Raw genomic sequence first — 182,226 nt, 5'->3', positions numbered from 1 at the left:
TGGGGCCCCATTACCCATCCAGTGCTCTACCCCCGAGGGTATTCGGATGACGCTCTACCTAAATAGATTTCGCAGAGAACCAGCTATCTCCGAGTTTGATTGGCCTTTCACCCCTAGGCACAACTCATCCCGACCTTTTTCAACAGGTGTGGGTTCGGACCTCCAGTAAGTGTTACCTTACCTTCATCCTGGTCATGCCTAGATCACTCGGTTTCGGGTCTGATCCCACGAACTCGACGCCCTATTAAGACTCGCTTTCGCTGCGCCTACACCTAACGGCTTAAGCTTGCTCGTGAGACCAAGTCGATGACCCATTATACAAAAGGTACGCTGTCAGGGCGCAAGGCCCCTCCAACTGATTGTAGGCGTTCGGTTTCAGGTACTGTTTCACTCCCCTCGTCGGGGTGCTTTTCACCTTTCCCTCACGGTACTGGTTCACTATCGGTCAGTAAGGAGTACTTAGCCTTCGAAGGTGGTCCTCCGATCTTCAGACAGAATTTCACGTGTTCCGCCCTACTTAATACGTCCAATCGTGCTTCATATACGGGGCTATCACCCACTATGGCTGTGCTTCCCAACACATTCTATTCACATTCATGGCTCGGCTGGTCCCCGTTCGCTCGCCGCTACTAGGGGAGTATCAATTGATGTCCTTTCCTCCGGGTACTTAGATGTTTCAGTTCCCCGGGTTTGCCTTTATAACCCTATGTATTCAGGTCATAAATACCTGGTTAACCTCATTATTGATAACCTTGCGGCTAACAATAACAAAGTATCAGGTGGGTTGCCCCATTCAGAAATCCATGGATCAAAGCTTATTCTCAGCTCCCCATGGCTTATCGCAGAGTATCACGTCTTTCATCGCCTCTTACTGCCAAGGCATTCACCAAACGCCCTTTTCGCGCTTGATTTGATCCAGAAAAAGAAAGACTTGCGCCCTTCGCGACCACAGAAGCTGGTAAGAAACTGTGGCCCTTATTCTGAACCAAAAGCATACTTTTTCCCGCCTGGCTTGCGCCAGACTTTGGTTCAAATCCCGTGCGGAACTTGAACCGGGTTAGTGTACTTGACTTGGACAACGCTGTCTTTTTCAGCTGGCAGACGCATGATCGGTCGAGGAAACAACCGCCACATACGCTCGCCCCGAAGGGCACCAAACTGAGATCCTCCACCTACTCGTGGCGATCAAACAGTGTTGTATTTGTATCTCTCTATACGATGTCAATTCGTCTGCAGAACAGACGTTCAAACATTCCGCGAATGCTTGAAGATGTGTTCTGCGATCTGCCCTGATGGCATCTCGGTGCCGCCCGGCAAATGCACCTCGGTCAATTCCCGCACAATTGCACGATGGTGGAGCCTAGGAGGATCGAACTCCTGACCTCCTGAATGCAAATCAGGCGCTCTCCCAGCTGAGCTAAGGCCCCACGTTGAGCTGCAAGGCAACTCGACGAGCGCGGAAAGCGAATTGCGCAGCAATTTGCGGCGCGCCCGGTGAAAGTTATGGCTCTCGTCGAACCCCTTCGGAATTCCACTGCCGCCGCGTTCAACCCCAAAGGATTGAACGATGGTGGGTCGAGGAGGACTTGAACCTCCGACCTCACGCTTATCAGGCGTGCGCTCTAACCACCTGAGCTACCGACCCAAGACAGACCGGTAGGTCTGTGATTAACTACTGAAGAGATATGAGGACGGTCCGGTTCGATGTGACCGGCTTTGTTTGCCGATCTTCTGCTAAGTGTTCCACGATCAAGAGCAAGCTCTGTGATGCTAGGAACATCCTTAGAAAGGAGGTGATCCAGCCGCAGGTTCCCCTACGGCTACCTTGTTACGACTTCACCCCAGTCGCTGAGCTCACCGTGGTCCGCTGCCCCCTCCGAAGAGGTTGGCGCACGGCCTTCGGGTGAACCCAACTCCCATGGTGTGACGGGCGGTGTGTACAAGGCCCGGGAACGTATTCACCGCGTCATGCTGTTACGCGATTACTAGCGATTCCGACTTCATGGGGTCGAGTTGCAGACCCCAATCCGAACTGAGATAGCTTTTGGGGATTAACCCATTGTCACTACCATTGTAGCACGTGTGTAGCCCAACCCGTAAGGGCCATGAGGACTTGACGTCATCCACACCTTCCTCCCGCTTATCACGGGCAGTTTCTTTAGAGTGCCCAGCCGAACTGCTGGCAACTAAAGATGTGGGTTGCGCTCGTTGCCGGACTTAACCGAACATCTCACGACACGAGCTGACGACAGCCATGCAGCACCTGTCACCGAGTCACCGAAGTGAAAACCAGATCTCTCTGGCGGTCCCGGGATGTCAAGGGTTGGTAAGGTTCTGCGCGTTGCTTCGAATTAAACCACATGCTCCACCGCTTGTGCGGGCCCCCGTCAATTCCTTTGAGTTTTAATCTTGCGACCGTACTCCCCAGGCGGAATGCTTAATCCGTTAGGTGTGACACCGAATAGCATGCTACCCGACGTCTGGCATTCATCGTTTACGGTGTGGACTACCAGGGTATCTAATCCTGTTTGCTCCCCACACTTTCGTACCTCAGCGTCAGTATCGAGCCAGTGAGCCGCCTTCGCCACTGGTGTTCCTCCGAATATCTACGAATTTCACCTCTACACTCGGAATTCCACTCACCTCTCTCGAACTCAAGACCAGGAGTTTAAGAGGCAGTTCCAGGGTTGAGCCCTGGGATTTCACCCCTTACTTTCTGATCCGCCTACGTACGCTTTACGCCCAGTAATTCCGAACAACGCTAGTCCCCTCCGTATTACCGCGGCTGCTGGCACGGAGTTAGCCGGGACTTCTTTACCAGATACTGTCATTATCATCTCTGGCGAAAGAGCTTTACGACCCTAAGGCCTTCATCACTCACGCGGCATGGCTAGATCAGGCTTGCGCCCATTGTCTAAGATTCCCCACTGCTGCCTCCCGTAGGAGTCTGGGCCGTGTCTCAGTCCCAGTGTTGCTGATCATCCTCTAAAACCAGCTAAAGATCGTAGACTTGGTAGGCCATTACCCCACCAACTATCTAATCTTACGCGGGCCAATCCTTCTCCGATAAATCTTTCCCCCGAAGGGCGTATAAGGTATTACTCACCGTTTCCAGTGGCTATTCCTTAGAGAAGGGTATGTTCCCACGCGTTACTAACCCGTCCGCCGCTCCACCCGAAGGTAGCGCTCGACTTGCATGTGTTAGGCCTGCCGCCAGCGTTCGTTCTGAGCCAGGATCAAACTCTCAAGTTGAAAAGCTGTTGCCAGCTTATCCTTGACGTTCGAACCTCTGCACATCGCCCCGGTGTTCAGCCGGGGCAGTTTCTGTTTGTTGTGCTTCAGGTTTTCATAAGAAAACAAGAAACCGTCCAAACAGTGAAGCTGACACTAGATCATCGGGTTGCCCCTACTAGCGCGATATACAGAAGGTTGATCCATCGAATGAACCAAACCGCCCACATATCTCTTCAGATACTATCAATTTCAAAGAGCGTAGAGACAAAAGAAACTGAGATGCGCCCTTTCTTTAATGGCGCGCCCCGCCTCACTTACCTCTGATTTTATCGTTCCGCCTCGTCTCGGTCCGTTCCGTTTCCAGTTCGTCCCGCCCGTCTGGCGCCCCGTTGGTGCATCTCTGCGCCGCCGGTGAAGGGGGTTCTACGGTTAGTCCGCCAAACCCGCAACCCCTTTTTTCCAGAAACGCCATCTTTTTTGCAGAAAAGTATTTAATCTCATGAAATCAACGCCTTCCATCCAACCCTCCCCCAGAAAAACACCCCGGACCGCCGCCAGAACCACAGAAATCTCCCGGCACATCACGACTCACATACAGCGCTAACACCAAATCTTGCGGTCGCGACCCGGAAACACACATCAAACACCCGGCAACACCGCCAAAAACGAGTCGCACATCAACCCGATTCACCCACACCACCCGGCCGCCGCACCCCCAAACCGAAAAAAAACCCAAAAATCCGCAACCGCATCATCAACAACAACAACACAAACAAAACATACACAAATGGCTCAAACTGCCGTTGCCGGATCGCGACAGTGTGGGGTCGGCACGCGAAGGCGCGAATTACGACAGACGTTACTGGATACGCGCGTCAGCATCCCCTGTCTGGACCCTGGCGTTGCGGCCGAGGCTCTCAACCCATCGCATGTCAGTGTGAGACGGTTGGGTTCGCAGGGCGATTTGGCCCCGAGCTACCGCGACACCGCCAATGTGACCAGATCGCACGCCGTCATGCCCACCTGTCCGCCAATGTCCGTGGCGCGGGAGTTCAGCGCAGAAACCACGCCATCCTCCCAGGTCGAGCGTGCGTCACCGATCCTTGCAGACATTGCGGCCACCGCTGCGGCGGCCACTCCACGATCCTGCAACAAAGGCAGACGTGATGTCGCCGCCCCGCCCGCGTCATTGAAGACTGCAAGATATCCGTCCGCTTTCAGCGCGTTGGCCGGATCGGCCCCAAACAACGCCCCATGCGACCCCGTAACGATCACCTGTCCGGCATCCTCGGCCCGCACCAGACTGGCAGAGTCGACCAGGATCAACTGGCGCGTGGCACCCGGCAGGGTCATAACCTCCCTGCCCTCGCGGACGGGCGGACCATCGCAACAAGGCATCACTGCGGCACATAACCGTTGGGCCGCCGCACTACAGGTCATTCCCGCTTGAACGCCAAGTGCGGCGGCCGGAACGTTGACATGGGAAATGACTCCGTGTGCGGCCATCTGTTCGGCCTGCCCGATGGCGGCACTGGCATGATCAATCGCCGCCGCCGCCATGCCTTGCGCGGCCAGCCAGTCCAATCCGCCAATACCCGCCCCATCCAGACCCACGCCGGCATCGTGAAAGACGACCGCGCGCAAGCCGGCCCGACGCGCCAGAAAGGCAGCATACACCCCGCCATGCGATCCGGTGACGGCAACCCGGCCCTGGGCCGAGTCCCCCAGTTTTGTGATACTGTCCGCAAGGATCGGATCGTCAGGCAACCCGATCCCCTTTCTTGACCTTGACGGCGCGGCTGTCAGCGGCAGGCAGCATCTTGGAGGCGTCGCGTGTCACCACAACGTCCAGCACTGCGGGACGTCCGGTTTCAGCCAACGCCTGCTTCAGCGCGCCCGCAAACTCTCCGGGCGTTTCCACCCGCAGCCCCAGACATCCCATGGCATTCACCACATCAGCGTAATTGGTTTCCGCCAGATCGGAAGACTGGTAGTTGCCTTCACCATACATCAGATGTTGCAATGCCTTGACATAGCCCGAGGCGGCATTGTTGACCACGATGATCGTGGGCGCGATGCCCAGGCGCCGCGCGGTCTCGATTTCGCCCAGCACCATGTTGAATCCACCATCGCCTGTAATCGCCACCACCGCACGTTCAGGTGCCGCCATACAGGCCCCAATCGCACCCGGAAGCCCGTATCCAATTGAAGCAAAGCCCCGGTCCGGCACGAACCCACGTCCGCAGCGGCGGCTGTCATACATCAGCCCGGCCCAATGGGCCGCAAAGCCGCCATCTGCAATAAGGATCGCGTTGTCAGGCAGGTGTTGGTTCAACTCGCCCATCATCCGCCCCATGGACACCGGCACCTCGTCGCTTTTCAGCCGGGGGCGGGCCATGTCGTGCCATTCAGACATGCGGATCACAACGCTGTCGCACCAGGCCTTGCGGGCGGTAGACGGTGTCTGCCCCTGAACTGCCGCTGCCAGATCGCGCAGCCCCTCGCGCGCATCGCCCCACAACGGCAGTTCGGGCGCATAGGTCCGCCCGATTTCCTCGGCGACGCAATCCAGATGGATCACAGTCTTTCCAGGCCCCGGAACCGTATACCGTTTGGTGGCGATTTCACCCAGCTTGCAGCCTACCACCAATAGACAATCGCTGTCATCGATCATGCTGTTGGCAATCCGGTCATACCGCCCGAACAGACCTGCGGACAGCGGGTTTGTACAGGCGATTGCGCCCTTACCGCTCATTGTGTGGGCAACGGGTATTTGCGCTGTCTCGGCCAGCTCTGTCAGCACCTCGGCGGCTTGCGAGATGTGCACGCCGCCCCCCGCCAGGATCAAGGGCCGCTCAGCCGCGGCCAGCATCGCAGCGGCCTGCGCCAGCGCCTCGGCCTCGGGCCGACAGCGCAACGCCGGGGCGGATTGGTACCGCGGATCGCAGATGAAATCGGCATCCACAAAGCCGTAGGTCCCGTGACACACGTCCTCTGGCACGATCAGAACCACCGGTCCTGGCCGGCCCGTCGTGGCGACCTGAAAGGCGCGGCGCAACAGTTCAGGAATGCGGTGCACGGCCTCCACCCGGATGACCTCTTTGGCGGCCGGGCGCAGAATGTCGGCCTGATTGGTCTCCTGCGTCATATTCTTCCAGCTGTGATCGCGGTGGGTATCGCCGACAATGGCCACGATGGGCGAACCCGCGTTCAATGCCTCGACCAATCCGGTCACCAAATTCGTCGCCCCCGGTCCCAGCGTGGCATCCACCAGCCCAACGCGCCCCGACACCTTGGCATAGGCATCGGCGGCAAAGGTCCCACAACGTTCATCGTTGACCAGATGATGGTTCAGACCAAGCCGCCGCGCGGCATCGTAAAACGGCAGCAATTGAAAGCCGCCCATTCCGAAAATCGGACCGGCATCATGGGCCAGCAAGGTGCGGGCCAGCGCTTCGCCCCCGGTCGTTTCATTGGTATCTGTCATTTCGTCCTCGGATCAGGTGATGCGATAGCCCAGCAGCCGGGGCAGCCAGAGCGCGATTTCGGGAAAGATGATGATCAGTGCCAGCGCCAGCGCCATCGCAAACAGCAGCCAGCCGACCCAGCGAAAGGTCGATTCCAGCGGCACGCCGGCGATCTTGGCGGTGACCATCAGATTGACGGCAACCGGTGGCGTAAACTGGCCCATGGCGATGTTGATCGCCATGATCACGCCGAACCAGACATAGGACCATTCAAAGGCGTTGATGATCGGGATCAGCAATGGCAGCGTGATGAGATAGATCGACACACCGTCCAACACCATGCCCGCCAACAACATCACGACCATGACCAGGAACAGAATCACCCATTGGTTATCGCTGACCCCCAGGATCAGATCGGCGGTGGCTGAAAAGGCACCCATGGTCGACCCCGCCCAGGCAAAAAGGCCCGCCAGCGACAGGATGATCATCAATACGCCGGAAATCTTAGCGCTTTCGGCCAGCACGTTATAGACATCCCGCCAGCCCATCGTGCGGTACAATACAGTGCCGACAAACAGCCCATAAAACACCGCGACGACAGCAGTCTCGGTTGGGGTAAACAGCCCCGAGCGCAACCCCCCCAGAATGATCACCGGAGCCATCAGCCCCGGAAATGCGCGCCGCAGACTGGGCCAGAACGGCGGGCGCTCGGGCTGTTCACCTGCGCCGAAATCATGGCGCCGACTCAGGATTAGTGTTGGCACGGCGACGGCAATGCCCAGCATCAGACCCGGTATCATGCCTGCCGCGAACAGGGCGCGCAGATCCATGCCCGGAATGATCACCGAATAGACGATCATCGCAATGGACGGTGGTATCAGGATCGCGGTCGACGCGCTCGCCGCGATGACGCTGGCGGTGAAAGGTCGGGGATAGCCCGCCTTGACCATCGAGGGAAGCATCACGGTGGCCACGGCGGCGGCATCGGCGGGGCCCGACCCCGACATGCCGCCCATGATCATGCAGACCATAATCGCAACCAGGGCCAGACCGCCCCGGCGCGGCCCGATCAGCGATTGCGCGAATTCGACCAGCCGTCCCGCCACGCCCGAACGTTCGAACACGGCCCCGGTCAGGATGAACAGCGGAATGGCAATCAGCGGGTACTTGGCCACAGCGGCATAGGTATTTGGCCCGATCATCCCCAGCGCAGTCGCGTCCAGCCCCAACCAGACACCGACCGCACCGCCCAGCCCCAGAGCAACCGCAATCGGCGTGCCCACCAGCATCAGCCCGACGAAGACCGCCAGCAGCATCACATTTGCCACGATCATGCGGGGCGTTCTTTGCGGAACGTGGCCCAGGCCCGTCCCAAGACCCGCATCAGGATGGCCATGGACAGGATCGGCATCCAGATCGTGTAGATCCAGGACGGGTTCCCCAGACCGGGTGTGGTTTCCTCCCACTTCCATTCGGAATGGGTGACCCGGGCGCCGAAATAGACAATCAATGAAAACATCAGTGTGGTCGCCAGCAAGGTAATCGCTTCACAGACACGTTGCCAGCCGGGCGACATGCGGGACAAAAAGAATGTGATCCGGATATGTTCATTCCCCGCAAACGCGGCCGAGGCCCCGACGAAGGTCATGAACACCAACAGAAAGACCGAATATTCCTCGGTAAAGGCAAAGGACACGTTGGTCGCATAGCGCGCGATGACGTTGGCAAACGAGATCAGGCAGATCAGGGCCATTGCAGCCGCTCCCAGCGCCTCTTCGATCCGGACCGGCACAATGGTGTGCTGTGTGCCGGTTTCGATCTTGTTTTCTTGCGTTTCCGCCATCCCCTGTCCCCTTTGGCGACCGGACCCCATACGGGATCCGGCAGTTGGCGTTCAGCGGTTGGCGACGGACTGTTCGGCCATATCAACCAGATCCGGGCCGATCTTTTCCTTCCATGCGTCATAGACCGGACGGGTGATATCGACAAAAGCCTGACGCTCTTCGTCGGTCAGCGTGATCACCTCGACCCCGTGCCCCTTGATTTCGTCGATCAGGGTCTGATCGTCGCCGACCAACCCCTTGCGCGCGGCGTCGACACCATAGGCGCCCGCATCGACGGCGGCCTGACGCAGGATCTCCCGATCTTCGGGGGTAAAGCTCTCCCAGACTTGCGGGTTGACGACAAAGATCAAAGGATCCGCCACATAGCCCCACAGGGTCACATTGGTCTGGCCCAGCTCATGCATGTTCAGAACAGAATAGATCGTCAGCGGGTTCTCCTGGCCGTCCACCGCACCGGTGGTCAGGGCGGGCTGGGCGTCGGCCCAGCTCATCTGGGTCGGGTTGGCACCCATGGCGGTAAACATGTCGTTGTAAATCGGCGATCCCACCACGCGCAATTTCAGACCCTTCATATCCGCCGGGGTGCGGATTGCGGTTTTCGAGTTGGTCACTTCGCGGAATCCGTTCTCGGCCCAGGCCAGTGGAACGGCACCCTTGGCCTGGATGATCTCAAATATCTTCTCGCCCACCGGCCCCTGCGTCAGCGAATCCAGCGCGGCATAATCGGGCATAAGAAACGGCAGGCTGAACAGGTTCAACTCGGTGATCTGCGGCGACCAGTTGATGGTCGACCCAACCGCCATGTCGATCACACCTTGACGGATCGCCGTGAATTCGCGGGTCTGATCGCCCTGTACCAGCTGCACGCCGGGATAGATTTTCAGGTTGATCCGCCCGTCCGTGCGTTCGGCAGTCAGTTCCGCCCATTTTTCTGCGGCAATGCCCCAGGGAAACGGTGCGGGCACCACGGTCGAGACCCGGTACTCGGCCTTGTAATCCTGTGCAAAGGCGGCCGAGATTCCCAGCGTCGTCAATGCCGCACCGGCGGCGATCATGGTCTTGAAAAATTGCATTGTCAGTCCTCCCGTTCATGTGGTGGCGGCGCGTGCCGCCGGTTCAATCCGCGGGGCAAGGCGCCACAAGGCCTAGCACAGCGTCGATAATGGCTTGGTCGCCGACCCGCGCGCGGTCCTCCAGAGCTGGAGCATAGGCGATCGGAATGCGCGGCGCGCCCAGACGGCGCACCGGAGCTTTCAGGTCGTGATGCAGCGCTTCGGCCACGCTGGCGGCGATTTCCGCACCAAAGCCCGAAACGCTGACTGCTTCCTGTACCACCAGCAAGCGGCCCGTGCGCCTGACCGATGCAAACACAGTGTCGCGATCCCAGGGCCACAGAGTGCGCAGGTCGATCACCTCGGACTCGATGCCCTGCCCGGCCAAGGTTTGCGCCGCGCGCAGACAGCCGTGGCGCATACCCGACCAGGTCACAATGGTCACGGCATCGCCCGCACGCGCGATATCGGCCTTGCCCAGTGGTACCAGATGCTCTGCCTCGGGCACTTCACCTTCCAGTGCCCAGAGATTTTTGTGCTCGAGATAGACCACCGGATCATCATTGCGGATTGCCGATTTGAGAAGGCCAAGGTTGTCGGCGGGGGTCGCGGGGGCGACCACCACCAGACCCGGAATATGAGTGTACCAGGCTTCCAGCGATTGCGAATGCTGCGCCGCCGACGATCGCCACATGCCAATCGGCTCGCGTACCACCATTGGCACGCGCATCTGACCGCCAAACATGAACCGCGCCTTGGCCGCCTGATTGACCAACTCGTCCACCGCACACAGCGCAAAATCCGAGAACCGCATCTCGACGATCGGCCGTGTCCCGGTCATCGCCGCGCCAACCGCTGCGCCCATTATACAGGCCTCGGATATGGGGGTGTCCGCGATCCGGTCTACACCGAACATCTCTTGCAGGCCCTTGTACTGACCAAACACGCCGCCCCGGCCCAGGTCTTCGCCCAAGGCCCAGACCGCATCGTCACGCTGCATTTCCTCGATCACGGCGCGGCGGCCCGCGTTCAGATAGGTTTCGGTCGCCATCAATAGGCCCTCTCGCGTGGATCGCCCATGTCCTGCACATCGGAAAATGCCGCCGCCGGGTCGGGCCAATCGGTCTCGCTTGCCTGCACCGCGATGGCGTTCATTTCCTGAACCGCCCGGTCGTGAATCTGCTGCAAGGCGGCCCGATCCATGCCTGACAGCGCCAAGACCGCCCTCAGACGATGTATGGGGCAGTTGGCGCGCTGTGCCTCGACCTCTTCCGCCGGGCGATAGGTTGCCGGATCGACAGCGGTATGGCCGGTGATCCGATAGGTGCGGCAATGCAGCAGCACCGGCCCTTTCCCGGCGCGGATGGCGGCAATGGCGGCACGCGCAGCGGCATCTACTGCCAGCACATCGTTTCCATCGACCTCTTCCGCCGGGATGCCAATGCTTTGCGCCCGTGCCGCCGCCCCTGCCCCGCCGGTCATATCCCGTGTGCGCGTGGTGGCGGAAAATCCATTATCCTCGCAAACGAACAGCACCGGCAAATCGAAGACCCGCGCCCAGTTCAATCCCTCGAGGAACGGGCCGCGATTGATCGCACCGTCCCCGAATATACAGGCAACGATCTGGCGCGAACCCTGCAATTTCAGCCCATGGGCGGCCCCGGTCGCAATCGGTATATTTGCCCCGACGACACCGTTGGCCCCCAGCATCCCAACGCCAAAATCGGCAATATGCATTGACCCGCCCTTGCCGCCACAGGTTCCCCCCGCGCGACCGAACAGCTCTCTCATCATCGCCAACGGGTCGGCCCCCTTGGCCAGAGTATGACCGTGGCCACGATGGGTGGACAGCATCAGATCGGCGGCTTGCAGGTTACCACAAACCCCTGCGGCCACCGCCTCTTGTCCGATCGATGGATGAATAGCCCCCAGCACCAACCCGCCTTTCTGGGCAGCGATCGCCGCCTCTTCAAAGGCGCGGATGCGGTGCATCAAGGTCAGCACCGCCCCAAAGCGTTCGCGGTCCAGGTTGTGTGCATCATTCATCGGCACGGACTGTCCTCTCGGTTTTTTGGGTGTTGCGCTGTCCAAGTGCACGCGCCTCGGCATGCAACTGCGCGACCAGTTCGGCGCGTCGCGGTTCCTGCATGCGTTCGCGGATCGCGGCGATGGACAGCGCGGCAACCACCCTGCCCGAGTCATCCAGTACCGGCACCGCAACGGCGTTCATTGCGCTGACGATATGCCCGTCGTTAAAGGCAAATCCCTCCTGCCGTGTCGCCTTGATCATCGTCGCAAGCGATAGATCGTCAAAGCGCCCGAAATCCTGCCGCTCCCGTCGGTTTGCCGCGATGATCCGTTGGATTTCTTCATCGGCTTCAAACGCCAGCAAGGCCAGAGACCCGGCACCAACCCCCAAAGGGCGGCGGTCGCCTACGGACAGGGTCAGCGAACGGATCGGATAAGATCCAGTACGGCGATCTGCACACAGCGCCTGATCGCCGTCGCGCACCGACAGAAAAACCGTATCGCCGGTGGACTCGGCCAGACGATCCAGAACCGGGCGGGCCAAGTCCAGAATATGAAACCGCCGCGCCGACAATCCGAGGGCAAACAGGCCATATCCCAGCCGGTAGCGTCTGACATCATCGTCATATTCAACATAACCGACGTCGGCCAGCGCGCCCAGCAACCGCAACACCGTACTTTTACCCAGTCCGGTCGCCTTGGCGACATCGGAAAGACGCAGACCCGTGGACGGCGCTTCTGACAGCGCCCGCAGCACGGTGGCGACCCTGTCGATGGTTTGCATCGATTGTATTTTGGGCCTCACCATCCCCATGGTCTCGCCACCTCGCCTCCTATTTGTTCCGCTGAGCGAAACTTTCCCCTTCAAAAAATGGAACAATATTTCCGTGCGCAGTGCAAGTTTCTTTTTGTGGCACCGCCAAACCGCCGAGAACAGCAAGGCATCGCCGGGCAACGCCAACGCCGTCACGAACGCCAACCGTTTGCCCGGCATCTTGCGGATCGGAGCGGATGACACGATATTCACACCAAATTGAGCGATACTGGCAGGCTTTCGGTGTCTTTCAACGCAACCCGGGCCTATCTGCATCATGTTGGACCTGACAACCCCGCGTTGGCCATGATCGCAAGGATCAGACATTGAACACACCGCCGTCCCCCGCAGCACGCTGCGTCTCGATGCCTTGCGAGTTACGCGAATGATCGACGCGGCTCTGCTTCCGATTCAAAAACGCCTGCTCGACCCGCTTGCGCGCCGGATTGCACTGCGGGGTATCGCTGCTGATCAAATCACGCTGACCGGGTTTTGTATCGGGGTACTGGCTGTGCCCGCCCTATGGGCCGGTCAGTTCGGGCTCGCACTGGTCTTTATTGCGCTGAATCGGCTGGCCGACGGGCTGGACGGTGCCGTCGCGCGGCTGGACACGCCGACGGATCGCGGGGCCTTTCTGGATATAGCATTGGATTTCGTCTTTTACCCGCTGGTTCCACTGGGTTTTGCGCTGGCGGACCCCTCGGCCAATGCTTTGCCCGCCGCCGTGCTGATTGCGGCCTTTGTCGGTACCGGATCGTCGTTCCTGGCCTTTGCGGTGATCGCGGGCCAGCGAAACCTGAAGCCCCAAGCCTACCCGACCAAGGGTATCTATTATCTGGGCGGGCTAACCGAAGGCGCAGAAACCATTGCTGTATTGGCATTCATGTGTCTGTTTCCGAGCGCATTTCCTGTACTGGCACTCACCTTCGCCGCGGCTTGTGCAATAACGACACTTACACGATGGGCACAGGGTTGGCGCGCCTTCACCGATAATTCGGATATTGATCTCTAGCCGACGCTTTGCTCTGCGTCACGAATGACAAGGAAGAGGACGATCAAATGCGTAAATCACTGCGGGCCGCGCTTGTGTTTACCGTGTTGGCCACCTGCGCACAGGCCGGCGACTGGCAAGCGACACTTGATGCCGCCAAGGGGCAGACCGTCTATTTCAACGCCTGGGGCGGGGACGAACGCACCAACGCCTTTATCTCGTGGGTCGGCGAGCAGACACAGGACAGGTACGATGTTTCCGTGCAGCAGGTGAAATTGACCGATACCGCCGAAGCGGTCACGCGTGTGTTGTCCGAAAAGGCGGCCAAGCAGGATCGGGGCGGATCGGTCGATCTGATCTGGATCAACGGGCCGAATTTTGTCGCGATGAAAGATCAAGGCTTGCTTTATGGTCCTTTCGTTGCCGATCTGCCCAATACGCAATATCTGGATCTGTCGCCTGGCGCGCCGAATGCGGTGGATTTTACCACCCCGGTAGAGGGCATGGAAAGCCCCTGGCGACTGGCGAAGTTTGTATTCAACTATGACAGCGCGCGGATCCAGACGCCGCCTGCGACGATGGCCGGATTCGTCGATTGGGCAGCCAGGCACCCGGGGCGCATGACCCATCCCAACCCGTCCAACTTCATGGGGGCGACCTTTCTCAAGCAGGCTTTGCTGGAGCTGACCCCCGATCCAAAGGTGCTGCAACATCCCGTCACCGAAGACGGTTTTGCACAAGCCACCGCTCCGTTGTGGACCTGGTACGATGCGTTGCGTCCGAACATGTGGCGCAAGGGCGAAACCCTGCCCGAGAACCAATCGGTGCAACAGCAATTGCTGAATGATGGTGAAATCGACATTGCCATGTCGTTTGATCCCGCATCCACGGCCGGGGCCATCGCACAGGGATTGTTGCCCGAAACCGCGCGTGTTTTCGTACCCGAAGGTGGCACCATCGGCAATGTCAGCTTTGTCGCCATCCCCTATAATGCCGCACATCAACCGGGCGCGATGGTGGTTGCGAATTTCCTTCTGGATCCCGCCACACAGGCCCATATGCAGAACATCGACGTGCTCGGCTCATTCTCGGTGCTCGACCCGGCCCGACTGGACGATCAGGCGCGGGCGGCGTTTGCGGCCTTACCCACGGCCCCGGCTCTGCCGAAACTGGAACAGCTTGGACCCACCCTGCTGGAGCCGCATGCCAGCTGGACGACCCGCCTTACCCAGGAGTGGGCAAGGCGCTACACGCGGGAATGACGACCAGCGCTGACAAGGCGTTGCGCGGCTGCGTGTTGGCGGTGCTGTTGTTCGGCGTGATCGGACCCATCGGTGCGGGCCTGCTGCAGACCGGCGCCGCCTCGGTCGGGGTGATGCCTGCCTTGGGCGCGGACGCGTTCGATCTTGCCCCCTATCGCACCCTGTTTGCGATGCCGGGCACATGGGCTTCGATCCGCTTGTCTCTGGTGACGGGCGGTGTCGCCACACTGCTTTCGCTGATCGTGGCCGTCGGATTTTGCGCTGTCACCCATGATCGGATGTCACGTAACGCCGCCGCGCGCTGGCTGACGCCGTTTCTGGCCGCTCCGCATGCCGCCCTGGCAATCGGGCTGGCCTTTGTCCTGGCGCCATCGGGTTGGATCGCACGGCTGCTGGCACCGCTTTTGGGGCTGGAGCGCCCGCCGGATCTGGCATTGGTCAACGATCCGCTCGGCATCGCGCTGATCCTGGGCCTGATGATCAAAGAGGTTCCCTTTCTACTGCTGGTGATGTTGGCGGCGCTGACCCAGATCCCCGTGCGCGCGCAAATGGCTGCTGGCCGGGCACTTGGCTATGGGCGAGGCCTGGTCTGGGTCAAGATCGTCGCACCGCAGGTCTGGCCCCTGATCCGCTTGCCGCTGCTGGTCGTACTGGCCTATGCCCTGTCCACCGTCGAGATGGGCATCATCCTGGGTCCGTCCAACCCACCCGTGTTCGCGGTGTTCCTGACGCGGCTGTTCGGATCTCCCGATCTGAATCTGATTCTTCCCGCCTCTGCGGGCGCGGTGCTGCAGGCCCTCCTGGTTGGCGCGGCATTTGCCGGCATCTGGGTGGGCCAGTTCCTGATGCGCCGCATCGGGCTGTGGTGGCTGCGCGCCGGTGGGCGCGGCAGTTCTACCGAACCGCTGCTGCGTCTCGCCACTGCTGTGGTGCTGCTGCTGTTCCTTTTGGGCGCTCTTGCAATGTCGGCGCTGGCGTTTTGGTCGGTGGCATGGCGCTGGCCCTGGCCCGCCCTCCTGCCTGAAACCTGGTCGCTTCGGGCTTGGGCCGGGTCGTTCGGCGGCTGGACCCACGCATTGATGAATACGCTGATCCTGGCAGGTGCAACGACCGCCCTTTCGCTGGCTCTGGCGATTGCATGGCTGGAAGGCGAGGATCGCGGCGGAAGGGGTCGGGCCCGCTGGGCCGAGGTGCTGATCTATCTGCCACTGCTGGTGCCGCAAATTGCCTTTCTTTACGGCCTGAACGTATTGTTCCTGCGTATCGGAATCAGCGGAGGGCTGCTGGCAGCGATCTGGGCACAGACGCTTTTTGTCTTTCCTTATGTGATGATCGCGATGTCCGATCCCTGGCGCGCACTGGATCCACAGCTTGAGCGTGCCGCGGCTTCGCTGGGCGCAGGTCCGTGGCGACGGCTCTTCACCGTCAAACTGCCCGTTCTGCTGTCGCCGCTACTGGCCGCAATGGCCATCGGGGTGGCGGTATCGGTGGCGCAATACCTGCCCACACTGTTCATGGGCGCGGGCCGGATTGCCACACTGACAACCGAGGCCGTGACCCTCTCTTCCGGTTCTGACCGGCGCGTGGCCGGGGTTTATGCCACGTTACAGGCCGGCCTGCCCTTTGCCGTCTATGGGCTGGCCTTTGTTCTGCCTGCCCTTCTGTATCGAAATCGCGCGGCGATGAAAGGCGGGCAACAATGAGTCTGGAACTGACAGGGGTCCAGGTACGGATCGCAGCAGAGCCACCCCTCTTTCAACCAATCGACCTGTCGGTGGCACCGGGCCAGACAGCTACGGTCATGGGGCGTTCCGGGATTGGAAAATCCACCCTGCTGGACGCCATCGCGGGCCATCTGGCACCGGTTTTCACGCTGGACGGACAGGTGCGATTGGATGGGCGGGATATTCTGCATCTGCCGCCCGAGGCACGCCGGATCGGCCTGATGTTTCAGGATGCGGTGCTGTTCCCACACCTCAGCGTCGGTGACAATCTGGCCTTTGGCCTGTCCCGTCAGACCCGGGGTCGGGTGGCGCGCAGATCGGCCGTCGATGCCGCGCTGACCCAGGCCGGCTTGTCGGGCATGTACGACCGCGATCCTGCCAGCCTGTCGGGCGGGCAACGGTCGCGGGCGGCCCTGATGCGTACCTTGCTGGCGCAACCCTCGGCGTTGTTGCTGGACGAGCCGTTCTCCAAACTGGATGTCGGATTGCGCCAGGAAATACGCGATTTCACCTTCCAGCACATCCGTGCGTGCGCCATCCCTGCCTTGCTGGTCACCCATGACCCCCAGGACATGGCAGCCGCCGGTGGCCCGCCGGTGCATCTGCAGCCTGTCAGAACCTGAGCGCAACCGGTTGTGACAAGCCAACCCTGACAAATTCAATTTGCGCCGGGAGCCTTCAGCGACATCTCCGCCTTTGCGCGATCCAGTATCAAGCGCATAGCGGCTTCGGCCCCATGAGCATCCGATCGTTTGATCGCATCAAGAACCGCAGCATGATGCAGATACCCCTCGTTCAGAGACCCGTGTGCCTTTCGCTGCTGTCGAAACGACGCTTCCAGAAGCGGTGATATTATCGTGCTCAGCCGATCCACGAGGCTGTTTCCGCTGGCTGCAAAGATCGCAAGATGAAAGTCGATATCGGCCTCGTAAAACCGACCGGGATCGTCCAACCCAGTTCCCATTCTGGTCAGGGCCGCTTCTATTCTGCAGATCTGCGCATCATCCGCGCGTCCGGCCGCAAGGCTGGCCGCTAAAGGCTCAACCATCACCCGCAACTCGACGAGTTCCCGCAAGACCTGATCTGGAACGGCGTGGCTTGGGTGCCAGGCCAGAACATCGGGGTCCAGCATGTTCCAAAACGACCGTGCGCGCACAAAGGTCCCGGCACGTTTGCGCGCATGGATCATCCCCTTGGCCCCGAGCACCTTGAGCGCCTCGCGCACAGCCTGGCGGCTGGCCGAGAATTCGGTCTGCAATTCGGACTCTTTAGGCAGCATTTGCCCCTCGGCCAATTCGCCACCCGCAATGCGGCGCCCTATTTCATGGGCGATACGCGCGTGGATCGCACCCGTTGGATACAGTCGGGATGTCATCGAACACACACCACCTTACCTCCACCCTGCGCCAAAAACAGCAGGCGGAATACGGTCTGAAGCACTTGGCCCTCTGGTCCGTTTGATCCGGGCACCCTCATCTATTGATTTAATATGTCGGACATATTAGCCTGCCCCAAGATCATCTCGCAAGTCGCAAATACCGGTGCCACATTGAACCACATCCTGCTGACATTTCAGCCCCGGGTTCCTGCCTTGGTACACTTGCGCGCTGCGCCGCGCATTTGCCTGGCCGCGCGACCAACTGTTTTGCTGCACATATGAAAATCACCGCGCTTGAAACCTTTCTCGTCGCTCCGCGCTGGCTGTTCCTCAAGGTAGACACCGATGCGGGTATCTCGGGCTGGGGCGAACCCGTTCTTGAGGGGCGCGCCGCGACCCTGGCGGCAGCCATCGACGAGCTTTCGGATGCGCTGATCGGACAGGACCCCCTGCGGATCGAGGACATCTGGCAAATGATCTACCGCAATGGCTGTTATCGCGGTGGTCCGGTTCTGATGAGCGCGCTCGCCGGTGTGGACATGGCACTGTGGGACATCAAGGGAAAACACCATGATGCCCCTGTTCACGAATTACTGGGCGGGCGGGTGCGCGACAAGGTCCGAAGCTATTGCTGGATTGGGGGCGACCGCCCGCAAAACCTGATCGAAGACGCCGGACGGTTGATGGCCAATGGCTATGATGCCTGCAAGATGAATGCCTGCGCCGAGATGCAGATCGTCGCCCGGCACCGGGATATCGATGCGGTTCTGCGCCGGGTGTCGGATTTCCGCACGGCGGTCGGCTCAGATATGGATTTTGCGCTGGACTTTCATGGCCGCGTTCATGCGCCGATGGCAAAGATCCTGCTCAGAGAGCTCGAACCGCTGCGCCCGCTGTTTGTTGAAGATGCGGTGGTTTCAGAGCAACTGGATACCATGGCGGACCTGTCTCGCGACACCTCCATTCCCTTGTGCGTGGGCGAGCGGCTGCATTCGCGTTATGCCTTCAAACCGGTATTCGAAAAGCGTGCCGCCAGCGTTATCAACCCCGACATATCCCATGTCGGAGGTCTCTCCGAAATGGTGCGCATCGGGCATTGGGCCGAAGCCTATGACATTGCCTTGGCCCCCCATTGTCCGCTGGGGCCGATCACCCTGGCGGCGAGTCTTCAGATCGACGCGATTTGCCATAACGCCTTTATACAAGAGCAAAGCCTGGGCATGCATTACAATCAAGGGGCCGATATGAACGACTATTTGCTGCCCGACAGCCGGTTCTCTTGTACCGATGGCTATATGGACATTCCGCACGGCCCCGGATTGGGGATCGAACTGGACGAGAATTTTATTCGAAAGCAGGCGCTTACCGGGCACCGCTGGCGCGCGCCCACATGGCGCCATGAGGACGGGTCGATCGCAGAATGGTAGCCCGAACAGATCCTGCAGAACGCAGGACCGCTTGAAACGGCCCCCTGGGCCAAAGTTGAACGCAATCAATGCAAGGGAGGAAATTGCATGAATACCCCACTCAGGTCACTTTCGTTTTCGGTCATTGCGATGGCGGCCATGTCGGTCTCGGCCTATGCCGCCGACATGACGCTGAAATTTCAATCGTCTGACCCGGCCGGAAACCCGAACTTCGAACTGCAACAGGGCTGGGCCGCATCGGTCGAGGAACGGACCGGCGGCAAAGTCGCCATCGAGTTGCTGCCCGTGACGTCTATTGTTGCACATAACGAAACCCAGGACGCCATCGCCGCCGGCATTCTCGATGGCCACATCACCGACACATCCTATTTTTCGGGCAAGGATCCGGCGTTCGGCCTGATCGCCAACCCAGTTGGCGCATGGTCATCGCCGCAGGAGATGTTCGATTTCATGAACGACGGCGGTGGCAGCCAATTGATGAACGAACTGCTGAACCCATACGGCCTGCAATTCATCGGCGCCACCACGCCCGGTCTCGAGGCCTTTGTCTCCAAGGTTCCGCTGAACGGCGTCGACGACCTGCAGGGTCTGAAGATGCGCGCTCCTGAAGGTTTGGTTCAACAGGTATTCGCCGCCGCCGGTGCCGCCCCCGTGAACCTGCCCGGCTCCGAGGTTTTCACCTCGCTGGACAAGGGTGTGATCGACGCCGCGGATTACTCGGTGTTCTCGACCAACGCGGCACAGGGGATGCATGACGTGGCCACCTATCCGGTCTATCCGGGCTTTCATTCCATGCCTCTGGTCGAGGTTTCGATGAACAAGGCAAAATGGGATTCGCTGGATGCCGAAACGCAGGCAGCTTTGAGCGAGTCGGTGCGCGAATTCGCCCGATCCCAGGTTGCCGCGCTTGCCGCACGCGATGTGGCGGCGGTGGAAGAGGCCAAGGCAGGCGGCAAGGTTACGGTCATCGACTGGCCCGCCGAAGAACGCGCAAAGTTCCGCACCATTGCAGCGGGTCAATGGGCCTCGGTCGCCGAACGTTCGACAAATGCCCAGCACGTTTACGATGTCCTGACCGGGTATTTGACCGAGAACGGGCTGATGAACCAATAGCACCGGGTTGAACCTGCGAACCGCACCGCTTCGGTGGCGCGGTTCGCGCCGCTAAACGTGGGGGAGACCGCAGCGTGGCCGATGATCTCGATACCAAGATCGAACAGGCGATGGGTCATCATGACGATCCGGGCGCAATCCCCGAAGCCGGTCTTCTGGGCAAGGCCATCGACAAGCTGGGGCTGATCTTTGCGCTCAGCCTGATTGTCTCGATGCTGATCCTGATCAACGAAGTCGTTCTGCGCTACGTATTCAATTCCCCGACGATCTGGGCGCATGAAACCACCATTTTCATTTGCGGAATGGTCTTCATTTATGGTGGGCTTTATTGTGTCGCGCGTGATCAGCACATTCGCGTTGTCCTGATCTATGACGCGGTGTCGGACAAATGGCGCCGCATCATGAACATCGTGATTTCCGTCGTCAGCGCCCTCGCCAGCCTGATATTCGCCTGGGCCGCGTGGCTGATGGTGCAACGCGCCGCATTCTCGCCGGATGGGGCCGTGCGTCTGGAGCGATCCGGAAGTGCCTGGGATCCGGTCTATCCCGGCTTGACCAAGATCGGCCTGTTCCTGATCCTCGCCGTCATAAGCCTACAGTTCCTGGTGCTGGCCTATAACTACACCAAGGGACGCAAATAGTGGATTTATTTGGATCTTTCCAGTCTCTGGGCATCGAGACCGGCACCCTGACAATGTTCATCCTGCTGCTCGTGCTGCTGATCACGGGCATGCCGCTCGCCTATGTTACATTGCTTGTTGCTCTGATCTTTGCCCTGGGTTGGTTCGGCCCCCAGGTGGTTCCGCTGATCACCAGCAGGGTCTATTCGTTTGTGTCGTCCTTTGTCTTTGTCTCGGTGCCAATGTTTGTGCTGATGGCCGCCATTCTGGACCGCTCGGGCATCGCGCGCGACCTGTTTGACGCGATGAAACTGATCGGCGGTCGCCTGCGGGGTGGTGTAGCCATACAGACCATTGCCGTCGCGGTTATCCTGGCCGCCATGAGCGGTATCATCGGTGGCGAGGTTGTCCTTCTGGGGCTGGTCGCACTGCCGCAGATGCTGCGCCTTGGATATGACAAGCACCTGGCCATAGGCGTGGTGTGCGCAGGCGGCGCGTTGGGCACAATGGTGCCGCCGTCAATCGTGCTGATCATCTATGGGCTGACGGCCAATGTCTCGATCGGCGATCTGTTCACGGCAGCGTTTCTACCGGGGCTGATGTTGGCCGGATTCTATGTCATCTATATCCTGATCCGCTCCTATCTCAATCCCTCTATCGCCCCCATACCGGAACCCAACGACACGACAACGGTGGAAAAGCTGCGTCTGCTCAAGGGGCTGATCCTGCCCCTGTGCGTCGTCGCCGGGGTGCTGGGCTCGATCTATGGCGGTATCGCCAGTGTTACCGAGGCCTCTGCCGTCGGCGTCGCTGGCGTGATCCTGTCCACCATCGTGCGGCGCGAGTTTTCGCTGAGCATGCTCAAGGGGGCGGCTCTGCAATCACTGCGCACCGTTGGGATGATCGTCTGGATTGGCATCGGCGCAAGCGCGCTGGTCGGGGTGTTCAATCTGATGGGCGGGATCAAATTTGTCTCGGCACTGATCACCGGCATCTCGGACAACCCGACGGTCGTTCTGCTGTTCATGATGCTGATCCTGTTCGTGCTGGGCATGTTCCTGGATTGGGTCGGGATCGCGCTTCTGACCATGCCCATCTTTGTGCCGGTCATTATCAAACTGGGCTATGACCCGGTTTGGTTCGGCGTTCTGTTCGCCATGAACATGCAGGTGTCGTTCCTGTCACCGCCCTTTGGACCTGCCGCGTTCTATCTCAAAAGCGTGGCCCCACCTGACATCACCCTCGCAACGATCTTCAGATCGCTCCTGCCCTTTATCTGTCTTCAGATACTCGCCGTCGCCATGTTGATCCTGTTTCCCGGCATCACGGGCCGCTAGGGCATGGATTTCCTTCGCGTTGTGCCGCACGTCCAAGACCGAGCCGCTGGGGGTCACCCGATTTATTGGTGTTCAATTTTTCTGTCTGAAACGGCAGATTTTGGCGCGGGCATGGGTAGGGACATGTCATCCGCGGGCCAGAAAGGACGCACGCGATTTTGCCATTCCACATGCTGAAGTCGCAGCGGAGCCGCCCCTGGACCGTACAGTGGTATATATTGGACACCGGGACCCAGTAATTTTCGGTAATTCATCAGGTTCTTGAACGAGGTGATCCGGCAGGTGGCGATGTCGATTCCACAGGCGGCATAATGTTCATCCAAGTGTTCATAGATGGAATAGCTTCCGACCATGATACGGATACCACCGGCGCGCAAGATCGCTGTAGGTCCGGTGCTGTTCTGTATGCCAGAGGCTGGCCCACCGGAATAGGTGAACTGCCCGTCGCAGATATGCGTGACGGTGGCCGTGACCTGAACCGGCTCAAACCACCGGCTGTCCTGCTTTGCACCGATCAGGAAATCGCCGGTGCCACCTATGCCAATCTCTTGCGCCAGCGCGGCAGTTTCGGGATCGACGATAAAAACCGCGGACTCAATATCCGGAGCATGCCGCACCAATGCTGCCAGCAATGCAGGCGAATCCCCCTGGGCACCAGCCCCCATCGAATCCGGGGCATCAATGATCAACGTCCGTCCGTCCGCCACGACAGCCGCCTCTACAGCCTCTCGCGGGGTCATGGCAGGCAGCTCAAAGTCATACCGCCGGTCCCAGATAGCATCCAGCACCTCCTGCGCAACCGCCTCTGCCTGAGAGGGATCGCCATCAGATATTGCCAGCCCGGTGATCCCGACATCCGCCATATCCAGCCATGGCTGAACAGGGAAATAGCTCACCGAGAGGGCGCGCCCTGATGCTTCGATCGCACGGGACAGGGCCGCAACCTGCGCCATGGGCTCGTCGTTCAAGGTGGCTCCGCCAAGCACGGGAACGATGGCGTTGTATTTGCGGATACGCGTCACCGGGCGAATCTCGTCCTTTATCGCGCGCACCAGCAGTGACGCGGCGCACGCGCCGGTACGGTAGACATCCACATGCGGATACGTCTCGTAGCCCACGATGATCTGAGCGGTGTCTGCCATGCGTTCCGTGACATGCGCGTGCAGATCAAGACTGACAGCCATCGGTATGTCCGCTCGGCCAAGTTTCTCTCTGACCGCCGAAAGGATCGCGCCTTCCGGATCCTTTTCTGTGGCGCAGATCATGGCACCATGCAGGGCTAGATACACACCATCCACAGGCATCGCTGCGGCAATTCCGTCGGTAATTTTTGCCAGGGCCTCTTCATAGAATTCATCCTCTACATGACCGCCAGGAACACAACGCGCCATGAAAACCGGTAAGATCTCTGCACCCGCTTCGGTCAGTGTGTCGAGTGCCCCACTCAGGGACAGCTGCTTGCCTGCGACAGCACGGTAAATGTCGTCACCCTCAAACATCCCGAGACGAACGAAATCTTCGCGCCGCGCCACTCCCAGAGAAAGGCTGTTTCCTTCAAACTCAAAACTGGCGACAGCAACTTTCATCTCGTGTTCCTTGTATTCCGGGCCTGGCCTGGTCCGGCCTTGTTTCGATCCCTGAAACGATAGATGAACTGTTTCCGGGGCGGTCAATGTCACTTGCGGGAAATTCTCGCAGTTGACCTTGTGAATTTCAAATGCGGATTATCAACCGCGATATATGCACTCTGAATATTGCGCGCATGTTGCAATAGAGCCTCGTCCGGCTGAGCAACGGTTTCAGGCTGGCGTATTGCGATTTGAAACGGTCCGCAGGCTATCCTTTCAGCCCTGCGGATCTGACGCGGCCGGATGACCCGGTGCAGGCGCGCCCTCAGATGGCCCAGGATCGTTCCAATGGTGTGGCCACAGCCAACACGCACGGAGCAGACCGCGTCTCCTTCGGTTCCCCTCAAAGCGCTTGGGGGCAGACGAGCGCCGTTTTTCATATGGCCGATCGTCGGTTCACTGGCGCTGCACCGTCGCAAACGCTTTGGCACGGCTCCGGTGCGCGAGCTTGTTACCGGCGTTTTGCCCCGTTCATCATCCGGTTCCTCCGAACGGCCGAATGTTGCGAGGACTGTTTCCATTGGAGGGAACAGGATTCCACTCTCTGCGGGGAACGCGATGAACCCGGGCACCGCGTTCGGGGCGTTTGGACGACCTCGACCGGGCACATCGCTGCGCATACTCGCATCCAGCGCCATCATACACATAAATTGCAAATCGCCCTTGGCCGCAAATTATTCGCTCTGACGTGTGGTCACACGGGACATTCGTCGCCGCTCGCGCCAGCATTGCACTGCGACCGCAGCAAACCCCGGAGGATTGGCATGGGCAAATTTCTGAAACGTCTTGCCATCGGGATAGTGGTACTGACCCTGTTGCTGGTCGCAGTTCTGACAATCAACACCCTGTGGTATACGCCGGACAAGGCGGCGACCGCCGACCCGTTTGTGTTGGGGGCCGACATCGATCAGGCGACAGATCTGCTGTCGCAGGCGGTTCAGTTTCAAACTGTATCGACCGACCCGACGCGCCCGGATTTTGCAGCTTTCCTGGCATTTCTGCAATCCGCCTATCCGCAGGTCCACGCCACCACGGACCGCATCATCCTTACCGCCCAGACGCCACTGTATAAATGGACCGGCACCAACCCCGATTTGCAGCCAGTGCTGTTGGCGGCACATTACGACGTGGTGCCGGTAGCGCAGGACTCGCTGGATCAGTGGTCGTTCGATCCCTTTGCCGGTACGGTTGCCGATGGGTTTGTCTGGGGTCGGGGCACGTTGGACGACAAGGGAACGCTTGTCGCACTTCTTAGCGCGGCAGAGCATCTGATCGGCACCGGGTTTGAACCCGAACGCACCGTCTATTTCAGCTTTGGTGGCGATGAAGAGGTCGGCGGACAGGGGGCGCAGGCCGTTGCACAGTATCTGATCGACAATGACATTCAACTGGACTGGGCGCTGGACGAAGGCTCGTTTGTGCTGGACCGGATCATTCCCGGACTGGACGTGCCCGTGGCCAGCATCAACCTGTCGGAAAAGGGCTATGTTACGCTGATCCTGGTTGCCAAGGGGGCCGGCGGACATTCCTCGATGCCGCCGCGCATGACGGTCGTGGGACGTGTGGCACGCGCTGTGGACAGATTACAGAACGCGCCGGTGCCCGGCGGGCTGACCGGGATCTCCGAAGGGTTCTTTGACGCGCTGGGGCGTCATTTCACATTTGAGAAACGCGTGATTTTTGCCAATCGCTGGCTGCTGAACCCGGTGTTGGACAACATCCTGTCGGCCTCGGCATCGACCGACGCGATGCTGCGCACCACCACCGCACCCACCATGCTGAGCGGGTCGACCAAGGAAAACGTTCTGGCGACCGAGGCCACCGCCACAATCAATTTCCGCCTGCATCCGCGCGACAGCGTCGATGACATCGTCGCGCATGTGACCAATGTCATCGACGACCAGCAGGTGCAGATCGTAATCGACCGCTCCACAGCTTCGTCCGCCTCGCCGGTCTCCAGTTCAAGCGCGCAGGGCTATGCCGATATCGAAAACGCGATCCGCGCGGCCTTTGGCCCGCTGGCTTCGGTGCCCGGGCTGACCATTGCCGCGACCGATGCCCGGCACTACGCGATGGCGGCGGACAACACCTATCGTATCGCGCCGTTCAAGATCACCAATGACGACCTTGCCCGGTTCCATGGAATCAACGAACGTTTGTCCGTTGAGAACCTTGAAAACGGCATCAATTTCTTCGGCTCTCTCATCCAACGGCAATAACGACCGAGCCTCCCCCATTCGGAACGGAAACATGACATGACGCAGACAGACAGTACCCAGAACTTCATCCCCTTCGAGAGCTTCGAGGTCGGGCAGGTTCGTACCTTTGGCGCCTATGAGGTGACTGAAGAGGAGGTGATCGAATTCGCACAGAAATACGACCCGCAGTTCTTTCACCTGGACCCCGAGGCCGCCAAACAGTCGTTGTTCGGCGGGTTATGCGCCAGCGGCTGGCACACTTGCGCCATGACCATGGCGATGATGGTCGAAGACATGGACACACGTGGCCGCGGCTTGGGTTCGCCGGGCATTGACCAGTTGCGCTGGCGTCGCCCGGTCTATCCAGGCGACGTGCTATCGGTGCGGATGGAGGTGCTCGATCTTCAGCCCTCGGACAAACGCCCCGAGATCGGTGTTGTGCGCAGCAAGACCAGCGTCAGCAATCAGACCGGTACGGTGGTGATGGAATTCACCAGCAGGGCGATGTTTCCGCGCCAGCAGCAATAGGGCTGCAACCTACACCACCTCGAGATAGCTGTGGTATTCAAAATCCGTCACCTGGCGGGCGAATTTCTTCAGCTCTTGCATCTTGCACTCGACCAGCATGGTCTGCAGCCGCCGGGAATAGATGTTCTGCACATTGTTGCCTTCGCGAAAGGCGCTGATCGCGGTGGCCCAGTCCAGCGGCAGATGCGGCAGTTTCATCGTATAGGCATCGCCGGTGATCGGTGGTGCGGGCTGCATACCAGATTCGATACCGACAAGCGCGCCGCCCAGGATGCTGGCCAGTACCAGATAGGGGTTGGCATCGGCACCGGCGACGCGGTGTTCGATGCGCCGCGCCTTGGGGCTGCCGCCCGGAATACGAATTGCGGCGGTGCGGTTTTCATATCCCCAGGCGACGCTGATCGGCGCATGGGCACCCGGCAACAACCGGCGATACGAGTTTTCGTGCGGCGCAAAGGTCAGGGTGTTTTCCTGCATCGTCGCCAACATCCCGGCCACAGCATTCAACATCAGGGGCGTGCCCTCTTCGCCACCATTGTCAAACAGGTTCACCCCGTCCCGATCAATCAGCGAGACATGGGCATGAAAACCGCTGCCGGCCCGGTCGCCATAGGGTTTCGCCATGAAGGTGGCGGCGAACCCGTGTTTACGGGCAATTCCACGCACCAGACGTTTGAACAATACCGCATCGTCGGCGGCACGCAGTGGGTCGGCAACATGCATCATGTTGATTTCGAACTGCCCTGCTCCGTTCTCCGAAATCGCAGCATCCGCCGGAATGCCCTGTAACTCGCAGGAATCGTATACGTCGTTCAGAAATTCGTCGAAATGCTGCAGCTCGTCCAACGACAGTGCCCCGTCGGAATCCAGCCGCTTGCCGGTGACCGGCGATTGCGGAGCCTGCGGGCGGTCATCCGAAGGGTCGCACAGATAGAATTCCAGCTCGGTGGCCACCACAGGGGTCAACCCACGCGCCTTGTAACGCTCCGCGATCTGAGCCAGGGCGCGGCGCGGGTCGCCAGGGAACGGCGAGCCGTCTTCTTGTCGCATCCACAACATCGCCAGAGCGGTCGGGCGGCTGGTCCAGGTGATCGGCATCAACGGGCGACCGGTGAAATCGCACAACCCGTCCGAGTCGCCAGTTTCGAATACCAGTTCGCTGCCTTCGATATCTTCGCCCCAGATGTCCATGCCGACAATCGACAACGGCATCCGCAGCCCGCCCTCGACCACCTTTGACACCTGATCCACCGGCACGCGTTTGCCGCGCATCGATCCGTTCAAGTCGCACACGCAGGCAAAGATCGAGTCTATCTCGGGCCGCTCCGCCAACCAGGCTTCGGCTTTGTTGTTTGCCATCTTGCCTCCCGTCCATATTTGATCAAATTATTGAGCCTCCGGAAGGCTTATGATTTTGCCCTGCCGCGAGTCAACCAATCAGTTAAGACTCCGTTTGCAGACGTCACATGGCGCATTGACTTTCTGGCGCGGCTCCTGGATCGGCATGGGCTTGCCGCCTGTTCCGCCGCCTGTGGCCACGCGGCACGATACACGTCAAAATTGTGTGATTTCAAAGAATTGCCACAACCTCCTGTCAACATGAATGGATACAGAAGGCTCGATTTTTGGCGGGAATAACAATCACATATCCGACTTCCCCGAGAAAAGGGCTATACATATCCGGGGTGATTCAGTACCCTCAAACAATCAGGAGTCGACTCGTTCAGGATTTTCTCTCGTTCGATAGAACCTGCATTTTGACGCGATTTTTTTGGAATTTTTTCTTGATTTCGGTTGGTAGATATTTTTCCTGTTTCCCCGCTTCTTTGCCATTATCGCGGCGTGATCGCTCACTTTGTCAGGATCTTGGACCTTTGAGTTTTCCGGCCTCTATCGGGTCTGGCTTCATCAGAACGTGTGGTCGACTCTCGGTCGGCTGAAACCCAATCATTCCGGCAAGGGAGTGTGACGAACATGTACAAACATCCCGGTGTTTATATTGAACATGTCCCCTCGAACATGCTTGCGATCGAGGCGGCCTCGACCTCGATCACGACATTTGTGGGTCATATCAAGCGCGGCACAGCAGTCACCGACAAGGACGGCGCACCCGAATTCATCAGTTCGGTGTCGCAATACGCACAAAAGTTCGGCCCTTTGGGCGGCGGTGCGGGCGGCATTCGCAACGAAGCGGACAAGGTCGATGCCTTTGGCCACGCGGTCAACATGTTCTTCGCCAATGGCGGCTCCAAAGCCTATATCGTGCCGGTCGCCAAAGCCAAGGGCACCGCGTCGAACGGGACCGCTACGCTCAAGGAAGGCGACGTCAAGTTCACCGCCACGTCGCCTGGGAAATGGGCCGATGGGCTGATCGCACGGATCACCTCGGATCTGGATGGTGAATACACGCTGACGCTGGGCACCAAGACCGGCAAGACGGAAAAGATCAAGAACAGCGCCGATGCCGAAGTCGATGTCGATGTGCTGGATGTGCTGGAAACATTCGCCGACCTCAAGCTGGACGCCGACAGCGGCCAGTTCATCGAAAGCCGCATCAACCAGTCGTCGATGCTGGTCACGGCCAAGTTCACCAAGGCCACCCCGGCAAATCCGGCGCCGACGCTGCCGCTGGATACCGAGATCAAGGGCGGGGCGGATTCGACCGCGCCGGGGGACGCCGATTTCCAGCTGGCGTTCGATCGCCTCAAGGATCATCGCTCGATCTCGATCATGGTACTGCCGGGTTTGAACTGGAAGGACAACAAGACCGTCTACGAGCGCGCCATAACCCATGCGGAATTCATGCAGAACCGGATGGTTCTGGTCGATCCCGAAAACCCGGTGAATGACGCCAAACAACTGAAAACACCAAAGGATGTAAAGGACGCGGGGTTCCCGACCTCGCCCTATTCGACCCTGTATTATCCCTATCTCAAGGTGGCGAACCCGTTCTATGACGCGGAAACCGCAGCCAACCTGCCCGCAACCTTCGAGATCGGCCCGTCCGGCATGGCCGCCGGGCTCTGGGGTCGCATAGATGGGGCGCGCGGCGTCTGGAAAGCTCCGGCGGGGCTTGAGGCAACCGTGCGCGGCGCGCTGGGGCCGAACGTGTTGATCGGCAACGCGATTCAGGACAACCTGAACGAATGGGGCGTCAACTGCATGCGCGCCATCATCGGTCCGACCGTGGTCTGGGGCGGGCGGACGCTGGCGACGAAGTCACAGCCACAGTATCGATACGTTCCGGTACGGCGCACCCAGAACATGATCGGCGAAAGCCTGTACAATGCCCTGCAATCGGTGGTGTTCGAGCCCAATGACCACAAGCTGTGGTCGGGCCTGCGCGCCGGGATCGGCAATTTCATGGACGGTCTGCACCGGGCCGGGGCATTTCAGGGCGAAAAGGCCAGCGATGCCTATTTTGTGAATTGCGGCTTGGGCAGCACCATGACGCAGGGCGATATCGACGCCGGTATCGTGCGGGTCGTGGTTGGATTCGCGCCGCTCAAACCGGCCGAATTCGTCGTGGTCCAGATTCAACAGATTGTCGCGCAGGCCGCCTGATGGCTGGCCTGGGCACTGTTCAATTCCAGCTATAGGAGGTCCTGATGGCTGCTCCAATGTTTGCCGTTAACGCGCATCGTTACGATCCATATCGCACGTTCAAATTCCAGGTCGTCATCAACGGACGGGCCGTCGCCGGTCTGACCAAGATGGGTGCCCTGAAAAAGACCACCGAGGTGGTCAACTGGCGCTCGGCAGGCGACCCGTCGCTGCAAAGGTCTATTCCCGGTGGCACCAAGGTTGAAAATGTGACGCTGGAACAGGGTCTGTCGCATGATCCGGTTTTCGAGGAATGGGCCAATTCGGTCAACAACATCGCCGATGGGGACGCCGGTATGTCGCTGGTAAATTTCCGCCGCGACATCGTGATCAACGTGATGAACCTGCAAGGGACACCGGCGATATCGTATCAGCTGCGCCGCGCCTGGGTCACCGAGTATCAGGCCCTGCCCGAGTTCGACGCCAACAACATGAACACGATCGGGATCCAGTCTATAACCCTGGCTTGCGAGGGCTTCGTGCGCGATCTGGCCGTGCAGGAACCTGCAGAAAGCTGATCCCATGGCAGCGCGCGCTTCGCAAACTCTGGCGGTGGCGTTTCCCAGCCATGAGCCTTATCCGCTGACCGGCATGCTGGAACTGGCGGTCGCCGAAACGCTTGGCCCCGGGGCGACCCGGCCCGAGCGGGTCACACGGGTTCTGAGCACGGTGTTCAAGCGTATCAGCGGTCAGAGCGCCAACCTGTCGCGGGTGCGTTGCCTGACCTCAAGCGCGCGCGAATGGCTGTTGCAGCGGGCGGCGGGGCTGTTTTGGTCTGACACCGGGTGGTTTCAGGCCAAGTGCATGCAATGCGATACCGATTTCGACATTCCCACGGAACTGGCAAACGCACCGCGCAAACCCGCCGGGCAGGACTTTCCTGTCGTAACCGTGCGCACCAGCCTGGGCCAACGCCGGTTCGAAGTGCCCAACGGCGTGCACGAAGAACATCTGGCCCGCGCGCCGGGGTCCGAACCCACCCGCACCCTGCTGGCACAATGTGGCCTGTCCCCACAAGCGGTTCGCGACGCGCGGGACTTTAGCCGCGATGACATCTCACGCATCGAAGCCGCGCTCGAGGCGGCCTCGCCCGAGGTTGCGGACGAGGTGGTCACCACCTGCCCCACCTGTCAGGCACAAACCATGGCGCGGATCGATCCGCTGGATTTCGCCTTTCCCGGCGTCGGCACCCTGCTGGCCGAGGTTCACGCCATCGCCGCAACCTATCACTGGACCGAAGACGCGATCCTGGCCCTGCCGTCGCAACGGCGGCACAGCTATGCCCGGCTGGTTCAGGCCGGTCCGACCATCGGGGGGCGCCGAAGATGAGCCTGTTTGCCAAGGTCCTGAACCGCGCCGCCGTTCCCGGGGTGGCCGCCCCGGCCCCGGCCTGGCCCAAGGGCGGCACCGTTCCCGCACGCCGACACTCCAGCAACGTCGAAATCGCCGCGCCGCCACCCCGCATGGCCACCCAACCATCTCTGCACCGGCAGGAGGAAGAAGAGGAAGCCCAACCCCTGCGGCGGCAGGAAGAGGAAGAACAAGCCCAGCCCTTGCGCCGCCAGGAAGAAGAAGAGGCAGCGCAGCCTCTGCGCCGTCGGGAAGAAGAGGAAGAAGCGCAACCGTTGCGGCGGCAAGAAGAAGAGCAAGAAGCGCAGCCTCTGCACCGGCAGGAGGAAGAGGAGGAAGCGCAACCGTTGCGCCGGCAGGAAGAAGAGGAAGAGGCTCAGGCCCTGCGCCGGCAGGAAGAGGAAGAAGAAGCCCAACCCTTGCACCGCCGGGAGGAGGAGGAAGAGGCCCAACCTCTGCTTCGTCAGCAGGAAGAGGAGGAGGAGGAACTGCAGGCCCTGCGCCGCGTCGGCATCAACGATCCCGTTGGCCCGGTTCCGGTCGATCCCCTGCCTGCCACAGAAGAAGGCCCCCAGGAGGAGTTGCCCGATATGCGCGCCCTGCGGCGCGCGGCAGAGTCTGCGATCTCCGTCCCCGGTGCCGCTACCGCGCCGGATCTGCCATCCGTGTTTGATGGCCCGAGTGCCGACCCTTTTGGGCAGCCTGCGTTTGATCCCCCCGGTGCCGATCTGCCTCTACCCACACCGCAACAGGCCGAGCGGCCCCGCGTCACCATCGACCAGATCGACGTGGTGATTCAGGACACGGCACCCGCCAAATCCACCGCTGGACCCTCGCTCACGGACCTGTCCCGCCGGATGAATTCACTTTATCTGAGGGGGCTTTGACATGCCGATCCCCGAAAGCTCGCTTTCGGTGGCGATCCAGTCGACCGCCGACTTTCTCGCCGACAAGTTCGGCGAAGATGTGGTGGTGACCGTCGACTCGCCGCAAAAAGCGCAAGAACAGGCCAAGGACTCGACCGAACATGTTTTGAACCTGTTCGTCTACCGCATCGCGCCCTCGGGGTTTCACGCCGATCTGGGCGATGAACAGCCGTTTTTTGTGCGCGCCAACATCCTGCTCACTGCCTTTCCGGCTGGGTCGGGCAGCCCGCCAACGGATTCCGATCTGCGCGTGCTGGGTCAGGCGATCCGGGTTCTGCAAAGCTTTTCGGTGATCCCCGTCACCCTCCCCGGCCCCGTGCCGGGCAATGCGCCCGCCGGCGACTTCCGAAACAACCCGACCACTGACTATCAACTGCAAGCCGTGTTTCAGGCACCGACGATGGAAGAGCTGAACCACATCTGGACGACGCAGGGCGGAGAATTGGCCTATCGTATCTCGGCGGCCTATGAACTGGCCCTGATCCCGATCGAGCCCTTGTCTCATGCCGCTCCCGCACCACAGGTGGTGGCGGGGGAATTTGTCGCCGCACCCGGAACGGTTGGGCGTCCCTTCCAGATGTTCCATCAGGGAGGACGGCTGTTTTCCCATCTGGATATCGCAGCAGGCACCGCGACAACCGAACTGTCGCTGACCGGTGTGCCGCAAAGCCGCGTGTCGGTCGTGATCGAATGGCACCGTGCGGGCGGCGCGGTCGAGCGCCAGCCCGGTCAGGTGTTCGAGATCCAGACCCCGGATGTGGACGCGACCGAGGCGCGTGTCGATCTGGCGCTGACTGCGGCGGTGGATGGCGATACCGCGACCGTGATCACCACCCTGATCGCGCCCGATGACAGCGCCCTTGCGGGTGCGCCGCCGGCCAACCCGATCCATCTGAACGTGGGGCCATGACATGACCGTTGCGCCCAAGGACACCGACCTGATCCTCCCCCTTCTGGATGCGGAATGGGCCCGCATCGACCTGATGCTGGTACTGGCCGAAGCCATGCGCACCGGCGTCGACCTGCCCGAGTCCTTTTCCGACGAATTCGATTCACAAGCCAAGTCCGTGGAAACCGCCCGTGCCGCCGGATCCTGGACCGGGCTGACGACCATTGCGCCCCGCGACGCGCTTGATGAGCTGAAACAGATCGACCTTGATCTGCTGGCTCTCGCGGTTGCTCCGGTGGCCCGTCCGGCACTTGGACCGCGCATCCATTCGCTGCAACCCCAGATCGGCGGGGCGTTTCCGGGCCTGCCGCTGGTACAGGAAATGCTGATGCTCAAAGCGGCGGGCGATGTCGATCTGCTGTTTCAGCGCCTTTCGCCGACCGCCCCCATGGTCGCCGCCGGGCTGTTGCGCGTCGAGGGCAGCACACCCTATCAGGTTCTGCGTCCCGGTGCGCGGGTGATCCGCGCGATACTGAACAGGGACGCCGAACTTGCACCACCACCGGGGGCCAACCTGTCGAACCAGCGTGGCAAATGGACGGAACTGATCCTGCCGCCACAGGCCCTGTCGCAGCTGCGCGATTTCACCGCCTGGGTGCATCACAACGACCGTATCGGCAGCGAATGGGGTGGCAAGACGATGCACGGCCCTCTGGCGCTGTTCTCGGGCGCGTCGGGGACCGGCAAGACCTTTGCCGCCTCGGTCGTGGCCACCGCGCTGAGCGAGCGCACCAGCGAACCCTGGGCGCTGTACACGCTGGATCTGGGCCGGATCATGTCGAAATATGTCGGCGAGACCGAGGCCAACCTGAATGCCCTGCTCGAAAGCCTGGATGGCCGCCGCGCGATTCTGCAAATCGACGAGGCCGACGGGCTGCTGGGCAAACGCGGCGAGGTGTCGGACGCGCGCGACCGCTATGCCAACCTCGAAGTCAGCCACATGCTCAGCCGGTTCGAACGCCACAACGGCCCCGTGATCCTGACCACCAACCTGCGCAGCAATGTGGACAGCGCGTTCTTGCGACGGTTCCAGTTGATCGTGGATTTTCCTGCGCCGGATGCCGCCGCCCGCGCCGAACTGTGGCGCATCCTGATCCCGGCCAACGCACCGCGTGCCGACCGGCTGGATGTGCTGGCGGTCGGTGATGCGGTGCGCCTGTCGGGAGGCTCGATTGCCAACGCCGCGCATTATGCTGCCGTGCTGGCCGCCGAAGACGAGACCCCCATCGACCTGCCCCATATCGCCCGCGCGGTACGGGCTGAACTGATGAAGGACGGACGCCAGGTCCGTAAATCCGAGATCGGATTCCTATGTGATCACCTGAGCGAGGACTGGACATGAGAATTCGCCGCCTGACCCTGACCTTGCCCGCGCATCTGAAGGATACGGCGCAGCATGACGCCCGCCGCATCGCCGAGGCGCTGGCGCAGGAGGCCTATCAAACCGGGGCCTGCCCGCCGTCGATCGCCATTGCCGGTCACGGCCAGACCGGAGCGGTTCTGGCGCAGCGTGTCGCTTTGGCGATGCCGAAAGGAGGACGCAATGGCCGTTGAGACCCGCGGAGTCCTGTTCGAATACGGTATCAGCATCCCGCCCTTGGCGTTGGTCTTTCAATTCAACCCTCAGGAAATCACCCGCTCGCGCACCGTGACCGTCAAGACCGGAAACGCACCAGGCGCACGCGGCGGCTATGATTTCGTCAGCCCGCTGGAAACAGCACGGGTCAGCCAGGGTGTGGAGATGCAGGCCGAGAGCTTTTCCATCGACATCCTGCTGGACGCCACCGACGCGCTGAACGAGGGCAACGCCGTGGCCTCGACCTTTGGCGTGCAGCCGCAGATCGATACATTACGCTCGATGGCCGAACCCAAGAATCAGGGGCCGGGCGGGGTCAAGGTGCTGTCCTCATTGGGTTTGTCGGGCACCCGCGCCTTCGAGCGCCAAGAGACCGCCAGCGTGCTGGTCTTTGCCTGGGGTATGCAGCTGTTGCCGGTGTTCCTGACCGGGGTGGGCCAGAAAGAGGCGCTGCACCTGCCCAACCTGATGCCATACCGCGCCACGATGAGCCTGACAATGCAGGTCATCGAAAGCGCCAACCCGTTCTTTTTGGCTGATAAAGTGCGCCAGACGATGGGTACGACACTCAACCTCGCAACCGGTTTCCAGACGGGATAGATCATGGCCTTTTTCAAAGGATCTTATTACCAGAACCTGCCGGAATTCGACGATGAATCCGGGTTCCGGGGGGTGCGGGCGCGCCTGATCGCCGACCCGGAACCGGTTCTGGAACACAGTATCGCGGTGGCCGACAGGCTGGACAGCCTGGGGCAGAATTATTACGCCAATCCGCGCGACTGGCGGCGGCTGGCCGATTGCAATCCTGACGCGATTTTCCCCGAAGATCTGCTGATCGAACAGGACACGCCTCCCCTGCCCGCGCAGCCGCGCGAACGGCTGGGCCAGGTGATCCTGGTTCCGCGCCGGCGCGAGGGGCAACGATAGATGTCGCTGTTGTCCTCGATACTGGACCCGGGGTTCCGCCAGGCCGCATCGGTCCTGATCGAGATCGGTCCCGACCGGCGGGACATCGGCGATCTGGCGACGCTGGTATCGGGCATCGAGATCAACACCAGCCGCACCGAGGCCGCGACCGGCACGCTCACCATTGATGACCGCCGCCGCGAGGACGGACAGTGGATGGCCGCCGACAGCGGATTGTTCCAGCGCAGCCAGCCGATTGTCGTATCCGCCGATTTCCAAACCCATGTCGACGAGATCTTTCGCGGTTATATGGTCGAGCTGAAACCGGAACTGCCGCAGAACGGCGGCGAAGCCAAACTGGTGGTCGAGCTGCAGGACGAAGGCGTCGCGCTGAACCGCGAACACATGCGCCGGGTCTGGGGCGAAGATGCGCCGATCACCGATCTGGCGATCCTGACCGAACTCGTCGCGCCGCTGAATCTGGATGTCGACCCGGACAGCGACGATGGCCAGTCCGCGCGATCTCTGTCAATGGACGGCACCCCGATTCAATTCCTGCGCGATCGTGCCACCGCCAATGGGTTCGAGCTGATCTTTTCCGGCGGCGGGGTCTATTTCGGACCCAAACGGCTCGAGGGCGAAGCACAACCTGTCATTATGGTCTATGCTGGCAGCGGCACCAACTGCCTGACCTGGGCCATCAGCGATGACGCCCAGAAACCCGACGCCGTCGGGTTCGAGATTGCGCCGCGCGACGAAGGCGCGGATCCGGTGGTGGAAATCGTCACCCCGAACCTGCCGGTTCTGGGCACCACGGCAGCGGCCGAAGAGGGCGCGGGTCTGGGCACCCCGTCGATCTGGCGTATCTCGCGAGAAGGCGACGAGCCCGAGGAAGTAACCCGCGCCCGCGCACAGGCGGCGGCCAATGACAACAGTTTCAAGATCCGCGCCACGGGTGAGTTGGACGGCACCCTGTACGGCCATGTGCTGCGGGTCGGCGCGCTGGTACGGGTCGATGGCACCGGCGAACGTAACGGCGGGCTGTATTACACCGATAAGGTCACGCACGCGTTTACAACCGACGGCTATCGGCAACGGTTCGAGCTGATCCGCAATGGCACCGGCGACAGCGACAGCTTAGGCGCGGCCCCGTTGTCTTCGGCGATTTCGGCCATATCCAGCCTGTTCTAGGAAGGACACCACATGAACGACGCCATGCAGGTCATTGAAAAGTCGATCAGACGGCAGCAGTCGAGCTATTTTGGCAAGTATCGTGCCTTTGTCGTGGACACGGACGATCCCGAAGGCTTGGGCCGGGTTAAGCTGACTATCCCGTCGGTTCTGGGCGAGGCAACCAGCGATTGGGCCTTGCCCTGTGTGGCCTACGGTGGTGGCGCGGATTTTGGCGTTCTGTGGGTGCCACCGGTCGGCGCGCAGGTATTGGCCGAGTTCCTCGAAGGCGACCCCTCGGCCCCGGTCTGGGCCGGCACCTTCTGGCGGCAGGGGTCCGAGGTGCCCGGCGAATACCAGGCACCCTCGACCAAGATCCTGAAAACCGAAAGCGGACATTTCCTGACCTTCGAAGACGAGGACGGTGCCGAAGCCATCACCTTGCATTCGGCCACCGACGCGGAAATCGTGATGGACCCGGATGGCGGCATATCCCTGACCGACAGCGCCGGGGCCAAAGTGGTACTCGACGCCCAGGGCGGCGAAATTACGGTCGAGGATGCAAATGGCAACAGCATCGTGATGTCGTCGTCCGGTATCACCTGCACCGATTCTTCTGGCAATGAAATCAAGATGGCCGCCAGTGGAGTTGATGTGAAATCCAGCGCGGTGGTCAACATCGAGGGCAGCCAGGTCACCGTTGCCGGTGCAGGCGGCGAGCCGTTGATCAAGGGCACGACCTTTCTGTCGATGTTCAACAGCCACACCCATGTCGCCCCGATGGGCCCGACCGGTCCGCCCGTGCCACCGCTGACCCCATCGGTTCTGACAACCAAGAGCACGGCCCAATGAGCAAGCCCATCGCAAACACGAACCTGCCCCGTGTCGCCTATATGGCCTTTCCCTTCCGCATGGATCGCGGCGGGGCTGCAACGGTGTCGCGGTTCGATCACATCCGCCAACAGGTCGAGCAGGTGTTGTTCACCTCGCCGGGCGAACGGGTGTTCCGCCCGGAATTCGGCTTTGGTGCGCGCCGGCACGTATTTGAACCCAATGCCACAAGCCTTTGGGAATACGCCCAGAACCGCCTGTATGGCGCGCTGGCCGAGGCCCTGGCAGGCGAAGTCGACCCCAAGACCATTCAGGTCACCGTTGGTGCCCCTGCCGACGCACCCGAGGTGCTGATGGTGCGGATCCGCTATGTGATCGCCGCCCTGCAAAAGGAAGAAATTCATGAGATCGAGGTCTGATCATGGCTGAACTCGCCCCGCCGAAGCTGATCTTTGACGGTGGTTGCCCGGATTGCGGCGAACGCGTCGCCAGCCTGCCTCTGCCGATCCCCGGAGCAGAAGACGATTTCGATTGGGCGACAAGGGATTACGACAGCTTCCGCCTGTTCATGATGCAGGAGCTGGCCAGCCGCTTTCCCGAACGCCGTCGCTGGACCCCGGCCGACATGGAGGTGGTCATCGTCGAGCTTCTGGCTGCCGCATTGGACCGGGCCAGCCATGCCATCGACCGGGTCCAAGGCGAACGGTTTCTGGACAGCGCGCGACGACCCGAAAGCGTGCGCAGGTTGCTCAAGCTGATCGGCTACGACGCCACCCTGCGCCTTGACCCGGCGTTGTTGGCCGACCGCCCAGAGCCGGACGCGGCACGCAAGGTCGAAGGGTTCTGGCGCGACAATCCCGGGGCGATGGAACAGGCCCGCGCCGCCGGGCCGCGCCTGATCGCCGAACAGAACCGCATGGTCACCCTGTCGGACCATTCCGACGTGCTGGAAGGCCACCCGCTGGTGGCCCTGGCGCGGGCCCGGCTGGTCTGGACCGGGGCCTGGCAAACCATCCTGGTGTCGGTGCTTCTTGAAGATGACATCGCTTTGGATCAGCCGCTGCACAGCGGGGCCGCCACGCCGGTTCCAGACGGCTTGCGCCGCGAGCTGTGGGATGCGGTCACCGTCTATCATACCGACCGGCGCCTGCCTCTGCCGCCGGTGAATGAGACGCTGACCGGTCGCCGCATCCTGCGCGGGCTGATCGAGGATTACCGGATGATCGGCACCGAGGTGTTCCTGGAACCCGCCAAACCCGCCGCGATCACCATCACCCTGTCGATCCGTGCCAAACCGGGCTATTTCCGTTCGGAATTGAAACAGGCGCTGGCCCAGGTGTTTTCTGCCGATCAGGGCGGGTTCTTTGAAACCGGGCGGCTGGATTTCGGACAGGCGCTGTATGCCTCGGATGTGATCGAGTCGGCCATGGCTGTCGAGGGCGTCGCCGTCGCCTGCCTGAACCTGTTCCGCCGGGTGGGCAAAGGATTTCAGGACCAATCGGGCGACGGTGTAATCACGGTCGAACCCGACGAGTTCATCGAATGCAGATCCGAACGCGCCCGACCCGAAAACGGCATGTTGCGTATCGTCGTCAACGGAGGTGAAGCAGGATGACATTCACCCACCCCAACCGCCCCGACATGAAACCCGACCTGACCCGATGGAACCGGGCCGGGTTGTCGCGGTTCGACTATGTCGACGGCGATGCCGCGGTCTGGCTGGAAGAGCTGCGCATTGCGATGCTGGGCCTGTATTTGCGCGGCGCACCGGATGAAGAACGCACGCCGGAGCATTGGCGTGATATCTATTTACGACCCGAGGCCGAGTGGCCCGATGCCGCCGATGCCGCCGCCCGTGTGGCCTGGAAACGCCTGGCCCCGGTGTTTCCCCCACAGCAGGAAACCCGCGGCCGTCGCAGCGAAAGATTGCTGAAGCAATATAACAATAAAACAGATGATTACAGCTGGGAGTTAAACAGAGCCTTCGCCCGGGCCTCGCATGTCCTGCTGGGGTATCTGAACGCCTATGCCAACGAAGGCTATCTGCGCACGGCCACCCAATGGGACAACCTGCGCCGGCTGGCTGCGATGGTAAACTATCAGCCGACCCCGCCAGCCTCGGCCACCGCCTCACTGGCCCTGATCCTGAAACAGGATGCGGGTGCCGTCGAGATCGCCCGCGGGCTGGCAATGAAACACACCCCGGCCGAGGGCGGCTCACCCTTGATCTTTGAGACCCTGGACAAGGTCGATGCCCATCCGGCCCTGAACGCAGCGCGTGCGGTGGATTGGAACCGGAATCCCAACGACATCCCGTTTGGCAAGACCGGCGATCCCGATCCCGTCCGCTGGCACCTGCCCGGGGATCAGACGCTTGCCCCCGGCGATCTGGCGGTGCTGGCAAACGGATCCACCGGCGAGGCGCATTCGATCGACACCATTGCCCACGATACCGACGCGGAACAGGCCGACATCGCTTTCGCCTCGCCTCCGGCGGCGCATTTCCCATATTGGTCGTCACGGCTGCATACCGCAGCGGACGATGTACGCACCGGCCTGCGCCAGACCAAGTCGGGCGGTTCGGTTGTCAGCATCAAAGGCGGCGGCGGGTTCGTCATGGGCGACATCATCGAGATGATCGTCGATGGCACAGCAATTCCCGTCGAAATCCTGGCCGTGGTCGGAACCGACCTGATCCTGAACACCGACCTCAGCGGCGAAACCACGGTCACTCTGCGCCCGATGCTGGCCTTTGCACTTGATGACGGCGGCAAGGCGCTGGCGTCGCAAGAGATCACCACAATGCATTTCCTGGGTCAGAGCGGGCCGTTTCCGATCACCGTCGATCCGGATACATCGGGCGACAACCTCAGCAACATCTTTGCCCCGTCCGGCGCAAAAACCCGGCGCGGCCATGCCAGCGACACATCCGCCAAAACAATCTCCGGGCGGGTCAAACACCGCAAACCGCCCGTACTGCCCGGCAAGCCGCCCGCCCCAACCAAAACCGTCAGTTTCGAGGGCAAGCCACCCAAAGGGCTGGCCGAGAACGACTGGTTCGTGGCACGTGATCTGAAAAGCGACGCGCTGTCGGCCTTGCAGGTCCGGGGGGTACGGGTGTCCTCGGGTGAATACCATGTGCTGTTTGACAAGGCCCCGGCGGGCAATCACGAAGACACCGAGTTCCACGGGCCCCTGAAGACTCCGCTGGCTGCGGTTGGATATGATCGCAACCCGCGTTCGGTCATGGCCGGGGCGACCGCAAGGTTGAGCGACATCCCCGAAACGGCCCGGCAGCTGTTGAAACCGGGCCGCCGCGTGATCGTCAGCCGCATGCTCGACGGCACGCCACAGGATGTGCTGGCAACGCTGACCGCGATCACGCCCAAGGGTGGCCAGACCGTCGAAATCGCACTGGACCCGATCGATACCGCTGCCGGATGGGCCAACGGCGACACCGTCTTTCATCTGAATACCGCGATTGTCAGCCATGGCGAGACCAAAGGCACCAAAATCCTGGGGTCAGGCGACGGCGAACGCGCCGCGCAGGTGTTCGATCTCGCGGTCAAGGACATCAGCCACATTCCCTCGACCACTGCGGAATCCGGAGTGATCCCCGATATCGACATAGCCGTGGACGGCCAGCGCTGGGATTATCGCGACTATATCGACCCGGCCGCAGAGGGAACGCGCGCCTGGTCCACCACCCTGACGGACGACGGCAAGCTCAAGATCCATTTCCGCCGTCGTCTGGTCACGGGTCAGAACAACATCGTGGTCACCCGCCATAGGGTCGGAACCGGGTTGGCAGGCACCGGAATTCCAGCATTTTCACTGTCCAAACCGATGAAGAAACACCGCCATGTCGATGCAGTTCATCAACCTTTTCCAACCTCCGGCGGGGCGGACCGTGAACCTGTGGCCAAGCTGCGCCAATCCGCGCCATCGCGGATGATGGCCAATGGCCGCGCGGTGTCATTGGGCGATTTCGAGCGCCTCGCGGTGCGCAACGCCGCGATCCTGCGCGCCCATGCCGAAGAGATCTCGACCCCCACCGCCATGCGCAAGGTGGAGCTGACGCTGGTCCCGACGGGGGGGGCGACGTTGACCAAGAGCTTACAGGACGATCTGCGCCCGGCGATCCTGAACAAGTGCATTCCCGGCGTCAGCGTCAGCTTTCGCGAATACGAGACCCTGCCATTGCATCTGGGGGTCACAGTACGGGCAGACCTGACGGTGAATGATAAAACTGACATCAAGGCCGCCGCAGAAGCCATTCTTTCCAGTGCTTTTTCTCTTGAAGCGCGCGACTTCGGCCAAACCGCCTATGTCAGCGAGGTGCTGGCCGCATTGGAAACTGTGCCGGGGATCGAGAACGCGATCGCAACGCGGTTCGATCTGGGCGATGGCTATGATCTGTTTCAGCCACGACCACCCGGCTTCACCGGACCCTGGCCACGCAACGTTGCCACTCGCGACAATGCCGTTGCGGCGATCTATGCCACCGCACATCAGGTCATCCACATTCCCACCGGCAGTGCCGGTTCCATCGCCGTGATCGTAGAGGATATCTGATGCAGTTTCCCGAGGACATCGTCAGCCGCGCCGGGCGCCTGCTGTACCGCGAACTGCCCGAGGAATACCGCTATCGCGATGCGGGCCCGCCGGGCGAGCTGGCCGATCTCGAGGCCTATCTGCACGGCTTCGGCCACCTGCTGGACCTTGTGCGCCACACGACCGAGCAGGCCTATGCCGACGCCTTTGCCGAAGAGACCGACGGCGGCTATGCGATTCAACCCTGGTTGATACCGTATCTGGCCGAGCTGGTGGGTGCGGAACTTCTTGCCCCGGACCCGGCGCGACGGCTGGCCGAACTGAACAACTCGGTCCTGTGGTCCAAATCAAAGGGCACGCTGCACAGCGTCGATGCTGTGGGCGACGTGGTCTCGGGCGCGGAAACCGTGGTACGCGAGGGCTGGAAGCTGACGCTGACCTGCCCACGCCCGGCGCTGCCACCGTTTTCGTTGCCCGCACAGGACGGGGACAACGATCCGTTGGGCCGAACCGCCATCCCGATGGGCTGCCCCGATCTGCGCCGGATGGACCGGGCGGTGCAGGACCCCGGTGGCGCCAACCCGCTGTTTCGCCTGACCACCCCGCTGCGCGACAGTAACGGCGTGATCGACCCCCAGGGCAGCAGCCTCTTCTGGAAGCCGCGCGCGCCCGGAGGCGCCCCCTGTTTTCCCGACGCCTACGATGACGGAACGGCCCGGTGCCCGGATCTGCGCGACCCTTCCATTGCCACCACTCTCGGTCCGCATCCGCGCCGCAGCCTGATCCATCTGCGCCCGCCCGACGGTTTCTTTGAGACAGGCCTCAAGGTGGTCGCCCTTGCCAGCCCGGGCGATCTGCAGATTCAGGCCAGCGACAAGGAACGGCGCATCGGGCCGCGCGAAATTCTGGATCTTGTCGGGGATGCGGGGCCGGTTCCGGACCGTCTGATCGTCGAGTTGAATGCGGACCTGACAATCCCGAACGGAGCCGGGATCGTATTTTACGACATCCTGTTCACCGGTCGGGTGACACCAAACAACGGTCCGGAACGCCCGGTCCGCATCCGGGTTCTGAACGGGGCCCGCCTGACGCTGCGGCGCGCGGCCGCCGAGCAGGTGAACCTGATCGGAAACGGCAACGCGGACGCGCCGGACGTTCCGCCCCTGCGTGCTGCGGATTCGCTATTGGGTGCGATCACCGGTCCCAACCGCTTTGCCGAACTGGTCTATTGCACCGTGCTGGGCGAAACCGATCTGGCCCGGCTGCACGCGTCGGACTGCCTGCTGAACACCCTCAGCACAAACCTGAATTGTGACGCGGCGACAAGCTGCATCCGCTATTCGCGGTTCACCCCCCCGACGGGCAAGGCCGATTGCTTTCTGCACAATTCACCCAACAACACCAGCGATCCGGCCCGGTTTGTCGCGCGTTATCTGCCCAACGAGGATGGTCATTGCGTGCTGCGACTGCCGGTTTACGCCGAGCCGGGCTGTGCTGTGCTGGACACCACCGCGCCTGACACGATCACCGCCGGCTCCGAAGACGAGGGCGAGATGGGTGCCGGTCACCATCGCTTTCTCGCTGCCGGTCGGCGGGCATTGGAAAAGAAGCTGTCGACGTTCTTGCCGCTGGGGCAGCAGATTGCCCTGCGATACGACCCGTTGCTGGCCCAAACGCCGCCGGAATTAACCGGAACGGGCGGATAAATGACATGAAGGAGGCATTGCTATGAAGGGCTCAAACTCGCGGTTCAGCCATCGCCCACAACAACGCTATTCCAACACCGCCCACGTTCAGGGCGGCATGGTCACCGACGCCGATCTGACCGAAGCGGGACAGATCCACATGGCGCGCGATGAGGCGCAGAATACCGTGACAGTCGCTTCGGGCACCCCCGTCGACGGCGGCGCGGTCGCGATCACGCCCGAGGGTCCGGCCCTGGCACCGGGCTGGGTCATCGCCGAGGGCAAACAGGGGGACTTGCGGGCCGCGTCTGACACGACACCCGCAGGTGCGCTGGGGCTGTTCGCCGATCAGGCCGACCTGCCGTTGGGTCCGGCGCTGCCGGAAAAACCGGCGCTGCTGTATGCCGATATCTGGGAGCGGCCGGTCTTTGCGATGCAGGATCCCTATCTGGCCGACCCTGGGCTGCACGGGGCGGAAACCACTTATCGTACCCGGACGATGACACAGATCAAATCCGCCCGGTTCGAAGACGAGGACGGGCTGAAATCCCTGCTGGAGCAGTTGACCCAAGGCAAGGGTGCCTTTGCCCGAACCGGATCGGCACTGGCCTCGGTCAAACCCAAGAACACGGAAATCGCGGTCGACGAATGCGACCCCTGCGCCGACCAGATCGATATCGTCCCAACCGTGCCCAATGCGCTGTTCCGCGTCGAGGCGATACGCGTCACGCGCGACGCTGCCGGGCGGCCTGCTTCGGTGCAATTTGCCTGGTCGCACGAAAACGCCGCCGCGATCGAGCACACTGCGGCACTGACGGACGAGACCGCAAGGGATGCCTTTGCCCGCGCCAAATCGGTCTACGAATTTTTCTCGGACGCGACCGAAGCGCAAATCGGCAGATTCGACACCGACCACAAGGCCGAACGCCCGGTGCTGTCGGCAACCCTGGATCCGGTGGCGGATCCGGAGCCCGGCGGAAACGGGGGGGATCCGTTTTCCCACGTGCGCCGCTGGGATGGGGCGGCAACCGTCGATCTGTCCGGGGGGCCGATCAAGAAGGCAATGGGCACGGGCAAGATGACGCTGTCGGGGCAGACCGCCGTTCTGACGCTGGACTCCTTTTCGATGGAGCTGGCCCTCAAGGATGCCGAAATCCTGCCGGGCGATTACTGGCTGGTCGAACTGCGCCGGTTCGCGGCGGAATCAGACCGCATTCGGCTGGTCGGCGGAACCGATAACAAGAACGCACCGCCACAAGGGATACGACACCATTTCTGCGCCCTGTTCACCATCGAGAGCGGCAAGCCCCAGGCCTTGAACGATGCCGATACCCGCAGGCTCAGCTTTCCGCCCCTGACCGATATTCCGGCAACTCACATCAGCTTTGATCCGGAATGCCCTGATTTCTTTGATAATGCTGAAAACGTAGCCGAGGCCCTGAACAGCTTGTGCGATCTGGACGCAAGTCAGGTTGCCTATCACCCCAGCGAAGGATGCGAGCGGTTCGATGGTGTAAAGACCGTCCACGAAGCACTTGAAAAGATGTGTAAAGTACAGGACGACACCGCGATTACACGAGTGTTGCGCCTGATGATGGACTGGGGCGTGATTTGCGGCATCCGCGTGACCCTGCCCAAGCGTTTCTCCACCATGATCGGCTGGACCGGCGGCACCATCCTGAACCGCGCGGGTCAGTTGATCGACGTCAAGGCCGGGAAGTTCGATCTGTCCCAGCTGCCCCCCGAAAACATTCACGGCAAGCTGAACGAGATCATGGAAAAGGAAGGCGAGATTTGCCTGTCCCTGGCGGCGGGCAAGGACGACGCTCTGGAGCTGCACCTGTCGGACCGCAAAACCGCCTTTGGCCCCACCGACCGCACCTATAGGGAAGCGGTCGATGCCTGTATCGCGGGCCGCAAAAAGGTGGATTTCGGCAAGGTCTATCGCCCGCTGAAGCCCGCCGAGGGCAAAATCGTCGAAAGCGTTCTGAATGTCTGGGCCAACCGCAAGTCGCTGGAAGGTGCGGTGCCCCTGTCCGAGCAGGACGCAAAGGTCGCCAAGGCCGTGAACAAGACACTGGTGCAGGAATATGCCGCCCAAGCGACGCCGGAACGTGCAGACGAAATTCAAAAGCTGATCGCACTCGCCGAGGCCGAGATGAACCCGGATGACCTGCGCGGCGCGGCGCGTGACCGCCGTCGGATGCAGCTTGAGGCGACCAAGATCGGTATTCTCGCCAATGCCGAGGAAGAGGACCGCAGCGAATGCGAATGCCTGCACCTGCTGCCGCCCTGCCCGCCAGATGCCGGGAAAGCCCCGTATCTTGTGCCGGTCGGCTGTCTCAAGATGGACCCGGGCGGGAACAACCGACCCGGTGCCATCGCAGAGCTATGTGCGCTCTGTTGCCGCAAGCAGGCGCTGACCTGGCGCGCCCATCGCTACTTTTTCGGCTCGCAGATCGACAATCTGTTCGCCAAGAACCAGGACCGTTGCTGTTCTGTGCCCGACAAGCCAAATGTCGATATCGGCCCATGGCTGGACAAGTGGGACGACCTTTTGTTCAAACCGATCCCTCGACCCAAACCCGTCCCCGAACCCGATCCGCTGTGGCCGCCCAAATACCGTCCGGACGTGCTGTACGATCCGTCCGGCCCGCTGGTTTATCAGCCCGATCTGTCGGGCAAGGTGGTGAACGTGAAACCCGATGTAACGCGCCTGCCCCCCGCGACGGCCAACGAAATTCTGACCGGCAACGGGTTTGACGTCAGCAAGGATGTCATCGATCTGGACGATGTCGGCAATCCGCTGGTCAAGATCGCCGAACTGGGCGGCGCGAGCGGCGAGGTGCTGGGCAAACGTGCGCCCGAGCCGGGTGACAAGGTGGTCATGATGACCAGCGGCGGCAAGGTTGTCGATTTTGTGGTGATCCAAAAGGGCTCGGGAAAGCTGCCCTACGAAACCGACGCCCAGACCGAACTGCGGGTGGAAAAGGTGATTTCCAAAATCGACCTGCCCGGCAGGGACGGCAAGGCCGGGATCGACACGGACGGCGGTGCCGGGGTCGAACGCCCGACCTTGCCCACCGCCGAGCTGGATGCTTTTGCCAAGCGACTGGACGAACTGGTCGTGATGAAATCCGAAACCGAGACCGAAGTGATCCGCCTGACCGAGGACCGCAACAAACTGGCTGCCGAACTGGGAACCCTGCAGGCAGGGCTGCGCAAAAGCATGGAGGATCTGGACCAGATCGAAAGCCGCCGGGCCGAAAGCGAACGCACCATCGCCGATGCCAGAACCGAACTGGAGTCGATGCGCAAGGCACAGGGCGAACTTGTCGTCAGCCTGCGCAATGAACAACCGGTGGATGTTCTGCTGGCAGACAATCCCGACGCCGCCAAGCTGTTGCGCAGCAAAGGCATCCTGACCGTGGCGGACATTCAGAAGAACCCCACCACGGGCCTGACGGCAATTCTGCGGCGCGCCGGTATGAGTGGAACTGAAATCAAAGGGTTGGCCACCGAATTCATCAAACGCTGAACGGAAAGGACGCAACATGGCCCTGAAACGCAAGATCCGCCGCAAGATCCGCCGCAAAGCCCCGGCCGTCCGCCGCCCTGCCGCTGCCGGGTCTGGCGGACAACAGTCCGGGCTGATGGTTGGGGGCGCTCACGATCCGGCGGAAAAGGCCGCCGATCGCATGGCTGCACAGGTGCTGTCAGGTGGCAGCCCCGCGATGTCGGCCGCATCGGCGGGCGGTGGCGGTGCGCTACACCGCAAATGCGCCGGTTGCGAGGCCGAGGACAAAGGCGACAAGGCGCAGCGATCGGCCCAGACCGGCCCGACCATCGCACCGGGGGCTGGGTCTGCACCCGCGCCGCGCTCTGCCGCACGCGCGGTGAACGACATGGGCACGGGCCGCCCCCTCGGGGCAGCGGAACGCGGATTTTTTGAACCGCGCTTTGGTCAGGATCTGGGCGATGTGCGGATCCACGAAGGTCCGGCGGCCAACCGGGCCACGGCGGCGCTGGATGCGCGCGCCTTTGCGCACGGGGCTGATGTGGCCTTTGGGCCGGGGCAGAAATCACACGCAACCATGGCCCATGAACTTGCGCATGTGGTGCAGGACAATGGCCGCGCCAGTCGCAAGCTGCGCCGCCTCGGCGATCTGTCCAAATTGCCCGGCAGCATGGCCTGCCCCGTGGCCAGCAGTGGGGTCGCCGGTCATCATGTCGAGGACATCATGTTCCCGGTCGGTGGGTCGACCCTGACTGCACCCGCGCGCGCCCGGCTCTCCGGCGTGGCCGCCGGGTTCCATGCGCTCGGGACCAGCCCCAACCTGCGGGTCGACGGATTCGCCAGCACGGATGGCCCGGACGAAACCAACTGGACCCTGTCGTGCAGCCGCGCCACCGCCGTGCGCAACGAACTGGCCGCGCCATCGGACGGCACGCCCGGCATCACTCCGGCCAACCTGACCACATCGGCCCATGGCGAAACCAGCGAATTTTCACCCAACCGGGTGCTGAACCGGCGCGCCACGGTGCGTTCGGATCAGGTCTTTGCGCCCAGCTCCTGCGGGTCGGGCAATCTGGTGTCACAGGCCACGGCCTCGATCCAACCGGTGGCCATAGCCAATGACGACGGCAGCTCGCCCACCACGGTGCCCAACCTGCAAGAAGTCGCAGACATCTGGGGCCGCTGCTGCATCGATGTAACGATCAACGCGACCCAGACCATCAACGGCACCCGCTTTCGCGAGATCGAAGATGCGGGGTCAGGGGCCGCACCGACTGCGGAACAGAACGATCTGTTCGCCCTGACCGGCGAAAGCGCAGCGGTCGAGGTGTTCTTTGTCGACACCATCCGCCGGGGCACCGACGCAGGCACCCATGTGGCCGGAGGCGGAACCACCAAGAATTCCAGTTCGGCAAACGCCAAGATCTTTGTGGTACGCGGTGTTTTGCCATCCATCGTGGCGCATGAGTTGGGCCATGCGTTCAACGTGCACCACGGTCTGGGCGTGCGGGCCGACGGCACCAGCACCGTCGCTCGGCCCACAGGAGCGCATAACCGCGCCGCCGCGCAGAACGTGTCGGATGCGATCTGCACCAACGCGCGCGCCAATGCCAACGTGACCGGCGGCGGTGGCACCGGGGCCTGCTGCCGGGATCTGAGCTGAGATGTCCGAGGGGCACAAGATAAAGCTGCCCGCCAAGGCGCAATCCCGTCCCCGCCCGGCCCCCGCGATCCTGAAACCCCGCCAGCATCACGGGGCTGCGATCCTGCAACCGGCGCTGCGGGTCGGGGCGGTCAACGATCCGGCCGAACATGAGGCCGAGGCGATGGCCTCACGGGTCGTCGCCTCGTCCGCCCCGGCCATGGATACGCCCGATGCCCCTCGCGCACAGGGATCGGCGGCATTGCCGCTGCGGCGTGGGGTCGACGATCAGCCCAACCTGGACGAGCTCAAGACTCCCGACCTGCCTGCCGCGCAGGCGGATGTGACGGTCGCCAGCTCCGAGGATGTGGACACCACCGGGCTGGATGGCGACGACACAAGCGAGCTGGACAGCGGCCAGCCCCAGGACACCGCGGGCGAAGCGCCAGCCCCCGACACGCCCCCCATCGAGGACGCACCGCCCCCGGTGCTCGAACGCAGCGAGACCGACGCCGTTGTGGGCCGGGGCGGCGGGACCGCGCCACGGGATGTGGCCAATCTGGTCGCCAGTCCGGGGCCGGGCCGCCCTCTTCCGCGCGCGGTGCGCCAGCGGATCGAACCGCATTTCGGCACCTCGTTCCGCCATGTGCGCCTGCATGATGCCCCTGCCGACCGGCGCGCCGCCGCCCGCATCGGAGCGCGCGCCTTTACCCACGGCAACCGGATCTGGCTTGGCGAAGGCGAAAGCGAAACCAACACCCGCCTGATGGCGCATGAGTTGACCCATGTCGTGCAGCAGACACGCGGCTCGGATGCGCTGCCGCTGGCGCGCGAACCGGTGATCCGGCGCGGCTATTTCGCCAACAAGGCCGAAAGCATCGCGCGCCATGTCCCCGGCTATACCCTGATCACAGTGCTGATCGGACGCACCCTGATCAGCGGCAAGAAAGTGTCGATGACGGCCGAAAACCTGCTGGGCGGGTTTATGGGGCTGATCCCCGGCGGCACCCTGATTTTCGATCGGCTGAAAGAGGCCAAGGTGATCCAGGAGGCGTTTGGCTGGGTCAAGGACAAGCTCGGCGAGCTGAATCTGACATGGACCCGTATCAAAAGCGATCTGTCCGACGCCCTGGATACGCTGAACCCGTTCAAAGCGGCCCGCAACGTCAAGCGGATGGTGGTCAATCTGGTGCGCGACATCGTCCGGTTCGTCAAGGCGATCGCCAAAAAGCTGCTGGAACTGATCGTGCGCGGCGCACTCAAACTGGCCGGAAACCGGGCCGAAGATGTCTGGCGCATCCTGCAAAAGGCCGGGCAGGTCATCGGCACGATCCTTGAAGACCCGCTGGGCTTTGTGAAGAACCTGATCAAGGCGGTGGTCGGAGGCTTCAAGCAGTTTGGGCGCAACATCCTGGAGCATCTCAAAAAGGGCCTGCTGGGCTGGCTGTTCGGGTCGCTGGACGGGGCCGGCATCACGCTGCCCACCAAGCTGGACTTCAAGGGATTGATTAGCTTGGCCCTGCAACTGATTGGCGTATCTTATGCAAAGTTCCGCAAGATGCTGGTCAAACGGCTGGGGGCCAAGGGCGAAAAGATGGTCAGCATGATGGAGAAATCCGTCGAGGTCGTGAAGACGCTGCTGAAAGAGGGATTTGTCGGCATCTGGCAGAAACTGCTGGGCATGATCGACAATTTCAAACAGACCCTGATCGGCGGCATGAGCAGCATGGTCAATTCCTCGCTGGTACAGGCCGGGATCGCCTGGCTGGCCAGCCTGACAAATCCGGTCGGGGCCATCGTCAAGATCGTCTATTCGATCTATCAGATGATCGTGACCTTTATCGAACGGTTCGACCAGATCAAAGAGGTGGCCAAGTCGATCTTTGACTCGGTCGGAGCCATCGCCCGCGGCCAGGTCGCCAAGGCGGCCAATTTCATCGAAGACACGATCGGGCGCAGCGTTCCGCTGGTCATCGCCTTTGTCGCGGCCTTGGTGCCGATCAGCGGCATCACCAAAAAGATTCGCACCGTAATCGACAAGCTGCGCAAGCCGGTGGACAAGGCAATGGGCAAGATGCTGACCTTCATGGTGAAAAAGGCCAAGAAACTGTTCTCGAAACTGATTGGAAAGGTCAACGGCAAGCGCAAGTTTCCGTCTGCCAACTTCAAGATCGGCGCCAAGCAACACCGCATTTTTGCACAGAAAAAAGGCAAGAAGCTGGAGGCGATGATCGCGTCCGCAACCCCCCAGAAAGTGCAGGATGTGGAGCTGGCCCACAAGACCGAGATCAAAAAGATCAAAGGGGCCGAAGGTCCCGCCGTCCAGACCGCGCTTGCGATCGCCAAGGCGGTTCAGAAACAGACCGAAGAGGCGGACGACGAGGTCGGTGCCGAGGCCAAGAAGGTCAAACCGGACAACGAAAAGGTCAACCAGCTCAAGCGGCTCAAGGCATTGGAAGCCGAAATCATCGAGGCCGCCAAGGAGCTTGAGGCCGCTGGCAAGGCGACCGATACCAACCCGATGATTTCCAGCCAGACCGAAGTCGCCCTGTTCCGCGCGGCCGAACCCCGTCTGATGGAGTTCGAAGGTACATCGGACACCCATGGCGGGCTGATGAAGCGCGCCAAGGAAAAATACTCAAGCCTGATCCCCGACCCGGTTTCCTCGTTTTACGAGATGGATCACACGATCGAAAAACGCTTTGCCAAGGTGGTGCTGGAAAACCTGCCGCTGATTGATCCGGCCAAGGCCAGCCAGCGCAAGGGCGAAGACGTGCAGGAGGGCAAGCATCGGGCAGACCGTGCCGGGGCCTTTAACGCGCAGTTGGCGGCGGATCAGGCCAAGGGTCAGCGCAAGGGCGAGCGCGCCGCCGGTGCATCGGCGGCACTCCAGGGCGGCGAAGCCCCGCCGCTGGGGCAGATCGGTACGGGCGAATTCAAGAAAATCCCCGACACCGCCCCCGCGTTTCCGGCGCTGGCGATGTACCGGCACAACCACGTCAAGGACAAGGGCCTGAAGAGCCAGGCCAGCATCATCGAGCAGGCCCGCACCAAACCCGACCCCCATGCCCATGTCAAATCCTCGCTCAAGGCGCAGATGAACCTGGAAATCAAGGAGATGAAGGCGAAAATGGCCGCCGATACCTCGGCCACCCCGAAGCTGAAGAAACAGGTCAATGCCGGGCTGGAAAAGGCCAAGGCGGAAAATACCCGCATCTTCGGGCTGGAAGAGACCCGCGCGCGCAAGGTCAAGGCCGAGGAAAAGAAGGATCGTGCGTTCGAGCAAAGCGCGTCGGTTCTGGGGTTCGAGGGCGGCAAGGGCGCGCCTAATTTCCTGCAGATCGAGGGCGTGGGGGCAGAGTATGGCAGCCTGCCAGGCGGCGAACATCTGGAACGCGATCACATCGTCGACAAGGCCTATCCCAAGAACGCGGCCACCCTGCCTCTGCTCGGCAAAAGAGACAAAACATTGCTGAAAGCGGCGGTCACCGCCCGCACGGATGCAGAAAAAGCCCCGCTCTCCGCCAAACAATCCGCCCGTCTGGACGCGGTGAAATCGGCCCGCCTGTTCCCACCATCATCTGGCATCGCGCGCTATACCGATGCCAATGGCTATGCGATCCCGCTGTACAAACCGTTGGCGCGCCGGGTGACCAGCAAGACCGGCTCGGCCATCGATTCCGCCGCTTTGGCCGCCAAGGCGACATTTTCCGATGCTGCCGCATTGGCGGATTACGTGATGGATGGTTCTGAAACCAAACTGGACGGGGTTCGGTCGGGCAAATCGCGCCAGGTCGCCGAGGTGTTGCGCGCCCGCGCATTGGCCCATGCATCGCATGTGGCCGAGGCTTATTCTCAGGAATTACGCACGATTCCCGCCAAACAGGAACCGGCGGCGCAAAAGCTGGCAAAGGCCCATATGACCCGCATTGCCGGGCAGGTTTCGCAATCCCTGGCCAAAGCCCGGACCAGGACAGACGCGCTGTTCACCTGATCTGGATACCGGGGCGGCCTTGCCGGCCGGTCGGCATTTTTCCAATTGACGCGGATCATATATTTCCATATTTCCCGAAATATGGAAAACTCACTCGCAGATCGACTCGCGGTCCTTGGCCACCCGCAGCGGCTGGCGGTTTTTCGATTGCTCATCCGGCGCTATCCGGACCAGGTGGCCGCCGGGGACATCGCAACCGCGCTGGACCTTCGGCCCAGTACCCTGTCCTCATATCTTGCCGCGCTGTTGCAGGCCGGACTGATCGAACAAACCCGCGAGTCGACCTGGCTGCGGTATTCGATCAACGTCCAGGACGTCAGAAAAACCTTCGACGCCCTGTTCCTGGACTGCTGCCGGGGGCGTCCCCAACTGTGTTCACCACTCGCTTTCACCCCGAAACAAAGCCCTGCCAACATGACCGATTCAAAATTCAACGTCCTTTTCATCTGCACCGGCAACTCGGCCCGGTCCATCTTTGCCGAGTCCATCCTTCGTGCGCATGCGGGTGATCGGTTCAATGCCTATTCCGCGGGCACCCGACCCTATTCCGTACTGAACGATGTTGCGCTGGAGGTGCTGCGCTCCAAAGGGCATGACGTGTCGCCTCTGCGTGCAAAGAACCTCGATCAGTTCAGGGGCCCGGACGCTCCGCAGTTCGATTTTGTGTTCACGGTCTGCGATCAGGCCGCAAACGAGGATTGCCCGGCCTGGGAAGGACAGCCGATCAGCGCCCATTGGGGAATGCCGGACCCTGTCAAGGCCGGCGGCACGGATGCACAGAAAAGTCTCGCGTTTCAACAGGCTTACGGCATCCTGAAAAACCGGATTGCGGCGTTCTCGGCGCTGCCGCTGCGCGAACTGGACCGTATTTCGCTGCAACGCGCCATAGACGACATCGCCCGAACACCCGAAACCGCAAAATAATGAGATCATCATGACCACATTTGCAATCAACGGCCTGGGCCGAATGGGCAAGCTGGCTCTCAGGCCCTTGCTGGACAGCGGCACCGATATTGCCTGGCTGAACGATGCCGTTGGCACCCCCGCGATGCACGCGCATCTTTTTGAGTTTGACAGCGTTCACGGCCGCTGGAACGCCGAATTCAGCGCCGATGAAACCTCGGTCACCATTGATGGCCGCCGGTTGGCGGTCCACAGCGCCGGCAAGCTGACGGATCTGCCCTTGGCGGGTGTGGATGTGGTGATCGACTGCACCGGGGCGTTCAAGACCAAAGCCGCGCTGGCTCCCTATTTCGCCGCCGGGGTCAAAAAGGTGGTGGTATCGGCCCCGGTCAAGGATGACGATGCGGCCAATATCGTCATCGGCGTCAACGATGACGTCTATGATCCGGCCCGACACCGCATCGTCACGGCGGCCAGCTGCACCACCAACTGCCTGGCCCCGGTGGTCAAGGTGCTGCACGACTCGCTGGGTATCCGCCATGGCAGCATGACCACGATCCATGACGTGACCAACACCCAGACAATCGTCGACCGCCCGGCCAAGGATCTGCGCCGCGCACGTTCGGCGCTGAATTCGCTGATCCCCACCACCACCGGCAGCGCCACCGCGATCACCCTGATCTATCCTGAACTGGCCGGCAAATTGAACGGCCACGCCGTGCGGGTGCCGCTGCTGAACGCCTCGCTGACCGATTGCGTGTTCGAAGTCGCCCGCGAAACCACCGTCAAAGAGGTCAACGCCCTGTTTCAGACCGCGTCGCAGGGTCCGCTGAAAGGCATTCTGGGGTATGAAGAACGCCCGCTGGTGTCGGCGGATTACACCAATGACACCCGCAGTTCCATCATCGACGCGCTTTCGACCATGGTGGTCAATGGCACCCAGGTGAAGGTGTTCGCCTGGTATGACAACGAAATGGGCTATGCTCACCGGCTGGTCGATGTGGCCCGGATGGTGGCCGCGTCGTTGTGACCCGGCAACAGGGGCTGCCAGCCTATATCGCGGTGACGGCGGCCTATTGGGCCTTCATGCTGACCGACGGCGCGCTGCGGATGCTGGTGCTGCTGCATTTTCACACACTGGGCTTCAGCGCCGTACAGCTGGCCTGGCTGTTTGTGCTCTACGAGCTTGCCGGGATGGCGACCAATCTGTCGGCGGGCTGGATCGCGGCGCGGTTCGGGCTGACCTTCACGCTCTATGCCGGGCTCGGATTGCAGATCATCGCCCTGTTGGCGCTGTCGCAACTTGATCCGGCCTGGACCATCGGTCTGTCGGTTGCCTATGTGATGGCGGTTCAGGGACTGTCGGGCGTTGCCAAGGATCTGGCCAAGATGTCGGCGAAATCGACCGTCAAGCTGCTGGCCCCGACCAAAGGCGACGGGCTGTTTCGCTGGGTTGCGGTGCTGACCGGGTCGAAAAACGCGGTCAAGGGGCTGGGCTTTCTGCTGGGCGCGGCCCTGCTGGCCACGGTCGGGTTCCACTTGTCCGTGCTGGCCATGGCCGTGGTGTTGTCCGTCATCCTGGGGGCCATCCTGATCGCCATGCCTGCCGGCTTGCCGCGTGGGCGCAAAGGAGTGAAATTCTCTGAAGTGTTTTCGAAATCCGCCAATGTAAACTGGCTGTCGGCGGCCCGCCTGTTTCTGTTTGCCGCACGGGATGTGTGGTTTGTCGTCGGCATTCCGATCTATTTCTACGCCGTGCTGTCAGATGGCAGCGCCGCGGGCAATCGCGCGGCGTTCTTCCTGATCGGCGGCTTCATGGCGGTCTGGATCATTCTTTACGGTGCGGTCCAGGCCGCAGCCCCGCGTCTGTTGCACGCCGCAGATCGCCCCGAGTCCGAGTTGATCGGCTCGGCCCGTACCTGGGCCACGGTGCTGGCTTTGGTGCCCGCAGCGTTGGCATTGGCGGCGCTGGTTGCAGGTCAGCCCGCGCCGTGGCTCACCGTTACGCTGATCGTCGGGCTGCTGGTCTTTGGCGGGGTGTTCGCAATAAATTCCGCATTGCATTCCTATCTGATCCTCGCCTTCAGCCGCCAAGAGCGGGTGACGATGGATGTGGGGTTCTACTATATGGCCAACGCTGCGGGCCGGTTGACAGGTACGGTACTGTCGGGCCTGACGTATCAGCTGGGCGGGCTTGCCGCCTGCCTGGGCACTGCGGCGGTACTGGTGGCCCTGTCGGCACTGGCTGCGGGACGGCTGCACCCCCAGGAAACGCCGGGCTCCGCGGCATGAGCGTTTTAGAACGCGCCGTGACCGTGGCCGGCGGTCTGTGCACCGGGTCCGGCCCTGTTCAGAGCCGTGCCCCAATATGGCGCACAGCCACCCGGCGGGGATCCTGGCGATAATCCGAATGTAATAAATGATATATATCAAATAATTACTATAATATATTAAAGTAAAATAACAGCCATCCCCGCCTCGGGAAAAAGCGTCTTGACAGCCGCGCCGAACCATTTCTTAATTGGTTCACGCTGTGGGAGACCCGAGTCACATGAGCCAAAACCCATCGTCCGCCGATGCCCCCCTGTTGCAAATCCGGGACTTCAGTCTGCGGTTTCGCGGTCACGGTGCGTCGGTCGTGTCCAGGGTCGATTTGACGATCAGCGCCGGCGAGACCCTGTGTATCGTCGGTGAATCCGGTTGTGGCAAAAGCGTGACCTCGATGGCGATCATGGGCCTGCTGCCCAAGGGGGCCGCGCAGATCGAATCCGGCCAGATGCAATTTGACGGGCGCGAGTATGACTTGCGGCGCGAGGTACTGCCGACCTCCGCCCGCGGACGCCGGATGGCGATGATTTTCCAAGAGCCGATGACCTCGCTGAACCCGGCGTTCCGCATTGGCGATCAGATCGCCGAGGCGATGCTGTGCCATACCGATATTCCCCGGTCCGAAGCGACAGAGCGTGCCGCGCAGATGCTGCGGCGCGTCGGTATCCCCGCCCCCGAAGCGCGGCTGCGGGAATATCCGCATCAACTGTCCGGCGGCATGCGCCAGCGGGTGATGATCGCGATGGCGCTGATCAACAACCCGGCGTTGTTGATCGCGGATGAACCGACAACCGCACTTGACGTCACCATTCAGGCGCAGATCCTCGATTTGATCCGAGACCTGCAGAACCAGTCGCGCATGGGCACGATCATGATCACCCACGATCTGGGCGTGGTGGCCGAAATCGCCACCACCGTGGCGGTGATGTATGGCGGCCAGATCGTCGAGACCGGCCCGGTGGGACAGATCTTTGACGATCCCCAGCATCCCTATACCATCGGTCTGATGGCCTCGATGCCGGCGCTGACCGGGCCGCGCGGGCAGCTGGCGACGGTGCCCGGCACCGTGCCGGGGATTGACGCGATGCCAACGGGATGCCGGTTCCGCACCCGGTGTCCTTTTGCCGCCGAGATTTGTGCGCGCACCCCGCCAATGCGCGACCTTGGTGCAGGGCACGGGGCGGCCTGTCATTTTGTTCCGCTGGATCAGTGCCTGGCGGTCAGCGCATGAGCGATCTGATCCTTGAGGCCAGAAACCTGGTCAAGCATTTCCGCGTCAATGCCGGCTTGTTCAACCCCGGTGACACGGTGCACGCGGTCGACGGCGTTTCGCTGGATATCCGGCGCGGCGAGACCTTTGCCATCGTCGGGGAATCAGGTTGCGGCAAATCCACCCTGGCGCGGCTGATGATGCGGCTGCTGACACCGACCTCGGGCGAAGTGAAATTCGACGGCACCCCGATCAGCACCACGGGCGGAGCGGAGCTGCGCCGCCTGCGGGGCGATCTCCAGTTCATCTTTCAGGATCCGTTTTCCTCGCTGAACCCGCGTCTGACCGTGGGCAAGCTGATCGCCGAACCGCTGGAATTGCACGCGCCCGAACTCGACGGTGCGGGCCGACGCGACCGGGTCGGCGCATTGCTCAGTCAGGTCGGGTTAATGCCCGAACACGCCGATCGGTATCCGCACGAGTTTTCCGGCGGCCAGCGCCAGCGCATCGGCATCGCCCGGGCGCTGGCTTCGGGTCCGAAACTGATCATCGGGGATGAACCGGTGTCGGCACTGGACGTGTCCGTGCAGGCCCAGGTCATCAATCTGCTCAGCGATCTGGGGCGCGATCTGGATCTGACGCTGGTGATCATCGCCCATGACCTGGCCGTGATCCGCCACATGAGCGACCGGGTCGCGGTGATGTACCTGGGCCAGATTGTCGAGACCGGCCCGACAGACGCGGTGTTCGACAGCGCCCGCCATCCGTATACCCAACTGCTGCTGGACTCGATCCCGGTGGCCGAACACGGCAGCCCCTCGCAGGTCGCGCGCAGCGCTGGCGAAACGCCCAGCCCGCTGCATCCGCCGTCCGGATGCAGGTTCCATACCCGCTGTCCCCATGCCCGGGCCCTCTGTCAGGCGGAAAGCCCGGTTCTGGGCGACCAAGCACATGGCGTGGCCTGCCACTTCTGGCGCGAGATCGCCGCCGCCGCGCCCCGTGCGGGTGCCAAATCCCGCACCTTGGCCGCACAAGCGCGGTTCGACCTGTACCGCGCCGCGGCCGATGGCGCCAATATCAGCCATAAAACCAACAAGGAGATCCACCCATGACCCATCTGAAATCCTCTCTTCTGGCCGCCCTGCTGGGTGCCACATCGGTTGGGCTTGCCGCCCCGGCAATGGCCGCCGATCTGCGTATCGCGTTGCAATCGGATGCCGATGTTCTGGACCCGGACCAGTCTCGCACCTTTGTCGGGCGCATCGTCTATACCGCGCTGTGCGACAAACTGGTGGACATAACACCGGATCTGGAGATCATCCCGCAACTGGCCACCGGCTGGTCCTGGTCCGATGACGGCACCGCCCTGACCATGACGCTGCGCGAAGGCGTGGTGTTCCACGATGGCACCCCGTTTGACGCCCAGGCCGTGGCCGACAACATCACCCGCAGCCAGACCATGGAAGCATCCCGCCGCAAGTCCGAACTGAAATCGATTGCCAGCACCGAGGTATTGGGCAGCCACGAGATCAAGCTGAACCTGACCGCACCCGATGCCACCCTGCTGGCGCAGCTGGCGGATCGCGCGGGCATGATGGTATCGCCTACCGCCGCGACCGCGGCAGGGGCCGATTTTGGCCTGAACCCGGTTTGCTCCGGTCCCTTTGCCTTTGGCGAGCGGGTGGCGCAGGACCGCATCGTGCTGAACAAATTCGCCGACTACTGGAACGCCGATCAGATCCATTTCGACAGCGTCACCTATCTGCCGATCCCGGACACCACCGTGCGTCTCGCCAACCTGCAATCTGGCGATATCGACATGCTGGAACGTCTGGCCGCCACCGATCTGGCACAGGCGAAATCGGACGATGGCATACAGGTTGAAAGCGCAATTTCCTTGGGATATCAAGGCATTACATTTAACATTAACAACGGCGAAAAAGGCGATAATCCCTGGGGCAACGACAAACGGCTGCGCCAGGCGCTGAGCTATGCAATCGACCGCGAGGCGATCAACCAGGTGGTGTTTGACGGTGCCTTTGCCGCCGGCAACCAGCCGGTACCGCCGAATTCGCCCTGGTACAACAGCAACCATCCGGTGCCTGCCCGCGATCTGGACAAGGCCAGGGCGTTGCTGGCCGAAGCCGGATATCCCGATGGCATCGATCTTGAGGTTCAGGTGCCCAACACCACCGTTCCCCTGCAGCTGATGCAGGTCGTACAGGCCATGGCCGCCGAGGCCGGGATCAACATCACCATCACTTCAAAGGAATTCGCAACCTTGCTGGCGGACCAGTCGGCGGGCGACTATCAGGCCAGCCAGATCGGCTGGTCGGGCCGGGTCGATCCGGATGGCAACAATCACCAGTTCGTCACCACCAATGGCGGCATCAACGACAGCGAGTATTCCAACGCCGACGTCGACCGCCTGATGAACGCCGCGCGCGCCAGCAATGATATCGCCGAGCGCAAAGCCAGCTATGACGCGGCGCGCGACATCCTGAACGAGGACCTGCCGCGCATGATGATTTATCATCAAACCTGGATCTGGGCGCTGGATGACTCGATCAAGGGCTTTGTGCCCTATCCCGACGGCATGATCCGTCTCGAAGGCATGATGAAAGACGAATGACCCTTGCGGCCCGCGCGCCGGTGCGCGGGCCCACCCCTTTCCAACCCTCCGCCCCGTCCCCGTCCAACCTCCCGACACCGCCCGAAAGTTGGTTTCATGCTGCCCTTCATCCTGCGCCGCATCGTGATTGCGATCCCGACGATCATCCTGATCTCGATGTTCGTCTTTGCCCTGCAAAAGCTGTTGCCCGGCGACCCGATTCTGGCCATGGCCGGCGAAGAGCGCGACCCCGAGGTGCTGGAATTCCTGCGCGAGAAATACCGCCTGAACGATCCGATCCCGGTGCAATATATCACCTGGGTCGGCAATGCGCTGACAGGCGACCTGGGAATTTCGCTGCGCACCAGCCAGCCGGTGATGGAGCTCATCGGCCAGAAACTGCCGGTGACCATACAATTGGCGGTGATGGCGATGTGTTTCGCGCTGCTCATAGGCATCCCGGCGGGCATCCTGTCGGCGGTGAAAAAGGGCACGATCACCGACTACATCGCCAATATCGTGGCGCTGTCGGGCCTGTCGATCCCGAACTTCTGGCTGGGGATCATGCTGATCCTGCTGGTCTCGGTGAAATGGCAGCTGCTGCCGGCCTCGGGCTATGTGCCCCTGTCCGAAGATCCGCTGAAATCCATCACCACGATGATCATGCCAGCCTTTGTGCTGGGCACGGCGCTGGCGGCAACGTTGATGCGCCACACCCGGTCTGCCATGCTTGAGGTGCTGACCGCAGACTATATCCGCACGGCCCGCGCCAAGGGGGTGCTGGAAAAACGCGTGGTGCTGAAACACGCGTTCCGCAATGCGCTGACCCCCATCGTGACGCTGACCGCGCTGCTGTTTGGCGAACTGGTCGCGGGCGCGGTCCTGACCGAACAGATCTTTACCATCCCCGGCTTTGGCAAACTGGTCGTCGATGCGGTGTTCAACCGGGACTACGCCGTGGTGCAGGGCATCGTTCTGGTCACCGCCATCGGATTTATCCTGATGAATCTGCTGGCCGATGTGCTCTACGTCCTGCTGAACCCGCGTCTGAGGGGGCAATAACATGGTCGCGCAACCCGATCCCATCCTTGCCGCCAGGCCCCAGAACCGTGTGTGGAAAAAGTTCCGCGGCCACCGCAGCGCCATGCTGGGCGGTTTTCTGGTCAGCTTTTTCATCCTGATCGCGCTGGCGGCCCCCATCCTGCCGATCCCCGACCCGGCAACGACCGACTGGGGAGCCGTGCGCAAAGCGCCATCCGCGGCACACTGGCTGGGCACCGATGAAATCGGTCGCGACGTTCTGGCCCGGATGATCTGGGGCGCGCAAGCCTCACTTCTGGCGGGCGTCGTGTCGGTGGGCATTGCGCTGATGCTCGGCGTGCCGCTGGGCATTCTGGCCGGGTATTTCGGGGGCTGGACCGACGCCATTATCTCGCGTTGCACCGAAGCATTGCTGGCCGCGCCTTTCCTGATCCTGGCGATTGCGCTGGCGGCCTTTCTGGGACCGTCCCTGACCAATGCGATGATCGCCATCGGTATTTCCGCGATGCCCATCTTTGTGCGCCTGACGCGTGGGCAGGTTCTGAACATCAAGACCGCCGATTACGTGGAATCCGCCCATGCCATCGGCCTGCCAAACTGGCGCATCCTGTCGCGCTATATCTTCCCCAACGTACTGCCGCCGATCCTGGTGCAGGCGACCCTGACCATCGCCACCGCCATCATCGCCGAAGCCTCGCTGTCCTTTCTGGGCCTTGGCCAACAGCCACCCGCACCCAGCTGGGGGTCGATGCTGAACACCGCCAAGAACTTTCTGAACCAAGCCCCCTGGATGGCCATGTGGCCGGGCATTGCGATCTTTCTCGTGGTGCTGGGGTTCAATCTTTTGGGCGACGGGCTGCGCGATGCGCTGGACCCGCGCGAACACTGACCATCGGAGACCCCATGTCAGACTTTACCACCCGACCGGAAATTCGCGGCACCTTTGGCGTCGTGACCTCGACTCACTGGCTGGCCTCTGCAGTGGGCTTTGGCATTCTGGAAAAGGGCGGCAACGCCTTTGACGCCGCCGTCGCCACCGCCTTTGCCCTGCAAATCGTCGAACCGCACCTGAACGGGCCGGCGGGCGACATGCCCGCGATCCTGCATTCGGCGCAAACCGGCGAAACCACCGTGCTCTGCGCCCAGGGTGTCAGCCCGGAGGCGGCCACAATCGAGGCCTTTACCGATCAGGGGCTGACGCTGGTGCCCGGTTCGGGCCTGCTGGCAACCGTCGTGCCCGGGGCGTTCGATGGCTGGTTGCTGATGCTGCGCGATCACGGCACCATGGGGTTGCGCGAGGTGCTGCAACCGGCAATCGATTATGCCCGCGACGGCCACCCGATCCTGCCGCGCGTGGCCGCCACCATCGAGGATCTGCGTGGGTTCTTTGAGGCCGAATGGCCCACGTCCGCCGCCGTCTGGACTCCCGGCGGACAGTCCCCGGCCCCCAACGCGCTGTTCAAAAACCCCGACCTTGCCGCAACCTATGACCGGCTGGCCACGGTGGCTGACACCGCCGACGGCGACCGCGCCGCCCGGATCGACGCCGCCCGGGACGAATGGCGCACCGGCTTTGTGGCACAGGCGATTTTCGACTATCTCAAGGACGCCCATGTGATGGATGTCTCCGAGAAAAAGCACGGCGCCCTGCTTGCCCCTGCCGACATGGCCAACTGGCGCGCGAGCTACGAGCAAACCCTGACGCTGGACTACCACGGCTGGACTGTCCACAAGACCCAGGCCTGGAGCCAGGGACCGGTGTTGCTGCAAGCGCTTTCGATCCTGAAAAATTTCGACCTTGCGGCGATGGACCCCAACGGCGCCGAATTTGTGCATGTGGTCACCGAGGCGATGAAACTGGCCTATGCCGACCGCGAAGCCTATTACGGCGATCCGGATTTCAGCGAGATCCCGATGGATCGCCTGCTCTCCGATGACTATGGCGCGGAAAGGGCCAAATTGATCGGTGCCTCGGCGTCGATGGATCAACGTCCGGGCCGGGTGCCGGGATTCGAGCATCTGGCCGACGCCTATCTGGCCCGTTCGGTTCAGGATTTCGGCGTCGCGGGGGTGGCCGCACAGGAACCCACCATGGCACATCTCACCGAGAAACGCGGCGATACCGTGCATCTGGACGTGATCGACCGCTGGGGCAACATGGTGGCGGCGACGCCCTCGGGCGGCTGGCTGCAAAGCAGCCCGGTCATTCCCGGCCTTGGCTTTCCGCTGAATTCGCGCGCGCAGATGTTCTGGCTGACCGACGGCTTGCCGACCTCGATGGGTCCGAAACGACGGCCACGCACCACGCTGACACCGTCCTTTGCCGAAAAGGACGGCGCGCGGCTGGCCTTTGGCACGCCGGGCGGCGACCAACAGGACCAATGGCAACTGATCTGGTTCCTGCGCTTCGTGCATCATGGGCTGGGTCTGCAACAGGGCATGGATGCGCCGCTGTTTCACACCATGCATTTCCAGGGCTCGTTCTTTCCGCGCGAGGTGAAACCCGGCGAGATGATGCTGGAACCGGCCTTCGGCGAGACGGTGATCGCCGATCTGCGCAACCGGGGCCATATCGTCACCGTGTCCGATCCCTGGGCGGTGGGCCGTCTGACCGCTGCGATGCGCGAAGCCAACGGGATTCTGCGCGCCGCAGCCACGCCGCGCCTGATGCAGGCCTATGCGGTGGGCAGATGACCTGGTCCATCATTGCCCGCGATCCGGCTGACGGAGCCATCGGCATCGCCGTAGCCAGCCGGTTCTTTGCCTGCGGTGCGGCGGTGCCCTATGTCGGGCGGCGCTCTGCTGTGGCCAGCCAGGCGTTTTGCAACCCGGTCTGGGGCACCGAAGGGCGCAACCGGCTAGAGGCCGGCGAAGAGGCCCGGACAGTCCTGGACGACCTGGTTGCGCGTGACGCGGGGCAAGCCATTCGTCAATGCCACATGATGGATGCATCGGGCCGGTTCGCCGCCCACACCGGCAGCGGCTGCACCGATTGGGCCGGGCACCTGATCGGCGACGGGTTCTGCGTCGCTGGCAACATGCTGACCGGATCGGAGGTGATAGAGGCCACCGCCGCCGCCTTTGCGGCACATTCCGAGCTGCCCTTTGCCCACCGCTTGCTGGCCGCCATGCACGCAGGCGAGGACGCGGGCGGCGACAAGCGCGGCAAGCAAGCCGCCGGTCTGACCATCCATCGCGGTCAGGCGCATCCCTGGCTCGACCTGCGGGCGGATGACCACGGCGACCCCTTGACAGAACTGGATCGTCTGCTCGACGTGGCAGGCGAGCGATACCTGTTCGTGGCGGATGAAATGCCCACAGCCGAGCGGTTTTCGGGCCTGCCGACCCGCACGGAACTGGACACCCGTATTGACTCTGAACAAAAACGGCGGCAGCAGGCCGGACAAGCCAGCCGTTCGCTGGCCTCCGACCCCTGATCCAACGGACTGGAGCCGCCCTTGAACTCTGACCCTGACTTTGAGGCCAAACAGAAAATCCTGTCCCTGCTGGACACCGGCGAACTGGGCGGCAGCGGGCGATTGCCCAGCGAACGCGCCCTGTCCGAACGGTTTTGCATCGGTCGACGACGCGTTCGCGACGCGCTGGCCCAGCTTGAAGCAGAAGGGCTGATCTGGCGCAAACAGGGGGCCGGCACCTTTGCCGGGCGCGCGGTCGATCCCACCGGCGCATTGGCGGCGCGGATTGCCGGGGAAACCAACGCCCTTCAGGTGATGGAGGCACGCCTGTGCGTAGAACCCGAGCTGGCCGCGCTTTGTGCAACGCGGATTCAACCCAATGCCGTGGCCCAGCTGCGCGCGCTGGCCGGGCGTATGGATCCTTGCCTGCCAAACCCCGAAAACGAACTCTGGGACAGTGCACTGCACCGGTTGATCGCGGAACAGGCGTGCAACAAACCGCTGTTGACCTGTTTTGCAATGCTCGACGAAATTCGCGCCAATGCAGATTGGGTGGCGTTTCGCGCCCGTGCCCGCGCGCCCGGATCATTCCAGCAGACCCTGCGCCAGCACGCCCGCATCATCGACGCGATTGCCGCAGGTAAAGCCGAGGCCGCGCGCGCCGCCATGCAGGCCCACCTGACCACCAGATTCATCGCTTTGCGCGACGAGGCGACCGAGCTCTGACGCCTGCGGATCAAGGTCGCGGACTGTACCCGGCCCGCACTGGCCGGTGGTAAATAATCTACCTGGTCGATGTCATGGACTAATGACAGCCGTCACCCTGTCTGGTGTAACATCGATCTGATATCATATTTGACATCGGGAACGAAACCGCAGTGCGGCGCGTTTTGACCGGTTGGCGAGGGAACAGGTTTGGATCATCTGAATAGACCGGCGCAATGGGCGATGATTGCCGTGGGCGTTATCGTCACCGTCGCTGCGATGGATGCGCTGGAAGCAATTGCAGCGCCTGTCGTATTGGCGCTGGTGACTGGCGTGGTGCTGTCGCCACTGTCCTATTTTTGGGAACGGCACGGTCTTCCCTCATCGATCGGCGCGCTGATCGGTCTGGTCGGCACGCTGGTGATAACAGCCGGTCTGGTGCTTATTTTTCAACCGGTTGTCAGCCAGTTGATCGATCAGGCACCAAAGGTCTGGGCCGACATGCAACAGGCGATCGACGTCGTGCAGGGACTTGTCCGGGGGATCGAAGAAGCGCGTGGCGAAGTTGAAAAAGCGGTCGCAGCCGAACCGAATGTCGCCAACCTGGTTGCCGCGCCCAAAGACGCCCCCAGCGACGACGGATTGCCTCTGCCCAGCGTGTCGGACGCGCTGTTGCTGGCGCCAGCGATCCTGTCGCGGATCGTGATTTTTGCGGGTGTCCTGTTTTTCTTTCTGCTGACCCGTCGGGATCTGTACGAATGGATGGCAAAAAACCTGCCGGGCGGCAACGCGGCGCGATCCGCTGAAACGCTGCGCGAAGCAGAACGTCTGGTTTCGCGCTATTTCCTGACCGTCACACTGATCAATGCCGGGCTTGGGTTTATCACCGCCGCGATGCTGCACCTGTATGGAATGCCCGGGGCTGTCAGCCTCGGCGTGGTGGCGTTCCTGCTGAACTTCATCCTCTACCTTGGGCCGGCAATCTTTTTCTGCGCACTGCTGTTCGCGGGGGTTGGCACCTTTGATGGCGTGATGGTCCTGTTGCCTGCCCTGACGTTTCTTGGCCTGAATGCGACCGAAGGGCAGATCGTTACGCCGACGTTGGTTGGACGTCACATGCAGTTGAACCCGTTGCTCGTGTTCCTCGCACTGGTCTTTGGCATCTGGCTGTGGGGTCCGCTGGGCGGGATCGTGGCGATTCCGCTTGCCCTGTGGCTGTTGGTGATTGGGGGTGTGTTGCCGCTCAGGGCAAAAACCGACCCCGAACCGCTCGGCGAAACATGACGGCGGGATCACGACAGGCCAGCGTGCCACCGCACCCGTGTTTACGCCGGGCAGGGTAATGCCGCATTTGCAGCACTCCCTCCGCTTACCCTGCCCGGCCTCCCCATAGGTGGACGCATCCGATTTGCGCGCGGCGCGTCAGTCCGCGACGATGGCCCGCAGCATCCAGGCGGCATGTTCGTGAAATGCGGCCCGGCTTGTGGCCAGATCGTCGGTCACCGCGTCCTTGTGCGCGCCCGCCAGATCGACCAGCTCGTGCATCCGGCTGGCCATCCGTTCGTGATCGCCGACCAAATCCTGAATCATCTCGCGTGTCGTCGGCATATCGCCCAGGTCTTCGATTTCAGAACTCTGGGTGATCACCGACAGTTGCATCGGCGCGAGCTGACCCAGTGCGCGAATGCGTTCAGCCAGCACATCGGCAGCGCCGAACATATCCTGGTATTGCTCTTCGGTCAGCTTGTGGATCGAATAGAAAAGCGGCCCGGTAACATTCCAATGATAGGCATGGGTCTTGAACACCAGACGATAGGTATCGGCCAACGCCTCGGTCAAACCTTTGGCCAGCGCCTCGGTGTCGCGCACGCCGGTCTGGACCTCGGTTGAACTCGGTTTAGTCTCCATAACGTCTTTCATGTCAGTCTCCTGTCGTAGGTCATTCAATTCAGGGGTGTTCAGGCACTGCGTCGATCAGCGCCGGGCCACCCGCGCGATCATCGCGATCACGAACAGGACCAGGAATACAAAGAACAGGATCTGCGCGATCCCGGCCGATGCCGAGGCGATCCCGCCAAACCCAAACACGCCGGCGACAATCGCGACGATCAGAAATATTAGTGCCCAATAGAGCATGACGCCCTCCTTTCCAGTGATGGTGCAATTGACAGTGAAACGCCGCCGCGATGCCCAAAGTTCCATTTCGCGCGCCAAAAAATTTTCTGCCGTTTCCGGCGTTGGCCGGGAACCATCCCATGTCACGGCGCGTTGGGGTCATGAAAAACCAAAGGAGAGTATCATGGCCCAGACGAAAACCGCCCTGAAACCGAGCGACGGTGAAACTGAAGACCTGGCGCAGCAGCTTGCCGACTTGCGGGCGGATCTGACCAAGATCACCAACACACTGGCCGAGATGGGCAGCAAACGCAGCGAAGCGGCGGTCGAAAGTCTGCGCGGCTCTGCCCAGGCCCTGCGCGATCAGGGCGAACAATCCCTGAAGGTGGCGCAGGCGCGCGCCCAGAATGTGACTCAGCAAGCCGAGAACGCTGTCCGCGATCAGCCCGCGATGGCAGTGGGGATCGCGGTTGGCCTGGGTTTTCTTCTCGGGGTCATCACCAGCCGGAAATGACCGGCTACGGCCCGCCAACAGAGTTCGCCCGTGACCGTCGGGCGGACCGCTCTGACACAGAGAGCTTCTGATCGGTCTGCGACCGCTTCCAGTCGCCGCTGGCGTCAATGCGCTCGGGCGATCCCAACCGCAAGGGTTCGAATGAGACCGATAGGATCGCGCTGATCGTCACAGGCCGGACAACGAGCCACCGTGATCGCGAATGTCAGGGTGCCGCTCGATCAGGGATCACCCGGCAAGGCCGTTGCGCAGATCGGCGATCGCCTCACCGATACGTGCCCCGTGGCGCAACAGGCTGCCGCCCAACAGGAACACCGCATCCTCACCGTACATCGCCAGCATCCCGGCCCCCCGCTCGGGACTCATGCCCCCGCCCGGGCTGGGCAGGATCGCCCGGCCGATGCCCGCCGGATCGCCGCAGGCGGCAGCAATCGCCGCGCAATCCTGCGCCGTGAATCCGAACCGCCCGCCAACGTTGGGAAACACCGAAATATCCGCCCCCGCCAGCCGCTGCAACGTGCCGAACATCATCGCGTGGCTGAACCCGGTATCGGACGACAGGACATAAGGCCCCAAAAAGCTGGGGTGGGTCATGATCGGCAGGTTGATCCGGTCATTGCGCGCCAGCCGATGCACCGTGTCAAAACCAAACAGCCCCGGCATCAGCAACAGGCCGTCCACCCCGGCCCGCACGGCAAACGCCGCCATGTCGTCCAGCTCCTCACTGTGCCCGGCCAGCCCGGCAAAATACAGACAGGGCCGCCCGGTCCGCGCGCGCGCGCGTGCCAGCGCTTCGGCGATGGCCTCGACCCGGTCACGAAACGGCGCACAGGGCTGGTTGGTCAACCCGTGATCTTCCTTGACGATATGGGCCCCCCCCATGGCACAGAGGTACGCGGTTTCCGCCAGCTGCGCCGCACTGGAGCCCTGCGGTTTCAGCACCGGCGCAATGAAAGGCCCCCGCTCCAGATCCGCCAGCCTGCGCAGCCCCCCGACCCCGAACCGCGCCCCCGGAAAGGCCTTGGTCAGCGGACCCAGATCCAGCCCGATCACCTTGATCCCCCGCTGGATGCTGGAATTGCCAAACACCACATTCAACAGTTGCGGCAACTCGGCGCCACAGCTTTGCGGGCTGTAGCTGACCGTGGCACGCCACTGTCCCTCGGCCTCGGTCCCGATCTCCTGGACCCGGCCCAGAATCTCATCCTCGATAAATCCCGGCGGCACCACGTCACGCGGAATTTCCACGGTCTGCTCCAGCGCGATACCCTCGGCGCGGGCCAGCGCCTCGGCCCGGTCGGCGGCAAAAAGACGATAGGTGACGGTAAACCGTGCGGTCATAGCCCCTCGGCCTTGACGGTGGAATGCACCGCCTCGATGCGCGCGGCGGCCAGATCGGCCTCGCCAATGTCAAGGGCAGCCCCCATCACCCGCTCGACCCCGGCCACCAGCGCGGTGGCATCCAGCCCGTAGTGTTTCATCAGATAGGGGCGCGAACCGCCATGGGCATAGGTGTCTTTCAGCCCCAGCCGCACCAGCCGCTTGCCGGTGCCGTTGTCGGCCATGATCTCGGCCAGCAACGATCCGATGCCGCCCTCGGTGACATGGTTTTCCAGCGTCACCACCCCGTGGCGTACCGATCCGATGTGATCCAGCATCGCGGCGGCATCGAATGGCTTGATCGTATTCAGATGCAGATGCCGCACCGACACGCCCGCCCCCTCCAGCGCCGCCCGCGCGCGCAGGGCTTCCTCGGTGGTGATGCCCGAGGTGACGATCAGAACGTCGTCGCCCAATGCCAGCTCGCGCATCCTGCCAACCTGTATCGGCGTGTCGAACAGACGCGGCACCGACCCGCGCAGCACCCGGCAATAAACCGGGCCATCGATGCTGTCGGCGGCTTCGCAGATGCTCTCGACCTCGGTGGCATCGCCGGTTTCGAGCACCGTCATATTGGGGATCGACCGCATCACGCTGATGTCCTCGATCGCCTGATGGGTCATGCCGCCCGGCGTGGTGATGCCCGGCAGGAACCCCATCAGCCGCACCTTGCGCCGGGGATATGCGACCGAGGCCATCAGCTGATCATAGGGCCGCCGATACAGGAACACGCCAAAGGTGTGGATGAACGGACGAAACCCCGCCAGCCCCAGCCCCCCGGCAAAGCTCATCATGTTCTGTTCCGCCATGCCCAGACTCAGAAACTGCTCGGGATGAGTGTCGCGAAACCTGTCGATCTCGCAGGAACTGGTCAGATCGGCGGACAGGCACAGCACATCCGGATTGGCCAGCGCATGTTTTTCAAACGCCCGCTCGTAAGGGCGCGACACCATCTCGACCATCATTTGCCCCCTGTCTGACCGTAATCGACGGGCGAAACACCCAGCGATCTGGCAATATCGCGGTTCATCCGCGCACGCTCGGCTTCGGATTTGAACCGCACGTAATGCAGCCGTGGAAACCGCAGCTGCAAGGTCGGCATGCCTCTAAACGGGCTTGAGTTTGCCAGTATGATCAACGGCTTGCCCCGGTGCGGCGTCTTTACCGCCGCGCGCATCTGGTCCAGATCGTGCCCATCCACCCAGACGGCCACCCCGCCGAAGGCTTCGATCTTGGCCCCGATGTCGCCCACGTCCATCACCGACCTCATCGCCCCGTCGCATTGCTGCCGGTTGACGTCCATGATCGCATACAGATTGTCGATCCGGTGATGGGCGGCGGCGGCAATCGCTTCCCAGGTCTGGCCCTCCTGCACCTCGCCGTCCGACATATAGACCCAGGTGCGGCCCGGTTCGCCCCGGCGCTTGCGGCCCCAGGCCAGCCCGGCGGCGGTGGAAAACCCGATGCCCAGCGTGCCATTATGCACCTCCATGCCGGGGCTGTGCTCGGCCCCGATCATCTCGACACTGGATCCGTCCCTGTTGAACATCTCCAGCCCCTCCGGTGCCATGCGGCCCACCTCGATCAGAGTGGCATAGGCCACCAGCGCGTAATGCGCCGGCGCAATGAACAGCCGGTCGAATTCCGGCGCGGCAGGGCCATTGTACCCGGCGCCGGTGTGATACTCGGGGTTGTCCGCCGACGGCACGCCGCCAAACGGTTTCGGGATCATCGGAAGGGTCGGCGCGCCCAGGGACAGTTCTTCGTTATACAGCCAGGCCAGCTGCTCGGCGGCGGAACAGGCCTGCGACAGGTAACCGCCATTGTTGCGCATGGCATGCTCAAACACCCGGCGGCGGATGCCCAAGGCCACCTCCTCGGTGGATTTGTCGTTGCGGCGCAGAGTGTCGAGCATGGCGGAACCTTCTTGGTATCGGTCGGCAAAGCGGGGGCAGAGGGCCGCGACAGCCCCCCGCCCGTTTGTGCGCGTCAGCGCGGCGGCAGCGGCATCCAGTCCGGCGTTGCCACATCGGCATGGGCAAACTGCGGCATCTGCGCCGACAGGGTTTCCATGTTGGTGATGTCCTTTTCGTTCAGGAAATCCTGGGTGATCAAAGTCGGCGGCACGATCACCGACGCGCCCGGATCTTCACCCGCCAGCATCATCGCCAATGCGCGCACGCTGACCTCGCCCACCACCGCCGGGTTGGTCGCCACGGTGGCGGCCCAGGCACTGTCCGGTTCGCGCATTGCCGAGATGTCCGCAGTGGACACATCGGCGGAATAGATCTTGATGTCAGACGACAGACCGGCCTCGTCCACGGCGATTTTTACCCCCTTGGCAAATTCGTCATAGGGCGCAAAGATCACGCTGATATCGGGGTTGGCCTGCAACACCGAGCGCGCCTGATTGGCGTTGGAATTGGCAATCGGATTGTCCAGCGTGCCGAATTGCGCGACCTCCTGGATACCGGAATATTCCGCCCGAATATCCTGCCACGCCTGATCGCGCCGATCCAGCGGCGCAATGCCCGGCACATAGACATAGGCGGCGTTCCAGCTGTCGCCATTGTCCTTGACGGCCTGTTCCAGCGCCAGTTTGCCCAGCAGGTAATCGGACTGCTCAATCTGCGGAATCGCCGGGTTTTCGACGTTCACGTCAAAGGCCACGACCTTGATCCCCGCATCCACCGCACGCTGCGCGGCCTCTTGCATCGACTCGGTCAGCCCGTGCTGAATGATGATGCCGTCGACCCCCAGGGCAATCGCCTGATCGACCATATCGGCCTGCAAGGCCGCATCCTGACGGCTGTCCAGCACCCGCAGATCGACACCGAGCGCCTTGGCCTGCGCCTCGACCCCGCCCAGATAGGCCTGAAAGAAATCGCCGGTGGACAAATAGCGCACCAGGGCGATCTGCACCTCGCCCGGATTGTCGAACGGGGCGGGCATGTCCGCCGCCTGCGCCGCCCCCCCCAGGGCCGTGGTGGCCAGCACTGCCGCACCGGTCAGCTTGAAAAATCCGCGTCTGAAAAGTTCCATTTTGTCCTCCCATGGACGATTATGCGGTTGCCCGCGATCAGTGCCCGCCGCCGCGCCGCTTTGACGACAGCGCAAAGGTGAACACAAGGGCAACGACCAGCACCGCCCCTTTGACAAAATCCTGCGTATAATAAGGTGCGTTCATCATCGTCAGCCCCTGCAGCAGGATGCCGACAAACAGCGCCCCGATGGCGGTGCCAAACGCATTCGGCTTGGCCGCACCCAGCACCGCAAACCCGATCAGCCCGGCAGCGACCGCATCCAGCAACAGGTTGTTGCCGCTGGCAATATCGCCCCGCCCCAGCCGCGCCGCCAGCAGAATACCCCCGACCGACGCCAGCACCCCCGAGATCATATAGGCAAGGATCTTGTAACGGTTGACGTTGGTGCCGGCCAAACCGGCGGCGCGCTCGTTAGAGCCGATGGCATACATCAGCCGCCCATGGCGGGTCAGTTCCAGAAACACCCAGACCAGCACCCCGACGATCAGAAACAGCACCACCGGCACCGGAATCAGATTCTCCAGCACCAGATCGAACCGATGCCGCCCCAGCCACAGGAAGGCGGGCGAAAACACCCCCTCGGCAGTGGACCCGTCCGGCAGGGTCATGCCGGTGGAAATCGACCGCCCCTCGGTCGGAATGCGCTGCAACCCGATCAGCAGGAACATCATTCCCAGCGTCGCCAGCAGATCGGGCACCTTCATACGCACGATCAACAGCCCGTTGATCAGCCCCACCAGCGCCCCCATCAGCAGACAGGCGCCCACCGCAACCAGCGCCGATTGCTCCAGCACCACCATCATATAGGCCGACAGCATTAGCGCCGAGGTCGCGACCGACCCGATCGACAGATCGAACCCGCCCACCACCAGCGTACAGGTCACCCCCAGCGCCAGAATTCCGGTGATCGCCACCGACTGAAAGATGAACACGGCCGAGCGCGGCCCGGCAAAGCCGCTGGCCGCCACGCTGAAATAGGTCACCAGACCCACAAGCAGGATCAGAAACCCATAGCGGATGGCGAAATTCAATAGCTTCTGGTTCTGCATGATTTCAGATCTGCCCCGTTGCGATTTCCTGACCGGAGACCTGCGCCAGCATCCGGTTGAGATCGACATTTTCATTTCGGTGTTCGCCCACCAGCGCCTCTTCGTTCAGCACCACGATGCGGTCGGCGATTTCCAGCGCCTCGTCCAGTTCGGCGGCAAAAACGATGGTGGCCCGCTCTGCCGCCCCCTCGCGGATACGGTTGCCGATGTCGCGCCGCGCCCGGATATCCACACCCTGAAACGGTTCGTCCAGCAACAGCACCTGGCTGGTCTGGGCCAGCCAGCGCCCCACCATCACCTTTTGCTGATTGCCCCCCGACAGGGTGTCGATGCCATCGCCCGGCCCCTGACAGATAATGCCCAGGTGCTCGATCATCGCCCGCGCGGCCGCCCGCTCGCTGGTGCCCGACAGAAACGACAGCCGCGCATGCCGCCGCGTGAACGGCAAGGTCAGGTTGCCGGTGATGTCGAAATCCGGAATCACCCCGTTGCTGGCGCGGTCCTTGGAACACAGGAACACACCGGCCCGGATCGCATCGCCCGGAGATTGCGGCGCAAACCGCGCCCCGTTCAACGTGACCGTACCCGCCGTCGCCTGCATCAGCCCGAACAGGATCGAGGCCAGCGCCGTCTTGCCGCTGCCCAGCAACCCGGTCACGGCCACCACCTCACCGCGCCGCAGGCTCAGATCGATCGGTTGCCCCCCCGATGACAGGCACAGCCCGTCCAGCCGCAACACCTCGGGACCGGGCACCGGAATGGTGATATCGACCTGGGTCAGCCCATGGCCCAGCATCGCCGTCACCGCGCCTTCGTAATCCAGCGGCGCGTCCTCGAAGGTGCCGGAAATCTGCCCGTCGCGCATCGAAATGATCCGGTCGGCAATCCGGCGGATATCGGACATGCGATGAGAAATATACAGGATCGCCACCCCCTGGTCGCGCAACCGGTCCAGCAGCGCAAACAACCGCTCGGCCTCGGTCGCCGACAGGGACGAGGTCGGCTCGTCCAGGATCAGCACTTTGGGATCGCGCGCCATCGCGCGGGCAATGGCGATCAACTGCCGCTCGGCCACACCCAGATCGCCCACCGTGGCGCGCACATCCAGATCCAGCCCCATCGCGCCGGCGATCCTGGCCGCCTCGGCCCGCAGGGCGCGACCGCGCACAAAGAACCCCGACCGCGCATCGGTCAACCGGTCCAGCATCAGATTGGACGCCACATCCAGATCGGGAATGACCCCGTCGTTGATCGACTGATGCACCGTCACCACGCCCGCGTTGATCGCCTCGGCCGGGGTGAGCGGCGCATAGGGCCGGCCGAACAGCTCGATCCGCCCGCCATCGGGCTGATGCACCCCGCACAACAGCTTGACCAGCGTCGATTTTCCCGCCCCGTTGGCCCCCATCAACACTGTCACCTGACCGGGCCACAGAACCATGTCGATGCCCCGCAGCACCCGGTTTGGCCCGAACGCCTTTTCGATTCCGACCATGGTGCAGGCTGCGCCGTTCATCTCATCCTCCCGCAGCGGATCGTTATGGCCAACGCGACAAATGTCAACACCCTTGACAAATGACAGCCACAAGTCAGAGTCGGTCCGCGACAGACGGAGGATGGAGGACCACCGATGAGCGATTTGCCCGCAGGCTATGACCCCCTGACCGTGGACACATTGGGCGCCCGGCTGGGCGGCCTGGCCGATGTCGCCACGCGCATCGGCGGCGACCCCGGTGCATGGGACGTGCGCGAAGTCGGCGACGGCAATCTGAACCTGGTGTTCATCGTCACCGGCCCGGCGGGCAGCGTGGTGGTCAAACAGGCGCTGCCATACGTTCGGCTGGTCGGCGACAGCTGGCCCCTGCCGCTGAAACGTGCGTTCTTTGAATATCACGCCCTGATCCGTCAGGCCGCCCGCGATCCGGGCCGGGTGCCGCAGGTGCATTATTTCGACGACTCCCAGGCGCTGATCGTGATGGAATTCCTGTCGCCCCATACCATCCTGCGCGGGCGGCTGATCGCCGGCCAGAAAACCGCCGGGCTGGCCGACACGCTGGGCCGGTTTGCCGCCCGCACCGCCTTTCGCGGCTCGGATCTGGCGATGCCGACCGCGCAACGCAAGGCCGACGCGGCGCTGTTTCTGGACAATGTGGCCCTCTGTGACATCACCGAAAGTCTGGTGTTCACCGACCCCTATTTCGATGCCCCGCGCAACCACCACACGCCGGAGCTGGGCCCGGTTGTCGCCACCCTGCGCGCCGACGTAGCGATGAAAACCCAGGTCCAGCACATGCTGACCCGGTTTGCCAGCCACGGCGAAACCATGCTGCACGGCGATCTGCACACAGGGTCGGTCATGTGTACCGATGACGACCTGCGGGTGATCGACCCCGAATTTGCCTGCTACGGGCCGATGGGGTTCGATCTGGGCATGATGCTGGCCAACTTCCTGATGGCCTATCTCAGCCAACCGGCCCACCGCAGCGCCAGCGACCTGCCCGCGTTCCAGACCTGGATCCTGTCGGTGATCCGCGACATCGCCGCCAGCTATGGCGACGAATTCGGCCACCTCTGGCACCATGAGCGCACCGGCATCCTGTACCCGCCCGCCCTGTTCGAAGATCAGGGCCACAGTTCCGGGCCGGCGCTGGCGGACCGGCTGGCGGCGATCTGGCAGGACGCCATGGGTTTCTGCGGTATCGAAATGCACCGCCGGGTGCTGTCGCTGGCCCATAACGCCGAGTTCGAAACCATCGCCGACACCGCCCTGCGCGCCCGGCTTGAGGCGCGCAATCTGATGATGGGGCGCGATCTGATCCTGAACCGGGCCGACATCGCCACACCCGGCGATCTGGTCGCCCTCGCCCAACGCTATAACGAAAGAGTTTTTCCATGAAGGTCAACGGCACCCCCTATCGCTCTATCTGGTACGATCACGACGCCGCCGAAGTGCGCATCATCGACCAGCGCTGGTTGCCCCATGATTTCCGCATCGCACCCCTGAAATCGCGCGCAGATTTCACCACCGCCATCTACGAGATGTGGGTGCGCGGCGCGCCGCTGATCGGGGTCACGGCAGCGTATGGCGTCGCCGGAGACATGGCCCGCGATCCGTCCGATGCCAATCTGGACGCCGCATGGGAGGCGCTGAACGCCACCCGCCCCACCGCCATCAACCTGCGGTGGGCGCTTGACCGCTGCCGCGCCCATCTGGCCCCGCTGGCGCCTGCCGACCGGGCCGCCGCCGCGATGCAGCTGGCCCATGACATGGCCGACGAGGACGTCGAGATCAACCGCCGCATCGGCCAGAACGGGCTGGCGATCATCCGCGACATCGCGGCGCGCAAACCGGCGGGCGAACCGGTGCGCCTGCTGACCCATTGCAACGCCGGATGGCTGGCCACCGTGGACTGGGGCACCGCCACCAGCCCGATGTTTCAGGCCGCCGAGGCCGGGATCGACATCCATGTCTGGGTCGACGAAACCCGACCCCGCAATCAGGGCGCGCTGACTGCGTGGGAACTGAACAGCCACGGCGTCAGCCATGCCTATGTCACCGACAACGCCGGTGGCCACCTGATGCAACACGGGCTGGTGGACATGGTCATCACCGGCACCGACCGCACCACCGCACAGGGCGACGTGTGCAACAAGATCGGCACCTATCTCAAGGCCCTGGCCGCACATGACAACAACGTGCCCTTTTATGTCGCGCTGCCGTCGCCCACCATCGACTGGACCCTGCGCGACGGCGTTGCCCAAATCCCGATCGAAGAACGCAACCCCCGCGAGGTCAGCCATGTGCAGGGCGTCGGCTCCGATGGCACGATCGCCGAGGTCCAGGTCACGCCGCAAGGTTCGGATGTGGGCAACCCGGCGTTTGACGTCACCCCCGCCCGGCTGGTCACCGGGCTGATCACCGAACGCGGTGTCAGCCCCGCCAGCGCCGACGGTCTGGCCGCAATGTTCCCCGAACACGCGTCCAGGGTGGCGTGATGGGCATGATCGCAAACCGCTGGTCCGACACCGAAGCCGAGGCCTATGCGGCCAGGGCCGGGGACGACCCCGCCGACCGCGACCTTGCCTTGCGGGTCTATACCAGCCGCCTCATCGGCCAGAACCCCGATCTGGTCATGCACGGCGGCGGCAACACCTCGGTCAAGGTGACGCGCCCCGACCTGTTCGGCACCCCGCAACAGGTGCTGCACGTCAAGGGATCGGGCTGGGATCTGGACACCATTCTCGCCCCCGGCCTGCCCGGCGTGCGCCTTGCCCCGCTGCACGACCTGCGCCAGCTCGATGCGCTGTCGGACGAACAGATGATCAATGTCCAGCGCCAGAATCTGCTGGACAGCAGCGCCCCGAACCCCTCGGTGGAAACGCTGCTGCATGCCTATCTGCCGCATAAATTCGTCGACCACACCCACGCCACAGCCTTTCTCGTGCTCGCCAACCTGCCCGATGCCGAAGCCGTCGCGCGGCAGATCTTTGGCAACCGGCTGGCCATCGTGCCCTATATCATGCCCGGCTTTCAGCTCTCCAAGGCCGCCGCCCAGGCGTTCGAGGCCAATCCCGATGTCGAAGGCCTGCTGCTGCTGAACCATGGCCATTTCGCCTTTGGCGACACCGCGCGCCAAAGCTATGAGCGTATCGTGTCGCATACCAACGAACTGGCCGCCCATCTGGGGATGGACCGCGAAACCCGCCTCGGGCAACGCGACCCGCTGGCGCACACCGACCCCCTGCCCCTGCTGCGCGGCATCCTGGCCGACCGCGCCGGGCCGGACGCGCCAATGCCGGTGCTGGACCTGCGCAACGGGCCTGCGGTGATGGAATTTCTCGACCGCCCCGATGTGGCCGACCTGTCCACCCGCGGCGTCGCCTCGCCCGATCATGTGATCCGCACCAAGGGCATTCCGGTGGTGATCACCGCCGATCATCTGGCCCTTGGCCACGACGGGATCGCCGCCGCCATCGACGATTTCACCACCCGCTATACCGCCTATTTCACCCGCCAGAACGCCCGTGTCGGCGGCACCAGGACCATGCTGCCGCCGCTGCCCAATCTGGCGTGGATTCACGGCATTGGCATCGTCGGCATCGGCCCCAACGCCAAATCCGCCGCCATCGCCGCCGATATCGGCGAACAGAACCTGCGCGTGCGCGCCGTGGCCGAGGACGCGGGCGGCTTTCGCCCCATCGCCGAGAACGACCTGTTCGACATGGAATACTGGTCGCTGGAACAGGCCAAACTGGGCAAGGGCACCCCGCCCGCGCTGACTTCGCGGGTGGTGATGATCACCGGCGGCGCCGGTGCCATCGGACTGGCCACGGCCCGCGCCTTTGCCGCGCGGGGGGCGCAGATCCTGCTGGTGGACCGCGACACGGCGGCCCTAGAAAGCGCACTGGAGACACTGGGCACCGGCCATCGCGCCATCGCGCTGGACGTGACCGAAACCGGATCCGCCAGGGCCGCCATGCAATGCGCCATTGAAACGTTCGGCGGGCTCGACATTCTGGTCTCAAACGCCGGGGCGGCCCTGACCGGTGCCCTGCTGGATCTGCCCGAAGCTGACCTGCGCGCCGCGTTCGAGCTGAATTTCTTTGCCCATCACCGCTTTGCAACCGCCGCCGCCGCGCTGTTGCGCACCCAGAACCGGGGCGGGCAGATCCTGTTCAACATCTCCAAACAGGCGGTCAATCCGGGGCGCAACTTTGGTGCCTATGGCCTGCCAAAGGCGACCACGATGTTTCTGATGCGCCAATTGGCGCTGGAACTGGGCGAATTCGGTATCCGGGTCAACGGCGTCAACGCCGACCGGATCCGCAGCGGCCTGCTGACCGACGATTTCATCGACCGGCGGGCCACCGCACGCGGCACCGACGCCGCTGGCTACATGGCCGGAAACCTGCTGCGCCGCGAGGTCCAGGCCGATCATGTCGCACATGCCTTTGTCGCACTGGCCCTGGCCGAGCGCACCACGGCGCATGTGATGACCGTCGATGGCGGCAATATCGAAGCCGCCCTGCGATAGGAGAGCCGCCATTCCTGATCCCCGGCCCGCCCCCCGATCCGATCCCCGCCCCGATCCCCGGCCGCGCCACGACGCCCAGACCCCGGCGTCGACGCTGGCCCATGCGGCGATGCTGTACTACCGCGAAGGGCTGACCCAGGGGGAAATCGCGCGCCGCATGGGGGTGTCGCGGGCGACCATCGTCAACTACCTGCGCCAGGCCCGCGATCTGGGCGTTGTCGAGATCCGCATTCGCGGTGAAAGTTTTGCCGCCTCGTCCCTGGCCCGGCGTCTGGCGCAGCGCTACGGGCTGACCGACGCCTATGTCGCCCATGACGACACAACCCCGCTCAGCCCCGACACCATGCAGCTGCGGGTCGCCGGACTGGCGGCCTCGGCGCTGTGCGACATTCTGCAACCGGGCGATCGGCTGGGCGTGGCCTGGGGCCATACGGTGCAACATCTGGCCACCGCCTTTCCCATCAGCGCCGTGCCCGGCCTGACCGTCTATCAGATGCTGGGTTCGATGTATTCGCAACATCATTTCGCCGCCGAAACCTGCTCGATCGAGATCGCCCGCAAAACATCGGCCGAATGCCGCACCCTGCACGCCCCGGCGGTGGTCTCGACCCCCGAGCTGGCCGACCAGCTGCGCCGCGAACCGATCATCGCCCGCCAGATCGCCGAGTTCGCGCAGCTGACCAAGGCGGTGTTCGCGGTCGGCGACGTCAGCCCGGACACCACGCTGGTGGCGGCGGGGGTCTGCACCCTGGCCGAACTGGACGACGCCCGCGGCCGGGGCGCGGTGGGGGTGCTGTGCGGCCATTTCATCGACCGTGACGGCAACGGGCTGGACGGCCCATTGCGCGACCGCATGTTGGGCATCTCGCCGGAAACCCTTCAGGCGGTGCCGGTGCGCATGCTGGTGTCGTCGGGCCGCGCCAAACACGACGCCACCCGCGCCCTTCTGATGGGCGGGCACGCCAGCCATCTGGTCACCGACGAGGCCAGCGCCCAGGTGCTGTTGTCCGACTGGAGCGACGTGAACACCGCCTGATCACGCCTGCCGGCGCACCCGGTTGCGCAGCACCCCGATCCCGTCCACCTCCAGTTCGACCACATCGCCGTCGCTCAGAAACCGCGAATGCTCCAGCCCGCAGCCGTCGTTGACCGTGCCCGCTCCGATCACCTCGCCCGGATGCAGGGTTTCGTCGCGGCTGATAAAGGCAATCATGTCGTCAAACCCGTGGATCATCGCCGACATGTCGGTATCCACATAGGTCTCGCCATTGATCCGCGCCCGCGTTTTCAGGGCACGCGGATCGGGGATCTCGTCGGCGGTGACAATCACCGGCCCCAGCACATTGCCGCCGTCAAAGCTTTTGCCCTTGGCCGGTCCCAACATCCCCTGCATCTCGATCAACTGGGTGTCGCGGGCCGAGAAATCGTTAAAGATGGTGTACCCGAACACATGTGACAGCGCGTCCGCCCTGACGATATCGCGCCCGCCGCGCCCGATCACACAGGCGACTTCCAGTTCGAAATCCATCGCCTGCGAATAGCGCGGCCAATTCACATCCGCATCGTGCCCCTGCACGCTGAACCGGTTGGTGATATAAAAGATCGGCTGCTGGCGATACACCTCGGGCACCTCGCCCGGCGTGATATCGGGCACAGGCTGCCCTTTCATCCGGGCCGCCAGCCTGTGCATCCCCACCGGCGCCTGCACGATATGGCGCGCAAAGCTCGACGCATCGCGAAACTGTGGCGGCACCGGGATCGGCGACAGCAGCCGCAGACCCTCGATCCCTTGCGCCGCGCCCTTCGCCGCCGCCGCGCGCGCCAGCGCCAGCCCGGCCTCGCCCGCCTCGATCAGCGCCAGCATGCTGGCCAGCTCAGCCCGCCCGGTCGCACTCAGATCGACCATCCCGCGATCCGTCACCGCCCCCAGCCGAGCCCCCTGCCCCGCATCGAATGTCGCCAGTTTCATGCCCTGCTCCTCAGTCTCTGACAATGGCGACGGGGCGGCACCAGCCCGCGCTCGCCGCCTTGATTTTCACCGGAAAGCACTGCACCTCGAACCCGGTCGCGGGCAGCGCCTCCAGATTGGCCAGCTTTTCCATGTGACAATAGCCGCGCACCATGCCGGCGCGATGCCCTTCCCAGATCAGCCCGGCATCGCCGGTTTGGGCCACCCGTTTCGCCGTGTGGATGAACGGCGCGTCCCAGCTCCAGGCGTCGGTGCCGCAGACCCGCATGCCGCGCTCGGTCATCCAGCAGGTTGCCGCATGCCCGATGCCACAGCCGGTGGCGACATACTGCGGCTGACCATAGGCCGCACCGGCCGCCGTGTTCACCAACACGATATCGCCCGGTTGCAGCTCATGGCCGATCCGGTCGAACTCGGCCGCAACCTCGTCGGCCGTCACCACATGCCCGTCCGGCAGGTGGCGAAAGTCCAGCTTGACGCCGCGCCCGATGCACCACTCCAGCGGCACCTCGTCGATGGTGATCGCCCGCTGCCCGCCATCCATGGTGGAATGGTAATGATAGGGCGCGTCCAGATGGGTGCCGTTATGGGTCGACAGGGTGACCTTTTCCACCGCCCAGCCTTCGCCGCCCGGCAGATCGCCGCGCGCCACGCCGGGAAAGAACCCCAGGATCTGCGGCGCGGTGTCATCATGGGCAAAATACTCGATCTGCGGGTGCAAACCCGGCGGATCGGCATAGGTCGTATTCTCCAGCGGGCGCGCCAGATCAATCAGTTTCATGTCATTCTCCTTCAACGGCCCACCAGGCCGGTTGCAATTTCAGGAACCAGAATCACGGCGCATAACACCACCGCCATGATCGTGGCAAACGGCGCGGCACCGCGAAACACTTCGCCCAGCGTCACGCCCTCCTCGCGCAGCGTCGCCTGCACCACAAACACCGACAGGCCCAGGGGTGGCGTCAACAGCCCGATTTCCACAGCCAGCACCGTCACCAGCCCAAAATGCACCACGTCGATCCCCAGTTCCTGGGTGATCGGAAACGCCAGCGGCACGGTGACCAGCATGATCGACGAACTGTCCAGAATCGTGCCCATCGCCGCCACGATCAGCGCAAACAGGAACAGAAACCCCAGCGGCCCGATGCCGCTGGCCACCGCCCATTGCGTGACCGAGGCGGGAACCCCGGAAAACGCCAGCATGCGGCTGTAGATCGACGCGCCCACGATCAGAAAACACACGGCAGCGGTGATATGGCCGGTCTGCACCGCCATGCGCCAGGCCCCGGCCCCGCCGATGCGGCGCATGGCAAAGGCCAGCCCCAGCGCCGCCGCCGCCCCCACGGCCCCGGCCTCGGTCGGGGTGAACACCCCGCCATAGATACCCCCCAGAACCAGTGCCGCCAGGCCCAGCACCGGCACGATCAACACCGTCGGCGTGGTCTCCTCGGCCCCGCCCATGGTCCGCGGACCGTCAAACAGCGCCGGGCGCACCCACCCCAGCAGCGTCAGATACACCCCAAAGGCCAGCGCCAGCACCAGACCCGGCCCCACACCGCCCAGAAACAGATCGCCCACCGAACTGTCGGTCAGGATCGCAAACAGGATCAACAACAGCGACGGCGGGATCAGCATGCCCAGCACGCTGGACCCGGCAACCGTGCCCACGGCCACAGTCCGGCTGGTCCCGGCGGCGACCATCTGCGGCACCGCCACCCTGGAAAACACCGCCGCCGAGGCGATGGAAATCCCGGTGATGGCGGCAAACACCGCATTGCTCAGCACCGTCGCCACGCCCAGCCCCCCGCGCCAGCCCCGCATCGACCGCGCAATGATGGCAAAAGTGTCCCGCCCCAGCCCGGATTCACTGACCGCCAGCCCCATCAGCACAAACAGCGGCACCACCCCAAAACTGTATTCCGCAATCGAATCCGTGCCCGCCAGCGCCACAAAGTTCAGCGCCAAGGCCGTCTTGCCGGTGATCGCCCACATGCCCAGGAACGAAATTCCCGCCAGCGCGACCGCCACATGCATCCCGGCATAGATCGCCACCCCGATCGCCGCCAGCGACAGATACCCGATCATCAGGTTCTCCATCGGCCGGCCACCTTTCGCGCCGCCTGCACGGCGGTAATCAGGAACGACAGCGCCAGCAACGCCGCCCCACCCGCGACAATGGCCAGAAAAGGCCAGACCGGCATCTGGAAATGCCCCGCAATCCCCTCCATCTCGCCGCGCTCAAAGGCACGCACGGCCTTGGGCCAGACCGCCCGCGCCAGCATCAGCGCCACCGCGACCCCGGCCAGCTGCGTCACCAGATCCAGCAGCGCCCCGATCCGCGGCCGCCGCTGCATCAACAGCCCCAGCACCGCATCCGAGCGGACCATCTGCCCGTGCCGGTGCGTATGGGCGATCTGCAGGAACACGATGCCGACGATCGAGTATTTGACCATCTCCGGCACCCCGGCAATGGGGGCCAGAAACACGTTGCGCCCGATCACATCCGCCAGGATCAGCCCCATCAACAGCAGGATCCAGATCGTCGCGGTCACATTGGCGGCGGACATGATGCCACCGGCAACACGCGCGGCCAGCCCACCTGCGCCCGGTCCGCGCGCCATTGACTTACTCCACCGTCCAGTCGCGCGGCAGCACCACACCGGCATCTTTCAGCTTTTGCATATAGGTGTTGACCACCTCGGTTCCGGCCAGGCCCTGCTCATCCTGCGCCCGCGCCCAGTCTCCGGCAATATCCGGCAGCGCCTGCGCCCATTGCGCGCGTGCCTCCGGCGACAGCGTGCCGATCTTTGCATCGCCTGCCTCCATCGCCGCAAACGCGCCCACAACGCGCTGTTCCAACCCGGCCCGGTAGGCCAGCGCAAAATCCTCGACCCCGGCGCGGATCGCCTGCCGCACCTCGGCGGGCAACGCGTCGAACCAGCTTTTCTTGGCGACGATGGCCCCGGCATATTGCGCGCCAAAGCCGGTGCGGGTGACATAGGGCGCGACCTCAAACAGCTTGGCCGCGGCGGCGGCGGTGGGAAACACGATCACGCCCTCGGCGACACCGGTCTGTATGTCGTTGTAATAGGTGGTCAGGTTGCCCGAAACACCAACCGCCCCGGTGCCTTTCAGCCAGTTCACCGCCGGACCCGGCGCATTGATCTTGCGCCCCTGCAGATCCGCGATGCTGTCGACCGGAAAATCCGTCATCAACAGGTAATCTTCCAACCCGAACCCGCCGCCCAGGTATTCCATGCCATGGCTTTCCCACAGCCCACGCATGTCCGCGATCTCGTTGTGCATGCCGTCCACCGTGCCGAACACGATGTCCACATCGGGCGATCCGAACGGCGTGGCATAGGTGACATTCTGCAGGCTCAGCAGCGATGGCTCAAACAGCGAACTGACAATGCCGATCTGCGCCAGCCCGTCCTCGATCGCCTCAAGCTCGCCGCCGACCTTGGCCAGGGTGCCGCCATAGGCCTCCATCCATTCGATCGAATGGCCCGACCCGTCAAGCGCCGCGTTCACCGCCGGGATAAAGGTCTCGGACAGGGTTTTCACCCACAGAAACACCGGCGGGTGCCCGGCCACAACCGTGGCATCGAAACTGTCGGCCCGCGCCGCCGGGGCCAGCGCAACGGCAACCGCACTGGCGGCCACGCCGCGACGAAGCAGTGTCAAGAATTCCATCCTGTTCCTCCCTTGGGGGCCGGTCCTCCCCGGCCTTGGCAAACTATCTGAACAGTCGTATAAATTGTCAAGACCCCGTGCAGGACCCGTATGCCCGGCTCCGCAACCGAAAGCCCGCCATGACCGACAAGGCCGCATCGACACAGACCGACGGGCGCATCCTGCGCGGCGAAGCCACCCGCGAACGGGTGCTGGACGCGGCCGAGCGGCTGTTTGCCGCCCAGGGGTTCGACGCCACCTCGATCCGCCGCATCGCCGCAGAGGCGGGCGTCACCCTGGGCGTGGTCGGGTTTCACGGCGGCGCAAAACAGGATCTGATCCGCACCGTTCTGGAACGCCGGGTCGAGGCGCTGAATTCCAAACGCCGCGCCCGTCTGGCCGAACTGCGCGCGGCCGGCTCCCCCCCTGCCCTGCGCGATCTGGTGGATGCCTACCTGACACCCTATCTGGAATATGCCTCGCAGGGCGACCCGCAATGGCGCGCCTATGCCCGCCTGATCGCGCGCATCGTCAGCGATGACCGCTGGTATCCGGCGGTCGGCGGCCTGTACGATCCGGTTGCGCGCGAATACCTGCACGCCATGCAACAGGCCCGCCCCGATGCCGCACAGCAGGAACTGGCCACCGCCCTCACCCTGACCGTGGCCTCGATGCTGTCGCTGGTCGCCAGCCGCGCCCGCATTGCCGGGCTGTCGGGGCGCGACGCAGGCAGCCCGATGGACTATCGCGACACGCTGATCACCTTTTGTCTGGGCGGAATCGACGCCGTTTCACGGGCCCCATGACAGCCCTCAGTCACCGTCGATCCCGTCGAATATTCCAGGGCTGAACTCGTCCCAGAACGCCAGGATCGCCGCCTTGTTCAGCGGCGACATCCAGCCGAACCGCTCGAAATCCGCCCGCCGCCCGGCTTCGGTAATCTGGTTCAGAAACAACCGCTTGTCGGCGTCACGCTGCGTCGGGGTACGCGCCTGCACCGCCGCCTGCACCCGACCCAGACGCCGGGCCTGCGCGCTGTTGGCCGCCACCGGTGCGTCCGCTTGCGCCTCGATGCCGAAATCGCCATCCAGCGCCGCGCTCAGATAGCCGACCATGCTTTTGACGTTCTTGCGCGTGCCGACATACTCCAGCTTGGCCGCCACCTGCTCCTCGCCATGCGAGGTCAGCCATTGCCGCGCCAGCCGGTCGCTGACCCCCAGCTCACGCAGCCGCGCATAGACCGCGCCATGGCGCACCCCTGCCCCGTCATCCAGATCCAGAATCGCCAGCTGCGGGTTCTCCTTGATCAGAAACCGGATATCCGTCACCGCCCGCCCCCGTTTGCGGGTTTCGGGGCGAATGACGATATTGCTGGTCTTGTTGACCTCAGCCACCGCCGGCTTGATCACCTTGGCGTTCAGATGTTTGAAGCTCTCGTAATACTGTGACCCGTCCACCCCCATCAGGCGGCGAAACAGATCCAGCGACCACCATCCGGTGCTGCCGGTGCGCACAAAGCGAAAACAGTTCTCATACAGCGCCAGCGCATGGCCGCTGGTGAACCGGCGCTGGATGTTCAGGTTGATCAGCGCGAACACCTTGGGGTCGTGCATCTTGTCCGCCAGCGCCGGAGAATAGGCGTATTCGCACACCCCGCCCTTCAGCGTCGCATAGCTCAGCAGGCTCGATACCCCCCATTCCTGCCGCCCCTCGCTGTCCAGCATGTCCCATTCCGCCACCGTCTCGGCCAGCCCCTTCAGCGACGCCTTGAGCGTCACCAGATCGTTGGAATTGTACCCGATCATCAGACACAGGGTGCGCGCATCGATCTGATGGCGCGGCTGACTGGTCAGCGTGTCATAGGCATTGAGCAACAGCACATTGGAAAGTTTGCGTTGCAACAGCGTCAGCTTGCCCGAAACATGGATCGCTGCCACGTGTTTCTTCACCGCCACACGGCGCAGCGAACCGGTCAACCGGTCGCGGGGAATCTCATCCATGTTTACTGCCCTTTTTGGCACAGTATGCCCGCTCAGGCACCCGCGATCAATCCACCCACAGGTTCTTTTCGCCCCGATCCGGCCATCCCGTAAACGGGAACCTTAATGGGTTTTCCCCCTCCCGTATGGTGCGTAAGGAACCTGTTTACGGGATCGACTCTGTGGATAACTCGGGCTCGGGCGCGGCTGAAACGCCAATTTGGCCCTAAACCGGACTCAGGCCCCCCTAATCCCGCGAATCGGCCCCCCTGCCCCCGTATCCGGGTGCCCTCGATCCTGTAGCCGGGTGCCTCTGGTCCTGTATTCGGGGACCCAAAGTAATTTAATATATTGTTTTATAATGATTTTTCTTTTCCAAAGACTCTAAATTCACTAAAGACTCTACAACTTATGTGCCGCTGTTTTCCTTTGATTTTTACTGGGTTCGCGGCGAAACCCAGCAAAACGATTCACATCCGCATTCTCATGTGCGATAGTTTTCTCAAAAACATCAATAATGCAGAACATCACCGAGGAACCCGGATGAGCACAGGCAAAGACCCCCTGCCCCCCTATTTCAACATCGACCCCGCAGCTGCGGCGGCGAAGTTGTCCCACCCTATCGACACTGCCCGATTCGCAAAAGCTGCCGCGTTTGCCGCCAAGGGCCGACAGGATCTGGCCAAGCGCGGATATGCCCCGGACGGGCAGAAACGATTGCGGCGATTTTCAACCTGGGAGATCTGCAAATACCTGATCCCGGTCGCCCCGGCTCATTTCCGTCGGGTGCTCAAGAAATACCCGGACCTGCCCCAGGGCACCGGCGAAGGGAACTCAAAATGGTTCACCCTCGACGAGGTGCTGCAACTGCGGCATCACTTCGCCGCTGGCGGGGCCGCGGACAAGGAATACCTGCCCTGGCGCCCCAAGGGGCTGCCCGCCAAGATCGTCGCGGTCTCCAACTTCAAGGGCGGCACCAGCAAGACCACCACCACCGCCCATCTGGCGATGTCCGCCGCGCTCGATGGCTACCGGGTGCTGGTGATCGATCTCGACAGCCAGGGATCGCTGACGTCGATCATGGGCGGCGAGGTGGCGGATGAATGGTCCACCGCCTTCCCGCTGCTGGCCAAGGATTACGCCAACGCGGTGCAGGTTGAAAACAGCGTCCGCGAGGCTGCCGGGACCCCTCCCCTGGCGCTGGACGAAACCCTGACCGAGGCGCTCAAGGTTTCGCCGCGAAACCTGATCCAGTCGACCCATTGGCCCAACATCGACCTGCTTGGCGCGCAGCTGAACCTGTATTGGGCCGAATTCCAGATCCCGGTCTGGCGCATGGGGCTGCGCAGCTGGTCGCTGTGGGACGCACTGTCCAACGCGCTGATCAACGAACGCATCGTTGACGACTACGATATCATCTTTCTCGATACTCCGCCCGCACTGGGCTATCTCACCATCAACGCATTGGCCGCGGCCGATATTCTGTTGGTGCCACTGGGGGCGTCCTTTCTGGAATTTGACAGCACCGGGCGGTTCTTTGACATGCTTTATTCGACCTTTGCCAGCATCGAAGAAGGCGAAAACGCCGTGCGCCGCCGCGATGGCCAGCCCGAGGTGCGCTTCGAATGGGATGCGGTGCGTGCCCTGATCACCCGGTTCGACGCCGGGCAGCAGACCGATCTGGCCAACGTGATTCAGGCCTATTTCGGCGACTTCATGACCACGTACCGCCAGGAGATGACCGCCATGGTCGGACAGGCCGGCGAACAGGTCAACGGCATCTACGAGGCCGATTACCGCGAATTCAACCGCGACACCTATGTGCGCGGCCGCGAGACCTTTGATCGGACCTGGGCCGAGGTCAAGGAATTGATCCTCGGTACCTGGTGGCGCGACCTGCAAGAGGCAAACCAGACCGCAAAAGCGGCAGGCGAATAGGAGCAGATGAATGGCAAAACGTAGAAAGCTCGAGGCCCCCAGCACCGAAGATCTCAGCCGGATCGAGGATGAGTTTCGCCGCGAAACCTCAGTTGTCGGCGCATCCCCGGCGGCCATGACCGCCGGACGCGCGGTGGCGCCGATCGCCCAGATCGCCGCCGACAGCGCCGCCCATGCCCAGACCGCCGATCCGGCGCGGCGCGCCGAACAGGCCCGCAATGCCGCCGATGCCGACCGTCTGCGCCACGCCCAGGCGCAGGGATTGCTGATCGCCGAATTGCCGCTGGAACAGATCGACGGCGACGCGATGATCCGCGACCGCACGGTGCTGGACGAGGATCAGATGGTCGAACTGCGTCAGTCGATCGCCGCCAGCGGGCTGCGCCTGCCGATCGAGGTGGTGGCGCTGGACCCGCCGCGCGACGACGGCGCGCGTTATGCGCTGGTGTCCGGCTATCGTCGGCTGATGGCGGTGCGGGGCCTGCGGGACCTGACCGAGAACCCGAAATACGACACCATCCGCGCCATTATCCGACCAGGCAAGGGGGCCGATGCGGCCTTTGTGTCCATGGTCGAGGAAAACGAGGTGCGCTCGGAACTCAGCCAGTTCGAACGCGGCCGCATCGCGGTGATTTCCGCCCAGCAGGGCGCGTTCGTCAATGTCGAGGACGCGGTCAACCGCCTGTTTGCCACCGCGTCCAAGGCCAAGCGCTCCAAGGTGCGCTCGTTTGCGCTGATTTTCGAGGAATTGGGCGACATGCTGGCGTTTCCGGAATCCCTGTCGGAAAAACGGGGTCTGCAGTTGGCCCAAGCCCTGCGCGGGGGGGGCGAATCCACGTTGCGCGAAGCCCTGGCCAGCGCCGATCCGCAGTCGCCCGAGGCCGAGTGGGCGGCCATCGAGCAGGCGATCGCCGCCGCCGAACCGGCAGCGCGCGATGCGCGCCGCGGCGGGCGGCCCAAGTCCGCGCCGCGGGCCGGGCAGGGCGCATCGGGCTGGCAGAACGCCGAAACCCTGCGCACCTCGGGTGGGATCACCATCCGCAAGATGCGCGACGACAAGGGCTTTTTGCTGCGGTTCGAAGGGGCCGGGATGGATCAGGACCTGATGGATTCGCTGATGGCCGAAATTCGCGATCTGCTGGAACGTCCCTGACAGGTTTCGCGGCGAAACCTGCCGCGCCTATAACCCCGCAGCCCTGGTCAGGTTCACCCGAAACCGGTCGCGGCGGCGTTGATAGCGGCGGGTCATTTCGACGCTGGCGTGGCCCAGATGCTTCTGCACATATCGCTCATCCACTTCGGCGGAGGTGGCAAGACCCGCGCGCAGGGAATGGCCCGAGAACAGCGCCAGACGCTCGGTCTCGGGCAGGTCGGACCGGATGCCGGCGGCCAGCACGGTTTGTTTTATCAGGCGCGCCACGTGCCGGTCGTTCAGCCGTGTTTCCAGGGCCCGTTTGCCGTCGCGAGAGGTGCGTACAAAGATCGGGCCAAAGTCGATCCGGGCGAAGTGCAGCCATTGCTCCAGCGCATGTACCGGGCAGCTCTGACTTCTGCTGCCGCGCCCGATTTCAATCTCGCGCCAGCCGGTCTTGCCGCGCAGGGTCAGCACCGCGCCCGGCTGCAGGATCTCGATCCAGCCACCGCTGTCGGGTGTGTCCTCGCGGCCCGCATCCAGGCACACGATTTCGCTGCGGCGCAGGCCGCCGGCATAGCCCAGCAGCAGCATTGCCCGGTCGCGCAAGCCGCGCAGATCAAAGGGCAGGGTGGCCACCATGGACAGGATATCTTCGGGCAGGATGGCCTCTTTCTGCAGCGGCGGGCGGGCGTGTTTGCGGCGGATCCCGGCGAGCACCGTGGCGATGTGGCGGTCCTTGCGATCGAGGGTAAAGCCGCGTTGGCGATACTGCCAGCCCAGCCCCGAGAGACGGCGCTCGATGGTGCTGACCGAGAGGGCCGGGGTCTTGCCCTGTGGTGCGGCGAGGTCGGCGATATAGAGACCGATCAGTTCCGGTGAAACGGGCAGGGGGTCCGCGCCCCGCATTCGGCACCACCGGCCAAAATGGGCCCAGTCGGCTTTGTAGGCGGCGTTGGTGTTTTGGGCTGTGGCGTTGCGGGCATATTCCCGCGCCGTGTCTGCGAGCCGGTCCAGATTGCCGGATCCGGCAACGTGTGAGGGCAGGGCGGTTTTCTGGCCGGGTTCGGGGCGGTTCGGGGGCGATTTTGCGGAGCTTTTGGTCATGTGGAGGACACTAGGAAAAAATATCCGATAAGGCAAGATTATAGGACATGACTGGGATCGATAAGGTGCGGCGGTTTTTCGTTTATTATCGGTATTAAGCGCCGCGGGAGACTTCATGGTCGGTGCGGTCCATCCGCCGGAGCTCTGGCGGATGTCCTGAGAGCGTAGCGGGATGTCTTGCCATTTCATAGTCACAGGCTCTGAAATTCCTGCGGATCCGGTCTTATTGCCGAAAGCGGCGATTGTGATTTTCAGGGCGTTCAGGGAAGGGTGAAAGCCGCTTACGCCGCTATGGCTGGCTGGTGCAACCGAGTTTCGTGAAACCGGGATCGCGAGAAGCGCAAAGATTGGTCGGTTGGCAGGCTCCCAATTGACGTGCGCTTTCCAGTCTGTTTATTCATCCTACCAATAGATTCGCACAGAGGCTTTGGAGGAGGGGCTGTGACAAATCCAAATGACAGTTGCTGGAAGTCCGGCTCTGCGCGGGTGGCCGAAAGCATTGGCAGCGCCATTGTGAACGGAACCTACCCTGTGGGAGAGAAACTGCCTCTGGAGGCGGATCTGGCGCGGCAACACGGCGCTTCGCGCAACACGCTGCGCGAAGCCATGCGATTGCTCGCCGCCAAGAACCTGATCGAGATTGCGCCGCGGCGCGGCACCGTCGTACGTCCGCGTGGCGCTTGGAACATTCTGGACCGTGACGTTCTGGCCTGGTCTGCATCGCAGTTTCGCAATGACCCGAGCTTTATGGAGGAACTGGTTCGGATCCGTTTCGCAATCGAACCGGCCGCAGCACAAGAGGCCGCGCGGAATGCAACGGACGCCGAGATTGCGGTCATCCGATCGACCTTTGAGGACATGGCGCGGTTGGTGGACCAACAGGACGAGCCGGACTGTCTGGAAGCGGATCTGGCCTTTCATGTCGCGGTGGCCGAAGCGACGCATAACCGCTTTCTGAAGTCTGTTGCATATTCGATCGTTCATGCGATGCGCCTGAACTTTCAGCGGCTGTTTGAAGTGCCTCACAACTTTGCGGGCAACCTCGAAAACCACCGTCTGGTGATGGACGCGATTGCGATGCGAGACCCGAAAGAAGCCTTTGACGCCAGTCTGCGGCTGCTGGAACGCAGCCACGATGACACGCGGCGTCTGTTCGAAAGCCCGCCCAAGCGGGAAGAAACCAACTTGTTCAACATGGAAAATGAGGAGATCGACCCATGAAAAGAACCACGCTTATTCCCGTCGTTGCCGCGCTAGCCGCATTGGCGGGCCCGGCTCTGGCGGAGTTTCCGGAGCGTCCGATCACATTGATCGTGCCGTGGTCGGCGGGCGGCGGCACCGACGCGGTGGGCCGGATGATCGCCGAAGGGCTGAGCAATGAACTGGGCACGCCGGTCAATGTGGTGAACCGCACCGGTGCAGGTGGTATCGTGGGGCACACCGCGATGATCGAGGCGGAGCCGGATGGGTACACGCTGGGTCTGGCCACGGCAGAGATCACCACATATGCCGCTATTGGCACCTCTGAGATCTCGGCGGCTGACATGACCGCCATCGGGTTGATGAATTTTGACGCCTCGGCCTTTAATGTGCGCGCCGACAGCGAATGGGGTGACGCCAAGGCGGCGCTCGCTGACATCGCGGCGAATCCGGGCAAATACAAGGCTTCGGGCTTTCCGGTGGGCGCGGCGTACCATCTGGCCTTTGCCAGCTTTCTGAACCAGAACGGCATCGACCCGACAACCGTGCCGGTCGTCCCCAGCCAGGGCGCGGCTCCGGGGTTTCAGGAACTGGTTGCGGATGGCGTGGCGATCGTGCCTTCATCGCTGCCCGAAGCGGCGTCGATGCGCGACGCGGGTTTGGTCAAGACGCTGGCCGTACTGTCCGCGGATCGTCTTGAGGCCTATCCGGACATTCCCACGGCGCAGGAGGCTGTTGGCACCGTATCGGTTGGTGGCACCTGGCGCGGAGTTGTGGGCCCTGCCGGGCTGTCCGAGGACGTGACCGGACAATTGGGTGAGGCGCTGGCCAAAGTCTATCGGAGCGACTCCTTTCAGGAGTTCATGGCCAACAGGGGTTTTGGCGTCAGCTGGCTGCCAGCGGATGAATTCAAAGCCTTCATGATGGATGCGACGGCCAGCAATGCCGACGTCATCGGCAAGCTTGGCCTGAAGCAATAGGCAAGGGGAGGTCCGCAGTTGAAACTGAATGATGCCGTTCTTGGGACGATCTTTGTTCTGATCGCACTCGTGGTGCTGTTTCAGGCGCGGACCTTTCCCACCCTGCCCAATCAACCTTATGGGCCGGGCACATTTCCCGCTATCGTCGCCTGTATCATGCTTTTGTGTGGCGGCGGTCTGATCCTGAACGGGGTCAGGTCGAGAGACCCTGTTCTGGTCCTGTCCGGCTGGATCCGTACGCCGGGAGCGGCCGGGCGGATGACAGCCATGGTGGCGTTCGTGGTGCTGTACATATTGTTCAGCAAGCAGATCGGTTTTCCACTGCTTGTCCCGGTCCTGCTGACGGCGCTGCTGTGGGTGATGCAGGTGCGGCTGTCGATGGCGGTGCCGATTGCGCTGCTGACAACAGGCGCGATCTGGATGCTGTTCTCGAAACTGTTGATGGTGCCGCTGCCACTGGGCCTGTTGACCGAGGTGATTTACTGATGGACGGAACCCTTTTGGCCGGTTTTGCACAGGTGCTGCAGCCGGGCGTTTTCCTGATCATTCTTGGCGCGTCGGCCTATGGGCTGCTGATCGGTTCTATTCCCGGTCTGACCGCAACCATGGGGACGGCGCTGCTGGTGCCTCTGACGTTTTTCCTTGACCCGATCCCGGCGATCGGAGCCATCGTGGCGGCCACCACCACGGCGATCTTTGCCGGTGACATCCCCGGGGCACTGCTGCGCATTCCCGGCACACCGGCCTCGGCGGCCTATACGGATGAGGCGTACAAGATGCGCCAGAACGGTCAGGTGGAACTTGCACTGGGTGTGAACCTGATGTGTTCGACCATCGGCGGGCTGGTCGGAGTCGCGATCCTGATCATTGCGGCGCCGCAGATTGCCAGGTTCTCGCTGGGCTTTTCCAGCTACGAGTATTTCTTTCTGGCGATCCTGGGTCTTTCCTGCGCGATCCTGGTCAGCAACGGGCCCCGCATCAAAGGCGTGCTTTCGCTCTGTGCCGGGCTGATGCTTTCGACCATCGGAATCGACGTGGTGATGGGGATCCGCCGTTTTACCTTTGGCGACAGCGAGTTGATCGGCGGGATTTCCATCATTCCCGTCCTGATCGGGATGTTTGCCATCACCGAGATCCTGCGCAAGGCTGCGGCTCCGTCGGATTTGCCGCCCACACCGCCGTTGCGATTGCGCGCGGCGGTGTCGGGGGTGATGGGCACCCTCTGGAAATACAAGGGCGGGGTCGCCCGTTCGTCGCTGATGGGCAGCGCCATCGGCGCGCTGCCGGGGGCAGGTGCGGATATCGCTTCATGGGTTGCCTTTGCGCTGGCCAAGAAGTTTTCACGCGAGCCCGAGAAATTCGGCACCGGTCATCCCGAAGGCATCGTCAGCGCATCGAGCGCCAACAATGCGGCGCTGTCGGGGGCCTATGTGCCCAGCCTCGTGTTTGGTATTCCCGGCGATACGATTACCGCGATCCTGATCGGCGTGTTGCTGATGAAAGGTATCACACCGGGGCCGATGGTTTTTGTCATGGACACCGGGCTGGTCAACGCGATCTTTGCGGTCTTTATCCTGGCCAACCTGCTGATGCTGCCCCTGGGTCTGGTTGCGATCACGGCGTCACGTCATCTGTTGTCCGTACGTCAGAAGATCCTGTTTCCCATCATTCTGCTGTTCTGCGTGATTGGTGCCTTTGCCGCCAACAACACCCTGTTCGACGTGTGGGTCTTGCTGGTGCTGGGTCTGGTCGCCTTTGTGCTGGAGGAGAATGACTTTCCTCTGGCGCCGATGATCCTTGCCCTGATCCTTGGACCGCTGATCGAAGAGAATTTCATGAAATCGGTGATCAAGGCGGATGGCAATTTGCTCGAATTCTTCAGCCGCCCGATTGCCGGCACGCTGGGGTTCATCACGTTTGCGATCTGGGGGCTGATGCTCGTTCTGTCCCTGCGCCGCCACTTCATGACATCCAGACGAGGAAACACGGCAACATGACACGAAATGTAATGGTCGTCGGAGGCACAAGCGGCATTGGCCGGGCCATCGCAACCGGATTTCTGGAGGCTGGCGACAGCGTCACGGTGACCGGTCATGCGGCGGTGGACGATCTGCCCGATGGAATGGGGCAGGCGAGGTTGGACGTGAGGGACGCAGCGGCGGTGTCCGCGTTTTTTGCACCGGTCTCGCGGCTGGATGTGTTGGTCAATTGTGCGGGGGTGATCCGGCGCGGCGGGGCCGAGTTCACCGCCGATGGCTTTGCCGATGTGATCGACATCAACCTGAATGGGTCGCAACGCTGTTGCGCGGCGGCGCATGAGGCGTTGAAGGCCGCTTCGGGCTGCGTGATCAACACCGCCTCGATGCTGACCTGGTTCGGTTCGGCGGTGTCACCGGGCTATGCTGCGTCCAAGGGCGGCATCGGGCAATTGACCCGGTCCCTGGCGATGGCCTGGGCGGGGGACGGCATCCGCGTAAACGCGCTGGCGCCCGGCTGGATCGCCACGCCGCTGACCCAGGCCCTGGGCGAGGATGCCGAACGGTCAGCCGTGATTTTGGGGCGCACGCCGATGAACCGCTGGGGCCAACCCGAGGACCTCGTGGGGCCGGCACTGTTTCTGGCATCCGCCGCCGCAAGTTTTGTGACCGGGGCGATCCTGCCGGTCGATGGCGGGTATTCCGCCGCGTGAATAGAGAAGGATATACACCATGAGCAAACCCTATGAGAGCGATGCCGATCTGTTCAAGCTGATGCGCGAACGCCTGTTCACGGCCGTGATTGGCGATGTGATGGACCAAATGGGTCTGCGCCGCCAGTTTCTGCCCGCCGGCATCGCCCCGTTGCAACGGACCAGCAAGATGGCCGGGCGCGCGATGCCCGTGCTTGAGGCGGATATCTTCGACGATGGCACCGAATTGTCACGCGGCCCGCTGGCGCGCAAACCCTTTGGGCTGATGCTGGAGGCGCTGGACGATCTGAAGGCGGGCGAGGTCTATGTCGCGACCGGGGCTTCGCTGCGCTATGCGTTGTGGGGAGAGCTGATGACCGCCCGGGCGTTGGTCTTGAAGGCGGCAGGCGCAATTCTGGACGGCTATGTACGCGATGCGGATGGCATAGAAGCGCTGGGTTTTCCAACCTTTTGCCGCGGTGTCTATGCGCAGGATCAGGGCGTGCGTGGCAAGGTGATGGATTTTCGCAGCGCGGTCGAGATCGGTGGAATCCGGGTCGAGCCCGGTACGTTGATCTATGGCGACCGCGAAGGCGTTCTGGTTATCCCGCGTGATGCCGAAGAAGAAGTGATCGTGCGGGCTCTGGAAAAGACCGAGACCGAGGACGCGGTGGGTGAAGCGATCCGGGGTGGCATGTCCGCCACGCAGGCGCTGGAAACCTTTGGCGTAATGTAAGGATAGCCGATGACACAGAATGATGATGAAAAGCGCATGCCCTATCAGCTCGGCATGCCAAAGGATGCCGGGGTCGATATTGTCGTCCCTCACGCGGTACCGCAAGACGACCGGATCTGGGTGCCCCAGGCCGACAACGTGTTCTTCCGGCCGCTCTGCCTGAACGCCTCGCAGGGGTATTGGGTGAATGTGCTGAAGGTGACAAAAGGCGGTGTGCTGAGCCGCCACCGCCACCCGCAGCCCGTGCATGGCTATGTTCTCAAGGGGCGCTGGCGCTATCTGGAACATGACTGGGTGGCCGAGGAGGGGGGCTATGTTTACGAGCCGCCGGGCGAAACCCATACCCTGGTCGTGCCTGACGATGTCGAGGAGATGATGACCATGTTCCAGGTCAACGGCGTGATGTGTTACGTCGATCCCTGGGGCAGGCAGACGGGTTATGAAGACGTGTTCACCAAGATCGACATGTGCCGCGCCCATTACGAAACCGTTGGGCTGGGCGCGGCCTATGTCGATCAGTTCATACGCTGATCGACATAGGCGCGTGACCCGGTGGCGCGCATCGCCAGGTGCACAGATGCCGAAGAAGGAGCCGTACCGAAACGTGACCGGTCCAGGTCGGGCGCATCGCCGGCAGCCTGGCGATGCCGGTCACGTGCCGGCGGCGACGCCACCGTCCTGGGCCAGATAGACGGTCGAGGACGGAATGGCGAACCCGGCTCCGTTGGCCTCGATCACCGCGCGGATCTCGTAGAGAAGTTCTTCTTGAACGGCGACGTATTGGTCCATGCTGCCGGCAGAGATGTTGGCATAGATGTCGATCACAATGGAGAACTCGCCGTATTCCACCAGCCGCACCCGGAGCGGTTTTTCCCGCACCCGCTCATGTGCGGCAAGGTAGCGGTGCACGTCGGCGGTGATCGTCTTGAGGGTCTCGGAAGGCGTGTCGTAGCGCAGACGAACCCGATGGCGGAACATGAACGCTCCGCGCTTGCTGTAATTGATGATCTTGCGCTTGGACAGGTCGGCGTTGGCGACGGTGATCAGCGTCTGGTCCAGCGCCCGGATTCGGGTCGAGCGAATGCCGATTTCTTCTACTGTGCCGGCCAGATCGTCGAAGGAACAAAACTCGCCCACCCTTACGATCCCGTCGGCATAGAGGATCAGCCCGCCGATGAAATTCTCCAGCGTGGGCTGAGCCGCGAGTGCGATGGCCAAGCCGCCGACACCCAGACCGGCGATGACACCGTAGATTGGGATGCCGATCTGCGTCGCCCCGTACCCCAGAACCAGAATCGACACGCCGAAGGACAGCGCCCTGAACCCGGTTTGCAACAGGCTTGCGTCAAGACTTGTTTGGCTCAGTGACTGATTGTGTACCGTGCAGATGTAGATCAGTTGCAGGACCTGGTAGGTCAACCAGGCAGAGGTGGCCCAGAAGACCAGACTGCCGAGGGTGCTGACGAAGAACATCACCGAGCCGGTGATGTTGAACTGCTGGTTGCAGATGTATTCCGCAAGTTTCACCGACAGCAACAGCAGCAGGGGGGGCACGATGCTGCGCAATTGCCTGCGGGCCAGTCCCAGTGGCACTGCCCGACGGGCGTTCCAGCGCACATAGACGGTCATCGCGGCCAGCAGGACGACCACCAACAGGACCAGTCCGATCCACTGCCAGACGGTCTGACCGGCGAAGGGCCACATAAGCCAGTCGGGACCGTCGAGGATGAGCTCGTACCATTGCGGCGGGATCAGATTGCCGGGCGTGTAGATGTAGTAGAGATAGGTATCTTCGGTATTGTCCGCGATGATGGGCAGGCCCGCGAGCGTGACGTAGTCGTTGGGAATCCGGTCAACGCTTGCCGCGGTGAACAGATATTCTCCTTGCCGTGGGCCTTCGGTCTGCTGTGCGATGGTCAGGCTCGTGCCGGGGATGGTCCACTTGGCTTGCGTCGTGGCCTGTTCCTTGGTGCGCACTGCGCCGACACCGACGCCCGGAATTTCGACCAACTCGGGCAGATAGATCCGGTCCAGGATTTCCTGAAGCTGCAGCACCAGTTCGATGCTCGTTTTCTCACGGGACGAAGCGGGGATGTCGGAGAGGTCGAGCGTCTCGGAGGCCTTGTCGATCAGCGCGCTCACCTTTGCGACGTTCTCGAGTTCTTCGGGGTTCAGTTGGAGATCGTTGCTTGCGAGGTAGCGGTCGCGGGTGTCCAGCCAGAGCCTGTTGGTTTCGTCCATGATCAGCAGGAAACTGCCCAGCGTCGCGCGTGGGCTGCGCGTATCGGGTGGAGAGATCGGATTCCGGACGATCCGGTTGTACCTGTCCTGCAGAACCGCGCTTTGCTTGACCTGGCTTCGGATCGTCTTGAGCAGACCCGAAGAGGTGACAACCGTGTTCTCTTCACCCGTGGCGGGGGCGCTGGTGAGGGCCGCGTCCCGAGGCGTGTCGGCGGCTTGCGCCAGCGCAAGCGCGGGGCTTAGTAGGCAGGCCAGAAGCAGGCCTGAAAACACCTTTGAAATCAGGGGGATCTGCCGGTAGTGGATGGCGAATGGTATTCGCCAAGCTGCGAGAACGTCTTTCATTCCTGGTCCTTGGTCACGTGAAAAAGTTTGTTCCTGCGAAGGTCTGGTCCGCTTCGCGTTCGGCACCTGCGTTTGCTGTTTGTCCCTGGGCCCGCGAGTTGCGGGCGTTGGCTGTTCTCGAATTCCGGGCGTGTGACCGGGGGCAGCATATCGTCTGCCCCGGGTCATGGATTTCTACGAGGTCGCCAGATTTGCGCCTCATGGTGGCGTTCGACGGTTGTATCCCCCGGGGATGTGGCGTGCGGGTTTCACGGCCAACGGGGTGCCCAAACATTCAAACGAGATCGACAAACCTGCGCTCCCTTGTGGCTGTGCGCGCCGTTTTTCAGGACAGAAGCCCAATTCAAATCAGAGCCTCCCAGGTTCATGTGAAATCAGTTTTGTTTTGCCAAATGGTTAACTTCTGCACGGTCTGTTTTCACGCGGTAGCCGGCGCGGCCCTGGCGAATCCGCACCGGTGAGGAAGGCGTGGGCCTGCCGGTCGAATATCGGATCATCTTGGGCCGCCCTCGCAGGGCGATGGCGTAAGGGCGGTCGCATCATCAGAACTCATTTGAAGATAGCGGTGGTGCAAATTTGCTGCAGCCGTCGATTTTGTTGAATGCTACACACGTTAAGGTTGATCTTATCGAGGATAGAACGTGTTTTGCGGGAAGTCTGTTTCTAAAGCCCAGGTAAAATCATCATGATCAGTTCTAATACGTCACCTTCGTTCAATGCGGTCATGAGCCGATCGGATAGATGGTCAACCACTGCGCTTGTGACCACATTTGCGACATTTGCCACGCTTTGGCCGGTTGCCGGTTACGCGGGATGCGCGGTTTCGGACCTGAAGGCGACGTGTTCTGGCAGCGATATCGGCAACATAGATTCCACTGGGGCCACATATACGGATATTACTTACTCAAAAGTGACTGCGGCCTTCGGGCCAGCCGGCAGTAGCGATCCCGATTACGCCCTGCGCCTGACCTCGACCGGGAGCCCGGGCGAGAGCGGTGTCGATACGCACCACTACGATGGCCAGAATGGGGGCGATGGCGTCACGCCCCGGAATCTCTCGGCAACGCTGTCGTTCGATCTGGGCTATGGCATCCAAAGCGCGAAAGGTGGCATTTACCTTGGTGCGACAGGCGGCGACGGCGGTGAGGCGAACGAAGACAGCGAGGCCTGGTCGCATGCCAAAGGCGGGAGAGGCGGCGACGGCGGAGATGGCGCGGCGCTGACGGTCAACGCAAAAAGCGATGGCGGCGGCAAGACCCCGGCGGCGATCACCACCCAGGACGGCGCGGGTTTGATACTCGCCACAGACGGCGGCGACGGTGGTCTGGGTGGCAAGGGCACCGTTCAGGGCATCTTTCGCCAGGGAGAAGGTGGCAGAGGCGGCGACGGTGGAGACGGTGGCGAGATTGTTCTCGAACTGGACGACGGACATTTCGTCGATGTCACCACAAGCCGTTCCGTGGGTCTTGGGCTGTTCAGCATCGGCGGCGTTGGCGGTACGGGCGGAGAAGGTCTTTCAGGCGACGAAGGTTTCGGTGCCGAGGGTGGCTTTGGAGGAGATGGCGGCCATGTCGTGTTGAAGGCCACGGCCAGCAGCAACACGATCACGACCACCGGTGACGCACATCACGGGATCGTGGCGATCAGCGAAGCGGGAGACGGCGGTACAGGCGGAGAGGGACACGGACCCAGCAAAGGGCAGGGCGGTACCGGTGGCCAGGGCGGGGCAGGCGGCGATATCGACGTCGATTTCTCCGGCACGGTCGCCACGGACGGAACCCAGGCTCAAGGCATCTTCATTCAAAGCATCGGCGGGGCCGGTGGCGACGGTGGCGAGGGCGACAGCGCTTTTAATGGCGAGGGCGGATCTTCTACTGGACCGGGTCCCGCCGGAGGTGTCACGCTTACACTGGATACGGCGACGATCGGCACCAAGGGTGCGGAGTCCTCGGCGATCCTGTTGCAAAGTGTCGGTGGCTTTGCCGGTGCTTCGGGCGACGCGGACGGATTTGTGGCCTATGGCGCGAACGGTCAAAGCGGCGGCGATGGCGCTGGCGTGACCGCTACGCTGAACAGCGTGACGCTGACCACAGCGGGCGATTTCTCCGGCGGCGTCGTCGCGATCAGCACCGGTGGCGGTGGCGGCACGGGATCGAAAGACGCCGGCTTTGTCGCCATGGGGTCCGAGTCGGGCGCCGGTGGAGATGGCGGCGACGTATCGATTGCGTTCTCTGGCGATACCGAGATCACCACTCAGGGCGAAGACTCGTCGGGGATCATCGCGCTCAGCGTGGGCGGCGGTGGCGGTGTCGGCGGCGCCAACGACGGGGTTGTCGCCCTGGGCGGGCAGGGCGGAACCGGTGGTGATGCCGGCAGTGTCGCACTGACCAACGACGGCGACACCACGATAACCACCAGCGGCGACCATTCGGTCGGCGTGCTGGTGGGCAGCGTCGGCAACGGCGGCGGCAAATCAACGTCACCCGGTGGTGCATGGGCCTTTGGGGCGGAGGGCGGCGATGGAGGCGACGGCGGGCGCGCGGCACTGACGCTGAGCAGCGGAACGCTCAAGGTCAGCACAACCGGCGAGAACGCGGATGGTGTATTGATTTCGTCAATCGGCGGCGGCGGCGGCCATGGTGGCGGCACAGTCGAAGCGATCGCGATCGTAGAGCCCGCAGTCGGAGCCACGGGCGGCAGCGGCGGCGACGGTGGGGATGTCACCGTCACATCGGATGGCGGCGCGGTAGACATTGAAACAATGGGCGCCAAAGCAAGTGGGTTTTTGGCCCAATCCATCGGCGGCGGCGGTGGCGATGGCGGATATGTGGTCAATGTCGAAATCGGCATGATGTTCAACCAGCAGACCGGTGCGCAGAATGACGCCAGCGGCAACCAGGGCGGAGCCGTCAGCATCGGCAACAAGGATACCGTGGGGCTGAATGGCGTGGTCAAGACAGGAGGCGACAGCGCCGTCGGCGTTCTGGTCCAGTCTGTTGGCGGCGGCGGTGGGTCCTCTGGCAACAGCATCGAGGCGGGTGCTGCGATCGAATTCAACCAGGTGATGGGCAGCGATGGCGGTGCGGGCGGCGATGGCGGTATCGTGCTGGCCAACACGAAAACCGACGTGACCACCACGAGTGAACATGCCGACGGTATCGTGGTGCAATCGATCGGCGGCGGCGGCGGTCATTCCAGCAACATCGTCAACTCCGATGTTTCAGGCCTGGAGATGAGCCAGTTTGTCGGAAATCAAGGGGCCGTGGGCGGCGATGGCGGGGACGGCGGTTCGGTAACTCTGCTGGCCGATGGCACCGTGCAGACCGTCGGCGATAATTCATCGGGCGTTGTGGCGCAGTCCGTTGGCGGTGGTGGCGGCAAAGGTGGTCATACGGTCGATGCGGATGCTTCTGTCGAGCTCGCCGCGGTCAAGCTGGGAGCCTCTGGCGGCGACGGAGGCAACGCAGGTGATGTCGAGCTGACCGTGTCGGGAGAGATTGAAACCAAGGGCGATCTGTCTGCCGGTATCGTCGCCCAGAGCATCGCCGGAGGCGGGGGGCAAGCCGGCGTGATGATTTCCGGGGATGTCGCGCTCAGCCTGAGTTACACGCATGGCGGCAATGGCGGCGATGGCGGTCAGGCGGGGACGGTCACGTCTGACAACAGTGCGAACGTCAAGACCTCTGGCGGTCTGGCAACAGGTATTCTGGTCCAAAGCGTTGGTGGCGGCGGCGGTGCGGGCGGGCTCACGTTTTCAGGCAAGTTGTCCGTGGGTGAATTGAGCGTCACGCATGGTGGGGATGGCGGCGATGGCGGTAGCGCCGATGCGGTGACGCTGACCAACACCGGCACTGTCGCAACAGAGGGCAGCACTGCGGTCGGGCTGCTGGCGCAATCAATTGGTGGCGCAGGCGGCACAGGCGGGGTGCTCACGTCGACTTCGATAACGGTCGGAGAGGTATCGGGGGCGGTGGACGTTTCGATCGGGGGCGATGGCGGCACAGGTGCGTCAGCGCGCGATGTAACGCTTCACAATTCCGGCGCGGTGACCACCAAAGGCTATCAGTCCGTCGGTCTTTTTGCTCAATCAGTGGGCGGCAATGGCGGCAATGGCGGCGCAGTCTATGCCGGCATCGTGTCCCTGGATGCCGATGGTAGTGGAACGGTGAATGTGGCCGTCGGTGGCGATGGCGGTGACAGTGGCACCGCGGGGAATGTCTCGGTCGTCAATGACGAAGGTGCGGATATCGCCACCGACGGCCACTATTCCGATGCGATTTATGCGCAGTCGGTGGGCGGCAACGGCGGGCTTGGCGGTGGCAGCTACGCCTTCAGCCTGAACGCAGGCAAGGCAAGCTCGGTCGAAAGCTCTGTCTCTATTGGCGGCAGCGGTGGAGACGGTGCCATCGGTGGGAACGTCAGCGTCGAAAACCACGCCAAGCTTGCCACTACAGGCGGTAACGCGCACGGGGTCCGGGCTCAGTCAATCGGCGGGAATGGCGGGGTAGGGGCTTATGGGTTTCTGTTCGCCGGCGAGTATTCCCAGAAACCCTCCAGTGGTGCCATGCAGGTCAATCTTGATGCCTCGGTTGGCGGCAGCGGTGGTGAGGGTGCCAATGCCGGCAAGGCCAACGTGGTCAACACGGGCGATATCAGCACCCAGACAGAAACATCCTATGGGATTTTTGCCCAGTCGGTGGGCGGCGGCGGCGGCGACGGCGGAAGCAGCGGCGCACATAGTTTTGGGTATACGAAAACCCAGCAAAAGACCGATCCGAAGTACAGCTTTGCGCTCACGTTCGATATGGGCGGCTCCGACGGGGCATCGGGAAATGGCGGCGACGTCAGCGTCGATCATTCCGAAGGCACCATCACAACAGCCGGCAAGGCCGCTTATGCGATTTACGCGCAATCGGTGGGCGGCGGCGGCGGCAATTCAGGCAACGGGACCGCAGATGGCAAAGGCTGGATCGCCGATATCGTGCAAGTCGCCGAATGGGCGCATGACATCTACGATACCTACGAGGAGATTTCCGGACTTCTGAAAGGTTCTGTCGGCATCGGTATCAACATCGGCGGAAAGTCGGGGGCGTCCGGAACCGGCGGCGACGTCACGGTTAAAAACGGTGGTACGCTACATACCACGGGGGACAGTGGCACAGCCATATTCGCGCAATCCGTCGGCGGCGGCGGCGGCAATGGCGGCGATGCAAGCCAAGGGTTGTTGACGTCACTGACCGTCGTGCAATCGGGTAGTGGCGGCGGCGACGCGGGCAATGTTTGGGTGACCAACTCGGGGTCGATCCAGACAGAAGGTGCCGGTGCGATGGGCGTTTATGCGCAATCGGTTGGCGGCGGCGGCGGCAGCGGTGGCGACATGGAAGGCAATCTTGTCACTGCATTTGCCGACTTTGTGCAAACCGCAGGCGCCGAGATGTTTGGCACCGATGACGGCGGCGCCGGTGGCACCGGCGGCGATATCACGATCGACAGTTCAGGCGACATCGCCACCACCGGCGAGAATGCGCATGGCATCTGGGCACAGACCGTCGGCGGTGGCGGAGGCGCCTCGGGTGTGCTTGAGACCGAGAGCGTTGGCAGCACTTTGAAAAACGTCATCGGCAGCGCCGGGGCAGACGGCGACGGCGGCTATATCAACCTTTATGTGGATGGCAAGATCGACGTTCAGGGCAACGGATCGCACGGTGCCTTTGTGCAAAGCGCCTCTGGTGGCGACAGCTATTCGGGCGGTCTCAAGGTGTATGTCACGGGAAGCGTCTCGGCGGCTGGGGAAAACGGTCGCGCCATTCTGGCGCAGACCTCGGAAACGGGGAGCAGCGACCCGAAAGGCGATAAATCGACCGGCAAGACCTGCGACGACTTCGATACCCTGTGTCGGGGCACCGCGCACATCTACGTGCGATCAGGCGGCGTGGTCGAAACGACCAACCCAAAGGCCTACGAGACCATCGCGATCTCTGGCGGGCGGACAACCTACAATACGGACGGCACGATCTACTATTCCAATCTGGTTAATAACGCCGGAACCATCCAAAGCGCCGACGCGGATTCCGTTGTAATCGCCAACGATGCCGAAGGCGGCCTGCGAATCCATAACCTGTCTGGCGGCCTGCTGTCCGGCTCGCTGCAGCTGGACGACGCCAACCGAACCGAGTTCGAGAACCAATCCGGGGCCACCTTTGCCGCTGGATCGAAGATCTATCTGGGCAATCTGGGCAACTATATCGGGTCCGGCGGCGGTACGATGTCAGCGCATGGTGCGGGAACCATCGGCACCAGCGTAGTGAGCTTTGGCGGCACCTATTCCGAAGCAGGCACCCTGCATGTGGACGCCGCGCAGTCTTCGGACGGCAAGCTGTCCAACGACCAGTTGCAGTTCACCGGCCTCGGCGCGTCGGCCAAGGTGAATTTGACGGGCCAGGTCGCAACCGTCTGGTCCGGCTCTACCAAATTTGCCTCGGGCGACACGGGCAAGCTGCTGATCGCCACCCTGGACGCCAACGCCAGCCTCGACAGCTTTGATGCGTCGGCGGTCGACACGTCGACTGTGAGCTACACGCTGAGCACCGATGACAGCAAAAAGAACGTCTATGCCACCTATACTGTCGATTACTCTGGCGGCGCTGCGGGCGCATCGATGGGGGCAAACGCCCGATCTTACGCGAATTACTTCAATCGAGTGATAAAAACAGTCGAGGCCGGTACAAGCAATGCGCAATCGGACGATCTGTCTGCGCTGGCCACCAGGTTCCTGAACACCGCCTCTATCGCCGAGCTGGAAACGGCCTATCGGCGTCATGCGCCGGAAGAATACCTGATCGCGGCCTCTAACGCGGTCTCCAACGCACATGCGCTGAACCAGCTGCTGCAAAGTTGTCCAACCATTGAGGCATCTGCCGGTACCGGCTTTTTGCGCCAGAATGACTGTAACTGGGTGATGGGGGTTGGCGAGCGCCTGCATCAGGACGCCAAATCCGAAAGCCCCGAATACGACGAGACCACATGGGGTGTGGCAATGGGTGCGCAGCGCGAGGTGTCCGGCGATACATTTGTCGAAATCGCAGGCCTGATTGAAACGGTCTCGATCGGGGGCGAGAATTTCGACCACGACGGCAACCGGTACGCGATGGGCGTGGCGCTGAAGCGCGAGATCGGGCGCGTTACCTTGTCCTCGACGCTCACCGGGGGCGTCTATTCGATGAACAACGAACGCCGCTATGCCACCGGCGGCAACAGCTACAAAGCCGAAGGCGATGTGAATGGCGGCTTTTTTGGGGCCGAGGTGCGTGCGTCCGCGGTGTTGTCCGGAGAGCGCGGATATTATCTTAAGCCATCAGCGGCACTTTCCTATACCAAGGCCTGGCAAGACAGCTTTTCGGAAAGCGGAGCGGGCCCGTTGAACTGGAACGTTGGCGCGGTCAGCGAAGAATGGGTGGCCTTTACCCCCTCGATCGAGATGGGGCGCGCCTTTAGCACGAACGACCGTTCGATGCTGACCTTTGTACGCGCGGGTGTCACGGCCATGCTCAACGAGCCATCGATGTCTCTGTCGAGTTCGCTGATCGGGGTCGATGCCTCGGCGGGTGAATTCAACGGCATACTTTCGACCGGGCGCTATCAGGGCGAACTGGAAGCCGGCCTTCGCATGAAACTCGATGACAGGCTGATGATCTCGTTGACCGGGCGAACGGCGGTGGCGGAAGACAGCTATGACTATGGTATTCGGGCCAAGCTGGAATGGCGGTTCTGACCTTGGCGGCGGTGGTCGCAGGGCCCAGCCCCGGGTCGGCCGGTCGTGTCGCGTTTCAGGCCGAACGCGGCACGATCTTCTGCAGAAGCTCATGACATAAGGCGTCCTTTCCAGGTCGGGCGCCCTCATATTTCGGCACTTTCAGACTGCCGGATGCAATTCACCCCTTCGTATCCTAACAGGAGATATTACATGAAGACTCTATCCCTACGCGGCGCTCTGATGGCCAGCGTCCTGCTTGCCGGCAGCGTGGTATCGGCGCAGGAGATCGCCGATACCATCTATTCCGGCGGTCCGATCCTGACCATTGACGACGACCAGCCCAACGCCGAGGCGGTGGCGGTCAAGGACGGTCGGATTCTGGCCGTGGGTGCATTGGACGCGATCGAGCAGCATCGCGGCGAGGCCACCGAGAACTTTGATCTGAACGGGCGCGCGATGCTGCCAGGGTTTATCGACAGTCACGGGCATGTGGTCCTGGGCGGATTGCAGGCGCTTTCCGCGAACCTGCTGTCACCTCCCGATGGCGATGTGACCGATATCGCCAGTCTGCAGGATGTGTTGCGAAAATGGGCCAAGGACAACAAGAAGGCGGTCGAAAGCGCCAACATGATCGTCGGCTTTGGATATGACAACGCCCAGCTTGCAGAACTGCGCCACCCCACACGCGAGGAACTGGACGCGGTGTCAACGGATGTGCCGATCATCATCGTTCACCAATCCAGTCATATCGGCGTTGCAAACTCCAAGGCGCTGGAACTGGCCGGGATCGATGCCTCTACCCCGGACCCCGAAGGTGGGGTGATCCGACGCGAGGCGGATGGTACGCCAAACGGCGTTCTTGAGGAATACGCCTTTATCAACACGATCGTTCCGATGCTGGGACAGCTCGGCGAAGACGGGCTTGCCACGTTTGCGCGCGCAGGTTCACAGCTCTGGGCGAGCTATGGATTCACAACGGCGCAGGACGGTCGCTCCACAAAAGGTATTGTGGAAGCCCTGCGCAGTATCGACGCAAAGGGGGAACTGCCGATAGATGTAGTGGCCTATCCCGATGCGTTCGAGGAGCGGGACTTTATCGGCGACAACGTCTCGCTTGCCTATTCCGGAAATGTACGGGTCGGAGGGTGCAAAGTCACCATTGACGGCTCCCCTCAGGGCTTCACCGCGCTGCGCGACCGGCCCTATTATGCCCCGGTCGGCGACTATCCGGCTGGCTATGCCGGCTATTCTTCGGCGACGATGGATCAGGTGCAGAAAGCTGTGAACTGGTGCTATGAAAACGGGATTCAGGTCATTGCTCATGCCAATGGCGAAGGTGCCTCGGACATGCTGATCGCGGCGATTGGCGCGGCGAAGGAGAAATACGGCGATCCCGGCAATCGTCCCGTTCTGCTCCACGGTCAGTTCATGCGCGAAGATCAGATTGAAAGCTATCAGAAGCAGGGCGTGTTTCTTTCGCTGTTTCCGATGCACACCTTCTTTTGGGGCGATTGGCACCGCGAACACACCGTCGGGCCGGTCAACGCCGACAACATTTCGCCAACCGGCTGGGCGCGAGACCGTGGGATGATGTTCGCCACCCACCATGACGCGCCCGTGGCTTTGCCCGACAGCATGCGCCTTCTGTCAGCCACCGTCACCCGCCGGACGCGGTCCGGCGACATTTTGGGGCCGCGTCAGCGGGTCGACGTGATGACCGCGCTCAAGGCAATGACGATCTGGCCTGCATGGCAGCATTTCGAAGAGGCGGACAAGGGAACCATCACCACCGGAAAAATCGCCGATTTCGTGCTGTTGTCTCAGGATCCCACGGCGGTCGATCCTGAAACGCTTTCTGATCTTCAGGTTCTGACGACAATCAAGGATGGAGCCGTGGTCTTTGACGCCGCAAAGGACACACGCAAAGCACATGCAGGTTCAGCGCCGTTCTCCGCTAGCCCATCGCAGGCAGAATACTTCCTGCACGCCATGTACGATGGGCTTCGGGGCAATCGTGAAGGAGCCACACATGTCGATCGCTGATACCATCGGCGCGGTCAAAATGTCATCGGATGTATGGCGGAGCGAACAGTGAAGCAAGCGATCGAAAACCGCATCAATCCGGTGAGGCAATCGTCATAGGTCCTTGGTAAAACGAGGACCGCGCAACGCGGCCAAACAGAACATTGCCGGAAATGTCACGTTTGGCCGCGTTGAAATCACGGTGTGTGCGACTTGATCGGTCACCCACCAGAACGCGAATAGAGGACCGTTACATCGCCCGTCAGACACCGGCGCGGACGCACCGATACGAAAGAGACTGCCCTTTCGTAAAGACCATGATGACGGACGGTTTCGCGCCTCTCGGTCGCTATTGTCCGGCATCTGACTTTTGGATTGGACCGTGAACGCGTTGCTCTTTTGGTGGGTATTTTGTTCATGAGCACGTTTTCTTTAGAAATGGGCCGAATAATGATCGGGAAGGGCGGCATTCGAATTGTCGTCTTTCGATCGTTCCTGACCATTTCCAACCTTCCCTGAACGCAGCCCCTGATGAACGCCCGGCCTTTCAACGGAACAACAAGGTAACCGAAAGTTGTCGATATTCTTTACGCTTGTGAGACTGCCCTCACGGACACGCTTGTTTGCTATCTCCCTTTTTCTGGCAATCGCCGCCACGCTTGCATCCGCTCAGGTTGAGCAAGCGCCGCTGGTTGTCGGAATACATGATAGCCCGCCGTTTGTGATGTCAGAGGACGGCGCCTATACGGGCTTTGCGGTCGACTTGTGGGAAAGGGTGGCCGAAGATTTGGGATATCGGTTCGAGTATCTCGAATTCGATACGGTTCGTGAGATGCTGGAAGCGGCAACCACCGGCGACATTGATGTTGCTGTCAGCAACCTGACAATTACCCAGGAACGCGCTGCACGTCTCGATTTTACCCAGCCGTGGTATGATTCCGGTCTGCGAGTGATGGTTACCGACAGCGCGAGCTCCAGTTTCTGGAACCTTTTCATGGGGCTAAAGGACTCAGGTTTCTTGCGCGCCTATGCCTGGTTGGCCTTCGCGATCCTTGCTGCTTCAATCGGATTCACACTGTTCGATCGCAAGTTCGACAAGGCATTTCCGACGGCATTTCGCGATGGATTCGCCGAGAGTTTCTATACCGTCATGACCGTGGCGACGTCCGGAAAACCTCCGAAACGCAAAAACCTATTCGGTTGGCTGGGTAAGATGTGGCAAGGTTTCTGGCTGGTCTTCGGAATGGTGGTCGTCGCTTTCGTTACATCCTCGGTTACCAGTGTCATGACAACGCTGAGCATCAAGAACAGTATCCGCAGTGTCGCGGACCTGCCGGGTCTTGATGTCGCCGTCGTCGAAGGCAGTACAGCCGAGACCTTTGCAATAAACAATGGTCTGACCACCATTGCCTATCCCAAGGTGTCTGCGGCCGCCGAGGCATTGCTTGATGGCGAGGTCCAGGCCGTGATTGGTGACAAGCCCGTGTTGGAATATTATGCCCAAAAAAATCCGGGCGAACCCCTCGACGTTGTCGGGGCCGTGTTCAGCCCTGAGAAATACGGCTTTGGCCTGATGAGGAACAGCCAATTGCGAAAAGACATCACGGTAGAGATCGTAGGCGCACGGGAGGACGGCACATTGGGCGAGTTGGGGGCGCTGTATTTCGGTCTTAATCCCTGATTGGGTACAATAATGCTGATGGTATTGCCATCCTCCCGACACAATCCGAGGTCATCGGCGCCGTGCTTTGTGCCGACGATCATGGCGGACAGGACCAGCTCGTTTCATGTGGCGTCTGGGGTTTTGCGGTGCTGCCCTGAACCTCGTAAAGCTGGCAGGACATGTTCCGCATTGCCGGGCGTGAAGATCAGAACGACGATCCGCGATATGCCAATCCGGCCACCCGTATGCGGTATTCCGAAGAGATCTACTGCATACTTGAAAAAATGATCGCCGATCGTACGGTTGAGGAATGGCGGCGCGCGCTGGATGTGGCGGCCATTCCGGTGCAGAAGGCGAACACCAAACAAGGTCTGTTGGACGATGAACAGCCGATGGCGACGGGGTTCCGGCAATCGGCGGTCCAGATTTTACAGTCCAGCGCCGGATGCTTTCATATGGCACGCCGATGCCGCGCTCTGGCGGCAGTTCTTCAACCTCGCGCAGGCTGATATTGTACCGGACCTACAACCGGACGGCACGAGCGATGATCTTGGGCGGAAAACGGGGCGCTTGTCGCGGAGCGACGGGGTTTGCATCGGTCCGAACCATGCCGAAACCCGCACGAACAATCGTCGCCCGGTTGACGTGACAACTTGTCCTCAGCCGATGATCAGTTGCGGAAAGGCGGCGATCAGGACCAGCACGGCCAGCATGACCGTGACATACGGCAGGGCACCTGCGAAAATCGACTCCAAGCTCACGTTGCGGTCGCCGAGCGTCGCATGCACGGTAAAGATCGATATCCCGAAGGGGGGTGTGAGCAACCCGACCTCGACGGCAATCACGGTGATGATGCCGAACTGGATCAGATCGTAGCCGAGCCCCTGCGCGATCGGCGCGGCGATGGGCACCACGATCAGAAGAATCGAACTGCTGTCGAGGATCATCCCCAGAAGCAGCACCAGCAGGACATAGACCACAAGAAACCCGACCGGACCGAAGCCGCTGCCGGTGACAAACGCCCCGATGGCCGAGGGGATGCCGGCGACCGCCAGCATCTGGCTGTAGAACCCCGCAGCGACCAGCAGCGCCAGAATGCCGACCGAGATCGTGCCGGTTTCCTGCAGCACCGCCCAGCACCGCCGCAGGTCGAGGCTGCGCCGCAGAAGCGCGATCACCAGGGCGGCAAACGCGCCGACGCCGCCGGCCTCGGTGGGGGTGAAGACGCCGCTGTAGAGCCCGCCCAGCACGAAGGTAACCAGCACCACGATGGGCGCGATCTTGCGCAGGATCTCCGGCAGCGCCATCTGCGGGTAGCTTTCCCGGTCCTGTTGCTGGGCCTGCGCGCCCGGGACCTCCGGCTTGGCAAAGACCAGCCCCGGCGCGAATTTCGCTGCGATCAGGATCCACAGCACGAAGCCGCCGGCCAGCAGCGCCCCAGGTACGAGGCCGGCGATGAACATCCGTCCGATCGATTGCTCGGCGAGGACACCATAGATGATCAGCAGCAGGCTCGGCGGGATCAGCATGCCCAGCACCGAGCTGCCGGCGACCGTCCCGGCGGAAAAGGACGGGGCATAGCCGTGGCGGGTCATTTCGGGCACCGCGACCTTGGTAAACACCGCCGCCGAGGCGATCGAGACCCCGGTGACTGCGGCAAAGACGGTGTTCGCGGCCACTGTCGCCACGCCGAGCCCGCCGAGCAGACGCCGCAGCCCGGCCTCGGCCACATCGAAGGTATCTTTGCCGACGTTCGAGATACTGACCAGATGCCCCATCAGCACGAACAGGGGAATGGTGGCAAAGAGATAGCTGGCCACGCCGTTGTAGGCGGCGATCGACATCAGCCGCATCGACAGGTCGAAATTGTCGCGTATGATCCAGACCCCGGCGAAGGCCACGACCATCAGCGCGATGGCGATGCGCATCCCCAGCAGCACCAGCGCAAAGAGCACGCCGACAAGGATCAGCCCGATGGTGATGTTGCTCATGACAGGCGCCTCCCGGGCGTGCGAAGTTTCATGGCGCATTGCGCGGCCACGACGGTGAAGGCAAGGCTGGTGGCGGCGGCGCCGATCACCACCAGCAGGTGAAAGGGCACCGTCGGCAGCGTCCAGACACCGCGCACCCCGAAGAAATCTGAACTGACCCAGGCATCACGGGTGTCAGGCCAGGCGGCGATTGCCACCAGCGCAAAGATCCCCGCCCCGGCAAGCGCGAACAGGGTGTCGAGCAGATGCACGGCGCGCGGTGACAGCCGCTCGATCCCGCGCAACAGGAAATCCGATCGGATCAGCGTGCCGTTCAGCGCCGCCGGGGGCAATAGCAGAAAGACGATGGCCCCGACCGAGCGGGCTGATATTTCGGCCACGCCGATGATCGGCGTGGCAAGGAGGTTGCGGCTGATCACGTCAGCGACGATCAGCATCATGATCGCGAAGATCCACAAGGCACCGACCGCCGCCATGGCGTTCAGGGCCAGGGCCAGCCCGCGCAGCAGCGCAGGCTGGCCGGGGGCGGATGATGTGGCGCGTTGCATGGGGCCTCCCTTGTGTTGCTCGTCCGGGCGTGACACCGGGCTTAGAGTCCGGCGGTCCAATCGCGCGCCGGGGCGATGCCACGGGCCTGGAGTTCGGCGAAATAGGCCTTGAGCACTGCGGTCGCCGGTGCGCCATTGGCATCGAGCCAGGGTTTTGCGACATTGGGCAGCGTGGCCGCCCAGCGTTCGCGTTCGGCGCTGGCCATCTCGGTCACCTGCAGCCCGGCGGCTTTCATCTCGGTCATCGCCTCGGTCGCGCGCTTGGTGATATACGCCCCATGGGCGCGCGAGGTGATCCGCCCGGCCTCTTTCAGGGCCGCCTGCACCGGCGCGGGCGCGCGGTCGAAGAAACGCTTGTTCACTGCGATCCCGCCGAAATACATCGATCCGAAGCCCACGCGCGACAGATGCGGTGCGACCTCGTAGACCCGGGTCGGCTGGATGCCGCTGGCAAATGACAGCGTGCCCTCGGACACACCGGTCTGGATATCGGTGTAATAGGTGGTCAGCGCGCCGTCGACCGGCGAGCAGCCGGTGCCAGCCAGCCAGTTTGCCGAGGTGCCCGGCGCGTTCAGGCGGCGGTTGGCGATGTCATCGACTGAAGAGATCGGAAAGGTGGCATAGACGTCGTAGCTGTCGGTCACCAGCGAGGACAGATGCACCATGTTCTGATCGGTCCAGCCGGCGCGCAGCTCGGGCAGCTCTTCGGTCAGCTTGTCGAAGATGTCGATGGTGACAGTGTGGTCGGCGTTGGCGAAGGGAGTGAAGTAGGTCACGTTCTGCAGCGGCATGGCCGAGCCTTCCCAGACCGTGCCCACCATGCCGACGTCGACGATGCCGTCGCGCACTGCGGCGCGCGTGTCCTTGAACTTGTAGAGCGTGCCGCCGTAATTCTCGTTCCAGCTCACGGTATAGTCGCCGCCGGCGTCAGCCAGCAGCTTGTCCAGCGCCGGTTGCAGCGCGTTCTGCATGGCGTAGACCCAGATGTTGTTGGTCGGGTGGCTCGATCCGATCTGGATCGAGATGGTGTCAGCCGCGATGCTGCGGGTGTTCAGGAACGGCACGGCAAGCGCCGCCGAAGTGGTGGCCAGAAAGGCTCTGCGTGTTGTGGTCATTGGTATCCTCCTCCCAGAGATGTGTCTTGTTTTGCGCACTGTTCCGCGGCGCGCGCCGCGGAAACGGTTCATGCCGGTCCGACCGCCTCTGGCGCCGCCAGAATCTCGGACAGGTTGGTGAAAAAGGCGCCGGTCAGCTTTTGCGCCGTGGATTTGATCAGCCGGCTGCCGAGCGAGGCGAGCTTGCCGCCCACCGCGACATCCGCGTCATAGCGCAGCCGCACGCCCGTGCCTTCGGGTGTCAGAGTGACCTGCGCCGCGCCCTTGGCAAACCCGGCGATCCCGCCCGCGCCCTTGCCCGACAGGATGCAGGATTGCCCCGGCACGATGTCGCTGAGCACCACGTCGCCCTTGAAGCGCGCCGAGACCGGGCCGACCTTCAGCTTTACCACGGCGGCGAATTCGGTGTCACTGATCTGATCGAGGCTTTCGCAGCCCGGAATGGCTGCGGCCAGCACTTCGCGATCAAAGAGCGCGGCCCAGACGGTCATCGGGTCGGCGTTCAGAAACTGCTCTCCTTCGAGCTTCATGGGGCGGTCCTTTCCTGTCGGGCTGCATCCAGCGCATCGAGGATACGCAGCGGGGTCATCGGGGTCTGGGTGAGACAGGCGCCGAAGGGGCGCAAAGCGTCGTTCACCGCGTTCATCGCGGCGGCACCGGCGGCGGCGGTGCCGGCTTCGCCGACGCCCTTGGCGCCGAGGATGGTGTCCTGTGTCGGCGTCTCGATATGGGCGATCTTGATATCGGGCATCTCCACCGCCATCGGCACGAGGTAATCGGCCAGCGAGCCATTGGTCAGCTGCCCGTCCGCGTCATACTGGCATTCTTCGAAGAAGGCGGGGCCGAGCCCCTGTACCACGCCGCCGCGGATCTGTTCGTCAACCAGCAGCGGGTTGATGATGCGGCCGCAGTCCTCGACCACCCAGTGCTTCAAGAGCGTCACGAGGCCGGTTTCCACATCCACCTCGACGAGGCTGCCCTGAATGCCGTTGGTGAAATCGAACGGATAGCCCCCGGGCGCGAAGTGATGCGCGACGGTCAGGGAATGGTCGATCCCGTCGGGCAGCGTGTCGGGGCGGTAGGTGGCGATCCGCCCGATCTCTTCCAGCGCTATGCGCGGCGCGCCGGTGGCGGCATCGACCACCGCGCCCCCGGCCAGACGTAATGTCGCGGGATCGGTCTGCACCAAGGCACCGGCCAGCGTCAGAATACGGTCGCGCAGCTGCCGCCCGGCGCGCAGCGCGGTCTCGCCGCCAATGCCGGCACCGCGGCAGGCCCAGGTGGCACCGCCGCTGGGCGTGGTCGCGGTATCGCCGGTGGTGACGCTCACCCGTTCGGGGACAACCCCCAGCTGGTCGGCCACGACCTGTGCAATGATCGTCTCGGTGCCCTGTCCCTGTTCGGTGACGGAGATCGCGCAGTGGATGTCGCCCGAGGGCAGCATCCGCACCACTGCCCCGTCCTGGGCCGAGATTCGCGCCCCGCCGACGCCATAGAAGGTCGCGCCGGGGTTGGTGATCTCGACAAAAGAGGCAATGCCGAAGCCGCGATAGATGCCGCGCGCGCGCAGCGCCGCCTGTTCGGCGCGCAGGGCGCCGGGGTCCATCATCCCGCGCAGGCGGGCAAGACAGGCCTGATGCGACAATTTCTCGAACTGGTAACCGGTCGCCGAGACATGCGGATAGGCGTCGTCGGCGATGAGGTTGCGGGCGCGGATCTCGAACGAGTCGCAGCCGGTGGCTTCTGCCGCGCGCTCGACCAGCGCCTCGGTGACGGCACAGGCGATGGGGTGGCCCACTGCGCGGTATTGGCTGGTCTGTACCTTGTTCTGAAAGGCGACCGAGAGCTTTCCGCGATAGTCGGCCATCCGGTAGGGCGCGCCCATCAGGCGGATCACCTGGTTGCCTTCGGCGGCGCTGGTGCGCGGATAGGCCGAGACCGCGCCGATCCGGGTCAGGTCGTCGATTTCCATGGCGAGGATCGTGCCATCCGCTGCCACCGCCATCCGGCCGTACACGTCATGGTCGCGCGCGTGGATGTCGGAGACGAAGCTTTCCAGCCGGTCCGCCACATAGCGCACCGGGCGCCCGAGGATCAGGCTGGCCGCGACGGCGCCCATCTCTTCGTTATAGACATGCAGCTTCATCCCGAAGGAGCCGCCCACATCCGGGGCGATGACCCGGACCTTGCCTTCGGGCAGCCCGAAGTGCCGCGCGTAGACATCCTGAAACTGATAGGGGGTCTGGGTGCCTTGATGCACCGTCAGCGCCCCGCTGGAGGGATCGTAATCGGCCACCACCGCGCGCGGCTCGAGCGTCACTGCGGTATGCCGCCCGAAGGTGAAACCCGCCTCGACCACATGCGCCGCACCGGCAAAGGCCCGGTCCACGTCCGGCGTCTGGAGCAGCGCCTCGTAGCACAGGTTGCTGTCGGCGGCATCGTTGGCCCGCGCGGCACCCGGCTGCAGCACCGGGACGCCGCCGGTCACCGGCTCTGCGTCCTCGATATCCACCAGTACTCGGTCGGCGGCATCCTCGGCCTCGGCGCGGCTGCGCGCGAGGATCATCGCGACCGGATGGCCGGTCCAGAGCACCGACTCCTCGGCGAGGATGTTCATCGGCGGACTCTGCATGCCCGCGAAGTGATCCAACGTGCCGACCCAGGGCTGGCAGCGCGGGTTCAGATCCGCAGCGGTGAAGATGCGGACGACGCCGGGGCAAAGCGAAGCCGCCTCGATGTCGATCCCGAGGATCCGCCCCTTGGCCATCGGGCTGCGCACGAAGACCGCGTGCAGCATTCGCGGCAGCGCAAGATCGCTGACAAAGCGCCCGCGCCCGGCCAGATGGCGGCGGGCGTTTTCGCGGCGCTGGGGCTGGCCGATATGCAGGGTCATTCCGCCGCCTCCGTGTTGGCCGGCGCGGCGGTCACGGCCCGCGCCCGGCCGGTGGCGGCGATGGCATCGACGATCGCCTCGTAGCCGGTGCAGCGGCAGTAGTTGCCCGAGAGCGCATCGCGGATCTCGTCGCGCGAGGGCGCCGCGTTGCGCGCCAGCAGCGCCTGCGCGCTCATCAGCATGCCGCTGGTGCAATAGCCGCATTGCAGCGCGTTGCGGTCGTGGAAGCTCTCTTGCAGGTCGGCGACCGCCCCGGTTTCGGTCAGGCCCTCGATGGTCTCGATCCTGCCGCCCTCGGCCTGTACCGCCAGCACGAGGCAGGCATGCACCGGCGCCCCGTCAAGCAGCACCAGACAGGCACCGCAGGCCCCCATCTCGCAGCCCAGATGGGTGCCGGTGAGGCCCAGATCGTCGCGCAGGAAATCCGCAAGGCTGCTGCGCGGCGTCACGGCCTCTTGCACCGGGGCGCCGTTGACGATGGTGTTTACGAGGACCTTCATGGCCGGGTCTCCATCCGGTTCAGCACGCGCCCCAGAAGGACGCGCGCAAGTTGCAGGCGGCGGGGCGCGGGAAAGCCCGGATCATCCGGCGGATCGAGGTCTTCGGCCAGGCTGGCTTGGGCGCGCGCAAGGCTCTCGGGCGACAGCGGCGCACCGATCAGCGCCGCCTGCGCCGCCGTGGCCCGCACCGGGGTGAACCCCACCGAGAAAAGCGCGATCGAGGCATCGACGACCACGCCCTCCTCTAGATCGGCCTGTGCCGCGACGCCGACCATGGCGTAATCGCCCCGGCGCCGCGCGATTTCGTCAAAGGCAAACACCCGGTCGGCCGGCGGCAGGGGGACGTGAACCGCGGCCAGGATCTCGCCGGGGGCGAGGGCGGTCTCATAGAGATCGAGAAAGAAATCGTCGGCGGGGACATGTCTGCGGCCTTCGGGGCCCATGATCTCGATCTTGGCGCGCAGGGCCAGCACCGCCGCGGGAAACTCCGAAGCTGGGTCGGCCAGCGCCAGATTGCCACCGAGGGTGCCACGGTTGCGGATCGCAGGATGTGCCACATGCGGCGCGGCCAGCGCGAGCAGCGGTGCGTGGCGTGCGACAAGCGGGTTGTCCATCACCTCGGCATGGCGGGTCATCGCGCCGATGCGCAGCACCTCGCCCTGCACCGCGATACCGTGAAGATCGGCTATCCCGGAGATGTCGATCAGCCGGGACGGTGCCTGAAGACGCAGCGCCATCGACGGCACCACACTGTGTCCACCCGACAGGTATACCGCATCGCCTTCCACCTCGGAATGGAGTTGCCAGGCCTCTTCCGGGCTGCGTGCGCGCAGGTATTCGAACGCTGGTAGTTTCACTTTCCCCCCTCCCCGGTCGAAAGCTTTCCGGTCAAAGTGACCAATTGGTTACTTGTCTAAACCACCGCGCCGGACACAGGTCAAGAAAAAAATGATCACTTGGTTACTTTTGCGAACTCCGCTATCCTGCCGCACAAAAAGAGGCATCGCATGACGTCAGACCCAAAGACCGAAGGCGCGCGCCCGCGCCGCAAGAACATGCGCGCCGAAGAGCGCGAAAAGCTGATCGTGGAGGAAGCCGTACGGTTCTTTGCGGAAATGGGATTCGAGGGCCAGACGCGCGAGCTTGCCAAGCGGATGGGGGTGTCACATGCGGTGATCTATCGCCACTTCGACAGCAAGGATGCGCTGATCGAGCGGGTCTACGATCATGTCTACCTGAAGCGCTGGAACCCGGAGTGGGAACAGCTGATCCTTGATCGCGACCGTCCGCTGTCAGAGCGCATGACGCAGTTCTATGTCGCCTATGCCGAACGGGTCTTCGAGTATGACTGGGTCCGAATCTTTGTGTCTTCGGGGCTGAAATCCTACGGGCTGACCGAACGCTATCTCGACGTCATCCGCTCAAAGATCATCGAGCCGGCGGCTCTGGAGCTGCGCGCGTCCCGCGGTACCCCCGAAACCCCGGATATCTCAGGTGGGCCCGCCCCCGAAGAGATCGAGCTTTTCTGGGGGCTGCACGGTGCGGTGTTCTACATCGCCATCCGGAAATTCGTCTACAACATTCCGCTGGAGATCGACGTGGAAGCCACGGTGCGGGCCACGGTGGCGAATTTCTTCGAAGGCGCGCTGCGCGGCGCCCGCCAGAGCGACACGCCGGCGTCCTGACCCGGGGAGACGTCCTTTGGAAAAAACGCACCGTCGCCGGGAGTTTCCGGATTTCGCAGAAGGTCCTGCATCGGGGACTGCTGCGTCGGTCAACCGGAAACCATGATACTGGCCATGCTTGAAAATTTAATGGAGGTCTGGATGCGCCGGAATCCGCCCAAAGGCCATCGGTCTCCATGCGGCGCGATTCTTCTCGCGGTCCAATACTATCGCAGGTTGCCGTTGTCCTATCCGGATATGTCCGATCTATTGGCGCAGCGGGAGGCGAAAGCGGCCGGGCTCAGATTGTACCGGACGTACAACCAGACCGCATGAGCGATGATTTGGGGCGGGAAACGCGGGCGCGATTGCCGAAGAGGCCCGCCGCCGGAAAGCCCCCACCGGCCGATCCTGGCGAACGGATGAGACCTATGTCAAAGTCAAAGGCAAGCGGACCTATTTGTACCCGGCAATCGACAAGCGGGGAAACACCCTTGATTTCATGCTGTCGGAGCGTCGCGACGAAGCCGCAGCCACCGCGTTTTTCGCGAAAGCCATCGGTAAAAACGGCTGGCCAGACAAAGTTGTTATCGACAAGAGCGGATCGAAGACGGTGGGTCTGTTCAATATGAACGGCCTGCTCGTGATGTACGGTTGGTGTTGGTCGATCGCCGTCAGGCGCACGAAATATCTCAACCGCGGCACGGCAGGGTAACCCTGTTTGCCCGAGAGTGAACATCATTGAACAGGACCACCGGTTCATCGAGAAACTTACCGGGCCGATCCAGACCTTCAAATCGCTGAATTCAGCTTCGGCTACTCTTGCCGGGATCGAAGTCGCGCATATGATCCGGAAAGGTCAGTTCGACCAGTCTGGCTTCGCGCCGTTCGCAGCACTCGATGGATAGGTGTGTCCGCTAGTCGAGCGACCTTCACCGCAACGGAAACTTTGCGACAATATCTTCTATCCTATTGCCGTGTCATTTCAGCGGGGTCGGCGGCGGTAAATGTTTGCATCCGGTTCTCGATCACCCGACGCACGTTGACGAGGTGGGCCCGCATCAGTGCCTCGGCGCGATCCGGGTCGCGATCTGCCACTGCCTGCCCGATCTGCTGGTGTTCCTTGTCCCGTTCAGCACGCCGCTTGGGGCAGGGCGGGCCGGTCCGGGCCAGTCGAACGCGGCTGTCGGTGCCAACCTGCCGCAACAGGTCATAAAGTTCCTGCGCCAGCGGATTTCGCGAAGCGCCGGCAAGTTCGCGGTGAAAGGCAAGGTCTGCCGCGCCATAATCTTCGCCCTTGCGACTTTCGGCATGGCGCTGAATGCGCTTGATCTCATTGCCTGATGCGCGGATCGCGGCGAGACGGGCGAATTGCGGCTCCAGGATCATGCGCAATTCAATAACGTCGGTCGGATTCGCAACACTGACCAGATCGTCGATATGGCTATTGTCCCTGCGGTGCGATTTGCGACCGACTTGGGCTGGGGGCAAATCGCCTTTGGCACGCAATTCGGCCAGCACGCGTCGCAATCGCGACCGGGGCACGTTAAGATCGCTTGAAAGTTGACGCTCGGACGGCAAGTCCTGATCGGGACCGCCCATCTCGAGCAGCAGTTCCTTGAGCGCGTCAGGCGACAGATTTCCAGCGTCTGTGCCGTCGGGGTTTGTTGCGTCTTGGGGCAATCGACCACCTTAGTTGTTATTTCGCGTGGTGCTGCGGAATGCTTCATTTGCAGCAGCCTACTCTTCTATTTGTAGCGATTGCCAGACCAAATATCAAGACCATTGACACAAATGGTCTTATAGTGGTTCGTTCGGGCAGGTTCGAATTTTGGTCCCCGCATGCGACGGGATTCTGTGCCGAAAATGACGGGAGCGTGGGTTTTGGAATATGACTACATCATCGTCGGGGCGGGGTCTGCGGGCTGTGTTCTGGCCAATCGGTTGAGTTCTGACGGGAGTAACCGTGTTTTGGTGCTCGAAGCGGGAGGATGGGATCGCGATCCGCTGATCCACATTCCGCTGGGCTGGGGCATGATCTTCAAAGAGCGTCGTCACGACTGGGGCTATTTCTGCGAACCCGAAGATGCCGTGGATGGTCGTGCCGTAGAGTGCGCGCGCGGCAGGGTGGTAGGGGGGTGTTCCTCGACAAATGCGATGGCTTATGTGCGGGGTAATCGCGGCGATTTTGCCCGATGGGCGGCGGCTCCCGGCATGGGAGCATGGGGGGCGAATTCGGTGCTGCCATACTTCAAGCGTCAGGAAAGCTGGTCCGGTGGTGCGGATGCGTGGCGCGGTGGCGTGGGGCCATTGGGAACCCAATTCTGCGCTTACGACGACCCGTTGGTCGATGCCTTTGGCGAGGTGGGGCGCAACGCGCATGGCTGGACCGATGACTACAATGGTGAGCGTCAGGAGGGGTTTGCTAGGTTGCAGATGTCGATCAATCGCGGTCGGCGGGCCAGCGCCGCCAACGCATACCTTCGCCCGGCGCTCAAGCGGCCGAACTTGACAGTGATGACCGGGGCGCTGGCCGAACGGATCGAAATGCAAGGCGGACGGGCGACTGGCGTGCGGTATCGCAAGGGTAACAAGGTGGCCACTGTGCGGGCCGCCAAGGAAGTGATCCTGACCGCCGGTGTCATCAACACCCCGCAATTATTGATGATCTCAGGTATTGGAGATCCCGAAGAATTGACCCCGCACGGTATCGAGACAGCCGTTCCATTGCGAGGAGTCGGGCGCAATCTGCAAGACCACGTGTCAATCATTCTGATGTATGACCGCAAGGAACCGGGTCCGTTCCATTCGATGATGCGCTATGATCGGATCGTTCCTGACCTGGTGCGGACCTATATGACGGGGAATGGATTTTCGGGAGATGTTCCCGGCGGAATCACTGCTTTCCTGCGCAGTTCGCTGGCGATCGATGTCCCGGACATACAAATCCTGTTTACGGCGGCCCCGCTGGCGGCCTGGCCCTACATGAAGCCCTTCAAGCAGCCGTTTCAGGATGGCTTTGCAACCCGGCTGGTCCTGACCCGGCCCGAGGCGCGCGGGCAGGTCACTTTGCGTTCGGATGATCCGACCGAGGCGCCCATCATCAGGCAGAACTTCCTGTCAGTGGACCATGATTGGCAGGTCGTGCGCGAGGCATTCGATATCGCACGCGATCTGGCGGCAACGCCGGCAATGGCGCCTTTTGTAAAGGCTGAATCCGCACCCGGGAAGGATTGCGTGTCTCGCGAAGCTGTGGATGCCTATATCCGCAAGACGGCAATTACGGTACATCATCCGGCGGGAACTTGTCGCATGGGCGACGAAGCCGATGAGGCCAGCGTCGTGACGCCAGATCTGTTGGTCAAGGGCGTATCGAGATTGCGCGTTGTGGACGCGTCGGTGATGCCGGACCTGCCAAACGGCAACATCAATGCAGCGGTGCTGATGATCGCGGAGAGGGCTGCGGACCTGATCCGAGGGAAAGCGACCTGACTGCGTGTCAGTTGGGGCTGCGTTTGGGTGGATCGACGTGACCATAAGTTCTTATTTGGTTCGGCGTACTCGTCTTAGAGATGTGTCGCGCCCCTTTAGTGAGCGCGAGTCTGCTCATATGTCTATAAAAATATGAAATTATTGGAGGTTTTGCTCTTCTGGCCGGGCTGTCGCATCCTTTCAAACCAATAAACCAAAAAAAAGACCAAAAAGCTTGTAATGGTAATTTTGCATGCTAACGTTATGGCAGAATCATGAAACTCAGGGAATTGATCGATGCCTTCTGATGCGACCGAAACACTTTCACTCAGCAACAAGGAAAAGGCGCTGCGCGATATGTATGACGCCATTTCGGCACGCAATATGTTTCCATTTTGGGCGACGTCGGATGATGTGACGAATGACGAGGTCCGCCAGTTGATGGCGACAACGCGGGCCATTCCTTACCACTGGAGCTATGAGAACGACATCGCGCCGCTGCTCAAGACCTCGGCCGAACTGATCAGCATGGATGACAGCGAGCGTCGTTCGCTGGTGCTGGTGAACCCCGGTCTCAATCCCAAGCGCGCAACGGTTTCGACCATGTACACGGCCTATCGTTTAAATGATCCCAACGAAATCATGCCGCCGCACAAGCACAGCCCGAGTGCGATTCGCTTTGGTCTGACCGGCAAGGGCAATTTCACAGGAGTCGAAGGCGAGGATGTCGTGTTTGGACCCGGCGACATGGTGCTGACGCCCAACGATGCCTGGCATAACCACGGCACCGTCGGTGACGAGCAAGCCGTCAACCTGTCTGTTCTGGACTTGCCGCTGGTTGAGACTCTCAACGCGATCCATTTCGATCACAAATACACCGAGATCGAGGATGGCGTAGAGGTTCAGAAAAAGGTTCAGACTGCCAAGTATCCATCGGATTATTCGGCGGCGACATACGGACAGGGTGGGTTGTTGCCGCGCTGGGTCGACAACATGCGTGGCGGCGGGTTGAGTTCGCCGATGTATGTTTACCGGTGGGAAGCGATGATGGAAATTTTCGATCGCTTCAAGGATATCGACGGTGACCCGCACGAGGCACTGATGGTCGAATACACCGACCCGACACGCGGGGGGGCCGTCTTCAAGACCATCACCTTCTTTGCCCAGATGCTGCGCCCGGGCGAAAAGACCCTGCCGCTTCGCCAGACCGCGAGCCTGTTGGTCGCGCCGTTCGAGGGGACGGGATATTCGATCATCGACGGCGAACGCTATGACTGGAAACAGTTCGATACATTGGCGGTGCCGGGTGGCGCATGGTGTGAGCATCACAACGGCTCTGACAGTCAACCTGTCTACATGTTCGTCGCCAGCGATGAGCCCACTTTGAAGAAATTGTCACTGTACAAGCGTTGGGGGCAAACTGCGGCCGGCGATGTGGTGCGGTACCTGTAAGGGCCGGGGGGAAACATGGACGGAACACGGGGTACTGAGATGGGTTTGTCGCGCAACACGAAATTGCTGTCGCATGTGGATTGCCCCGGTGGCGGTCAGGTCTGGGTCGAAGGCACTACGCTGTACATCGGGCATATGCGCAATCCCAGCGGCACGACGATTGTCGATGTCGCGGACCCGCGCGATCCCAAGGTGATCGCCCGTATCGACGTTCCCGATGGATGGCATTCACACAAGGTCCGGGTTTCGTCTGACGGACTCATGGTGGTGAACCACGAAAAGCTGGGTCCCGACGGTGATTGGGAATTCGGCGGAGGCATGGCGGTTTATGACGTGACCAAGCCGGCTGATCCCCGGATGATCGGTAAATGGACCACCGGTGGGCGTGGCGTGCACCGCTATGACTTTGACGGGCGCTATGCCTATATCTCGCCTACGGTCGAGGGATATGTCGGCAATATAGTCATGATCCTGGATCTGATCGACCCGACCAATCCGGTCGAGGTCGGGCGCTGGTGGGTGCCGGGGCAGCATCTGGCTGGCGGCGAAGAGGGCAACTGGCTGCACGGTGTTGTGCCCCGCTGCCATCACCCGATCCGGCGCGGCAACCGCCTATATGTCAGCTATTGGCACGAGGGGCTGTTCATTCTCGACATTTCGGACATGGCCAACCCCAAGTTGATATCGCGGTTCAATACCAGTGGAGCTTTTCCGCATCCGACCCACACCTGTCTGCCGATGGCGAGCCCGATCAAGGGGCGCGATATCATGGTGGTGGCCGATGAGGATGTCGCCAAACTCTATCCTTCGGCCCCGGCCTTTACGTGGATCTACGATATCACGGATGAAACGGTGCCGACTCCCATATCCACCTGGCAAGTGCCCGGGCTAGACGTGGACGGTCGGCCGCAGGAACCGATGACGGGCTGTCATCAGCCATCCGAGCGGGTGTCGGGCACGATCGTCCCGTTTGCTTGGTTCGCGCAGGGTTTGCGGTTGGTCGATATCGCCGATCCGTTCAACCCAACCGAAGTGGGGCATTTCCTGCCCAAGGCAGCCCCCGGCGCAGCGCGGCCTTCGTCGAACGATGTGACCATCGACGATCGCGGCATTGTCTACCTGATCGATCGTGTCAACGGTGTCGACATTATCGAAACCACCGTTTTCTGATTACCACCACTCACGAAAGACCAACATGACCAAGAAATCCGAAAAACACTATGCCATCGGCAAGAAGAACCCGAACCTGCCATTTCATCCGGCGGTTCGGGCCGGTGACTATATCTATGTGTCCGGGCAAGTGTCCAAGGACGCGGACGGAAACATGATCACAGGCTCGATCGAGATCGAAACCGAGGGCACGATCAAGGCCATCGAGCGCCTGATCGCTGAAGAAGGGGCAACCCTGCAGGATGTCTGCCGGGTTACGACATATCTCGAGGATATGCGCGATTTCGGACGCTACAATTCAGTTTTCAAGAAACATTTTGAAGGTGCGGTTCTGGCTCGGACAACAGTTCAGGGCAGTGCGGCCATCAACGTTCTGATTGAGATGGAGGCCATTATCTACAAGCCGCTCTGACGGCCAGCAGGCTCTCGGGACAAGGGGAAAACCCCGCCCGGACATCCAGGGATTATCTTCAACGAACAGGGAAGATCGAAATGACCATTCGTGCAAACTTTGCCGCAGCAGCGGTGTTTCTTGGCCTTGCCACGACGGCAACCGCGCAGGATCTGCGTTTTGGGGCGGGTCAGCAGGGATCACAGAATTATGGCGTCAATGCTGCCATAGCGCAGGAGTTGTCCGAACGCGCCGGGCTTGACGCCAGCGTGCAGTCCTTTGGCGGCGCGACTGCATTCTTGCCACTCCTAGGCTCCGGCGATCTGGACGTTGCGGCGGTTGTGATGCCCGATCTGGGTGATGCGGTGCGCGGCAAGGGTCCGTTCGAGGGCTTGGCGCAGGATCAACTGCGTATCGTCGCACCGCTCTTGCCCAGCCCGGTCGCCCTGATGGTTGCCAAGGACAGCGGGATTTCGTCAATTGCAGATCTCAAGGGGCGAAAGGTGGCGTGGGGATTGCCGGCACAAGCCAGCCTTCAGCCCTATGTCCTAGGGGTTCTGGCCAATGGCGGGTTGACCGGTGATGATGTCACCAAGGTACCCGTTACCAGCGTCGGTGCCGGTGTCGCGGCGCTGATTGACGGTAAGGTTGACGCGACATTGTTCGCGCTGCGGGCCGGCAAGGTGGTCGAGGCGGATGCCGCATTGGGCGGGATCGCGTGGTTGCCACTTGATGATGCCCCCGAAGCGGTGGCGCGCATGCAGGCGGTTGTACCCGAGGCCTATGTGTTTCCGGTGTCCGGGGATGCCGGTGTCGTCGGGATCGGGTCCGACACCCAGGTTTTGGCCTATGACTATGTTCTGGTCGCGCGGGCCAGGCTGGACGATGAAACCGTCGCCAAGATTGCCACAACCCTGCGTGATAACGCGGTCGAAATCGCGGCCAAGTACAAGGTCCTGTCCGCTTTGACGCCCGAAGCACTGGGGCGCATCTATGACTTGCCGCACCATCCGGCCGCCCAAGCGGTTCTGGGCAGCGATTGATCGCGGGAGCAGTTCGGAAATGACCACTCCCGCCCACCCGGCTCCGGCCAGTCCCGACGCCCTTTCACGGTCCCTGACCTGGTTGGGCGCGGCGCTGGCGGTTGGTCTGGTGGCGGTGTCGTTGGGGTGGGTTCTCGATGTACCGGGCAAGTTCGGCGTGGCCCTGTTTCAGGAACAACCTCTGGCCGTCGCCCTCGGGCTCGCGCTTGCCTTGGCGGGCATCGCGCTGTCTGTCGATGGACCCGTCTGGCGGCGGGCCACGCTTGGGTTGGTGGTCGGGCTGGGTCTGCTTGCCGCTTTAGGTGTGATCGCATGGCGGTTCCCGCAATTGCAGGTGCTGTCGATGATGCGACCCACTTGGCTGGTTCTGATCAGCTTTGCAGTCATTGGTGGTGTTCTCCTGTTTGTCTGGCGGCAGTTGGGACTGGCCATCGTGGTCATCGTTCTGGTCTTTTCCGCGCTCGCTATCTGGGGCGGGTTTCTGGGCCTGCCCACGACACAGGCGGACCGATGGGCAGTCTATATGCTGGCTGATCCGAACTCGATCCTGGGCCTGCCCCTGCGGGTAGCGGTACAGATCGTGATCCCATTTATCCTGTTTGGCGAATTGCTGCGCCTGTCCGGCGGCGGCGACTACATGACCCGTCTCAGCCTGGCGTTGTTTGGCCGCTATCGCGGGGGCAGCGCCAAAGCCGCCGTCGGTGCCTCGGCGCTGTTCGGGACGATCTCGGGCAATGCCGTGTCCAACGTCGCGGGCACGGGGATCGTGACCATACCCCTTATGAAACGCACAGGACTCCCCCCGGAGACTGCCGCCGCACTCGAGGCCGCTGCCTCGACCGGAGGGCAACTTTTGCCCCCGGTCATGGGTGCGGCGGCCTTTGTCATGGCGGACTTCCTGCAGATCCCGTATTTTGAGGTTGCGAAAGCGGCGGCGCTGCCCGCTATTCTGTATTTCACCGCTCTCTTCATGCAGGTTGACCGGATTGCCGCGCGGCGTGGCATCGCGGGGCTGCACACCGAAGACCTGCCATCGCTGGGCCGGGCCATCCGGGATGGGGCCCATTTCTTTGTGCCGTTCATCGTGATGTTTGCAGTTTTGTTCTTTAATCAAACCCGCCCTGAACTGGCCGCGCTGGCGGCAGTGCTCAGCCTTGCGGCGGTCGCCATGCTGCGCCCCTACGAAGGCCGCCGCCTGACACCGGAGCAGTTGATCGTCGCAATGATCGCCGCTGGACGTGCTGCGGCACCGCTGTTGTTGATCACGGCAGCGGCGGGGATGATTATCGGCCTTGTCAGCCTGACCGGGCTCGGCTTTTCGGTGGCCGCCGACGCTATCGCTGTCAGTGGCGGCAACAAGCTGATGCTGCTGCTTCTGGTCGCGGTCATCTCGATTGTGTTCGGTATGGGCATGCCGACGGTTGCGGTTTATGTGGTGCTCGCCACTCTGCTGGCCCCGGCCCTGACCGAAGTAGGGCTGAGCGGGCTGCAGGCACATCTGTTCATTCTCTATTTCGGCATGATGTCGATGCTGACACCCCCGGTGGCACTGGCCTCGATAACGGCGGCGCGCATTGCCCAGAGTGGCGTCTGGCGTACCTGTTTTTGTGCCGTTGGCTTGGCTTGGGTGGCCTATATCGTGCCCATTCTCTTTGCCTTTTCGCCCGCGCTGTTGTTGCAGGGACCGCTGATTGAAACGGCGCTGGCGGCAATCACCGCGCTGGTCGGAACTGCGGCAGTTGCGATCGGCTCGGCTGGGTTCCTGCGCGGATTGCTGTCATGGCCGCGGCGCGCCGGGTTCTGTTTGTCCGGTGCGGCGCTGCTGTTGCCGGCGACGCTGGGCGATTGGGCCGCGGCCTGCAACGTCATCGCGGCTCTCGTGCTGGCCGCACTGTTTTTCTACCGCTCGCGTCCGTGCGGCGATGATCCGACAAACCTGACCACAAACGAAGGAACTCAAAAATGATCAAGGTACTGGGCCGCAAGACATCCGGCAACGTGCAGAAAGTCCTGTTTCTCTTGGAAGAGGCCGGTATTGCATACGAGCGCGAGGACTATGGCCGTTTGTTCGAGAACACCAAGACGGACGAATACTTGGCGATGAACCCCACGGCCAAGGTACCGACGGTGATCGACGGCGATGCTGTGATCTGGGAGTCCAACACCATCCTGCGCTATCTCGCCGTGACGCAGGCGCCGCAGTTGACCGGAGCAACCCCTGCGGAATCGACACAAGTGGAACGTTGGATGGATTTCCTGCTGGCCGCGATCAACGCCGGCTACCTTGCGGCGTTCAAGGGGTCGAAACTGGAGGCCAGCGAACGGCCGCCGGAATTCGCAGGTCAGATCAAGGACCTGCATGCGCAGATGACCATCCTGGATAAGCACATGGCAGGCAAGGAATTCTTCGCCTTGGACAAGCTGACGCTGGCGGATATCGCGCTGGCACCGGTCGTCGGCCGTTGCCTGAATTTCCCACTGGATCGCCCGGCAATGCCGAACCTTGAAGCCTGGTTTGACCGCATCAAGTCCCGTTCGGCATTTGCCGCAGCGACGCAGGGCTGAGCTGCCGGATCGAAAGGAAGACCAAAGTTATGAAAATCGCAATCATCGGGATGGGGTCCATGGGACCGGGTATGGCGGCCCGGCTGGCGCGTGGGGGACATGTCGTAAAAGGCTACGACATCTCGAACGCGGCGCAAGAACGCGCCATGGGACTTATGCCGATGATTGGGGCTGCGCTTGATGCGTTGGGCATTGCGGACGAGGGCAGCCCAGTTCAAATGGCGAGCTCGTTGGCCGAAGCGGTGCAAGGCGCCGGACTGGTGATCGAGAACCTGCCTGAGAACGTCGAGATCAAGGCCGAACTCTACGTGGATCTGGAGCCGCTGGTCGGACCCGATACGATCATCGCGTCCGACACCTCGGGGATTCCGATCTCGAAACTGCAGGCCCATCTTACGAACCCTGCGCGGTTCGTCGGCATGCATTGGTCCAATCCGCCTCATATCGTACCGATGATCGAGGTGATCGGGGGCGAACAGACCGCTCCGGACACCGTTGGGGCAATCCGCGACCTGATCCGCGACCTTGGGTTGCTGCCGGTGGTGCTGAAACGCGACGTGCCGGGCTTCGTGGAAAACCGCGTGCTCTATGCGCTGCTGCGTGAATGTGTCGATCTGGTCGAAAGCGGCGTCATCGAGGCAGAAGATCTGGATACCTGTGTCAACTGGGGCATCGGGTTCAAGCTGGCGGCGATTGGGCCAATGCGTCTGTTGGATATGGCTGGATTGGATATCTACAATTCGGTGGCGAGCTTTCTGAACCAGGAACTCTGCGATCGGCAGGATGTGTCGCCCCTGGTTGCCGATAAAACGGCTCAGGGGCATCTGGGAATGAAATCCGGTCAGGGCCTGTTCCCCTATACGGCGGACGAATTGCGCGACCTGCCTGCTGCGCGTGGCAAGACGCTGGTTGCGCTGCGCCGTGTTCTGGAAGGTGAAAAATGACCACTGGGACTCTCATCGCAACCTTGGTTCGCATTGAAGCGGTGGTGGTCCGGGTCATCCGGCTGTGCCTTGGTGTCGGGCTGATTGCGATGGTGGTCATCAACGTGCTCAACGCGGTGGGCCGTTATAGCGGGACGATATCCTTGGTCGGGGCGGATGAACTGCTGGTCTATGGCATGATCTGGATCGTGATGCTGGGCGCCATTCTGGCTGCGCGGGATCGCGATCATCTGTCTATCGACCTGTTGCCTTCGGGTCTGAGCGGAACCGCCGCCACTGCATTACAGCTGGTCATTGACCTCGTGACGCTGATTGTTGCCGGGTTCGTCGCGTGGCATAGCGCCTCATTTATCGAACGTATCGCGATGATCGGACAGACCAGCATGGGTCTGGGCATCCCGATGACCCTTCCCCATGCGGCGATCTTTGTCGGGTTTGCGGGGATTGCGGCGGTGACGGCCGTACTGCTGGCCTCGGATCTATCCAAATTGACCGGCAAGCGAGAGACGCGCACATGAGTTGGGTTCTGGGTCTCAGCATTGCGTTCCTGACGGCTTTGGGTGCGCCGATTTTCGTGGCGTTGCTGAGCGGCGCGGCTTTGGTGCTGCTGCTGTTCCCGGGGCCACCCTTGATCGCGTTGCAGCAAACCATTTTCGGCGGGCTGGACGCCTATGCGTTACTGGCGCTGCCGTTCTTTGTCTTTGCGGGCGAGCTGATGGCGGTCAGTGGTATCGCGGATCGGTTGATCGGTTTGGTGAGGGCTCTGTTCGGACGTCTGCCGGGATCGTTGGGCATTGCGGCCCTAGGCGGCTCTACCCTGATCGGAACGATCTGCGGGTCCAGTGCGGCGGCTGTCGCGGCTGTTGGGCGCAACATGTATCCGCAGTTGATTGCAAACGGCTATGGTCAGCGTCGTGCCGCTGGTCTGATCACCTCAAGCGGGGCGATCGACATCGTGATCCCTCCGTCCATCGCCATGATCCTCTATGGTGCCTCTGCCGAGCAATCCATTCCCAAGCTATTCATCGCGGGCATCATTCCCGGCATGCTTATGGCGCTGATGATGGCAGGCTATATCTCGATTTCGGCACTGCTGTCCCGTCTGCCGCGCGAACAGGCCTTCCGCGCCCAGGTCGCATGGCTGGCTTTCCGTCAGGCGGTCTGGGCACTGACCATGCCGGTAGTGGTTCTGGCCGGTATCTATGCCGGGTTCTTTTCTCCGACCGAGGCAGGTGGCTTTGCCTGCGCCTATGCGGCGTTCCTTGGGCTGATCGTCTATCGCAGCATCACGTTCTCCGACCTTCTTGGGGCCGCGACGCGGTCGGCCATGCTGACCGCCAAGATCATGATCGTGGTTGCCGCTGCGGGTGTGATCAGCTGGGTTCTGACGGTCGAGGGCATTCCACAGGCGCTGATCGCGGCGACCGCAGACGCGGGGCTGGGGCCACTTGGCTTTCTGTTGACGGTGAACCTGCTGCTGCTGGCAATCGGCTGCTTTCTGGACCCGACCTCGGCCATTCTGGTGCTTGCGCCGCTGTTGGTTCCAATTGCGGTGTCACTGGGTATCAATCCGATCCATTTCGGAGTCGTCATGACGGTGAACCTGGCCATCGGCATGTTCACACCCCCATTCGGGCTCAACATCTTTGTTGCGCAATCCGTCTTGGGTGTGCGCGCGGGCGAAATCTATCGCGGGGTGCTGCCGTTCATGGCGGTGCAGATATCGGCGCTGGTGCTGATCACCACCATACCGGCGCTGTCTCTGTGGATGCTGCAGGGAATGAAATGAACAAAGAACAACAGGACAGGGAGTACGGAACGATGACACTGAACTCGATCACGCGACGCGGTTGGTTTGCCGGTGCGCTTGCGGCTGTGGCGATGATGCTGGGCGGAGCTGCGGCAGCGCAGAGCACGATGAAACTGGCCAGTGCAACGATCAACGACGTACAGCACGAATGGCAGAAGGAATTCGCCAAGGAAATGGCCGCGCGGGTCGGCGATGCGGTGACGGTCGAGATCTATCCGGCCAGCCAGTTGGGCGCGATCCCACGCATGTCCGAAGGCGTGCTGCTGGGCACCATCGAGGCATTCACAACGCCAACCTCTTTCATGACCAATGTCGATGGCCGGTTTCAGGCGTTTGATCTGCCCGGCCTGTTCATGGACGCGGACGAAGTTGCCGCCGTCATCCACGACCCCGAATTTCGCGACTATCTGGAAACCTTGTTTTTGAACAAGGGGCTGCGGGTGATCGGGGCGATTTACAACTCGCCCACGCTTCTGCTCAGCCGAGAACCGGTCGCCGATCTGGACGCCTTTCAGGGGCTCAAGGTGCGGACTTTTGCCTCGCCACTGCAAATGGAACCTATGAAGATGCTGGGTGCAAACCCCACGCCGCTGGCGCTGTCCGAAGTCATGCCGCAGCTGCAATCAGGCGGGATCGACGGAATGCTGGCTGGCATGCCGATCCTCACCGCGTTCAAGTTCTATGATGCGGCGGAAAACGTCACTGACCTGAATCTTTCACAGCTGATCTCGGTGACGCTGGTCAACGAATTTTGGTTCGCCGAACAAACCGAAGAGGTTCGGGAAGCGATCATCGCAGCAGGCCGGGCCGCCGAACAGACGGTCTTTCCATGGGGTGTGCAGAACGTCGAGCGTGCCAATGCGGCATGGACCGAAGCCGGTGGCAAGATCAACAGGTTGCCCGACGATCAGCAGGCAGAGATGATGCAGGGTTTCGTCGAGCTGGGCAGCTCCCTGATCGTGGATCAGGCGGATGTGGTCGATGTCCATGATCGCATTTCCGCTATCCTGCAGGCGCGCCGAGGAAAGTGATGCGCGGCTTAGCTCTCTTGACCACAGGCCATCGCTCCGCTCGCCTCGATTGCACAGACAAACGTCAGCGCAGCCGGGGCAGGGCCACGGCGAATGGGCAGGGTCAGGCGGGTGCGCGCGATTTCCGGAGAATCGGGCAAGCCGCACCACAGGGCTTCGACGGGCATTCGGTCGGCGGTATCGTTGAGAAGGCTGATTTCACCGTTCTCCGGGTCGTGATGCAGGACGACAGGCAATGTGCTTCCCGGTGGCAACCGCCCCAGATCCGAGGAGTACCAATGCGCCAGTGCGGCCTGGCAGGTGATGGGTGATCCGGTGGCGTTCCGGATCGTGACGGCGATGGGGGTCGTACCCACTGTGCCGTGAATAATGCCCGAATAGGGCACATAAGGCCCGCTCTCGGCAATCGCGCCGAACGGAGTCAGCCCTGTCAACAGGGCCAGAAAGAAACGTCTTCCGCGCATCAGGTGATGCTCCGGGCGGCGGCAATCAATCCAACAAGGGAGACTTCAATCATGCGTAACCTCTTACTTACTTCGGCACTCGGCGCGGTTTTCAGCGCCACGGCGTCGATGGCCGCCGATGTCGATACCATAGCCGTGCTGACTCCGGAACAGGGCAGCGATTTTGGCTGGAACCAGCAAGGCGTCGATGCGGCCCGTGCGGCCGCTGAGGCGACCGGGGTCGAAATCATCGTGGCCGAAGGGCTGGGCTATGGCGATGTGCGCGCGCCTATGCGTGAACTGGCCGCCGAGGGCGCCGACCTGATGCTGGCACACGCCAGCGGTTACAACACGGCTGGTCCGGAAATCGCTGACGAAACCGGCGTTCCCGTTGCCATCGTCGACAGCCCGGAAGCGCTGAAGGCCGGTCTGGTTGCGGATTATACATTGTCCGGTCACGAGGGTGCCTGGCTGGCTGGTCGATTGGCCGCCAAGATGACGACCACGGGTACCGTTGGGATCGTGGTGTCGGGCGAGCCGCCATCGTGGAACTCGCAATCCGCGGGCTTTGCACAGGGTGTGCAGGCCGAAAATTCGGATGTAAAGATCCTCTATTCGGTAATCGGGCCGGCGGCCTATTCTGATGCAGCGGGCGGCAATCGTGTGACCACCAGTGTGATCGCAGCCGGTGCCGACATCATCTTTGGGCAAGGCAACGGGTCGAGCTTTGGCATGATTCAGGCGGTCGAATCCAACAAGGCGACCGATGGTTCGGACGTGTTGTTCATCGATGTGATCGGCGACAAGTCATCGCTGGACAAGGGCCATTTCCTGACCTCGGTGGTTTGGGACATGACCCCGGTCTACACCGCCATGATCGAGGACCTGAAAGCGGACAAGTTCGGCACCCGCAGTTATGCGATCAGCCTCGCAGATGACAGCGTCAAGCTGCTCAAGACCCCGCAGGTCGACGAAGTCGCGTGGGGCGAAGTGATGGCGATGCGCGACCAGATCGTTGCAGGCGATTTGAGCATCGAGCCGATCTTTGATGCACAGGCAGTCCGAGACCTCGTGACAGTGTCAGAGTGACCGACCCGATGAGCGGCCTTGCCACGCAAGAGATGGACCTGCCCCCGGATCCGGGGGCAGGCGTCATCGGTCTGAACAATGTGACCAAGCATTTTCCCGGCGTGATTGCCGTGGATAATGTGTCGCTGACGATCCATGCCGGTGAAGTGCACGTGCTCTTGGGCGAGAACGGCGCTGGCAAATCTACGTTGGTGGGGATGCTGGCGGGGTTGCAGGAACCGGATGACGGGTTTTTGGCCCTTGCAGGCAATCGGGCGCGTCTGGCCAGTCCTGTTGCCAGCCTCGACGCAGGGATCAGCACGGTGTTTCAGCACTCGATGCTGGTTCCCACCCTGACCGTGTTTGAAAACTTGATCCTGGGGGCACCTTGGTACAAACGGCCGAACCGTGCCACAATTGAGCAGCGCATGGGCGCATTGCAGCGCGACTTCGCACTTTCTCTGCCTTTGGATGCGATAACGGGCGAGTTGTCGTTGGGACAGCAACAGCAAATTGAAATCGCCCGCGCCCTGCTGCGCGACAGCCGGGTCGTAATCCTGGACGAAGCCACATCCATGCTGACCCCGCAGGGGGCCGAAGAACTGGGCGCGCGGATGCGCAAGCTGGTGCAAAGCGGGCTGGCAGTCATCTTTATCACCCACAAGCTGAGCGAAGCCTATCGGTTTGGAGACCGGATTTCGGTGCTGAAACAAGGGCGGCTTGCCGGGCAGCTGGGGCCGGAACGGTTGGCCACCCTGTCCGAAGATCAGGCAATCGACGAGATCGTGCAATTGATGTTCGGTCGCGACAGCGGCGGAGGCGATGCCGAGCGTCGGCAAACCAGTTGCACGGACGAGGTGTTGCTCGACGTCGTCGGTCTGGAAACCGAGGGGGGCGCGGATGTGATGGGGTTGCACGCCATTTCTTTGCAAGTCCGGGCCGGTGAAATCCTCGGCATCGCCGGGATTGACGGCAATGGACAGAAACAATTGGCCGAGGCACTGGCGGGGCAACGACCGGTCGCCCGAGGGCGGGTGCAACTGCAAAATAACACCGTGACCTCGGCCAACGTCGCCGAGCGCCGCCGGATGGGGTTACGATACCTGACCGACGACCGTCTTGGCGAAGGATCGATCGGGGCCTTCCCGATTTCCGACAACACCGTGCTCAAGGACGTTGGCGAGCCTCCATTCTGGCTTCGAGGCATCGAGCGCCCGGCACAGATTGCGCAGCATGCCCGCGATCTGATCCAGCATTTCCAAGTGCGTACGCCGAATGAAACCACCCCGATTGGCCGTTTGTCAGGCGGCAACATCCAAAAGATCCTATTGGGACGTGAACTGCTGGGCAATGCCCGCGTCGTCGTTTTCAACAAGCCAACCTACGGGTTGGACCTGCAGAACATCGAAGCCTCGCGCCAGCGCATCGGCGAGATTGCGGCTGCGGGCAAGGGCGTGATCCTGATCTCGACCGATCTGGATGAACTGATGGCATTGGCCGATCGCATCATAGTGATGGAAGGCGGTCGCATCCGTGGAACACTCGACAATGACGGTGGCGGAGAGGCTCTGCGGTTGCGCATTGGACGACTGATGGCAGGCGAAGAGCTGGAACAAAAGGCAACGGCATGAGCATGGCGGACGATATCGAAACATCAGAAACCGCAAGCGTTCAGGTCGCTGTCATGCGCCGCAGACCAGCGTTGCGGGTGGCGATGCTGACGCTGGGTCCGATTTTGGCAGCGTTTGTGTTGTCGGCGGTGATCCTGATGCTGGTCGGGGTAGATCCGCTGAAATATTACTCTTACATCTTGCAACGCGGGCTGTTCTCGGGGTTGGGGCTGGAGCAGACAGCCACCCGCATGGCGCCGCTGCTGTTCCTCTGCGCCAGCTTGATTATCGCCTTCCGCGCCGGGATCTGGAACCTCGGAACCGATGGACAATTCCTGCTAGGCGCGGTGATTGCGGCGGCAACGGCGCCATTATTGGTCGGGGTTCTGCCCGGTTGGCTGGTCTTGTTGGTTGGTTTCGTTCTGGCCGCGCTGGTCGGAGCGCTCTGGTCGATCCTGCCGGCGCTGCTGCGCGCCTATCATGGCGTGAACGAGATCATCACGACCTTGATGATGTCATTTCTGGGGGTTCTATTCGCCAGTGTTCTGGTCAAGCTGGTTTTCCTTGATCCGGCGACAACAGTGCCACAGACACGGACGCTGCCGGTGGCAGATCGTCTGCCCCGCCTGTTTGATACCTCGATTTCCAGCGGGTTGATCTGGGGGTTGATCGCGGTCATTGCGGTGCATCTTATGATGACGCGCACGGCCTTTGGTCTGCGACTGCGGATGGTGGGCGCCAATCCTCACGCGGCGGCACATGCGGGTCTTTCGGTGCCCTTGCTTACGATGGCGGTTTTTGCCTTGTCGGCTGGGTTTGCCGGGCTGGCCGGTGCCAGCGAGATTCTCGGCGTCGCGGGCAATGTGCGCGCCGACTGGAACCCGGCCTATGGTCTGATGGTGATCCCGCTGGTGTTCCTCGCACGGTTTCACGGCATCGCCGCAATAATCCTGGTGTTCTTTTACTCAGCGATGCTGATCGGCAGCGAGAGCGCCGCGCGCCGGTTGGGCGTGCCGCAGGACTTTACCCTGGTTCTGGTGGCCAGCTTGCTGATCTGCCTGGGTCTTGGCGAATACATCGATCACCGCATGCGGCAGAAGGAGCAATAAGTTGGAAGCGTTGTTGACCGAAGCCTTTCTGTCGTCGTTGCTGACCGGTGCCATCGTCGCTGCAATTCCGATGCTGCTGGCCGGGCTGGGCGAGCAGATGTCGGAAAAAGCCGGGGTGCTGAACATCGGCATCGAAGGCATGATGCTGATGGGGGCCTATCTGGGATTCTTTGTCGCCTTTCAGTTTGACTCGATCTGGCTCGGGTTTCTGGGCGGCATCGTCGGCGGGATGCTGGTCGCGGTATTGATGGCGGTGCTGTGTGTCAGGCTAGGTCTGAACCAGATTGTCATCGGCATTGGGTTGACGTTGGGTGTCGAAGGGTTGACGGCGTTGCTGCATCATTTCCAGTTCTCGCGGACCTATCCGCGGCTGCCCGCGCCCGTGCGGGCGGATTTACCCCTGCTCAGCGACATTCCTGTCATCGGACCGTCGATTTTTTCACGCCACCCGATCGTCTATATCGCGCTGCTGTCGGTGGTTGTGCTGGCCTATCTTTATCGACGGACCAATCTGGGCATGACCCTTCGCGCAGCGGGTGAAAGCCCGGCTGCGCTCGATGTGGCTGGGGGCAATGTAGAGGGCGTGCGGGTCTTTTCGGTCTTGTTCACCGGCGCGATGGCCGGACTGGGTGGTGCCTACCTGGCGAATGTGGGCGCGGGTCTGTTCATTCCGTTCATGACCGGCGGGGCCGGGTTTATCGGCATCGTGCTGGCGATGCTTGCGCGGGGACGTCCGCTATGGGTTCTGATCGGTGCTTTGATCTTTGGTGCGGCGCTGTCGCTGACAACGGCCTTGCAAGTTGCGGGGTCCAACATCCCGACCGATGTCATCCAGATGTTGCCCTTTGCCGCCGTAATGCTTGTTCTAATGGTGTTCGGTCGTAAGGCGCGGCTGCCAGCAGCATTGGGAATTTCATACGAAAGAGGGGCCCGCTGATCGGGACCGAAAACGATAGGAAGGAGTCGCAATATGACAGATACAAAGGTTTTCCTGCTGGACGGCGGATCACTGGTTCTGGATGGGTTTCACATCTGGTGGAACAAGGGCCCGGGCGGAGAGGTCCGGTTCCCAGTCTATTCGATCCTGATTGAACATGCCGAGGGGCGGTTCCTGATCGATACCGGCTATGATTTTGACCACGTACAAAAGGTTCTGCCCTTTGAGAAGCCGCAACAGACCCAGCAGCAAACCATTCCCGGTGCGCTGAAGCTATTGGGGTTAGAGCCCAAGGACATCGACGTGGTGTTCAATTCGCATTTCCATTTCGACCACGTGGGCGGAAACAAGTTTTTCCCGGATGCCAAGAAGATCTGCCACAAGGCCGAGATCGAACAGGCGGCCAATCCGCAGCCCTTCGAGGTTCTGGGATATTCGGATATGTCCTTTTCGGCAGAGGCGGCTGCCGCACGGGGCATGGCCGACCAATTGACGGCCGGTCAGACCGACGCCAACAGCCGCTTTGACGTGGTCGAAGGCGACGTGGAGCTGGCCAAGGGGGTGAAGCTGATTTTCACGCCCGGCCATGCCATCGGCAACTACAGCCTGTTGGTGGACCTGCCCAACCGTGCGCCGATCCTATTCACCATTGACGCGGCCTATACCAAGAAAAGCCTCGAATTGGGAGTACAGGCCGGGTTCCACATTGATCCGATCGCCGGCGTGCAATCAATGCAGCGCTTGCGCGGCATCGCCGATGAGACCGGCGCGGAATTGATGTTTTCGCACGATGCCGAAAGCTTCAAGGACTACCGGACCGGAGTGAACTACTATGGCTGACTCCTTGCGATACGCCGAAACGATGCCGCCGGTGTTCACGCTGACCGCTGGTCCGGTGGATGCCTATCCCGAGGTGCTGCGTGCGCTTGGAACGACTGTGTTATATGACTACGACCCGGCGTTTCAGGCATTTTACCAGGAGGTTTCGCGCAAGGCTCAATCCGTCATGGGCGTGGATACCCCACCGATGATCCTGCAGGGCGAACCGGTTCTTGGGCTCGAAGCCGCGGCGGCGTCCTTGATTGCCAAGGACGACGTGGTGCTGAATCTGGCCTCGGGCGTCTATGGCAAAGGGTTTGGATATTGGGCCGCACGCTATGCCAAACGGGTCGAAGAGATCGAAGTCGCCTATGACGACTGTATCGACCCCGAAACGGTGCGCCGATACCTGACCGAACACCCCGAGATTGCCGTAGTCTGTGTCTGTCATCACGACACCCCATCCGGCACTATCAACGATATCGATGCCATCGGTGCCATCGTGGCCGAGGCCGGAGCATTGTTGATTGTCGATGCGGTTTCCTCGTTCGGTGGCATGCCGACGTCTCCGGCAGCGTGTAAGGCAGGGGTTTATGTGACCGGGCCGAACAAATGCCTGGGGTGCCCGCCGTCGCTGTCGCTGGTGGCGGTGTCGGATGCGGCCTGGGCCAAGATCGAAGCCAATCCGCACGCGCCGTTTGCCTCGATGCTCAGCCTCAAGGATTGGCGTCATGCGTGGAAGGAAACAGAGGCTTTTCCGTTCACCCCGTCGGTTGCCGAAATCAACGGGCTGAACGCGGCGCTGGATAGGTACATGGACGAGGGCGCAGACCGGGTATGGGCGCGGCACGCGCTGACGGCGGCGGCCTGTCGCGCGGGTATTCAGGCCATGGGCCTGTCGCTATGGGCTGTGCGCGAGGAAATCGCGTCGCCGACAACGACTGCGGTTCGGATGCCAGAGGGTGTCGATGCCGCGCCGGTCATGGCCGAAGCGCGCGCACGCTATGGCGTTTCGCTTTCGGCGGGGCGGGCGGAAACGCTTGGTCGACTCATTCGTATCGGCCACATGGGGCCAACCGCACAGCCGATCTATGCGTTGATTGCAGTGGCCGCACTTGGCGGCGCGCTAAAGGCGCAAGGTGTAGATATAGACTTGGCCGCCGGAATGGCGGCGGTTCAGATCCGTATCGACGCCGCCTGACATCACAACAACAAGGAAATTTTGACATGAGTGGAAAACTGAACGGGCAGCACGCGGTGGTGACAGGCGCGGCACAGGGCATTGGCAAGGCCATCGCAAAGCGGCTGACGGAAGATGGCGCGACTGTGTTCATCGCGGATATCAACGAAGACGGAGCGATGGCCGCTGCTGCCGACATTGGACACGGGGCCCGAGGGGTTGCCTGCGACGTGTCGGACCCTGCCGCCGTAAACGCGATGCTGGTGCAGGCGGCGCGGGACGGCGCAGTGGATATCCTGGTAAACAACGCCAGCATTGTTCCGTTCGTGGCATGGGATGATGTCGATCTGGAGCATTGGAACAAGATCATTGGTACGAACCTGACGAGCGTGTTCCTGACCTGCCGTAAGGCGACCGACATGATGCGCGTAGCGGACCGCAAGGGCGTCGTGTTGAACATCGCATCAAATACCTTTTTCGCCGGTACGCCCAACATGGCCGCATATGTTGCCGCCAAGGGTGGCGTGATCGGGCTGACCCGGGCGCTGGCAACCGAATTGGGTAAGGAGGGCATCCGCATCAACGCGCTGACGCCAGGCCTGATCGAATCGGACGGGGTCAAGGCCAGCCCGCATAACGAGGCGTTTGAATTCGTGGAAATGCTACAGGCAATGCCTGGTAAGGGGCAGCCTGAATACGTCGCGAAAGTTGCGTCCTTTCTCGTCTCGAATGATGCCGCTTGGATGACCGGACAGACCGTCAACGTGGACGCAGGTATGGTGAAATGGTAAGAGCCTAATAGGCTGCGTAATGACTGCCGTCGGTTAGGTTCAGGTTGGAGAGTACTGGCGCAAGTTTAACTCTTGCAGGACGGTAGTGTCGCAAAGTTTCCGTTGCGGCGAAGGTCGCTCGACTAGCGGACACACCTATCCAGCGAGTGCTGCGAACGGCGCGAAGCCAGACTGGTCAAACTGACCTTTCCGGATCATATGCGCGACTTCGATCCCGGCAAGAGTAGCCGAAGCTGAATTCAGCGATTTGAAGGTCTGGATCGGCCCGGTAAGTTTCTCGATGAACCGGCGATCCCGTTCAACGATGTTCACTCTCGGGCAAACAGGGTTACCCTGCCGTGCCGCGGTTGAGATATTTCGTGCGCCTGACGGCGATCGACCAACGCCAACCGTACATCACGAGCAGGCCGTTCATATCGAACGGACCCACCGTCTTCGATCCGCTCTTGTCGATAACAACTTTGTCTGGCCAGCCGTTTTTACCGATGGCTGCGCTCGGACAGCATGAAATCAAGGGTGTTTCCCTGTTTGTCGATTGCCCGGAACAAATAGGTCCGCTTGCCTTTGACATAGGTCTCATCCGTTCGCCAGGATCGGCCGGTGGGGGCTTTCCGGCGGCGGGCCTCTTCGGCAATCGCGCCCGCGAATTTCTCGACCCAACGATCGAGCGTTGCACGATCCAAATCGACGCCACGCCCGGCCATGATCTCTTCGGGATCGCGATAAGAAACTGCAAAGCGGACGCAGAAGTACACGGCGTATAGGATTACGGATTCGGGTACTGCCTGCCTTCGAAACCGATCGGCTCTTCACTCCTGCCACAGGCTTCTGAAGTCGCGCCAATTGGACCGGTCTGGAACCAGACGCAACGGAACTCCGAAAGTTTGCGACACGACCCATTGAGGCCGTCGGAGGGCGGTTACAGCATCAGTCCCATTCGTATCACTGCAGTGCAAATAAAAACAGTCTTGACTGTTTGTTGTGAAAAATTATCGTAGGCTCATCTTATTGGTAAGGAATGACGGGATGACTACTCGAGACGACTATCAGAACCGTAGCTATGGCGAGATCCCGGTGGGCACGGGTGCCAAGCCGGGGATCGTGGTCGTGGACTTTCAGAAAGGATTTACCGAAGAGAAGTATCCGCTGGGCGGTGCTCCCTTGGTCATGCGGGCATTGGCGAATACCGAAAAGTTGTTGAAGGTCGCGCGGGCCTACGGCGTGCCGGTAGCAAGCTGCAACACAGCATACATGAACGAACGCGAGATGCCCTATTGGAAGATCACCGCAGTACGCGAGACGTTCCGTCACGACCATCCAAGCGCTGCACTAGACCCGCGCATTCATGATCCAGAGTATGATCTGGTGGTTTGCAAAAAGGGACCATCGATATTCTTCAACACGCCCGTGTCTGACTATTTTGCAAAAGAGCGCGTCGATACAGTGATCGTGACCGGCTGCAACACCAGCGGATGTATTCGGGCGACGTCCATTGATTCCTTCAGTCACCGGTATCGCACGCTGGTACCCGAAGACTGCGTTGGCGATATTGAGGAGCAGCCTCACCACGACAATCTGCGTGACATTGGGCGGCGCTATGTCGATGTGGTCGACCTTGACTACACGCTCGCCTATCTTGAACGCTGGGCTAAGACGCGCGACGGCGGCCTGAATATGGCCGCCGCCTCTTAGGTCCCATCCCACTCACTGCGCCCCAACAGAAAGAGACTAGATGTCCCTGAAGCTCCTGAAGAATGCCCGGATCGTAGACGGAACCGCGACCGAACCAACCGAGCCAATGAACATCGTTATCGAATACGGAAAGTTCCGCGACGTTGGCCCGAATGTCACTGCCGATACCGATGACGTTATCGACTTGAAGGACCTCACCGTATTGCCGGGTCTGATCGACTGCCACGTGCACGTCATCGCGACGACTGCCAACCTTGGCCTGAACGCGTCACTTCCTTCATCGCTTATAGCCGCGCGCAGCAGCCTCTTGATGCGGAGTATGGTGATGCGCGGCTTTACCACGGTGCGCGATCTGGGCGGTGCGGACCGAGGGTTGCAACAGGCGGTTGACGAAGGTGCCTTTGTCGGACCGCGACTTGTGATCTGCGGCAAAGCGCTATCGCAGACCGGTGGCCACACCGATTATCGTGGTCCTTATGACAACAAGTCTGCTGCCTGGTACGATCAGAGCCTGGGTGCGATGGGCCGCATCAGTGATGGCGTTCCAGACGTTCAACGTGCTGTGCGCGAAGAAATCAAGAATGGCGCGCAGTTCGTGAAAGCGATGGCCGACGGGGGCATCTCGTCGCCATCCGATCCGGTTGGTTATCTGGTGTTCTCGGTCGACGAACTGAAAGCCATGGTTGAAATCGCCAAAGGCTTCGGGACCTACGCAACGGGCCACCTGTACACTGACGAGGCGATCGTGCGTGCGTTGGATTGCGGGTTTGAGTGCATTGAGCACGGCAATTTGATCGCTGATGACACCATTGCGCGCATCGCTAAAGATGGCATTCCGGTTGTTCCCACCAACATCACGTATGACCTTCTCGCCCGGAAAGGAGCAGAATTTGGGCTCCCGCCTGAATCGGTGGCCAAGGTATCTGATGTGCGTGAGGCCGGTCTGGAACGTCTGGACAAAATGCATGAGGCCGGGGTTCTCATGGGATATGGTTCTGATCTTCTTGGTGGAATGCAGACCGAGCAATCGGGAGAGTTTCCCCTGCGCGGACGCTATATACCCTCCGATGCGGTGATCCGGTCGGCGACGGTGGATGCGGCCAAGGTACTGCGGATGGAGGGGCAAATAGGAACAATTGCGCCCGGAGCTTTTGCCGATGTTGTTGCGGTCGATGGCAACCCATTGGAAAACCTCGACCTGCTGACAGGCCAAGGGGCGCACATGCCGCTGATTATGAAAGACGGCATAGCGATCAAAAAGGCAGCCTCGCTCTGATGACCTCACTGAGAGAATATTCCGCTCTGAGCTTTGACGTCTACGGCACGCTGATTGACTGGGAAAGCGGGATGATCGCCGGGCTGCGTCCATTGACAGATCGATTGGACATCGAGATGTCCGATGATGCGGTCTTGGAGATGCACGCACGAAACGAGAGCGCCGCTCAGGCGCAGACGCCGGCACGACCGTATTCCGACCTTCTGGCAACGGTCTATCGCCGCTGCGCAGAGGAACTGCGACTGGGCGTCGATTGGGACGAATGCGAGCGTTATGGCGCCAGCGTGCCTGACTGGCCGGCGTTTCCAGACAGCGCCGATGCGCTTGTCTATCTGAAACAACATTATAGGATGATAGTTCTGTCCAACGTCGACAATCGCAGCTTTGCCGGTGCAGCCGCAAAACTGGGAATCGCATGGGATGGCGTGTTCACCGCCGAGGACATAGGCAGTTACAAGCCTGCACAGCGCAATTTCGATTATCTTCTGACACAGATAAAGCGGATGGGAATCGCCAAAGCCCAACTTCTCCACACTGCCGAAAGTATGTTCCATGATCATGTGCCCGCCCGGGCCAACGGTCTGGACAACGCGTGGATTTTCCGACGTCATGCCAAGAAAGGATTTGGAGCCACAATGGACCCCGGCCAACCGGCGGAGACGAGTTTTCGCTTCAACTCCCTTCGGGAAATGGCGGAAGCCCACGAGAACGACCACAACTAAGAAACGACCTGCCCACGCATAGAACGAGGGCGTTCTGCAACATTCAACCAACGGGAAATAAAAATGAAACGACTGCTGACTTTCACCGCGCTGGCTGGCCTCATGGCCGGAGCCGCTTCGGCGCAGACAGACTTTATCGCCAACAGCTTTTACGACGGTGCCGTGCCGATGTCGGGCGAGGGCTATATCCGCTGGGCGGAACTGGTCAAGGAACTCTCGGACGGCGATCTCGTCCCCGAAGTCTTTACCGGCACTGTTCTGTTGGCGCCTCGCGCCTCGCTTCAGGGCATTCAGGACAACGTCGTTCAAGTCGCCCACCACGCTGCTGTCTATACGCCGTCGGATCTGCCGGTGTCGAACGCGGTGCAGGAATTGGGCTTTGCCTATTCTGATCCTATGGCCGCGATCTTTGCCGTCACCGATTTTTCGATGAACAATGAAACCCAGCTGGAAGAGTGGAAAGACAAGGGGGTCGTCTATCTCGGCGCCTATGCGACGCCAGGATATGTTCTGATGTGTTCCAGTCCGGTACGCAACCTCGAAGAGATGAAGGGTAAACGCATTCGCACTGCCGGTTCTGCCGTATCGGTCTGGGTCGAAGAGGCCGGAGGCATCCCCGTCAACGTACCGTCGAGCGAGATGTATACCGGTCTTGAACGCGGCACCCTTGACTGCGCGACAAACGCGGCAAGCGATCTGGTGGACCGTTCGTTGCTTGAAGTGGCCGAACACACCACACTGTTGTCGACCGGCATGTATTACTCGGGACCTCAGTGGGGCTTTAACCCGGGGTTCTGGGAAACCCTGACACCTGCACAACGCGAAGTTTTGATGGAAGCCTCGGCCCGGTCCATGGCCCGCATGGTCATTGCCTACAATGAAAAGGTCGATGCAGGTCTCGAGGCGTCGAAGGCTGCGGGCGGCAACGTCTACGAGCCTGAGCAAGACCTTGTCGACCACGTGACCGAGTTCCGTGACCGGACGACCAAAGCGGCCGCCGATAAGGCCGGGACCGACTATGGTGTTGCCGAGCCTCAGGCGTTGATCGACGATTTCGTGGCAACGATGACAAAGTGGCAAGACCTGCTCGCTGAAGTCGACACCACCGATGAGGACGCACTGACAGCAGTTGCTATGCAGGAGATCTTCAACAAGATCGACGCAAGCAGCTACGGCGTGAACTGATCCCTATCGGGGCTCGCGCCTGCCGCGGGCCCCTTTCTTTCCGAGCAACTCCGGTATCGGCAGAACGCTTGGAATTCCCATTCCAAACACGGAGGTTCGCGATGCAACTGGTCCTCGGAATCATCCGTTGGTTGAACATTGGCACCATCACCGCAGCCTGCTTGGTGATATTGTTGATGATGATGCATATAACGCTGGACGTCGGCGTGCGGTATTTCTTCAATGGACAGATCGTAGGCACGCTGGAATGGGTATCGTTTTATTATATGGTGGCGCTGGTGTTTCTTGCGCTCGGCTATGTCGAATACAAGAACGAGAATATCCGTGTCGACCTATTTGCCCAGATGATGCCGAAGTCGGTTCAGTTGGGGCTCTATGTCTTTGCCTGTATTCTTGGGCTCATCTTTTTCGGCATGCTTTTCTGGCAATCCCTGCTTGACGCCATCCGCGCCACGCAGCGCGCCGAAGAAGCGATGAGTAACTTTCGCTTCTTGATCTGGCCCGCCCGCTGGGCCCTTCCCATCGGATTTGCCGGTGCGCTTTTGGCAGTTTTGGCTAATCTTCTGCGCGCTTTCAGCCGCCGCGAAGCGCTTTGATTCATCGCGTCCCCCCTTCCTCGGAGTCTCCGGCATGAGCAATCTCGAAATCGGCATCGCAGGTGTCTTCGTCGCCCTGGCTTTGATCGCGATCCGTGTCCCGATCGGGCTGGCACTCGGCCTCGTGTCGATCGCGGGCATCGGCATCATGTTCAATGCGACTGTGGCTTGGGGGATGATCTCGGCCACCCCCTTTGACTATGTTGGCCAATGGGAGCTGTCCGCAGCACCGATGTTTCTGTTGATGGGCTTCATCTGCTCTTCGACTGATATGACGCGGGGGCTCTTTTTAGCCCTGCGTCTCTACCTCGCACGACTGCCCGGCGGTCTGGCGATCACGTCCGTCGGCGCATGCGCTTTCTTTGCCGCCGCCTCTGGCTCGTCCGTAGCCACGGCATCAGCAATGTCGCGGATGGCAGTGCCCGAGATGCTCGACAACGGCTATGACCGGGGTCTGGCCACGGGGACGATCGCTGCTTCTGGTACGCTGGGATCACTGATCCCGCCTTCGGTCCTGCTGATCCTCTACGGCGTCTATGCACAGGTGTCGGTTGGGCAATTGTTCATGGCCGGTTTTATCCCGGGGCTGCTGTCGGCAATGATCTACATGGCGATGATCATGATCCGCGTGAAAGTGAATCCGTCTCTGGCGGGCACCGTTCAAATTGACCCGACGCCCGAAGAGCGGCGAGAAGCCTTTCGCGACGTCTGGCCTCTTCCTACGCTGATCCTTGTCGTGTTGGGAGGCATTTTCTCCGGCGTATTCTCTCCGACCGAAGCGGGTGCGCTCGGGGCCTTTGCCGCGCTGTTGATCGCCATCGTGCGGCGCAAGCTGACCCGGGCGGCATTGATTGAAGCCGTTTCTCAGGCGGTGGTTTCGACCGCGTCGATCTTTATCATTCTGATCGGCTCGCTATTCTTTACCCGTTTTCTGGCGTTGTCGGGGTTTCCGCGCGCCTTTGCGGATGCGATACTGTCGGTCAGTACCGAAACCTGGTGGATCCTGTTCGCTGTGTCGGTGATCTTTCTCGTGCTTGGAATGCTGATCGACAGCATCGGACTGCTTCTGCTGACGTTGCCGATCCTCGTGCCGCTGGTGAACGAGGCCGGGATCAACCCGGTCTGGTTTGGGATCATCGTGATCAAGCTTCTGGAAATCGGGCTTATCACGCCGCCAATAGGGTTGAATGTTTACATGATCAACGGGGCTCTGAACAATCGAGTCACCCTGCCTGAAATCTTCAAAGGGATCACTTGGTTTCTGGCGATGGACCTGTTGACACTCATCATTCTCATCTTGTTCCCGATTCTGACACTCTGGCTGCCATCGCTCGCATATTGAGTGGTGAGCCGCGACCGACCTGGGAGGACAAATGAAAAAACCATCGGCCGAGTCAACCCGCAAGGACAAACCGGCGCAAGCCCGCAGCATCGTGATGCGCGAGAAGCTGGTCGAAAGCACGCTCGACGTGATCTACGATCTTGGCTACAGGTCTGCGTCGACTCCGGAATTCGTGCGGCGAGCGGGTGTGTCGCGAGGGGCGCTGCTCCACCACTTTCCGGCCCGATCAGACATCATCGTCGCCGCGATGGAGCGCCTGTTGAGGGATGGCACCGGCGAGATCCGGGACGTTGCCGAAAAGGTAGCGAGGCAGGAAGTCAGCCTTGAGGATTTCGTCGAATTCCTCTGGGAAATGTTCTCTGGAAAGTTCTTCTATATCTCATTGGAATTCATCAACGAGGCCCGGACTGACTCCGAGTTGCGTACCCGGATGATCCCGGTCGTCCAGGACTTCCACGCGGCATTGAACGGCATCTGGGACGAATTCGAGAAACAGGCCGACGGCATGCCCCACGCAACTCGCGTCGCGCTGAATCTAACCGTCTGTCTAATGCGCGGTATGGGGGTTCAGACCGTTCTGAAGGACGATCCGGGTTACTTCCGTTCGTTGCTCGAGGCCTGGCAGACAATCCTACCCCAGCTTGTCCAAAATCAACAGAAAGAGTGTTGTCACGTTAAATTCCGACCCACCAAAGAATGCTGATGCTCGGGCAGTATTGGGTAGTGTCGCAAAGTTTCCGTTGCGGTGAAGGTCGCTCGACTAGCGGACACACCTATCCATCGAGTGCTGCGAACGGCGCGAAGCCAGACTGGTCGAACTGACCTTTCCGGATCATATGCGCGACTTCGATCCCGGCAAGAGTAGCCGAAGCTGAATTCAGCGATTTGAAGGTCTGGATCGGCCCGGTAAGTTTCTCGATGAACCGGTGGTCCTGTTCAATGATGTTCACTCTCGGGCAAACAGGGTTACCCTGCCGTGCCGCGGTTGAGATATTTCGTGCGCCTGACGGCGATCGACCAACACCAACCGTACATCACGAGCAGGCCGTTCATATTGAACAGACCCACCGTCTTCGATCCGCTCTTGTCGATAACAACTTTGTCTGGCCAGCCGTTTTTACCGATGGCTTTCGCGAAAAACGCGGTGGCTGCGGCTTCGTCGCGACGCTCCGACAGCATGAAATCAAGGGTGTTTCCCCGCTTGTCGATTGCCGGGTACAAATAGGTCCGCTTGCCTTTGACTTTGACATAGGTCTCATCCGTTCGCCAGGATCGGCCGGTGGGGGCTTTCCGGCGGCGGGCCTCTTCGGCAATCGCGCCCGCGAATTTCTCGACCCAACGATCGAGCGTTGCACGATCCAAATCGACGCCACGCCCGGCCATGATCTCTTCGGGATCGCGATAAGAAACTGCAAAGCGGACGCAGAAGTACACGGCGTATAGGATTACGGATTCGGGTACTGCCTGCCTTCGAAACCGATCGGCTCTTCACTCCTGCCACAGGCTTCTGAAGTCGCGCCAATTGGACCGGTCTGGAACCAGACGCAACGGAACTCCGAAAGTTTGCGACACGACCTTTCAGGCGATGACAGGTGATCCAGGTTTAAGTCGAAATGCTCTAGTGGGCTGTGGCCATGGTCACCCTGAAACGCCTGAGCGCGACGAGGAAGAATATCGCGCCGAGTGCGACCATGACCACCAAGTCGGGCCAAACGATATCGAGTCCGGCCCCGCGATAGAGAATTGCTTGCGAAAACGCGACGAAATGCGTCGAGGGCGCCAGTTGCATGATATTCTGTAGCCAGACCGGCATGCTTTCCATCGGGGTTGTACTGCCGGAAAGCAGGTTCATGATCACAAGCACCGGGAGCGACAACAGGCCGAACTGCGGCATCGATGTCGTGAACGTGGCCAGCAGAATGCCAAGCCCCGTCACCGAGACGAGATAAAGCACCGCTCCAGACACGAACAGCGTGATCGACCCCGCGATCGGAACCGCAAGCACGGTCTGCACGACGATCCAGAGCGACAGGATGGCGGCGATAACGATCACCAGGCCGTTGGCCCAGATCTTGGCGACCATGATCTCGGACGGTGTTACCGGCATCACCAGCAAATGCTCGATCGTACCATGTTCGCGTTCACGGATCAGCGCGGCCCCGGTCAGCAAGATCGACAGGATGGTGATATTGTTGATGATCTGCATCACCGATGAAAACCAGACGGAATTCAGATTTGGGTTGAAATTTGTCCTGACGACCAGGTCGATCGGCAGCGTCGTGGAGGTGTCGTCACCGGATACGAACCTGGTGATTTCGGCACGGACGATCTGCTGGAGGAACACCGAACCGTTCCCGGCCTGCGCCTTCGCGGTGGCATCGACATTGAGCTGTACCTCGGGCTTGTGACCGTTCAGCACGTCAGCCTCGAACGAGGGCGGAAAGGACAGGACGAACACGAACCTGCCGCTGTCCATCACGCTTTTGATTTCGTCCGCCGCGATTTCCTGCGGCGGATTGAACTCGGGGGGCAGGATTGCGCCCAGAATGTGACCGGTCAACGCCGAACGATCCTGATCCACATAGGCGACCGAGGCGTTCGCGACCTCAAGCTTGGCCCCGGTCGCCACCGAATAGACTGCGAAGCTGAACACATAGACGATCAGCACGATCAGCACCGGATCGGCGCGCAGACTGCTGAGTTCCTTGAGGCCGAGCCGGAAGACATTGGTGAGCCACTGCCTCATGTCATTTCTCCTGCTTGCTCAGGGCAAGGACAGATACGGAAATGAACACTGCCGCAAACCCTGTCAGCGCGGCGTGATTGTGCCACAGTTCCGGAAATCCAAGGCCTTTGGTAAAAGTGCCGACGCTGATTTGCTGATACCAGGCCGACGGGAACGCCAGTCCGATCAACCGTCCGCCGCCCGACAGCGAGGACACCGGAACCAGCAAGCCCGAGAAGTTGACAGCGGGAATGATGGAGATGACGGCGGCGGCAAAAGTTGCCGCAACCTGCGTGCGGGTGAATGTCGAGATCAGCACGCCAAAGCCCGTGGTCGCCAGAACATAAAGCAACGTGCCGACAAGGAGAGTCAGGGCCGAGCCTTTGACCGGCACTCCGAAGACGCCATAGGACACGATGACCAGAGTGACGAAACTGAGCATGGCAAGTACGACATAGGGCAACTGCTTGCCCAGAATGAACTCGGTCCGTGTCACCGGCGTTGAGCGGAAGTTGGCGATTGAACCGGTTTCCTTTTCCCGTACGACCCCCATCGCCGCCATCATCGCCGGGATCAGAACCAGCATCAGCATGATGACCGACGGGATCATCGCGAAGACGCTCTTGAATGTCTGGTTGTAGCGAAGACGGGTCTCGACCGAAGCCGCCGACGGGTCGATGGCACGGCCATAGAGCCGCTCGATCTGATCGGACATGTAAGATACGGCAAGCCCTTGCAAGTACCCGCGCGTGGTTTCTGCCCGGAACGGCATGGCGCCGTCAATGGCCATGCGGACTTCGGGTTGGTCCCCCCGCAGCAGGGATTTTCCGAATCCCGGCGGCACCTCGATGGCCACGACAAGCTCGGCGCTTTTCATCCGGTCATCGAGCTCGGTCACACTGTTTGCGGGCAGTCTTTCAGCGAAATAGCGCGAGCCCGAAAAGCTCTCTATGAGTTCCCGGCTTTCCGCGCTCTGATCACGATCAAAAACCGCATAGGGCAGGTCTTGCACGTCGAATGAGATGCCATAGCCGAAAGTGAGCATCAGAATGACCGGGCCGAGAAACGCGAAGATCAACCGCATTGGGTCGCGCAATATCTCGATCGATTCGCGGCGTGCGAAGGCCCAAAGCCGAGCAATGTCGAACGCACGATGTGGGTCTTGCCGCCGGTCCGGCAATGCCATGGCCGGTGTCTGGGAACGCACATTGTCTGTGCCGCCAGCCGCTTCGCGCAGATATCCGACAAACGCTTCTTCGAGGTCATCGGTGCCTTTTCTTCTGGCCAGTTCGGCAGGCGTTCCAATCGCCAGAACCTTTCCCGCGTGCATCAGCGAGATGCGATCGCATCGCTCCGCCTCGTTCATGAAATGGGTTGAAACGAAAATTGTCACGCCGTCATCGCGCGACAGTTTGATCAGGTGCTGCCAGAACCCGTCCCGTGCGACCGGATCGACGCCTGAGGTTGGCTCGTCCAGGATTAGAATCTCTGGCCCGTGGATCACCGCGACGGCAAGCTGAAGGCGCTGACGGATGCCCAGCGGTAGGCCGTCCGGCCGCTTGTCGGCATCTTCGGTCAGGTCGAAATCGCGAAGCATTTGCGCAACCCGCCCGGCGCGGGTCTCGATCGGCAACTGATAAAGCTGCGCGTGAAGTTCCAGATTCTGACGGACAGTCAACTCGCCATAAAGGGAGAAGGCCTGCGACATGTATCCGACCCGCTGCCGGGTCGCCATGTCGTCCGGGTCCAGCGCCTCGCCGAACAGCAGCGCCTTGCCTTCGCTGGCCTTCTGCAATCCGGTCAGCATCTTCATCGTCGTGGTCTTGCCGCAGCCGTTGGAACCGAGAAATCCGAAGATCTCGCCGGGCTCGATCTGAAACTCGACCTGATCGACGGCAGTGAAATCGCCAAAGCGGCAGGTCAGCCCCCGTGCCTCGATGGCGGGCGGGCCGCTGACGGGCCGGCGCGGCGGCACAACGACAGCGCGGTGGCCTTGCCGTTCGGCCGCGGGCAGCATGGCGATGAATGCCTTTTCCAGGGTTGGCTGTTCGGCGGCGTCCCGGATCTCGGTCGGCGATCCTGTCGAGATGACCTTTCCCGCATTCATCGCGGCAAGCCAATCGAAGCGCTCCGCCTCTTCCATATAGGCGGTTGCGACGATCACGCTCATCGCCGGGCGATCTGCGCGGATGTGGTCGATCAGATCCCAGAACTGTTGGCGCGACAGGGGATCGACGCCGGTGGTCGGTTCGTCAAGGATCACCAGGTCGGGATCATGGATCAGCGCCGAGCAAAGCGAGAGCTTCTGCTTCATCCCGCCGGACAGCTTGCCTGCGGGCCGGTGCGGGAACGGATCGAGACCGGTGGCATTCAGCAGATCGTTGATGCGTGCGCGCCGTTCCGCCTTCGGTTGGCCGAAGAGACGGCCGAAGAAGTCGAGGTTCTCATAGACCGAAAGCGTCGGATAGAGGTTTCGTCCCAGCCCCTGCGGCATATAGGCAATACGATGATTGCAGGCTTTGAGATGTTCGCGGGCGCCAATGTCGCCGCCCAGTACATGTATGTCGCCGGTTTGCAGTTTGCGCACGCCGGCGATCAGCGCCAGAAGCGTGGACTTTCCAACGCCATCCGGGCCGATCAGGCCCGCCATACAGCCCGCCGGGATATTCAGCGAGATGTCGGTAAGGGCAGACGCAGAGCCGTACCGGTGCGTGACCGAAGACAGGCTGGCAACCGGCGCAGACATCATTGTGGCAGCTTCACCGCAAGCACGTCGGGCCAGGCAATAGTGTCGTCGGTGCGAACATAGCCCACACCGGCAACGCCGGCCTTGGCTTGCTCCTGGTATTCTTCCAGCAACTCTTTTGGAATGGTTAGTTTGACCCGGAACATCAGCTGATCACGTTCATCGGCGGTTTCTACGGATTTTGGCGTGAACTGGGCCGTGCTGGCAACGAAAGTGACCTGGGCCGGGATCACGTAGTCGGGGATCGCGTCGAGGATAATCCGCGCTTCGGACCCGATGGCCAGCAGGCCAGCGTCGCGCGCGGGAAGGAAGATAGTCATGTATATTTCGGTCAGGTCGGTCAGCGTCACGACCCTGCCACCGGAGCCGACGACTTCTCCCGCCTTCGCGAGGACGTATTGAACACGCCCATCGTGCGGAGCCATCAGATCCGCGTCTGCACGGATGCTTTGCAGCCGTTCGACAGTCGCCTCGGCCGACGCGATCGTGGCCGTTGCAAGGTCAATACCTGCGCGGGCGGCGACCACTCCAGCTTGTGCGGTGATCATCGCGGACTTTCTTCGATCGACCAGTTCCTGTGGCGCATGCCCCCTGGCCGCGAGTTGCTCGGCACGGGCAAATTCCGCCTGCGCGAATTCCAGTTCGGACAGGCGCTGATTCAGCAGGGCCTCTGATTGCAGCTTTTGCTGCTCTGCCTGGGTGACGGCGGCTTGGGCCTGGCGCAGCTGAGCGTCGATTTCGGCGGTGTCCATACTCGCCACCAGGTCTCCGGCTTTGACCCATTGGCCCTCGGAAACACGGACCTCGGCGATACGTCCCGGCAGCTTGGCCGCCACATCAATACGCTCGGCCTCGATCCGCCCGTTCGAGCTGACGATGCCGGCGGGAAGTTCGGCGGGCCGACTGTTGGACCAGAATGCATATGCCCCTCCCAAAAGCATGATGAGGACGACAGCGACTGTGCCATAGCGTTTCCATTGCATTGGTCTTCTCCTCATCTCGGGTACGCTTAGATCTGCCGGACGTCCTGAACCTAGCCCTGCTGCGGTGCAGCGTAAAGGCATGCTGCATTGCGGTGGTGACATAACCGATATGCCAAACTGTCCGATGCGTCGGCAGGGTTTCAGACCTACCTTGAAACCAACAACGCAGCGTCTAACGCCCTTTCCAATTGGGCGATTTGATCAAGATCAATTGCCCCTATAGTTGATCTTGCGAGATCAATTGCCCTTGAACGGGTACCGCAAAGCAGGCGCGAACCATTCAGAAGGAGCGCGGTCAGTGAGCCATGCGATACCGAAATCCGCCAATACGCCCCGCGAGCTCAGCCCCAAGGCTGGGTCGGGCGGAAAGTCTTTTGCCCCAACGGTTTCCCTGGATTCGCCGAAACAGCAAGCTGGGCATAGGTTTGGACAGGATACGGAGCTGCCCGAGTTTCTGGATCGGGCGACCCATGCCGGAATGGCCCGGTTTACAAAGGGCGTGTCGCCTGCGGCACTTGCCGGGGCTTATCTGGATTGGATGGCGCATCTGGCGACATCTCCCGGAAAGCAGATCGAAATCACGCAAAAGGCATTTGGCAAATGGCTGCGGCTGTCGCGCTTTGCAATGACATGTGCCGGGGCACAAGCCGGTCTCGACCCCTGTATCGAGCCGCTGCCACAAGACCGTAGATTTCGCGATGAGGCCTGGCAGAAATGGCCCTACAACGTGATTTCTCAGGGGTTCCTGTTGAACCAACAGTGGTGGCACAATGTCACCACCGATGTGCGCGGCGTTACCCGTCAGCACGAAAACGTCATGGAGTTTGCGTCAAGGCAGATCCTGGATGCCTTTTCGCCGTCTAACTTCCTGCTCACCAATCCTGAAGCATTGGCAAAGACGCGCCAAGAGCGAGGCCAGAACCTTTTTCGCGGCTTTCGGAACTGGCTCGACGATCTGGACCGCCTGCAAAACGACAAGCCGCCCGCCGGGGCCGAAGCGTTCCGGCCCGGCCATGAGGTTGCCGTGACGCCCGGCAAGGTGGTCTATCGCAACCACCTGATCGAACTCATCCAATACACGCCGACCACCGAAACGGTCAGGCCGGAGCCCATCCTGATCGTGCCGGCATGGATCATGAAATACTACATCCTCGATCTTTCGCCGGAAAACTCGATGGTGAAGTTCCTGGTCGATCAGGGGTATACGGTGTTCATGATTTCGTGGCGTAATCCGGATGCCGAAGACCGCGATCTGGGGATGGACGATTACCGCAAGATGGGCGTCATGGATGCAATCGGCGCGGTGCAGGGCATTGTGCCGGGCCAGAAAATCCACGGCGTCGGGTATTGCCTCGGCGGCACGTTGCTTTCAATTGCGGCCGCAACAATCGGTCGCGACGGCGGCGATCCGTTCGCAACGCTCAGTTATTTCGCCTCGCAGATCGATTTCACCGAGCCGGGCGAATTGCAGCTGTTTATCAACGACAGCCAGCTGACGTTCCTGGAAGACATGATGTGGGATCAGGGATATCTCGATACGACCCAGATGTCCGGGGCCTTTCAAATGATCAAGTCCGTGGATCTGGTCTGGTCGCAGATCCTTCACAGGTACCTGATGGGCGATGAAACGGCGATGTTCGACCTGATGGCCTGGAACGCCGACGGCACACGCATGCCGTTCCGGATGCATTCGGAATACCTCCGGTCGCTTTTTCTGAACAACGAACTGACCGAAGGGCGCTTTCTTGTCGAGGGGCGACCGATTTCCGTGACCGACATCCGGGTTCCGGTGTTTTCCGTGGGCACGGCCAAGGATCACGTGGCCCCCTGGAAATCGGTCTACAAGATGCATCTGTATCTCGATACGGACCTGACCTTTGCGCTCGCCAGCGGCGGTCACAACACCGGCATCGTGTCTGAGCCCGGCCACAAGAACCGCAGCTATCAGATTGCCACGGCACGCCACGATGACCACTATGTCGATCCTGAAAGCTGGGCGGCACGAACCCCGAAAAAAGACGGCTCCTGGTGGCTGGACTGGGTGTCGTGGCTGGACGGGCGGTCGGGGGCACCCAAAGCACCGCCGTCTATTGGGAACGAAAACGCGGGGCTCGCCACCCTGACGGACGCACCGGGAACCTGTGTCGTGCAGAAATAGGTGTGTACCGCAGATGAAGGGAAATCAGAGATGGGCATGCTTGACGGTACGTGCGGTCTCGGGATCGCCAATAAAAGCTCTAGACCCCACATGCCATATCCTGGAAATGAACAGCGAAAGCTTTTGTCTATGCGAAAGCCGTAAAATCCAAAGCGGGACTCTCAATAAACGACAGTAGCGCCGGCCTTCGATCCGGTTCAAACCTTCGATATTCAGCATGGCCGGAGAGTACCGGGGCGAACGGGTGCCAACACCCTGAAAATGCCCTTTTGACCACGGGTGGCCAAGCGGCAGGGCAGAGCTTTCTGTGCCGCGTACCAACTCGGTTTCGATGCCGTGCCCGACACGCGAGTTTATCAAGAGCCCTCGTCTCGGGGTCTTTCTGGGGCGGAAAACCGGTTTCCTCTTGCCGGGCCGGGCTTTAGGATGGCGCTCTGATCAGTGGAAACGAACCGGGGGCTGCGCGTGAAAAAGGAAACTTCGCTGAACAGCCTGCGCCGCGGGTTTCTCATTCTCGAAACCTTCGGGGTTGGAGAGGACAGCCTGAGCAATGCCGAAATATCGGCGCGTACCGAGTTGCCGAAATCGACGGTGTCGCGGCTGACATCGGTGCTGTGCGATATGGGCTATTTGTTGCCAGCATCCGCAGTCGGAGGGTTTCGGATCGGGCCTCGGGCGTTGCGGCTAGGATATTCTGCACTGGCCAGCCTGAACATCCGTCAGCGCGCCCGCCAGCCGATGCAGGCATTGGCGAGCCGGGCCTCGGTCTCGGTCTCGCTGGGGATTCGGCAGGGCATTGATATGCTTTATGTCGAGCAGGCCCGCGGCGCGGCATCGCTTTCCACCCGCTTGACGGTGGGGGACCGGCTGCCGATCGCGGTCTCGGCCATTGGACAGGCCTATCTGTCGATCTGCAACGACGGTGAGATCGCCGAAATCGCGGCGCAGCTGTCAGCAACCGAACCGCAGCTGGCCGCGGATCTGGCCAAAACGGCGGCAGAGGCGCGCAAGCAAATCGCCGCGCAGGGCTATTGCCTGTCGATGAACAGTTGGGTGAGCGGGGTACATGCGGTGGCCGCCCCGGTGCTGGATCTCGATACCAAGACGCGGATGGCGATCAACTGCGGCGGGGTTGCGGCGCTGCTGTCCGAAACTCGGATGCGGGAAGAGATCGGCCCGGCGTTGGAGACATTGGCAAGCCAGATCTCGGCGCTGCCCCCGCGCGAATTGATCGCGCATTTCGGGCAATAGGGCCGTCTCAGGGTCGTGAACTGTGTCGGAAACTGCCCCAGAACAGGACGGCTGGGGCGGTTCGAGACAGGTTTGACCCGCTTTACGAAAACCGTCCACCGTCGATTGCGATCGTCTGGCCGGTCATTGCCGGATTACTGGCGAGAAACACGATTCCCTGCGCGACATCTTCGGGCTCGACCCAGCGTTTCAGCGCGGTGGAGGCCAGCGAGCGTTCGGTGCGGCATACCGGCCAGGTGCCGGTCCAGGGGGTGCGGGTCAGCCCCGGCGCGACCGCGTTGACGCGGATATCGGGACCCAACCCACGGGCGAGGTTGATCGTCATGTTGATTAGCGCCGCCTTGCTGGCCGCATAGGCCATGGAGCTGGCACCGCCGCCCAGACCGGCGATACTGGCGGTATTGATGATTGCACCGCCCTTGCGCAGATGTGGCGCGGCCGCGCGCGAACACCAGAACGGCCCCATCAGGTTGGTGTCCAGAATGGTGGACCAAAAGTCATCGTCCAGACGATCCAGATCCGACATCGCGATCGGCTCTTTGGTGGCCGAGGTTCCGGCATTGTTGACCAGAACGTCAAGCCCGCCCAGATCGGTGATCGCGGCGGCGATCATCGCCTCGGCCGCGTCCCGTTGCGAGACATTGCCAGCAGCAGAGCGGGCGCGACCCTGACCATAGGTTTCATTCAACTGTGCGATCCGCGTCACTGCGGCGGGATCGCCCGGCAGGTGGTTGACCGCGACCAGGGCGCCAGCGGCCAGAAACGCTTTGACGGTTGCCAGGCCGATGCCAGAGGCACCGCCGGTGACCAGAACGCGGGTATCTGTGGTGATGTCCATCCGCTCAGCCCAGATCCAGCATCGCGCGCGCTTCGGCAGCGGTAGCGGGTTCTTTGCCCAGGCCCTCAATGATCTGAACCGCGCGGCGCACCAGCGACGCATTGTCGGGGGCCAGTTGCCCGCGTGCAAGATAGAGGTTGTCTTCCAGCCCGACGCGGACCTGTCCGCCACACAGCGCCGAGAGCGCCACGATGTCGAATTCCGACCGGCCGATTCCAAAGGCTGCCCAATTCGCGTCGTCGGGCAGTTGCGATTGCAGATGCAGGTGGTTCTGCGGTGTGGCGTCGGCCCCGTATGGGATGCCAAGGCAGATCTGGAACAGCGGTCGACCGGTCAGAACGCCTTCGGCGATGAGCTTGCGGGCCAGAACGATGTGACCGATGTCAAAGACTTCAAGTTCAGGCTTGGTGCCGGCCTCTTGCACCAGCCTGGCCATGAGGCGCAGATGGTCGGGCAGGTTCAGAAAGGCGTGTTCACCGAAGTTCATTGTGCCCACATCCAGCGTGCAGATCTCCGGTTTCAGCTCCAGCACATGGGCGACGCGGTCCTCGGGTGCGCACAGCGTGGTGCCGGGGCCGCCCATGTGCATGTTCTCGGGCGACGGGACATAGCGCGCGCCGGCACCAGTGGTCAGGTTCAGTACGATATCGGCATCGGACGCGCGGATGCGTTCGACCACCTCGCGATAGAGCGCCAGATCCATCGACGGTGCGGCGGTCCTGGGGTCGCGCACGTGGATATGGGCAACCGCCGCGCCGGCGCGCGCCGCGTCGATCGCCTGATCGGCAATCTGCTTGGGGGTGACGGGGACAGCGGCGCTTTTGCTGGGGGTATCGAATGACCCCGTCAGCGCGCAGGTAAGGATTACTTTGTCAGACATGCTTAGTGTTCTCCGGCGTTCCGTATTCTTGGACGGCCCTGAATCCCGTGAAAACGGGCAGGGCCGCGCGACCGCCATAGCTCTGCCACAGGCGTTTCTGTTCCGCAACGCGGAACGATGTGCCATTTTGTACTTTTACATGCTGGAAATATGTGCGATCTGCGTCTCAGGGGCGCGAAACCACCCCGCGTCAGGGACATTCGCCAGCTTTGAGGAGAGAGACAGTTGTACCGATTCACGCAAATCACCTTTGCCGCGGCCGCCGTTGCCGCCACCATTCTGGGCACCGCGCCTATTGTCGCGCAGGAGCTTCCGAAGACCATCGCATGGACGGCCTATGGTGTCGGTGGGGCCAGCTATAATCAGGCCGTTGCCATCGGCAAGGCGATGAAAGAGGAACTGGGTGTCAACCTTCGTATCTTGCCCGGCAAGAACGATATTGCCCGCACCATTCCGGCGCGCGCGGGGCAGGTGCATGCCATCGCCGGTGGGGTCGCCAGCTATTTCGCGCAGGAAGGCGTGTTCGATTTCGCCGCAGCCGACTGGGGTCCGCAGCCGATCCGCATCGTGATGACCTCGATCGGGGATACCAACCTGGGGCTGGGTGTCGCCAATGACATCGGCGTCAAGACGCTGGCCGATCTCAAGGGCAAGCGCGTCGCCCATATCAAGGCCGCCGCCGCGTTGAACTATAACACCGAGGCGCTGCTGGCTTCGGCCGGGCTGACTTGGGACGATGTCGAAGTCGTGGAGTTCTCCGGGTTCGGGGATTCCTGGGACGGTATCATTTCGGGCAAGGTGGATGCCGCTTTCGCCCTGATGGCGACCGGGCGGGCCTATCAGTTGGCTGCCTCTCCGCGCGGGTTGATCTGGCCGGAACTGCCGCAGGACGACACCGAAGCCTGGGCCGTGCTCAAGGCCATGGCCCCCTATTACGTCTATAGCACCGGCACCGAAGGCGCTGGTGTCAGCCCGCAAAAGCCGCATCACGGCGCGTTGTATCCGATGCCGCAGTTGATGGTGTATGAAAATCAGGACACCGATCTTGTCTATGCCATGACCAAGGCGATGGTGGATTTGTTTCCGCATTACAAAGACGGCGCGCCGGGTGCCTCTGGCTGGGCCTTAGAGCGGCAGAATTTCACCTGGGCCGTGCCTTATCACGACGGCGCAATTCGTCTGTTCAAGGAAAAGGGCGTCTGGACCGACGACATGCAGGCGCACAACGACAAGCTGATCGAACGTCAGCAGGTGCTGGCCAGGGCTTGGGCCGATTTCAAGGCCACTCCGGCTGCCAATCGGGACCGCGACGCGTTTGGCGCGGCCTGGCTTGAGGCCCGTGCAACGGCGCTGACCGCCGCCGGACTGGAACCTGTCTTTAAATGACCATCGGGGGCGTCGATGCGCCCTCGACCGAGGACCTGACAGATCCGGTAGCGGCGTCTCCTCTCCGCTACCGGTCCCTGACCGGACCTTGGCGCATCCTTTTGGTTCTTGCCGCCATCGCCGCCATTGGTGTGGTGATCAATCAGCTGTTCAATCTGAAATTTTTCGTCGGTTTCACGCTGGTGGGGCCGTCGTTCCTGTATCTTCTGGCCTTTTTCATCCTGCCGTTCATTTTCATTCTCGCCCCGGCGACACCGGGCGCACCACGTGAGCGGGTGCCGCTGTATGACGTGGCGCTGGCGTTGCTTACGGCAGGCGTTCTGCTGTTCTTCAATCTCAACAGCGAAACCATCGTGATGGCGGGCTGGGAATATGTTGCGCCGCTGCCTGCGCAGGTCGCCGCCGGCCTGTTCTGGCTGCTGCTGATCGAGGCCAGCCGCCGCGCCGGTGGCACCGCGTTGGGCATCATCGTGGCAATTTTTTCGGTGTATCCGCTGGTGGCCGACATGGTGCCGGGTCCGATCCAGGGCTTTCCACAGTCCCCGGCGACCACTGCCGGTTTCTATGCCTTTTCCAGTGACAGCGCCTTTGGCATTCCGATGCAGGCGTTCGGGTCCCTGGTCGTGGGCTTTATCATCTTTGGAACCGCCCTGCAGGCGACCGGCGCCGGCAAGGTGTTCATGGATCTTTCCTTTGCGATTCTCGGCACCGTGCGGGGCGGGGCGGCCAAGGTGTCGATCTTTTCCAGCGGCTTGTTGGGGTCGATGAGCGGCAGCGTGATCACCAATGTGCTGACCACCGGGGCGATGTCGATCCCGGCGATGCGGCGCACCGGGTTTGACCGCGAACATGCCGCTGGGGTCGAAGCCTGCGCCTCGACCGGGGCGGTGCTGATGCCGCCGGTGATGGGGGCGACCGCCTTTATCATGGCCTCCTTCCTGCAGATTCCCTATTCCGATGTGGTGGTGGCCGCAATCATCCCCTCGGTGCTGTACTATCTGGCGCTGTTCTTGCAGATCGACGCCTATGCGGCGCGCCGCGGCCTGAAGGGCGTCCCGCGCAAGGAATTGCCGACTGTCGGTCAGGCCCTGCGAGAGGGATGGCACCATATTTTTGCCTTTGCGCTCTTGATGTGGATGTTGCTGGGCCTGAAGCAGGAGGCGGCCGCCCCCTTTTATGCTACCGCTGTCTTGCTGGTGGTGAACCAAATCTTTGGTGACCGGTTGGGCCTGAAAGGCGTGATCGATCTGATCTATGACATCGGCCGCACGTTGGTTGAACTGACCGCAATCCTGGTTGCGATCGGGCTGATCGTGGGGGCCTTGGTGCTGACGGGGCTGGCCGGCACTCTGGCCACGGATCTGATCGTTCTGGCCGGCGGCAACGCAATTTTGATGCTGCTGATGGGGGCCATCACCAGTTTTCTGTTGGGCATGGGGATGACCGTCACAGCCGCCTATGTGTTTCTGGCAATCATTTTGGCACCGGGGCTGGTTTCGGCCGGGCTTGACCCGCTGGCGGTGCATCTTTTCATTCTCTACTGGGGTATGCTGTCGTTTATAACCCCGCCGGTGGCGCTGGGGTCGTTCACTGCCGCCAGCCTTGCCGGGGCGAGCCCGATGCGAACCGGTTTTACCTCGATGCGGCTGGGTAGTATAATCTATTTCGTCCCGTTCTTCTTCGTGCTGAATCCGGCGCTGATCCTCAAGGGCACCCTGTCCGAGATCCTGTTCACGCTGAGCACGGCGGTGATCGGTGTGTTGTTCATCTCGGCTGGGACACAACGTTACCTGATCGGGTTCGGATCGCTGGCGGCGGGACGTGTTGCGGGCACCATTGCCCAACTCCTGATGCTGGCCTCGGGATTGCTGCTGCTTTATCCGGGCGGGATCGGCGGGCTGTCCAGTCAGATGGTGCTGCTGATTGCAGTCATCGCGGCAGCGGCAGCTTTGGTGCTGTCCTGGCGGGATAGAAAAACCCACATGGAAAGGACAGCGTAATGCGAAGCGCGCAACAGATTGCAACGGTTGCTGTCATCGGGCTGGGCACCATTGGCACCGGCTGGGTGGCGCAATTTGCAGCCGCTGGCCTGACGGTGCGGGCCTTTGATCCTGATGCGGAGCAACGCGCCGCCCTTGAGGCGACGGTGCGCGACATGCTGGTCCGCAACGGCCACCCAGAGGCCGCCGAGCATCTGTGCCTCAGCCTGCATGATACGCTGGAAGCGGCGGTCGAGGGCGTGGACTTTGCACAGGAAAACGTGCCGGAGCGGCAGGCGATCAAGGCCGATGTGCTGGGTCGGCTCGATCGGGCGCTGCCCGGCGACGTGATCATCGCCACCAGCACGTCGGGGCTGATGCTGAGCGATTTTCAGGACGCGCTTGCCGCGCCCAAACGCCTGGTGGTCGGCCACCCGTTTCATCCGGTGCAGCTTATGCCGTTGGTTGAGGTGGTGCCGGGGCGGCGCACGGCTGCTGAAACGGTCACGATTGCCGAAGCGTTTTATACCCGCATCGGCAAGGTGGCCGTGCGGCTGGAGAAAGAGGCCCCCGGCCATCTGGTCAACCGGTTGCAGGCGGCGCTCTGGCGCGAAGCGGTGGCCTGTGTCGAAGACGGGATCGCCTCGGTCGCACAGGTCGATGCCGCTGTGGTCAATTGCCTCGGCCCGCGCTGGTCGGTGGTGGGGCCGCATATGGCCTTTCATCTGGGCGGCGGCAAGGGCGGGCTGCGGCATTTCATCGACCAGCTCGGGCCCGGTATCCAGACCCGTTGGGAGGGGTTTCGCACCCCCGATCTGACGGCGATGACCGACCCCCTTGTGCGCGGCGTCGAAGATGAGGCCGCAGGCCGCGACATCGACACGCTGCAACAAGAGCGCGATAGAAAGCTGGCTGCGCTGCTTGCGCACCGCACGCGTGAAGGGTGAACTGCGCCCGGCAGTCAGCCCTTCTCACCGGGCATCTTATCCGGATCAGAACACCAGGGATCGACATTGTCGCAAGATTCGGCCGCTCGCGGCACCCCCAGCGGTTTCGATGACGTGAGCGACGGTCGTTACCCTATGAATTCAATGATGCCCGTCGGGGCAAATTCGATAAGGCACGGTATCGGGTGGCGGCCAGGTCAGAGTACAACGCAATAGCCCCGATGCGGTCTTGCCGTGTGGGGTTCTCTGAAATGAGCGGTATCAGATGTTGTGCACCGGCGTGATCGACCGGGCTCGGGAACCATTGCACCCAGATGCGCCATCAAGGCCAGCGCATTTTTGGCACGCAGCGATTCTGTGACGAAACCGGCCTCGCCAGGCGCTGGTGCGATATCGCGGGTGACATTACCGGATTGTCCCGGAATTTTCCTCGGTCACCGTCAGAGCCATCTGGCGGCCAAAGAACTTCACATTTTCCCATTGCAGCCAGGTCTCGGAGTCCAACCCTGAAATTGCTTCGCCGCTGCGGCTGACCGATTGTTCTTCGATCTCCGACGTAGCCGCGGCAGTGGTGCTGGCTGCGCCGGAGATAGCTGCTGCACAGGGCAAATCAGTTGCGATCCGCGCGGCGACCCATGTAAGCGATTTTCTTCCCATGGGGTGCCGCGATTTTCTGGCGATGGAGGGGCCACATCGTGCATTCGCCAAAGCCTTTGAGAGCGCTGGAGTCACTTTGCAGAATATTGATTTTGCCGAAGTCCGCGATTGCTGACCAATGAAGCGATGGACCTGACCGAAAAGGGGCAGGGTGCTCGGGCGCTTGACGAAGGGGGTGTCTGTCGTGGCGCTGTGCTTTGCCGGTGAACCTGTCAGGCGGGCTGAAGGCCAAAGGCCATCCTGTGGGGGCGACAGTCGTATCGATGCATGCGATTGCCTATCGTCAGTTGACGGGGCAGGCGAACAAGATGCAGCTTGTCAGCGCCGAAATGGGGTTGGCGTTCAATATGGGCGGGTTCGCCGTGGCAAATTATGTCTCGATTCTGGAAACTTGGAAAGTCTGACTGGCAATGAACATCTCATACTGGCTCTATCAAGCTGCGCTGGCACGTCCTGAAAGAATCGCTATTCGGGAAGGGGATAAGGCCTGTGCCACCTACAGGCAGTTTGCCCGCCGCAGTGCCTCCTTTGGAGCTTACCTCGCCAACGAACACGGTGTGTCCAAGGGAGACCGTGTGGCAATATTTGCGCGCAACTGCGTCCAGTATCTTGAGGTGCTGCATGGAATATTGTGGGTCGGGGCGATTGCAGTCCCGATCAATCACAAGCTGCACCCGCGCGAGGCCGCTTGGATACTGAAAAATGCGGAAGCCAAGGTGGTGATCACGGAGACCGGCAATGTTTTTTCGGAGTTCAGCGAAGAAAATTTCGGGATAGATGCCTCCGAGCTTGCAATCGGAAATAGTGCGCTTGTGCATGGTGAGAGCCGTAATGAAGGTCTGGCGCGAGAAGCTGCGCTGGACATGCCACTTCAGGTCGCCACTGATGATGTGGCTTGGCTTTTCTATACGTCAGGGACCACCGGACGGCCAAAGGGAGTGATGTTGACCCATGGCAACCTACGGGCAATGGCGCTGACCTATCCTCTGGATGTGGACCCTGTTTTGCCAGACGATCACGTGCTTTATGCCGCGCCTATGTCGCACGGAGCGGGCCTGTATAACTTTCATTCGATCCGGGCCGGTCTGTGTCATGCAGTTCCGCCATCGCACGGGTTTGACCCGGCTGAGATCGCCGGGCTGGCCGGAGAGTTGGGCAATCTGGTGTTCTTTGCCGCCCCGACGATGATCAAACGGCTGGTCGCTTATGCCCGCGTCAGCGGCTACCGCGGCGAAGGAATCCGCTCGATTATCTACGGCGGCGGGCCGATGTATGCGGCTGATATCCGCGAAGCTCTAGAGATTTTCGGCCCCCGGTTCATCCAGATCTATGGACAGGGAGAAAGCCCGATGACCATCACGGCACTGCCAAGGGATCTGGTCGCTGACAGCCTGCACCCCCGCGCCGAACAACGCCGTGCCTCGGTTGGGCTGGCGCAATCCTGTGTGCAGGTTCGCGTTGTCGACGACTCGATGCGCGATTGCCCGGTCGGGATTGCTGGCGAAATCGTCGTCAAAGGCGACACCGTGATGAAAGGCTACTGGTGCGACGATGCCGCAACCGAAAAGACGATCCGCGACGGCTGGCTGATGACCGGCGATCTGGGGATGTTCGACGAAGACGGTTTTCTGTCGCTGACTGACCGGAGCAAGGATGTGATCATCTCTGGCGGAAGCAATATCTACCCCCGCGAGGTCGAAGAGGTGCTTCTGGCCCATGATCTGGTATTCGAGGTGTCGGTGATTGGGATCCCAAGTGCGGAATGGGGAGAGGAGGTGGTCGCCTTCGTCGTGCTGCAGCCAGACGCCACCTGCGGCCCGGGCGTGCTGGACGCCTGGTGCAAATCCCGCATCGCGTCATTCAAAAAGCCGAAGACCTATCGTTTCGTGCCGGAACTGCCAAAGAACGGCTATGGTAAAATTCTGAAAACCGATCTGCGCAAGGTCTTGGCGGCACAGTCGGGCACAGCCCGTAACAGCTGAGGCAGGGGGCGGGTGGGCCGTTGATGTGTCAGGTCTCACACCCCCTGCCATCAGGCGTACTGGCGTATGGGTGATGACAGATTCCCCGCGTTGGTTGACGATGCGATTGCGGGTCTGGACAGTCCGGCCCCCCCCGCCACTTGTTTCGCGCGCCTTTATCGTGGCTGGCGAAGAGGGCATTCTTTCTTGTCAGGGCAAACGGGCGGATCAGACCTTCCACGGCATTGGAGGCAATTTCGATGCGGCCATCACGGAAAAAGTTCTGCAAGCGGTCCCAGTGCCGGTGGATACAGGCGTGTTTCCCGCCGAAGATCCGGCGCCCGCCCCCGGTGGCAACGCCCGATCCGCCGCGGTCGAAGACTTCTTTTAGTTTCCACGTGGTTTCCACGCGCCTGTGGGCGTCCGTCGCTTACGAGCGATCAGTGACCTTGGGCCCAGGAGGGTTCACGTTTTTCAAGAAAGGACGCAATACCCTCACGCCCTTCCGTTCCCAGAAGTGATGTGGTGAACCGTTCTGCCGCAAAATCTATGAGCGCGTCGGGTGCCATATGTTCAACCGCATGCAGCACCTCCTTTGTTGCGGCATTTGCACCGGGTGCGCAGCGCATGACCCCCCCACGAATTTCACTTTCGAACGCCAAAAGCCCGGCAGTGTCGTCGCATACATGATCGAGAAGACCAAACTCCAGTGCCTGATGGCCTTGGAACCGCATCCCGGTCAGCATGATCCGCCGCGCCAACGTGGCCCCGACACGACGCACAACATAAGGGGCGATCTGCGCTGGTGGGATCCCGATCATGGTTTCCGTCAGCGCGAATTTGGCAGATCTGGTGCTCGCAACGATATCGGCAGCGCATGCCAACCCTAAGCCGCCTGCCATTGCCGCGCCTTCGATCAGAACGACAACAATCTGTGGTAGGGTACTCACCGCCATAAACAGCTCGCCTGCTTCGCGGCTCATAGTGGTGACCTCTTCGACGGTCTGATCGCCGTTTCCGATAGCCTTGAAACTCTTGAGATCGCCGCCTGCACAAAACGTGTTACCTTTGCCCCGCAGCGTGACACCGCGAATGCTTCGATCCGCGGCTATCTCTTGTAGAGTATCCATCAAGGCTGCGCTCATTTCACGGGACAATGCGTTGCGCGTTTCGGGGCGGTTCAACCAAATGGTGAGCCAGCCCGCGTCTCTAACGATTTCCAGGGGGGGCGTTTTTGACATGCGAATTTCCTTTGGCGATAAACCGTATTGGCCGCTGGGTCAGGTTGGCTGGTAAGGATTAAAATCAGTTCGAACGGTGCGCCGTATCAGATGACATTTTCTGACAAGCCAATATTTTCGTCCCTTATCTTGGTCCGCCTGTCTTTTAGGCAGCGCATCAGCGCTTCATATTGGATGCGAAACCAGAAGTTTCACCAATCGCAAGTTCTACGGCGTTTTTGGCGCACTATTTACCTATCTGTTGCGAAACACGGGTGGGCGTTTTTCCATAAAGCTCATTGGCCCTTCGCGCGCATCCTCGGAACTAAATACCCGCTGTGCAATTTCATATTCTCTGATAAGGGCGTCGCGTTGTTCCAGGCCGACACAGGCGTAGGCCGACTCCCGCACTGCCTTTACCGCGATTGGACCGTTGCGGGCGATGCGTCCCGCCATTTCATAGGCTGTGTCGAGGACCCGATCGGAGCGAACCACACGGTTCAAGAACCCCCATTCAAGTGCCGTTTTCGAATCGATCAATTCGCCTGTCAATAATAGCTCCATCGCACGCGGCATCGTCATTTGTTGGGGCAGGCGAACCGATGACCCCCCGGCTGGGAACAATCCCCATTTCACTTCCTGAACCCCGAATTTTGCGGTTTCGGAAGCGATGCGCAAATCGGTTCCTTGCACAAACTCCATCCCGCCTGCAATTGCCGAGCCGTTGATAGCGGCAATGACGGGTTTGCCGACATCGAAATTCCGCAGGATGGCACGATCAAAAATACCGGGCTCATTTTGCCAACGCAATTCCCATTCGTTTTCGGGTTTTCTAGCTCCGCTCATCAAAGGAATAAATGTTCCGAGATCGCCGCCGGAGCTAAAAGATTTTTTACCGGTGCCTGTAACGATCACTACATCCACGCCGTCATTCTTGCTGATCTCGGTGAAAAAATCTCCCAGCAAACAGAGCGTTTCTGGGTCCAGCGCGTTGTGAACTTCAGGCCGGTTCAGCGTGATGCGGGCGATATTGTCATCGAGTTGATAAAGAACTTTCGACATGATGCAGTTTCCTCAAATTATTCTGCTGATTGCTCTTTGAGCATACGGCTTTCGAGCTCATGGCGAATGATCTTTCCTGTGGTGCTGCGGGGCAGTTCATCATCAGAGACAAAGCGGAACTCTTTGGGCCATTTGTATTTTGCAATTCGGCCCGCACATTGCGCTAACAGATCGTCTTCCGACAACGAGTGATCTTTGCGGACAATATAGGCGACGGGCACTTCGCCCCATTGCGCATCGGGTTTGCGGATCACCACGGCATCTGCCACACGTGGATTCGACAGCAAAACGCGCTCTACTTCGGCGGGATAGATGTTTTCACCGCCGGATTTGATCAGGTATTTACGCCGATCGACAAAGGAGAGCGTGTGATCGGGGTTGCGGATGAATACATCGCCCATGTGGAACCAGCCGCCCCGGAAATCTTTTGTATTGGCCTGTTCGTTATTCCAATAGCCGCTGAACAATGCCGGGCTGCGGATCACCAGTTCACCGGGTTCACCATCCGGAACCTCATTGTCGTCGGGATCGACCAGCCTGATCTGGCAGAGCGAGCTTTGTTGCTTGTCCAGTGATTGTGGGACTTCGCCGACCGGGATCAAGCCGCCCGATGCCGGTGCGAGCCCGGTTTCTGTTGATCCGAAACTGTTCAGATAGGGCGCATCCAGCAGGGTTGTGACTTCGGAAATTTGTTTGGGCGGGACCAGATCCGCCATGACACCGGCCCATTTCACTCCTATGACGGGGCGGTCCAGAACCTTCATCGCGGATAGAAACGGCTCGATCATCCCGGGCATCAGGGTCAGGCGGCCCAGTTGTTTGGACGTTACGATCTCGGCGAGTTCGGTGGGGTTGAAGCCATCCGTGACAATCACGGTGCCGCCCTGCATCAGCGTCGAAAACACGGTGTCGGTCGAAACCATGTGAAACAGGGGCGCCCAAGCGACAAAGGCATCTTCGGGGGTTACCGGCAGGTCGATCATTTGCCCCATGGTGCGCGCGATTTCGGCGCGGTGGCTGATAAGGGCGCCCTTGGGAAGGCCGGTGGTTCCACTAGTATAAAGAATGACAACACCGTCTTCGGGGTGGCACGGGTCGGGCGGGCGAATTTCAGACTCAGCAGATATCGCGGTTTCGTAATTGGGACCAAATTCCTGCAACGGGCAAATATCGGCGTGTTTCGCGCCAAGGTCGTGGTTGCGGGGCGAGGTGAAAATCAGTTTAGGCGTAACCAACTCAAGGCAATGGCGCAGCTCGCCTTCGGACAGGCGCCAGTTCTGGCAGGCGGCGATCACGCCAATCTTGGCCGTGGCGATCAGGATCTCGATGTATTCACGACGGTTTTCGGACAAGATAGCGATACGGTCGCCGCGTTGGACCCCGCGCGACAGGAGGTGATTGGCAAGACGATTGCTGCGGATGTCCAACTCGTGATAAGTCATTTGGCCGGCTGCATCCTCAAGCGCAATGCGCCGGGGCGACTGTCGGACGGAAATATCAAATAGCGCCCCAATGGTCAGGCCTGCTGATTGAAGCGCAAGCTGTGGAGATATGCCCGGAATGCTGGGTGCAGTCATGATCCTCGATCCTCTGTTGGCGACACGGCCCACCTGCCGGGATGAGCCGTGTTGTTGATTTGGTTTTCAGCGCTTATTCGGCACAGGCACGGATGGCTTCAAGGTCAGGAAACGTGGATAGGTTACGGCCCTGAGCGAATTCGCCCTGCATCTCACGCCACTGTTCGTACTCCTTCAGGTATTCCAGTTTCGACACTGTGATCTTGGCAAACAACGGATTGTCACAAGCTTCTTTCACCAAATTCGCATTCGACATTTCCTGAAGCCGTGTCATGTCCTCGGCGCTGAGGGTCGAGACGGTCACTCCCGTGTCGGTGAACGCTTTGGTCGCCTCGGCAGAGGTGCGCTCATAGTAGCCGATCGACCAGTTCATGGTCGCCTGTGCGGCGGTTTTCAGGATGAACTGCTGCTTGTCCGACAGCCCGTCCCAGACCTCCTGTGCGATCATAACACCGGCAACCGAACCGGGCTGGTGCCAGCCAGGTGCCATCCAGTATTGTGTCACTTCCTGAAACCCCATGCCATAGTCGGTGCTGGGCGAGGAAAACTCGGCTGCGTCGACGACGCCGCGTTCCAGTGATTGATAGACTTCTGACCCGGGAAGCATGACCTGTGCACCACCGAGTTCGGCGAGGATAGCACCCTGTGCGCGGCCTGACATGCGCAAACGCTTGCCGTTCAGATCGTCGAGAGACGCCAGCGGCTTTGTTGATCGCAGGCCGGATTCGGTCGAGATTACAGCGTAGGGCAGGTACTTGATGCCGTACTCGCCGTAAGCCGCGTCGAACATTTCGGCACCGCCCCATTCGTTGATCCACAGCACATAGTCTTGCGCCGAAAACAGCATCGGGAACGATCCCAAAAGCGAGAAGGCGGTGTTGGTACCTGCCCAGTATCCGGGCCAGTCCGCCGCGGCCTGCGTCGCACCGGAACGCACCGCATCAAACACCTGAGTCGAAGGCACAATGGTGTTGCCAGGGAAGAAATCGATGTTGATCGCGTCTTCGCCCAGCTTGTTGACGAGTTCGACAAAATGCTTGTCGGCCTCGATCAGGTTGATGCCTTCGGGCCATGTCGTTGTCATCTGGATATTAACCGGATCGCTTGCGAGTGCCATTTCGGCACCAAGCGTCATGGTTCCAGCAATTCCCAGGGCAACAAGCTGTTTCGCAATTATGGTCTTCATTTCCGAACTCCCATTATTTCTTTTCGGATCTTCGTCGGTCTTTCGCACTATCAGCGCGAGAAGATAAAAGTTGGCAGCCATGTGATAATCTGCGGGAATATCGCGCAAAGCACGGCTCCAAAAACGATCAGGCCGACAAATGGCATGACGCCGCGATAGATATGACCAAGCGTGACCCCCGGAGGGGCGACGCCTTCGAGATAGAACAGGGCATAGCCAAATGGAGGGGTCAGGAACGATGTCTGCAAGACGATCGCCATCATCATCACGAACCAAAGCGGGTCAAAACCAGCCTGTGTCGCCAATGGCAGGAAAATCGGCAGACAGATCAATACGATCCCCAGCCAATCCAGGAACATCCCGAGGACAAATGTCAGCCCCATCATCAAAAGGAAAATCCCCCACGGACCCAGCCCCAGCGCTTCAAGCGACCCGGCAACTGTGCGCATCCCGCCAATTGCCATAAACACACCGGTAAAGGCGGTCGCACCGACGACGACAAACAGGACCATGGCCGATGTCCGTGCTGTATCCGCAACCGCTTCATGCAGCATTTTCAACGAGAACTTGCCGTATACAATGACCATCACAAGGGTAAGGAACGCGCCCAGTGATGCTGCCTCGGTTGTTGTGGCCCAACCCGCAAAGATTGACCCGAGAACCCCGAGGATCAGCACGATAGGCGGCACAGCCATCTTCAACAGCATAAAGGTGATTTCCTTGCGGTTGGTCCGGCTCAATTCCTCTTCGGATACCGGCGGGCCGTATTCTGGTTTGAAGAAGGTCAGAATGGCGGCGTAAAGCGCATAAAGCGTCGCCAGCATCAAACCCGGCATTAGGGCGGCAGCAAACAGTTGCCCGACTGAAATCTGGGCATAGCTGCCAAGGATCACCAGCATGATACTCGGCGGAATCAGAATTCCCAGGCTTCCGCCCGCTGCGATAGCGCCGCAGCTCAGTTCTTTTTGATAGCCGTATTTCATCATCGACGGCAGCGCGAGAACGCCCATCACGGTCATTGATGCTCCGATAATGCCGGTCGTCGCAGCGAGAACGACGGAAATTGCGATCACGGCCAGCGTCAGGCCACCCTGCATCCGTCCGAACATCAGGCGCAGCGCATGAAACATGTTTTCGGTCACGCCGGAAGCGCTCAGCAGGCGCGCCATCAGGATAAACATCGGAACCGCGATGAGGATGTAGTTGTCCATCTGACTGTAAATCCGGTTGATCGTCAGTCCCAGAATTTTTGGCCCCGGCCCGAGATAGGAAAAGATCACCGCCAAGCCACCCAGCACAAACGCCAGCGGTTGCCCCAGGAATAGTCCGACGATCAGCCCCGAAAACATCAGGATCGTTAGAAGCTCCGCACTCATGCCTCAACCCCCGTACGCGCGATCCGAAAGCGGCGTACAAAGCTTGCAAAGCCCTGTAACAGCAGTAAAACGCCGGTTATGGGGATGACGGTTTTGATGTAATAAAGAGGCAATGCGACGATGCCCCAACTGGTTTCGCGCACCGCCCAGGACCGTTCGGCAAACTCCCACCCATAGATGATCAATACGATGACGAACGGAAAGAACAGAACGGCCATGGTGAACATGTCCACGATTGCACGGGCACGCACCGACAGGCGGTTCGTGAAAATGTTGATGGAGACGTGTTCGTTGTTTAGCATCGCATAGGCCGAAGCGAGCATGAAATGCAGCGCAAACAACTGAACCGATACATCAAACGCCCAGGCGACCGGTGCGTTGAACAGGCGGCGGGCCAGAACGTCAAAAACCGCGATAAACATGACAAATACGATTACCCAGCCCACAGTGCGTCCAACCACGGCGCTGATCCGGTCTATGAGGGAAAGAACCGCGTTCATTGCGCGGTTCCTTTTTGGGGGGCGGATCCTGTGCGGGATCGGCGTTTCAGAGGACGCATATCAAAAGTATCCTTTGCCGCCACCGGGGATTCGCCTCGCGCGAAAATCAATGACTTTTGAAGCTTCTGCGTGCCAGTCATGGGCAACTCGGGACGAAAACAGATGTATCCGGGGGCTTTGAAATATGCGAGTTGCTCGATAACCCAGTCGAACAGCCGGCGCGCCGTGTTGCTGTCGTGTGCGACGCCGTCTCTGACGACGGCACAGGCAAAAACCTCTTCATCGCGCAGCTCATCGCGTACGGCAATAACTGCGACCTGAGAAACGTCTGGGTGAGATTGCAACGCGGCTTCGACCTCCATCGCGGCAATGTTCTCGCCCGAGCGCCGGATGATATTCTTTTTGCGGTCGACGAAATACAGCATGCCGGTCTGGTCCTGACGCACGACGTCGCCTGTTCTGAACCAGTCGCCGTGCCATGCTTCTGCGGTTGCGTCTGGATCGTTCAGGTATCTGGAAAAGAAAGTTTTGCGTGGATCATCGCCAATCGACTGGACCAACAATTCTCCGACCTGGCCCGTAGCGACGTCGCGCAAATTGTCATCGACGACGCGCGCGTGCAACAGTGCGCCGGGGCGCCCAAAGGCGCGGGTCCCGACATGGCGAGGTTCTTCGCTGGCGATGAAGCCGCAGCCAGTCTCGGTCATGCCCCAAAGCTCGATGAGAGGAAAATCAAACCGTGCCTCAAATGCGGCGTGATGTTTCGGGTCTACGCCGGCACCGACCCCGATACGGATGGATGGTATGATTTCGGCAGAGTTAACGGGTTGCGACAGCAACATAGCTGGCATTACGCCGAGATAATGGATGATCGTTGCGCGCGACTGTCCGCAATCCTGCCACCAACGGGTTGGCGAAAACCGCTCGATCATCACGTTGCATCCGGCGACCTCGATCATGGCCGTTGTGGTAACGACGAGGTTGTTCATGTGAAAAAGGGGCAGGGGGTTCAGCAACCGTTCGTGGCCGTATTGAAGCGAGAGCATGCCCCCCCAATTGGCGTAGGCATGACCGGCCTCAAGCACATAGCGGTTGGTCAGCACGCAACCCTTGGGCTTGTTCGTGGTTCCCGAAGTGTAAAGAATTGCCGCCTCGTCATCGCGGGTGCCGGCCTGGCGACTGGCAGGAGCTTTGAAAACCGGTAGGCGATCGGGCAAAGCCGTAATGTTAACGCGGGGCAGCGGTTGCTCGCGTGCTGAGAGTGCTGCCTCCAGGGGGGCGGAGAGGTGAGGGTGAAACAGCACAATGGCCACGCCGGAGTGATCAATCGCATAGCGCATCTCAGAAGCCGTCGCTTGCGGATTCAGGGGAACGATTGAAACGCCCAGGCCATTCAGCGCCAGATATTGCGTGTAGAATTCGGGACGATTTCCAATCAGGAGGGCAACACGCATGCCAACACCGTAGCCGGCGGCGGCATATCGCTCGCGCAGTGCTTTAACCCCCTGGAGAAATGCGCCGTAGGTCTGCTCTTGAAACGGCGCATCTGGCGTCTCGCGCCACGCGACAAAGACGAGATCCGGTGCCATCTCTGCCGTTTTCTCAAAAAGGCTTGCGACGGTTTGCCTGTTTTCGTGTTTCAAACTTTGCAATCGTTCCTCCTAGCTCTTCTTTTCGTATTTTCGTATTTTCGTAATTCCGATACCCGATAAACGCGCCCGACTATTATTCCCAAAATGACAGAATCTTTTGCACCACTTATTCGGGGCCTTCTGCAAACGGAATTTACGCCAAATATTCCGAAAGCTGTGGATCGTTTGACGCGTTTTAATTCGTCGTCAGTTGCTTGCCGGCGTTGAAAACGATTTCATGCTTTTTCGTCGATTTCCTGTGTGAAGCGCGTGTTGGGTTGGGGTGGGTCGTGGGGGGCTCCGGCAAAACACTGGGCGATTTGGGTCCAGCGTTTGGCATGTGCCCCATGCGCAGTCAGATCGGTGTCCTTGACGTTTCGTACTTGGGTTGCCGTCTGGCAAAATGCGGTTGCGCTGCCTTCAATGCGGTTGTCCTGTTGTGGAGTATTCCATTCCCAAACATCCCCGGAAGGGGCGGTCAGGCGAACATATGGCAGGGGATTGGGTGCGGGCTCCTTGCGGATGGCGAAGGCAAAGGGAATCGTGACCACGGCCAGATGAGCGATATTGCGCAGTCGGTCGGTATCTGTCCGGGTCACGCCAAGCAGGTCAAACAGTTCTTGACCATGCGCCCACGTTTCCATCTGGCGCGCCGTGATCGAGGATCGTGCTGACATGTCAGGTCCGGCCCACTTCACCCGTGTTTTGGGGTCGGCAGTTTGATAAACCTCAGCCAGCCGCAGAGAGCCCGCTTGCCAGGCTTCCAGCAGCGCCCGTCCGGACAGAGTGTCGATCCAGTCATATTGGGCCTGCACCAGGGTTTTGCCCTGGGCGACCAGATCCGTAATACCCGACAGAAACGGCCCGAACCGGTCAGGCGAGGCTAGGGTAAGTTCGGCGGCATGGTTGAAAATGTGCAGATGGCCCAGCACATCGTTGATGGTCCAATCCTTGAACTGGGTTTTGCGCTCAAAATCTTTGTCTTCGAGCGGCTGTAGCAAAGCGGCCAGCGCGTTGCATTCCTCAAGAAAGCTCTGTGCTTCAATCATTACCGTCTACCGCTTCAATTTCCAGGATCAGGTCGCCAGCGCCGATCTGGTTCCCGATTGTTGCCATGATGGCGCTGACACTGCCGGCGATCTCGGCTCGGATCTCATGCTGTAGCTTCATGGCTTCCAGAACCGCCAGCCGGTCTCCGGCTTGAACGCTCTGGCCGTGTTTCACATGCAGTTCGGTCAAAACCCCATGCATGGGTGCGCGCACGTCGCCGGCGGATCCCGAGGCGTCTTCCGCGGCCAGCCGCGACAGGCGGGTAAAGCAATGGTTGTTTCCGTCCAACTCCAAATAGACGTCATTGTGGTCGCGCACCCAGAACACACCGCCGTTGCGCCCGTTGATCCAGATCGATGTGCCATGAATGGCGATTGCGATCTCGATCTCACCGACTTTGGCGGCATAACATTGCGCCCCACTCGGCGTTACCGTGACAGCATGGTCTTGCTCGGCATCGCCGAATTCAATCACCGTGTGCATATTGCCAGTGCTGGACCAGTTCAGCAATTTCTCTGAAATCCCCGGGCTGGCTGCGAGCGCCGCATCACATTCGCCGCGATAAAACAATACTGCGGCAACAGCTAGCGCACGCGCATCCGGCGCGGGGGCGTCAAGATCGGCTTGGGTGAATTCTTCGGAGATGAACGCAGTGGTGGCGCGGCCTTCCGAAAAGGCGGGGCGTTCAAGTATCTGTGTCAAGAAGCGTTTATTGCTGGTCACACCCAGCAACGGGCTGCCTTCCAGCGCCGCAATCAGGCGACGACGTGCGATTTCGCGGTTTTCACCCCAAGCAATAATCTTGGCCAACATCGGGTCGTAGAAGGGGCTGACCTGTTGCCCGCTGGCAATTCCGCCGTCAACGCGTACGCCTTCGCCGCTGGCGGGCGACCAAAGCGCTATCTTTCCTGTCGCGGGCCGAAAATCCTGGCCCGGATCCTCGGCATAGAGCCGGGCCTCGATGGCATGACCGGACAGGGTGATGTCCTCTTGGGTCATGTTCAGCGGCGCGCCCTGTGCCACCTCAATCTGCAGTGCCACCAAATCCAGACCGGTGACCATTTCAGTGACCGGATGCTCAACCTGAAGTCTGGTGTTCATTTCAAGAAAATAGAATTCTCCGGAGGCATCTGTCAGAAATTCGACAGTGCCCGCACCAACGTAATTGATGGCGCGTGCGGCTTCGATAGCGGCTTGACCCATAGCGTCGCGCATTTCGGGCGAAACGGCAGGGGAAGGGGATTCCTCGATTACCTTCTGGTGGCGGCGCTGTACGGAACAATCGCGTTCGCCCATGTGAACGGTGTTGCCTGCCTGATCGGAAAAGATCTGAATCTCGATATGGCGCGGTTGCAGGATCGCTTTTTCAAGGATCAGGATGTCGGACCCGAAGGCTGACAGCGCCTCGGATCTTGCCAGTCGAAGACCTGTTTCCAGTTCTTCTGGCGCATTGACCAAGCGCATCCCCCGCCCGCCGCCGCCCGCTGAGGCCTTGACCATCACTGGAAACCCAATTTCCTGTGCGGCGGCATGAAACCTTTCATCGGATTGGTCGGCGTCTTCATAGCCGGGCACGCAGGGTACGCCTGCAGCAATCATCCTGCGTTTGGATTCGGCCTTGTCGCCCATGGCGTCGATTGCATCCGCCGGTGGCCCGACAAAGATCAGCCCGGCCTCTTGCACCTTGCGCGCAAAAGCGGCGTTCTCCGATAGAAAACCGTATCCAGGATGGATTGCATTGGCGCCGGAGGTGCGGGCCGCTTCCAGAATACGCTCTGCTAGCAGATAGCTTTCGGCGGCGGGGCCGGGGCCTATGCGCACCGCATCATCGGCAAACAAGACATGTGGCGCTTGGGCGTCGGCATCAGAATAAACGGCAATGACACGGATACCAAGGCGTCTGGCCGTGCGCATGATGCGCAGGGCGATCTCGCCTCGGTTGGCGACAAGCAGGCTGCGAATTGGTGTCATGAGCGAACCTCGTTCGAAAAATCGGAGAAAATGGCGGGCAGGCGGATTACATTCGCGCCACACCAAAGGAATTCGGGCGCAAATCGCGCGCGCGCGCTTCGGCTGTGGTGTCCAATGCAAAGGCCAGAACGCGGCGGGTATCGCGTGGATCGATCATTCCCATGTCGAGCATGCGCCCGGATGTATAGAATGCGTCGGACTGTATATCGAAGTGCTTGGTTATACGGTCACGCTGGGCCTTGAGTTTATCTTCGGCGACATCGATGCCGCGCCGTGCAGCCCCGGCGCGGGCGACTTGATCCATTGTGGTTGCGGCTTGCTCCCCCCCCATCACGCCGGTCAAGGCGTTTGGCCAGGTAAACAGAAAATCAGGTTCATAAGCATAGCCACACATACCGTAATTCCCGGCACCGAAGCTGGCGCCGATATAAAGCGCGATTTTCGGCACCGATACGTTGGTGACCGCTTGGATCATCTTGGCACCGTGTTTGATCATCCCGGCATGTTCATACTCGGACCCAACCATGTACCCGGTTGTATTAGAAAGAAAAATAAGAGGAATATCCGATTGATCGCAGAGTTGAATGAAATGTGCGGCCTTGGTCGCGCCATCCGGGTCGATGGGGCCGTTATTGCCGATAATTCCACAATTGTGCCCGTGGATTCGCGCCTGAAGACAGGTCGTGGAGACGCCGTAGCGCGATTTGAAATCAGTAAAGTCCGAGCCATCGACAAGACGGGCGGCCAGTTCGCGCATTTCATAGGGCTTGCGGTAATTGACCGGTACAATCCCTGCGATCTCGTCGGGATCATAAAGCGGTTCATTGAAGCTGGTACTGGCCGAGCGCTTCATCGCGCGGTTCCAGCCGAGGCGCGTCATCAAATCGCGCGCCATTTCGATGCCATGGGCGTCATCATCGGCCAGATATTCAACCAACCCGGTGGTCGTGGCGTGCATTTCGGCGCCGCCCAGTTCGGCATCTGTCGCAATTTCGCCAGTGGCGGCGCGCACCAGTGCGGCCCCTGCCAATGCGGCCATGCCATTCTTGCGCACACCGATCACATAGTCTGACAGGCCGGGCTGATACGCGCCACCCGCTGTTGACGGCCCATGCAGGACGGTGATCACCGGAATACCCATCGCCGAGAGCTTTGCCAGACCCTGAAACATGCCGCCGCCGTGAGCCCATAACTCGACGGTATAATCCATCAGGTTGGCACCGGCACTTTCGACCAGATGGATGAACGGCAGCTTCTGGCGCTGCGCGATTTTTAAACACCCCAAAGCCTTTTCCACCGATTTGGTGGTCACGGCCCCGGCGTTGATACCACTGTCATCGACAACCACCAGCGAGCGGACGCCGCCGACAAAACCAATCCCGGTGATCATTGACGCCCCCGGCACCGAGGTTTCAGGATCTGGATCATCGACCAGATAGCTGGCCAGATTGTAAATCTCCTGCCATGGCATGCCCGGATCGAGCAATTTCGCCAGACGGTCGCGTGGGGTCAGCTGACAGCGTGCCTCGAACCGTTCGCGCCGTTGCTCTGAGCGCGCTCGGGCGCGATCCTCGATACTGCGGAGGCGGTCCACCAATACCAGCATATCGGTGCGGTTTTCGGTGAAATCGGCCGATGCCGATGACAAACGGGACGCATAAACAGTCATTTTAGCTCCTTGGTCATGCTTTCGGGTATGCGCACTGGACAATCCAGAAGCAGTTGCGAGAAACCCTTGGCCTGCGGATCGTTGCGTAGGCTGGCTATGCCGCCCCCAGCTAAGGCATCGTGCATCAGAAAGTTAATGGCATGGCTTTCGGGCAGCAGAAATTTCTCAATGCGGCCCTTAACAACATGGCCGTAATGGGCTTGCAGGGTTGTGTCATTCAGCGCGTCCCAGATATAGGGCAGATAATGCGGGTTGCGTGCTATCACGCCAACGTTTGCCTTGTTTCCCTTGTCGCCGGAGCGGACCCAGGCCAATTGCTGCAAGGTCACCTCGATCTGGCCCGGTTCGGAAATGGCAGGAGCAGTGGGGCGCGGCAACGAGGCAGCATCGAACGGCGCGCCAGAGGCAATCGCCACGGGTATTTCACGGTCGTCAAGGTTTACCGCGACGTCGATGGTCTCTTTTGACGCGATAAACGAGAATAGGCGCACCACCGGAGACGGTTTGCCCAGACCGCCACCCAGACCGCAAAGTCCGGGCGGGCAGGCAAGCGCAAGGCCGACCGCCTCTTTGAACATCGCCGCTGGGCCCGCTTTGTCGGGATGGCTTACCGCGATCTTAAGCGTTACTTCGCGCGTGTCTTCCCGGCGCGCCAGGTCTCCAAATTGACTTTCGGTTCCGAGAATTTCGACATTGGTGTCGGTAAACCCATCGAAACCGGCGCGGGCGAGAGTAGCAGTGGCACGGTTCAATGTCGCCTTTGCGAACATGCGCGCTTTGCGCGGCGCATCTGCACCATAATAACCAAACAACTGGATACCGCGAAATCCATCCTGGTAGGTCATGCTGACCTTATACCCGTCGGGTGCCGCATGCCCGGTGGCGTTGGTTACTTTCACCCGATTGGGTGCCTCCTGCGTGATGCGGACGGTCGAGAAATCGCAGATTACATCGGGCAGCGGATAGGCCTGTGGATCGCCGATTTCATACAACATCTGCTCGCTCACGGTACCGATGTTGACGATACCATCGGTGCCCTCGGGTTTGGTCACGACGAATGATCCGTCGCTCGCGATTTCAGCAATCGGATAGCCGATCGTTTCCATTCCTTCACCGACATCCTCCCAATCGGTGAAGTTGCCGCCGGTGGCCTGAGGGCCACATTCCAGAATGTGACCGGCGAGCGCACCGCCCGACAGCCTGTCATAGTCAGTCGGCGTCCACCCGAAGGCATGAATACATGCCCCCAGCGTGACTGCGCTGTCCACGCAGCGTCCTGTTATGACAATGTCTGCGCCCTGTGCCAAAGCTTCGGTGATGGGGAATGCGCCCAGATAGGCGTTGGCAGAGGCGATGGTTTCGATTGCCGGAAATGGAGCGCCGGAGAACATTTCGGTCACACCTGAATCTGCATAGTCCTGCAAGCGGTCTGTCAGATCATCGCCAGTCACAACGGCAACCTTCAGCGAAAGCCCGGCATCCGCGATCATGGTGCGTAACTTCGTACCGCAAGCCATTGGGTTCAGGCCGCCTGCGTTGGAGATAATCTTGACGCCCTTGGCTGAGATGGCGTCTAGATTTGGGCCGATGGCGGCGCTCAAAAAGTCGGGAGCATACCCCATTTCAGGGTTGCGCGCCTTGGCCCGTGCGAGAATGGACATCGTGATTTCAGCGAGATAATCATATACGATAACGTCAACATCACATGACAGAAGCTGCGCTGTGGCGGATGGCGCTTCACCCCAAAAACCGCTAGCACCGCCGACTTTAAAAATACGCGACATGTTTTCCAGTCCCACATACAAACCGTATAGTCTGTTTCTTTAGTATCGTAATATACGAAACGCAACTGCAATCTCAGAGTGCCCAGCATGACCGAACGTACATCTTCAAATCCCCCTCCAAATCGTCAGGAACAGCGCAGTGAGGATACCCGCCGCCGGGTTTGTGACGCCGCAGTGAGTTGTCTTGATGACATGGGATATTCCGAGACGAGCATCCAGCGTGT

At 61.4% G+C, this 182,226-nt stretch carries 147 protein-coding genes, 2 tRNA genes, 2 rRNA genes and 6 pseudogenes (1 of these 157 running past the window's edge); 95 read left to right on the top strand and 62 right to left on the bottom strand.

The genetic code is table 11. The features are described from left to right. The 12 genes from NANH_RS0123695 to NANH_RS27135 form a co-directional block, all read right to left on the bottom strand. Positions 1-911: ribosomal RNA gene (locus NANH_RS0123695) — 23S ribosomal RNA — on the bottom strand; the annotation flags it as partial. Positions 912-1,351: 440 nt separating this feature from the next. Continuing rightward, a tRNA-Ala gene (locus tag NANH_RS0123690) sits at positions 1,352-1,427 on the bottom strand. A gap of 141 nt (positions 1,428-1,568) precedes the next feature. Further along, positions 1,569-1,645, bottom strand: a tRNA-Ile gene (locus NANH_RS0123685). 141 nt (positions 1,646-1,786) lie between these two features. Further along, positions 1,787-3,252 (bottom strand): 16S ribosomal RNA (locus NANH_RS0123680). Between the two features lie 957 nt (positions 3,253-4,209). Then, positions 4,210-5,001 carry a hypothetical protein gene (locus NANH_RS27145; RefSeq protein WP_051372595.1) on the bottom strand — a complete coding sequence of 264 codons (792 nt, stop codon included), beginning with the start codon at positions 4,999-5,001 and terminating at the stop codon, positions 4,210-4,212. Then, positions 4,994-6,721 (bottom strand): thiamine pyrophosphate-binding protein, encoded by a 1,728-nt coding sequence (locus NANH_RS0123655; protein WP_027264253.1) that lies wholly within the window; start codon positions 6,719-6,721, stop codon positions 4,994-4,996. Before NANH_RS0123655 ends, NANH_RS27145 begins: the two co-directional genes overlap by 8 nt. Positions 6,722-6,733: 12 nt before the next feature. Next, positions 6,734-8,035: a TRAP transporter large permease gene (locus NANH_RS0123650; protein WP_036050295.1), complete on the bottom strand. Its 1,302-nt coding sequence runs from the start codon at positions 8,033-8,035 to the stop codon at positions 6,734-6,736. Then, on the bottom strand, positions 8,032-8,544 hold the full coding sequence (locus NANH_RS0123645) for a TRAP transporter small permease (RefSeq protein WP_027264251.1): 513 nt from the start codon (positions 8,542-8,544) through the stop codon (positions 8,032-8,034). Before NANH_RS0123645 ends, NANH_RS0123650 begins: the two co-directional genes overlap by 4 nt. Before the next feature lie 51 nt (positions 8,545-8,595). Then, complete coding sequence (locus tag NANH_RS0123640) at positions 8,596-9,618, bottom strand: DctP family TRAP transporter solute-binding subunit (protein WP_027264250.1); 1,023 nt, start codon at positions 9,616-9,618, stop codon at positions 8,596-8,598. Positions 9,619-9,661: 43 nt separating this feature from the next. Beyond that, entirely contained in the window at positions 9,662-10,648 is a 987-nt protein-coding gene (locus NANH_RS27140) for an alpha-ketoacid dehydrogenase subunit beta (RefSeq protein ID WP_036050293.1), read from the bottom strand. Next, positions 10,648-11,643 carry a thiamine pyrophosphate-dependent dehydrogenase E1 component subunit alpha gene (locus NANH_RS0123630; protein WP_051372677.1) on the bottom strand — a complete coding sequence of 332 codons (996 nt, stop codon included), beginning with the start codon at positions 11,641-11,643 and terminating at the stop codon, positions 10,648-10,650. The genes NANH_RS27140 and NANH_RS0123630 overlap by 1 nt, the downstream gene beginning before the upstream one ends. Continuing rightward, positions 11,636-12,409: an IclR family transcriptional regulator gene (locus NANH_RS27135; RefSeq protein ID WP_051372594.1), complete on the bottom strand. Its 774-nt coding sequence runs from the start codon at positions 12,407-12,409 to the stop codon at positions 11,636-11,638. Before NANH_RS27135 ends, NANH_RS0123630 begins: the two co-directional genes overlap by 8 nt. Between NANH_RS27135 and NANH_RS28835 the strand changes: the two genes are divergently transcribed. The 5 genes from NANH_RS28835 to NANH_RS0123605 all read left to right on the top strand — a co-directional run bounded on the left by NANH_RS28835 (position 12,399) and on the right by NANH_RS0123605 (position 17,039). Continuing rightward, the gene (locus NANH_RS28835; protein ID WP_161631387.1) at positions 12,399-12,662 is read left to right on the top strand and encodes a hypothetical protein; all 264 of its coding nucleotides are present in this window, start codon (positions 12,399-12,401) and stop codon (positions 12,660-12,662) included. The genes NANH_RS27135 and NANH_RS28835 overlap by 11 nt on opposite strands. A 162-nt stretch (positions 12,663-12,824) precedes the next feature. Next, positions 12,825-13,451: a CDP-alcohol phosphatidyltransferase family protein gene (locus NANH_RS0123620; protein WP_027264248.1), complete on the top strand. Its 627-nt coding sequence runs from the start codon at positions 12,825-12,827 to the stop codon at positions 13,449-13,451. A 47-nt stretch (positions 13,452-13,498) separates the two neighbouring features. Continuing rightward, positions 13,499-14,692 (top strand): ABC transporter substrate-binding protein, encoded by a 1,194-nt coding sequence (locus NANH_RS0123615; protein WP_027264247.1) that lies wholly within the window; start codon positions 13,499-13,501, stop codon positions 14,690-14,692. Then, positions 14,689-16,395, top strand: a complete 1,707-nt coding sequence (locus tag NANH_RS0123610; protein WP_051372592.1) for an ABC transporter permease — start codon at positions 14,689-14,691, stop codon at positions 16,393-16,395. The genes NANH_RS0123615 and NANH_RS0123610 overlap by 4 nt, the downstream gene beginning before the upstream one ends. Continuing rightward, positions 16,392-17,039, top strand: a complete 648-nt coding sequence (locus NANH_RS0123605; protein ID WP_074920587.1) for an ATP-binding cassette domain-containing protein — start codon at positions 16,392-16,394, stop codon at positions 17,037-17,039. The genes NANH_RS0123610 and NANH_RS0123605 overlap by 4 nt, the downstream gene beginning before the upstream one ends. 35 nt (positions 17,040-17,074) lie before the next feature. Here NANH_RS0123605 and NANH_RS0123600 read toward each other — a convergent pair whose 3' ends face one another. Next, positions 17,075-17,791, bottom strand: a complete 717-nt coding sequence (locus tag NANH_RS0123600) for a FadR/GntR family transcriptional regulator (RefSeq protein ID WP_027264244.1) — start codon at positions 17,789-17,791, stop codon at positions 17,075-17,077. Positions 17,792-18,072: 281 nt separating this feature from the next. Between NANH_RS0123600 and dgoD the strand changes: the two genes are divergently transcribed. The 4 genes from dgoD to NANH_RS0123580 all read left to right on the top strand — a co-directional run bounded on the left by dgoD (position 18,073) and on the right by NANH_RS0123580 (position 22,291). After that, a complete protein-coding gene (gene dgoD / locus NANH_RS0123595) occupies positions 18,073-19,221 on the top strand; it encodes a galactonate dehydratase (RefSeq protein ID WP_027264243.1) in 1,149 nt (382 codons plus the stop codon). Between the two features lie 87 nt (positions 19,222-19,308). Next, positions 19,309-20,334, top strand: a complete 1,026-nt coding sequence (locus NANH_RS0123590) for a TRAP transporter substrate-binding protein (RefSeq protein WP_027264242.1) — start codon at positions 19,309-19,311, stop codon at positions 20,332-20,334. A 74-nt stretch (positions 20,335-20,408) separates the two neighbouring features. Beyond that, complete coding sequence (locus NANH_RS0123585; RefSeq protein WP_322786816.1) at positions 20,409-20,975, top strand: TRAP transporter small permease subunit; 567 nt, start codon at positions 20,409-20,411, stop codon at positions 20,973-20,975. 53 nt (positions 20,976-21,028) lie between these two features. Continuing rightward, a complete protein-coding gene (locus tag NANH_RS0123580) occupies positions 21,029-22,291 on the top strand; it encodes a TRAP transporter large permease (protein ID WP_081710579.1) in 1,263 nt (420 codons plus the stop codon). Positions 22,292-22,353: 62 nt separating this feature from the next. On the opposite strand, the gene NANH_RS27640 is transcribed toward NANH_RS0123580, so the two are convergent. After that, on the bottom strand, positions 22,354-23,877 hold the full coding sequence (locus tag NANH_RS27640; protein WP_139236373.1) for a M81 family metallopeptidase: 1,524 nt from the start codon (positions 23,875-23,877) through the stop codon (positions 22,354-22,356). Positions 23,878-23,966: 89 nt separating this feature from the next. Beyond that, positions 23,967-24,539 carry a hypothetical protein gene (locus NANH_RS28765; RefSeq protein ID WP_139236371.1) on the bottom strand — a complete coding sequence of 191 codons (573 nt, stop codon included), beginning with the start codon at positions 24,537-24,539 and terminating at the stop codon, positions 23,967-23,969. Between the two features lie 144 nt (positions 24,540-24,683). Between NANH_RS28765 and NANH_RS0123570 the strand changes: the two genes are divergently transcribed. Both NANH_RS0123570 and NANH_RS0123565 read left to right on the top strand, forming a co-directional pair. Continuing rightward, a complete protein-coding gene (locus tag NANH_RS0123570; RefSeq protein WP_027264239.1) occupies positions 24,684-26,138 on the top strand; it encodes a M20 family peptidase in 1,455 nt (484 codons plus the stop codon). Between the two features lie 36 nt (positions 26,139-26,174). Beyond that, on the top strand, positions 26,175-26,645 hold the full coding sequence (locus NANH_RS0123565; protein WP_051372590.1) for a MaoC family dehydratase: 471 nt from the start codon (positions 26,175-26,177) through the stop codon (positions 26,643-26,645). A 9-nt stretch (positions 26,646-26,654) separates the two neighbouring features. On the opposite strand, the gene NANH_RS0123560 is transcribed toward NANH_RS0123565, so the two are convergent. Further along, a complete protein-coding gene (locus NANH_RS0123560) occupies positions 26,655-28,004 on the bottom strand; it encodes a glutamine synthetase family protein (RefSeq protein WP_027264237.1) in 1,350 nt (449 codons plus the stop codon). Between the two features lie 615 nt (positions 28,005-28,619). Here NANH_RS0123560 and NANH_RS0123555 point away from each other — a divergent pair. From NANH_RS0123555 to NANH_RS0123410, 30 genes are all read left to right on the top strand, one after another. Next, positions 28,620-30,209, top strand: a complete 1,590-nt coding sequence (locus NANH_RS0123555; protein ID WP_027264236.1) for a phage tail sheath family protein — start codon at positions 28,620-28,622, stop codon at positions 30,207-30,209. Positions 30,210-30,253: 44 nt separating this feature from the next. Next, the gene (locus NANH_RS0123550; RefSeq protein ID WP_027264235.1) at positions 30,254-30,766 is read left to right on the top strand and encodes a phage tail protein; all 513 of its coding nucleotides are present in this window, start codon (positions 30,254-30,256) and stop codon (positions 30,764-30,766) included. A 4-nt stretch (positions 30,767-30,770) separates the two neighbouring features. Then, positions 30,771-31,577, top strand: coding sequence for a hypothetical protein (locus NANH_RS0123545; protein WP_027264234.1), 807 nt, complete (start codon positions 30,771-30,773; stop codon positions 31,575-31,577). Then, the gene (locus NANH_RS0123540; RefSeq protein ID WP_027264233.1) at positions 31,574-32,485 is read left to right on the top strand and encodes a hypothetical protein; all 912 of its coding nucleotides are present in this window, start codon (positions 31,574-31,576) and stop codon (positions 32,483-32,485) included. The genes NANH_RS0123545 and NANH_RS0123540 overlap by 4 nt, the downstream gene beginning before the upstream one ends. A gap of 1 nt (position 32,486) precedes the next feature. Next, positions 32,487-33,434 (top strand): Pvc16 family protein, encoded by a 948-nt coding sequence (locus NANH_RS0123535; RefSeq protein ID WP_027264232.1) that lies wholly within the window; start codon positions 32,487-32,489, stop codon positions 33,432-33,434. Position 33,435: 1 nt separating this feature from the next. Then, a complete protein-coding gene (locus tag NANH_RS0123530) occupies positions 33,436-34,815 on the top strand; it encodes an ATP-binding protein (RefSeq protein WP_036050289.1) in 1,380 nt (459 codons plus the stop codon). After that, a complete protein-coding gene (locus NANH_RS0123525; protein ID WP_027264230.1) occupies positions 34,812-35,027 on the top strand; it encodes a hypothetical protein in 216 nt (71 codons plus the stop codon). The genes NANH_RS0123530 and NANH_RS0123525 overlap by 4 nt, the downstream gene beginning before the upstream one ends. Beyond that, entirely contained in the window at positions 35,017-35,649 is a 633-nt protein-coding gene (locus NANH_RS0123520) for a hypothetical protein (RefSeq protein WP_027264229.1), read from the top strand. The genes NANH_RS0123525 and NANH_RS0123520 overlap by 11 nt, the downstream gene beginning before the upstream one ends. Before the next feature lie 3 nt (positions 35,650-35,652). Continuing rightward, positions 35,653-35,976 (top strand): hypothetical protein, encoded by a 324-nt coding sequence (locus tag NANH_RS27635; protein WP_051372589.1) that lies wholly within the window; start codon positions 35,653-35,655, stop codon positions 35,974-35,976. Further along, positions 35,977-37,146, top strand: coding sequence for a phage late control D family protein (locus NANH_RS0123510; RefSeq protein WP_027264228.1), 1,170 nt, complete (start codon positions 35,977-35,979; stop codon positions 37,144-37,146). Positions 37,147-37,158: 12 nt separating this feature from the next. Continuing rightward, complete coding sequence (locus NANH_RS0123505) at positions 37,159-37,977, top strand: phage baseplate assembly protein V (RefSeq protein WP_027264227.1); 819 nt, start codon at positions 37,159-37,161, stop codon at positions 37,975-37,977. Continuing rightward, the gene (locus NANH_RS0123500; protein ID WP_175543411.1) at positions 37,974-38,375 is read left to right on the top strand and encodes a GPW/gp25 family protein; all 402 of its coding nucleotides are present in this window, start codon (positions 37,974-37,976) and stop codon (positions 38,373-38,375) included. The genes NANH_RS0123505 and NANH_RS0123500 overlap by 4 nt, the downstream gene beginning before the upstream one ends. Positions 38,376-38,377: 2 nt before the next feature. Continuing rightward, positions 38,378-39,571: a baseplate J/gp47 family protein gene (locus NANH_RS0123495; protein ID WP_027264225.1), complete on the top strand. Its 1,194-nt coding sequence runs from the start codon at positions 38,378-38,380 to the stop codon at positions 39,569-39,571. Then, positions 39,568-42,531: a baseplate J/gp47 family protein gene (locus tag NANH_RS0123490; RefSeq protein ID WP_027264224.1), complete on the top strand. Its 2,964-nt coding sequence runs from the start codon at positions 39,568-39,570 to the stop codon at positions 42,529-42,531. The genes NANH_RS0123495 and NANH_RS0123490 overlap by 4 nt, the downstream gene beginning before the upstream one ends. Next, positions 42,531-44,216, top strand: coding sequence for a hypothetical protein (locus tag NANH_RS0123485; RefSeq protein ID WP_027264223.1), 1,686 nt, complete (start codon positions 42,531-42,533; stop codon positions 44,214-44,216). The genes NANH_RS0123490 and NANH_RS0123485 overlap by 1 nt, the downstream gene beginning before the upstream one ends. A 22-nt stretch (positions 44,217-44,238) precedes the next feature. Beyond that, a complete protein-coding gene (locus NANH_RS0123480) occupies positions 44,239-47,733 on the top strand; it encodes a DUF6519 domain-containing protein (RefSeq protein WP_027264222.1) in 3,495 nt (1,164 codons plus the stop codon). A 16-nt stretch (positions 47,734-47,749) separates the two neighbouring features. Beyond that, entirely contained in the window at positions 47,750-49,375 is a 1,626-nt protein-coding gene (locus NANH_RS27120; RefSeq protein ID WP_036050284.1) for an eCIS core domain-containing protein, read from the top strand. 1 nt (position 49,376) lies between these two features. After that, positions 49,377-53,348, top strand: a complete 3,972-nt coding sequence (locus NANH_RS0123470; RefSeq protein WP_027264221.1) for an eCIS core domain-containing protein — start codon at positions 49,377-49,379, stop codon at positions 53,346-53,348. 81 nt (positions 53,349-53,429) lie between these two features. Then, positions 53,430-54,272 carry an arsenate reductase/protein-tyrosine-phosphatase family protein gene (locus NANH_RS0123465; RefSeq protein WP_027264220.1) on the top strand — a complete coding sequence of 281 codons (843 nt, stop codon included), beginning with the start codon at positions 53,430-53,432 and terminating at the stop codon, positions 54,270-54,272. 10 nt (positions 54,273-54,282) lie between these two features. Next, positions 54,283-55,281, top strand: coding sequence for an ArsJ-associated glyceraldehyde-3-phosphate dehydrogenase (locus tag NANH_RS0123460; RefSeq protein WP_027264219.1), 999 nt, complete (start codon positions 54,283-54,285; stop codon positions 55,279-55,281). Then, the gene (arsJ, locus tag NANH_RS0123455; RefSeq protein ID WP_027264218.1) at positions 55,278-56,543 is read left to right on the top strand and encodes an organoarsenical effux MFS transporter ArsJ; all 1,266 of its coding nucleotides are present in this window, start codon (positions 55,278-55,280) and stop codon (positions 56,541-56,543) included. The genes NANH_RS0123460 and arsJ overlap by 4 nt, the downstream gene beginning before the upstream one ends. A gap of 259 nt (positions 56,544-56,802) precedes the next feature. Beyond that, entirely contained in the window at positions 56,803-57,810 is a 1,008-nt protein-coding gene (locus NANH_RS0123450) for an ABC transporter ATP-binding protein (RefSeq protein WP_027264217.1), read from the top strand. Then, positions 57,807-58,901 carry an ABC transporter ATP-binding protein gene (locus NANH_RS27115; protein ID WP_051372588.1) on the top strand — a complete coding sequence of 365 codons (1,095 nt, stop codon included), beginning with the start codon at positions 57,807-57,809 and terminating at the stop codon, positions 58,899-58,901. The genes NANH_RS0123450 and NANH_RS27115 overlap by 4 nt, the downstream gene beginning before the upstream one ends. Next, positions 58,898-60,421, top strand: a complete 1,524-nt coding sequence (locus NANH_RS0123440; RefSeq protein WP_036050281.1) for an ABC transporter substrate-binding protein — start codon at positions 58,898-58,900, stop codon at positions 60,419-60,421. The genes NANH_RS27115 and NANH_RS0123440 overlap by 4 nt, the downstream gene beginning before the upstream one ends. 96 nt (positions 60,422-60,517) lie before the next feature. Next, positions 60,518-61,462, top strand: a complete 945-nt coding sequence (locus tag NANH_RS0123435) for an ABC transporter permease (RefSeq protein ID WP_027264215.1) — start codon at positions 60,518-60,520, stop codon at positions 61,460-61,462. A gap of 1 nt (position 61,463) precedes the next feature. Next, positions 61,464-62,330 (top strand): ABC transporter permease, encoded by an 867-nt coding sequence (locus NANH_RS0123430; RefSeq protein ID WP_027264214.1) that lies wholly within the window; start codon positions 61,464-61,466, stop codon positions 62,328-62,330. Positions 62,331-62,344: 14 nt separating this feature from the next. After that, positions 62,345-64,135 carry a gamma-glutamyltransferase family protein gene (locus NANH_RS0123425; protein WP_027264213.1) on the top strand — a complete coding sequence of 597 codons (1,791 nt, stop codon included), beginning with the start codon at positions 62,345-62,347 and terminating at the stop codon, positions 64,133-64,135. Further along, positions 64,132-64,878, top strand: a complete 747-nt coding sequence (locus tag NANH_RS0123420; protein WP_027264212.1) for a DUF1028 domain-containing protein — start codon at positions 64,132-64,134, stop codon at positions 64,876-64,878. Before NANH_RS0123425 ends, NANH_RS0123420 begins: the two co-directional genes overlap by 4 nt. A gap of 21 nt (positions 64,879-64,899) precedes the next feature. Next, positions 64,900-65,583 carry a FadR/GntR family transcriptional regulator gene (locus tag NANH_RS0123415; protein WP_027264211.1) on the top strand — a complete coding sequence of 228 codons (684 nt, stop codon included), beginning with the start codon at positions 64,900-64,902 and terminating at the stop codon, positions 65,581-65,583. 189 nt (positions 65,584-65,772) lie between these two features. Then, positions 65,773-66,846: an AI-2E family transporter gene (locus tag NANH_RS0123410; RefSeq protein ID WP_027264210.1), complete on the top strand. Its 1,074-nt coding sequence runs from the start codon at positions 65,773-65,775 to the stop codon at positions 66,844-66,846. A gap of 138 nt (positions 66,847-66,984) precedes the next feature. Here the strand turns inward: NANH_RS0123410 and NANH_RS0123405 are convergent, their stop codons facing one another. Next, complete coding sequence (locus tag NANH_RS0123405; RefSeq protein ID WP_027264209.1) at positions 66,985-67,482, bottom strand: Dps family protein; 498 nt, start codon at positions 67,480-67,482, stop codon at positions 66,985-66,987. 54 nt (positions 67,483-67,536) lie between these two features. Next, a complete protein-coding gene (locus NANH_RS28215; protein WP_027264208.1) occupies positions 67,537-67,698 on the bottom strand; it encodes a DUF1328 domain-containing protein in 162 nt (53 codons plus the stop codon). A 163-nt stretch (positions 67,699-67,861) separates the two neighbouring features. Here NANH_RS28215 and NANH_RS0123395 point away from each other — a divergent pair, with 163 nt between their 5' ends. Beyond that, positions 67,862-68,191, top strand: a complete 330-nt coding sequence (locus NANH_RS0123395; RefSeq protein ID WP_027264207.1) for a DUF883 family protein — start codon at positions 67,862-67,864, stop codon at positions 68,189-68,191. Between the two features lie 228 nt (positions 68,192-68,419). On the opposite strand, the gene NANH_RS0123390 is transcribed toward NANH_RS0123395, so the two are convergent. The 6 genes from NANH_RS0123390 to NANH_RS0123365 form a co-directional block, all read right to left on the bottom strand. Continuing rightward, complete coding sequence (locus NANH_RS0123390) at positions 68,420-69,532, bottom strand: RuBisCO large subunit C-terminal-like domain-containing protein (RefSeq protein ID WP_027264206.1); 1,113 nt, start codon at positions 69,530-69,532, stop codon at positions 68,420-68,422. Beyond that, a complete protein-coding gene (locus tag NANH_RS0123385; protein ID WP_245601509.1) occupies positions 69,529-70,536 on the bottom strand; it encodes a transketolase family protein in 1,008 nt (335 codons plus the stop codon). The genes NANH_RS0123390 and NANH_RS0123385 overlap by 4 nt, the downstream gene beginning before the upstream one ends. Further along, positions 70,533-71,486, bottom strand: a complete 954-nt coding sequence (locus tag NANH_RS0123380) for a transketolase (protein WP_027264204.1) — start codon at positions 71,484-71,486, stop codon at positions 70,533-70,535. Before NANH_RS0123380 ends, NANH_RS0123385 begins: the two co-directional genes overlap by 4 nt. Before the next feature lie 74 nt (positions 71,487-71,560). Then, positions 71,561-72,613, bottom strand: a complete 1,053-nt coding sequence (locus tag NANH_RS0123375) for a substrate-binding domain-containing protein (protein ID WP_027264203.1) — start codon at positions 72,611-72,613, stop codon at positions 71,561-71,563. A 37-nt stretch (positions 72,614-72,650) separates the two neighbouring features. Next, the gene (locus NANH_RS0123370; protein WP_027264202.1) at positions 72,651-73,664 is read right to left on the bottom strand and encodes an ABC transporter permease; all 1,014 of its coding nucleotides are present in this window, start codon (positions 73,662-73,664) and stop codon (positions 72,651-72,653) included. A gap of 4 nt (positions 73,665-73,668) precedes the next feature. Continuing rightward, on the bottom strand, positions 73,669-75,180 hold the full coding sequence (locus NANH_RS0123365; protein ID WP_027264201.1) for a sugar ABC transporter ATP-binding protein: 1,512 nt from the start codon (positions 75,178-75,180) through the stop codon (positions 73,669-73,671). Positions 75,181-75,294: 114 nt separating this feature from the next. Here NANH_RS0123365 and mtnK point away from each other — a divergent pair, with 114 nt between their 5' ends. From mtnK to NANH_RS27110, 4 genes are read left to right on the top strand one after another with little or no spacing between them, the layout of a single operon-like run. Next, on the top strand, positions 75,295-76,560 hold the full coding sequence (gene mtnK, locus NANH_RS0123360) for an S-methyl-5-thioribose kinase (RefSeq protein ID WP_027264200.1): 1,266 nt from the start codon (positions 75,295-75,297) through the stop codon (positions 76,558-76,560). Continuing rightward, on the top strand, positions 76,557-77,660 hold the full coding sequence (mtnA, locus tag NANH_RS0123355; RefSeq protein WP_027264199.1) for an S-methyl-5-thioribose-1-phosphate isomerase: 1,104 nt from the start codon (positions 76,557-76,559) through the stop codon (positions 77,658-77,660). Before mtnK ends, mtnA begins: the two co-directional genes overlap by 4 nt. Beyond that, a complete protein-coding gene (locus tag NANH_RS0123350; RefSeq protein WP_245601508.1) occupies positions 77,660-79,699 on the top strand; it encodes a bifunctional aldolase/short-chain dehydrogenase in 2,040 nt (679 codons plus the stop codon). The genes mtnA and NANH_RS0123350 overlap by 1 nt, the downstream gene beginning before the upstream one ends. Beyond that, positions 79,668-80,735 carry a sugar-binding transcriptional regulator gene (locus NANH_RS27110; protein ID WP_081710532.1) on the top strand — a complete coding sequence of 356 codons (1,068 nt, stop codon included), beginning with the start codon at positions 79,668-79,670 and terminating at the stop codon, positions 80,733-80,735. Before NANH_RS0123350 ends, NANH_RS27110 begins: the two co-directional genes overlap by 32 nt. Here the strand turns inward: NANH_RS27110 and NANH_RS0123340 are convergent, their stop codons facing one another. From NANH_RS0123340 to NANH_RS0123320, 5 genes are read right to left on the bottom strand one after another with little or no spacing between them, the layout of a single operon-like run. Next, the gene (locus NANH_RS0123340) at positions 80,736-81,668 is read right to left on the bottom strand and encodes a fumarylacetoacetate hydrolase family protein (RefSeq protein WP_027264197.1); all 933 of its coding nucleotides are present in this window, start codon (positions 81,666-81,668) and stop codon (positions 80,736-80,738) included. Between the two features lie 10 nt (positions 81,669-81,678). After that, entirely contained in the window at positions 81,679-82,449 is a 771-nt protein-coding gene (locus NANH_RS0123335) for a cyclase family protein (protein ID WP_027264196.1), read from the bottom strand. Positions 82,450-82,460: 11 nt separating this feature from the next. Continuing rightward, the gene (locus NANH_RS0123330; protein ID WP_245601507.1) at positions 82,461-83,753 is read right to left on the bottom strand and encodes a TRAP transporter large permease; all 1,293 of its coding nucleotides are present in this window, start codon (positions 83,751-83,753) and stop codon (positions 82,461-82,463) included. Continuing rightward, positions 83,753-84,289 (bottom strand): TRAP transporter small permease subunit, encoded by a 537-nt coding sequence (locus NANH_RS0123325; RefSeq protein ID WP_027264194.1) that lies wholly within the window; start codon positions 84,287-84,289, stop codon positions 83,753-83,755. The genes NANH_RS0123330 and NANH_RS0123325 overlap by 1 nt, the downstream gene beginning before the upstream one ends. A gap of 4 nt (positions 84,290-84,293) precedes the next feature. After that, positions 84,294-85,355 (bottom strand): C4-dicarboxylate TRAP transporter substrate-binding protein, encoded by a 1,062-nt coding sequence (locus tag NANH_RS0123320; RefSeq protein ID WP_027264193.1) that lies wholly within the window; start codon positions 85,353-85,355, stop codon positions 84,294-84,296. A gap of 128 nt (positions 85,356-85,483) precedes the next feature. Here NANH_RS0123320 and NANH_RS0123315 point away from each other — a divergent pair, with 128 nt between their 5' ends. Beyond that, positions 85,484-86,149, top strand: coding sequence for a TetR/AcrR family transcriptional regulator (locus NANH_RS0123315; protein ID WP_027264192.1), 666 nt, complete (start codon positions 85,484-85,486; stop codon positions 86,147-86,149). 6 nt (positions 86,150-86,155) lie between these two features. On the opposite strand, the gene NANH_RS0123310 is transcribed toward NANH_RS0123315, so the two are convergent. Continuing rightward, a complete protein-coding gene (locus tag NANH_RS0123310) occupies positions 86,156-87,343 on the bottom strand; it encodes a replication initiation protein (RefSeq protein ID WP_051372584.1) in 1,188 nt (395 codons plus the stop codon). Between the two features lie 522 nt (positions 87,344-87,865). On the opposite strand from NANH_RS0123310, the gene NANH_RS0123305 reads away from it, so the two are divergent. Together NANH_RS0123305 and NANH_RS0123300 are read left to right on the top strand one after the other, a co-directional pair. Next, a complete protein-coding gene (locus NANH_RS0123305) occupies positions 87,866-89,260 on the top strand; it encodes an AAA family ATPase (protein ID WP_027264190.1) in 1,395 nt (464 codons plus the stop codon). Positions 89,261-89,270: 10 nt separating this feature from the next. Beyond that, positions 89,271-90,413, top strand: a complete 1,143-nt coding sequence (locus NANH_RS0123300) for a ParB/RepB/Spo0J family partition protein (RefSeq protein WP_027264189.1) — start codon at positions 89,271-89,273, stop codon at positions 90,411-90,413. Positions 90,414-90,440: 27 nt separating this feature from the next. Here the strand turns inward: NANH_RS0123300 and NANH_RS0123295 are convergent, their stop codons facing one another. Further along, on the bottom strand, positions 90,441-91,499 hold the full coding sequence (locus NANH_RS0123295; RefSeq protein ID WP_051372583.1) for a tyrosine-type recombinase/integrase: 1,059 nt from the start codon (positions 91,497-91,499) through the stop codon (positions 90,441-90,443). Positions 91,500-91,940: 441 nt separating this feature from the next. Between NANH_RS0123295 and NANH_RS27105 the strand changes: the two genes are divergently transcribed. Genes NANH_RS27105 through NANH_RS0123260 form a run of 7 tightly spaced genes read left to right on the top strand, consistent with a single transcriptional unit; the run spans position 91,941 to position 97,614 of the window. After that, complete coding sequence (locus NANH_RS27105) at positions 91,941-92,720, top strand: FadR/GntR family transcriptional regulator (RefSeq protein ID WP_139236369.1); 780 nt, start codon at positions 91,941-91,943, stop codon at positions 92,718-92,720. Further along, on the top strand, positions 92,717-93,679 hold the full coding sequence (locus tag NANH_RS0123285; RefSeq protein WP_027264187.1) for a tripartite tricarboxylate transporter substrate binding protein: 963 nt from the start codon (positions 92,717-92,719) through the stop codon (positions 93,677-93,679). The genes NANH_RS27105 and NANH_RS0123285 overlap by 4 nt, the downstream gene beginning before the upstream one ends. A gap of 18 nt (positions 93,680-93,697) precedes the next feature. Next, positions 93,698-94,165, top strand: coding sequence for a tripartite tricarboxylate transporter TctB family protein (locus NANH_RS0123280; protein WP_027264186.1), 468 nt, complete (start codon positions 93,698-93,700; stop codon positions 94,163-94,165). Continuing rightward, complete coding sequence (locus NANH_RS0123275) at positions 94,165-95,676, top strand: tripartite tricarboxylate transporter permease (protein WP_027264185.1); 1,512 nt, start codon at positions 94,165-94,167, stop codon at positions 95,674-95,676. Before NANH_RS0123280 ends, NANH_RS0123275 begins: the two co-directional genes overlap by 1 nt. Further along, positions 95,673-96,368: an SDR family NAD(P)-dependent oxidoreductase gene (locus NANH_RS0123270; RefSeq protein ID WP_036050273.1), complete on the top strand. Its 696-nt coding sequence runs from the start codon at positions 95,673-95,675 to the stop codon at positions 96,366-96,368. The genes NANH_RS0123275 and NANH_RS0123270 overlap by 4 nt, the downstream gene beginning before the upstream one ends. A 19-nt stretch (positions 96,369-96,387) precedes the next feature. Further along, positions 96,388-97,083, top strand: coding sequence for an RraA family protein (locus NANH_RS0123265; protein WP_027264183.1), 696 nt, complete (start codon positions 96,388-96,390; stop codon positions 97,081-97,083). A gap of 9 nt (positions 97,084-97,092) precedes the next feature. Then, positions 97,093-97,614: a 2,4'-dihydroxyacetophenone dioxygenase family protein gene (locus NANH_RS0123260; RefSeq protein WP_027264182.1), complete on the top strand. Its 522-nt coding sequence runs from the start codon at positions 97,093-97,095 to the stop codon at positions 97,612-97,614. 120 nt (positions 97,615-97,734) lie between these two features. On the opposite strand, the gene NANH_RS0123250 is transcribed toward NANH_RS0123260, so the two are convergent. Then, positions 97,735-99,669: a mechanosensitive ion channel family protein gene (locus tag NANH_RS0123250; RefSeq protein WP_027264181.1), complete on the bottom strand. Its 1,935-nt coding sequence runs from the start codon at positions 99,667-99,669 to the stop codon at positions 97,735-97,737. A 910-nt stretch (positions 99,670-100,579) separates the two neighbouring features. On the opposite strand from NANH_RS0123250, the gene NANH_RS0123245 reads away from it, so the two are divergent. The 4 genes and pseudogenes from NANH_RS0123245 to NANH_RS29925 all read left to right on the top strand — a co-directional run. After that, positions 100,580-107,440, top strand: coding sequence for an autotransporter outer membrane beta-barrel domain-containing protein (locus NANH_RS0123245; protein WP_139236367.1), 6,861 nt, complete (start codon positions 100,580-100,582; stop codon positions 107,438-107,440). 192 nt (positions 107,441-107,632) lie between these two features. Continuing rightward, complete coding sequence (locus NANH_RS27100) at positions 107,633-109,465, top strand: amidohydrolase (RefSeq protein ID WP_051372581.1); 1,833 nt, start codon at positions 107,633-107,635, stop codon at positions 109,463-109,465. A 553-nt stretch (positions 109,466-110,018) separates the two neighbouring features. Next, positions 110,019-111,125: a transporter substrate-binding domain-containing protein gene (locus NANH_RS0123230; protein ID WP_211237113.1), complete on the top strand. Its 1,107-nt coding sequence runs from the start codon at positions 110,019-110,021 to the stop codon at positions 111,123-111,125. A 161-nt stretch (positions 111,126-111,286) separates the two neighbouring features. Continuing rightward, positions 111,287-111,460 (top strand): annotated as a pseudogene (locus NANH_RS29925) (CoA transferase); the annotation flags it as partial. Between the two features lie 55 nt (positions 111,461-111,515). Here the strand turns inward: NANH_RS29925 and NANH_RS29920 are convergent. The 8 genes and pseudogenes from NANH_RS29920 to NANH_RS0123190 form a co-directional block, all read right to left on the bottom strand. After that, positions 111,516-111,716: pseudogene (locus NANH_RS29920) on the bottom strand (hypothetical protein); the annotation flags it as partial. Between the two features lie 50 nt (positions 111,717-111,766). Beyond that, the gene (locus NANH_RS0123220) at positions 111,767-113,098 is read right to left on the bottom strand and encodes a TRAP transporter large permease (RefSeq protein ID WP_027264177.1); all 1,332 of its coding nucleotides are present in this window, start codon (positions 113,096-113,098) and stop codon (positions 111,767-111,769) included. Next, positions 113,095-113,646, bottom strand: coding sequence for a TRAP transporter small permease subunit (locus tag NANH_RS27095; protein WP_074920584.1), 552 nt, complete (start codon positions 113,644-113,646; stop codon positions 113,095-113,097). Before NANH_RS27095 ends, NANH_RS0123220 begins: the two co-directional genes overlap by 4 nt. Before the next feature lie 41 nt (positions 113,647-113,687). Then, complete coding sequence (locus NANH_RS0123210; RefSeq protein WP_027264176.1) at positions 113,688-114,761, bottom strand: C4-dicarboxylate TRAP transporter substrate-binding protein; 1,074 nt, start codon at positions 114,759-114,761, stop codon at positions 113,688-113,690. A gap of 68 nt (positions 114,762-114,829) precedes the next feature. After that, positions 114,830-115,291: a CoxG family protein gene (locus NANH_RS0123205; RefSeq protein ID WP_027264175.1), complete on the bottom strand. Its 462-nt coding sequence runs from the start codon at positions 115,289-115,291 to the stop codon at positions 114,830-114,832. Next, complete coding sequence (locus NANH_RS0123200) at positions 115,288-117,654, bottom strand: xanthine dehydrogenase family protein molybdopterin-binding subunit (protein WP_027264174.1); 2,367 nt, start codon at positions 117,652-117,654, stop codon at positions 115,288-115,290. The genes NANH_RS0123205 and NANH_RS0123200 overlap by 4 nt, the downstream gene beginning before the upstream one ends. After that, complete coding sequence (locus tag NANH_RS27090; protein WP_036050269.1) at positions 117,651-118,154, bottom strand: (2Fe-2S)-binding protein; 504 nt, start codon at positions 118,152-118,154, stop codon at positions 117,651-117,653. The genes NANH_RS0123200 and NANH_RS27090 overlap by 4 nt, the downstream gene beginning before the upstream one ends. Next, positions 118,151-119,011 (bottom strand): FAD binding domain-containing protein, encoded by an 861-nt coding sequence (locus NANH_RS0123190; protein ID WP_027264173.1) that lies wholly within the window; start codon positions 119,009-119,011, stop codon positions 118,151-118,153. The genes NANH_RS27090 and NANH_RS0123190 overlap by 4 nt, the downstream gene beginning before the upstream one ends. Before the next feature lie 150 nt (positions 119,012-119,161). Between NANH_RS0123190 and NANH_RS27085 the strand changes: the two genes are divergently transcribed. Then, positions 119,162-119,839 carry a TetR/AcrR family transcriptional regulator gene (locus NANH_RS27085; protein WP_211237112.1) on the top strand — a complete coding sequence of 226 codons (678 nt, stop codon included), beginning with the start codon at positions 119,162-119,164 and terminating at the stop codon, positions 119,837-119,839. A gap of 141 nt (positions 119,840-119,980) precedes the next feature. Then, positions 119,981-120,726 (top strand): annotated as a pseudogene (locus NANH_RS29875) (IS6 family transposase). Between the two features lie 61 nt (positions 120,727-120,787). On the opposite strand, the gene NANH_RS27075 reads toward NANH_RS29875, so the two are convergent. After that, positions 120,788-121,501, bottom strand: coding sequence for a FadR/GntR family transcriptional regulator (locus NANH_RS27075; protein WP_051372578.1), 714 nt, complete (start codon positions 121,499-121,501; stop codon positions 120,788-120,790). A 201-nt stretch (positions 121,502-121,702) separates the two neighbouring features. Here NANH_RS27075 and NANH_RS0123160 point away from each other — a divergent pair, with 201 nt between their 5' ends. From NANH_RS0123160 to NANH_RS0123110, 11 genes are all read left to right on the top strand, one after another. Further along, on the top strand, positions 121,703-123,310 hold the full coding sequence (locus NANH_RS0123160; protein WP_211237111.1) for a GMC family oxidoreductase: 1,608 nt from the start codon (positions 121,703-121,705) through the stop codon (positions 123,308-123,310). Positions 123,311-123,586: 276 nt separating this feature from the next. Next, positions 123,587-124,741 carry a cupin domain-containing protein gene (locus NANH_RS0123155; RefSeq protein WP_027264170.1) on the top strand — a complete coding sequence of 385 codons (1,155 nt, stop codon included), beginning with the start codon at positions 123,587-123,589 and terminating at the stop codon, positions 124,739-124,741. A 15-nt stretch (positions 124,742-124,756) separates the two neighbouring features. After that, positions 124,757-125,911 (top strand): LVIVD repeat-containing protein, encoded by a 1,155-nt coding sequence (locus NANH_RS0123150; protein ID WP_211237110.1) that lies wholly within the window; start codon positions 124,757-124,759, stop codon positions 125,909-125,911. A gap of 25 nt (positions 125,912-125,936) precedes the next feature. Beyond that, the gene (locus NANH_RS0123145) at positions 125,937-126,323 is read left to right on the top strand and encodes a RidA family protein (protein ID WP_027264168.1); all 387 of its coding nucleotides are present in this window, start codon (positions 125,937-125,939) and stop codon (positions 126,321-126,323) included. An 80-nt stretch (positions 126,324-126,403) separates the two neighbouring features. Next, positions 126,404-127,345, top strand: coding sequence for a TAXI family TRAP transporter solute-binding subunit (locus tag NANH_RS0123140; protein WP_027264167.1), 942 nt, complete (start codon positions 126,404-126,406; stop codon positions 127,343-127,345). A gap of 19 nt (positions 127,346-127,364) precedes the next feature. After that, the gene (locus NANH_RS27070) at positions 127,365-129,311 is read left to right on the top strand and encodes a TRAP transporter permease (protein ID WP_161631386.1); all 1,947 of its coding nucleotides are present in this window, start codon (positions 127,365-127,367) and stop codon (positions 129,309-129,311) included. Then, complete coding sequence (locus tag NANH_RS0123130; protein WP_027264166.1) at positions 129,308-129,910, top strand: glutathione S-transferase family protein; 603 nt, start codon at positions 129,308-129,310, stop codon at positions 129,908-129,910. The genes NANH_RS27070 and NANH_RS0123130 overlap by 4 nt, the downstream gene beginning before the upstream one ends. A gap of 29 nt (positions 129,911-129,939) precedes the next feature. Next, positions 129,940-130,854, top strand: coding sequence for a 5-formyl-3-hydroxy-2-methylpyridine 4-carboxylate 5-dehydrogenase (fhmpcd1, locus tag NANH_RS0123125; protein WP_027264165.1), 915 nt, complete (start codon positions 129,940-129,942; stop codon positions 130,852-130,854). Continuing rightward, positions 130,851-131,372: a TRAP transporter small permease gene (locus tag NANH_RS27065; protein ID WP_051372576.1), complete on the top strand. Its 522-nt coding sequence runs from the start codon at positions 130,851-130,853 to the stop codon at positions 131,370-131,372. Before fhmpcd1 ends, NANH_RS27065 begins: the two co-directional genes overlap by 4 nt. Then, positions 131,369-132,643: a TRAP transporter large permease gene (locus tag NANH_RS0123115; RefSeq protein WP_027264164.1), complete on the top strand. Its 1,275-nt coding sequence runs from the start codon at positions 131,369-131,371 to the stop codon at positions 132,641-132,643. The genes NANH_RS27065 and NANH_RS0123115 overlap by 4 nt, the downstream gene beginning before the upstream one ends. Next, complete coding sequence (locus NANH_RS0123110; protein WP_211237109.1) at positions 132,640-133,695, top strand: TRAP transporter substrate-binding protein; 1,056 nt, start codon at positions 132,640-132,642, stop codon at positions 133,693-133,695. The genes NANH_RS0123115 and NANH_RS0123110 overlap by 4 nt, the downstream gene beginning before the upstream one ends. A gap of 8 nt (positions 133,696-133,703) precedes the next feature. On the opposite strand, the gene NANH_RS27620 is transcribed toward NANH_RS0123110, so the two are convergent. Further along, positions 133,704-134,159, bottom strand: a complete 456-nt coding sequence (locus tag NANH_RS27620) for a hypothetical protein (RefSeq protein ID WP_051372575.1) — start codon at positions 134,157-134,159, stop codon at positions 133,704-133,706. A 51-nt stretch (positions 134,160-134,210) separates the two neighbouring features. Here NANH_RS27620 and NANH_RS0123100 point away from each other — a divergent pair, with 51 nt between their 5' ends. The 7 genes from NANH_RS0123100 to pldH are packed head-to-tail and all read left to right on the top strand — an operon-like array spanning position 134,211 to position 141,652. Further along, positions 134,211-135,227 (top strand): putative B6 ABC transporter substrate-binding protein, encoded by a 1,017-nt coding sequence (locus tag NANH_RS0123100; RefSeq protein ID WP_051372574.1) that lies wholly within the window; start codon positions 134,211-134,213, stop codon positions 135,225-135,227. 8 nt (positions 135,228-135,235) lie between these two features. After that, positions 135,236-136,837 (top strand): putative B6 ABC transporter ATP-binding protein, encoded by a 1,602-nt coding sequence (locus NANH_RS0123095; RefSeq protein WP_027264161.1) that lies wholly within the window; start codon positions 135,236-135,238, stop codon positions 136,835-136,837. Next, positions 136,834-137,925: a putative B6 ABC transporter permease subunit 2 gene (locus tag NANH_RS27055; protein WP_081710527.1), complete on the top strand. Its 1,092-nt coding sequence runs from the start codon at positions 136,834-136,836 to the stop codon at positions 137,923-137,925. Before NANH_RS0123095 ends, NANH_RS27055 begins: the two co-directional genes overlap by 4 nt. Position 137,926: 1 nt before the next feature. Beyond that, positions 137,927-138,862: a putative B6 ABC transporter permease subunit 1 gene (locus tag NANH_RS0123085; RefSeq protein ID WP_027264160.1), complete on the top strand. Its 936-nt coding sequence runs from the start codon at positions 137,927-137,929 to the stop codon at positions 138,860-138,862. Between the two features lie 33 nt (positions 138,863-138,895). Continuing rightward, entirely contained in the window at positions 138,896-139,702 is an 807-nt protein-coding gene (pldA, locus tag NANH_RS0123080) for a 4-pyridoxolactonase (RefSeq protein WP_027264159.1), read from the top strand. Then, positions 139,695-140,882 (top strand): pyridoxamine--pyruvate transaminase, encoded by a 1,188-nt coding sequence (gene ppaT / locus NANH_RS0123075; protein ID WP_211237108.1) that lies wholly within the window; start codon positions 139,695-139,697, stop codon positions 140,880-140,882. Before pldA ends, ppaT begins: the two co-directional genes overlap by 8 nt. A 26-nt stretch (positions 140,883-140,908) precedes the next feature. Beyond that, positions 140,909-141,652: a pyridoxal 4-dehydrogenase, SDR-type gene (gene pldH / locus NANH_RS0123070; protein ID WP_027264157.1), complete on the top strand. Its 744-nt coding sequence runs from the start codon at positions 140,909-140,911 to the stop codon at positions 141,650-141,652. 135 nt (positions 141,653-141,787) lie between these two features. Here the strand turns inward: pldH and NANH_RS27050 are convergent. Further along, positions 141,788-142,419: pseudogene (locus NANH_RS27050) on the bottom strand (IS6 family transposase). A 259-nt stretch (positions 142,420-142,678) separates the two neighbouring features. Between NANH_RS27050 and NANH_RS0123055 the strand changes: the two are divergent. From NANH_RS0123055 to NANH_RS27045, 7 genes are all read left to right on the top strand, one after another. Next, on the top strand, positions 142,679-143,344 hold the full coding sequence (locus NANH_RS0123055) for an isochorismatase family protein (RefSeq protein ID WP_027264155.1): 666 nt from the start codon (positions 142,679-142,681) through the stop codon (positions 143,342-143,344). A gap of 40 nt (positions 143,345-143,384) precedes the next feature. After that, on the top strand, positions 143,385-144,620 hold the full coding sequence (locus NANH_RS0123050; protein WP_027264154.1) for a metal-dependent hydrolase family protein: 1,236 nt from the start codon (positions 143,385-143,387) through the stop codon (positions 144,618-144,620). Further along, positions 144,620-145,342 carry a haloacid dehalogenase type II gene (locus tag NANH_RS0123045; RefSeq protein WP_027264153.1) on the top strand — a complete coding sequence of 241 codons (723 nt, stop codon included), beginning with the start codon at positions 144,620-144,622 and terminating at the stop codon, positions 145,340-145,342. Before NANH_RS0123050 ends, NANH_RS0123045 begins: the two co-directional genes overlap by 1 nt. Before the next feature lie 63 nt (positions 145,343-145,405). Further along, positions 145,406-146,527 (top strand): C4-dicarboxylate TRAP transporter substrate-binding protein, encoded by a 1,122-nt coding sequence (locus tag NANH_RS0123040; protein WP_027264152.1) that lies wholly within the window; start codon positions 145,406-145,408, stop codon positions 146,525-146,527. A gap of 68 nt (positions 146,528-146,595) precedes the next feature. Beyond that, positions 146,596-147,123, top strand: coding sequence for a TRAP transporter small permease subunit (locus NANH_RS0123035; protein WP_245601502.1), 528 nt, complete (start codon positions 146,596-146,598; stop codon positions 147,121-147,123). A 34-nt stretch (positions 147,124-147,157) separates the two neighbouring features. After that, positions 147,158-148,465: a TRAP transporter large permease gene (locus NANH_RS0123030; protein ID WP_027264150.1), complete on the top strand. Its 1,308-nt coding sequence runs from the start codon at positions 147,158-147,160 to the stop codon at positions 148,463-148,465. 31 nt (positions 148,466-148,496) lie between these two features. After that, positions 148,497-149,168, top strand: coding sequence for a TetR/AcrR family transcriptional regulator (locus tag NANH_RS27045; protein WP_051372573.1), 672 nt, complete (start codon positions 148,497-148,499; stop codon positions 149,166-149,168). 70 nt (positions 149,169-149,238) lie between these two features. Here the strand turns inward: NANH_RS27045 and NANH_RS27040 are convergent. From NANH_RS27040 to NANH_RS0123005, 4 genes and pseudogenes are all read right to left on the bottom strand, one after another. Continuing rightward, positions 149,239-149,911: pseudogene (locus tag NANH_RS27040) on the bottom strand (IS6 family transposase). Positions 149,912-150,083: 172 nt separating this feature from the next. After that, complete coding sequence (locus NANH_RS0123015) at positions 150,084-151,211, bottom strand: ABC transporter permease (RefSeq protein WP_027264149.1); 1,128 nt, start codon at positions 151,209-151,211, stop codon at positions 150,084-150,086. Position 151,212: 1 nt separating this feature from the next. Next, complete coding sequence (gene rbbA / locus NANH_RS0123010) at positions 151,213-153,939, bottom strand: ribosome-associated ATPase/putative transporter RbbA (protein WP_036050265.1); 2,727 nt, start codon at positions 153,937-153,939, stop codon at positions 151,213-151,215. Continuing rightward, complete coding sequence (locus tag NANH_RS0123005) at positions 153,936-154,919, bottom strand: HlyD family secretion protein (protein ID WP_027264147.1); 984 nt, start codon at positions 154,917-154,919, stop codon at positions 153,936-153,938. The genes rbbA and NANH_RS0123005 overlap by 4 nt, the downstream gene beginning before the upstream one ends. A gap of 298 nt (positions 154,920-155,217) precedes the next feature. Here NANH_RS0123005 and NANH_RS0123000 point away from each other — a divergent pair, with 298 nt between their 5' ends. Together NANH_RS0123000 and NANH_RS27035 are read left to right on the top strand one after the other, a co-directional pair. Further along, complete coding sequence (locus NANH_RS0123000; protein WP_027264146.1) at positions 155,218-157,077, top strand: PHA/PHB synthase family protein; 1,860 nt, start codon at positions 155,218-155,220, stop codon at positions 157,075-157,077. Between the two features lie 465 nt (positions 157,078-157,542). Beyond that, the gene (locus NANH_RS27035) at positions 157,543-158,328 is read left to right on the top strand and encodes an IclR family transcriptional regulator (RefSeq protein WP_161631385.1); all 786 of its coding nucleotides are present in this window, start codon (positions 157,543-157,545) and stop codon (positions 158,326-158,328) included. A gap of 82 nt (positions 158,329-158,410) precedes the next feature. Here NANH_RS27035 and NANH_RS0122990 read toward each other — a convergent pair whose 3' ends face one another. Next, positions 158,411-159,166: an SDR family NAD(P)-dependent oxidoreductase gene (locus tag NANH_RS0122990; protein WP_027264145.1), complete on the bottom strand. Its 756-nt coding sequence runs from the start codon at positions 159,164-159,166 to the stop codon at positions 158,411-158,413. A gap of 4 nt (positions 159,167-159,170) precedes the next feature. Continuing rightward, positions 159,171-160,046 (bottom strand): BKACE family enzyme, encoded by an 876-nt coding sequence (locus NANH_RS0122985; protein ID WP_027264144.1) that lies wholly within the window; start codon positions 160,044-160,046, stop codon positions 159,171-159,173. A 225-nt stretch (positions 160,047-160,271) separates the two neighbouring features. On the opposite strand from NANH_RS0122985, the gene NANH_RS0122980 reads away from it, so the two are divergent. Genes NANH_RS0122980 through NANH_RS0122970 form a run of 3 tightly spaced genes read left to right on the top strand, consistent with a single transcriptional unit; the run spans position 160,272 to position 164,358 of the window. Continuing rightward, positions 160,272-161,432 (top strand): TAXI family TRAP transporter solute-binding subunit, encoded by a 1,161-nt coding sequence (locus NANH_RS0122980; protein WP_245601501.1) that lies wholly within the window; start codon positions 160,272-160,274, stop codon positions 161,430-161,432. Beyond that, positions 161,429-163,432: a TRAP transporter permease gene (locus NANH_RS0122975; RefSeq protein WP_027264142.1), complete on the top strand. Its 2,004-nt coding sequence runs from the start codon at positions 161,429-161,431 to the stop codon at positions 163,430-163,432. The genes NANH_RS0122980 and NANH_RS0122975 overlap by 4 nt, the downstream gene beginning before the upstream one ends. Further along, a complete protein-coding gene (locus tag NANH_RS0122970; RefSeq protein ID WP_027264141.1) occupies positions 163,432-164,358 on the top strand; it encodes a 3-hydroxyacyl-CoA dehydrogenase NAD-binding domain-containing protein in 927 nt (308 codons plus the stop codon). The genes NANH_RS0122975 and NANH_RS0122970 overlap by 1 nt, the downstream gene beginning before the upstream one ends. A 405-nt stretch (positions 164,359-164,763) precedes the next feature. On the opposite strand, the gene NANH_RS27615 is transcribed toward NANH_RS0122970, so the two are convergent. Then, positions 164,764-165,015, bottom strand: coding sequence for a hypothetical protein (locus NANH_RS27615; protein WP_027264140.1), 252 nt, complete (start codon positions 165,013-165,015; stop codon positions 164,764-164,766). 203 nt (positions 165,016-165,218) lie between these two features. Between NANH_RS27615 and NANH_RS27610 the strand changes: the two genes are divergently transcribed. Both NANH_RS27610 and NANH_RS0122950 read left to right on the top strand, forming a co-directional pair. Next, on the top strand, positions 165,219-165,419 hold the full coding sequence (locus NANH_RS27610; protein ID WP_027264139.1) for a thiolase C-terminal domain-containing protein: 201 nt from the start codon (positions 165,219-165,221) through the stop codon (positions 165,417-165,419). 6 nt (positions 165,420-165,425) lie between these two features. Continuing rightward, positions 165,426-166,997, top strand: coding sequence for a class I adenylate-forming enzyme family protein (locus NANH_RS0122950; RefSeq protein WP_027264138.1), 1,572 nt, complete (start codon positions 165,426-165,428; stop codon positions 166,995-166,997). Positions 166,998-167,139: 142 nt separating this feature from the next. Here the strand turns inward: NANH_RS0122950 and NANH_RS28760 are convergent. The 12 genes and pseudogenes from NANH_RS28760 to NANH_RS0122890 all read right to left on the bottom strand — a co-directional run. Continuing rightward, positions 167,140-167,274, bottom strand: a pseudogene (locus NANH_RS28760) (IS66 family transposase); the annotation flags it as partial. Positions 167,275-167,416: 142 nt separating this feature from the next. Next, positions 167,417-168,217 (bottom strand): enoyl-CoA hydratase/isomerase family protein, encoded by an 801-nt coding sequence (locus tag NANH_RS0122940; RefSeq protein WP_027264136.1) that lies wholly within the window; start codon positions 168,215-168,217, stop codon positions 167,417-167,419. A 234-nt stretch (positions 168,218-168,451) separates the two neighbouring features. Next, positions 168,452-169,258, bottom strand: a complete 807-nt coding sequence (locus tag NANH_RS0122935) for an enoyl-CoA hydratase/isomerase family protein (protein WP_027264135.1) — start codon at positions 169,256-169,258, stop codon at positions 168,452-168,454. 17 nt (positions 169,259-169,275) lie between these two features. Then, positions 169,276-170,835, bottom strand: a complete 1,560-nt coding sequence (locus NANH_RS0122930) for a class I adenylate-forming enzyme family protein (protein ID WP_051372571.1) — start codon at positions 170,833-170,835, stop codon at positions 169,276-169,278. A gap of 73 nt (positions 170,836-170,908) precedes the next feature. Further along, on the bottom strand, positions 170,909-172,021 hold the full coding sequence (gene dctP / locus NANH_RS0122925) for a TRAP transporter substrate-binding protein DctP (RefSeq protein ID WP_027264133.1): 1,113 nt from the start codon (positions 172,019-172,021) through the stop codon (positions 170,909-170,911). Positions 172,022-172,071: 50 nt separating this feature from the next. Beyond that, complete coding sequence (locus tag NANH_RS0122920) at positions 172,072-173,397, bottom strand: TRAP transporter large permease (protein WP_027264132.1); 1,326 nt, start codon at positions 173,395-173,397, stop codon at positions 172,072-172,074. Next, the gene (locus tag NANH_RS0122915) at positions 173,394-173,897 is read right to left on the bottom strand and encodes a TRAP transporter small permease subunit (RefSeq protein ID WP_027264131.1); all 504 of its coding nucleotides are present in this window, start codon (positions 173,895-173,897) and stop codon (positions 173,394-173,396) included. Before NANH_RS0122915 ends, NANH_RS0122920 begins: the two co-directional genes overlap by 4 nt. Continuing rightward, complete coding sequence (locus NANH_RS27025) at positions 173,894-175,549, bottom strand: AMP-binding protein (protein WP_139236514.1); 1,656 nt, start codon at positions 175,547-175,549, stop codon at positions 173,894-173,896. Before NANH_RS27025 ends, NANH_RS0122915 begins: the two co-directional genes overlap by 4 nt. A 215-nt stretch (positions 175,550-175,764) precedes the next feature. Continuing rightward, the gene (locus tag NANH_RS0122905) at positions 175,765-176,577 is read right to left on the bottom strand and encodes a TIGR03084 family metal-binding protein (RefSeq protein ID WP_027264130.1); all 813 of its coding nucleotides are present in this window, start codon (positions 176,575-176,577) and stop codon (positions 175,765-175,767) included. Beyond that, positions 176,570-178,549, bottom strand: a complete 1,980-nt coding sequence (locus tag NANH_RS0122900) for an acetyl/propionyl/methylcrotonyl-CoA carboxylase subunit alpha (RefSeq protein ID WP_027264129.1) — start codon at positions 178,547-178,549, stop codon at positions 176,570-176,572. Before NANH_RS0122900 ends, NANH_RS0122905 begins: the two co-directional genes overlap by 8 nt. A gap of 46 nt (positions 178,550-178,595) precedes the next feature. Further along, positions 178,596-180,218: an acyl-CoA carboxylase subunit beta gene (locus NANH_RS0122895; protein WP_027264128.1), complete on the bottom strand. Its 1,623-nt coding sequence runs from the start codon at positions 180,216-180,218 to the stop codon at positions 178,596-178,598. Beyond that, positions 180,215-182,002 carry an acyclic terpene utilization AtuA family protein gene (locus NANH_RS0122890; protein WP_036051187.1) on the bottom strand — a complete coding sequence of 596 codons (1,788 nt, stop codon included), beginning with the start codon at positions 182,000-182,002 and terminating at the stop codon, positions 180,215-180,217. Before NANH_RS0122890 ends, NANH_RS0122895 begins: the two co-directional genes overlap by 4 nt. Before the next feature lie 87 nt (positions 182,003-182,089). On the opposite strand from NANH_RS0122890, the gene NANH_RS27020 reads away from it, so the two are divergent. After that, on the top strand, positions 182,090-182,226 hold the 5' portion of the coding sequence (locus NANH_RS27020) for a TetR/AcrR family transcriptional regulator (protein WP_081710525.1). 514 nt of this gene lie beyond the right edge of the window; only the first 137 of its 651 coding nucleotides appear in the window; its start codon is at positions 182,090-182,092; its stop codon lies off the right edge, out of view.

Origin of the sequence: Sedimentitalea nanhaiensis DSM 24252, from assembly GCF_000473225.1 — a bacterium.
Lineage (GTDB): Bacteria > Pseudomonadota > Alphaproteobacteria > Rhodobacterales > Rhodobacteraceae > Sedimentitalea > Sedimentitalea nanhaiensis.
Note: the sequence above shows the minus strand (reverse complement) of the source record. Positions and strands in the feature narration are given on the sequence as shown.

What these genes read in the sequence shown, in the direction of transcription:
- NANH_RS0123145 (WP_027264168.1), top strand. Translation starts at nt 125,937, where the DNA reads ATGACCAAGAAATCCGAAAAACACTATGCCATCGGCAAGAAGAACCCG.
- NANH_RS0123535 (WP_027264232.1), top strand. Translation starts at nt 32,487, where the DNA reads ATGCCGATCCCCGAAAGCTCGCTTTCGGTGGCGATCCAGTCGACCGCC.
- NANH_RS0123110 (WP_211237109.1), top strand. Translation starts at nt 132,640, where the DNA reads ATGAACAAAGAACAACAGGACAGGGAGTACGGAACGATGACACTGAAC.
- NANH_RS0123330 (WP_245601507.1), bottom strand. Translation starts at nt 83,753, where the DNA reads ATGATCGGGTATCTGTCGCTGGCGGCGATCGGGGTGGCGATCTATGCC.
- NANH_RS0122940 (WP_027264136.1), bottom strand. Translation starts at nt 168,217, where the DNA reads ATGTCAAAAACGCCCCCCCTGGAAATCGTTAGAGACGCGGGCTGGCTC.
- NANH_RS0122970 (WP_027264141.1), top strand. Translation starts at nt 163,432, where the DNA reads ATGCGAAGCGCGCAACAGATTGCAACGGTTGCTGTCATCGGGCTGGGC.
- NANH_RS0122890 (WP_036051187.1), bottom strand. Translation starts at nt 182,002, where the DNA reads ATGTCGCGTATTTTTAAAGTCGGCGGTGCTAGCGGTTTTTGGGGTGAA.
- NANH_RS0123140 (WP_027264167.1), top strand. Translation starts at nt 126,404, where the DNA reads ATGACCATTCGTGCAAACTTTGCCGCAGCAGCGGTGTTTCTTGGCCTT.
- NANH_RS0123560 (WP_027264237.1), bottom strand. Translation starts at nt 28,004, where the DNA reads ATGGCAAACAACAAAGCCGAAGCCTGGTTGGCGGAGCGGCCCGAGATA.
- NANH_RS27615 (WP_027264140.1), bottom strand. Translation starts at nt 165,015, where the DNA reads ATGGGAAGAAAATCGCTTACATGGGTCGCCGCGCGGATCGCAACTGAT.
- NANH_RS0123435 (WP_027264215.1), top strand. Translation starts at nt 60,518, where the DNA reads ATGCTGCCCTTCATCCTGCGCCGCATCGTGATTGCGATCCCGACGATC.
- NANH_RS27090 (WP_036050269.1), bottom strand. Translation starts at nt 118,154, where the DNA reads ATGAAGGTCCTCGTAAACACCATCGTCAACGGCGCCCCGGTGCAAGAG.
- NANH_RS0123200 (WP_027264174.1), bottom strand. Translation starts at nt 117,654, where the DNA reads ATGACCCTGCATATCGGCCAGCCCCAGCGCCGCGAAAACGCCCGCCGC.
- NANH_RS0122895 (WP_027264128.1), bottom strand. Translation starts at nt 180,218, where the DNA reads ATGACTGTTTATGCGTCCCGTTTGTCATCGGCATCGGCCGATTTCACC.
- NANH_RS27120 (WP_036050284.1), top strand. Translation starts at nt 47,750, where the DNA reads ATGGCCCTGAAACGCAAGATCCGCCGCAAGATCCGCCGCAAAGCCCCG.
- NANH_RS0123295 (WP_051372583.1), bottom strand. Translation starts at nt 91,499, where the DNA reads ATGACCAAAAGCTCCGCAAAATCGCCCCCGAACCGCCCCGAACCCGGC.
- NANH_RS27095 (WP_074920584.1), bottom strand. Translation starts at nt 113,646, where the DNA reads ATGCAACGCGCCACATCATCCGCCCCCGGCCAGCCTGCGCTGCTGCGC.
- NANH_RS0123155 (WP_027264170.1), top strand. Translation starts at nt 123,587, where the DNA reads ATGCCTTCTGATGCGACCGAAACACTTTCACTCAGCAACAAGGAAAAG.
- NANH_RS0123305 (WP_027264190.1), top strand. Translation starts at nt 87,866, where the DNA reads ATGAGCACAGGCAAAGACCCCCTGCCCCCCTATTTCAACATCGACCCC.
- NANH_RS27115 (WP_051372588.1), top strand. Translation starts at nt 57,807, where the DNA reads ATGAGCGATCTGATCCTTGAGGCCAGAAACCTGGTCAAGCATTTCCGC.
- NANH_RS27640 (WP_139236373.1), bottom strand. Translation starts at nt 23,877, where the DNA reads ATGAAAGTTGCTGTCGCCAGTTTTGAGTTTGAAGGAAACAGCCTTTCT.
- NANH_RS0123150 (WP_211237110.1), top strand. Translation starts at nt 124,757, where the DNA reads ATGGACGGAACACGGGGTACTGAGATGGGTTTGTCGCGCAACACGAAA.
- NANH_RS27045 (WP_051372573.1), top strand. Translation starts at nt 148,497, where the DNA reads ATGAAAAAACCATCGGCCGAGTCAACCCGCAAGGACAAACCGGCGCAA.
- NANH_RS0123525 (WP_027264230.1), top strand. Translation starts at nt 34,812, where the DNA reads ATGAGAATTCGCCGCCTGACCCTGACCTTGCCCGCGCATCTGAAGGAT.
- NANH_RS27140 (WP_036050293.1), bottom strand. Translation starts at nt 10,648, where the DNA reads ATGGCGACCGAAACCTATCTGAACGCGGGCCGCCGCGCCGTGATCGAG.
- NANH_RS0123030 (WP_027264150.1), top strand. Translation starts at nt 147,158, where the DNA reads ATGAGCAATCTCGAAATCGGCATCGCAGGTGTCTTCGTCGCCCTGGCT.
- NANH_RS0123520 (WP_027264229.1), top strand. Translation starts at nt 35,017, where the DNA reads ATGGCCGTTGAGACCCGCGGAGTCCTGTTCGAATACGGTATCAGCATC.
- NANH_RS0123655 (WP_027264253.1), bottom strand. Translation starts at nt 6,721, where the DNA reads ATGACAGATACCAATGAAACGACCGGGGGCGAAGCGCTGGCCCGCACC.
- pldH (WP_027264157.1), top strand. Translation starts at nt 140,909, where the DNA reads ATGAGTGGAAAACTGAACGGGCAGCACGCGGTGGTGACAGGCGCGGCA.
- NANH_RS0123390 (WP_027264206.1), bottom strand. Translation starts at nt 69,532, where the DNA reads ATGACCGCACGGTTTACCGTCACCTATCGTCTTTTTGCCGCCGACCGG.
- NANH_RS0123460 (WP_027264219.1), top strand. Translation starts at nt 54,283, where the DNA reads ATGACCACATTTGCAATCAACGGCCTGGGCCGAATGGGCAAGCTGGCT.
- NANH_RS0123380 (WP_027264204.1), bottom strand. Translation starts at nt 71,486, where the DNA reads ATGCTCGACACTCTGCGCCGCAACGACAAATCCACCGAGGAGGTGGCC.
- NANH_RS0123055 (WP_027264155.1), top strand. Translation starts at nt 142,679, where the DNA reads ATGACTACTCGAGACGACTATCAGAACCGTAGCTATGGCGAGATCCCG.
- NANH_RS0123465 (WP_027264220.1), top strand. Translation starts at nt 53,430, where the DNA reads ATGGAAAACTCACTCGCAGATCGACTCGCGGTCCTTGGCCACCCGCAG.
- NANH_RS0122985 (WP_027264144.1), bottom strand. Translation starts at nt 160,046, where the DNA reads ATGTCTGACAAAGTAATCCTTACCTGCGCGCTGACGGGGTCATTCGAT.
- NANH_RS0123555 (WP_027264236.1), top strand. Translation starts at nt 28,620, where the DNA reads ATGTACAAACATCCCGGTGTTTATATTGAACATGTCCCCTCGAACATG.
- NANH_RS0123340 (WP_027264197.1), bottom strand. Translation starts at nt 81,668, where the DNA reads ATGAAACTGGCGACATTCGATGCGGGGCAGGGGGCTCGGCTGGGGGCG.
- NANH_RS0122915 (WP_027264131.1), bottom strand. Translation starts at nt 173,897, where the DNA reads ATGAACGCGGTTCTTTCCCTCATAGACCGGATCAGCGCCGTGGTTGGA.
- NANH_RS0122900 (WP_027264129.1), bottom strand. Translation starts at nt 178,549, where the DNA reads ATGACACCAATTCGCAGCCTGCTTGTCGCCAACCGAGGCGAGATCGCC.
- dgoD (WP_027264243.1), top strand. Translation starts at nt 18,073, where the DNA reads ATGAAAATCACCGCGCTTGAAACCTTTCTCGTCGCTCCGCGCTGGCTG.
- rbbA (WP_036050265.1), bottom strand. Translation starts at nt 153,939, where the DNA reads ATGATGTCTGCGCCGGTTGCCAGCCTGTCTTCGGTCACGCACCGGTAC.
- NANH_RS0123590 (WP_027264242.1), top strand. Translation starts at nt 19,309, where the DNA reads ATGAATACCCCACTCAGGTCACTTTCGTTTTCGGTCATTGCGATGGCG.
- NANH_RS27065 (WP_051372576.1), top strand. Translation starts at nt 130,851, where the DNA reads ATGACCACTGGGACTCTCATCGCAACCTTGGTTCGCATTGAAGCGGTG.
- NANH_RS27085 (WP_211237112.1), top strand. Translation starts at nt 119,162, where the DNA reads ATGACGTCAGACCCAAAGACCGAAGGCGCGCGCCCGCGCCGCAAGAAC.
- NANH_RS0122930 (WP_051372571.1), bottom strand. Translation starts at nt 170,835, where the DNA reads ATGACTGCACCCAGCATTCCGGGCATATCTCCACAGCTTGCGCTTCAA.
- NANH_RS0123385 (WP_245601509.1), bottom strand. Translation starts at nt 70,536, where the DNA reads ATGATGGTCGAGATGGTGTCGCGCCCTTACGAGCGGGCGTTTGAAAAA.
- NANH_RS0123500 (WP_175543411.1), top strand. Translation starts at nt 37,974, where the DNA reads ATGAGCAAGCCCATCGCAAACACGAACCTGCCCCGTGTCGCCTATATG.
- NANH_RS0123645 (WP_027264251.1), bottom strand. Translation starts at nt 8,544, where the DNA reads ATGGCGGAAACGCAAGAAAACAAGATCGAAACCGGCACACAGCACACC.
- NANH_RS0123610 (WP_051372592.1), top strand. Translation starts at nt 14,689, where the DNA reads ATGACGACCAGCGCTGACAAGGCGTTGCGCGGCTGCGTGTTGGCGGTG.
- NANH_RS0123250 (WP_027264181.1), bottom strand. Translation starts at nt 99,669, where the DNA reads ATGAAAGACGTTCTCGCAGCTTGGCGAATACCATTCGCCATCCACTAC.
- NANH_RS0122950 (WP_027264138.1), top strand. Translation starts at nt 165,426, where the DNA reads ATGAACATCTCATACTGGCTCTATCAAGCTGCGCTGGCACGTCCTGAA.
- NANH_RS0123335 (WP_027264196.1), bottom strand. Translation starts at nt 82,449, where the DNA reads ATGAAACTGATTGATCTGGCGCGCCCGCTGGAGAATACGACCTATGCC.
- NANH_RS0123315 (WP_027264192.1), top strand. Translation starts at nt 85,484, where the DNA reads ATGACCGACAAGGCCGCATCGACACAGACCGACGGGCGCATCCTGCGC.
- NANH_RS0123640 (WP_027264250.1), bottom strand. Translation starts at nt 9,618, where the DNA reads ATGCAATTTTTCAAGACCATGATCGCCGCCGGTGCGGCATTGACGACG.
- NANH_RS0122905 (WP_027264130.1), bottom strand. Translation starts at nt 176,577, where the DNA reads ATGATTGAAGCACAGAGCTTTCTTGAGGAATGCAACGCGCTGGCCGCT.
- NANH_RS0123275 (WP_027264185.1), top strand. Translation starts at nt 94,165, where the DNA reads ATGGACGGAACCCTTTTGGCCGGTTTTGCACAGGTGCTGCAGCCGGGC.
- NANH_RS27620 (WP_051372575.1), bottom strand. Translation starts at nt 134,159, where the DNA reads ATGCGCGGAAGACGTTTCTTTCTGGCCCTGTTGACAGGGCTGACTCCG.
- NANH_RS0123050 (WP_027264154.1), top strand. Translation starts at nt 143,385, where the DNA reads ATGTCCCTGAAGCTCCTGAAGAATGCCCGGATCGTAGACGGAACCGCG.
- NANH_RS0123565 (WP_051372590.1), top strand. Translation starts at nt 26,175, where the DNA reads ATGACGCAGACAGACAGTACCCAGAACTTCATCCCCTTCGAGAGCTTC.
- NANH_RS0123530 (WP_036050289.1), top strand. Translation starts at nt 33,436, where the DNA reads ATGACCGTTGCGCCCAAGGACACCGACCTGATCCTCCCCCTTCTGGAT.
- NANH_RS0123620 (WP_027264248.1), top strand. Translation starts at nt 12,825, where the DNA reads ATGATCGACGCGGCTCTGCTTCCGATTCAAAAACGCCTGCTCGACCCG.
- NANH_RS0123375 (WP_027264203.1), bottom strand. Translation starts at nt 72,613, where the DNA reads ATGGAACTTTTCAGACGCGGATTTTTCAAGCTGACCGGTGCGGCAGTG.
- NANH_RS27055 (WP_081710527.1), top strand. Translation starts at nt 136,834, where the DNA reads ATGAGCATGGCGGACGATATCGAAACATCAGAAACCGCAAGCGTTCAG.
- NANH_RS27110 (WP_081710532.1), top strand. Translation starts at nt 79,668, where the DNA reads ATGGCGGCAATATCGAAGCCGCCCTGCGATAGGAGAGCCGCCATTCCT.
- NANH_RS27135 (WP_051372594.1), bottom strand. Translation starts at nt 12,409, where the DNA reads ATGCAAACCATCGACAGGGTCGCCACCGTGCTGCGGGCGCTGTCAGAA.
- mtnK (WP_027264200.1), top strand. Translation starts at nt 75,295, where the DNA reads ATGAGCGATTTGCCCGCAGGCTATGACCCCCTGACCGTGGACACATTG.
- NANH_RS0123545 (WP_027264234.1), top strand. Translation starts at nt 30,771, where the DNA reads ATGGCAGCGCGCGCTTCGCAAACTCTGGCGGTGGCGTTTCCCAGCCAT.
- NANH_RS0123485 (WP_027264223.1), top strand. Translation starts at nt 42,531, where the DNA reads ATGCAGTTTCCCGAGGACATCGTCAGCCGCGCCGGGCGCCTGCTGTAC.
- NANH_RS0123265 (WP_027264183.1), top strand. Translation starts at nt 96,388, where the DNA reads ATGAGCAAACCCTATGAGAGCGATGCCGATCTGTTCAAGCTGATGCGC.
- NANH_RS0123510 (WP_027264228.1), top strand. Translation starts at nt 35,977, where the DNA reads ATGTCGCTGTTGTCCTCGATACTGGACCCGGGGTTCCGCCAGGCCGCA.
- NANH_RS0123490 (WP_027264224.1), top strand. Translation starts at nt 39,568, where the DNA reads ATGACATTCACCCACCCCAACCGCCCCGACATGAAACCCGACCTGACC.
- NANH_RS0123325 (WP_027264194.1), bottom strand. Translation starts at nt 84,289, where the DNA reads ATGGCGCGCGGACCGGGCGCAGGTGGGCTGGCCGCGCGTGTTGCCGGT.
- NANH_RS0123130 (WP_027264166.1), top strand. Translation starts at nt 129,308, where the DNA reads ATGATCAAGGTACTGGGCCGCAAGACATCCGGCAACGTGCAGAAAGTC.
- NANH_RS0123480 (WP_027264222.1), top strand. Translation starts at nt 44,239, where the DNA reads ATGAAGGGCTCAAACTCGCGGTTCAGCCATCGCCCACAACAACGCTAT.
- NANH_RS28835 (WP_161631387.1), top strand. Translation starts at nt 12,399, where the DNA reads ATGGTTTGCATCGATTGTATTTTGGGCCTCACCATCCCCATGGTCTCG.
- fhmpcd1 (WP_027264165.1), top strand. Translation starts at nt 129,940, where the DNA reads ATGAAAATCGCAATCATCGGGATGGGGTCCATGGGACCGGGTATGGCG.
- NANH_RS0123365 (WP_027264201.1), bottom strand. Translation starts at nt 75,180, where the DNA reads ATGAACGGCGCAGCCTGCACCATGGTCGGAATCGAAAAGGCGTTCGGG.
- ppaT (WP_211237108.1), top strand. Translation starts at nt 139,695, where the DNA reads ATGGCTGACTCCTTGCGATACGCCGAAACGATGCCGCCGGTGTTCACG.
- NANH_RS28215 (WP_027264208.1), bottom strand. Translation starts at nt 67,698, where the DNA reads ATGCTCTATTGGGCACTAATATTTCTGATCGTCGCGATTGTCGCCGGC.
- NANH_RS0122975 (WP_027264142.1), top strand. Translation starts at nt 161,429, where the DNA reads ATGACCATCGGGGGCGTCGATGCGCCCTCGACCGAGGACCTGACAGAT.
- NANH_RS0123040 (WP_027264152.1), top strand. Translation starts at nt 145,406, where the DNA reads ATGAAACGACTGCTGACTTTCACCGCGCTGGCTGGCCTCATGGCCGGA.
- NANH_RS0123505 (WP_027264227.1), top strand. Translation starts at nt 37,159, where the DNA reads ATGAACGACGCCATGCAGGTCATTGAAAAGTCGATCAGACGGCAGCAG.
- NANH_RS0122990 (WP_027264145.1), bottom strand. Translation starts at nt 159,166, where the DNA reads ATGGACATCACCACAGATACCCGCGTTCTGGTCACCGGCGGTGCCTCT.
- NANH_RS0123440 (WP_036050281.1), top strand. Translation starts at nt 58,898, where the DNA reads ATGACCCATCTGAAATCCTCTCTTCTGGCCGCCCTGCTGGGTGCCACA.
- NANH_RS0123350 (WP_245601508.1), top strand. Translation starts at nt 77,660, where the DNA reads ATGGGCATGATCGCAAACCGCTGGTCCGACACCGAAGCCGAGGCCTAT.
- NANH_RS0123395 (WP_027264207.1), top strand. Translation starts at nt 67,862, where the DNA reads ATGGCCCAGACGAAAACCGCCCTGAAACCGAGCGACGGTGAAACTGAA.
- NANH_RS0123540 (WP_027264233.1), top strand. Translation starts at nt 31,574, where the DNA reads ATGAGCCTGTTTGCCAAGGTCCTGAACCGCGCCGCCGTTCCCGGGGTG.
- dctP (WP_027264133.1), bottom strand. Translation starts at nt 172,021, where the DNA reads ATGAAGACCATAATTGCGAAACAGCTTGTTGCCCTGGGAATTGCTGGA.
- pldA (WP_027264159.1), top strand. Translation starts at nt 138,896, where the DNA reads ATGACAGATACAAAGGTTTTCCTGCTGGACGGCGGATCACTGGTTCTG.
- NANH_RS0123580 (WP_081710579.1), top strand. Translation starts at nt 21,029, where the DNA reads ATGTTCATCCTGCTGCTCGTGCTGCTGATCACGGGCATGCCGCTCGCC.
- NANH_RS0123100 (WP_051372574.1), top strand. Translation starts at nt 134,211, where the DNA reads ATGCGTAACCTCTTACTTACTTCGGCACTCGGCGCGGTTTTCAGCGCC.
- mtnA (WP_027264199.1), top strand. Translation starts at nt 76,557, where the DNA reads ATGAAGGTCAACGGCACCCCCTATCGCTCTATCTGGTACGATCACGAC.
- NANH_RS0123205 (WP_027264175.1), bottom strand. Translation starts at nt 115,291, where the DNA reads ATGAAGCTCGAAGGAGAGCAGTTTCTGAACGCCGACCCGATGACCGTC.
- NANH_RS0123450 (WP_027264217.1), top strand. Translation starts at nt 56,803, where the DNA reads ATGAGCCAAAACCCATCGTCCGCCGATGCCCCCCTGTTGCAAATCCGG.
- NANH_RS0123570 (WP_027264239.1), top strand. Translation starts at nt 24,684, where the DNA reads ATGGGCAAATTTCTGAAACGTCTTGCCATCGGGATAGTGGTACTGACC.
- NANH_RS28765 (WP_139236371.1), bottom strand. Translation starts at nt 24,539, where the DNA reads ATGCGCAGCGATGTGCCCGGTCGAGGTCGTCCAAACGCCCCGAACGCG.
- NANH_RS0123405 (WP_027264209.1), bottom strand. Translation starts at nt 67,482, where the DNA reads ATGAAAGACGTTATGGAGACTAAACCGAGTTCAACCGAGGTCCAGACC.
- NANH_RS0123370 (WP_027264202.1), bottom strand. Translation starts at nt 73,664, where the DNA reads ATGCAGAACCAGAAGCTATTGAATTTCGCCATCCGCTATGGGTTTCTG.
- NANH_RS0123600 (WP_027264244.1), bottom strand. Translation starts at nt 17,791, where the DNA reads ATGACATCCCGACTGTATCCAACGGGTGCGATCCACGCGCGTATCGCC.
- NANH_RS0123095 (WP_027264161.1), top strand. Translation starts at nt 135,236, where the DNA reads ATGAGCGGCCTTGCCACGCAAGAGATGGACCTGCCCCCGGATCCGGGG.
- NANH_RS0123615 (WP_027264247.1), top strand. Translation starts at nt 13,499, where the DNA reads ATGCGTAAATCACTGCGGGCCGCGCTTGTGTTTACCGTGTTGGCCACC.
- NANH_RS0123550 (WP_027264235.1), top strand. Translation starts at nt 30,254, where the DNA reads ATGGCTGCTCCAATGTTTGCCGTTAACGCGCATCGTTACGATCCATAT.
- NANH_RS0123310 (WP_051372584.1), bottom strand. Translation starts at nt 87,343, where the DNA reads ATGGATGAGATTCCCCGCGACCGGTTGACCGGTTCGCTGCGCCGTGTG.
- NANH_RS0123270 (WP_036050273.1), top strand. Translation starts at nt 95,673, where the DNA reads ATGACACGAAATGTAATGGTCGTCGGAGGCACAAGCGGCATTGGCCGG.
- NANH_RS0123005 (WP_027264147.1), bottom strand. Translation starts at nt 154,919, where the DNA reads ATGCAATGGAAACGCTATGGCACAGTCGCTGTCGTCCTCATCATGCTT.
- NANH_RS0123285 (WP_027264187.1), top strand. Translation starts at nt 92,717, where the DNA reads ATGAAAAGAACCACGCTTATTCCCGTCGTTGCCGCGCTAGCCGCATTG.
- NANH_RS0123300 (WP_027264189.1), top strand. Translation starts at nt 89,271, where the DNA reads ATGGCAAAACGTAGAAAGCTCGAGGCCCCCAGCACCGAAGATCTCAGC.
- NANH_RS0123420 (WP_027264212.1), top strand. Translation starts at nt 64,132, where the DNA reads ATGACCTGGTCCATCATTGCCCGCGATCCGGCTGACGGAGCCATCGGC.
- NANH_RS0122920 (WP_027264132.1), bottom strand. Translation starts at nt 173,397, where the DNA reads ATGAGTGCGGAGCTTCTAACGATCCTGATGTTTTCGGGGCTGATCGTC.
- NANH_RS0122935 (WP_027264135.1), bottom strand. Translation starts at nt 169,258, where the DNA reads ATGTCGAAAGTTCTTTATCAACTCGATGACAATATCGCCCGCATCACG.
- NANH_RS0123425 (WP_027264213.1), top strand. Translation starts at nt 62,345, where the DNA reads ATGTCAGACTTTACCACCCGACCGGAAATTCGCGGCACCTTTGGCGTC.
- NANH_RS0123605 (WP_074920587.1), top strand. Translation starts at nt 16,392, where the DNA reads ATGAGTCTGGAACTGACAGGGGTCCAGGTACGGATCGCAGCAGAGCCA.
- NANH_RS0123495 (WP_027264225.1), top strand. Translation starts at nt 38,378, where the DNA reads ATGGCTGAACTCGCCCCGCCGAAGCTGATCTTTGACGGTGGTTGCCCG.
- NANH_RS0123650 (WP_036050295.1), bottom strand. Translation starts at nt 8,035, where the DNA reads ATGATCGTGGCAAATGTGATGCTGCTGGCGGTCTTCGTCGGGCTGATG.
- NANH_RS0123115 (WP_027264164.1), top strand. Translation starts at nt 131,369, where the DNA reads ATGAGTTGGGTTCTGGGTCTCAGCATTGCGTTCCTGACGGCTTTGGGT.
- NANH_RS0123045 (WP_027264153.1), top strand. Translation starts at nt 144,620, where the DNA reads ATGACCTCACTGAGAGAATATTCCGCTCTGAGCTTTGACGTCTACGGC.
- NANH_RS0123430 (WP_027264214.1), top strand. Translation starts at nt 61,464, where the DNA reads ATGGTCGCGCAACCCGATCCCATCCTTGCCGCCAGGCCCCAGAACCGT.
- NANH_RS0123260 (WP_027264182.1), top strand. Translation starts at nt 97,093, where the DNA reads ATGACACAGAATGATGATGAAAAGCGCATGCCCTATCAGCTCGGCATG.
- NANH_RS0123630 (WP_051372677.1), bottom strand. Translation starts at nt 11,643, where the DNA reads ATGAATGATGCACACAACCTGGACCGCGAACGCTTTGGGGCGGTGCTG.
- NANH_RS27100 (WP_051372581.1), top strand. Translation starts at nt 107,633, where the DNA reads ATGAAGACTCTATCCCTACGCGGCGCTCTGATGGCCAGCGTCCTGCTT.
- NANH_RS0123210 (WP_027264176.1), bottom strand. Translation starts at nt 114,761, where the DNA reads ATGACCACAACACGCAGAGCCTTTCTGGCCACCACTTCGGCGGCGCTT.
- NANH_RS27070 (WP_161631386.1), top strand. Translation starts at nt 127,365, where the DNA reads ATGACCACTCCCGCCCACCCGGCTCCGGCCAGTCCCGACGCCCTTTCA.
- NANH_RS0123015 (WP_027264149.1), bottom strand. Translation starts at nt 151,211, where the DNA reads ATGAGGCAGTGGCTCACCAATGTCTTCCGGCTCGGCCTCAAGGAACTC.
- NANH_RS0123220 (WP_027264177.1), bottom strand. Translation starts at nt 113,098, where the DNA reads ATGAGCAACATCACCATCGGGCTGATCCTTGTCGGCGTGCTCTTTGCG.
- NANH_RS27635 (WP_051372589.1), top strand. Translation starts at nt 35,653, where the DNA reads ATGGCCTTTTTCAAAGGATCTTATTACCAGAACCTGCCGGAATTCGAC.
- NANH_RS0123470 (WP_027264221.1), top strand. Translation starts at nt 49,377, where the DNA reads ATGTCCGAGGGGCACAAGATAAAGCTGCCCGCCAAGGCGCAATCCCGT.